The organism is Hansschlegelia beijingensis (assembly GCF_014196425.1).
Lineage (GTDB): Bacteria > Pseudomonadota > Alphaproteobacteria > Rhizobiales > Methylopilaceae > Methylopila > Methylopila beijingensis.
On record NZ_JACIDR010000003.1, the window covers coordinates 169,496 to 390,831 of the forward strand.

A 221,336-nucleotide genomic window follows, 5' to 3' on the forward strand; every position below is an offset into this window, starting at 1 on the left:
CGCTCCACGTCCTCGGGCGGCGGCTCGACGGCTTTCATGAGCTCGACAGCCTCGTCGCTTTCGCGGGCTGCGCGGCCGACGCGCTGACGCTGGAGCCGGATGGCCCGCTGTCGCTCGCGGTCGAGGGGCCGTTCTCCGACGCGGCGGGGCCGACCGACGACAATCTCGTCCTGAAGGCTGCGCGCGAGGCGGCCGCGCGGATCGAGGGGCTGCGGCTCGGCCGGTTCACGCTGGTCAAGCGGGTGCCGGTGGCGGCCGGGATCGGCGGCGGCTCGGCGGACGCCGGCGCGGCGCTCCGGCTGCTCTGCGAGGCGAACGGGCTTCCGCATGACGACGCCCGCATCGTCGCCGCCGCGGCGGCGACCGGTTCCGACGTGCCGGCCTGCCTGGAGTCGCGGGCCGCGATGATGCGCGGCCGCGGCGAGGGGCTCGCGCCGGTGGACCTGCCGCCGCTCTGCGCCGTGCTGGCGAACCCGCTGAAGCCGTTGTCCACCGTCGCGGTTTACCACGGCCTCGGTCTCGCAGCCGGCGAGCGCCTCGGCGGGCCGTCGCCCGAACCCGGCGCGACCTTCGAAGCCGCGGTCGCGGCGATCGCCGCCGGCCGCAATGATCTCGAGCCGCCCGCCCGCGCGCTGGAGCCCGCGGTCGTCAGGGGCGTGGCCGCGCTATCGGCGGTCGACGACTGCCTGCTGGCGCGCATGTCGGGCTCCGGCGCGACCGTGTTCGGCCTGTTCGACGACGTACGCGCCGCACGCCGCGCCGCGCGGACGCTGCGCGGCGCCCTTCCGGGGTGGTGGATCCGGCCCACCCTGCTGCAGTGAGGAAGGCGCGATGACGCCTGCGATCTACGTCGCGGCGGCGCTCGCCGAGATCGCCGGCTGCTTCGCCTTCTGGGCCGTGCTGAGGCAGGGCGCGTCGCCGGCCTGGCTTGCGGCGGGCGTGGCCTCGCTGCTGCTGTTCGCCTGGCTGCTCACCCGGGTCGAGGTCGAGGCGGCGGGGCGGGCCTACGCGGCCTATGGCGGCGTCTACGTCGCCGCCTCGCTCGCCTGGCTCTGGGCCGTCGAGGACGTCAGGCCCGACCGGTGGGACCTGACGGGCTCCGCGATCTGCCGGCGCGGCGGTGGTGCTGTTCGGCCCGCGGGCCTGACCTCAGTGCGCCCGGGCGGTGACGAAGCCGATGACGTCGAGCAGGGCGCGGGCCTCCGAGCGGTCCTCGAACAGCGCCAGCGCGTCACGCGCCATCGCGCCGTAGTGCCGGGCGCGGGCGAGCGTGTCCTCGATCGCGCCGTGCTTTCCGAGCAGGCGGATCGCCTCGGCGAGGTCGGCGTCCTGCGCGTCGCCATCCTCGAGCGTGCGCTTCCAGAACAGGCGCTCCTCGGCTGAGCCGCGCCGATAGGCGAGCACCACGGGCAGCGTGATCTTGCCCTCGCGGAAATCGTCGCCGACCTTCTTGCCGAGCTTCGCTTCGCGGCCGCCATAATCGAGCGCGTCGTCCACCAGCTGGAAGGCGATGCCGAGATTCATGCCGTAGGAGCGGGCGGCCGCCTGCTCGGCGCGCGGCCGGCCGGCGATCACCGGCCCGACCTCGCAGGCGGCGGCGAACAGCTCTGCCGTCTTGCCGCGCACGACCGCCAGATACTCGTCCTCGGTGGTCGCGGTGTTCTTGGCGGCGGCGAGCTGCATGACCTCGCCCTCGGCGATCACCGCGGCGGCCTCGGAAAGGATGCGCAGCGCCTCGAGCGAGCCGACCTCGACCATCATCTTGAAGGCCTGGCCGAGCAGGAAGTCGCCCACCAGCACGCTCGCCTCGTTGCCCCAGAGCATGCGCGCCGCGAGCTTCCCGCGCCGCATCTCGGAGCCGTCGACGACGTCGTCGTGCAGCAGCGTCGCGGTGTGCATGAACTCGACGGCCGCCGCGAGCTTGACGTCGCCGTCGCCCGAATAGCCGCAGAGCGCCGAGGTCGCGAGGGTCAGCATCGGCCGCAGCCGCTTGCCGCCCGACGAGATCAGGTGGTTCGCCACCTCCGGGATCATCACGACCTCGGATCCGGTGCGCGACAGGATGAAGGCGTTGACGCGCTCCATGGCGGGAGCGACGAGCTTGAGAAGGGGCGCGAGACCGGCGTCAGTCCCGCCGGGGCGCTCCTCTAACGGCACTACAACGCCCAATCGGAGCGCTCCCAACTGCCTCGGACCGGGGCGGACCGTAGCCACGCCCCTCCGGGGGAGCAAGTCGTAAAACGCCGGCGGTTCAGACCGGCAGCACGGCGCGGGCGGCGAGCAGCTTCTGGGAGGCGAACAGCAGCAGCACGACTGCGACGGCGAGAGCGACCACTTCAGCACGCATGACGAACTCCGAAGCCCGAACGACCCGGACTTCATGACCGAGGCCGCGGGCCGAAGTTGGGCCCCGGCGTGGCGATCCCCGCCAAAAGCGTTAAATCCGCTAAACGACCCTCCAACACAGGCGATGGCTCTTGCAGGAACTCATCAGAAGCAATGATCCGGTGCTGTTGTCCTTCGTCCGCGCCCGGCTGGGCGAGGAGGGGATCGAGCCCGTCGTGGTCGACGGGAACATGAGCGTGCTGGAGGGCTCTCTCGGCATTCTGGCCAGCCGGGTGCTGGTGGCGGACGAGGATGCGGCCCGGGCGCGCCGGGCGCTGGTGGAGGCCGGCCTCTCCCACGAGCTTCGACCCGAGACGCCGTGAACGGCGAACTCACTGACGATCTGTTCTTCGGAGGGCGTCTCCGGCTTCTGCAACCGCGGCGGGGGCACCGCGTCGGAACCGACGCGGCGCTGCTGGTCGCGGCCGCCCGCTCCCGACTGGCGCCGGGCGCGGTGGCGGCGGATCTGGGGGCCGGGGTCGGCGCGGTCGGCCTCGCGCTCGCGCACGCCGGCGCCGGGCGCGTCGCGCTCGTGGAGATCGACGAGGGCCTGGCGGCGATCGCGGCCGAAAACGCCAGGCGCAACGGTCTTGAAGGCCGCGCGGCCGCAGCCTGCGCCGACGTCGCGACCCTCGCGACGAGCCGGGGTCCCGCCGAGCCGGCGGCGGGCTCATGCGACCTGGTCGCCTTCAATCCGCCGTTCGACGACGCTGACAGGTTCCGGCTGTCGCCGGACGCGGTCAAGGCGCGCGCCCACGGGTCGCCGGAGGGCCTTCTGGGCGACTGGACGCTGGCGGCGAACCGGCTGCTGAAGCCTCAGGGCGACCTGGTCATGATCCACCGCCCGGAGGCGCTCGCCGGCATCCTCGGCGCGCTCGACGGCCGGTTCGGCGACGTCCGCCTGCTGCCGGTCCATGCCCGCGACGATGCGCCGGCGACGAGGATCATCGTCGCGGCCCGAAAGGGCCGGCGCGGCGCCCTCGCGCTGTTGCCGCCTCTCGTGATGCACGCGCCTGCTGGAGGCTTCACCTCGGAGGGCGACGCCGCGCAGCGCGGCGACGCGACGATCGCGCTGGACCGCTCAAGGCCATAGGGAGGCGCCCCGTCGGGGCGCCTCATCCGTCGGGCCCGCCGGCCTCAGTAGCGGCAGACGCGGCGGTTGGTGACGACGTAGCGGTAGCCGTTCCAGTAGCGCCGGCTCACCGTGCGGCAGCGGGGCCCATAGGAGCGGTAAGCGCGATACGGGCGGTAGTAGGGCCGATAGGGACGGTAGTAGGGCCGATAATGGTGGCGGTGGCCGTAATAGGGCCCACCCCCGACGTCGAGGTAAACGCCGGCCGAGGCGGGCGCGGGAGCGACCGCGAAGGCCCCGGCCGCGAGAGCTGCGGCGAGAACAAAGTTACGAACCATCATGTCCTCCTCGAAAACCACTGTGGGCGCGGCCCAGCCGCCGGCTGGCTTGTCCCTGAGACGGGCGGCGCCCGGCTTGGTTCCATGAATGGGGCGTCGGCGCTGAACCGATCCTGATCCCGATATTCAGTCGGCGTTCATCCATGCGCGCCGCAGCGTTGTGAACGCGCGGCCTAGGCCTATATCCAGCCGTATGAGCACATCCTTCGCAACACTGCGCCGCCTCGCCGGGCCCGTTCTTCCCGAACGCCTCAGAGACGGGAGACCGGTCGTGCCGGTCGTCCGCCTGCACGGCGCCATCGGCATGGGCGGTCCGCTTCGTCAGAGCGTGACCATGGCCGGCGTCGCCGCAGCGCTCGACAAGGCGTTCTCGATGCCTGGCGCGAAGGAAGTCGCGCTGATCGTGAACTCGCCCGGCGGCTCGCCGGTCCAGTCGCATCTGATCCACCAGCGGATCCGGGCGCTTAGCCGGGAGAAGGAGATCGGCGTCGCGGCTTTCGTCGAGGACGTCGCTGCTTCCGGCGGCTACATGATCGCCTGCGCGGCCGACGAGATCGTCGCCGACCCGTCGTCGATCGTCGGATCGATCGGCGTGGTCTCCGCCGGGTTCGGCTTCGACCGCGCGATCGAGCGGCTCGGGATCGAGCGGCGGCTCTACGCGTCCGGACGCAACAAGGCGATCCTCGACCCGTTCCAGCCGGAGAAGGCGGAGGACGTCGAGCGGCTCAAGGAGCTTCAGCGCGAGGTGCACGAGCACTTCATCGCGCTCGTGAAGGAGCGCCGCGGCGCGGCGCTGTCCGATCATCCGGACATGTTCACCGGCGCGTTCTGGTCCGGCGCGGCGGCGCTCGGCCTCGGCCTGGTCGACCGGCTCGGCGATCTGCGCACCACCATGCGCGAACGCTGGGGCGACAAGGTCGAACTCAAGTCCGTCACCCCGAAGACGTCGCTTCTGAAGCGGCTGTCCGGGCGCAGCGAAGGCGTCGGCGTCGGGCTCGCTGAAGAAGCGATCGCGGCGCTCGAGGCGCGTGCGCTCTGGGGCCGCTTCGGTCTTTGACGCGCCGCCCCATGGCGGCCAAGATCACGGATGATGGTCCATAGGCCGTCCTTGGCCCTGACCGGAGCCGCGCCCATGCCGCCCTTCCTTCTGATCGCCGCCGCAGCCGCCGGAGCGGTGTTCGGCGCCAAGGCGCTGAAGCGCGAATGGCGGCGGGTGAACCGCGAGCTCGACCGCAACGAAGCGGCGTCCTTGGTCGCCGAGCGGTCCGAGCGCCCAACCCTGAGGCGCGACCCCGCAACCGGCGAATGGCGGCCGCAGTAGCGGCGGGCGCAAGCCTCGCGATCCGGCGACGCCTCAAGGTCGCGGCGCCACGCCTTGACCCTCCGGGGCGCCCCAACTAGCGTCCGCGCGCCTTCGCACCGGACGCCCGACCGCCTCATGACCGACGACCCGATGAGCCCCAAGAAGTCCTTCCAGGGGCTCATTCTGACCCTGCAACGCTTCTGGGCGGAGCAGGGCTGCGTGATCCTGCAGCCCTACGACATGGAGGTCGGGGCCGGCACGTTCCATCCCGCCACCACGTTGCGCGCGCTCGGGCCGCGCCCCTGGAAGGCGGCCTACGTGCAGCCCTCGCGGCGGCCCAAGGACGGGCGCTACGGCGAGAACCCGAACCGGTTCCAGCACTATTACCAGTTCCAGGTCATCCTGAAGCCGAGCCCCGAGAACCTTCAGGAGCTCTATCTCTACAGCCTCAAGGCGCTCGGCCTCGACCCGACGGTGCATGACGTGCGCTTCGTCGAGGACGACTGGGAAAGCCCGACCCTCGGCGCCTGGGGACTCGGCTGGGAGTGCTGGTGCGACGGCATGGAGGTGTCGCAGTTCACCTATTTCCAGCAGGTCGCGGGCGTCGACTGCAATCCGGTGTCCGGCGAGCTGACCTACGGGCTCGAGCGTCTCGCGATGTACATCCAGGGCGTCGACCGGGGCTTCGACCTCAACTTCAACGGCCGCGACGGCGCCGAGAAGGTCACCTATGGCGACGTCTTCCGGCAGGCCGAGCAGGAATATTCGCGCTTCAATTTCGAGAACGCCGACGTCGAACTTCTGAAACGGCACTTCCAGGACGCCGAGCAGGAATGCAAGGCGCTGATCGAGGCCGGGGAGGCCGACGGCCGGCTGATGGCGATGCCGGCCTATGACCAGGCCATCAAGGCGAGCCACGCCTTCAACCTGCTCGACGCCCGGGGGGTGATCTCGGTGACCGAACGCCAGAGCTACATCCTGCGCGTGCGCGACCTCGCCAAGGCCTGCGGCGCCGCCTGGCTCAAGACCGAAGCCGGCGGAGCGGCTGTCCCCCTCCCCCTTGCGGGGAGGGGTTAGGGGTGGGGGTGCTGCAGGATGATCAGCGACTTTGATCGTTCCCGTCCCTGGGCCACGACCCTCGATGGAGCTCCGGTTCCGGCGACAGGCCGCTTCGCCCGCCATATGCGCCGGGAACCCACAGACGCCGAGCGGAAGCTTTGGTTGCGCCTTCGCCGCCTCGCGGTCCCGGGTTCGCACTTTCGCCGTCAGATGGTGATCGGCTCGTTCATCGCAGACTTCGCCTGCCTGAGGTCCCGACTGATCGTGGAGGTCGATGGCGGTCAGCACGCGGAGAACGCGGCCGACGCGGAGCGCACCGCCGCGCTGGAGGCGCAGGGCTGGAGCGTGCTTCGGTTCTGGAACACGGACGTGCTTTCGAATATCGACGGCGTGCTTGAAGCGATCGCGGCAGCGGTCGCGGCGCGCGACGGCGCCTCAAGGGGCGCCACCCCCACCCCCGACCCCTCCCCGCAAGGGGGAGGGGAGTAGAGCGCTCATGCCTGATTTCCTTCTCGAACTTCTCTCCGAAGAGATCCCGGCGCGCATGCAGGCGCGGGCGGCGGACGATCTCCGACGGCTCGTCACCGACGCGCTGGTCGAGCGTGGGCTGACCTATGAGGGCGCCAAGGCTTTCGCCACGCCGCGCCGGCTGGCGCTGGTCGTCGTGGGCCTGCCGGCGCGGCAGCCTGACCGCAGCGAGGAGCGCAAGGGGCCGCGCGTCGGCGCGCCCGAGAAAGCGCTCGAGGGTTTTCTGAAGGCCGCGGGCCTCGCCTCGATCGACGAGGCCGTCGTCCAGTCCGATCCGAAGGGCGACTTCTACGTCGCCCGCAGCGTGAAGCCCGGCCGCGCCACCGCGGAAGTCATTTCCGAGATCATGCCGGCGATCATCGCCGGCTTCCCGTGGCCCAAGTCGATGCGCTGGGGCTCGGGAACGCTGCGCTGGGTGCGGCCGCTGCATTCGATCGTCGCGACCTTCGGCTCGACCCAGGAGGAGCCGGAGATCGTCCGCTTCGAGGTCGGCGGCGTCGCGTCCGGCGACGTCACGCGCGGGCACCGCGTCCACGCTCCTGGGGAGATCCGGGTCAGGCGCTTCGATGATTACGTCGACGCGCTGCAGAAGGCCCATGTGGTGCTCGACGCCGAACGCCGCCGCGACATGATCCGCGCCGACGCCCGCACGCTCGCACAGGCGCAGAACCTCGAACTGGTCGAGGACGAGGCGCTGGTCGACGAGGTGGCGGGGCTCGTCGAGTGGCCGGTCGTGCTGATGGGCGCCTTCGAGGAGGAGTTCCTCGAGGTCCCCGAGGAGGTCATCCGCGCGACCATCCGGGCGAACCAGAAGTGCTTCGTGCTGCGGCGCGCCGACGGCCGGCTCGCGAACCGCTTCATCCTGGTCGCCAATCTCGAGGCGGCGGACGGCGGCGCGGCGATCATCCATGGCAACCAGCGCGTGGTGCGCGCGCGACTGTCGGACGCCCGGTTCTTCTGGGAGACCGACAAGAAGACGCCGCTGGCTGACCGGCTGGAGAAGCTGAAGTCGATCACGTTCCACGAAAAGCTCGGCACGCAGCATGAGCGCGTCGAGCGCATCGAGCGGCTCGCCCGCGAGCTCGCGCCGCTGGTCGGCGCCGATCCGGACAAGGCCGGACAGGCGGCGCGGCTCGCCAAGGCCGATCTCGTCACCGAGATGGTCGGCGAGTTCCCCGAGCTGCAGGGCCTGATGGGCCGCTATTACGCCGAGGCCGAGGGGCTCGACGCCGACGTGGCGGCGGCGCTCGAGGAGCATTACCGGCCGCAGGGCCCTTCGGACCGCGTCCCGACCGCGCCGGTTTCGATCGCGGTGGCGCTCGCCGACAAGATCGACACGCTGGTCGGCTTCTGGGCGATCGACGAGAAGCCCACGGGCAGCAAGGACCCCTATGCGCTCAGGCGCGCGGCGCTCGGCGTCGTGCGCATCATCCTCGATAATGGGCTGCGGCTGCGGCTGCTTTCCATCCTGGGAGCCGAGGTCGCGTTGGACCTGCTGGCCTTCTTCGCGGACCGCCTCAAGGTCCAGCTCCGCGAGCAGGGAGCGCGCCACGACCTCGTGGACGCAGCTCTCGCGGCGGGCGAACTCCCTCCCCCCTTGCGGGGGAGGGTCGGGGTGGCGGGTGGCGCAGGACCGGGCGCCGCGGCCGATGGCGAGCCGACAGCTCCTTCCTTGACCACCCCCACCCCCGGCCCCTCCCCGCAAGGGGGAGGGGGGCAGAACGACGACCTCGTGCTGATCGTCCGGCGGGTCGAGGCGCTCGGGAAGCTGCTCGAGACCGACGACGGCAAGAACCTGCTCGCCGGCTACAAGCGCGCCGCGAACATTCTGAGGGCCGAGGAGAAGAAGGACGGCGTCGGAGCCTTCGAGGGCGAGGTCGACTGCGCCCTGCTGACGGAGAAGGCCGAGATCGATCTTTCCAAGGCGCTCGATCTCGCTGCGCCGGCCGCAGCCGATGCTGTGGGCCAGGAGGATTTCGCGCTCGCGGCGGCGGCGCTCGCCCGGCTCCGGCCGGAGGTCGACGCGTTCTTCGATCAGGTGACGGTGAACGCGCCCGATCCGGCGCTTCGCGCGAACCGGCTCAAGCTGCTCGCGCGACTGAGGCGCGCGACGCGCGCGCTCGCGGACTTCGACCGCATCGCCGGCTGAGCTGCGCTACTGCGCGTGCAGGACGTGAACGCTCGCGGGCCGCGGACGGGCCGTGCGCTCGGCGAGCTGCGCCCGCGCGAAGCAGCGGTAGAGCGAGCGTTCCTCGGCGGACGCTCCTGCTTCAGGGTCCGGAGCGACGCTCAGCGACCACAGCCGGTCCGGATGGTCGCGGCGGAACAGGTTCATGGCGAGGGATTCGACTGGATCGATCATGGCGCGCGTCGGCATGAGGGCCTCCCAGCGCGCCAACGCGACACTTCAAGTCGCGTTCAACGATCGTCACATCATTCGTGGGCTATGCTTAGCAGAGTATTGCCGAGCAGCGGGTGAGCGCTGCTCAGCAAGCTCTGCCGGGCGGCGAGCCGGCCTGAGGTCCTATTCGGCCGCCGCCTGAGTGGGGCCGTCGTCCAGAAAGCCGCCCGACTGCCGCCGCCACAGGGCGGCGTAGAGGCCGTCCTTCGAGATCAGCTCGGCGTGCGAGCCCTGTTCTACGATGCGGCCCTGGTCCAGCACGACCAGCCGGTCCATCCGTGCGATCGTCGACAGCCGGTGCGCGACCGCGATCACGGTCTTGCCGGCCATGACCGCGTCGAGGCTCGTCTGGATCGCGGCCTCGACCTCGGAGTCGAGCGCCGAGGTCGCCTCGTCGAGCACGATGATCGGAGCGTCCTTCAGGATCACGCGCGCGATCGCGACCCTCTGGCGTTGCCCGCCGGAGAGTTTCACGCCGCGCTCGCCGACATGCGCGTCGTAACCGGTCCGGCCGTGCAGGTCGGTGAGGCCGAGGATGAAGTCGTGCGCCTCGGCGCGCTGGGCGGCGGCGACGATCTCGTCATCGGTCGCGGTCGGGCGACCATAGGCGATGTTGTCCCGGATCGACCGGTGCAGCAGCGAAGTGTCCTGCGTGACGACGGAGATCTGTTCGCGCAGCGATTCCTGCGTCGCCCGGGCGATGTCGACGCCGTCGATCAGGATGCGGCCGGAGGCCGGATCGAAGAACCTGAGCAGGAGGTTCGCGAGCGTCGATTTCCCCGCGCCGGAGCGGCCGACCAGCCCGATCCTCTCGCCCGGCCGGATGTGGAGCGAGAAGTCGTCGATCACCTTGCGAGGCGTCCCGTAGCCGAAGCTCACGCGTTCGAACCGGACGTCGCCGTGGCGCACGGCGATCGGCTCGGCCTTAGCGTCGTCGGCGAGTTGCAGGGGCCGGGCGATGGTCGCGAGCCCTTCCTGCACGACGCCGACATTCTCGAAGATCGCCGAGACCTGGAAGGCCACCCAGCCGGACATCGAGACCACCTGCCACGACAGCGGGATGGCCATGGCGACGGCGCCGATCTCGATCGAGCGCGACGACGCCAATGCGACCGCGGAGATCGTGATCGCGGAGACCAGCATCGCGTTGAGGATCTGGAGCGAGACCGCGAAGGTCGTGACCAGCCGGAACTGCCGCTGGAAACGCTCCATCAGCGTGTCCATCGCGTCGCCCACATAGGAGTCCTCGGCGCGGGCGCGGGCGAACAGCTTCACGGTCAGGATGTTGGTGTAGGTGTCGACGATCCGGCCGGTCAGCTGCGAGCGCGCCTCGGAAGCCGCGCGCGAGCGGTCGCGCATGCGCGGCACGAAGCGCCAGATCAGCGCCGCGTAGCCCACGAACCAGACGCCGAGCGGGATCGCCAGCCGGGGATCGGCAGTGGCGAGCAGCACCATGGCGCTCACGCCGTAGACCGCGATGTACCAGACCGCCTCGACCGTCTGGACGACGCTCTCGCGCAGCGCCGGCCCGGTCTGCATCACCTTGTTGGCGATGCGGCCGGCGAAGTCGTTCTGGAAGAAGCCCCAGGACTGCCGGACGACATGATAGTGCGACTGCCAGCGGATCAGGTTCGAGAAGCCGGGGCCGATCGCCTGGTTGGCGATCAGCCCGCGCCCGAACAGCACGGCGGGTCGGAAGATCAGGAGCGTGCCGACAAGCCCGCCGATCAGCGGCCAGCCTTCAGCGAGCAGCCGTTCCGGCGGCGTGCTGGTCACCAGCGCGACGATGCGGCCCACGAAGAACGGGACCGAGGCGTCCGCGAGGCCGAGCAGCAGGCCCGCCAGGAGGAGGCCGGCGAACAGTCCCTTGGCCTGCCGGAGGAAGTGCCAGTAGAAGCCGAGCAGCCGCGCCGGGGGCTCCGGCCGCTCCGGGGGCGCGGTCGGATCGATGATCGATTCGAATAAGCGGAACATGCGCCAGCATATGGCGCCTGCGCGGGGCGAACTTAAGGCTCCGCCCGGCGACCCTCGGTGGTTGAGCCGCTCGGCTCAGTCGTCGCGATAGACCTTCTCGCGGCGCTCGTGGCGCTCCTGCGCCTCGATCGACAGCGTCGCGATCGGGCGGGCGTCCAGACGGCGGAGCGAGATCGGCTCGCCGGTCTCCTCGCAATAGCCGTAGGAGCCATCCTCGATCCGCGCCAGCGCCGCGTCGATCTTCGCGATCAGCTTGCGCTGCCGGTCGCGGGCGCGAAGCTCGATCGCCCGGTCCGCCTCGGAGGACGCCCGGTCGACGAGGTCGGGATGGTTCTGGTTCTCGTCCTGCAGGTGCTCGAGCGTCTCGCGGCTCTCGCGCAGGATCTCCTCGCGCCAGTTGAGCAGCTTGTCGCGGAAGTACCGGCGTTGCCGCTCATTCATGAACGGCTCGGTCTCGGAAGGCCGATAATCGTCTGCCAACTCGACGCTCATGTGGATGCCTCTGGGTACCGCACGCAGGGGAGCTCGGACGGCGCGGAATATACTCATCCGCTGGCCGCCCGACAATCGCTTCCGTTAACGACCAACCCTTTGGAACAAATGAGTTATTCTTGAGTACGTAAAAACCCGTGCGTGCTTTTCAGGTCAAAGTCCTCGCTTTGCGAGCTCTACCTGGGCGCGCACCTCTATGGCTGAAAGGGTGTCGTCCAGAGCCGCGTCGCCCGTCTGGCCGCACCGCCCGGCGAGATTTTGAGCCATCCCGGCCAGGAGCTGCGCATCCGCGCGCCCTTCCACCAAAGCAAGTCTCAGGCCATCGAGGGCGTCGAGCAGGCCGCGTCCGCGCCGCACCGCCCGTCGACGCCTCTCGCGCGGCGTCTCCTCCTCGGCCTGCAGCGCCAGCAGCGCGCCCAGTCCCTGGGCCGAGAGGGTCGGCGGCGCCTGGCGCGCCGTCTCCGTGGCGACGGGATCTGACAGGCGGAAGGCGCCTGACGCCGCTTGCCGGGCGGCGCCGCCGCCCGAGAACGCGCGACCGAGACCGTCGATTCGCATCCTGCCGCCCCCGCAGCGGTTCCTTCCGCTCGATCGCCACTTGAAGCCATCATGCTTAACCACGCGTTAACGACCCGGCAGATTCTGCCGGTTCCGGCGGAATATTGCCGGGCGACCGGGCGGGCCGCCCCGGCCTCGCGCCCGGCCTGACGCCTCATCTTCTTGGAACGCCGCCGGCGGCACGGTCCTCGCATTGCACTGCGCAGACAGTCCCGTTCTGCGAAGCGCCGTCAGATGCCCCAGATCACCATCCGCCGTCTCGTTTCGGCCGCGCTCGTCGCGGCGGCGGCCTGCTGGACGGTCTTCTCCGCCCAGGCCGCCGACATGGCCGCGACGACGGATCTCGGCCAGCGTAGCCGCGCCGTCGTGCAGGCGTCGGCCCGCGGCCACGCCTTCGCGAATGGCGACGACGGCGGGCCGGGCAGGGGAGGGGTGACCTCGCGCATCAAGGACCTCGCGGACATCGAAGGCGTCCGCGAAAACCAGCTCGTCGGCTACGGCCTGGTAGTCGGCCTCAACGGCTCGGGCGACACCCTCAATGCCGCGCCCTTCACCAAGCAGAGCCTGCAGTCGATGCTCGAGCGGCTCGGCGTCAACACGCGCGGCGCCATCCTGCGCACCAAGAACGTCGCGGCCGTGATGGTGACCGCCAATCTGCCGCCGTTCGGGACCCAGGGAACCCGCATCGACGTCACCGTCTCGGCGCTCGGCGACTCCACCAGCCTGCAGGGCGGCACGCTGATCGTCACGCCCCTCATGGGCGCGGACGGCGAGGTCTACGCGGTCGCGCAGGGGTCGGTGGCGGTGATCGGCTTCAACGCCCAGGGCGAAGCCGCCCAGGTGGTGCGCGGCGTGCCGACCGCCGGGCGCATCTCCAATGGCGGTCTGATCGAGCGCGAGATCCCGTTCGCGCTGAACAATCTGTCGACGGTCCGCCTCGCGCTGCGCAATCCGGATCTCACCACCGCGCGCCGCATCGCGGCGGCGATCAACCAGTTCATCGGAAAGGGCGTGGCCGAGCCGCTCGACCCCTCCTCGGTCGCTCTCAAGATGCCGAAGGGCTACCAGGGCAACATCGTCCAGTTGCTGACCGAGGTCGAGCAACTGCGCGTGGAGCCCGACCAGCTCGCCAAGATCGTGATCGACGAGCGCTCCGGCATCATCGTCATGGGCCAGGACGTACGGGTGTCCACGGTGGCGGTCGCCCAGGGCAACCTGACCGTGACGATCACCGAGACGCCGGTGGCCAGCCAGCCGGAGCCGTTCACCGATGGCGAAACGGTGGTGACGCCGCGCACCGAAATCTCCGTCGACACCGACAAGAACCGCCGCCTCGCCATCGTGCGCGAAGGGGTCAACCTTCGGCAGCTCGTGGACGGCCTGAACGCGATCGGCGTCGGGCCGCGCGACCTGATCGCGATCCTCCAGGCCATCAAGGCGGCGGGCGCGCTGCAGGCCGAGATCGAGGTGATGTGATGGCCGAAGCCGCAACGCCCGCCGCATCCACCCTCGCGGCCCTCGGCGCCCAGAAGGCCTATGGGGCGAAGTCTCCGGCCAAGGCGGATGACCGGCTCGACGCCGCCGCGCAGGATTTCGAAGCCGTCTTCCTGACGCAGATGATGGAGCAGATGTTCTCGGGCCTCGGCGATAGCGGGCCGCTCGGCTCCGGCGAGGGCGGCAGCGCCTATCGGTCGATGCTCGCAGACCAGTACGGCAGGACCATCGCGGCCGCCGGCGGAATCGGTCTGGCGGACGACGTCCGCCGCGAACTCATAGCGATCCAGCAGGGGGGGCAGTCCTCATGATCAATCGACGCCGGGCGGTTCCGGCCGCCGCGACCATGTCTCCGCTGTCCGTGCAGGAGGCCGCCGAACGCCTGGAGCGAACCGCCGACACCGTCGCGCGACTGACGGCGGTGATCGTCGAGGAGACGCGACTGGTGCGCGCCGGCGCCTATGGCGCGGCCGACGGCCTGCGGCAGGCGAAGGGCGAGCTTTCCGGGCGCTACATGCTCGACGTGAAGAGCCTGCAGGCGAGCGTCGAAGCGGTGGCCGCGCAGCCGCGCGAGGCGGTGGGCGAGGTGGAGCGGCTGCACGTCGCCTTCCGGGCGGCGCTGGACGAGAACCTCGCCGTTCTGGGCACGGCGCGTTCGGTCGCCGAGAGCCTGCTGCGCGGGGTGGCCGAGGAGGTCGGCGCTCGCGCGGCGCCGAGCACCTATGACGCGCGCGGCGGATCGCGCGACCAGCGTCCGTCCGCCGCCCCGATTTCGCTGTCGCGCGGGGCCTGAGCGCGAATCGGTCGGTATCTCAGAAGCGGGCGTTAACCCCATCTCCTAACATGGAATTAACGCGGCCTCCGGCAGGATGGACAAGCGCGCAGGCTCGTCGGCGCGCGGATCCTCGGAGGACGAGATGGACTCTGCGATCGGATCGCTGGTCACGCCAGCTTCGGCCCTGAGGGGGCCGGGCGCCGGCGGCGCGCGCGTGGAGCCCGCGACCGGGCCGTCGAGCCTCAGCGATCAGCGGTCTTCCGGCCCCGCCGCCTCCCGCCCCGACGCTTCCCGCCGGGAGGTGCTGGAGGACGAACGGACCGGGACCTTCGTGTTCCGGCTGGTCGACGTCGCGACCGGGCAGGTGACCTCGCAGACGCCCAGCGAGGCGCGCCTGAAGCTCAGGGCCTATATCGACGCCCTGGTCGCGGACAATGCGCGGGGCCCCTCGCTCGAGCGGTTCGTCTGAACCCGCTCAGCCGCGCAGGCCCTCTGCGATATTGCGGTTGATGTTGATCAACGCGGTCAGCTGTTCGGCGCGAGGCTCGGCCTCGACCGAGGAGCAGCGGCCAAGCACGAACAGCGCGATCTTGCGGATGTTCGCCTTGGTGCCGGCGTCCAGCGGGTTCTCGGCCCGCATCACCGAGCTCAGGAACACCGTCCAGAGCTTGCGGTTGAAGATGGCGGCCTGACGGGCGCCGGACTGATCGAAGGGGCTGGAGGTCTGCGCAGCCGCGAAGCGGGCTGCGGCTCTCAGAAGAAGTTGAGCGTCCCGTTCACGCGGGTTCGCCGTCGTCTGAGCCATTCTCGCGTAGGCCTGCGCTCCGCTCTGCATGCTCGAATATACTCGCCTCGTACGCAACCAACTTGCGCGCTTCCCGGAAAGCTTTGTAAAGCGCCCCGGTTAAGACGCAGTTATTCATGCGCTCGACGATTTCGAGCATGCTCGGCGCAGCTTTCAGCGCGTCTCGGGTCAGCTCCGTGTAGATCGGCAGCAACCGGTCCGTGGATCCGGCGAGATACATCATCTGGACCGCGTAGCAGATGCGCTTGGCGGGCGTGTCGGCCCCGTCTTCCTGCAGGATGTCACGCTCGCGCAGGACGGGATCCTGGCCGTCGATCAGCAGGCTGGTCCGCGAGGCGCCGTTGGTCACCACGGACCGGCCGATGACGATGCGCTCGCCGGGCTTGAGTTCAACTTTCAGGGTCATGCGGCGACAGATAGCACAGCTTCAAAAACGAAGCGCGGCGGAGGCCTGAGCCTCCGCCGCGCTTCGCAGGAAAGATCGAAAGAATTCAGCGCAGGAGCTGGAGGATCGCCGCATCCTGCTGCGTCGAGATGGAGAGCGACGAGACGATCAGCTGCTGCTTGGTCTGCAGCGTCGCCAGGTTGGCGGCTTCCTCGTTGGTGTCGGCGGCGGTGAGCGAGTTCGCGCCGTCCTGCAGGGTGCCCACCATGTCCTTGGTGAAGGTCTCGCGGGTCTGCACGATCTGCAACTGCGACCCGAACTTGGCCGACTGCGCCTCGATGATCTTGAACGACTTCTCGATCTGGTCGAGCACGCCGTTGATCGAGGAGGAGTCGTAGAAATCCTCGGCCGCGATCGACGCCAGGCCGACGCCGTTGGCGTCGAACTGCACGCCCTTGACGTTGAGCTTGGAGGATCCGTCCTCGTTGAAGATGACGTCGAGATCGTCGCCCATCAGCAGGTTGACGCCGTTGTAGTTGGCGTCCTTCGCGATGGTGTTGATCTCCTTCAGAGCGGCGTTGTAGTCCTCGGCGAAGTCGGCCCGCTTCTGCGCGGCCAGCGCGTCGAGGACCGGCGCGCTGAACGTCAGCGTGGTGAAGGCGTTGGTGGCGCCGGTCGCGGTGCCGGAGATCGCCGGCGGCGTCGAGTTCGCGACCGAGTTGTCGGCCTCGAGCTTCAGCTTGTGGGTGGTGGCGTCGAAGGTCGCGTCGAGCAGGACGTTGTTCTTCTCGAAGAAGGCGTTCAGCTTGTCCAGCGTGTCCACCTGGTTGGCGCCCGTTCCGAACGTCACGGTGACGTCGGCGCCGTCCTTGTCCTTGACGATCAGCGTGTCCCCGCTCGCCAGCACGGTTCCGCCGAGGAGGTTCTTGGCGGTGACGCCGTCTCCCAGCGCATCCGACTCGACGCCCGCCTTGGTCTCGACCGCGAGCGGCGACTGAAGGGCCGACCTGGCGGTCGCCTTGAGCGTGTTGACGATGTCCGTGATCGCCTTGATGCCGTTGTCCGCCGCCTTGAGCGTCTGGACCGAGGATCCGACAGTGTCGAGCAGGGTGTTGAGGTCGCTCGCCCGCCGGTCCAGCGCGTTCGCCGTGAAGAAGCTCGACGGATTGTCGAAGGCCGAGTTGACCTTCTTGCCGGTCGACAGCCGCTGCTCCGTCTGCGCGAGGAGATCGGTCGTCGACTGGAGACTCCGGAGGTTGGAGCGGATAGCGGAATTGAGAACGACGTCGGCCATTGAAGGGCTCCTAACGGGAGACGCCTCAGCAGGGCGCGGACGTAATCTAGGCTTGTTAACCTTAATGAGCCGTTAAGGTTAATTCCTCCTTGCGAATGCTTTGCGCGCGCTTGGCCGGTGAAACGAGAGAAGGGCGGAAGCCGAAGCTTCCGCCCTTCACGGAAGGTCTGTGTGGCGGCTTGCGATCAGCGCAGAAGGCTGAGGATGCTCTGCTCCTGCGAGGTCGAGATCGCCAGCGAGGAGACGATCAGCGACTGCTTGGTCTGGAGCGTCGCAAGGTTCGCGGCCTCCTCATTGGTGTCGGCGTCGGTGAGGGCCCCGGCGCCGTCCTGCAGCGTGCCGATCATGTTCTTCGTGAAGGTCTGCCGCGTCTGCACGATCTGCAGCTGCGAACCGAACTTCGACGAAGTCTGCTCCAGGGTGGCGGCAGCCTTGTCGAGCTTGTCGATGATCTTGTTGATCGAGTTCGAGTCGTAGAAGTCGTCGGCGCTCAGCTCCGTGATGCCGAGGCTGGCGGCGTCGAAATCCACGCCCTTGACGTCGAGCTTCGACGAGCCGTCCTCGTTGAACACGATGCTCAGGTCGTCGCCATTGAGCAGGTTCACGCCGTTATAGCTGGCGTCCTTGGCCAGCGACGAGATCTGCTTCAGCGCGTCGTTGAAGTCCTTACGATAGTTGTCACGGGTTTCCTTGCCCGCGCCGCTGACGACCGGAGCCGAGAAGCTCTTGGAGGCGAACGCCGCGCCGGAGGCCGTGGCCGTGCCCTCGAGGTCCACCGGGGTCTTGTTCGCGGCGGCGTTCGAGGTCGTGAGGGTCAGGGTGCCCTTCTTGGTCGCGGCGTCGACGGAGACCGAGGCCTCGAGGTCGACATTGTTGTCCGAGAAGAACTTGTTGAGCTCGTCCAGCGTGTCGATGCCGCTGGAGCTGAAGGTCACCGTCTTGGTGTTGCCGTCGCGGTCCTGGACGTTGAGGGTCTGGCCGGCGAGGCCGCCGGTGGGCGTGCCGCGGGCGGTGGTGCCGGCGGTGAGGCCGAGCTTGGTGAGCGTGGCGCTCGAGCCGCCGATCGTCAGGTCGCTGGTCGTGCCGGTGCTGATGGTCAGCTTGCCGGCGGCCACCGTGGAGGCCGTGCTGGCGCCGGTGATGCCATCGATCTTCGCGAGCAGATCACCGATGTCGTCGGTGATGTTGACCTGATTGCCGGTCGCGCCCGACGCCACGAATTCGATCTCCGTGCCGTTGACGGTGATCTTCTCGCCGGCGGTCAGGCCGCTCGCCAGGTTGTCCGAAGCCGCGCCGGCCGTGCCGGAGAGCTTGGTGTTGGCGGTGACGGCGGCGGCGGTGCCGGTGTTGTCGTTGGTGAGCGCCGAGCCTTCGACCGTCGCGTTGGACGGAGCGCCGCCGAGCAGGTTCGTCTCGGACAGGTTGTCGATCGCGGTGGAGCTGATCGAAGCCTTGGTGGTCACCGCCTGCGGGGACTGCACCGCGCTGCGGGCGGTCGCCTTGAGGCTCTCGATGACGTCGTTGATCGCGGTGATGCCGTTGTCGGCCGCCTTCAGCGTCTGGACCGAGTTGGAGACGCTGTCGAGCATGTTGTTCAGGTCGCTCGCGCGGCGGTCGAGAGCCTGGGCCGTGAAGAAGCTCGAGGGATTGTCGAGCGCCGAATTGACCTTCTTGCCGGTGGAGAGCCGCTGCTCCGTCTGGCCCATCAGCTCGGAAGCCGACTGCAGGGAACGGAGGTTCGAGCGAACGGCCGCGCTCAGGGAAACGCCAGACATGCCAGTCTCCTGTCCTAGGAGTTTGATGTGACGCCCCGTCCTGAGGCGTGCGAGGACAGTCTGGCCTGGCTCACTAAGCCCGGGTTAAAGGCCCGGTTGGTTCCGGCGCGGCGCGGGACAAGTTTCCGCCATGGTTAAGAGAATGCGAATAGCGCGTCAGAGGAAGTTGACGAGGCTGAGGTTCTTCAGCGTCGCCGTCGCCTGATAGCTCGCCTGAAGCTGCGTCTGCAGCGCGAGGATCTTGAGCGTGGCCTCGTCCTTGTCGGCGCTCTCCACGCCGGAGAGCGCGTCCTGGGCCATCGATTTGGCCGCCGCGTGCCGGGCGCTCGCCGCCTTGATGGCGTTGTTGGCGGCGGCGAGGTCGGTCGCCATCGTCCTGACGGCGGCCGTCGCGTCGCTGGAGCCGAGCGCGGCGATGGTCCGGTTGGCGAGCGCCGAATAGCGGGCCTTGGCGTCGGCGTCGTCAGCCGAGAAGGTCATCGCCGAGAACACGGCGAGGTTCTGGACCACCTGACGCGTCCCGGCTTCATTGGCCCGCGCCCCGTAGGCGACGGCGACGCCATCGTCGATCCTGGCCGCCGCGGTCTTGCGGGGATCGTCGGTCCCGGTCTCGCCGACATACCAGGACACGGTCTTCTCGGCGGTGTCGGTCCTGTCGAGCGCGGTCGCGTTTTGAAGAGCGGCCACACGCTCGGCGTCGCTCGCATAGCTCCCGTCGAAGCCGGCGACGCGGGCGGGGCCGCTCCCGGCGGGGGCGTTGAAGAATTCCTCGCCGGCCTGGACCGCGGACGCCGCGACCAGCGCAGTGTCGGCGCGTGTCTTGAGCGCGGCGTCGAAGCTCGCCCGCATGTTCGCGGCCGTCTGCGCCGGCGTCGCGCCGACGCGGAACTCGCCGGGCGCCAGGGCCGACGTGTCGTCCGCAGCCTTTGCGGTCAGCACGATCTCCTCGGTCGAGCCATCCGGCAGCGTCAACCCGACCCGCATCTGGTCGCCCGTCTTGGGCTGCCCCGTGACGCCGAGCGTGATCGTCGCGGGAGAGCCGGTCGGGCCGCTCGCGACGCCGTTCGTCATGGAGGACGACAGCGACGAGATCTTGAAGCCGAACGGCCCGGAAGCCTCCTCGGCGACGCTGAATGACGAGCCGGACACCCCGGAGACGTCGATGCGGCCACGGCCGTCGGCGCCGAGATCCGCGAGCTTCCGCTCGGCGATCACGGTCCGCAGGCCGGCCTTGGCGCCGTCGTCCGCAAGGATCGCGTCGGCGGACAGCACAGGCTTCGTATCGGTCGTGCGTCCCGAGAACACGAACCGTCCGCCGACGTCGGTGTTGAGTTGCGCGATCGCGTCCTGCAGGTCGATCGCCGCCTGAGACTGCGTCACCGTCACGGACCCGGTCGTCAGCGTGAAGTCGTTCGGGTCGACGAGCCTGTATTCGGCGCCGATGTCGTCGAGGCGCTGCAGCGCCGTGCCCATGACGGCGATCCGCGTGCCCACGGTCGCGGCCGTGGCGTCGTAGGAGGACAACGCGGCGAGCTTCGCCCGCATCGCGAGCGAGGTCGCGCGGCCGTCGCCGAGGCCCGCATAGGTGGCCGACACCATCCCGGTCGATAGCTGCCGCGTCAGGTCGTTGAGCTGAGACCTGCTCTTGGCCAGCGCGTCGACGAGGCTGGGGCGGCCCACGCCGCTCGCCGCATATGGTCCGATCGAGGTCATGGTTCAGGCCTTGTCCGCGGGCGCGCGGCGCTGGAGGTCACGCGGCCGCGCATCAGACGTTCATCAGCATGTCGAGCATCTCCCTGACCGCCGTGATCACGCGCGCATTGGCGCTGTAGGCGGTCTGGAGCTGGATCAGCTTGCCCATCTCCTCGTCCGTGTCGACGCCCGAGGACTCAGAGAAGCGGTCGGTCAGCGCCGAGACGACCAGGGACTGGCCATCGGCGATCCGCGTCGCGGCGGCGCTGGCGCTCGCCTGCATGTTGATGACGCCGCCGGCGAATTCGACGACCGATCCCGTGAAAGGCGAGGCCGCGCCGCCGAGACCGGTGTCCGCGCGGAAGCTCGTGCGAGCCGCCAGGGCGTCGCGCAGGAAGGCCGGCCTGGCGTCGTCGCCGGAGGCTGCGCCGCCCGCATAGCGGGTGAGGGCTTCGGGGTCGTCCAGCAGGTCCGGATTGACCGCGATGCGCCCCGCGAAGCCGGTCCGTTGGGCGCCGCCGTCGAGACTGTTCGAGTACGGATCCCCGCCGGCGCCGTCGACGAACACCGGCAGCGCGAGCCCGCCGCCGGACAGCGAGGTCGCCGTGATCCGGGACGATCCGGCCGAGATGCTGAGGCCGGGCGCGTTAGACGTGAAACGGAAGCCGTCGGCGTTCGCCGCGGCGCCGAGGCCGATCCCCTTCGCCGCGAGGGCCGCGTTCAGGTCGGCCGCGGCGGTCGGCGACGAGAAGTCGATCCCGATGACGGTGTCGTTCGGGTCCGCCGTCAGGCCGTCAGCGAGCGGCAGCTTGCTCGCGTCGCCGACGTTGACGATCGTCACCGACCGCGTGGCGCCGCCGTCCGAATAGGTGACGGAGAGCCGGTCGCCGGGCAGCGCCCCCTGCGTCGTCAGGTCGACGCCGCCCGCCGTCGGGCTGACGGAGGTGACGTTGGAGCCGAGCGCCTGGGCGAGACTGGACGCGAGTTCGTCGAGCTGCGTCTGGGCCTGCGGGAGCGTCTTGTCGCGCAAATCCGCCAGCGCGCGGAGCTCCCCGGAGCGGAGCTGGCCGCTCGCGAGCAGATCGACCGAATAGCCCGAGGGACGCACCAGCGTGATCGTTCCAAGGCTGCTGGCGGCGGCGTCGGAGGCGTATTGCGCCTGCGGGACGATCGTGCTCGACGGCTGGAACTGCAGCGTCGAGGCCTGGCCGTCATAGAGCGACAGGCCGCTCTGCGTCTTCACGCGGATCTGGCCGGCGCCAAGATCCTCGACCTTGACGTCCATCAGCGAGGACAGCGTGTCGATCGCCTGGTCGCGCTGGTCTTCAAGAGCCGCGGTGGACTGGCCCTGCGCGATCGCCCTGGCGATCTGGGCCGTCAGGCTCTCGATCGACTTCAGGGCCTCGTTGGCCCGGTCGACGCCCGCGCTCATGGCGCGATCGGCCTGGCCGCGCAGCTCCTGCACGCTGCTCGACGCGGCGTTCAGGGTCTGCGCGAAGATCTGCGCCTGCGACAGCACGTTCGACCGCGCGCTCTGGTCGTCAGGCGATGCGACGAGCGCATCGAGGGCGCTGGCGAAGCCCTGCGCGACCGTGTCGAGCGAAAGGTCGCCGCCCGGCGTGCCGAACACGCTCTGCAGCCGATCGAGATAGTTCGCGCGCGTCGCCGCGTAGCTGGCGCCCGCCGTCTCGGTGCGGAGCTGGCGCTGGAGATAGACGTCGAGTTCGCGGCGCACGTCGTCCGCCCGGACGCCCACCGTGACGCCGCCCGCCACCGCCTGTTCGGTGACGAGCGTCTTCTTGGTGTAGCCGGGGGAGCCCGCATTGGCGACGTTCGCCGCCACGAGGTCTAGGCCGGACTGGCTCGCCTTCAGGCCCGAAAGCGCGGCGCCGAGCGCGGAGGAAAGGCCCATCTCGTCGGGTCCTCAGGTGAGCTGGCTTCGTCCGCCGTCAGCGGACCATGCTCAACGTGTCCTGCATCATCGAGTCCGACGCCGAGACCACGCGCGTATTGGCCGAGTAGGCCTGCTGGGTGACGATCATCTTCGAGAACTCGTCGGCGATGTCGACGTTCGACTGCTCGAGCGCGGAGCCCACGATCTCGCCTTCGCCGGCGATCGGCGCGCCGGACGCGACCGTCTGCTGATAGGCGCCGCCGTCGACATGGGAGAGCTGGTTCTCGGCGTAGAAGCTCACCACCGGGACCTTGTAGAGCGTGCGCGACTTGCCGTTCGAGTAGGTCGCGTTGACGAGGCCGCCGTCATTGATGGAGACGCTGACCACGTTGCCGGAGGACACGCCGTTCTGCGTCAGCTGCTTCGTCGTCACCCCGCCATTGGTGTCGGCGTACTGGGTCAGGCCGGTGCCGTGGTCGAGCGTGACCGCGCCGAGCGATTTGCCGTCGATCGTCAGGTTGGCGATCGAGGTGACGCCGTCGGTCGGCGTCACCAGCGCGCCGTCGGAGTTGAACACGTAGTTCTGCGTTCCCGCCGCCGACGGGTTGGCGTCCACCTTGGTCCAGGCGGCCTCCGAGCCCGTCGCGGTCGGATCGGACAGATAATAGAGCGCCCAGGTGTCCTGCGCGCCCGACGTCGCGTCCTCGTTGGTCACCTTGCCCCAGCGGAACTGGACGTCGTAGGCGGTGCCCTTGTCGTCATAGACCGTCACCGCGTCGCCGCTGACGCTGCTTGCGATGAACGCGTCCGACTGGTCGGCGGTGACGCTGGCGCCGAAGCTCGAGCCGAGCAGCCATGAGCTCTCGTCGCCGGAGACGTAATTGGCGGTCTGCGGCGCCGAGGGAAGGTTCGCGCGGTAGGTGACCGAGGTGGTCGCCTCGGCCGGATAGAAGTCGTTCGACAGCTTGATGATTTCGGAGGCCGACCCGGTCGGGTTGCCGGTCCGCGAGTCGACCGCCAGGCCCTTCAGGTAATAGCCCGCGCCGTTGACCACGTAGCCGTTCTTGTCGATCGTGAAGTCGCCGCGGCGCGTGTAGAGATCGCCGCCGCCGAAGGTCGGCTTGCCGTCGACCTGGCCGGTGTTGTCCTGCACGACGAAGAAGCCCTGGCCGTTGATCGCGATCGAGGTGCCGGAGCTCGAGGCCTGCAGGGTGCCCTGCACGTCGTTGCTTGAGCGCGAGAACGCCTGGACCGAACCGGCGACCTGGCGGTTGACGTTGAGGTCGCCGCTCAGCACGAGGTCCGCGAAGGAGGTGTCGGTGCGCTTGTACCCCGTCGTCTGCGAGTTCGCGATGTTGCCCGAGATGTTTTCAAGCGCATAGGACTGCGCCTGGAGCCCGCTCACCGCCGTCGTCAGCGCGCCGAAGATACCCATTGCCGTCTCCCGAAGCCGCAGAACCTCATCAGGCCGCGCGCGCAAGCCGCGGCCTCCCTTACGCCCACGCAAACCGCGCGCCAGTCGAATAGCCGAGTGTTTTCAATGGCTGAGTGGCCGTTGGCCGGAACGGCCGGCCACGCATCCGCTGCCGAGCGGCAGTTTCTGCCGGGCGCCGGAACGTTGACGCACGCCGCTCGGGGGGCGACCGTGGCGGGTGGCGGGAGATGATTCATGGCGGATGCGGCGAGCGAGCCGGAGACGGGCGGAGCGCGACGCAAGCTCTACCCGCCGATCGAACCTTACCAGCACGGTCATCTCGACGTCGGCGACGGCCACCGGGTCTACTGGGAGCTCTGCGGCAACCCGCAAGGCCAGCCTGTGGTGTTCCTGCATGGCGGGCCCGGCGGCGGCTGCGGCGCGGCGCACCGGCGGCTGTTCGACCCCGCGCGCTACCGGATCCTGCTGTTCGACCAGCGCGGCTGCGGCCGCTCGACGCCCCATGCGGAGCTCGAGGCGAACACCACCTGGCATCTCGTGGCGGACATGGAGCGGCTGCGCGAACTGACCGGCGCCGAGCGCTGGCTGGTGTTCGGCGGCTCCTGGGGCTCGACTCTCGCGCTCGCTTATGCGGAGACCCATCCGGAGCGCGTCACAGGGTTGATCCTGCGCGGGATCTTCACGCTGCGGCGCTTCGAGTTGGAATGGTACTACCAGTCGGGCGCCTCGCTGCTCTTCCCGGACAAATGGGAGAGCTTCCTCGCGCCGATACCCGTGGAGGAGCGGGGCGACCTGATCGCCGCCTACCGCAGACGCCTGACCAGCCCCGAACGCTCCGTTCGCCTGGAGGCCGCGAAGGCGTGGAGCGTCTGGGAAGGCGAGACCATAACGCTGTTGCCGGACCCCGCCTTGGCCGGCCAGCACGGCGGCGACGCCTATGCGCTCGCCTTCGCCCGCATAGAGAACCACTACTTCACCCATGCGGGCTGGTTCGATGAGGGACAGCTCATCCGCGATGCGCACCGGCTGAGCGGAATCCCGGGAGTCATCGTGCAGGGCCGCTACGACGTCGCGACCCCGGCCGTCACCGCATGGGACCTGAAGCGCGCCTGGCCGGAGGCGGAGTTCCACCTCGTGCCGGACGCCGGTCACGCGTTTTCGGAGCCGGGCATTCTCGATCGTCTCATCCGCGCGACCGACGCCTTCGCGGACAGGTGACCGCGCCGTGCTTTGAAGGGCGCGGCGGCGGCGCTACATGTCCCCCGCGACGGAGGGAGACACGATATGCGTCAGCGCAGCCTGACACGAACCGCGATGGGCGCCGTCGCCGTCTGCGCGCTCGCCGGAATGGTCGCGACGGCGTTCGCGGCGGCCCAGACCCGCGCGCGGAGCGACGCCGCCAAGCCTCAGCCGGCGGTCTCCGTGGAGACGGTGGCGGACGGGCTGGAGCGCCCGTGGGGGCTCGCCTTTCTTCCTGGCGGGCGCATGCTGGTGACCGAGAAGGCGGGCCGGCTGCGGCTGGTTTCGCCCGACGGCAAGGTCTCGGCGCCGGTGACCGGCATGCCGAAGGTCGACGCGCGCGGGCAGGGCGGCCTGTTCGACGTCGCGATCTCGCCTGACTTCGGCAAGAACCGGCTCGTCTACTTCACCTTCGCGGAAGCCGGCGAGGGCGGGGTGAACGGCACGGCGCTCGGCCGCGGCCGGCTCGCCGACAACGCCGCGCGGCTCGAAGACGTCCAGGTGATCTGGCGCCAGTCGCCGAAATACGCCTCCACCAAGCATTTCGGCTCGCGGATCGCGTTCGCGCCGGACGGCAGGCTCTTCGTCACCACCGGAGAGCGCTCGGACGACCAGTTCCGCGTCAAGTCGCAGGCCCTCGACGAGACGCTCGGCAAGGTGGTCCGGCTGGAGCCGGACGGGACGCCGGCCGCCGACAATCCCTTCGCCGGCCGCCCCGACGCCAAGCCCGAGATCTGGTCCTACGGCCACCGCAACATTCAGGGCGCGGCCATCGAGCCAGGAACCGGCCGGCTCTGGACGGTCGAGCATGGCCCGCGCGGCGGCGACGAGCTCAACCGGCCGGAGGCGGGCAAGAACTATGGCTGGCCGGTGATCTCCTATGGCCGGGAATATTCTGGCGCCAAGCTCGGCGAAGGGACCGAGAAGGAGGGCATGGAGCAACCGGTCTATTACTGGGATCCTTCGATCGGCCCGTCCGGCCTCGTCTTCTATACGGGCGACGCCTATCCGGGCTGGCAGGGCAGCGTGTTCGTGGGCGGACTGGCGATCCCGATGCTCGACCGGCTCGAACTCGCGGACGGAAAGGTCGTTCACGAGGAGCGCCTGCTCGAGGATCTCGGCGAGCGCATCCGTGATGTCCGTCAGGGGCCGGACGGCCTGCTTTACCTGCTGACCGACAGCGACGACGGCCGGGTGCTGAGGCTGAAGCCGGGCAAGGCAGGAAAGTCGTAGGCGGGACTAAAGTCTTCCGCCCGAGACGTCCGGGCGTCGGGTAGTCTCTTCCCGACCTTCCAGGGGGAGAGCGGATGAGCCAGTCGGACGCGTGGTTTTACCTTTCGGGGTCCGAAAGCAAGGGGCCGTTCTCAAGAGAACAGATCGCGGCGCTGGCGTCCGAGGGGGCGATCGACGCTCGCACGCAGGTCTGGTCCGAGGGCTCGGGATGGCGACCCTTGGCTGACACCGACCTTCTCCGTGCACCCGGATCGGGACCGGCCGGCCGTTCGTCCGTTCCGCTGGTGAGCGCCCGGCCCGACCGCGGCCCGAGATCGGTCGGCTTCATGGAGGCCACGCGGCTGTTCTTCTCGAACTACGCGACCTTCTCCGGGCGGGCGTCCCGCTCCGAGTATTGGTACGCCGTGCTGTTCGTCGTGCTGAGCTCGGTCGTGGCCGCGTCTCTGGATGTGGCGCTGTTCGGCAACAGCGGGCGCATCGACCCGATATCGTCGATATGGCAGCTCGCGCTGCTGATCCCGGGCATCTCCGTCGCCGTCCGCAGGCTGCACGACACGGATCGCACCGGCTGGAACTACCTCTGGCTGTTTCTGCCGGTGATCGGCGCGATCATCCTCATCGTGTTCTTCTGCCAGCGCGGTTCTCCGGGGCGGAACCGCTACGGCTGAGCCGTCAGCGGCCGCCGGGGGGAGCCGGCGGCCGCTCAGGTCCGAGGGGCGGGGTGGACGCCGCCCTTCGGGCGCCGCGGAGGAGGGCCGGCGCCGGCCCGCTCCCGCGATCTCTGGAACAAGGGCTCAGAAGGGCAGCAGCACGTCCATCACCTGCTGGCCGTAGCGCGGCTGCTGCACGTCGGTGATCTGGCCGCGACCGCCATAGGCGATGCGGGCCTGCGCGATCTTCTCGCTCGCGATGGTGTTGTCCGCGTCGATGTCCTCGGTCCGCACGATGCCCGCGACGATCAGCTCGCGCACCTCGAAGTTGACCCGGATCTCCTGCTTGCCCTCGATGACGAGCGAGCCATTGGGCAGCACCTGGGTGACGACCGCCGCGACGTTGGTGGTCAGCGTCTCCTTGCGGTCCACCGAGCCTGCGCCCTCGCTCGAGGCGGTGGAGCCCGCCTTGATCAGGTTCGAGGGGTCGACGGCGTTCGGCAGGAACTTGCCGAGCTTGGTCTCGAAGCCGAGGAAGTTGTCGACGCCGGACTGCTCGGAGCTGCTGCGCGCGCGCTTGGTCGTGTTCTCGATCTCCGCCTTGTCGGTGATCTGCACCCGGACGGTCAGCAGGTCGCCGACCCGTTTGGCGCGCGGATCCTTGAAAAAGCCCGTGGCGCCGGCCTGCCACAGCGAGTTCGGCTGGTACGAGACCGGCATCACTTCGGGCATCGGCATCTGCACCGGCTTGTAGCCCGGCTGCGTGGTCGGATTCTCGATCGCCGAGAGGGACGGCTGCTTGCCGACATTGGCGAGCCGGTCCGCCGCGCCGCAGCCTGCGAGCGAGAGGGCGGCGACGCCGAGCGAAAGAAGGCGGAGGGCGTGGCGCTGCGTCATGACTGGCGCTCCTTCGTCAGCGGCGGGCGACGGTGGTCGTTGGCGCGGTGACGGTGACCTCGGAAGGTCCCGTGACCACGCCGTTGACGACGCGCTTGGACTGCAGGTTCTGGACGGCGATCACGTCGCCGGCGGCGCCGGCGGCGAGGGCCTTGGCCTTCAGGGACAGGGAGAGGCCATCGGCGACGTACACCAGGGTGATGAATCCGCCGCGCTGGACATGCTGCGGCCGCATCAGGTCGGACTCCCGGAGCGCCTGGCCCTCCCGGAGCGGCCGGCGCGCGGCGAGCCCGACGATGTCGAGCGCCAGCGGCTCCGCTCCCGCCGGCCGCGGGCGGCGCTCGATCCTTACGTCGGCGGCCGTCACCAGGTCTCCACGGGAAAGGGGGCGGAGGAGGGTCGCGGTCTCGACAGTCTCGGCGGCCGTGCCGGTCACGACGGCGGCGGCTCTTCCGCCGTGACGCTCGCGCGCCTCGATCTCGGCCTCGAAACGACCCGTCGCGCGGTCGAGGGCGAAGCGGGCGAGCTGAAGCGGTCCCGCGTCGCGCGGATCGAGGCGCAGCGGGCCTTCCCGGTCGAGCGTGATCGCCACCGCTTCCGCCGGAAGATCAGCGTCGGCGGCGAAGCGGGCGGTCAGCAGCGCCTGTATCTCGGCGACCGAGACCTCGCGGCTCGGCCTCGTCACCGTGACGGCTGCGAGCCCGCCCAGGGCGACGTCGTCGATCCCGGCCTGCCGCGCCGCGGCGATCACCTGCTCGGCCGGCACCCGGCCGGTCATGCCGGGGTCGGGGGCGCGGAAAAGCGCGACGCCGGCGCGCTCTCCGGCCCCCTCGATCAGATCGCCCGCGACCACGAGGTCGCCGGTGACGACGGCCTCGGGCCTGAGCAGCGGCGCGGCCGAGGCCGCGCCCGCGAGCATGCCGAGCAGCGGCCCGGCGATAAGGAGACGTCTCATCGTCTGGCTCATCGCATCATCGCCGCGCTGGCCTGCAGCATCTGGTCCGCCGAGGAGACGACCTTCGAGTTCATCTCGTAGGCGCGCTGGGCGGCGATCAGGTCGGAGATTTCGGTGACGGCGTTGACGTTGGACTGCTCGAGATAGGACTGCAGCACCGATCCGAAGCCCTCGGCGCCCGGGATGTCGACGAGCGGCGTTCCGCTCGCCGGGGTCTCGAGGAACAGGTTGTCGCCCTTCGCCTCGAGGCCGGACTTGTTCATGAAGCGCGCCAGCTGGAGCTGGCCAAGGTTCTGCGTCGCGGTCTGGCCCTGGATGGTCGCCTCGACCTCGCCGGTCGCGCTGATCGCGACCGAGAGGGCGTTGGCCGGAACCGTGATGCCGGGCGCGACCACATAGCCGTCGGCGGTCACCAGCTGACCGTTCGGGTCGAGCTCGAACGAGCCGTCGCGGGTGTAGGCGGTGGTGCCGTCAGGCAGGTTCACCTGGAAGAAGCCTTCGCCCCGGATCGCGATGTCGTAGGGCTTTTCGGTCGCCGCGACCGAGCCCTGGCTCATGACGCGCGGCGTCGCGACCAGCTTCACGCCCGAGCCGATGTCGACGCCGGTCGGCAGCACCGTGCCGGTGTCGGAGCTCGATGAGCCGACGCGGCGCAGGGACTCGTAGAGCAGGTCCTGGAACTCGGCGCGCTGGCGCTTGAATCCCGAGGTCCGCATGTTGGCGATGTTGTTCGAGATGATCTCGACGTTCATCTCCTGGGCGGCCATGCCGGTGGAGGCGGTGTAGAGGGCGCGCATCGTGGTGCTCCTTCCCTGGCCTTAAGCCGGCACGTCGGCGAGGCGCTCGATCGACGTGCGCCGCAGTTCGTCCTGCCGCTCGAGCAGCGACGACAGGTTCTGGTAGGAGCGGGTGACCTCGACGAGGCGGCTCATCTCCGCGATGCCCTGGACGTTGGACTTCTCGACCGCGCCCTGGATCAGGCGCGTGGCGGACGTCACCTCGGTCGGCGTGGCGGTCGCGCTGAACGTCGTCGACGTCTCTTTCTTCATGCCCATGAGACTGGCGAAGCGCATGACGCGGAGCCTGCCGCGGACGCCTTCGCTGGTCGCCACCTGGCCCTCCTGGTCGACGGTGAAGCCCGTCTCGTTCGGAGCGAACTGGAGCGGCCCGTTGGTCGTCATGACCCGGAAGCCCTCGTTCGTGACCAGCATGCCGGTCGCGTCGACCTTGAAGGAGCCGTTGCGCGTGTAGCGGACGCCGGCGTCGCTCTCGACTTCGAAGAAGCCGTCGCCGTCGATCGCGAGGTCCGTCGGATCTCCGGTGGTCTGGATCTCGCCGCCGCCGAAGTTCGACACGGTGGCGCGGTCTTCGACGAAGGACAGCGGGCGGTCGCGACGCATGAAGTTCTCGTCGCGCGCCTTCGACGTCAGGAATTCGGCGAACACCATCGAGTCGGCCTTGAAGCCGGTCGTGTTCATGTTCGCGATGTTGTTCGAGATGACGTCGAGCTCCCGCCGCAGGGCGACCTGCCGCGACAACCCGACCAGAGAGGCGTTTTCCACCACACGCTCCCGCGGTCCGATCTGCGATGTCTCTGGCCGCGCTCGCCATCCTCCCCGACGGCGTCCGCGACCGGCATCACCGGTGCAGGCGGCGTGCCAAGCGGCCGCTTCCCTCGAAAATGAACGGATTCGCGAAATTCCGGCCGCTGCCGGGCAGGTCGCAACGCGGCAGGACGGCGCAAAATGCCCGGCAGGAATTGCCGGGCGCGGGGGCTTTCGCAAGGTTTCGTTAAGCTTTGCGACCTATTCGTTAACCATAGCCGGCGGCGGCGAATTGGGGCGCGGCCTGCGGGCGGCGCAGGTGCGATGGCGGACAGCGACCAGGACGGCCAGGCCTCCACGGCCAAGGCCAAATCCAAGAAGAAACTCTTCATCCTGGGCGGCGCCGCGCTCGCGGTCGTCATCGTCGGAGCCGGAGGCTATCTGCTCCTCGGCCGGAGCGGCGGCGCGCATGAGGATCAGGCCGCCGCGGCGGAGGAGAAGGTGGCGGCGCATGCGCCCGCGCCAGCCAAGGCGGCGTTCCTCGACCTGCCCGAGATGACCGTCAACCTCGCGACGGCCGACACCCAGAAGCAGCGTTACGTCCGCCTCGCCATCGCGCTCGAGGTCGACAAGCCCGAGATGGCCGAAGCCATCAAGCCGATGATGCCGCGCGTCCTCGACAGCTTTCAGACGCATCTGCGCGAACTGCGGCCGGAGGACATCAGGGGGTCCTCGGGCGCCTATCGCCTGAAGGAAGAGCTTCTGCGTCGCGTCAACGTCGCGGTCGCGCCCGCGCGCGTCGAGGCGGTGCTGTTCAAGGACATCGTGATCCAGTAGCGGCGTTCGGGGAGATCGCGGCGGATGGCCGGCGGACAGGACAAGACGGACGACGAACTCGCCGCCGAGTGGGAAGCGGCGATGAACGAGCAGGTCGGCGACGCCGGCGGGATGGCCGGCGGCTGGGCTGCGACGCTCGACGAGTCCGGCGGCGGCGGCCCCGACGGCGTCAAGGGCGGCGCGGACCGCGTGCTCAACCAGGACGAGGTCGACGGGCTGCTCGGGTTCAACCCCGACGAACTCGGTCTCTCGGATCAGTCCGGCATCCGGGCGATCATCAACTCGGCGCTCGTGTCCTACGAACGCCTGCCGATGCTGGAGATCGTGTTCGACCGACTCGTCCGGCTGCTCACGACCTCGCTGCGCAACTTCACGTCGGACAATGTCGAGGTCTCGCTCGACGGCATCCGCTCCGTCAGGTTCGGCGATTACCTCAACTCGATTCCGCTGCCGGCGATCCTGTCGGTGTTCAAGGCCGAGCAGTGGGACGGCTTCGGGCTGGTCACGGTCGATTCCGCGCTGATCTACTCGATCATCGACGTCCTGCTCGGCGGGCGGCGCGGCGTGACCAAGATGAAGGTCGAGGGCCGGCCCTACACCACGATCGAGACCAGCCTCGTCCAGCGCATGATCGAGGTGGTGCTGACCGACGCGGAGCACGCGTTCAGGCCGGTCAGCCCGGTGGACTTCTCGCTCGACCGGCTCGAGACCAATCCCCGCTTCGCCGCCATCACGCGGCCGGCCAACGCCGCGATCCTGGTGACGCTGCGGGTCGACATGGAGGATCGCGGCGGCGGCATCCAGATGCTGCTGCCCTATGCGACGATCGAGCCGATCCGCGACGTGCTGCTGCAGATGTTCATGGGCGAGAAGTTCGGCCGCGACACCACTTGGGAAGGTCATCTCGCGACCGAGATCTGGGCCGCGCAGGCGGAGGTCTCGGCGGTGCTCTACGAGAAGAAGCTGCCGCTCAAGACGATCCTCAACCTCGATGTCGGCGACACGCTGATGCTCGACATCAAGCCGGACGCGCTGGTCGAACTGCGGTGCGGCGACGAGGTCGTGACGGAAGCCCGGATGGGGCGCTCCGGCGAGCGCGTCGCCGTCCAGGTCGCGCGGCCGCTGCGCCGCTCGCGCACCACGCTCGCGGCCTTCGAGGCCGCCGGTCAGACCCGGAAGGAGGCCTCGTGATGGAGAATCTGATCGGGATCGCCATCGAGTCGCTCGTCGCGGTGCTGCTCGCCGCCACGATCGTCTACTGCGCCGTGCTCGACAGGCGGCTGCGGCGTCTGCGGGGCGACGAGACGATGATGCGCCAGACGATCGGAGAACTGGTCGGCGCGACGCACGCCGCCGAGCGCTCGATCGTGGCGCTGCGGGCGACCGTCGGCGCCTGCGAGGAGACGCTCGCCGAGCGTCTCGGCAAGGCGCAGGGGCTCTCGCAGGACATGGCGAGGCAGCTCGCAGCCGGCGAAGAGGTCATCGAGCGCATCACGAAGATCGCCAAGGCGGCTCGCGAGCATGCCTCCCGGGTCGCGTCGCGCGAGCAGATCGACCAGCTCGGGGCCGAACGCGAGGCCGCGCGGCTGGAAGCCCGCCGCCGCGCCGAGGAAGAGGCGCGGGTCGCCGCCGCGCGCCGCGAGGCGGCGGAGCGCGAGCGCGCCGCACCGCCGGTCCTGAGCGCTTCGGCCGCCACGGCGGCCGCCGCCGAACTGTTCGCGTCGCGCGTCCGCGCGCTCAGCCTCGGCGACGCCGCATGAGCGAGCCGTCGCGCATGCGGCTGATGCCGGTGGTGATGATCGCCGCCGGAGCGCTGCTCACGCTCAAGCTCGCGGGCCTCGCGACCCACAGCGGCTATCTGTTCTCCCCCGCGCAGGCCGCGACCGCCGAACCGGGCCTGCCTGCGGCCTCCGAGGTCGGCCAGCCGCCGGCCGCGACGGCCCAGCCGGCCAAGGCCGAGCCGCGGGGAGGGGAGAGCGAGCAGTCGGCCTCGCAGAAGGCGCTGCTGGAGGCGCTGCAGAAGCGCCGCGAGATGCTGGATTCGCGCGCCTCCGACCTCGAGCTGCGCGAGAATCTCCTCAAGGCCGCCGAGAAGCGCCTCGAGGAGCGCCTCGAAGAGCTCAAGCGGGTCGAGACCTCGGTCGCGGAGGTGGATCGCAAGCGCGCCGACGAGGAAAAGGCGCGGCTCAAGAACCTCGTCACGATGTACGAGACGATGAAGGTCAAGGAGGCGGCGCGGATCTTCGAGAAGCTGGACCCCGCGGTGCTGCTCGACGTCGCGTCGCTGATGAACCCGCGCAAGCTCTCCGAGATCATGGGCCAGATGTCGCCCGAAGGCGCCCAGAAGCTCACTGTCGCGCTTGCACGGCAGGAGGTCGGCGCCCGGCCCACCGACGTCGTCGCCCGCGAACTGCCGAAGATCGAAGGACTGCCTACGCCGCCCTAAGGCCTGCCGGGCCTCGCTTCGTCGGTAACGGCTTGCCAACGGCTTGCCTTTAAGACTCCGCGGGATCGACGCAGGACGCGTCGGGGTTCGGGAGCCAAGGCATGGCGAATGGCAGGGTGAGAGCGCTCGTCGCGTGGATCGCGCTTGGGCTCTCCGGCGTCGCCTGTTCTCCCGCTCTGGGGGCCAACGCCACCGTCTCCGCCGTGATGGCGCCGGAAGGTTATGCGCGCATCGCGTTCGCCTTCGACCGGCTGCCGGGCTACCAGACGCGTCTCGTCAGCAACGTCCTGGTGGTCAGCTTCGACGAGCCCGTCGACCTCGATCCCGCGCCCATATCGCGGGCGCTCGGCCGGATCGTGAGCGTGGTGCGCCGTGATCCGGACGGCGCGGCCGTCAGGATGGCGCTCAGCGGAACGGCCAGGATCGACGCCAAGGAAGCCGGCGACACGCTGTTCGTCGACCTGCTGCCGTCGAACTGGGCGGGCATGCCGCCGCCTCTGCCGAACGACGTCATCGCGGCTCTCGGCAAGGAGGCCCGCGAAGGGCGCGCGATCAAGGCCGAGGAGGAGCGCCGCCGGCTTCGGCCGCTCGCGCCGCTGACCGTGTCGGGCGCGACCCATCCGACGTTCCGCCGGCTGATCTTCTCGGCGCCCGAAAGCGTGCCGGTCGCGTTCAAGCGTGTCGGCGACCGCGTGGCGGTGACGATCTCGGCCGAGATGCCGTTCGACCTCGAGGCCGCGCGCGCGAAGCTTCCGCCGGAGCTTGCGATCGACGTGTCGCGCGCTCGCGGGTCGCTCACCATCTATGCGGCGGCGCCCGAAGGCCGCGACCTTCGCGGCTTCCGCGACGATGGCGGCTTCGTTCTCGACATCGACCGATCCGACGCGGCCGCGACGGACGCGGCCGCCGACCTCCCGCCGCTCGCTCCGGCCCTGAAGCACGCAGCCGAGACCGCTCGGACAAGCTCCGCCGCGCCCGTGGAGGAGCCGCGATCCGCGGACGCGCCCGGCGTCGTTCAGGGCGAGCCGCCGGCGCCTGAGCTCGCCAGGCCGGCCGCAGCGGCGGATCGCGCTTCGGCCGCCGCCGTCAGCGCGCCGGCCCCGGCGGCCTCTCCGCAGCAGCCTTTTGCGACGCGCGTGGGGGAGACGCTGCGGCTGACCTTCCCCTTCGCGCGCGCCACGCCGGCCGCCGTCTTCCGCCGGGGCGTCTCGTTGTGGGCGGTGTTCGACGATCCCAAGACGCTCGACCTGAGCGGGCTGCTTCGCGACGCCGGCGGCGTGATCGCCGCCGCCGAGCAGACGCCGGTCGAAGGCGGACGGGTCGTCCGCTTCAAGCTCGCTCGCGCCGGGCTGATCACGGCCGCCAGCACCGGCTGCGACTGGGTGATCTCGCTCGGCGAAGACCTTCTGAGCGCGAGCGGCTCCATCGAGCTGAAGCCCGCCTTCAGCCGCGACGGCCGGGCCGCGGTGGAGGCGGAGGCTCCGGGCCTCGGCGCGATCCATACGCTGCGTGATCCGGATGTCGGCGACATGCTCGCCATCGCGACGCTCGCCGGCCCGGCGCGGAACGTCGACCGGCCCCGCCAGTTCGTGGAGTTCTCCGCGCTGGCCACCGCGCAGGGCGTTGCGATCGGCCTGACCGCGGACGATCTGCGGGTGACGGGCGATCTCGACAGGCTGCGGATCTGGCGCGACGAGGGCCTCGCTCTGTCGAGTGACGTGCCCGCCATGGCCGGGACAGCCGCGCCTGCGGCGGGAGCGACCATCCTCAGCGCCGCCGCGTGGGCCGAGGAGAGCGCCCGCCCGTTCGGCCGGCGCGAGAACGAACTGATGCGCGCCGCCGCGATGGCGGCGCCCGACAGCCGCACCGAGGCGCGGCTCGCGCTCGCGACCTTCTACCAGCTGAATGGCCGCGCGGCGGATTCGAAGGCGGTGCTCGGCGCCGTTCTGGCGGACGACGCGGCCGCCGAACGCGACCCCCGCGTGCCGATCCTGCGCGCCGCCGCCGAGGTGGATCTCGGCCGTCCCGAGACCGCGCTCGCCATCCTGCGGCGGCCGCAGCTCGCGGCTAACCCAGAGGCCGCCCTCTGGCGTGCCGAAGCGGAAGCGGAGGCGGGGCGCAGCGGCCCCGCGCGCGAGGCGCTCCGGCGCGGCGCCCCTGCGCTGCCGGCGCTTCCGGCGGTCTTGAGGGGCCGCTTCCTGGAGAGCGCCGCGGCGCTGGCGCTCGACGCGGGCGACGCGCCTGCAGCGGCTGCCGAGTTCGAGCGTCTTGCAAGCCTGCCGTCGACGCGCGACCCGGGCGCTCGCGAGCTGCTCCGCGCGCGGCTCGCCGAAGCGATGGGGCAAACGGAGCGGGCGCTCTCCGTCTACAAGGGCGTGATCCGGGGCGGCAGCCCCGCGGCGGCCGCCGAGGCCGATCTGCGCGCGGTCGAGCTTCGGCTGCGCCGCAATGAGATCAGCGCGGGCGACGCCATCGTGCGGCTGGAGCGGCTGGTGGCGGGCTGGCGCGGCGACTGGATCGAGGCGGAGGCGCTCGCAAGGCTGATCGACCTCTACGGCAAGCAGGAGCGCTGGCGCGACGCCTTCTCGGCGCTGCGCGTCGCGGTCGAGGCGTTCCCGAACGCCGAGAGTTCGCGGACCCTGCAGGACCGGATGCAGGAGCGCTTCATCGAGCTCTTCCTCGGCGGCGGCGTGGACCGCATGTCGAAGCTCGACGCGCTCGCCCTGTTCTACGATTTCAAGGAGCTGAGCCCCGGCGGCAAGCGCGGCGACGAACTCGTCCGCCGGCTGGCCGACAAGCTGGTCGAGGTCGATCTGCTCGACCAGGCCGCGGAACTGCTCAACTATCAGGTCGAGCATCGTCTGACCGGCGCCGCCAGGGCCCAGGTCGCCGCGCGCGCCGCGCTGGTCCACCTCATGAACGGCAAGCCCGCCGAGGCCGTCGAGGTGCTGCGCAAGACGCGGCAGGCCGATCTGCCCGCAACGCTGGTCCAGGGTCGCCTGATCCTGGAGGCCCGCGCTCTGGCGGCGACCGGCAGGACGGACCTGGCGCTCGAAATGGCGGACGGGCTCAAGGGGCCGGAAGGCGCCCGCCTCAAGGCTGACGTCCTGTGGTCCGCGCGGCGCTGGGCGGAGGCGGGCGAGGCCGCCGAGACGATGCTGGGCGGGGCCTGGCGCGCCGCCGCTCCGCTCGCGTCGGAACAGCGGGCGCAGGTGCTGCGGGCCGCGGTCGCGCTTTCGCTGGCCGGCGACGGGCTCGGGGTGGACCGCATCCGGCAGAAGTTCGGGGCCAAGATGGCCGACAGCTCCGACGCGGCCGCGTTCGAGGTCGTCACCGCCCCGGTCGAGGCGCAGGGCGGAGCCTTCCGGGAGATCGCGCGCTCGATCGCCTCCAGCGCCGCCTTCGAGGCGTTCCTCAAGGAGTATCGAAGCAGGGCCGCCCAGGATCCCGCCAACGCCGCGCCGACCGGGGTCTCGGCCAGCGCGGCGACGCCGTCGCGGGCCTAGCCCGGGCGGGCTTCAGCCGCCGTAGCTTTGCACCAGACTGCCTGCGACGAGATTCCAGCCGTCGACCAGGACGAAGAAGATCAGCTTGAACGGCAGCGACACGATCGCCGGCGGCAGCATCATCATGCCCATCGACATCAGCACCGAGGCCACCACGAGGTCGATCACGAGAAACGGCACGAACAGCAGGAAGCCGATCTCGAAGGCGCGCCTGAGCTCGGAGATCATGAAGGCCGGAACCAACACCCGCAGCGAGACCTGATCGGGCGTCTCGGGCGCCGGCTCGCGCGACAGGTCCTGAAACAGCGCGAGATCCTTCTCGCGGACATGCGCCAGCATGAAGGTGCGGAACGGGGCGACGCCGCGCTGGAAGGCGGTGGCGTCATCGATCTGGCCGGCGAGCCGCGGCGCGATCGCCTGATCGTAGGCGGCCTGGAAGGTCGGGGCCATCACGAACGCGGTGAGGAACAGCGCGAGCGCCGTGATCACCGAGTTCGGGGGCGCGGTCTGGGTTCCGACCGCGGTGCGGAGCAGCGAGAGCACCACCACGATGCGGGTGAAGCAGGTCACCATCACCAGGATCGACGGCGCGAGACTCAGCACCGTGATCAGCGCGACGATCTGCAGCGCGCGCTCGCTCACTCCGCCCTGGCCAAGATCGAGCGTGAGGCTCTGCGCGGCAGCCGGCGTCGCCGCCGACAGAGCCGCCGCGATCAGTCCATAGCGAAGCGAGCGTCCGCGCCAGGCGGCGGGCATGTCGGGAGGGACCCGGACATCAACCCTTCGGCTTGCCGACATCCCGCCCGAGCAGATTGGCCATCTCGGCCTCGAGCGCCGCAAGCGGGTCGTCGTCGAGCGGGGATCCGGCGGGGGCTTCGGCGGGCGAGGGGCGCGGCTCCGGACGAACGTCGGGCGCAGCCGGAGCCGGCTTCTCGCTCTGGGGCGCCATCGGCGGCATCTCGCGCGGCGTCTCCTTGGCGGCCGCGGGGGCCGGCTTGACGGGCGCGGCCGCACCCGCAGCCTCCGGGGCGGCGGGCTGCTTCGGCGCAGCCTCCTTGGCGGGCTCCTTGGCAGGCGCAGAGGGGGCCGCGGGAGCAGTGGGCGCGGACGGCTTCGCCTGAGCCGCCGGCGCCGCCGGGGCGGCCTGCGCTGCGTCAGCCTCGGGCCGGGGGCGCGTTTCGACCGGGCGAACCGCCGGGGCGACCGGACGTTTCAGCGCCGCCGCAAGCCGCTCGGCGAGCTCGCTCGTGCGCGTCTCCGCGGTGGCCGGGCGCGCCGTCGGGCCGGCGATGATCGGCTTCGCCGCAGTGGCGGCCGCGGGCGCCGGCCGCTCGGAGGCGGGAGCGGCGACCGGAGCCGCCGGCGCCGCGACCGGCGGAGCAGGCGGAGTCGGGGCGGGGCCGCGGGCCGCCGCCGGAGCGGGCGGGGTCGGCGCAGCCGGCTGCGGAGCGGCGGGCTGCGGAGAAGCTGCGCCCTGCGGAGCGGGCTGCGGACGGGCCGGCTGCGGCGCATCCCGCGTCGGGACGACCGGCGGACTCTCGACCGTCCTCGGCGCCGGCCGCTGCGGTTCCGGCGCGCGCGGCTGCGGCGCGGCGACGGCCGGGGCCGGAGCCGGGCGAACCGCCGCCGGGGGCGCCGGGGGCGCCGGCATCGGCTGCGGCGGCGCCGCGCGCACCGCCGGCTCGGGCGACGCCGGCTGCTCGCGCTGCACGGGAAGTCCGGCCGGAACGCGCAGGATGCCGCTCTCGACGACCAGATCGTTCGGTCCGCCGATCATCACCAGATGCTCGACATTGTCGCGACGCACGATCACCAGCCGGCGGCGTCCGTCGATCGCCAGCACGTCCAGCACGCCGAGCCGTGGCTGGCGCGAGCGGCCGGACGAGCCCATGCCGCCGGACAGCCCCTGACCGCTGAACCGTCGCATCAGCCAGGCGGCGAGCACGACGAGCAGAATGACGACCGCGAAGGCCAGGATGAACTTGAGAGGGGTCGGGACGTCGCCGAGGAACTGGTCGAACACGCGGTCTCACCTCAATCTCGAAAACTTCGCGGATCCCGGCTGCCCGGACCTCCGCAACGGCGCGGCCGTCGAGCACGTTCGTTCACACGAGCGCGACCCGGCTGTTCGTCATAGCCAAAGTCACCCGCAAGGTGAACGGAAACTTAACGTTCTTAACCGCCCGTTAACCATGGGGGCGGCAGATTTTGCCGGGCGGACGCGCAATCCGCGAAAATCGAATCGGGCCGGCGCCGCCGCTCTGGCGCGGCGTTCCTTGCGCCTCGGGAGAAGCCGTATGGCTGGTCTTGTCGAGTTGCCGCTGCTGTCGGCCCTCAAGACCAAGATGCGATGGCAGGAAGCGCGCCAGAGGGTGCTGGCCGAAAACGTCGCCAACGCCGCGACGCCCGGCTTCCAGGCGCACGACCTGAAGCCCGCCGAGCCGTCTGCTTCTTCGGTCGGCCCGCTGCAGACCAACGCCCGTCATCTCTCGCTGGCCTCGGCGCCGGGAGGCGCGACGAAGATCGGCGACGGCTTCGAACGTACGCCGGACGGCAACACGGTGGTGCTGGAGGAGCAGATGACCAAGGCTGCGCAGAACCAGATGGATCACCAGATGGCCGCGATGCTTTACCAGAAGAGCCTCGGCGTGCTGCGCGCCGCGCTCGGCAGGGCCTGAGGCGCGCCATGGACCTGACGCGCGCCATCGGCGTCGCCGCTGCCGGTCTCAAGGCGCAGGCCGGCCGGATGCGAATCATCGCCGAGAACCTCGCCAACGCCGATTCGGCCGCGAAGGCCCCGGGCGAGGATCCCTATCGCCGCAAGGTGCCGACCCTCAAATCGGCCTTCGACGACGAACTGTCCGCGCAGGTCGTCCGGCTCGGCCGGGTGGAGCGCGACCGCAGCGACTTCCGCGTCAGGCGTGAGCCGGGCAATCCGCTGGCGGACGCCAATGGCGACGTGCGGTTGCCGAACGTGGACCCGCTGATCGAACAGATGGACATGCGCGAGGCGCAGCGGAGCTACCAGGCCAATCTGAACATGGTGGGCGCGGCGCGGAAGATGATCGTCCGCACGCTCGACATCCTGCGCGCCTGATCGGGAGACCCCAGATGACCAGCCCCGCCTCCGTCGCCGGCGCCTACGCCAACATTGCGAGCCTCGTCGGCCAGGCGGCCGGCGGCGCCGCGCCCGTGGCGCAGCCGAAGGGCGGCGGGTTCGGCGAGCTGCTGGAGCAATCCTTGTCCGGCATGGCCGAGCAGGGCCGTAACGCCGAGGCGAAGGCGATGCAGGCGGTCGCGGGGAAGGCCGATGTGGTCGACGTCGTGACCGCGGTGGCGGAGAGCGAACTGGCGCTCAACACGCTGGTGAGCGTGCGCGACAAGGTGATCGCCGCCTATGAAGAGATCATGCGGATGCCGATCTGACGCCGAGTCGGCGGGCGATCCCCGGAAAGCGCGGTCAGGATCATGAACGGAGCCGAAGTGCTCGACGTCGCCCGCGACGGGCTGTGGACGATCCTCAAGGTGGGCGGCCCGCTGATGGCGGTGACGCTGCTGGTCGGCGTCGTGGTGTCGCTGGTTCAGGCGCTGACGCAGATCCAGGAGATGACGCTGGTTTTCGTGCCGAAGATCCTGGCGCTGTTCGCGGCCCTGCTGATCGGGCTGCCCTTCATGGGCGACGCTCTCGCGGGACATATGGCGCGAATCGCGGGCAGGATCGTCTCCGGCGGGTGAGCCGCGCGGGCGACCGATGACGTTCGATTTCCTGCCCAATGAGGTGGCGGCCTTCGTGCTCATCCTGGCGCGGGTGGGGGCGCTGGTGATGCTTCTCCCGGCGCTCGGCGAGGAGAACGTCTCGCCGCGCTTCCGGCTCACCGTCGCGGTCATGCTCGCGCTCGTGTTCTGGCCTTTCGCGCGACCGCTCTACGCGGTCGACGCCGGCGACGCGGCGGCGCTTGTCGGATTGGCGCTTTCGGAGATCGCGATCGGGCTGGCGCTGGGCATGGTCGGCCGGCTCGTGATGTCGTCGCTCTCGGTCGCCGGCAACGTCATCGCGAACCAGCTCGGCCTCGGCTTCGTCATGACGGTCGACCCCACGCAGGGCCAGCAGAGCGCGATCGTCGGCACCTTTCTGACCCTCGTCGGCGTGACGCTGATCTTCGCGACCAACCTGCATCACCTCGCGATCGGGGCGATCGCGGCGAGCTACGACGCCTTCAGGCCGGGCGCCTTCCCGGGAACGGGCGACGCCGCGCGCCTCGCCGTGGGCGCGGTCGAGGCCGCCTTCCGGATCGGCGTGCAGCTCTCCGCGCCGTTCCTCGTGTTCGGCCTGATCTTCAATCTGGGTCTCGGCGTGCTGTCGCGCCTGATGCCGCAGCTTCAGGTGTTCTTCATCGCCGCGCCGCTGTCGCTGATCGCCGGCTTCGCGCTGCTGGCGCTCGTCATCGGCGTGCTGATGGACGTCTTCATCGGAGACGTCGCGGCGACGCTCCGCATGCTGACCGGAGGCTGACCCGCGATGGCGGAGAGCGACGAGGGCGGCGAAAAGACAGAAGAACCGACCCGCAAGAAGATCGAGGACGCGCTCAAGCGCGGCGACGTCGCCAAGAGCCAGGAGCTCAACGTCTGGTTCGGCCTCGCGGCCACGACGCTCGCCCTGTCGATCTTCGGCGACGGCGCGACGTCGTCGCTCGGCGAGATGCTGACCCGGTTCCTCGCGGAGCCGCAGCGGTTCGCGATGGACGGCGCGTCGCTCCGCGCCATGGCCGGCGGCCTCGGCTTCGCGATCGCGGCCGCTGTCGGGCTGCCGATGGTGCTGCTGGCGCTCGCCGCCATCGCGGGCAATCTCGTCCAGCACCCTTTCCAGGTCACCACCGAGCCGCTCGCCCCGAAATTCTCGAAGATCTCGCCGGCCTCCGGTTTCAAGCGTCTGTTCTCGGCCGAGAGCCTCGCGAACTTCCTGAAGGGCCTGCTCAAGATCGGGATCGTCGGGGCGGTGATCTCCTCCGTCATCTGGCCGGAGCGGGCGCGCGTCGCCTCGCTGGCGCAGGGCGACGTGGCCGGCCTGCTGCCGCTGCTGAAAGCGCTCTCGCTGAAGGTCCTGGTGGCGTCGGTCGCGGTCTTCGCCGTCATCGCGCTCGCCGATTATCTCTGGCAGCGGCGGCGCTGGCGCGAGCGCCTGAAGATGACGCTTCAGGAGGTGCGCGACGAGCACAAGCAGCAGGAGGGCGACCCGCACATCAAGGCGCGCATCCGCTCGATCCGCGCCCAGCGCTCCAAGAAGCGCATGATGGCGGCGGTGCCGAAGGCGACCGTGGTGATCGCCAACCCGACCCATTACGCCGTCGCGCTGAAATACGAGCCGGGCATGAACGCGCCGCTCTGCGTCGCCAAGGGCGTGGACGCCGTCGCGCTCAGGATCAGGAAGGTCGCGGAGGACGCCGGCGTGGCGGTGATCGAGAACCCGCCGCTCGCCCGCTCGCTGCACGCGGCGATCGAGGTCGACAAGGAGATCCCTGCCGAACACTACAAGGCGGTCGCCGAAGTCATCGGCTTCGTCATGCGCCGGAAGGGCGCGCGGTGAGCGCCGGGCGCCGCCCCGCGCGGTTCAGCGCCTGCTTGTTGAATCCTGCGCCGGGCCGCCTCATGGTCGCGCGGTTCGGCCGGCGCGGGACGAATCGCGGCGCGCCGATCCACGAGGCCCGATGAGCAGCATCGCCGAGGAAGACCGCATGGCCGCCGAGCCTCCGATCGATCGCAGCCGGTCGGGCTCCGTCGGACTCGTGCTGCTCGTGGCCGCGGCCCTGGTGGGCGCCGGGCTTGCGATCTCCTTCCTGAAGGGCGACGCCGCGCAGCCCTGGATCCTGGCGCTGCTCGCGGTGCTGTCCGTGATCGGCGTGTTCGCGCTGTTCGCGGGCGCGCTCGGCCTTGTCCGGTTCGGCGCGCGCAGCGCCGGCGACGATCTCGCGCGCGCGATCGTGGCGACCGCCGAAGAGGGCGTCCTCGTCACCGACGCGGGCGGGCGGATCGTGTTCGCGAACGACGCCTATCTTCAACTGACCCGCGCCGCCGCGCCCGCCGAGGCGCGGCCTGTCGAGCGCGTGTTCGCCGGCAACGCCGACGTGGCCGAGGCGATCTACCGACTTTCGCAGGCCGCCCGCGAAGGCAGGCGGGCGGCGGAGGAGGCCCGGGCCACGCTGCCCGACGGCCTCGGCGCCTGGCTACGGATCGGCGTGCGGCCGGTGACGCGGCGGGGCGGCGCCGTCGAGACCGTCTGGACGCTCGCGGACGTGACGCGCGAGCGCGAGCGCCACGAGAACGTCTTCCAGGAGCTGCAGCACGCGGTCGACTTCCTGGACCATGCCCCTGCCGGCTTCTTCGCCGCGGAGGGCGACGGCTCGATCGTCTACATGAACGCGACGCTCGCCGGCTGGCTCGACCAGGACCTGACCCGCGTCGCCTCCGGCGCGCTCAGGCTCGGCGACATTCTTTCCGGCGATGGCGCGGCGCTGATCGAGGCGGCCTCGCCGAAGCCCGGCTCGGTCGCGACCGAAATCATCGACGTCGATCTCCGGACCCGCAGCGGGCGCTCGCTGCCCGCGCGGCTGCTGCACGCCGTGGCCTGGAGCCAGGAGGGGACGCCGAGCGCCTCGCGCACCCTTGTGCTTGATCGGGGCCCCGGCGCCGACGTCTCCGAGCCGCTGCGCGCCGCCGAGGTGCGGTTCGCGCGCTTCTTCAACAACACGCCGCTCGCCATCGCGACCGTCGACGCCCGCGGCCGCGTGCTGAGGGCCAACGCCCCGTTCGCCAAGCTGTTCGGAGACCGCCTCCGGAGCGAGGAGCAGCGCTCGATCTACGCCGCGCTCGCAGGCGACCGCGACCGCGCGGGGCTGGAGGCCGCGATCGCGGCCGCCGCCGACGGCGCGGGCGACGTGCCGCCGGTCGACGCCGCGCTCGCGGGCGAGGGGGGCCGCTCCGCCCGGCTGTTCGTGACGCGCGCGGACGACGGCGAGGACGAGGATCACGAGGCCGCCGTGGTCTACGCCCTCGACACCACCGACCAGCGGGCGCTCGAGGCGAAGTTCGCGCAGAGCCAGAAGATGACGGCCGTCGGCCAGCTCGCCGGCGGGGTCGCGCACGACTTCAACAACGTGCTGACCGCGATCATCGGCTACTCGGACCTGCTGCTGGCGAACCACCGGCCGACCGATCCGTCCTTCCAGGACATCATGCAGATCAAGCAGAACGCCAACCGGGCCGCGAGCCTCGTGCGGCAGCTGCTGGCCTTCTCCCGCCGCCAGACCCTGCGGCCCCAGGTGATCGCGCTCGGCGACGTGCTGGCGGAGCTCAGGATGCTGCTCTCCCGCCTCGTCGGCGAGAAGGTCAAGCTCGAGCTCGTGCACGGGCGCGACCTGTGGCTCGTGAAGGCGGACCTCAACCAGTTCGAGCAGGTCATCATCAATCTCGTGGTCAACGCCCGCGACGCGATGGCCGACGGCGGAACCGTGACGATCCGCACCCGGAACGTGGCTGCGGCCGAGGCGCCGGGGCTCGGGCATTTCGAGCTTCCGGCGGCCGACTACGTGATGATCGACGTCGAGGACACCGGGCCCGGCATCCCGTCGGAGATCATCGACAAGATCTTCGAGCCCTTCTTCTCGACCAAGGAGGTCGGCAAGGGCACCGGCCTCGGCCTCTCGACCGTCTATGGCATCGTCAAGCAGACGGACGGCTTCGTGTTCGCGCTCTCGGAGCCTGGCCGCGGCGCGACCTTCCGGATCCTGCTGCCGCGCCACGTGCCGGACGAGGCCGAGCAGGCGAAGCCCGTCGCGGCGGTCGCGGCGGTCGCGCAGGACATGACCGGCCGCGGCACCGTGCTGCTGGTCGAGGACGAGGACGCCGTGCGCGCCTTTGCGTCCCGCGCGCTCGCCTCGCGCGGCTACACGGTGCTCGAGGCGCGGTCGGGCGTCGAGGCGCTGGAGCGCATGAAGACGGACGGCGCCGACATCGAGCTCGTGGTGTCCGACGTGGTGATGCCGGAGATGGACGGGCCGAGCCTGCTGCGCGAGCTGCGCAAGACGCAGCCCAACCTGAAGATCATCTTCGTCTCCGGCTACGCCGAGGACGCCTTCAAGAAGAATCTCCCTGAAGGCGAGGTGTTCGCGTTCCTGCCCAAGCCGTTCTCGCTCAAGCAGCTGGTGCAGGCCGTGAAGGAGGCCATGGGCTCCGACGCGGCGGCCTCGGACTGACAGGACCAAACGCGGAACGCAGGCGGGAAAAGGCTTGTAGAGTAGTGGGTTAGCGCGCGCTTGCGCGGTGAGAACAAAGGGAGTACGTTCCTTGCGTTGAAGCCCCGCCTCGGCTCATGCCATAAGGAGCGTCCCGCGATGTCCCAATCCGCACTCCGCCTCGTCGAAGGAAGCTCCATGGACAAGACCAAGGCGCTCGACGCCGCCCTGTCGCAAATCGAGCGCGCCTTCGGCAAAGGCTCGATCATGCGGCTCGGCGCCGGGCAGGCGATGGCCGAGATCGAGACGGTCTCGACCGGTTCGCTCGGCCTCGACATCGCGCTCGGCGTCGGAGGCCTGCCGCGCGGCCGCATCATCGAGATCTTCGGCCCTGAGAGCTCCGGCAAGACCACGCTCGCGCTGCATACGGTCGCTGAGTCCCAGAAGAAGGGCGGCGTCTGCGCCTTCGTGGACGCCGAGCACGCGCTGGACCCGGTCTACGCCCGCAAGCTCGGGGTCAACCTCCAGGATCTGCTGATCTCCCAGCCCGACACCGGCGAGCAGGCGCTTGAGATCGCCGACACGCTGGTCCGCTCCGGCGCGGTCGACGTGCTGGTGGTCGATTCGGTCGCCGCGCTCACGCCGCGCGCCGAGCTCGAGGGCGAGATGGGCGAGGTCCAGCCGGGCCTGCAGGCGCGCCTGATGAGCCAGGCGCTGCGCAAGCTCACCGGTTCGATCTCGAAGTCGAACACGATGGTGATCTTCATCAACCAGATCCGCATGAAGATCGGCGTGATGTATGGCAGCCCGGAAACCACCACCGGCGGCAACGCGCTGAAGTTCTACGCCTCCGTCAGGCTCGACATCCGCCGCATCGGCGCGATCAAGGAGCGCGACGAGGTCGTGGGCAACCAGACGCGCGTGAAGGTCGTCAAGAACAAGGTGGCGCCGCCGTTCAAGCAGGTCGAGTTCGACATCATGTATGGCGAAGGCGTCTCCAAGACCGGCGAACTCATCGATCTCGGCGTGAAAGCCGGCATCGTGGAGAAATCAGGCGCCTGGTACTCCTTCGACAGCCAGCGGCTCGGCCAGGGCCGGGAGAACGCCAAGTCCTTCCTCAAGGAGAACGTCGAGATCGCCCGCCGGATCGAATCCGAGGTGCGGCAGGCGTCAGGCATCATCGCCGACAAGATCTTCGACCAGGTCGACCCGAACGATCCGGAGCTCGACGCCGACTGAGCCGGCCGGCGGCGTTCGCGCTGCGGCGCTGGGTTTTCTGGACATGCGAGGAAGCTGGCGCTTAATGTGCCGCCCGCGCCCCGTGGCGCGGCCCTTCGGGGCCCGCGTGACGGGGCGTCGGCCGTTCTGGCGGGCCGCCTTCCAAGACATCCAGCGAGCATTTTCGGCATCATGAGCGGCGTCAACGAGATCCGGAAGACCTTCGTCGACTACTTCGTAGGCGAGGGCCACGAGCACGTCGCCTCCGGGCCGCTGGTGCCGCGCAACGACCCGACGCTGATGTTCACCAGCGCCGGCATGGTTCAGTTCAAGAACCTGTTCACCGGAGTCGAGCGCCGGCCCTACAGCACCGCGACGACGGCGCAGAAATGCCTGCGCGCGGGCGGCAAGCACAACGATCTCGACAATGTCGGCTACACGGCCCGGCATCACACCTTCTTCGAGATGCTCGGCAATTTCTCGTTCGGCGACTACTTCAAGGATCGCGCGATCGAGCTCGCCTGGAACCTCGTCACCAAGCATTTCGAGCTTCCCAAGGACCGGCTGCTCGTCACCGTCTACATCGACGACGACGAGGCCTATGGGCTCTGGAAGAAGATCGCGGGCCTCTCGGACGACCGCATCATCCGCATCGCCTCGTCCGACAATTTCTGGGCCGCCGGCGACACCGGCCCCTGCGGGCCGTGCTCCGAAATCTTCTTCGACCAGGGCGAGGGCGTGGCCGGCGGGCCTCCCGGCAGCGCGGACGAGGACGGCGACCGGTTCCTGGAGTTCTGGAACCTGGTCTTCATGCAGTACGATCAGGTGGCGCCGAACGACCGCCGGCCGCTGCCGCGCCCCTCGATCGACACCGGCATGGGCCTCGAGCGCATCTCCGCGATCCTGCAGGGCGTGACGTCCAACTACTACACCGATCTGTTCCGCGCGCTGATCCGCGCGAGCGTCGAGGCGACCGGCGTGCCCGCGGAAGGCCCGACGCAGGCGAGCCATCGGGTGATCGCCGATCATCTTCGGGCTTCGAGCTTCCTGGTCGCCGAGGGCGTGCTGCCCTCCAACGAAGGACGCGGCTACGTGCTGCGCCGGATCATGCGGCGCGCGATGCGCCACGCGCAGCTGCTCGGCGCGCGCGATCCGCTGATGTGGCGGCTCGTTCCGACCCTGATCCGCGAGATGGGCGCCGCCTATCCGGAGCTCGTGCGCGCCGAGGCGCTGATCACCGAGACGCTGGAGCTCGAGGAGACCCGCTTCCGCGTGACGCTCACGCGTGGCCTCGGCCTGCTCGAGGAGGCGTCCGAGGGCCTCGCGGGCGGCGACCGGCTGCCCGGCGAGACCGCCTTCAAGCTCTACGACACCTATGGCTTCCCGCTTGACCTCACGCAGGACGCGCTCCGGCCGCGTGGCGTCACGGTGGACGTCGACGGCTTCAACGCCGCGATGCAGCGCCAGAAGGCCGAGGCGCGCGCCGCCTGGTCCGGCTCGGGCGAGGCCGCGACGGAGACGGTGTGGTTCGGCCTGCGCGAGCGCGTCGGACCGACGGAGTTCCTCGGCTATGGCGTGGAGCGCGCCGAAGGCGCGGTCGTCGCGCTGGTCAAGGACGGCCAGGAGGTCGAGCGCCTCGAGACCGGCGAGCGCGGGCTGCTGGTGACGAACCAGACGCCGTTCTACGGCGAGTCCGGCGGCCAGGTCGGCGATGTCGGGGAGCTTTCCGCCAAGGGCGTCCGGCTCGTGGTGACCGACACGCAGAAGAAGCTCGGCGACCTGTTCGTCCATGTGGTCGAGGTTCGGGAGGGCGCGGTCGCGGTGGGCGACGGGCTGACCTTCGAGGTCGACCATGAGCGCCGCCGCAAGATCCGGGGCAACCATTCCGCCACCCATCTGCTGCACGAGGCGCTGCGGCTGACGCTGGGCGATCACATCGCGCAGAAGGGATCGCTGGTGGCGCCCGACCGGCTCCGGTTCGACTTCAGCCATCCCAAGCCGATCGGCGACGAGGAGCTCGGCCGGATCGAGACGCTCGCCAATGCGATCGTTCTCCAGAACGACCCGGTGACGACCCGCGTGATGGGCGTCGAGGAGGCGATGAAGTCCGGCGCCCGGGCGCTGTTCGGCGAAAAATATGGCGACGAGGTGCGGGTCGTCTCGATGGGCAAGGCCGAGGACGGCGAGCGGGCCTTTTCGGTCGAGCTCTGCGGCGGCACCCATGTGGGCGCGACCGGCGAGATCGGGCCGATCACGATCATCGGCGAGAGCGGCGTCGCGGCGGGCGTCCGTCGCGTCGAGGCCCTGACCGGGGAGGCGGCGCGCCAGCACTTCGAGACGCAGAACGCCCGCGTTGCGGATCTCGCCGCGTTGCTGCGCGCGCCCGAGGCCGAGGTGGTGTCGCGCGTCGAAGCCCTGCTGGAGGAGCGCAAGCGGCTCGAGCGCGAGCTGGTCGAGGCGCGCAAGAAGCTCGCCATGGGCGGCGCCGGCGGCGGCGCGGCGGACGCGTTGCGCGAGGTCGCGGGCGTGAAGCTGTTCGCCCGCACGGTCGAGGGCATCGAGATGAAGGACCTCAAGGGTCTCGTCGACGAAGCCAAGAAGTCGCTCGGCTCGGGCGTCGCCGCGATCGTCGGCGTGACCTCCGAGGGCAAGGCCGGCGTGGTCGTGGGCGTCACCCCGGACCTGACGTCGAAGTTCAACGCCGTTGAGCTGGTTCGCGCGGCTTCCGCGGCGCTTGGCGGCTCGGGCGGCGGCGGCCGGCCCGACATGGCCCAGGCGGGCGGGCCGGACGGCGCCAAGGCCAATGACGCGCTCGACGCGGTGGCGGCGCGGCTCGCGGCGGCCTGAACGCTCGGGACGCGAAAGGCTCAGGAGCGGGCGGGATCCTGCGCGTCGCGCGCCGCGGGCTTGACGCCGGCGGAGCGCTTCAGGCGCGTCACGGCCTCGCGCGTGGCGGCGCTCGACGCGCCGGGCCCGAGCTGGTCGCCGGCCGCGAGGCTCCGGTGAACGCCCGCCGGATCCGCGCTCTCCGCGGGCGCGGCCTGACCCGCGGACACCTGCGACATCGCGGCGGCCAGAAAGCCGAAGAAGAGGGCGGTCTGCTTGGTGGTCTGATCCATCGCATGCACTCCTTACTCTGGCGCTCTCGTTGAGGCGCACGAGCAATGGAAGCGTATCCGCGATGAACCCGGCCTAAATGCTCTGAGGTCATTTCGTGGCGGCGCGCGCCACAGGAATGAATGCTGGTTCAGCGCCGCCGAATTCTCGGAGGCGAGGGCGCAGGGCCGGAGCCCCGCGCCGGCTGGCTCAGCCCATCGCCTTCTGCAGGTTCTCGTCGACCTTGTCGAGGAACCCCTGCGTCGTCAGCCAGCCCTGCTCGTGGCCGACCAGCAGCGCGAGGTCCTTGGTCATGAAGCCGCTTTCGACGGTGTCGACGCAGACCTTCTCCAGAGTCTCGGCGAACCGCTTCAGTTCGGCGTTGTCGTCGAGCTTGGCCCGGTGGCCGAGGCCGCGCGTCCAGGCGAAAATCGAGGCGATCGAGTTGGTCGAGGTCGCCTTGCTCTTCTGGTGCTCGCGGTAGTGCCGCGTGACGGTGCCATGGGCGGCCTCGGCCTCCATGATCTTGCCGTCCGGCGTGGTCAGCACGGAGGTCATGAGGCCGAGCGAGCCGAAACCCTGCGCCACCGTGTCGGACTGCACGTCGCCGTCATAGTTCTTGCAGGCCCAGACATAGCCGCCGGACCACTTCAGCGCGGACGCCACCATGTCGTCGATGAGCCGGTGCTCGTACCAGATCTTCTTGGCCGCGAACTGGTCCTTGAACTCGGCCTCGTAGATCTCCTGGAAGATGTCCTTGAAGCGGCCGTCATAGGCCTTCAGGATCGTGTTCTTGGTCGACAGATAGACCGGGAAGCCGCGGTTCAGGCCGTAGTTCAGCGAGGCGCGGGCGAAGTCTCGGATCGAGTCGTCGAGGTTGTACATCGCCATCGCGACGCCCGAGCCCGGCGCGTCGAACACCTCGTGCTCGATCGTCTGGCCGTCCTCGCCGACGAACTTGATGGTCAGCTTGCCCTTGCCGGGGAAGCGGAAGTCGGTCGCCCGGTACTGGTCGCCGAAGGCGTGGCGGCCGACCACGATCGGCTGCGTCCAGCCCGGCACCAGCCGCGGCACGTTCTTGCAGATGATCGGCTCCCGGAAGATCACGCCGCCGAGGATGTTGCGGATCGTGCCGTTCGGCGACCGCCACATCTTCTTGAGGCCGAACTCCTGCACCCGGGCTTCGTCCGGCGTGATGGTGGCGCACTTCACGCCGACGCCGACCCGCTTGATGGCCTCCGCCGCCTCGACGGTGACGCGGTCGTCGGTGGCGTCCCGGTTCTCGACCCCGAGGTCGTAATATTCCAGATCGAGATCCAGGTAGGGATGGATCAGCTTGTCCTTGATCGCCTGCCAGATGATCCGGGTCATCTCGTCGCCGTCGATCTCGACGACGGGATTGGCGACTTTGATCTTCGGCATGGGCGGGACGGCCTTCCTCGGTGGCGGGCGGGGCCGGCGCGAGCGCCGGCGCGACGATCGCGACAGTCCTTAGCATCGCGGCCGGAACCGGCAAAGGCGGACGCGGCTCGTTTTGCAGCCGAACTCTTGCATCGCAGCATATAGGCGCGGGGCCGGCGGCGGATTACTTCGGGCGCTGCCCGCCCCGCTTCTCTCACCGACGGATTTCACCAGATGGCCGAGACCAGGATAGCGCTCGACGCTCCGCGCTCCGCGGCGGGCGCCGGCCGGGGCGTGGTGCTTGCGGCGGCGGCCGCCTGCGGAGCCATCGTCGCGAACCTCTATTACGCACAGCCGCTCGTCGACCTGATCGCGCGGGACCTCGGCGTGGCGGCGACGCTTGCGAGCGCCGTTGTGGCGCTGACCCAGGTCGGCTACGCGATCGGCCTGCTGCTCCTCGCGCCTCTGGTCGACCTCGTCGAGAGCCGCAGGCTGCTGACCGCGACCTTGTCAGCGGCGGCCGCCGCCCTCCTGGCGGCCGCCGCGGCCCCGAACGGCGCCGTGTTCCTGGCGGCCTCGCTGCTGATCGGGATCGCGTCCGTCGCGGCCCAGATGCTGCTGCCGCTCATCGCCGGGATGGAGCCCGAGGCGAGCCGCGGCCGCGTTGTCGGCACGATCATGAGCGGTCTGCTGTTCGGCATCCTGCTGGCGCGGCCGGTCGCCGGCGTGGTGGCGGACGCGTTCGGGTGGCGGGCGATGTTCGGCCTGTCCGCCGTGCTGATGGCCGTCACCGCTCTCGCGCTGCGCGCGCTGATTCCGTCGCGCCGGCCGGAAAGCCGGATGAGCTATGGCGAGCTGATCGGCTCCATGGCGGAGCTGCTCGCCCGATACCCGACGCTGCGCCGGCGGGCGCTCTATCAGGCGGCGATGTTCGCCGCCTTCAGCCTCTTCTGGACAGCTTCGCCGATGCGGCTCGCCGGCGAATATGGCTGGTCCCACAGCATGATCGGCCTGTTCGCGCTGGCCGGCGCGAGCGGCGCCCTGATCGCTCCCTTCGCGGGCCGCATGGCCGACGCCGGCCACACCCGGATCGGCACGCTGATCGCCATCGCGTGCGGCGTCGCCGGCATGATCCTGGCGGGCCTCGACTGGACGCTGGGCCTCGCCGGCCTGCTGCTGGCCGCGATCGTGCTCGACATGGGCGTGCAGGCCAACATGATCCTCGGGCAACGCGAGATCTACGGGCTCGACGCCGCGGCCCGCGGCCGGATCAACGGCCTCTATGTCGCGATCCTGTTCCTCGGCGGCGCGCTCGGCTCCGCGCTGACGAGCCCGGTGTTCGCCTATTTCGGCTGGGCCGGCCTGGCCGTCGTGGGCGCCGCGCTGCCGCTGGCGGCCCTGGCGGCGGCCGCCGTGGAGCGGCCGGCCCACTGAGGGGCTTGCGTCGGCTGCCGGGCTTGGGCCATCTCGCGCCCCACACTTTTCCGGACCGAGGACATGGCGGGCACCGATCGCACCAAGGCAGACGCCGCAGCCCTGCTGCCCGCAGGACCCGCCGTGGTTCTGGTCGAGCCGCAGCTCGCTGAAAACGTCGGCGCCGTCGCCCGCGCGATGGCCAACTTCGCGCTCAGCGACCTGCGCGTGGTCCGCGCGCCGGGCAAGACCGAGGCCGAGGGCGCGCGGGTCCGCTCGGCCGGGGCCCACCATATCCTGGAGGCGGCGCGCCACTTCGACAGCATAGAGGAGGCGATCGCGGACCTGACGCTTCTGTTCGCCACCACGGCGCGGGGGCGGGGACAGGCGAAGCCCGTCGACGCGCCGGAAGCCGCGGCGCGCCTGATGGCGCAGCACGCGGCGGGCGGCGGACGCGTCGGGCTGCTGTTCGGCCGCGAACGGACCGGGCTCGAGAATGACGAGATCGCCCTCGCGAGCCGGGTGGTGACGTTTCCGGTGAACCCGGCCTACGCCAGCCTCAACCTCGCCCAGGCGGTGCTGCTCGTCGGCTATGAATGGTTCAAGGCCGCGACCGGGGGCGCGCCGGCGTTCGAGATGCCGACCCGCTCGCCGCCCGGCACGCAGGCCGAGATCGTCGCGCTGTTCGCGCATCTCGAAGGCGAGCTCGACGAGACCGGCTTCTTCCGTTCGCCCGAGAAGCGGGCTTCGATGATCCGCAACATCCGCAACATGATCCACCGCATGGATCCGTCCCGCCAGGACCTCCAGACGCTGCACGGCATCGTGGCGGCGCTCGCGGAGGGCCGCCCGGGCCCGCAGGGGCGGGGACGCACTCTGCTCAAGCCGTTGAAGGACCCGGAGGAGGGCTGAGAGGACCCGCGTTGCGCTCTGGCTCCTTGCGCCAGGCTCGCTGCGTCGGTAGGACGCCCGCGCCCCTCCAAGCCGAGCGACGCCCATGATCCCCCGCTACTCCCGTCCCGAGATGACCGAGATCTGGTCGCCGGAGACGCGCTTCCGCATCTGGTTCGAGATCGAGGCGCACGCCGCCGACGCGCTGGCCGAGCTCGGCGTGATCCCGAAAGAGGCCGCGAAGACGATCTGGGAGAAGGGCGGCGCCGCGACGTTCGACGTCGACCGCATCGACGAGATCGAGCGCGTGACCAAGCATGACGTGATCGCCTTCCTGACCCATCTCGCCGAGTTCGTCGGTCCGGACGCGCGCTTCGTCCATCAGGGCATGACGTCCTCCGACGTGCTCGACACCTGCCTCGCGGTGCAGCTGAAGCGGGCGGCCGATCTGCTGATCGCGGACGTCGACCGCCTGCTTGCGGCGCTCAAGGCCCGGGCGCTCGAGCACAAGCGCACGCCAACCATCGGCCGCAGCCACGGCATCCATGCGGAGCCCACGACGTTCGGGCTCAAGCTCGCCGGCTACTATGTCGAGTTCCAGCGCGCCCGCGAGCGGCTGATCGCGGCGCGCAAGGAGATCGCCACCTGCGCGATCTCCGGCGCTGTCGGCACCTTCGCCAATGTCGACATGGCGGTGGAGGCGCATGTCGCCGAGAAGCTCGGGCTCGCCGTCGAGCCGGTCTCGACCCAGGTGATCCCGCGCGACCGTCACGCGATGTTCTTCGCGACCCTCGGCGTGGTGGCGTCGTCCTGCGAGCGGCTCGCGACCGAGATCCGCCATCTGCAGCGCACCGAGGTGCTGGAGGCGGAGGAGTTCTTCTCCGAGGGGCAGAAGGGCTCGTCGGCGATGCCGCACAAGCGCAATCCGGTGCTGACCGAAAACGTCACGGGCCTCGCGCGGATGGTGCGCTCCTATGCGCTGCCCGCGATGGAGAACGTCGCGCTCTGGCACGAGCGCGACATCTCGCATTCCTCGGTCGAGCGGATGATCGGCCCGGACGCGACGGTGACGCTCGACTTCGCGCTCAACCGTCTGGCCGGGGTGGTGGAAAAGCTGCTGGTCTATCCAGAGCGCATGCAGGCCAATCTCGACCGGCTCGGCGGGTTGGTGCACTCGCAGCGCGTGCTGCTGGCGCTCACCCAGAAGGGCGCCTCGCGCGAGGACGCCTACCGGCTCGTGCAGCGGAACGCGATGCCGGTCTGGCGGGGCGAAGGCGATTTCCTGACGCTGCTCAAGGCCGACCAGGAAGTGCGCGGCTTCCTGTCCGAGGCCGAGCTCGAGGAGGCGTTCGACCTCGGCTATCACTTCAAGGCGGTGGACGCCGTGTTCGCCCGGGTGTTCGGCGCCGACTGAGCCCGAAAGCAGGACGGGCGGCTCGCGCCGCCCGTCTGGTTCTTCTAGCGCTCGCGGCCGCCACGGCCGCCATGATCGCCGCCGCCCCGGCCGCCGCCGCCAGCGCCGATCATGCCGCGCCCGCCGCCGCCGGCGCGGTCGAGGCCCATCCGGTCGCCGCGATCGCCGCCGCCGCCGATCCGGTCCCCGCCGCCGCGTCCGCCGCGGTCGCCGCTGAAGATATCTCCGCCGCCGCGCCCGCCGCGATCGCCACGATCACCGCCCCGGTTTCCACGATCTCCGCCGCGGTCGCCCCGGTCGCCGCTCCAGCCTCCGCGGTCGCCGCGGTCGCCGCCGCGATCAGGGCCGCGTCCCGGCCGTCCGGGACCGTCGCCGCGACCCGGCCGATCCCAGCCGCCGCGACCGTGATGTCTGCCGCGGTGGTGGTCCCGCCGCCAGGAGCGCTCCCAGCCGGAGCGTCCCGGACGCTCCGAGTACCAGCGCCCGCCCCAGTAGTAGAAGCCGTCATCGTAATAATAGGGGCGGCTGTCCCAATACCCGCCGATCGACAGGCCGGTGATCACCTCCGGCTCATACTCGTCGATGACCACCGTCGACCGGGAGGACGGGCCGCCGGCGCGATCCAGATAGCTGGCGCTCGCAAAGCCGGTGCCCTGCGCGCCCATGCTGATCTCGCACCACGAGCCGGTGCAGCCGAGCACGTTCACGGCCTCGCCTTCCGGGAGCGTGTCGATCACCGGATAGCTCGTGCCGGGGCCGGCGCGGACGTTCAGCGCCGTGGTCGCGATCGCGGTGTCGGCGTGCGCCGCCCCGGCCGTGACGAGCAAGGCGCCGCCAGCGAGCAAAGTCCTTAGAAGTGGGGTCATTGGCGTCGAACTCCTCATTTCCGAATGCGCCGTTCGCAGAGCTCCGTCCGCCCCGGCCGAAACGTCTTGCGCGCGCTGGCGCCGAAGCGCGCGATCCGGTCTGCAAACGCATGATCCCGGCGTTATGTTCAAGTCCGACGCCGGCGGGTGCCGCTCCGCGACATCGCGATCCGAGGCCGCAAAAGCTCATCCGCCAGCCGAGACGCCGATCGCCGGCGCGTCGAACACGTCCGAAAGCGCCCGCTCGGCGCCGGCGGAGAGGAAGGCGAGGTCGGGGCCGAGCGCGATCATGGGGAAGCCCCGACGCACATAGTCGGACGCCATCGCAGGCGAGTTCGCGAACACCGCGACCGGCTTTCCCGCGCTGCGTCCGGCGGCGAGCACCTGGCCGAGCGCTTCGACGACCTTCGGATGGCCGACGTCGATCGTCGCGCCGCGCGTCAGCGAGACGCTGAGGTCGTTCGGCCCGATCAACAACCCGTCGACGCCCTCGGTCCGGGCGATCTCGTCCACATTCGCCAGCCCGCGCTCGGTCTCGATCATCGCGAGCGCCAGCGTCAGCTCGTTGGCGCTCGCCAGATAGTCGTCGCGGTCGAGGCCCAGCAGGGTCATGGCGCGGCTCGGCCCCCAGCTGCGGCGGCCGACCGGCGGGAACTTGACCGCGTCCACGAAGGCGCGGGCGTCGGCCGCGGCCTCGATCATCGGCGCGATCAGGCCGGCGGCCCCGACATCGAGCGACCGAGCGCCCAGCGCGTAGTCGCCGGCCGGCAGCCTCACCAGCGCCGGGGCGTCCGCGAGCGCTGCGGCCGCCACGCCCTCGACGATGCTGTCGAACGTCGCGAAGCCGTGCTGGGCGTCGAGCGTCACGGATGCGAAGCCTGCGCGCGCCACCGCCTCCACCACCAGCGGAGACGTGAGAGAAAGCCAGCCGTTGAAGTGCGTGCCGCCGAACTCGAGCGCCGCCGCCGGGAAGGCGGCAGGGCGCGGCTCCGATGTCCTCAAATGCGGCCCCGTGCGCCGCCGCTCCGGCGTCTCACCGCTCCGCCTTGATCTGATCGACGGCGGTCGCCAGCAACTCGTCCATCGTGCGACGGATCTGGTGGTCGGAAAGCTGGACCTGGGCGTCGTCGAAATCCCGCCGGACCTTGCGGAACACGTCGTTGTCGCCCTCTTCCTCGAAGTCCGCCATCACCACCGACTTTGCGTAAGCCTCGGCTTCGACGCCCTGCTTGCCGAGCTTCTCGGCGGCCCACAGCCCGAGCAGCCTGTTGCGCCGGGCATAGGCGAAGAACTTCATTTCCTCGTCATGGACGAACATGGCCTCCATGGCCCGTTCACGACTGTCGAAGGTGGTCATCCGGGATATCCTCGAGCGCCGCGCGTCAGTCCGCCCCCGCCAGCCCGCGCATCTGTGATGATTACACCCCCCAAATGTGGCGCAACAGCGTGGGCCGACGGATTGCTCGTCGTTCCTTCGTCTTGGCAGCGGCCTGCGGCGAGCCTACATTCGCGGACGGTGCGGCGCGTCCTCAATCCACGCCGCCGCCGCGAAAGGCCCGCAATGAACCCCAATTTCCGGAACTTCGCCCTGTGGGTGATCATCGTCCTGCTGTTGCTGGCGCTTTTCACCCTGTTCCAGAACCCGGGGCAGCGCGCTCAGACGAACGACATCTCCTTCAGCCAGCTTCTGAACGAGGTCGATAACGGCCGCGTCCGCGGCGTCGTCATCGAAGGCCAGAACATCACCGGCCAGTACACTGACGGCGCCCAGTTCCAGACCTACGCGCCGAACGACCCGTCGCTGGTGCAGCGTCTCTACGGCAAGGGCGTCGCCATCACGGCCCGCCCGCCTGGCGAGAACATGCCCTGGTTCGTCGCGCTGCTGCTGCAGTGGCTGCCCTTCATCGCGCTGATCGGCGTCTGGGTGTTCCTGTCTCGCCAGATGCAGGGCGGCGCCGGCAAGGCGATGGGCTTCGGCAAGTCCAAGGCGAAGCTCCTCACCGAGGCGCACGGCCGGGTGACGTTCGAGGACGTCGCGGGCGTCGACGAGGCCAAGAGCGACCTCGAGGAGATCGTCGAGTTCCTGCGCGACCCGCAGAAGTTCCAGCGCCTCGGCGGCCGCATCCCGCGCGGCGTCCTGCTCGTCGGCCCCCCCGGCACCGGCAAGACGCTGATCGCGCGCGCGGTGGCGGGCGAGGCGAACGTGCCGTTCTTCACGATCTCGGGCTCCGACTTCGTCGAGATGTTCGTCGGCGTCGGCGCGAGCCGCGTGCGCGACATGTTCGAGCAGGCCAAGAAGAACGCGCCCTGCATCATCTTCATCGACGAGATCGACGCGGTCGGTCGTCACCGCGGCGCCGGCCTCGGCGGCGGCAATGACGAGCGCGAGCAGACGCTCAACCAGCTGCTGGTCGAGATGGACGGGTTCGAGGCGAACGAGGGCATCATCCTGATCGCCGCCACCAACCGTCCCGACGTGCTGGACCCTGCGCTGCTGCGTCCGGGCCGCTTCGACCGCCAGGTCGTGGTCGCGAACCCCGACATCATCGGCCGCGAGAAGATCCTGAAGGTCCATGTCCGCAAGGTGCCGCTGGCGCCGGACGTCGACCTCAAGACCATCGCGCGCGGCACGCCGGGCTTCTCGGGCGCGGATCTGATGAACCTCGTCAACGAGGCCGCGCTGCTCGCGGCTCGGCGCTCCAAGCGGATGGTGACCGCGGCGGAGTTCGACGCAGCCAAGGACAAGATCATGATGGGCGCCGAGCGCCGCATGGTGATGACGGACGAGGAGAAGCGGGTGACCGCCTATCACGAAGCCGGCCACGCCATCGTCGCGCTCTACACGCCGGCGAACGATCCCATCCACAAGGCGACGATCATCCCGCGCGGCCGCGCGCTCGGCATGGTGCAGTACCTGCCGGAGCGCGACCAGATCTCCATCTCCTACGAGCAGCTGACCTCGCGGCTCGCGATGGCGATGGGCGGCCGCGTCGCCGAGGAGGTGTTCTTCGGCGACGAGAAGGTGACGGCCGGCGCGCAGTCCGACATCCAGATGGCGACCAACATCGCCCGCGGGATGGTGACGCGCTGGGGCTTCTCGAAGGAGCTCGGCACCGTCGCCTATGGCGAGAACCAGGACGAGGTGTTCCTCGGCATGTCGGTCGCGCGCCAGCAGAACGTCTCGGGCACGACGATGCTGAAGATCGACAACGAGATCAAACGCTTCATCGACGAGGGCTACGAGACCGCGAAGCGCATCATCACCGAGCATCGCGACCAGATGGAGACGCTCGCCAAGGCGCTGCTCGAATACGAGACGCTGACCGGCGAGGAGATCAAGAACCTGCTCGCGGGTCACCCGCCGGTGCGCGACGCGACCGACGAGCCCCCGGCGCCGCGCGGCTCCGCCGTTCCGACCGCCGGCAAGCCGCGGCCGCGGCCCGATCCGGGGCTGGAGCCGCAGCCTCAGGCGTGAATCGAAAGGCCGGGCGAAAGCCCGGCCTTTCTGCTTCCGGGGCGCCTCGCCCGCCGCGGCTCGCGGGAGAGGGATCGGCGTGGCGAGGGCCGCCAGCCGCGCCTGGAGTCCTGTCGGCTACTTGGCGTCCTTGCACCAGGACGCGGAGGCCTCGCGGCAGCGCTCGGTGTAGCCCTTCGTCAGCTTCTCGGCCGCAGCCCACTCTTCCTCATCGACGCCGTTGTTGTTGTCGGTGTCCATCGCCGTGAAGGTCGGGGCGGGGTCGAGCTTCAGAGTGCCGACGCTCTTCTCCCACTCCACGCGGCTGATCCTGCCGCTGCCGTCCGCATCGAGCGTGTCGAAGGCCGGCCAACCGGCGGCCGAGGCCGCGGCTCCGGACAGCAGCAGAGCCGCACCTGCGATGGCCATAATCCTGGTCATGGCGTCTTCTCCCCTTGCGTTGTTTACGCGCCGCGACTCTTTTAGCGAGCCGCGGTCCTGCCGCCGTTGTTGGCGGCGCTGCAAGCGGGCGACAAGTTCAAGGTTTTATCAATGGAAGTGCTTCCAATTCTTTCGGGATATACTGCCAGTTAAACTTGGAGGCCCGCGCTCCGACGCGAATCCGCACAGATGCGTCGGGAAGCCGGCCGCAGCCGCTTTCGCCCCGGCGCGGCGTCCCCTTTGACCTCGCTCATCCTTTTTGAACCGCAATGCGGTATCGTGACCATGACAGGAAACGAGCAGCGCGCGGCTGGCCGCGCGCGATGCAGGAGCGCTTGATGACGCGCAAATATTTCGGCACCGACGGCATCCGCGGACGCGCCAACAAGTTCCCGATCACGCCCGACTTCGCGCTGAAGGTCGGCATGGCGGCCGGCATCGCCTTCCGCCGGGGCGACTACCGCCACCGCGTCGTCATCGGCAAGGACACGCGGCTTTCAGGCTACATGATCGAGAGCGCCCTGCAGGCCGGCTTCACCTCGGTCGGCGTCAACGTCCTGCTGGTGGGGCCGCTGCCGACCCCTGCGGTCGCGCTGATCACCCGCTCGATGCGCGCCGATCTCGGCGTGATGATCTCGGCCTCGCACAATCCGTATGACGACAACGGCATCAAGCTGTTCGCGCCGGACGGCTACAAGCTGTCCGACGAGGTCGAGGCGGAGATCGAGGCGCTGCTGGATTCGGATCTCGGGCCGAAGCTCGCGGCCTCGGCGGGCCTTGGCCGCGCGAAGCGGATCGACGACGCGCAGGCCCGCTACATCGAGTTCGCGAAGCGGACGGTCAGCCGCAATCTCTCGCTCGAAGGGCTAAGGATCGTCGTCGATTGCGCCAACGGCGCCGCCTACAAGGTCGCGCCGGAAGCGCTTTGGGAGCTCGGCGCGGAGGTGGTGGCGATCGGCGTCGAGCCGAACGGCGTCAACATCAATCGCGACGTGGGCTCGACCTCGCCCTCGGCCCTGATCGCCAAGGTCCACGAGACCCGCGCCGACCTCGGCATCGCGCTCGACGGCGACGCCGACCGGGTGATGATCGTCGACGAGAAGGGGCAGATCGTCGACGGCGACCAGCTGATGGCGGTCGTGGGCTCCTCCTGGGCCGAAGAGGGCAGGCTGAGCGCCCCCGGCCTGGTCTCGACCGTGATGGCGAACCTGGGCTTCGAGAGGTATCTGGCCTCGATCGGCCTGACGCTGGAGCGCACGCCGGTCGGCGACCGCTACGTCGTCGAGCGCATGCGGGCGCAGGGCTACAACGTCGGGGGAGAGCCCTCCGGCCACATCGTGCTGTCGGACTACGCCACCACGGGCGACGGGCTGGTCGCGGCCCTGCAGCTTCTGGCCGTGGTGCAGAAGGCCGGCAAGCCGGTGTCGGAGGTCTGCCACCGCTTCGAGCCGCTGCCGCAGATCCTGAAGAACGTGCGCTACAAGTCCGGCCGCCCGCTGGATGACGAGAAGGTCCGCGCCGCGATCACCGACGCCACCGAACGCCTGGGCGCGCATGGCCGGCTGGTGATCCGACCATCCGGCACCGAGCCGGTGATCCGGGTGATGGCCGAGGGGGACGACCACGACCTCGTCTCGCACGTCGTCGACGACGTCGTCGACGTCATCACGCGCGTGGCCGCCTGAGGTCCCGCCGATACTGTCCGCGCGTGGCCGGCGCTATGTGTTGCGCCGGCGAGACAACAGTCACCGCGTAGTCCAGCCAGCACGGTTAAAGGTTAAGGTTAAACGCTCATTAACGACTTACCTGCCAGTGTGCCGTCCGTGAGATGAACATGCGCTGCCTCGCTGTTGCGGGCGCCGCAGATCAAGGACATGGCAGGATGGCCAAGCTCTCGACCTACGCGCTTGCCGGCGCGGCACTACTCGCGCTCGCGCCGGTCGCGAGCCGCGCAGCCGATCTTCCCGAACCGCCGCTGCTCGAGCCGGCGCCCGAGCCCGTCGAGTTCGGCTCCAACTGGTATCTGCGCGGCGACATCGGCTACAAGGTCTACCGCGATCCCAAGGCTCGCTACGACACCAACGCGCCGGCTTTCGCGGGCAACCGCAGCTTCAGCGGCGAGAAGATGGGCGACGCGGTCGTCTTCGGCGGCGGCGTCGGCTACAGGTTCAACGAGTGGTTCCGCACCGACGTCACCGCGGACTACGAGACCCGCTCGCGCTTCCGCGGCCGGCTGTTCTGCCCCGGCCCCTGCGGCGGCTCCGGCACGTCTCGCGAGACCATGAAGATCGACGCGTTCACGATCTTCGCGAACGCCTATTTCGACGCCGGCACTTACTACGGCTTCACGCCTTACGTCGGCGGCGGCATCGGCGCGGCCTATCTCGACGTCCACAACTACCGCTCGAACTCGGCCGGCAATCCGTCCTATTCCGGCGACGGCAAGTGGAACTTCGCGTGGAACCTGACGGCCGGCGTCGGCTACGAGGTCAGCGACAACCTGATCATCGACACCAACTACCGCTTCGTCGATCTGGGCGAGGCCCGCTCCAAGCCGATCGCGGCCGCCGGCGGCCGCGGCCGGGTGAAGGTCGACGATATCCAGGCCCACGAGTTCCGCGTCGGCTTCCGCTACCTGCTCGACTGACGCCTTCCGACGCTCACGGCGATCAAGGCGGCGCGCCAGCGCCGCCTTTTTTGCGTTTTGCGCCGCCCGGCGATCGTCCGAAGGGCTGCCCTGCAGTCTCCCGGGCTCCTGGCGGCTTGACGCGCGGGAGGGCCCGGCTGATAGGGAGCGTTCCGAACCCCGTTCTTTCGAGGTTCGGTCCGTGAGGATGCAGCAATGACCAATGTCGCCCCGCGCGTGCGGCCCCAGAACCCGAATTTCTCGTCAGGCCCCTGTTCCAAGCGTCCCGGCTGGTCGCTCGACGCCCTGAAGGACGCGGCGCTCGGCCGTTCGCATCGTTCCCCGCTTGGCAGGGCCAAGCTGAAGGAGGCGATCGACCTCACGCGCGAGGTGCTCGAAGTGCCTGCGAGCCACCGCATCGCGATCGTGCCGGGCTCCGACACCGGCGCCGTCGAGATGGCGATGTGGTCCTTGCTCGGCGCCCGCGGCGTCGAGGTTCTGGCATGGGAGAGCTTCGGCGCGATCTGGGTGACCGACGCGGTGGCCCAACTGCGCCTGCCGAACGTGAAGGCCACGGTCGCCGAGTTCGGCAAGCTGCCCGACCTGTCCGCCGTCGATTTCGACAATGACGTGGTGTTCACCTGGAACGGCACGACCGCCGGCGTCTGCGTGCCGAACGCCGACTGGATCCCCGCGGACCGCGCGGGCCTCACGATCTGCGACGCGACCTCCGCCGCGTTCGCGATGGAGCTCGACTACGCCAAGCTCGATGTCGTGACCTTCTCCTGGCAGAAGATCATGGGCGGAGAGGCCGCGCATGGCGTGCTGATCCTCGGGCCGCGCGCGGTCGAGCGCCTGGAGAGCTACGTGCCGGCTTGGCCGTTGCCGAAGCTGTTCCGCATGACGCATGACGGCAAGCTGGACGAGGGGCTGTTCCAGGGCGACGTGATCAACACGCCGTCCATGCTCTGCGTGGAGGACTATCTCGACGCGCTGAAGTGGGGCCGCTCGGTCGGCGGCCTCAAGGGTCTGGTCGGGCGGGCGAACCGCAACGCCGCGGTCATCCACGATTACGTGGCGCGGACGCCGTGGCTCCAGAACCTGGCCGAGGATCCGGCGACGCGCGCCAACACCGGCGTCTGCCTGCGCATCGTCGACCCCGCCGTGCTGGCGCTGCCGGCGGCCGAGCAGAGAGCGTTCGCCAACCAGCTCGTCGGCCTGATCGAGGCGCAGCGCGTCGGCTACGACTTCGGCGCCTATCGGGACGCGCCTCCCGGCCTACGCATCTGGTGCGGCGCGACCGTCGAAGCCTCCGATCTCGCTGCGCTCACCGAATGGCTCGACTGGGCCTACGCCGAACTGCGCCCGGGCCTCGCCAAGGCCGCGTGACGTCCCTGCGGCCGCATCTGCGGCCGCGCAAGCAACCGGAGAGCGCCGATGTTCACCCCCGAGAACGACCTCGAGCGCTCGCTGGTCCGGGCCGCCGAACAGCCGGAGCACCGCGCCGCGTTCCTCAAGGAACTGCTGGACGCGGAGCTCGCCTTCGCCCTCATCGACAGCGGCGACGCGCGTGAAGGCTATGTGGTCCCGGAGGTCAGCAACGACGATCTGTCCTTCGTGCCGGTCTTCACCTCGGAGAGCCGGATCAAGGCGATGTTCGGCGACGAGAAGCTGCAGGTCGTCCGGCAGACCTTCCGGCAGATCCTCGAGCAGATCGACGACGCCAATTTCGTGCTGAATCCCGGCTCGGACTACGGTCGCGAGCTGATGGCCGAGGACGTCGCCTGCATGCTCGACGGCGATTTCGAGCGCGCGGCCGAAGGTTTCGAGGACGACGACCAGGATGGCGACGGCGCTGAGGAAGAGCCCCCGATGATGATCGGCGAACCGTCGCCGGCCCCGGTCCATCTGACCGCGCCGCTGGCCGCGCTGTTCGCCACGATCCCCGAGGTGAAGAAGGCCCATATCGGTCAGGCGGTGTTCGCCGATTCCGAAGGGGTGCGCCGCCTGGTCATCGGCCTCACGGTGGAAGGCGACATCGACGCCGTTCTCGACCGGGTCGGCGAGGTGCTGGAGACTGCCGCGCGGCCGTCCGACGTCATCGACTTCGTCGAGGCGCCGGGCTCGCCGCTCGACGAGTACTTCTCGCGGGACCTGAAGCCGTTCTACAGCCGGAACGATCCGCAGCCGGCCTGACGTGCGGCGACGCGAGACGCGGGGCCCGCGTCTCCTCGTAATCCGGACTAGCTGACCGGCGAGACCAGCCTGACGCGGTCGCGGTCGGGCGTCTCGCGCGGGCGGGGCTCGTCAGGCTCATCCGCCCCCGCCGCGCGAACGATCGCATCGGCGACTTCATCGAGACGCGTCCGCAAGGCGCGCAGCGCCTCGGCGTCGGCCGCCGAGAGCGCCGCCCGCTGGGGAAGCTGCGGCTCCGGGCCCGCGGCAGGCGCCGCCTGGGCGCGCAGCGAGAGGACCTCGGCGCTCCGGCGCGTCAGCTCGGTCTCAGACCGATCCCCCTCGGCCGTCGCGCCTTCCGCGGCGCGGCCGGCGTCGAGCTCAGCCTGCACGGCCGCCGCACGACGTTCGCTGCGCTCGAGATCCGCTTTCAACGCGACCGCTTCGGCCTCGAGCGTCGCGATCCTCGCCTTGAGGTCCGCGATCTCGGCGCGCTGGCGAAGCTCCGTCGCATGCGCGCGCGCCGCGCCGATCTGGGCCTGCGCCGCGAGCGTCGCCTCCCGCTCCGCCCGCCGCTCCACGGCCCTCACGGCCATGGCATGCTCAGCCCGCAGGCGGTCCTGCGCGGCGATGATCTCGGACGCGGAGACGGGCAGGCGGTTCACCAGACGCTTGGTCGTCAGCCGGACCGCCCGGCGCCAGAACGCAGGCAGGAACAGCAGCCACAGCAGGGTGGCGAGCAGGAAGCCGAAGCTGGCGTAGAGGATGGGCTCGACCATTCAGGCTCGCTCGGCGCGCATTCGGCTGCTCACTGGCCTGGCGACCATATGCAGGCCGCAGGTCGTCCGCCCGCAGCCACAATGGCACACCGCCCAGGCCCCGCCAAGCGACCGGGCAGGAGACCTCAGAACGGGTTCCAGGTCGAGTTCGGCGTGAACTTCAGATAGCCGACATTGACGCCGAGCCGCGCGCCCACGCCGGTCCGGATCGGCACCAGCACGGTCTCGTAGTCCTTCAGCGCCGTCATGCCGAAGCCGCCGACCAGATAGGCCGAGCCGTTGACGCCGGCGAACCGGCTGAACAGCGCGTCCGGCGAGCGCAGATTGTAGACCAGGATCATCGTGCGGGCCCCGTCTCCGCCGAAGTCCAGGCCGAGCGAGGGGCCCTGCCAGTAGACCCGGTTGTCCGGCGCGCCGTCGCGGGTGAACAGCTTGCCCTCGCCGTAGCGCAAGCCGCCGATGAAGGCGCCGGAGCCTTCCTCGCCGAGGATGTAGGCGTTCGGCTCGCCCCACATGCTGGTGGCCTTCTCGACGATGCCGGCGAGCCCGCGGGTCGTGGACCCGAAGAACGAGTTGCCGCGATCGACGATCTCCTGGACCGAATAGGTTCGCCGGGGGCCTTCGTCGTCGCGGGAATAGGCGGCGCGCTCGGCGCGCGGCGCGCCGTCATACTGGGCGGACGCCGTGGTCGCGGCCGAGACGCCGACGCCGAACGCGAGACTCGTGATGAGCGCTCTCAGGATCATCGCTGCGTTCCTTCTCTCGGATGGCGCGTCGCGAGCGGCGAACCGCAGGGTCGCGCCGATTCGTTCCAATTTGAGCGATCCGCTTTACTGGAAGGTGAACGGCCCCGGATTACAGGAGAGAACGCTCACAAGGCCGCCGTGTGGCGCGCCGTCCGGGGACAGACGGGACGATGAGAACACCGCGCCTGTTCGGGCCGCTTCTGGGCATCGCATGCGCCGGTCTCCTGGCCGGAGCGGCGCAGGCCACGCCCGGACTGACCGAACGCGTCGTCTCCGATCCGGCGAGCGGCATCGCTCTCTACGGCTACGATCCGGTGGCCTATTTCACCGACGGCCGGCCCGTGCAGGGGCGCCGCGACATCGAGGTCGAATGGGGCGGAGCCGCCTGGCGCTTCGAGAGCGAGGCGAACCGCGCCGCCTTCCTGTCGAAGCCCGAGGCCTATGCGCCGCGCTATGGCGGCTACGATCCGCGCGCCGTGGCGCGAGGCGTGGCGGCCGCCGGCCACCCGCTGCTGTTCCGGATCAGCGGAGACCGCCTCTACCTGTTCCGCAGCCCCGAGGACCGCGACGCGGCGGCGAACCTGCGCGAAGCCGACGCCGCCTGGCCGAAGCTGCGCCGCCAGCTGATCGAGAACTGAGACCGGGTCAGGCGCTGCGCCGGCCCCAGGCCACGAAGCCGCCGTTCCGGAACCCGGCGTCCGCCTTGCCGTAGCGGAACCGGCCGCCGTCCGGGCTGGTCACGGACCCGCCCGCCGCCGCGAGCACCGCATGGCCGGCCGCCGTGTCCCACTCCATCGTGGGGCCGAAGCGCGGGTAGACGTCGGCCTCCCCTTCCGCCACCAGGCAGAACTTGAGGGACGAGCCCGCCGAGCGGCGGTGCGCCACCGGCAGCGTCGAAAGATAGGCCTCCGTCTGCGGATCGGCGTGGCTGCGGCTCGCCACCGCGCACAGGCCTTCGGCGGGCGCCGTCCGGGCGGCGATCGGCTGAAAGGCGGACGAAGCCGGAATCTCGCGCGAGGCCGCGCGCGCGACGCTGGCGCCGAGGCCGGCGGCGCCGATCCAGGTGGCTCCGAGCGCGGGAGCGTGCACGCAGCCGGCGACCGGCGCGCCGCCCGAAACCAGGCCGACGTTCACCGTGAACTCGCCGTTGCGCGCGATGAACTCGCGGGTGCCGTCGAGCGGGTCGACGAGCAGGAAGGTCTCCGGTGCGCTCGCGGGCGCGCCGTCGCGCGAGCTCGCCTCCTCGGCGATCACCGGCACATGCGGAAACAGCGCCGCGAGCCCCGAGATCAGGATGGCCTCGGCCCGCTCGTCGGCCTCCGTGACCGGGCTGCGGTCATCCTTCGCCCGTACGGCGATGCTCTCGGCCTCATAGACGTCGAGGATGGTCCGTCCCGCCTCGACGCACAGTCGGGCGAGCTCGTTCAGCAGGCGCGCATCGACAGCGTCGACGGTCATCGGCGGCTCCCAGGATGTGAGGCGCGGGTCTCGCCTTGAGGCGGGATACGCCAGCGTGTATCAGGCATGCTCGCTGCAGAAAGAACCGACTCGCGAGGCATGCGGGGGCCGAGCGCTCGGAACGCCGCACTCAAGCCTCGGCAGGAGCCCTGATGTCAACCTCCGACGAGATTCCCGGCACCGGCCTCATCACGCTCGACAGCCTCGATCTCGCGGCGCTCGTCGCGAGCCGGGTGTGCCATGACGTGATCAGCCCGGTGGGCGCCATCGTCAACGGCCTCGAGATTCTCGAGGACGAGAAGGACGAGGGCATGCGCGGCTTCGCGTTCGACCTCATCAAGAAGAGCGCGGCGCAGGCCTCGGCGCGGCTGCAGTTCTGCCGCATCGCGTTCGGCGCCGCCGGCTCGGCGGCCGCCATGCTGGATCTCGGCGACGCCGAGCAGGTCGCGCGCGGCTTCGTCGAGGACCAGAAGACCAAGCTCATCTGGGAGGCGCCGCGCCAGCTGCTGCCGAAGAACAAGGTGAAGCTGCTGCTGAACCTGGTGCTGGTGGCCGCGACCACGATCCCCCGCGGCGGCGCCATCACGGTCTCCGCGGTCGGCGAAGGCGAGGCCACCGAGTTCAAGCTCGCCACCGAGGGCCCCCACGCCCGGGTGCCGGCCAATGTGCTCGACCTGCTTGCGGGCCGCGCGCCCGACGACCGCATCGACGCCCATGTCATCCAGCCCTTCTACGCCGGGCTGGTCGCGCGCGCGGCCGAGATGACAGTCACGATCGAGGCCGAGGTCGAGGGCGAGCGCATCGTCACCTGGGCCCGCGTCGCCGCCTGAGGCGGTCGCGGGGGCGCGCTCCCGCAACCATCCGTTATGGTTTGTCAGCCATGATCCCCTTGCGCCGCGTGGCGCGCCATGTGGGGGCTTGGCGTTGGACGACCTGCTGCGCGACTTTCTGACCGAAACGGCGGAAAACCTCGATCTCGTTGACGTGGAGCTGGTTCGCTTCGAGCAGGAACCGGCGAACGCCAAGATCCTCGGCAACATCTTCCGTCTGGTTCACACGGTGAAGGGGACGTGCGGCTTCCTCGGCCTGCCGCGGCTCGAGGCTCTGGCGCACGCCGCCGAAACCCTGATGGGCGAGTTCCGCTCCGGCGCCATGGCGACGCCGGACGCCGTGACGCTGATCCTTGCGGCGATCGACCGGATCAAGGACATCCTGGCCGCGCTGGAGCGCACGGGCGCCGAGCCCGACGGCGACGACAGCGATCTGGTGCTCGAGCTCGAGCGCGTGTCCGCGGCGGTCAAGGCCGCGCCGCTCCAGGCCATTGAGCCTCCGCCGCCCGCCAATGACGTCCCGGCCCGCGAGCTCCGGCCCGGCGAGGTTTCGCTCGACGAACTGGAGCGCGCCTTTCGCGAGGCGCCGGGTCCGGACCTGCCGCCCGCGGCCAAGCCGGTGGCTGCGATCGCGCCCGTTCCGGCGGCGGCTCCCGCAGAGGACGCCGGGCGCGCCGAAAGCACGCTCGCCGGCCAGACCATCCGGGTCGGCGTCGACACGCTCGACCGGCTGATGACCATGGTCTCCGAGCTGGTCCTGACCCGCAACCAGCTGCTCGACACCGTCCGGCGGCAGGGCGAGAGCGACTTCGGACTTCCGCTGCAGCGGCTGAGCCACGTGACGGCCGAGCTGCAGGAAGGCGTGATGAAGACGCGCATGCAGCCGATCGGGGCCGCCTGGCGCGCGCTGCCGCGGCTGGTCCGCGACCTTGCGGCCGATCTCGGCAAGAAGATCGAGCTCGTCACCGAGGGCGCAGAGACCGAACTCGACCGCCAGGTGCTCGACCTCATCAAGGACCCGCTCACCCACATGGTCCGCAACTGCGCGGATCACGGGCTCGAGGGGCCGGCCGAGCGCGCCGCGGCGGGCAAGCCGGAGACCGGCGTGATCCGGCTGTCGGCCTATCATCAGGGCGGCTGCATCATCGTCGAGATCGCCGACGACGGCCGTGGCCTCGACGTCGAGCGGATCAAGAAGAAGGCGATCGCCAACGGTCTTGCGACCGAGTCCGAGATCGAGAAGATGTCGGACGCCCAGATTCACCGCTTCATCTTCGCGCCCGGCTTCTCGACCGCCGCGGCGGTGACGAGCGTGTCCGGCCGCGGCGTCGGCATGGACGTGGTGCGGGCCAACATCGAGCTGATCGGCGGGTCGGTCGACCTGCGCTCGACGCCCGGCAAGGGCTCCGCCGTCGTGATCCGCATCCCGCTGACGCTCGCCATCGTGTCGGCGCTGATGGTGACGCTCGGCTCCGAGATCTTCGCCATCCCGCAGCTCGCCGTGCTCGAGCTCGTCCGCGCCCGGCCGGGCGGCGAGCAGCGCATCGAGCGCATCGGCGACGCCCCGCTTCTCCGGCTCCGCGACCGCCTGCTGCCGCTGGTCCGGCTGCGCGGCCTGCTCGGCCTGCCGCAGCCCGAGGACGAGCAGGAGGACGACGCCTTCGTGGTCGTGCTCCAGTCCGGCGAGGACGCCTTCGGCCTCGTGGTCGACGACGTGCTCCACACCGAGGAGATCGTGGTCAAGCCGATGGCCTCGCGGCTCAAGGAGATCACGCTGTTCGCCGGCACCACCATCCTCGGCGACGGCTCGGTGGTGCTGATCCTCGACCCGAATGGCGTCGCGCAGGCCGCGGGCCCCGCGAGCGCGCATGACGCCGGCCTCGGCAAGGACGAGGGCGCGGAGGCCGCGGAGACCGGTTCGGTCGTGCCGCTGCTGCTGTTCCGCGCCGGCGGCGCCGCGCCCAAGGCCGCGCCGCTCGCGCTCGTGACCCGTCTGGAGATGATCGACGTCAGCGCCGTCGAGATCGCCGACGGCCGGGCGATGGTGCAGTATCGCGGCGCGCTGATGCCGCTGGTGCCCGCAGGCGCCGGCGTCCGGCTCAAGGAGAGCGGCGACCAGCCGCTGCTGGTGTTCTGCGACGACGGCCGCTCCTGCGGCTTCATCGTCGACGAGATCATCGACATCGTCGAGCAGCGCATCGAGATCGGCGTCTCCTCGGTGGCGGAGGGGGTGCTGGGCACGGCGGTGATCGCCGGCCGCGCCACCGAGATCCTCGACGTCGGCCACCACCTGACGCTCGCCTTCGACGACTGGCTGAAGCGCAAGGACCGGCCGACCGAGTCCGCCCTGCAGCCCTGTGTGCTGCTGGTCGACGACAGCGCCTTCTTCCGCAACATGCTGACGCCGGTGCTGACGGCCGCGGGCTACCGCGTCACCTGCGCGAATGGCGGCGCCGAGGCGCTCGACCTGCTCGGCCGCGGTCGGCGCTTCGACGTGATCGTCTCCGACATCGAGATGCCGGGCATGGACGGCTTCGCGCTCGCCCAGGCGCTGCTCGCCGAGCCGCTCGCGGCCGGGATCCCGATCCTCGCGCTGTCCTCCCTCACAGGGTCGAGCGTCGTGCAGCGCGCCCGCCAGGCCGGCTTCAGCGAATATGTCGCGAAGTTCGACCGGCCGGGCCTCATCGCCGCCCTCCAGCATTTCGCGCCAGGCTACAGGAACGCCGCATGAGCGACAGCGCCGGAACCCGCAGCTACGTCACGGTCGAGGTCGGCGGCCAGATCTTCGGCATAGCGATCGAGCGGGTGCGGGAGGTGTTCCTCCCGGACCGCCTGACGCATGTGCCGCTGGCGCCTCCGGACGTGGCCGGCGTGCTCAATCTGCGCGGCCGGATCGTGACGGCGATCGACATGCGGCTGCGCCTCAGCCTGCCGCCGCGCGCCTCTGACCAGCGCCCGATGGCGATCGGCATCGACCACAAGCAGGAGGCCTTCGCGCTGCTCGTCGACTCGGTGGGCGACGTCCTCGACCTGTGCGAGAGCCAGCGGGAGACCACGCCGGCGACGCTCGCGCCGCGCTGGGCTTCCGTCGCCGAGTGCGTCCATCGGCTCGACGGCCGCCTGCTGCTGGTGCTCGACGTCGACCGGGCGCTGGAGCCGCCGGCCGCGGCCGCGATCGCCGCCTGAGACAGATTGAGAAGGCCGCGTCCGCCGCTGGCGCGCCATCCGGAGCCGAACGCGATGAAACACTGCCTGGTCGTCGACGATTCGAGCGTCATCCGAAAGGTCGCTCGTCGCATCCTGGAAGGCCATGACCTCCGCATCTCGGAGGCCGAGAACGGCCAGAGCGCGCTGGCGCTGTGCAAGCAGGCGATGCCGGACGGCATTCTGCTCGACTGGAACATGCCGGTGATGGACGGCTTCGACTTTCTGGCCGAGCTCCGCTCGCTGCCGGGCGGCGACGCGCCGAAGGTGGTCTTCTGCACCACCGAAAACGACGTCGCCCACATCGCGCGCGCGATGCGCGCCGGGGCCGACGAGTATGTGATGAAGCCCTTCGACAAGGAGATCATCACGTCCAAGTTCGCCGAGGTTGGACTTCTCTGAAGCGCTGGACCGCGGGGGCAAGCCGGTGACAGCCGCGCTGGAGATCGGGCTCGCGGAGCGGGTCCGCGTGATGATCGTCGACGACTCGGTTGTGGCCCGGAACCTCACCTCCCGCTGGCTGCAGGATGAGCCGGGGCTCGACGTCGTCACGACCTGCCGGTCGGGCAGGGAGGCGGTGGAGAGCATCGCCTGGGCGCGGCCCGATGTCGTGGTGCTCGACGTCGAGATGCCGGAGATGGACGGGGTCGAGGCGCTTCCGCTGCTGCTGCGCGCCAAGCCCGGCCTCGCGGTGGTGATGGCCTCGAGCTACACGACCCGCGGCGCCGACCTCTCGCTGCGCTGTCTCGCGCTCGGCGCGATGGACGTGCTGGCGAAGCCCAGCAGGGATCAGGCGCAGTCCGAGGAGTATCGGCGGGAGCTGCTGAGCAAGGTGCGGGCTCTCGGGGAGGTCGCGTGGCGCCGCTCTGCGGCGGCCTCCCGGGTCGCCAACGAGGCCGCGGCGCTGGCGCGCTACGCGGCGCGCTCGGTGCGCGCCGGCGCGGCCGCCTGGAACCCCGTGCGGGCGCTAGCGATCGGCTCCTCGACGGGCGGCCCCCAGGCGCTGTCGGCGGTTCTCAAGGCGGTCGGGCCCGTCGCGGGCCGCGTTCCGGTGCTCGTCACCCAGCACATGCCCGTCGGCTTCACGGCCGCCCTCGCCAATCACCTCGCGGCCGCAAGCGGCGTTCCGGCGCGCGAGGCGGAGGACGGCGAGCCGCTCAAGGGCGGCGCCATCTATGTCGCGCCCGGCGGCAAGCACTTCTCGGTGGCCCGTTCGGGCGCGCAGGCGGTCGCCCGCGTCGAGGACGGCCCCCCGGTGAATTTCTGCAAGCCCTCGGTCGATCCGTTGTTCCGGTCGGCCGCCGAGGTCTACGGCCCCGGGCTGCTGGCGGTGGTGCTCACCGGCATGGGCTCCGACGGCGCGAGCGCCGCGCCCGTGGTGGCGGCTGCCGGCGGCCGGGTGTTCGCGCAGGACGAGGCGAGCAGCGTGGTCTGGGGGATGCCCGGGGCGGCGGTCGCCACGGGCGCCTGTTCCGCCGTGCTGCCGCTTTCCGAGATGGGGCCGCGGATCGCCCGCGCGATCGTGGGGGAACGCTCGTGACGCCGACCCAGTACGCCTATCTCGCGCAATTCCTGAAGGAACGCTCCGGCATCGCGATCGGCGAGGACAAGCGTTACCTGGTCGAGGCCCGGCTCGGGCCGCTGGCCCGCCGTCTGGGCCTCGCCGCAGTCGCCGATCTGGTCGGGCGCGTCTCGGCCGGCGATCTCGAAAGCCAGCGCCTCGTGATCGAGGCGATGACGACGAACGAGACCTTCTTCTTCCGCGACGGCGGACCCTTCGCGGCCTTCACCGACGTCATGTTGCCCGAACTGCTCGTGCGTCGGGCGACGGAGCGCCGGATCCGGATCTGGTCCGCCGCCTGCTCGTCCGGCCAGGAGGCCTATTCGCTTGCGATGCTCCTGGAGGACTGCGCGCCGCGGCTCGCGGGCTGGACCGTCGAGATCGTGGCGACCGATCTCTCGAGCGAGGTCGTCGAGCGCGCCCGTGCGGGGCTGTTCAGCCAGTTCGAGGTGCAGCGGGGCCTGCCGATCCGGCAGCTGCTGAAGCACTTCACCCAGGAGGGCGACCGCTGGCGGATCTCGGCGGCGCTGCGCGCCAGGGTCCAGTTCCGTACGCTCAACCTGCTGCGCGACTTCTCCGCGCTCGGCCGGTTCGACATCGTGTTCTGCCGCAACGTGCTGATCTATTTCGAGGAGGCGACCAAGTCGGACATCCTCGCGCGGATCGCGCGCCAGATGGCCCCGGACGGCTACCTCGTGCTGGGGGCGGCCGAGTCCCTCGTCGGGACCGGGGCGCCGTTCGGCCCCCACGCGCAGCACCGGCTGCTCAACGTGCCTGCGCCGAGATCCACGGCCGCGATCGCCGCCGCGATCTGATCAAGGCCCTCTCCAACGACAAAGCCCCGCGTCGCCGACGCGGGGCTTTGTCGTTGATCTCGCGCTTCGAGGTCAGGCGATCGCCCGGGCCTCGTCCTCCATCGGCTCGCGCAGCACGTAGCCGCGGCCCCATACGGTCTCGATGTAGTTCTTGCCGTTGGTGGCGTTGGCGAGCTTCTTGCGCAGCTTGCAGATGAAGACGTCGATGATCTTGAGCTCCGGCTCGTCCATGCCGCCATAGAGATGGTTGAGGAACATCTCCTTGGTGAGCGTCGAGCCCTTCCGCAGGCTCAGCAACTCGAGCATCTGGTATTCCTTGCCCGTCAGGTGCACCCGGGCGCCGCCGACCTCGACGGTCTTGGTGTCGAGATTGACGATCAGGTCGCCGGTCGTGATCACCGACTGCGCGTGCCCCTTCGAGCGCCGCACGATGGCGTGGATGCGGGCGACGAGTTCGTCCTTGTGGAACGGCTTCGTCATGTAGTCGTCGGCGCCGACGCCCAGGCCGCGAACCTTGTCCTCGATGCCGGCGAGCCCCGAAAGGATCAGGATCGGCGTCTTGATCTTGGCCAGCCGAAGCGCGCGCAGCACCTCGTAGCCGGACATGTCCGGCAGGTTCAGGTCGAGGAGGATGATGTCGTAATCGTAGAGCTTGCCGAGGTCGATGCCCTCTTCGCCCAGCTCCGTCGTATAGACGTTGAAGCTCTCGGACTTGAGCATCAGCTCGATGCTCTGAGCTGTAGACTTGTCGTCTTCTATAAGAAGAACGCGCATGCGAGTCCTCCACCGATGCCCGCGTGACCTGCCTGCAATAGGCCGGGCGCCACGGTGAACCGATCGTTTCCAGTCCGATTCAAGCTTAACGACGAAAGGTTAACAGAATCTGATTCTGCGTCGCAAGCTCGATCTCGATGTTTCGTAAAATCTTAGTAACCTGTTGAAGAGAAACGATTTTCACGAAAGTCGCAAGCTTCGGATCATGATTAACAAAATGAGCTAAGCGACTCTCAGGACTCACCGTTTCGCGACGAACTACGGTTTCCGATCCCTTTACCGGCGCGTTCATAATTGGCCCGCGGGGTAAACGAAGCGTTACGTTGGCGGCCCGCCGGTCACGATTCGCTAGGGATTCGCGATGAGCGCGATGCGCGGCCTGTTGCAGAGCGTCGAAGCCACCCCGGACCACGAGGTTTTCGGCCGCGTGGTGGGCGTCCGCGGCCTGCTGGTGGAAGTCGCGGGGCCGCTCGGCGCGATGGCGATCGGCGGCCGCGTCGTGATCGAGGGCGCCGGGGGACGGCCGACGCCCTGCGAGGTGGTCGGCTTCCAGGGCGAACGCGCGCTGCTCATGCCGTTCGGGCCGCTCGAAGGCGTGCGCAGGGGCTGCCGCGCGACCGTCGGCGCCATGGAGCCCGGCGTGCGGCCGAGCCGCGCCTGGCTCGGTCGCGTGGTCGACGCCATGGGCGCGCCCATCGACGGCAAGGGCCCGATCGAGGAAGGCCCGCTGGTCTATCCCTACCGCGCCTCGCCGCCGCCCGCCCATGCGCGCCGCCGCGTCGGGCCGCCGCTCGATCTCGGCGTCCGGGCGCTCAACACCTTCCTGACCTGCTGCCGTGGCCAGCGCATGGGCATCTTCGCGGGCTCCGGCGTCGGCAAGTCGGTGCTGCTCGCGATGCTGGCCCGCAACGCCGCGAGCGACGTCGCCGTGATAGGGCTCGTCGGCGAGCGCGGCCGCGAGGTGCAGGAGTTCCTGCAGGACGACCTCGGGGAGGCGGGCCTGTCGCGTTCGGTGGTGGTGGTGGCGACCTCCGACGAGCCGGCGCTGAAGCGCCGCCAGGCGGCCTATCTGACCTTCGCGCTCGCCGAGTATTTCCGGGACCAGGGCGACGACGTGCTGTGCATGATGGACAGCGTGACCCGCTTCGCCATGGCTCAGCGCGAGATCGGCCTGTCGACGGGCGAGCCGCCCACCGCCCGCGGCTATACGCCGACGGTGTTCGCGGAGCTGCCGCGCCTGCTCGAGCGCGCGGGGCCGGGAGAGGGGCAGGGGACCGTCACCGGTCTGTTCACCGTTCTGGTCGACGGCGACGACCACAACGAGCCGGTCGCGGACGCCGTGCGCGGCATCCTGGACGGGCACATCGTGATGGAGCGGGCGATCGCCGAACGCGGCCGCTACCCGGCCATCAACATCCTGAAGTCGGTCTCCCGGACGCTCCCCGGCGCCGCGCCGGAGGAGGAGCGCCCGGTGCTGCAGCGCGCCCGCCGGATCATGGCGACCTATGCGGACATGGAGGAGCTCATCCGCCTCGGGGCCTACAGGCCCGGCTCCAGCGCCGAGGTCGACGAGGCGATCGCGCTCAACGGCGCGTTCGAACAGTTTCTGTCGCAGGGTAAGGAAGAAGCAACGCGACTCGACGAAAGCTACGCGCGACTGCGTTCGATCTTAGACGTTCCGGAAACCGGACGCTAACCCGCGTGTGCGTAGATGGCCGACATGAAGTCCAGAGACACCCTTCTTCGGCTCAAGCGGTTCCAGGTCGACGAGAAGCGTCGTCAGGTCGTGCAGATCGAGACGATGGTCGCCGAATTCGAACGCATGGCGGCCGAGCTCGACCGCGAAATCCTGCATGAGCAGGAGAAGGCGGGGATCCACGACGTCGCGCATTACGCCTATCCGACCTACGCGAAGGCCGCGATGACGCGCCGCGACAATCTCAAGCGTTCGGCCGCCGAACTCGCCGGACAGCTCGCCGAGGCGCAGGACGCGCTCGCCGAGGCGTTCGAGGAGCTCAAGAAGGTGGAGCTGCTCGAGGAGCGCGACGGCCAGCGCGAGCGGATCGCCGAGGCCGCCCGCGACCAGGCCGAGATGGACCGCATCGGGGCCGAGCGGACCACGCTCCGCGCGAGCTGAGCCCGCGCACGGGGCGGCCCGTCGCGGCTCGCCTTCGAGCCCATAGACCCGAGCAGCCGCTGCGGCGCTCTCCTGCAGAAATCCGTTCGAAGCTCGCCGGCTAGCGCGCGTTGCGCCGCCCGGCTGCGCTGATGCTGCCGGTCACCTCGTCGCGCGCCAGCGGCAGCGGCACGCCTTCGGCCGCGGAAGCGGGCGCGCCCGCGAAAGCGAGCGCGGAGGCTTCCGGAGCCGCCGGCCGACGCGGCTGCGCGGGCGCGACCGGACCGGCCGAGGCCAGAACCGGAGCGGCGTCGGCGGCGATCACGCGCGGCTTTGCGGGCGTCGCCGCCGCGACCGCGACAGGCGCCGCGGGCTTGGCCGCGGCGTTTCGGACGGGCGGCAGCGGCACGACCGGCGCAGCGGCCGCCAGAGCGACGGGCGCGCCCTGCTGCGTCGTCACAGCCGGAGAGGGCGCCTGGCGGACCGGCGGCAGCGGAACGGCTGCGGCGACCCGGGTCGTATCCTGCGCCTGCGGGCCGGCCGGCTCGCGGACCGGCGGCAGCGGGATGGTTGGGGCAGCGCTCGCCGCCGCGACCTGGACGGGGGCGGACGGGGCCGCCGCGGGACGCGCGGCCGGCTCAGGGCGACCGAACAGGAAAAGGCCCTTGCGCTGCGCCGGGGCGGCTTCGGCCACGACCTGACGGACGTCGCGCACGGGGGGCAGCGGCACGGCGGCGGAAGCCGTCTGCTGCGCGCTCGGCGTCGGCGCGGCGCTCGCGACTGCGACGGGGCCCGAAGCGGGCGCGGCCGGAGCGGGGGAGAACTTGCCGTCGCGGCCGAGCCCGACCTGCGCCAGCATGCCCTTGCGCTTGGCGTCGTAATAATAGCCGCTCGCGTAGAGCCGCACGGCGCGATCGCTGTCGCCGCCCGCGACCTTGTAGGCCCCGGCGAGGTAACGAACCGCGTAGGTCAGGTTGGTGTCGGCGTCGAGCAGGCCCGCCGCGGAGCCGCGGTAGCCCATGGCCTGGGCCGTCGCGGGCTTGATCTGCATCATGCCGTAATGGCCGCGATGCATGGCCTTCGGATTGTATCTGCTCTCGCGTACGATGACGCGGCGGATGAGCGATTCCGGGACCCCGTGGGCCCGGGCGTGCTTGGCGATGATGGCGTCATACTGCGCCGGAGCAGCGGTCTCGGCGGACTGCGCGGCTGGCGCGCAGGCGATCGCGAGCGCTACTCCCGTCAGAGTTGCCTTCAAAATCCCCGTCCCCACGTCGCTGCGCGAACTGTCTTGGTCGCCCCCAAATGCGGCCAGAGCGTGGCCCCGCCAGAATCAGACCGCATTCTCCGGCCGACGTCCAGCCAAGGCCGCCGGTCCTCTGACGGCCTGCCGGCCGGTCACCGTCTGACGCCGCGCAGGCTGCGCGACGCGGCGGCTCCGAAAGTCCGGCGGAAATCATGCGCGAAATGCGCCTGGTCGGCGAAGCCCGCCGCATGGGCCGCTTGCGTGAAGCTCGCCCCACCGACGATCTCGGCGATCGCGCCGCGCATCCGGCTCCAGGCGCGGTAGCGACGGATCGGCACGCCGATCTCCGACGCGAACAGATGCTGGAGGCGCGAGGGCGACAGTCCGCAGAGCCGCGCGAGCTCCGGCACGCTGACGCCTTCTTCGGACGCCGCCGCGAGCGCCGCGACGGCGCGGCTGGCCCGGGGGTCGATCCCGCGGCGGGCTCTGGGCCTGGCGTAGGCGACGAGGTCGTCGAGGGCGTCCTCGGCCCAGGCGAGGCTCGCGCGGTCCTCGTAGAGCTGGCGCATGAGCGGGATGACCGAGGAGCGGCCGACCAGCGCGCCCTCGGCCTCCTCCGCGTCCCTGAGCAGCGGCGCGAGCTCCCCCGCGCCGGCGACGTCCGGCTCGACATAGAACACCGCGAGCGGATCGCCGCCGAGATGAAGCTCGTGCAGGCGGCCGGCCGGGATCATCGCCGCCTCGCAGGCCCGCCAGGGGCCGCCCTCGAGGCGCAGCCCGAACGGGCCCCCGAGGCTGGACAGGAAGACAGGCGCGCCATGCTGGTGGAAGGCGTTGTGATCGAGCGTGCCGATGAACAGCGTCCGGCCGGCGTCGAGCCGCCAGAGCGGGGCGAGCGGCGCGTCCCCCGTCGCAGCAGGTCCGTACAAGCGCCGTCCCTCCGGCGTTCCTAACCTCGGGCTCTGGCCGGCATGAGCCGGCAGCCTAGGGGGAGCCTAACGATGTTCAGCCAGAAGACCATCCTGACCCGGAGAGGCGCGATCGCCTGCGCGACAGCCGCCCTGGCCGCGCCGGCGCTGCTGCGCGGCCTCGCGGCTCCGGCGCAGGCGAAGGCGCCGCTGGCCGGGCCCTGGTCGCCGGTCTTCCACAGGTTCCGGCTGGGCGACTTCGAGGTGACCACGGTGTCGGACGCCGGCGTGATGATCGACGGGCCGTGGCCGATCGTGGGCGAGGATCGTCCTGCCGCGGAGGTCGAGGCGCTGATGCGCGACAACCTGCTGCCCGAGAAGCGCTTCCAGCCCGGCTTCACGCCCACCTTTGTCAACACCGGCCGGGAGCTGATCCTGTTCGACGCCGGCAACGGCCCGGACGGCTTCGTGCCGCGCCCTGCGGGCGGACGGCTGGTCGAGTCGATGAAGCAGGCTGGCCTCACGCCCGAGCAGGTCGACGTGGTGGCGCTGACGCACTGCCATCCGGACCACATGGGCGGGCTGATGGAAGGCGGGAAGCCGGTTTTTCCCAACGCCCGCTATGCGGTCGGCGCCGACGAGCACGCCTTCTGGTCCAGGGACGAGCGGATGTCGGCGGCGGAGGGCGGCAACGAGCTCGCCTCGGCCAGGATGTTCCGCCGCAATGTGGCGCCGTTCGCCGAGCGCACGACGTTCCTCAAGCCGGGCCAGGAGGTCGCGCCGGGCGTCACGGCGCTCGCGGCCTTCGGGCATACGCCGGGCCATCTCGCCTACCATCTGGAAAGCGGCGGCCGGCGGCTGCTGCTCTGGGGCGACTGCGCGCACCACGAGGTGGCGTCGCTCGCGCGGCCCGAATGGAGCGCGTTCTTCGACATGGACAAGCAGCAGGGCGCGGCCACGCGCAAGCGGATCTATGACATGGCCGCGACCGAGCGCCTGCCCGTGGTCGGCTACCACACGTCGTTCCCGTCGGCCGGCTATGTGGAGCGCGCGGGCGAGGCGTACCGCTGGCTGCCCTTGACCTACCAGCTCAACCCCTGAAGCTTTGCGGCGGGCGCGTCGCGGCGGGGCGGCGCATCCGCCTCGTCGCGGCGCCGCGCGCCGGAGGGGCTTGGCGCGCCCGCCGGAGCGCGTGCGCATGCGACCTGCCCTGCCGGCCCTGCTCAGCCTGATCGCCGGTTACGTCGACACGGTGGGCTTTCTCGCCTTGCACGGGCTGTTCACCACCCACGTCACGGGCAACTTCGTGACGCTCGGCGCGTCCCTCGTGCTCGGCACCTCCGGTGCCCTCGCCAAGCTGCTGGCCCTGCCGCTGTTCTGCGTGGTGGTCACGCTGGTCACGCTGCTCGGGAAACTGTTCGCGCGGCTCAGGGTCCACGGGCTGAGCGCCATGCTGGCGCTCGAGCTCGTCCTGCTGATCGTCTCCGCCGTGCTGTCGATGCAGCTCGCCCCGTTTCCGGACGGCGACGCCCCGCGGGCGCTGATGATGGGCGGCGCCCTGGTCGCCGCCATGGCGATCCAGAACGCGGCCCAGCGCATCCACATGTCCGCTCTGCCGCCGACCACCATCATGACCGGCACCACGACCCAGATCATGATCGACGTCGGCGATCTTCTGCATGGCGGAATGACCCCCGAGGCGCGGGCGCTCGCCAGGGGCCGGCTGAAGCGGATGAGCTTCGCTGTGGTGACCTTCGCGGTCGGCTGCGCGTTCGGCGCCGCGCTCTACGCCTGGCGCCCGGCGATGTCCTTCATCGCGCCCGCGGCCCTCGCCGCCGCTGCGCTCGCGCTCGCCAACCCGGAGGCGCGGCGCGCGGCCTGAGACGTCGCGCTCACACGCTGCCGACGGTCTTGAGCCGCGCGCGCGGGTGCACCTCGTTCTGCGACATCACCGGGGTCTGGGCGCGGAAGCGCTCGACGATCGAGCGCACGAAGGGGCGCGCCGCCGCCGAGGTCAGCAGCACCGGCGCCTCGCCCATCCGCGCCGCGTCCTCGAAACGATCGCGCACGGCGGCGATGAACTCGTGCAGCTTGGAGGGGGCCATCGCGAGGCTCTTCTCCTCGCCGGTCCCGACGATCGACTCCGCGAAGGCCTGCTCCCAGGCGGGCGACAGCGCGATCAGCGGCAGGTAGCCGCCGAACGACTGATGCTGCGCGCACAGCTGGCGCGACAGGCGGGCGCGCACATGCTCGACGATCTGCGCCGGCGAGCGGGTGTAGCCGACCGCCTCCGCGACGCCTTCGAGGATCGTGCCGAGGTCGCGGATCGAGACCCGCTCGGCCAGCAGCAGCTGCAGCACGCGCTGCACCACGGTGGTCGAGATCTGGCTCGGGATCAGGTCGTCGACCAGCTTGCGCTGCTCCTGCGGCAGCTCCTTCAGAAGCTTCGCCACCTCGCCATAGGACAGCAGGTCCGGCATGTTGGCCTTGATGATCTCACTGAGATGCGTCGACAGCACCGTGGTGGCGTCCACCACCGTGTGGCCGCGGATGTTGGCCTCCTCGCGCAGCGAGGCGTCGACCCAGGTGGCCGGCAGCCCGAAGGTCGGCTCGACGGTGTGGACGCCCGGCAGGTCGACCTGCCCGCCGGACGGGTCCATGACCATGAACTGGCTCGGATAGACCGACCCGGAACCGGCTTCGACCTCCTTGACCTTCACCGCGTAGGCGTTCGGCGCGAGCTGCAGATTGTCGAGCAGCCGCACCTGAGGCATCAGGAAGCCCATGTCGCCCGCAATCGTGCGCCTCAGCGCCTTGATCTGCTCCGTGAGCTTGTCGGGCCCCTCCGACGCGTCGACCAGCGGCAGCAGCGCGTAACCGAGCTCGATCTTCACGTCGTCCATGCGGAGCGCGGCCGCCACCGGCTCCTCCGCCGCCGCGCCGCCGGTCGCCTCTCGGGCGATCTTGGCCGCGCGCTCGAGCTCCGCCGCGCGGTTCGCCTTGTCGGCGCGCCAGGCCAGCCAGCCGGCGCCGGCCGCGAGCCCCGCGAACGGTATCAGCGGAATGCCCGGCAGCAACGCCATCACGCCCATGACCGCGGCCGACAGGCCGAGCGCCTTGGGATAGCCCGAGAGCTGACGCACCAGCGCCCGGTCGGCCGAGCCGCTCACGCCGGCCTTCGAGACCAGCAAGCCCGCGGCGGTCGAGACCACCAGCGCCGGGATCTGGCTGACCAGACCGTCGCCGACCGAGAGCAGCGTGTAGGAATGCGCGGCTTCCGAGAAGCCGATCCCGTTCTGGGCGATGCCGATGATCATGCCGCCGAGCACGTTGACGAACACGATCAGCAGGCCGGCGATGGCGTCGCCGCGCACGAACTTCGAGGCGCCGTCCATCGCGCCGAAGAAGGTGCTCTCGTCCTCGAGCTCCTTGCGGCGCGTCTTGGCCGTGGCCTCGTCGATCAGCCCCGCCGACAGGTCGGCGTCGATCGCCATCTGCTTGCCCGGCATGGCGTCGAGGGTGAAGCGCGCCGCGACCTCGGCGATGCGGCCCGAACCCTTGGTGATGACCACGAAGTTCACGATCACCAGGATCGCGAACACGATGATGCCGATGACGAAATTGCCGCCCATCACGAAGGCGCCGAAGGCCTCGATGACGTGGCCGGCCGCGTCGGTCCCTTCATGGCCATGGGCCAGGATCAGGCGCGTGGAGGCGAGGTTGAGCGCCAGCCGCAGCATGGTGGCGACCAGCAGCACCGTCGGGAACGCCGAGAACTCGAGCGGCTTCTCGATGAACAGCGCGGTCATCAGGATCAGCACGGAGAGGATGATCGAGATCGCCAGCAGCAGGTCGAGCAGCAGCGCCGGCAGCGGCACGATCAGGACGCACAGGATCACCAGGACGCCGACCGCGAGCCCGATGTCGCCGCGGCGCACGACGTCCCAGGCTTTGACGAGGCCGGCAGGCAACGGGACGCCCGTACTCCGCGCGGCGGGGGCCTTCGCCCCGCCGACGACCGTCACGTCAGACATCCACGCCCCCGCATTCTGCGATCCTGCTAGGCAGAAAATGCCCACCGCATGGTTAGCGCGAGGTTAACAGCCGGCTTCGGATCTCCTGGAATCTGGAGGCCGGCACGGAAGGCGCGGGGCCTGCGGCAGCTTAAGAGTTGCATAAGTTTGGGCCGTCACCGACGATCGTGAGGAGATCCCTTCTCCCGGGCCTTCGCCCTCAGCCGGAGCAGGTCTGACATGGCGCCAAGCTCTGCCTCCTGCCTGATCGCCGTCGGGGCGTTTGCGGCTGCGGCCTGGGGTTCCTTGGCCGCCGCTGGCGGGGAGCCTTCGCGCTACGCCACCCTTGAAGCCGAGCGCGCGGTGACGGCCGCCTGCGCGTCGCCCGCGCCCTTCGTCATCCTCGACACGTTCGCCTTTCTGAAGCCGGTCAACATCGACGACGAGTTCGACGAGCGGAATGAAGACGGAGCGGCGCGCATCGGCCATGGCGACGTCGTCGCGGCCATCGTCTCCGTCGCGCACCCGGCGATCGCGCCCTATCAGATTGATCCCGTGTTCAACGTGCGCACGCTGGTGCGGGATTTCAGGCGGCTCGCGGACGACATCGAGGCCGGCCGGATACCGAAGCCTGCCGCGGTGGTGAGCTCGATCGTGCTGCCCGTCTCGCTTCGCGAGGTGAACGCGCGGGCGACGATGCGCTCCGTCCCGGCTTCCGAGATCTTTTTTCGCCGCGACGAGCTGCGCGCGCTGGTGACAGGCGACGGCGCGCCCGGCAACCCTTACGCGGAGATCGACCGCCAGATCGGCCGGCTGCGGGCCGGCGGGGTGCCTGTCTTCGTCGCGGCCGGGAACACGGGGCCGGACGACCTGTTCAACGTGCTCGCCCTGTCGGACGGCGTCTACGCGGTCGGGGCGCTCGACCGGGAGGGGCGCAAGGCCGGCTACACCAGCGCGCCTGACCTCGTCTCCGTCTGGAGCGACGGCTATGTCGTGCTGACCGAGACGGCGGAGGGCGTCAGCGTCAGCGCCGGACGCCGCGTCGAGCTTCCAGGCGCCACCCTTCCGGAAGAGCGTGAGGCGGTCGAGGACTTCGCGGGCAGGAAGGCGCGCGAACTGGTGCTCGACGTGCCGTCCGAGATCGCTTCGCTGCCGCGCGGGGCGCCGGTCTATCTGCGGAGCCGCTACATGCACGCGGTGATGCAGCCGGGGCTCTACCGCACCGAGGATCTGCTGGCCGCCTACGGCTACCCACGGGAGTCGGGGAACTTCATCCGGGCGCTCGAGCAGGGCCCCTATATGCACTTTCCCTCCGACACGATCTTCGCCGTCGACGTGGACGGCGCGCTGCGATTCGATCCTCTGGGGGACGGCACGCCCGGGCAGGTCAAGCTCCAGGACGCGACCTCGTTCGCGGCGCCGAATGTGTGCGCGGCGGAAGCGGGGCAGGGGGGCGCGCGGCTTGCTGCGGCGGCCCGAGAATGAGGCGGCGGCCTAGTCGCTCAGAAAGCTGGAGCCGATGCTGACGCTGAAGGCGATGATCACCGTGTTGAACACGAAGGAGATCACGCCGTGAACGAGCGTCAGGCGCCGCATCTCGCTCGACTGCGTGGCGGTGTCGGACACCTGGAACGTCATGCCCACCGTGAACGCGTAATAGGCGAAGTCGATGAAGCGAGGCGGCTCGTCGCCGGGGAAATCGATGTCCGGCTTGTCGGCTCCGCGGGCGAAGGCGCTGTGGGCGTAATGCGCGGCGAACGCCGTGTGCAGCAGCGTCCATGAACAAGCGATGGTGAAGGCGGCGAGCGAGAGGATGGTCGCGCTCGACTTGTCCGAGACCATCGCGAAGATCGCGATGAAGCTCGCCCCCACGGCGGCGGTGAGGATCAGCGTCAGCGCCCAGCGGCCTTCGTCCTCACGGTCCGCCCAGCTCTGGATCTCGCCGGCGGAGGCCGGCTGCAGCAGCCACCAGACGCGCGCCGTGTAGGCCAGCGCCGCGGCGTCCCATCCGGTGACGGCGGCGGCCGAGGGCGGCGCGATCACCCCCGCGACTGTTCCGACCAGGACACCGATGAGCGCGCAGGACGCGAGCCGCAGTCCATGCTGCTTCCAGGCTCTCACGCTCGGTCCTTCGCCATTCGAGTCCGCGCTCCATTTAGGGCGCGGTGTATAGTGCGCCCCGGGAATAGCTGGAGTACGCCCCCTATGTCGCTGCGCGTCTACGTCGTTCTGCTCTGCCTGGTGGCGCTGCCCTGCGTGCTGTTCCTCGACTACGTGCTGCCACGGCACGACGTGGTCCGCATCGTCAACACCGAGGTCAAACGCGTCGATCCGAAGAACCGCTCCGCCGGCGACCAGCGCGAGCCGGGCGCGGACGTCTATTACATCTACGCCGAGGACATCGAGACCAAGAAGCCGCACGTCTACCGCAACGAGGACACCGGCTGGGGCTTCCCGTTCTACTTCAAGTTCAACAGCGCCGACGTGCAGGCGATCGCCTCCTCGATCGCCTCCGAGAAGGGCGTCGCGCGGATCACGAAGTACGGCTGGCGGCTCAACGTCTTCTCGATGTTCCCGAACGCCACGAGCGTTCGCCGCTGGGATCCGGCCGACGCCGTGATTCCGTGGTTCAATATCGTCTTCTTCACTCTCCTCGGCGCGGTCGCGCTCTATATCGCCATCAGGATCCGGCGCCGCCGTTCAGCCTGAGCCGCGGGCGCATAGGGCAGGAGGCATTAATGGCCGACAAACTGACCGAGAACCGGGCGATGAGCGATTTGCTCGCCAAGAACTGGTGGGCGATCGCGCTGCGCGGCGTCCTGGCGATCGTCGTCGGGCTCATCGCGCTGGCGGCTCCGGGGCTGGCGCTGCTCTCGTTCGCGCTGGTGTTCGCGGCTTACCTGATCGCGGACGGCCTGGTGGGCGTCACCAGCGCGATCTGGGCGGCGCGCAGCCATGAGCGCTGGGGGATGCTGCTCGCGGAGGGCGTGCTCAACCTCGTGGTCGGCGTGGTCGCCGCCTTCTTCCCTCTGGCGGCGGTGCTGGCCTTCGCGCTGCTGGCTGCCTTCTGGGCTCTGGTCACGGGCGGCCTGATGCTGGCCTCCGCCTATTCGCTGACGGCCAAGCACGGCCGATGGTGGATGGTCCTCTCAGGCGTCGTCTCGATCGTTTTCGGGATCGCCCTGCTGATCGCGCCGCTCCTGGGCGCGGTGGTTCTGACGTGGTGGTTCGCCGGTTACGCTCTCGCGTTCGGCGCCTTCATGCTCGTCCTCGCCTTCCGCCTGCGGAAGGAGAGGCGCCAGAATCCCACTGTCTCGTCTGACGCGCCTCCCCGGGTGTAAGCCGAGGCGAATCGGTCCATCTGACGTCTGCCGCCTGCAAGGGGCGCGTCGCTCGCGGCAACGCCGCCCCTTCTTGAGGTAAGTCCGCATGGGCGGCGTCGCTCTTCTGGCGCTTCAGGCGATCGTTTATTTCGGCGTGATGGCGGCCCTGCTCAGGGCCCGCCGGGTCTATGGCGTGGGCCTGTTCGTCTGCGCCCTCGGCGTGATGCACTTCCTCGAGACCTATCTGGCGGCGGTGTTCTTCATCGAGCTGCCGTTCGGGCTGCTGTCGCCCGGCTCGACCGTGCTGTTCTCGGGCAAGCTGATGATGTTCCTGCTGCTCTACATCCGCGAGGACGCGGAGACGGTGCGGCAGCCGATCTACGGCCTTTTCATCGGCAACCTTCTGCTGGTCGTGCTGGCGCTCATCCTGCGCCTGCACACCACCGTGGTTCGTCTCCCCGGAGACGCGCCGAACCTGCAGTTCGTCGACCAGATGGGCGTGCTGATGGTGTGGGGCACGCTGCTGCTCTTCATCGACTGCATCGCGCTCATCCTGCTCTACGAGAACCTCGCGCGCCGCCTGAGGCGCAACGTCGTGCTCGCGGCCTTCCTCAGCGCAGCCGCCGTTCTGAGCTTCGACCAGATCGCGTTCTATCCGGCGCTCAGGCTCACCAGCGGCGTGCCGTTCTCCGCCCTCACCGGAGGCTGGGTGGCGAAGATCGGCGCGGCGGCGCTCTACAGCGTCCTGATCGGCGTCTACCTTCGCTGGATCGAGAGGGACGGCCAGCGCCGCGGCTCGCGCGGGCTGCGCGACGTGTTCGAGACGCTCACCTACCGCAGCCGCTACGAGGATCTTCTCAGACGCTCGCTGATCGACGAGCTGACCGGGGTCCGCAACCGCAGCGCCTTCGAGCAGATGTGCCGCGACTGGCTGGAGCGGCCCGCGCCCGACGGACAGGCGGTGACGCTGGCGATGATCGACATCGACCGCTTCAAGGCGATCAATGACGGTCTCGGCCACGCGGCCGGCGACGAGGTGCTGCGCCATGTCGGCAGAACGCTCGAGGCCAACATGCGGCCGGGGGATCTCGTCTTCCGCTATGGCGGGGAGGAGTTCGCGCTGCTGCTGAAGGGCCTCTCGCACAACGAGGCCCTGGCGTTCGCCGACCGGGTGAGGCGGGCGGTCGCCTCGGAGGTCCGCGCGGTGGACGGCGGATCCGTGACGGTCAGCATCGGCGTCGCGAGTTCGGCCTTCGGAAGCGGGAACCTGCGCAGCCTGCTCGACCGGGCGGACCAGCGACTCTACGAGGCGAAGCGGCGCGGGCGCGACCGGGTCGTCGGCGACCCCGCGCCGCGGCTCACCATCGCCGACTGAACGCTTGTCTCAGGCGGCCGCCACCCCGGCCTGCGGCGGGGGAACCGGGAAGCCTTCGTCGTCATACTGGTTGAGCTTGTTCCTGAGCGTCCGGATCGAGATGCCCAGGATGTTGGCCGCATGGGTGCGGTTGCCGCGGGTGTGGCCGAGCGTGTCGATGATGAGGTCGCGTTCGACGTCCGCGAGCGTGCGGCCGACGAAGCCGCGCGCGACGGTCTCGGCGGTCTCGGCCGCGCGCGCCGCCGGGCCGCGCGGCGTGGAGTCGAGCGGCGACCCGTCCGGAGTGCGGATCGTCTCGGCGCCGATCTCGGGGCCGGTCGCAAGCAGCACCGCGCGATGGATCGTGTTCTCGAGTTCGCGGACGTTGCCGGGGAAGCGGCCGCGCGCGAGCTCGACCCGCGCCTCCGCCGAGAGCGGACGTGGGGGCAGCCCGTTCGCCGCCGCGTACTTCTTCGCGAAATGGGTCGCGAGCTCGAGGATGTCCGCCGGGCGCTCGCGCAGCGGCGGGATCTTCAGGTTCACGACATTGAGGCGGTAGAGCAGGTCCTCGCGGAACGTCCCCTTGCGGACCTCGTCCGCCAGCGTGCGGTTCGAGGTCGCGATCACGCGGATGTCGACCGGCACCGGCTTGCCGCCGCCGACCCGGTCGATCACGCGCTCCTGCAGCGCCCGCAGCAGCTTCGCCTGCAGGCGCACGTCCATCTCGGAAATCTCGTCGAGCAGCAGCGTCCCCCCGGAGGCCTCCTCGAACTTTCCGATGCGCCGGGCCGTCGCGCCCGTGAACGCGCCCTTCTCATGACCGAACAGCTCGCTCTCGAGCAGGTGCTCGGGGATCGCGGCGCAGTTCACGGACACGAAGGGCGCCTTGGCGCGCGGCGAGGCGGCGTGGACGTGGCGGGCGAGCATCTCCTTGCCACAGCCGCTCTCGCCGGTGATCAGCACGCTCGCGGAAGAGGCGGCGATCTGGGTCGCGAGCTTGATCAGCGACACCATCGCGGGGTCGCGGAACACGAAGTCGCGGGCGTCGTCGGCGACGGCCGACAGGACGGCCGCGATCAGGTCCGGATCGGGCGGGAGCGGGATGTACTCCTTCGCGCCGGCGCGGATCGCCGCCACCGCGGCGCGGGCGTCGTGCTCCACGCCGCAGGCCACCACGGGCACATGGAAGCGCTCCGCCTCCAGCGCCTCGATCAGCTCCCGCACGTCGAGCGCGACGTCGACCATGATCAGGTCGGCGCCGCGGCCGGCCCGCAGGCTCCGCATCGCCTGATCGACGCTTTCGGCATGGGTCACGGCGGCCCCGCGGTCCATCGCGATGCGGGTGGCCTGCGTGAGCTGACCCTTGAGATGGCCGACGATGGTGAGGCGCATGGGGGGCTCTCCTCTCGCTCCGTCCTCAGGCCCTGTCGGGCTTGATGATTTCGGTCATGGTGACGCCGAGCTTGTCCTCGACGAGCACCACCTCGCCGCGGGCGACGAGCCGGTCGTTGACGTAGATGTCGATCGCCTCGCCGACCTTGCGGTCGAGCTCGATCACGGCGCCGGGCTTCAGCCGCATCAGCTGATGAACCTCCACCTTGGCGCGGCCGAGAATGGCCGAGACCGCCACGGGCACATCGAACACGGCCTCGAGGTCGGCCGCGCTGCGAGCCTCGATCGCAGCCGGCGAGCCGATGTCCTCGATCGTCGCGATGTCGCCGTCGTCCGGCCCGAACTCCGGCAGGGGCATCGATTTGTCGCCGCTCATCGCTGCGCTCCTTCATCGTCGGCCATGGGGGAGGGCGGTCCGAAACGCAGCGCGATCGCCTGTTCGACTGCGCGCGCCACGGCGGCGCCGTCACGGACCACGCCGCCGTCGGCCCATTCGAGCCGCGCGTCGCCCTCGGCGACGTCCGGATCGCCCAGCACCACCAGCCGCCCGGCGAAGCCGCGCTCCTGGGCGGTCGCGGTCAGCTCCGCCCGCACCGCCTCGACGAAGTCCGGCGCGACCCGAACCGCGAGATGCGGCGCGCTGCGCAATTCTGCGAAACAGGTTTCGGCGGCGGCCTGGATCTCTGCGAGCGGGAAGCGCTTGGCGGCCGCGGCGGCGAATTTCTGCGCGAAGGCGAGCGCCAGCGCGACCGCGTCGCGCTCTGTGGACTCCGCCCGCGTGTCGGCCTCCATGAAGGCCTCCGAGAGCCGCGCGCCGAGCGCCTCGACGGCGGAGATCAGACGCGCGGCTTCGGCTTCGCGCGCGGCTCGCCGGCCGTCGGCCTCGCCTCGGCGGTAGCCGGAGGCCTCCGCATCGGCGAGCGCCGCCTCATGCTCGTCGAGCGCGATCGAGCCGGGCGCGGCCGGAAGCGGCGCGGCGGCGGCCGCAGGCTGAGCCGGCCGGCCGAAGTCGACGTCGAACAGGAACGGGACGGGCCGGCTCATCGCCGCGCTTCCGGTCTGCGGGGGAGGATCGCGTCAGTAGACAAGCTCATCCTCGCCCTTGCTCTTGGAGATGGTGATCTGGCCGCGGGCCGCGAGATCCTTAGCGAGATTGACCAGAGCGGCCTGCGCCTCGTCGACGTCCCGGAGGCGTACCGGTCCCATCGCCTCCATGTCGTCGGCCAGCATTCGCGCCGCGCGGCCGGAGAGATTGCCGAGGATGAACTCGCGCATCAGCTGGCTCGCGCCCTTGAGGGCGACCGTCAGCCGGTCGCGGGGCGCGTCCCGCAGCAGGGTCTGGATGCCGGCGGAATCGAGCTTCGCCAAGTCGTCGAAGGTGAACATCAGCTGCTTGATGCGCTCCGCGCTCTCCTTGGCGGCCTCTTCGAGCTTGGTCAGGAAGCGGGTCTCGGTCTGCCGGTCGAAGGCGTTGAAGATCTCCGCCATCACCTCGTGCGCGTCGCGCCGCGAGGTCTGCGACAGGCTCGACATGAGCTCCGAGCGCAGCGTCTGTTCGACGCGCTCCAGAATGTCCTTCTGCACGGATTCCATCGCGAGCATCCGACGCACGACGTCGAGCGCGAAATCCTCGGGCAGGATCGCCAGCACGCGCGCGGCCTGCTCGGCCCGGATCTTCGACAGCACCACCGCGACGGTCTGCGGATACTCGTTCTTGAGGTAGTTCGCGAGCGCCGCCTCCGGGACGTTGGAGAGCTTCTCCCACATGTTCCGGCCGGCCGGTCCGCGGATCTCCTCCATGATGGAGCCGACGCGCTCCTTCGGCAGGAACTGCGTGAGCAGCCGCTCGGTGGATTCGACGTCGCCCACGATGCCGCCATTGCTGGTGAGCCGGGACGCGAACTCCACCATCAGGTTCTCGACGGTCTCGACCTCGACGGCGCCGAGCGAGGACATCGCCGCCGAGAGGTCGCGGATCTCGTCGTCGTCGAGCAGCTTCCAGACTTCTTCGCCGTGGGTCTCGCCGAGCGCCAGCATCAGGACGGCGGCGCGCTCGACGCCGCTCAGCCTGCGGCCGGAGGAGGGGGTAAGGGCGCGAGAGGCCATCTCAGGCGGGCTCCTGCAGCCATTGGCGGATGATGGCGACGCTCTCCGCGGGGTTTCCTCGGACGAGTTCTCCCAGCCGGTCGACGCTCTCCGACTTCCGGCCGGATATCTCCGCCGCGGTCAGCCGGCGGCCTCCGGCGGGGATGTCGCCGGCCGTCAGCGCGCCGTCGGAGCCGAGAGGCGTGGCGACGAGCGTCGCGGGCGAAGCGCCCGCAAGCTGCGGCGTCGCGTTGCCGCCCGCGGCGTCGCCGGCCGGCAGCGCAGGCATGAAGATCTCGGACGACAGCGCCTTGCGCATCAGCGGCCGCACCACGAACAGCAGCACCAGCAGGGTGAGCAGCGCGAGCACCGCGAGTTCCGCGAAGCGCATCACGTCCGCCCGGCTGAGCTCGAACATGCCGGCCGCAGGCGGGTCCCCGGCGCCTGCGCCCGGAAGCTGGGCGAAGCGGAGGTTGACGACCTCGACCGTGTCGCCGCGCGCCTGGTCGAAGCCGACGCCCGCGCGCACCAGCGCGCCGATCCGGTCGAGTTCCTCCTGCGGCCGCGGGGCGTAGCTCACATCGCCGTTCGGCGCGTGGGAGTAGACGCCGTCGACCAGCACCGCGACCGAGATCCGCTTGAGGCGCCCGCCGTCCTGGACCTCCGTGCGGGTGGTGCGGGAGATCTCGTAATTGACGACCTCCTCGGTCTTGTTGGAGGCGTCCCTGGCCTGCTGCGCGGTCTGGTTCTGCTGCGCGTTGGGAAGCTGGTTGGCGACGGTCACGCCCTGCTCGGCCGGCTCCGTCGACTGCGAGGTCTCCTCGCGGGTCTGCGTCGAGCGAACGACCTTGCTCTCCGGGTCATAGACGTCGGAGGTGAGCGTCGACTTGGTGCGGTCCATCTCCGCCCGCACCTCGACGCGCGCGCGGTCGGCGCCGACCACCCGGCCGACGATGGCCTCGACGCGGTCGCGCAGGCGCTTCTCGAGCGCCGTCGCCTGATCCTCCGCGGCGCCCACGGCGTCCTCCGATCCGGCGCCGTCCGCGAGCAGCTTGCCGGCGTCGTCGATCAGCGAGACCTTCTCGGGCTTCAGGCCCTGCACGGCGGACGCGACGAGGTGACGGATCGCCCGGATCTCTCCGACGCCGAGTTCGCCGCGGGCGCGGATCACGATCGAGGCCGACGGGCTCGGCGCGTCGCGCGTGAAAAGCGGGCGCTCAGGCACCACGAGATGCACCCGCGCGGAGGCCACCCGGTCGAGCGAGGCGATCGAGCGCGCCAGTTCGCCTTCGAGCGCGCGCAGGTGATTGACGTTCTGGACGAAGCTCGTGGCCGAGAAGCCGTCGCCCTTGTCGAAGATCTCCCAGCCGACGCCGCCGCCGGAGGGCAGCCGCTGCTCGGCGAGCTGCATGCGCAGTTTCGCGGCGCGTTCCCTCGGCACGACGATGCTGGCGCCCTCCTGGCGCAGCTCGTAGGGCACGGCCTGCTGGTCCAGCTGCTTCACGATCGCCGCGGAGTCGGAGAGCGTGAGGTCCGTGAACAGGGGGACCATCTCGGGCGTGGTGAAGCGGACGATGACGAAGGCGAAGAAGCCGACGAGCGCAAGCGTGACGGCGCCCATGGCGGCGATGCGGCCCGGGCCGAACGTGCGCAAGAACTGGAGCAGACCCGTCACTGCTATCCCCCGTCGCCGCAACTCCGAGGATGGCGGCGCCCGGCAAGAATTGCCCGGCGCATGGTAAACGGGTCGTTAACCGCGGCCGCCGCAGGTCCGGAAACGAGTGCGCCGGCCACGAGGGCCGGCGCGCTTGAAGCGTCGAAGTCTTGAGTTGTTCAGGCGCGATACTGTTGGATTCGCGTCGTCCTCAGCCCCGCGAGGCCGTGGCGGTCGATCGAGGCCTGCCACGACAGAAATTCCTCCACGGTCAGCGTGTAGCGCTGACAGGCTTCCTCGAGGCTCAACAGGCCGCCGCGAACCGCCGCGACCACCTCTGCTTTGCGACGGATCACCCAGCGCTTGGTGTCAGACGGCGGCAAGTCCGCGATCGTGAGCGGACTGCCGTCCGGCCCGATCACGTATTTGGTTCGTCCGCGATGCACTTCGGTCATCGATACTCTCACGCGCGTCTGACCCTTACACGCTGACGTTACGGGCCTGGATTTAACATTTGGCTAAGCGGAAAAGCGGTTTTCGAGAGAGTTCCAAAGGTTAAGAGAGAGTAATTCGAATACTAACGATTTATGATCTTGGGCCTTTCCCAAGTACCTTTCGCAAGGCGGCAGTTTTTGCCTGAGCGGGCAGAAACCGCCGGGCGGACGCACGCAAGGATCGCCTCGAAATTGAGGCGTTTCGCGTGGCATGGCGATTGCTGCGGTGACGCTGTCCGTCGACCGAGACCAGAATGACCGTTATTTCCGCGATCGCTCCTGCGAGCCTCGCCTCCGCGCCCGCGGAGGCCACGTCGCCCGCCGCCGACTCGGCGCTGGGCGCGCTTTTTGGCGCGCTTCTGGACGCGGCGACGGCGGGATCCGGGGCGAACGACTCGCCTGTCGCGCCGGTCCCCGGCCCACGCAAGACAAAGGAAGAGGCGGCGGACGCGAGCCCCCCGGTTCCGGGGAGCGTCGCTCCCGTCGCGATTCCGGCTCCGCTCGCTGTGCTCCAGATCGACGGCGCCCCGGCCCAGGAGGCGCAGCTTCCGGCCGCAGCCTCCAGCCCGGCTGGCTCCGAAGGCGCCACTGCCTCCGCCGCTGTCCCGGCCGCCGCCCTCCCGGGGCCCCAGACTGCCCGCGCCGCGGACGCCGCGCCCGCGTTCACGCGACAGACGTCGCAGACCGCCGCGCGCTCCTTCCCGCAACAACAGACGCCGCAGGTCGCCGTGTCAGACACCGCGGCGGCTGCGGCTTCTGCGTCAGCGCCGGCGGCGTCCGCGCAGCCAGCCGGCGCGTCTGCGCCCGCCAATGTCGCCGCGCCTCAACCTCCCGCAGCGCCCGCCGCCATTGCGGAAGCATCCGCGCCGCCGTCGCCCGCGGTCGCCGCCGCCCCGGAGGAGGGGCGCAAGACGGCCGCGGCGGCGCTCGCCGCCTCGGCGAAGGCCATCACGGCCAAGTCCGGACCCGACGCGGAGGCCTCGGGCGACGCCTCCGAACCCGCGGAGCCCTCGACGGCGGACGAGAGCGCCTCGGTCGACGGAGCCATCAAGCCATCTTCGGCGCCGGACGCCGGCCATAAGAGTGTGCAGACCGTCACGCTCGCGCGCCCTGATCAGCCGCGAGCGCCTGATGCGGCCGCCGCGCTCCCGGGCTCGCCGCAGCAGGGCGTCGTCGCCCAGCCCGCGACGGACGCCTCCGCCGCGACGGCTTCGGACCCCGCGCGTGCCGAGGCGCAGCCCAGGTCGTCCTCGGACGAGCCGAGCGCGCGGGACGTTTCCGAGGCCGACGGTTCGGCCCCGCAGAGCGCAACCCAGTCGGCCACGGCGCGGCACGGCGAGCCGAACGCGCCCGCCGCCCCGGCCGATCGGGCGGCGGCCGGCTCGCCCGCAGCCGGCCAGCCGCCGTCGAGTTCCGGCGCATCCCCCCAGGTCGCCTCCGCCGCGGTGACGGGGGTCGCGAACGCCATCGCGACGAACGCCGGCGCACGGCGCACCCGCTTCGAGGTGCGGCTTGATCCGGACGAGCTCGGGCGCGTCGACGTCCGGCTCGACATCGCGCATGACGGACGGGTCGCGACCCGGCTGATCGTCGACCGGCCGGAGACGCTGAACCTCCTGCGCCACGACGCGCGGGAGCTCGTTCGCACGCTGGAGCAGGCGGGATTCCAGCTGCCGGACGCGGGCCTGTCGTTCCAGCTCCGCGACGGACGGCAGGACGCGTGGCGCGAGCAGGCCTCGCAGGCTCCCGCTTCGCGGCTGTCCGTCGAAGCGTCCGACGCGCCGGCGGAGGTCGCGCCGGCTCCCTATCACCGGCCGACGCGCACGGGCGCGGGCGGCGTCGACATGACGGTCTGAGGGCAGGTCTGATGGCGGTCGATCCAGTCTCCGGCGCAGCGGCGAGCAGCGCGACCGCCACGTCGCGCACCACGCTCGCGAGCAATTTCGACACCTTCCTCTCGCTGCTCACGACGCAGCTCAGGAACCAGAATCCGCTCGACCCGCTCGACACCAACCAGTTCACCCAGCAGCTCGTGCAGTTCGCCGGCGTCGAACAGCAGCTCAAGACGAACGACACGCTGACCGCGCTGCTGTCGGCCACCCAGACCAGCCAGGCCGGCACCGCTCTCGGCCTGGTGGGGAAGTCGATCACCGCCGAGGGCGACACCTCCCTGCTCACCGGCAATTCCGCCAAATGGCAGCTCAAGGCGCCGAAGGACGGCGTCACCGGCACGATCACCATCCGGGACGCCAATGGGTCGGTGGTCGCGACCAAGGAGGTCGACTTCGTCTATGGCGACCAGGACTTCACCTGGGACGGCCGCAAGGCGGATGGTTCGCGGGCGAAGGAAGGTCTCTACAGCATCGCGGTCGACGCCCATGACGTCGCCGGCAACGCCGTCACGATCACCTCGGAGGTCAGCGGGACGGTGGACGGCGTCGACCTGTCCACCGGGCAGGCGGTGCTGCTGATGGGCGATCTGAGAATCCCGCTCGGCTCGCTGAAGTCGGTGCGCGCGCCGTCCTGACAGGACGAATTGCCCGCGCGCCGGGCGTGAAGTAGCGTCCGCGCTCCCCGAAGCGCGCGGTCGCCAGACGCGCCCGCGAGGCCGGATGCCGCGGTCCATCAAGCAACTCGTCCTCGCCGTCTATCACGCCGCCGTCGAGCCCCTGACGGCGCTGAGGCGGCGCTCCGCCCGGCTCGCGATGTTCGAGCCGCGAGGGGAGGCGTGGCCTCCGGAGATCAGCGTGCGGGCGTTGCGCGCCCGCGACTGCCCCCCGCGCTGCAAGGCGCACCCGCACAGGATCGAGGGCGTCGTGTCGCGCTATCTGGGCGGCCCGCGCAAGCCGTCCCGGCTGACCCCGCTGGTGATCGACCTCGAGAAGTACCCGACCAACGCCGCGTTCGAGGCCTATGTCAGGAAGCGCTCCTCACGCAGCCTGCCCAAGGTGCGCCAGGCCCAGCGGCTCGGCTACCGGGCCGGCCGCTTCCCGCTCTCGCGCCACGTGCACGACGTGCACGCGGTCAAGACCTCGATGAAGCGACGCGCCTTCGGACTGGTGCTGGACTACTGGCTGCTGCGGCTCGAGGACGTCGGCAAGCCCGCGGTGAAGCCGGTCGCGTGGCGGCCGCCGCCCTGCCGGCGACACTGGACCATGTGGTGGGGCGTCTTCCTGCCCGAGCCCGGCCACGCCCAGGGGCCGGTCACGGTCGACGAGCGGCTCGTCGCCTATGTGAAGCTCGTGCGCCGCGGCGACTTCATCCACTACGCGGATCTGATGGGGCACGCCGACAGCCTGGACGCCAACGTCATGGCGCTGCTGCATTTCGAGATCATGAAATGGCTGCTCGACCGCGAGGACCCGCTGGTCCTCGGGGTGCGCGCGGTGCTCTACGGCGCGGCGGAGCAGGGCGGGGAAGGGCTCGTGACCTGGAAGAAGCGGGCCGGTTTCGAGCCGGCCCGTCTGACGCTGGTCGAGGAGAGCTGAACCGGCCGGGCTTTCGCCGCGCGGCCGCGCGCGCTAAGACCCGCTCGATTTTCTGGTAGCAGCCGCCATCTCAAGTCCCATGAAACTCGACCTCGATCTCCCGGGCGACCCGGCCGCGACGCGCGTCGTCGTGGCGATGTCGGGCGGCGTCGACTCCTCCGTGGTCGCCGGGCTGCTCAAGCGCTCAGGCTATGATGTCGTGGGCGTGACGATGCAGCTCTACGATCATGGCGCCGCGACCGCCCGCAAGGGCGCCTGCTGCGCCGGCCGCGACATCCACGACGCGCGCGACGTCGCCGACCGGCTCGGCATCCCGCATTATGTGCTGGATTACGAGGCGCGGTTCCGCCAGGCGGTGATCGAGCCCTTCGCGGCGAGCTATCTCGCGGGCGAGACGCCGATCCCGTGCGTGGCCTGCAACCAGACGGTCAAGTTCCTCGACCTGCTCGGCATGGCCCGCGACCTCGGAGCCGCGGCGCTCGCGACCGGCCACTATGTCGCGAGCCGGGCGGTTCCGGGGGGCGGCCGGGGTCTGTTCCGCGCGGCCGACCAGGACCGCGACCAGAGCTACTTCCTCTACGGCACGACCTCGGAGCAGCTTTCGATGCTGCGCTTCCCGCTCGGCGAGATGACCAAGCCGCAGGTGCGCGAGCACGCGCGCGAGCTCGGCCTCTCGGTCGCGGACAAGCCCGACAGCCAGGACATCTGCTTCGTGCCGCAGGGTCGCTATTCGGACGTCATCGAGAAGCTGAAGCCCGGCGCGGCCGAGCCGGGTCCGATCCGCCATGTCGACGGACGCGAGCTCGGGCGGCACGAGGGCGTACTTCGCTACACGGTCGGCCAGCGGCGCGGCCTCGGGCTCAACGATGGCGGCGAGCCGCTGTTCGTGGTGCGGATCGAGGCGGCGACCAGGACGCTGGTGGTCGGCCCCCGCGAGGCGCTCGCGGCCCGCACCATTCGCCTGCGGAGCCTGAACTGGCTCGGCGACGGCCCCTTCGACGCGCTCCCTGCCGACGGGATCGCGGTGCGCGCCAAGGTGCGCTCGACGCGCGCCCCCGCGCCGGCGCGGCTGCGCCCGGTCGGGGACGGGGAGGCGGAGGTCGAGCTGCTCGACGGCGAGAGCGGCGTCGCCCCCGGGCAGGCCTGCGCGCTCTATGACGACGGGACCGGCGAGCGCGTGCTCGGCGGCGGGATCATCCGGGGCGCCGCAAGCGGCGCGCGCCCGGCCAACCAGCTGAGCGAGGCGGCGGCGTGAGCGTCCAGTACGATCTGGCGGGCCAGAAGAAGGCCTATGAGAGCTGGGCGCCGTTCTACGACAAGGTCTACGTCAAGTTTCTCGCCGACGGGCAGCGCAAGGCGGCGGCCGCGGCGGCGGCCTGCGGCCCCGACATCCTCGAGGTGGGCGTCGGCACCGGCCTGGTGCTGCGCTACTACCCGCCGCACGCCCGCGTGGTGGGCGTCGATCTCTCAACCCACATGCTCGCCAAGGCGCGCGAGAAGGTCGTGAGCGAAGGCCTCCGGCAGGTCCGCGGCCTCGTCTGCATGGACGCCTGCAATCTCGGGCTGCCGGACGCCTCGTTCGACGCCGTGACGGTGCCGTTCGTCATCACGCTGGTGCCGGACCCGGAGGGCGCGCTCGACGAGATGCGCCGCGTGCTGCGGCCGGGCGGCGAGATCATCGTCGCGTCCAAGATGGGAGCGGAGGGCGGCCTGCGCATGAAGCTCGAAACCGCGCTCGCGCCGCTCGTGAAGAAGGTCGGCTGGTCGACCGACTTCAAGGTCTCGCGCCTGCGCGCCTGGGCCGCGACCACGCCCGACATGGCGGTGGTCGACGTCCAGCCGATCTTTCCCGCGCCGTTCTTCCAGCTGATCCGGATAAAGCGCGCGGGCTGAGGCGTTCAACCGCTCTTGCATCCGCTGCGGCGCGCACGACGTAAGTCCTCGCATGCCTTCCGATCGCGATCTCGAACGTAACCGTCTGTCCGCCCGCGTCGGGCGCTACGCCCGCGTCGGCGTCAATGTCGGCGGCGTCGCGGCGCGGATCGCGCAGGCGCAGCTGTTCGGGCGCGCCGCCGGCCGGGCCGACCGGGCGGCCGATCTGAGAGCCGCGCTCGGCGGCCTCAAGGGCCCGATCATGAAGGTGGCCCAGCTGCTCGCCACCATCCCGGACGCGCTGCCCCCGGAATACGCGGCCGAACTCGCCCAGCTCCAGTCCGACGCGCCGCCGATGGGCTACGGCTTCGTGCGCCGCCGGATGGCGGCCGAGCTGGGACCGGACTGGCTCGACAAGTTCGGCTCGTTCGAGAAGGAGCCGGCCGCCGCGGCCTCGCTCGGCCAGGTGCACCGCGCGACCGACCATCAGGGCGCGCCGCTCGCCGTGAAGCTGCAATATCCCGACATGGCCTCGACCGTGGAGGCTGATCTCGGCCAGCTCAGGCTGCTGTTCGACATTCGCCGCCGGTTCGACGCCTCGATCGACACCAGCCAGATCGTCGAGGAGATCGGAGCCCGCATCCGCGAGGAGCTGGACTACCGCCACGAGGCCAGGAACGCGGCGCTCTACGGGCTGATGCTCGACGGCGTCCCCGAAGTGCGCGTGCCGGGCGTGCGGCCGGAGCTCTCGACCGGGCGCCTGCTCACGCTCGACTGGCTCGAGGGAACGCGGCTGCTCGATCACAAGGACGCGCCGCTCGAGATCCGCAACCGGCTGGCGGTCGCGATGTTCAAGGCGTGGTGGGGTCCGTTCTCGACCCATGGGGTGATCCATGGCGACCCGCACCTCGGCAACTACACGGCGTTCTCGGAAGGCGGCGAGCCGCAAGGCATCAACCTGCTCGATTATGGCTGCATCCGCATCTTCCCGCCGTCCTTCGTGGGCGGCGTGGTCGATCTCTATGAGGGCCTGCGCGACGGCGACGAGGCGCGGGTCGTCCGTGCCTACGAGGTCTGGGGCTTCAAGAACCTCAAGCGCGAGCTGATCGACGTCCTGAACATCTGGGCGCGCTTCATCTACGGCCCGCTGCTGGACGACCGGGTGCGCACCATCGCGGACGGCGTATCGCCCGGCGAATACGGCCGCAAGCAGGCCTTCGAGGTCCAGCAGGAGCTGAAGCGCAAGGGCCCCGTGACGGTGCCTCGCGAGTTCGTGTTCATGGACCGGGCGGCGATCGGGCTCGGCGCCGTCTTCCTGCACCTGCAGGCCGAACTGAACTTTTCGGCCCTGTTCCGGGAGGCGATGGGGGACTTCTCGGAGGCGCAGGTCGCCGCGCGGCAGAGCGCGGCGCTGAAGGCCGCGGGGCTATGAGCCGGCTCCCCTAGCACGCTCACTGGTATGTGGCATGCCAGACTTTCGGCGCGATTGCCGCGTCTGGGCCTTTCCGGTACATGGCGACACAACGACGCTTTCTAGACGCCGCAATGGGGAGCCAGCATGGCCGATCACGCTGTCGAATACGCCGCCGCGCCGGGCAATGACTACGCCGAGCATGAGCGCACCTACGCCAATTTCCTGAAGCTTTCCAAGGTCTGCACCGCCGCCGTGGTGCTGGTCATGATCGCGCTCGCGATCGGCGGGGTGAAGGGCCACTGGGGCCTCTGCGGCATCGGCGTGCTGCTCGCGATCGGCTCCGGCGTGATCGGCGCCATGACCCCCAAGGGATCCGTCGTGCCGTCGATCGTCGCCGGCGTGGTGCTCCTGGGCCTCTACGTGTTGTTCGGCTGAGGCGATGAGGATCGCCGTCGCCAAGGAGACCGACCCCGCCGAAACCCGAGTCGCGTTGACGCCAGACGTCGTCAAGCGGCTCGTGGGAACCGGCGCCCAGGTGACGGTCGAGAGCGGCGCGGGCCTTGCGGCCGGCGCCACGGATGAAGCCTACAGGGAAGCCGGCGCGACGATCGCCGGCTCGCGCGGCGAGGCCCTCTCGGGCGCCGACGTGCTGTTGACGGTCCGGCGCCCCGCGGCCGGCGGGCTCGAGGGTCTGAAGCCCGGCGCGCTGGTGATCGGCGTGATGGACCCCTACGGCAAGGGCGCCGAGATCGCCGAACTCGCCCGGAACGGCGCCTCGATCTTCGCGATGGAGCTGATGCCCCGCATCACCCGCGCGCAGGTCATGGACGTGCTCTCCAGCCAGGCGAACCTCGCCGGCTATCGCGCGGTGATCGACGCGGCCGCCGAGTTCGGCCGCGCCTTTCCGCAGATGATGACGGCCGCCGGCACCGTGCCGCCGGCCAGGGCCTTCGTGATGGGCGCCGGCGTCGCCGGCCTCCAGGCGATCGCCACCGCCCGCCGTCTCGGCGCGGTGGTCTCGGCGACCGACGTGCGGCCCGCCGCCAAGGAGCAGGTGGCGAGCCTCGGCGCCAAGTTCGTCGCGGTCGAGGACGACGAGTTCAAGCAGGCCGAGACCTCCGCCGGCTACGCCAAGGAGATGTCGGACGCCTACAAGGCGAAGCAGGCCGAACTGGTCGCCAGCCACATCGCCAAGCAGGACATCGTGATCACCACGGCGCTGATCCCGGGGCGCCCCGCGCCGCGGCTCATCACCACCGCGATGGTGAAGTCGATGAAGCCGGGCTCCGTGATCGTCGACCTCGCGGTCGAGCGCGGCGGCAACGTCGAGGGCTCGAAGGCCGATCAGGTGGTCGAGGTCGACGGCGTCAAGATCGTCGGCTACGCCAACGTCGCCGGCCGGCTCGCGGCGTCCTCCTCGGCGCTCTACGCGAAGAACCTCACGGCGTTCCTCGAGACGCTGGTCTCCAAGGAGACCAAGGAGCTCGCGATCAACTGGGACGACGAGCTCGTGAAGGCGACCGCGCTCACCCGCGACGGCGCGCTCATCCACCCGATCGTCAAGCCAGCCGACGCGCCGACGCCCGCTCCTGCGGCTGAAGCGCCCTCAGACGTTTCGCCCGTTCAGGAAGCCCGCTAAATGGCCGAACTCTCTCCCGACCAGGCGCTGGAACGCGCCCGCGCGGCGGCCGAGGCCGCCCGTGAATCCGCCAACGCCGCGCAGGCCTATGCGGACCAGATCGCCGACGCCGCAGGGGTCGCGCTCCATGGCGCCACCGGCGGCGTGATCGATCCCTTCGTGTTCCGGCTCGCGATCTTCGTGCTCGCCGTGTTCGTCGGCTACTACGTCGTCTGGAGCGTGACGCCTGCGCTGCACACCCCGCTGATGGCCGTCACCAACGCGATCTCCTCGGTGATCGTCGTCGGCGCCCTGCTCGCGGTCGGCGTCGAGCTCGCCGGCGGGTCCGGGCCCTGGTGGGCGCGCGCCTTCGGCTTCGTCGCCCTCGTGCTCGCCAGCGTGAACATCTTCGGCGGCTTCCTGGTCACCGAGCGCATGCTCGGCATGTACAAGAAGAAGGGCTGAGGCCGGTGACAGACCTCGTCCAGATCCTCTACCTCGTCTCCGGCGTCCTGTTCATCCTGGCGCTGCAGGGGCTCTCGAGCCCGGCCTCGTCGCGGCGCGGCAACTACATGGGCATGGCGGGCATGACGCTCGCCATCGCCACCACCCTGTTCGTTTCGCCGCCGCAGGGCGCGGGCGGCTGGATCCTGGTGCTGCTCGGCCTCGGCGTCGGCGGCGCGGTGGGCGCGCTCACGGCCAAGCGGATCGCCATGACGGCGATGCCGCAGCTCGTCGCGGCGTTCCATTCGCTGGTCGGCCTCGCGGCCGTCCTGGTCGCGGCGGCGGCGCTCTATGCGCCGGAAGCCTTCGGCATCGGCGCGGTCGGGACGATCCACGGCCAGAGCCTGGTCGAGATGGCGCTCGGCGTCGCGATCGGCGCGATCACCTTCACGGGCTCGATCATCGCCTTCGCCAAGCTCGACGGACGCATGTCTGGCGCGCCGATCATGCTGCCCATGCGGCACGCGATCAACATCGGCCTCGCGGCGCTGATCGTCGTGCTCGTGGTCATCTTCTGCATGACCGAGAGCCACGCGGTCTTCTGGCTGATCGTGCTGGCGTCGCTGGTGTTCGGCTTCCTGATCATCATCCCGATCGGCGGCGCCGACATGCCGGTCGTGGTGTCGATGCTGAACTCCTACTCGGGTTGGGCGGCGGCCGGCATCGGCTTCACGCTCGGCAACCTCGCGCTGATCATCACCGGCGCGCTGGTCGGCTCCTCGGGCGCGATCCTGTCCTACATCATGTGCAAGGGCATGAACCGCTCCTTCATCTCGGTCATCCTCGGCGGCTTCGGCGGCGAGACGTCCGGGGGCGGCGGCGGCCAGGTGGAGCAGCGGCCGGTCAAGCAGGGCTCCGCCGAGGACGCGGCCTTCATCATGAAGAACGCCTCCAAGGTCATCATCGTGCCCGGCTACGGCATGGCGGTCGCTCAGGCGCAGCACGCGCTGCGTGAAATGGCCGACAAGCTCAAGGAAGAGGGCGTCGAGGTGAAGTACGCCATCCATCCGGTGGCGGGCCGCATGCCGGGCCACATGAACGTGCTGCTCGCCGAGGCGCAGGTGCCTTATGACGAGGTGTTCGAACTCGAGGACATCAACTCCGAGTTCTCGGGCGCGGACGTGGCCTTCGTGATCGGGGCCAACGACGTCACCAACCCGGCGGCCAAGACCGACAAGACCTCGGCGATCTACGGCATGCCGATCCTGGACGTCGAGAAGGCCGGCACGGTGCTGTTCATCAAGCGCGGCATGGGCTCGGGCTACGCCGGCGTGGAGAACGAGCTGTTCTTCCGCGACAACACCATGATGCTGTTCGGCGACGCCAAGAAGATGACTGAGGCGATCGTCAGGGGCCTCTGACCCCGGTCGGCGCATCGCAGAACCGAAAAGGCCGGACCGTAGCGTCCGGCCTTTTTCTTGATATGTGCCCCAGAGCACGGCGCAGCCCCGTGAGAAGAAGACGACGGACGCCCGCATGACGACCGATCTCTCCCGCATCCTCGTCCTCGTCCGGCACGGCCAGAGCGAAGACAACGCGCAGGACCTGTTCTCCGGCCTGCGCGACCCGGCGCTCACCGCCCGCGGCGTCGACGAGGCGCGCGCGGCGGGGCGGGAGCTGAAGCGCCTGGGCCTGAGCTTCACGCACGCCTTCACCAGCGCGCTCACGCGGGCCCGCCGGACGATGGCCCTCGTCCTGTCCGAACTCGGCCAGTCCGACCTGCCGGTCGAGGCCGACCCTGCGCTGAACGAACGCGACTACGGGGAGCTGGCGGGCCTCAACAAGACCCAGGCCCGCGAGCGGTTCGGGGTGGAGCAGGTTCGCGTATGGCGCAAATCCTTCCACGCCGTGCCGCCGGGCGGGGAGAGTCTCGCCATGACGGCGGACAGGGTCTGGCCGTTCTATGAGCGGCGGATCGCGCCGGCCGTGCGGAATGGCGGGCGGGCGCTGCTGGTCGGGCACGGCAACGCCCTGCGCTCGATGCTGATGCGCCTCGACGGCATCGACCCGGAGACCATCGAGGACGTGAACATCGGGACGGCGCAGATCCTCGTCTACGGGCTCAGCGCCGACGGCGAGCGGCTGGTGAAGGCGCGCCGGCCCGATGCCGCCGGCGAGGATCTTCGCCCGGCCTGAGCGGTCGCATGGCTCCGGCGGGAGACGCCGGGCCGCCGATCACGACCTGGAAGCGCCTGGCCTCCAGAACCTTGCCGAATACTCTCGACATCCTTCCCGCCCGCTCCTAACCTTCGCTCGTTCCGAGGGGCGTCCCGCTGCGATGCGGGGCTGAGATGGCCAGAGGCCGATCCCTTTGAACCTGATCCGGGTCATGCCGGCGAAGGGACGGGAACCGACGGCCGAGAGGGCGGGACTCCGCGCAAGGCCTCCCAGACGTTTCGTCAACGCCCGGATCTCCTGACGAGAACATCGAGGAGGAGATCCCATGAACGCGCACGTCCCGCCGAAGGACGCCAAGGCCGCTCCGACGAGCGTCACCACCGGCCCGATCGCCGGCTCCCGCAAGGTCTATGCGGCGCCGAGGTCGCACCCTGATCTGCTTGTGCCGTTCCGCGAGATCCGGCTGACCGATCCGAACGAGGCGCCGGTGCGGGTCTACGATCCGTCGGGCCCGTATACGGAGGACGCCGCCGCCATCGACCTCGCGGCCGGCCTGCCGCTGGTGCGCGAATCCTGGATCGGCGCGCGCGGCCTCGACGTCGCGCCGGGTCGCGCGGTGAAGCCCGAGGACAACGGCAACGTCGCCGCCGACAAGCTGGTCGCTCCGTGCCCCGCGCAGCGCGTCATCCGCGAAGCGGCGCGCGGCCAGATGGTGACGCAATACGAGTTCGCGAAGGCCGGGATCGTCACCGAGGAGATGATCTATGTCGCCCACCGCGAAAACCTTGCGCGGGAAGCTGCGCTCGAGGGCGCGCGCGAGCGCCACGCCGACGGCGACAGCTTCGGCGCCTCGATCCCCGAATTCGTGACGCCGGAATTCGTGCGGGAGGAGATCGCCCGCGGCCGCGCCATCATCCCGGCCAACGTCAACCATCCCGAACTCGAGCCGATGGCGATCGGGCGCAACTTCCTGGTCAAGGTCAACGCCAATATCGGCAACTCCGCCGTGACGTCCGGCGCGGCCGAGGAGGTCGAGAAGCTGGTCTGGGCGATCCGCTGGGGCGCGGACACCGTCATGGACCTGTCGACCGGGCGGAACATCCACAACATCCGCTCCTGGATCATCCGCAATTCGCCGGTGCCGATCGGCACCGTGCCGATCTACCAGGCGCTCGAGAAGGTCGACGGCGACCCGCTCAAGCTCGACTGGGAGGTGTTCAAGGACACGCTGATCGAGCAGGCCGAGCAGGGCGTCGACTACTTCACCATCCACGCCGGCGTCCGGCTCGCCCATGTGCCGCTGACCGCGAGCCGCGTCACCGGCATCGTGTCGCGCGGCGGCTCCATCATGGCGCGCTGGTGCCTCGCCGGTCACCGGGAGAGCTTCCTCTACGAGCGCTTCGACGAGATCTGCGACATCATGCGGAAATACGACGTGTCGTTCTCGCTCGGCGACGGGCTCAGGCCCGGCTCGATCGCGGACGCCAACGACGCGGCGCAGTTCGCGGAGCTCGAGACGCTGGGCGAACTGACCAAGATCGCCTGGGACAAGGGCTGCCAGGTGATGATCGAGGGCCCCGGCCATGTGCCGATGCACAAGATCAAGCAGAACATGGACAAGCAGCTCGCCGTCTGCGGCGCGGCGCCGTTCTACACGCTCGGCCCGCTCACGACCGACGTGGCGCCCGGCTACGACCACATCACCTCGGGCATCGGCGCCGCGATGATCGGCTGGTTCGGGACCGCGATGCTCTGTTACGTCACGCCGAAGGAGCATCTCGGCCTGCCGAACCGGGACGACGTGAAGACCGGCGTCATCACCTACCGGATCGCCGCGCATGCGGCCGATCTCGCCAAGGGCCATCCGGCCGCCAAGGTGCGGGACGACGCCCTGTCGCGCGCGCGCTTCGACTTCCGCTGGGAAGATCAGTTCAACCTGTCGCTCGACCCGGACACCGCGCGCGCGTTCCACGACGAGACGATGCCCAAGGAAGCGCACAAGGTGGCGCATTTCTGCTCGATGTGCGGGCCGAAATTCTGCTCGATGCAGATCACCCAGGAACTTCGGGCCGAGGCCAGAGCTTTGGAGGCGCAGGCGGGCATGCGCGAGAAGTCGCGCGAGTTCCTGGAACAGGGGGGCGCTCTCTATGTCGCTGCGGAATAGACGTTCAAACGGGGCGCTGCGGCGCCCCGCCTCCGCTTGATCTCCGGCCTCCACAGGGAAGGGGACCGCCGCGCCCGGCGCGCGCAAGAGCCGCGATTCAGAGCGAGCAGCTTTGCCGTGACAGAGATGCTCACGGCATGGAAACTGCACATAATAGCGCCGTGATGGAGGCTCATCATGGATTGGCTGCTGAAGCTCGCCTTTCGTCAGATCATCGAACGCGGTTCGCTGATCATCCGCTCGCCTTCCGGACAGACGCTCAGCTTCGGGGACGGGCAGGGGCCCCCCGTCGGGATCCGCTTCACGGATCGCATGGCCGTCGTCGCGCTCGTCCTCGACCCTGATCTCAAGCTCGGCGAACTCTATACCGACGGCCGGCTCATCATGGAGCAGGGCGGGATTTATGATTTCCTGCGACTGGTCCACGATCAGCCGGCAGCGCTCAGAAAGCCGCTGCTCGGACGTCTGGTGGACCGCGCCCGGCTGGCGCTCCGCTGGCTTTCACACAGCAACGGCGCCGCTCGGTCCCGCAGGAACGTGGCGCATCATTACGACCTCGACGGCCGGCTGTACGACCTCTTCCTGGACGAAGACCGACAGTATTCCTGCGCCTATTACGAGACGCCGGAGGCCACGCTGGAGGAGGCGCAACGCGCCAAGCGGCGACACATAGCGGCGAAGCTCGCCCTTCGGCCGGGCGATCGCGTGCTCGACATCGGCTGCGGCTGGGGCGGGCTCGGGCTCTATCTCGCCGGAGTCGCCGGAGCCGGCGAAGTTCTTGGCGTGACGCTGTCCGATGAGCAGCTCGCGACCGCGCAACGGCGCGCCCGAGAGTCCGGGCTCGAGGGCGCGGTGCGGTTCGAGATGCAGGACTACAGAGCGGTGGAAGGCCGCTTCGACCGGATCGTCTCGGTCGGCATGTTCGAACATGTCGGCCTGCACAACCAGCGCACCTTCTTCGAGAAGTGCAAGAGCCTGCTCGCCGACGACGGCGTGATGCTGCTGCACACGATCGGCCTGTCCGACGGGCCCTGGTTCACCAATCCGTGGATCGACAAGTACATCTTCCCCGGGGGGCATCTGCCGGCGCTCTCGGAGCTGATGCCCTGGATCGAGAAGTCGGGGCTCGTGCTCACCGACGTCGAGATACTGCGGCTGCACTACGCCTCCACGCTGCGCGACTGGCGCGAGCGCTTCATGGCGCGGCGGGATGAGGCGGCGAAGCTTTATGACGACCGCTTCTGCCGGATGTGGGAGTTCTATCTCGCCGGCTGCGAGGCGGCGTTCCGCTGGCGCAACGTCGTGGTGTTCCAGCTCCAGCTCGCGCGGAAGCAGGACGCCGCCCCGCTCACGCGCAACTACATCGAGGAGGGCGAGGCCGCGCTGCGCCGCGCCGAGGCGGGGTCCGGCCGGTCCGCTGTTCCGGAAGGTCGCCGGCTGGCGTCCGTCTGAGGGTCATGGCCGCTCGTCCCGGGGCCGGGGAAGCGAACGGCCGGCCGCGTCACGTCTTTCGGCTCCGGGGCGCTTGCGCCGGATTGCGTGAACAGCCATAAGCCTTGCCTCCCGTTGGTCTCGGGGCGTAGCTCAGCCTGGTAGAGCGCCTGCTTTGGGAGCAGGGGGTCGCATGTTCGAATCATGTCGCCCCGACCAGCGCCGCACTGTTTGAATGAGGCCGCGTTCATGTCCGCGCGCATCTACAAGCCCGCCCGCAACGCCATGCAGTCGGGGACCGCGAAAACCAGGCGATGGGTGCTGGAGCACGAGCTCGCCGAGGCGCGCCGTATCGAGCCGCTGATGGGCTGGACCTCGTCGGGCGACACCCGCCAGCAGGTGCGGCTGTTCTTCGACACCAAGGAGGAGGCGATCGCCTACGCCACGCGCGAGGGCATCGCCTACCGGGTGGAGGAGCCGAAGCCGGAGGCGCCGCCCCGGGCGATGGCCTATGCGGACAATTTCCGCGCAGGCCTGCCGGAGCCCTGGACGCACTGAACCTTCCGGCCCCGTAGCTCAGCTGGACAGAGCAGCAGCCTTCTAAGCTGTTGGTCGCAGGTTCGAATCCTGCCGGGGTCGCCATCAAAGCCCTTCAGTTCTCAACGATTTTCGGCTCCGGGCAGGTTCAGCCAGCGGCCTCGGTAAGAGAACAGAACGAGCCCCAGGGGCCCGCAAAAAGGCCCCACCGCCGCGTAAAGGCCCGCAAAAGGCCCACACTACGTTCGCGAGGCGTTCTCCGGTCAGCCCGCCTGCCGCTCGATCCTGGCTATCGTCCATTCCGCCACGTCGATTTCGCCTATCAGCTAGTGAGGTGGGGAGGTAAGGTAAGATGGGCAGGCTGACTTGCGCCTTAAATGTTGTCGATGAGAGTATAGATAGAGAGAGGAAGCTGCCGGATCAGGTTTTCACTGGACGCTGGCGTGCTTTCCTGATCTTCGCGTCAGACAACATGTTCTCCAAGGACTTTGTGGCGCTGATAAAAGAGGTGATCCGCCTTGAAAACGCAGAATGCGTAGCTCTCGTGAACCTATCCAGAGATGCGCCGTTTCAGCGGTCTGTAATAGCAATCGATGGTCGTACATCCCCCGACAAGTATATGGCGAGCCTCCGCGAGGGTGGGCCCTCGAATGGTTGGATATATGACGTTGAACGATACGGCTGCGCTTCGGACTCAGGTGCATGGGCAATTTACGCCGAGCGTCTGAACGACGTCGCAGTTCTGGGGTTCAGATCCGTCGATAGTAGAAGTCCCTTAGCCACGATCTTTGCGTCACTGTGCGCAGCAACGGTCGATAAATACGATGATTCGGACAGCACCAGTATCATTGGAGCGCCCGGAAGTGACTGGAGAAGCGCGATGCTTTCAAATTACAGGTGCGATTAATGCATTGACTGCGCAATGCGATAGCGGAGTAATGGCCCGGTCCGTCGCAAGGGCATACTTCCGACCTAAGGTCACCAGAAGTGGCATCTCAGATGCGTGACGAGCAAGGGAAGGTGTTGGGCGTTGGATTGACGTGCGATATCATTGCCGATGCACGAGCCCCCGGCGCCCTCGAGACCCGCCGTCGGGCGCGTCCCTTCGCGATTGTGTCCGGCCCCCCGCCTCACCCCTCCCGGACGGACGGACGGAACGGCGCGGCGGAGGGAAGCGCGCGCGAAATGAACTGCGCAAGATGCTCGGCGGCGTCCGAGACGCCCGCGGGGCGGCGCAGCAGCACAAGGCCGATGCCGGGAAGCGACGGCATGCCTTCTTCCTCGCCGAGCCGCCGCATGCCGGGCGAGACGGCGCATTGCGGGAACACCGAGACCGCGAGGCGGGCCAGCACCGCCGCCTGAAGCCCGGCGATCGTGTCGCTCACGGTGCGGATCGCCCATTTGCGCCCGACCGACGACAGCGCCTCGAGCGCGCGCTGGCGATAGACGCTGCCGGCGGGCAGCACCGCGAGCGGCGTCGGGTCCGCAAGCTCCGGCCGCGCGCCGCGCGCCGCGACCCAGACCAGCGGTTCGCGGCGCACGATCTCCCCGCCCTGAAGGTCCGGCTGCTCAGTCAGGATCGCGATGTCCAGGCGATCGCGCATCAACTCGGAGTGCAGATGCACGCTGCGCCGGCAGTGCAGCTGGATCTCGACATCCGGATAGGCGTGGGAGAAGCGGCTGAGCACGTCGGGCAAGAGATAGGCGGCGTAGAGGTCGGGCGTTCCGAGCATGACCTTTCCGGCGACGCTGGGCGCCGCGAAGCGGGCCCTGGCCTCCTCGGAAAGCTTCAGCATGACGCGGGCGTATTCGAGCAGGATCTCGCCGTCGGCCGTCAGCGTGATGCGCCGGCGGTCATTGGCGAAGACCGTGCGGCCGAGCTGGCACTCCAGCCGGTTCATCTGGTGGGTGACGGCGGACTGCGTCCGCCCGACCGCGCGCCCGCCGGAGGTGATGCTTCCGGTGTCGACGATCGCCACGAAGGTGCGCAGCAGAGCGAGGTCGAGGTCAGGCATCCCGATGAAGCTCCTTCATCGTCAGGATGCACATAATGAACTTTGTTGTCTCGGGGCGCGCATGTAGCCTTTCGTGAAACGCGAGAAGGCTTGCCTTTTGGAGCAGGCTTTGCCGGCGCCTCGAAGGCGGACTTCAACCAAGAGACCCCCGGACAACGGGGCGATGCGACGTGGGCTGCGACCGGGACAACCGGCGGAAAGACCTGCGCGCAAGGGAGGGAAGCCATGAACGTCAGCAGACGAGAGGTTCTCGTCGGCGGCTCGGCGCTCGCCGCCATGTCCGTCGTGAAGCCCGCTTTCGCGGAAGAGTATCCCAGCCGGCCGATCGAACTCGTGGTCCCGTGGGGTCCGGGCGGCGGCGCGGACCAGCTCGCCAGAAAGATCGCCCAGCTCGGGGAACCGGAGATCGGCAAGCCGATGCCGGTCGTGAACATCCCCGGGGGCACGGGCGCGACCGGGATGGCCAAGATCCTCGCCAACCCCGCCGACGGCCAGACGGCGGCGATCTACATCGCGGACGCGCATGCGCTTCTCGCCGGCAAGAGCCCGCGCTGGACCATGGAGGACATCACGCCGGTCGCCGTGCTGATCCAGGCGCCTTCCTTCATCTTCGTGGCGCAGGACAGCCCCCACAAGACCTGGGACGACTTCGCCAAGGCCGCCAAGGAGCGGCCGGGCGCGCTCAAGGTCGCGACGCTCGGCTTCGGCAGCGTCGACGACTTCACGCTGAGCTTCCTCGGCTCCAAGGGCGTGAAGGTGAACCAGGTGCCGTTCTCCAAGCCGAGCGAGCGCTACGTCTCGATCCTCGGAGGCCACGCCGACGCTCTCTACGAGCAGGCCGGCGACGTCGGCAGCTTCCTCAACGGCAAGCAGATGCGCCCGTTGCTGGTCTTCGGATCGGAGCGCTTCGCGGCGTTCCCGGACGTGCCCTGCTCGAAGGAAGCCGGCTTCAACATCGCGCTTCCGCAGTTCCGTTCGATCATCGTGCGTGGCGGCACGCCGCCGGAGCGGGTCAAGAAGCTTTCGGACGCGCTCCAGAAGGTCGCGGCCACGGACGACTACAAGGCCTTCCTCAAGGAGCAGTTCGCGAAGGACGACAGCTTCATCGCCTCGGACGGCGCAGGCGCCTTCGTGGCGAAGCAGCTCGACGACATGAAAGCCGCCATCAAGCAGGCGAGCTGAGCCATGAATGGGGCTCCCGTCGGAGGAAGCTTCGGCATGGGCGCGCGGCTTACGCAGGCGCTTCCCTACGTCATCCTGCTCACCGTCGCCGCATGGCTGTGGTCCATCGCGAACGGCGTCGAATATGACGCGCGCCCCGACGCGCTCGGCCCCGCCTTCTGGCCCAAGGCCGCGCTCGTGCTCATCGGCGCGATGTCGGTGTTCCAGATCGCCCGGACGCTGATGTCCTCCTCCGACGACGAAGCGGTCGGCATCGCCGCCGGGCTGGAGGAGGAAGAGGACGATGCGCCCCGGCGTCCGCTTCTTCTCGCCCTCGGCGTCGGACTGACGATCATCTACGCCCTGACGCTCGACACCCTCGGCTTTCCGGTCGCGACCGCCGCCTTCCTGATCGCCTTCATGTATGTGGGCGGCGCCCGCAACCATGTCGCGATCTGGGCCTCGAGCCTGATCGGCGTCGCCGTGACGGCGCTGCTTCTCATGCGCGTCGTCTACGTCTCCCTGCCGCGCGGCGTCGCGCCGTTCTCGGGCGTCTCCGACTTCATCACCAGCTTCTGAGGAGGGCCGATCGTGATCGAGATCTTCGCCCAACTCGGCGACGGCTTCATCGCCTGTCTCCACCCGACGACCATGCTGATGCTCCTGCTCGGCATCGTCGTGGGCCTGCTGGTCGGCGTCCTGCCGGGCCTCACCCTCGTCATGGGCGTCGTTCTGTTCCTGCCCTTCACCTACAAGATGCAGGTGACCGACGCGATCGTGCTGCTGAGCGCGATGTACGTGTCCGGCACCTATGGCGGGGCGTTCACCTCCATTCTGTTCCGAATACCGGGCGAGCCGATCCACGTGCCGCTGCTCTGGGACGGCTACGCCATGGCGCGCAACGGCCAGCCCGCCCGCGCGCTCGGCTGGACGCTGGTCGCGGCGCTGGTCGGCGGCCTGCTGTCAGCCGTCGCGATGGTGATGCTGACGAAGTCGGTCGCAAGCTTCGCGCTGCGCTTCTCCTCGCCGGAATATTTCGCGATCCTCGTGTTCGGCCTGACGAGCGTCATCGCCCTCGGGTCTGGCTCGCTCGCGAACGCCGTCATCGGCCTCGCGCTCGGGCTGCTGATCGCCTCGGTTGGAACAGACCCGATCTACGGCGCCGCCCGGTTCACCTTCGACATGCCGATCTTCGCGGACGGCATCGAGTTTCTCGTCGTGATGGTGGGCGCCTACGGCGTGGGCGAGGTGCTGTCGCGCCTCGAGCGCGGCTTCTCCAGCAAGCCGCTCGCCACGATCTCCTCGACCAAGACCGAGCTCCCCAGCCTCGCCGAGGTGGGCCAGGTCAAGGCCATGCTGCTGCGCTCGACGGTGGTCGGCCACATCATCGGCATAATCCCCGGCGCAGGCGCGACGGTCGCGGCCTTCGTGGCCTACGGTCTGGAGAGCCAGTTCGGCCGCCGCCGCGCGCAGATGGGTTCGGGCGTCGTCGAAGGCATCGTCGCGCCCCAGAGCGCGGCGACCGCCTCGGTCGGGGGCGCGCTGATCCCGCTGCTCGCGCTCGGCATCCCCGGCAGCGGCGCGACCGCGGTGATCCTCGGCGCCTTCATGCTGCACGGCATCCAGCCCGGGCCGCAGATCATGATGACCTCGTCCGCGATGGTCTACACGATCTTCGCGTCGATCTTCATCGGCATCGCCATGATGTGCGTGCTGGGCTACTTCGCGATCCGGCCGCTCGTGAAGATCCTCGACTTTCCGGAGGCGATCGTCTCGGCCTTCGTGATGCTGTTCTGCTTCGTCGGCGCGCTGGCGATCCGCAGCAACGTCACCGACCTCTGGCTGATGATCGGCTTCGGCGCGCTCGGTTACCTGTTCGAGCGCTACAAGTTCCCGATCGCGCCGCTGGTGCTCGGCGTGATCCTCGGCCCGCTCGCCGAGGAAAGCTTCATGAACTCGATGATCAGCTTCTCGAACGACTGGACCGTGTTCTTCACGCGGCCAATCGCCGGGACCGTGATGGCGCTCGCCATCCTGACCCTGTCGCTGCCGATCATCGGGCTGATCCGCAACCGGCGAAAGCCGAGCGGTCCGCCGTCCGCCCCGCAGCTGTCGTCCGTCGGCGGCGCAGAGCGGGTCCTGACGCCCGAAGCCTAGTCGACACGTCAGCAACCGCGTTCCGGGAGGAAGACGAGCCGTGCCCATCGTTCGGAAACAGACAAGCCGCCTCGCGCCCGGCATGGGCGAAGGGCCGGCCTTCCCGACCGCGACGCGCGCGCTCGCGAACCGGCTGCGGGCCATCCGACGCTTCATCGCGCCGGGCCAAGGCGCCGCCGCGCCCGTCGCCCCGTGCGCCGCCTGATACGACACCGACAGGAGACCCCCATGAGCTTGGCCGCAGTCGAAGCCGGCGCCGCGCCGGACCCGCAGGAGGTGGTCGGCGCCCTCATGCGCCGGGCCCGCGCCGCGCAGGAAGCCTTCGCGGACGCCGACCAGGCCCGCGTCGACGAGGCGGTGCGCGCGCTCGCCTGGTCGCTCTACAAGCCCGAGCACGCGCAGGAGCTCGCGACGCTCGCCGTCGAGGACACCGGCCTCGGCAATGTGCCCGACAAGGTGATCAAGAAGCAGCGCAAGACCTTCGGGACCCTGCGCGACCTGCTGCGCGCCAAAACCGTCGGCGAGATCGAGCGCGACGAGGCGAGGGGGATCGTGAAGTTCGCCAAGCCGCTCGGAGTGGTGGGCGCTGTGACGCCCTCCACCAATCCGGGCGCGACGCCGGTCAACAAGGCCATGATGGCGATCAAGGGCCGCAACGCGATCATCATCGCGCCGTCGCCGCTCGGCCACCGCACCACCGAGAAGGCCGTGAACTTCATGCGCGAGGCGCTCGAGGCGATCGGCCTGCCTGCCGACCTCGTGCAGATCCTGCCGGCGCCGATCACCAAGGAGGTGACGCAGGCGCTGATGAGCGCGGTCGAACTCGTGGTCGTCACCGGTTCGCAGGACAATGTCCGCCGCGCCTATTCGAGCGGGACGCCCGCGATCGGCGTCGGCGCCGGCAACGTGCCTGTCATGATCGACGAAACCGCCGATCTCGACGCCGCCGCGCGCAAGATCTGCGCGTCGAAGATCTTCGATAACGCCACCTCGTGCTCGTCCGAGAACGCCGTCGTCATCGTGGACGCGGTCTATGACGCCGCGATCGCCGCGCTCGAACGGGCGGGAGGCTTCCTTGTCGACCCGGGCCTGAAGGACAAGGTCGTCGGCGAACTCTGGAAGAACGGCAAGCTCAACCGTCACCTCATCGCGCGCGACGCCGAGACGCTCGCGACCGCCTTCGGCCTGCCGGAAGAAGCCCGGCGGTCGCGCTTCTTCATGGTTGAGGAGACCGGCGTCGGCCGCGGCTACCCGCTCTCGGGCGAGAAGCTCGCGCTGGTGCTCACCGTCTATCGCGCCGCCGACTTCGAGGCCGCCAAGGCCAAGACCCGCGAGATCCTGGAGCTCCAGGGCAAGGGGCATTCGATCGGCCTGCACACCACGCGGCCTGAGCGCGCGCGGGAGCTCGCGGAGGAGATGCCCGTGGTGCGTGTTCTGATGAATTTCGCGCACACCTTCGGGAACGGAGGAGGCTTCGACAGCGGGCTCGAGTTCACGCTCTCGATGGGCTGCGGCTCCTGGCAGAAGAATTCGCTTTCTGAGAACCTGAACTACCGCCACTTCATCAACATCACCCACCTGGTGACGCCGATCCCGGAGGACAAGCCGTCCGAAGAAGCTTTGTTCGGCCCCCACTGGACCAAGTACGGGAAGTAACGCCGATGAAACTCGAAGAACATGCGGCGAAGTCGGTCGTGCTGCGCCCGGCTGGCGCGCCGATCGGGAACGCGCGTCTCTGCGCGAGCCCGGAAGAGGTGGCGGAGGCCGTCCGCGCGATCGGTCCGGCGGTTGTGAAGGCCCAGGTGCCGAGCGGAAAGCGCGGCAAGGCTGGCGGCATCAAGGTCGCGGAAACGCCGGAGGAGGGCGCGGAGGTCGCCAGCAAGATCCTCGGCATGACGATCGGCGGCGACGTTGTCGAGCGCGTGCTCGTCGAGGAGAAGGCGGCGATCGCCCGCGAGTTCTACGCCGCGGTGCTGATCGACGTCGCGAACCGCAGCCCGCTGGTGCTGTTCTCCACCGAGGGGGGCATGGACATCGAGGAGGTCGCGCTCGACCGGCCGGACGCCATTCGCCGCCATGTGGTGGATGTGCTGGAAGGCTTCGGCGAGCCCGAGGCCCGGGCGATGCTGCGCGGCCTCGAGCTCGGTTCGGCGGAGGCGGGCGTCGTCGATATCCTGGCGAAACTCTACCGGATCTTCCGCGAGCGGGACACCGAGCTCGTCGAGATCAATCCGCTGGCGGAGCTCAAGGACGGGCGCGTGGTGGCGCTCGACTGCAAATTCGTCGGCGACGACGCCTCCCGGGACCTGCAGCCCGAGATCGCGGCCGCGGCGACGCCGGACAAGCAGACCGAACTCGAAAGGCGGGGCGCGGAGGTGGGCCTCAAGTTCATCCAGCTCGACGGCGATGTGGGCGTGCTGGCGAACGGCGCCGGCCTGACGATGACCACCATGGACGTCATCAACCACGCCGGCGGCCGGCCGGCGAACTTCCTCGAGATCGGCGGCGAGGCCTACACCAAGGCCGAGACCGCGCTCGATCTCGTGCTGTCGAACCCCGGCGTGAAGAGCCTTGTGGTGAACTTCTGCGGAGCCTTCGCGCGCACCGACGTCATGGCAGAGGGCGTGGTGAAGGCGTGGGAGACGCTGAAGCCCAGCGTGCCGGTGTTCTTCTCGATCCACGGCACCGGCGAGGACGAGGCGGTGGCGCTGGTCCGCGACCGGCTCGGGCTGGAACCCTACGATCTCATGGAGGACGCGGTGAAGGCCGCGGTCGAGGCGGCGCAATGATCTATCGCAGCGGACAGAAGGTCCTCGTCCAGGGGATCACGGGCAAGCAGGGGACGTTCTGGTCCCAGAAGATGATGGAGATGGGCACGTCCGTGGTCGCAGGCGTGAACCCCAAGCGCGCCGGCGAGACCCATCTCGGCGTGCCGGTGTTCGCGAGCGCGGTCGAAGCCACCAGACAGATCGCGTGCGACATCTCGGTGATCTTCGTGCCGCCGATGCTGGCGCGCGACGCGATCGTGGACGCGATCGACGCCGGGATCGGGTGCGTCGTCGTGCTCACCGAGCACATCCCGGCGCAGCACGTGCTGGAGATCCACGCGCGGGCGAAACGCGCCGGCTGCCGGATCGTCGGGCCGAACACAGCCGGCATCGTGACGCCGGGCGAGGGCTTCGTCGGGATCATGCCGGGTCACAACCCCAACATCTTCAAGCCGGGCCATGTCGGCGTCATCTCGCGCTCGGGCAGCCTCGGCACGCTGATCTGCCTGAACCTCACGCGCGCGGGCCTTGGGCAGTCGGCCTTCATCGGCATCGGGGGCGACCCGATGATCGGCACGACGACCCGCGACGCGCTCGAGGCGCTCGACCGCGACGAGCGCACCCACGCGATCGCGATGATCGGCGAGATCGGCGGGACGATGGAGGAGGAGGCGGCCGAATACGCCAGGACGATGCGCAAGCCGATCGCCTCCTTCATCGCCGGGCGCTCGTCTCCTCCGGACAAGAAGATGGGCCATGCGGGCGCGATCGTGACGGGCGGCCGCGGCGGCTACGCCTCGAAGCGCGAGGCGCTCGAGCAGGCGGGCGTCCGCGTCGTCGACACGCCGCACGAAATCGCCATCGCGCTTGCGGGCGTCTACGCTTAAAAATGCTCGAATAAGAAGGCGCGCGGCGGAGTCGTCGCCGTGCGCAGCCCCCTTCTGGCGCAGTCTCCTCAGAACAAGAGGCATCATGGCGGATCCGGTCATCCTGGTCCTCAATGCGGGCTCCTCGAGCGTCAAGTTCGCGGCTTATGAGGCCGGTCCCGAGGGGCTGGGATCTGCGCGCTGGCGAGGGCAGGTCGAGAACATCCCGGACGATCCGTCGCTTACGCTTTCCGAAGACGACCGCCGCGTGGTCGACGGCGAGAAGCTCAGAGCCTCCGGGGTCACGGGCCACGCCGACGCGGTGCGGGTTTCGCTGAAGCGGCTGTTCGCCCTGTTCGGCCGCGAACGGCTGATCGCGGCGGGCCATCGCGTCGTCCACGGCGGGGCGGAATTCGGCGCGCCGGCGCTGGTCGACGACGCGACCTTCGCGCGTCTCGAAGCCCTGATCCCGCTCGCGCCGCTTCATCAGCCGCACAATCTCGCGGGGATGCGCGCGGTGGCCGAGGTGGCGCCGGGCCTGCCGCAGGTCGCGTCCTTCGACACGAGCTTCCACCGCACCATCCCGGCCGTCGCCTACACCATCGCTCTGCCGAGGGAGCTCCGCGAGAAGGGTCTCAGACGCTACGGCTTCCACGGCATCTCCTACTCCTACATCGCGAGCCAGCTGCCGAAGCGGCTGTCGGAGGCCGAGCGCCGCCGGGTGGTCGTGGCGCATCTCGGCAATGGCGCCAGTCTCTGCGCGATGCGCGACGGCAGGTCGGTCGAGACCACCATGGGCTTCTCCGCGCTCGACGGCCTGCTGATGGGCACGCGCTGCGGCCTGCTCGATCCCGGCGTGCTGCTCTACCTGATGCGCGAGCGCGGCGATGACGTCGAAAGCCTCGAGGACCTGCTCTATCGCCGCGGCGGCCTTCTGGGCCTGTCCGGCGTCAGCGCAGACATGCGCAAGGTGCTGGCGAGCGAGGAGCCGGATGCGCGGCTGGCGGCCGAGCAGTTCGTCTACCGCATCGTCCGCGAGGTCGGAGCGATGGCGTCCGTTCTCGGCGGCCTGGACGCGCTGGTGTTCACCGCCGGGATTGGCGAGCACTCGGCGGAGATCCGCGAGCGCGTCTGCGCCGGGCTCGCCTGGCTCGGCCTGTCTTTCGACCGTGAAGCCAGCGCGCGGTCGGCCGAGCGCATCAGCGCCCCGGGCAGCCGGGTCGCGGCCTTCGTGATCCCGACCGACGAGGAGGGCGTCATCGCCCGCGACGCCGCAGCGCTCGCAACGCAGCAGCTGGAGCCGGTGGGTTAGGGGCGGCTGCGCCTGCCGCCGGACCCGCAGGCCCGGATGACGATCTGGGGCGTCGGCGCACCTCGAAAACGAAAACGGCCCGCCTCGTAAGGCGGGCCGTCTGTTTCTGATAAGGCCGCTCCCGTCAGGTCGTGGCCGTCTTCAATTCCGCGCGGAGCTCGTCCGGCTGCTTCGCCGCGGTGCGCATCGCCATGGCGCAGCCCATGCTGACGAGCGCCGCGAACACGACATAGGCGCAGATCAGCCAGGGCTGGCCGCCGCCCTTCGCCAGGAGCCAGGTCGCGATGATCGGCGTCAGGCCCGACGCGAAGATCCCGGAGAACTGGTAGACGAACGAGATGCCGGTGTAGCGCACGTTCGCGTCGAACAGGTCCGCGAACAAGGCGGCCTCGGGCCCGTAGCAGACGGCGTAGACGATGCCGAACGGGATCACGATGCCGAGCGCGACCATGAAGGGGTCGCCGGTGCTCATCAGGTAGAAGGACGGATAGGCGCAGATCGCGAGCAGCAACGATCCGAGCGCGTAGGTCTTCGGCCGCCCGAGCCTGTCGGACAGTTTTCCGGCGAGCGGGATGGCGAAGATCATCACGAAGGCCGCGAGCGTCACGAGCCAGAGCGCGGTCGTGCGCGGGATGTTCACGTTCTTCGACAGATAGACGACCGAGAACACCGCGAAGATGTTGAAGAACACCCCGTCGATGTAGCGCGCTCCCATGCCGAGCATGATGTTGCGCGGATATTTCTTGATCATGTGGATGAAGGGCACGTCGGCTTCCTTGCCGGTTTCCTTCACCTTCGCGAATTCGGGCGTCTCGAGCACCTTGAGGCGGATGTAGAGGCCGACCGCCACAAGCAGGATGCTGAGCAGGAAGCCGACCCGCCAGCCCCAGGACATGAACTGCTCGTCCGGCAGGCTCGACATGATGGCGACGACGCCCGAGGCGAGGCAGAGGCCGAGCGCCAGGCCGATCTGGGGAAGGCTGGCGTAGAAGCCGCGCTTTTCCTTGGGCGCGTATTCATAAGCCATGAGCACCGCGCCGCCCCACTCGCCGCCGATGCCGATGCCCTGCAGGATGCGCATCAGGAGCAGCAGCAGCGGCGCCGCGATGCCGATCTGCTCGTAGGTCGGGATGAGGCCGATGATGACCGTCGCGACGCCCATGATCATCAGCGTCATCACCAGCATCGACTTGCGGCCGAGCTTGTCGCCGAAATGGCCGAACACCACGCCGCCGAGCGGACGCGCCACGAAGCCGACCGCGAAGGTCGTATAGGCAAGCATCGTCGACACGACGGCGTCGTCGGTCGGGAAATAGAGCTTGTTGAGCACGATCCCCGCCACGATGCCGTAGAGGAAGAAATCGTACCATTCGATTGTTGCGCCGATGACGCTGGCGGCGACGACGCGCCTCAGGTCACTGTTGGATACGCTCTGCGCGCCCTCCGCCATGTCTTCCCCTTTGGGTTTCCTCTTGCGTCCGCTCGCATTGCGTCGCCGGCGTTTGCGCCGATCTGGACTGCGGGGACTTGGTTGTGGCCGGACATGCGTGTCCGGATCGTCCGGGAGGCGGAGGCGCGCGACGACAGCGGCCGGGCCACGCGTGGCGCGGCGGCGTCCCCGTCACGATCGTGTTGGAGCTCGATCATCCACCCCGTCCCCAGAACCTCGCGATGCTGCGATGGGGTCGTGATCGAGTCAACGTGAAACGAGACGATATGTCTCACTGAATGAGACAATGGCGAGAAAGACGGGTCGCCTGCGTCGGCGCGCGGACGTGCGGCGCGTGGCGCCGGGTTCCGGGCCGAGACGGGAGCCGGCCCGTGACGCCGACTGCGCGCTGCAGAACATCAGGCGACCGATCCACAAAACTGGAGTTGTTGCTTCGTCCGAGATCCGAAAAACCGGCCGGGATCACGGCTGTCTTCGCGTCGGCGGCAAAGTGGCGCCCACTGGTGCTTGGATCGCAGCTTCGCTAGACAACCACATACGCTTGGCGTCACGCCCAAAAAAGGACAGCCCAATGAAAGTCGGCTTCGTCGGTCTTGGCCTCATGGGCCGCCCCATGGCGGAGAACCTGCGCAAGGCGGGTCACGACCTTTTCCTGACGAGCCGGTCGGGGGTGCCGCAGGACATGCAGGGCGAGGGCACGACGGCCTGCGCCAATGCGGCGGAGGTCGCAAGCAACGCCGATGTCGTCATCACGATGGTGCCGGACACCCCGGACGTCGAGAAAGTGCTGTTCGGCGAGAACGGCGTCGCGAGCGGCCTGTCGAAGGGCAAGCTCGTCATCGACATGAGCTCGATCTCGCCGGTCGCCACGAAGGGCTTCGCCAAGCGCATCGGTGAGCTGGGCTGCGGCTATGTCGACGCGCCGGTCTCGGGCGGCGACATCGGCGCGAAGGCCGGGACGCTGACCATCATGGTCGGGGCGGACGACGCAGACTTCGGACGCGCTAAGCCGCTGTTCGAGGCGATGGGAAAGACCATCACGCTGGTGGGACCGGTGGGCTCCGGCCAGACCTGCAAGGTCGCGAACCAGATCATCGTCGCGCTCAACATCCAGGCGGTCTCCGAGGCGCTGGTGTTCGCCTCCAAGGCCGGCGCCGATCCGGTGCGCGTGCGGCAGGCGCTGATGGGCGGCTTCGCCAACTCCCGCGTGCTCGAGGTCCACGCCGAGCGCATGATCAACCGCACCTTCAAGCCGGGCTTCCGCACGGGGCTGCACATGAAGGACCTCGAGGTCGCGCTGTCGAACGCCCGCGCCCTCGGCGTCGCGATGCCGGGCACGGCGCTCGCCCAGCAGCTGTTCAACTCCTGCGTCGCCGCCGGCGAGATCGACGAGGACGACTCGATCATGTGCAAGGCGATCGAGCGCCTGTCGGGCCACGAGATCACCAAGAAGAGCTGAGGCGCCCCGGCCTCCGCCGTCGTCGCCGGGCCTGACCGGCGATCCGTCGCCCGGATCAGCTCCGGGCGTCTCGGCGGAGGCTCACTCCAGCGTCCCGGCCAGCATCCGCGCCGCGTCCTGCAGCGCAGGCAGCTTCTCGAGCATCTGATCGCAGGACATGCGCGAGACCGGCGCCTGCATGGCGAGCGCCGCGACGCAGGCCGGCGAGCGGCCGATCCTCTGCATGACCGGCACGGCGAGGCAGACCAGTCCCGCCAGGTATTCCTCGCGGTCGAGCGCGTATTTCTGCTTCCGGATCGTCGCGACTTCGGCCAGCAGCGCGTCGCGGTCGGTCAGCGTGCTGTCGGTGAATCTCTCGAAGGTCAGATCACGCACCACCGCCTCGCGCCTGGCTGGCGGCATCAGCGCGAGAAACAGCTTCCCGCTCGCCGAGCAGTGCGCCGGCACCCGTGAGCCCCGCTGGAACGTGATCCTGAGCGGCCACATCGCCTCGACGCGGTCGATATAGGTCACCTCGGCGCCGTGCATCACGGTGAGATTGCAGGACTCGCCCACCGTCTCGACCACCTTCCGCAGAAGCTGGTGCCGAAGCGCCCCGCCGGGCTGGTTCGACAGGATCGCGAAGGCGAGCTGCGAGGCGCGCGGCGCGATCTCGTAGCGCCGCCCGTCGGGCGAGCGCTGCAGCAGCCCCGCGCCGACGAGCGCGTTCAGCCATCGATGCAGCGTCGGGCGCGGCGTCTCCGAGCCGGCCGCAAGGTCCGCGAGCGTGGGCGGCTGCTCCATCGCGGCCACGCGTTCGAGCAGGGATATCGGTTTGAGGCCGCCGGCGAGATCATCCATGGCGTCCGTCTACATAATTATTCCGAAAATTGGAATGCTTCGGCTCAAAATCTGACAATTGGTTGCGAAGCGTCCGCCGCCATGCGATGGGTGACCATCAAGATCGCGAGCCGGGATCGGCCACGCGACGCGCCATTGAGAGGATCGCCCGATGAAGATGACGACCGAGGAAGCCTTCGTGAAAGTGCTCCAGATGCACGGCATCGAGCACGCCTTCGGCATCATCGGGTCGGCCTTCATGCCGATCTCCGACCTGTTCCCGGAGGCGGGCATCACCTTCTGGGACGTCGCGCATGAGACCAATGGCGGCCTGATCTGCGACGGCTACACCCGCACCACCGGCAAGATCGGCATGGCGATCGCGCAGAACGGCCCGGGCATCACGGGCTTCGTCACGGCGATCAAGACCGCCTACTGGAACCACACGCCGATGCTGCTGGTGACCCCGCAGGCGGCCAACAAGACGATCGGCCAGGGCGGCTTCCAGGAAGTCGAGCAGATGGCGCTGTTCCGCGACATGGTCTGCTACCAGGAGGAGGTCCGCGATCCCTCCCGCGTCGCGGAGGTGCTGAACCGCGTGATCCTGAAGGCCAAGCGCCTGTCGGCCCCGGCGCAGCTCAACATCCCGCGCGATTTCTGGACGCAGGTCATCGACATCGACCTGCCGGCGATCGTCGAGTTCGAGCGCCCGGCGGGCGGCGAGAAGGCGGTCGCGGAAGCGGCGCGGCTGCTCTCAGAGGCGAAGTTCCCGGTCATCCTGTCGGGCGCCGGCGTCGTCATCGGCAATGCGATCAAGGACTGCGTCGCGCTCGCCGAGCGCCTCGACGCTCCGGTCTGCAACAACTACCAGCACAACGACTCGTTTCCCGGCTCCCACCGCCTGGCGGTCGGCCCGCTCGGCTACAACGGCTCGAAGGCCGCGATGGAGCTCGTCGCCAAGGCCGACGTCGTCCTTGCGCTCGGCACGCGGCTGAACCCGTTCTCGACGCTGCCCGGCTACGGGATCGACTACTGGCCGAAGGACGCCAAGATCATCCAGGTCGACATCAACGCCGACCGCATCGGCCTGACGAAACGCGTCACGGTCGGCATCTGCGGCGACGCCGCGCAGGTCGCGCGCGGCATTCTGGCGAAGCTCGCCGACACGGCCGGCGACGCAGGGCGCGAGGATCGCAAGAACCTGATCCACCAGACCAAGTCCCGCTGGCTCCAGACTCTCTCCAGCATGGACCACGAGGATGACGACGAGGGCACCAGCTGGAACGCGGACGCCCGCGCGCGCGACGCCGACCGCATGTCGCCCCGCCAGGCCTGGCGCGCCATCCAGGCGGGCCTGCCAAAGGACGCGATCATCTCTTCCGACATCGGCAACAACTGCGCGATCGGCAACGCCTATCCGACGTTCGACCAGCCCCGGAAATATCTGGCGCCGGGCCTGTTCGGCCCGTGCGGCTACGGCTTCCCTGCGATCATCGGGGCCAAGATCGGCAATCCGGACACGCCTTGCGTCGGTTTTGCGGGCGACGGCGCCTTCGGCATTTCGATGAGCGAGATGAGCTCGATCGGCCGCGAGGAGTGGCCGGGCATCACCATGGTGATCTTCCGCAACTACCAGTGGGGAGCCGAAAAGCGGAACTCGATCCTCTGGTACGACAACAACTTCGTCGGCACCGAGCTCGACCCGCATCTGAGCTATGCGCGGGTCGCGGAAGGATGCGGCTTCAAGGGCGTGGTCGCGCGCACGCAGGCGGAGGTGACGGAAGCCATCCGCCAGTCCTGCGAGGACCAGAAGAAGCGGATCACGACCTTCATCGAGATCGTGCTCAACCAGGAGCTCGGCGAGCCATTCCGCCGCGACGCGATGAAGAAGCCGGTCAGGGTCGCGGGCATCAACCGCGCCGACATGCGCCCGCAGGCGGGGTTCGCGGCCTGAGACAGGCGCCGACCTGAATGAAGGGCCCCGGCCGCGACGACGCGTCCGGGGCCCTGACGTTCCAGCCGGGCGCACGAGGCCGGGCACGAAACGGCGTTCGGCGTCACGCCGCCTTCGCGTAGCCTGTGGCGTCCTCAAGGATCATGTCGGACGCCTTCTCGGCCATCATCACCACCGGCGCGTGCGTGTTGCCGGAGACCAGCGTCGGCATCACCGAGCAGTCGCAGACGCGCAGCCCCGTGACGCCGCGCACCCGCAGGCGCGCGTCGACCACCGCCATCGGGTCCGGGCCCATCTTGCAGGTGCCGGAGGGGTGGAAGATCGTCGCGCCATATTCGCGGGCGAAGTCGAGGATCTCGTCGTCGCTCCGCACGCCGGGCCCCGGCTTGTATTCTCCGGCGATGTAGGGTTTCAGGGCTTCGGTCGCTGCGAGCCGCCGTGCGTATTTGATGCTCTCGATCGCGCAGATCCGGTCGACCTCGGCCGACAGATAGTTGGGCCGCATCGAGGGCGCCTCCATCGGGTCTGTCGACTTGATCGCCACCCTCCCGCGCGACTCCGGACGCAACTGGCACACTGAAAAAGTGCAGCCCGGCCAGGGATGCGGCTTCGCGCCGGCCATGTCCGCCGACAGGGTCGCGAAGTGGAACTGGATGTCAGGCGTCGCGGATCCCGGAAGGATGCGCGTGAACAGGCCGCCCTGGTTGATGCCGATGCCGAGCGGCCCCCGGCCCGTCGTCAGCCATTTGAGGCCGATGCGCGCCCGGCTCCAGATCGACTTCAGCTCGTCATTCGTCGTGATCGGCTTCGAGACCCGGTACATCAGCCGGAACTGCAGATGGTCCTGCAGGTTCTCGCCGACGCCGGGCAGGTCATGGACGACGTCCACTCCATGGCCGCGAAGCAGCGAAGCCGGACCAATCCCCGACAACTGAAGCAGTTGTGGGCTTTGCAGCGCGCCGGCCGCGAGGACGACTTCGCCGCTTGCGCGCGCTTCGACGATCTCCCCGCCCTGCCTGTAACGCACGCCCACGGCGCGGCGGCCCTGCATGATCAAGCCCGTCGCGTGGGCGTTGGTCTCGATCCTCAGATTGGCCCGGCCGCGGGCGGGCTTCAGATAGGCGACCGCCGCGCTGTTGCGCCAGCCGTTCCTGGTGAAGAGCTGATAGTAGCCGACGCCCTCCTGGTCGCCGGCGTTGAAATCGTCCGTCCGCCTGACGCCAAGCTCCCCGGCGCCGCGGATGATCGCCTCCATCAACTCGCTCTTTTCCTCGATGTCCGAGGACCAGAGCGGGCCGTCGCCGCCATGGGCGTCGCTCTCGCCGCGGCTGTTGTGCTCGCAGCGCTTGAAGTAGGGCAGCACGCTCGCCCAGTCCCAGCCGGGGTTTCCGGCCTGCGCCCAGCGGTCATAGTCCTGCGGCTGGCCGCGCACGAAGATCAGGCCGTTGATCGAGCTCGACCCGCCGAGCCCCCGCCCGCGCGGCCAGTAGATCCGGCGGTTCTTCATCGTCGGCTCTTCGTCGGTGTAGAACCCCCAATTGTATTCGGGGTGGAACATCGTCTTCCCGTAGCCGATCGGGATGTGGATCCACAGGTAGTTGTCGCGCGGCCCCGCCTCGAGCAGCAGGACCTTATGCTTTCCGCTTTCGCTCAGGCGGTTGGCCAGAACGCAGCCGGCTGAGCCGGCCCCTACGACGATGTAGTCGAATCTGGAACTCTCCATGTGTCTCCACCCCGGCGCATTTGAAGCGCTGCTTATTCGTTCCATTCAATGGAACATTTTGTACCATTTCAGGCCCATCCCGCGTCGCGGTCAAGTGTCTGGCGGGTGCTTGTCCGGCTTTACGTCCGCCGCCTGATGGCGACGAACGGCGAGCGTGCTATCCCACTGAATGGAACGCGCTTCCCGCATAAGGGGCGCTCTGGCGTGGGGTCGTGCGGATGAGACGCGGGGACGTGGGACCGAGCTCGGTGGCGGAACGGGTTCTCCTGCTGCTCGAGGTCGTCGCAGGCCGCGAGGAGCCCGCGACGCTCGCCGAGTTGACCGCCGCGATGGGGCTCGCGAAAGCGACGGTGCACCGTCTCGCCAATCTGCTGGTCGAGCTCCGCTATCTCGAGCGGACGGTGGACGGGAAGCGGTATGGCGTCGGGGCGCGCTTCGCGGAAGCTGCGGCCGGCGCGCTTCGCTCCACCCTCGCCTGGGGGCCGCGCCGCGTCGTGCTGCGCGAGCTTGTCGGCCAGCTCAACGAGACATGCAACATCACCGCGCTCGACGGCGGCCAGCTCGTCTATCTCGACCGGGTCGAATCCGATTGGCCGCTCCAGATCAGGCTTAGCGTCGGCTCCCACGTGCCGCTGCATTGCACTGCGAGCGGCAAGCTTTTTCTTGCGATGTCATCCAGGAAGATCGTCCGCGACCTGTTGAGCGCCGGAGAGCTGCCGCGTCACACGCCCAAAACGCTCGTGACGTGGAAGGATCTGGAGCCGGCTCTCGCTCAGGTCCGCAAGGACGGTTTCGGCACCGACGACGAGGAATTCATCGAGGGAATGACCGCGGTCGCCGTCCCGGTGCTCGGCCGCTCGCGCGCGATGATCGCGACCGTCGCCGTCCACGGTCCGAAAAGCAGACTGCCGCTTTCGCGGGCCGTCACGCACATCCCGGCGCTGCGCAGGGCGGCCGAAAAGCTCGGCGCCATGCTCGACCTTCCCTGACGACCGTCAGTCGGCGTCAGCGCTTCCGACGGGCCGCTGCGTCCGGGTCGGATTGGTCGTGGACGCCGAGCACGCGGCGCCCGCCGGGCGCGTCATCACCGGAGGAGCCGCGGTTCGCAGCTCGACCGCCCGCGGCGCCCTCCGGGCCGCAGCGATGCACACAAAACGGGCGGCGCCGCGCTTAAGTTGATGGCATTCCGCTCACAAGCCGATCCTCGTGGGCGGCGACTGCGCGCTTCATGAGGCCGATGAGCGTGGCTTGCTCTTCGGGGTTCAGGGGCTCGACCGTCGCCTCATGGGCGGAGCGCGCGGCGGCCTCCATCGCGGCGAGCAGCGCCGCTCCGGCGGGCGTCATCCGGCACGCCTGAGACCGGCGGTCACGATCGGACGTCACGCGGCGCAGAAGGCCGCGCACCTCCAGGCGTTTCAGGGCTCCGGTCGTGGTCGTGCGGTCGATCGCGACGGCCCGCGCAAGCCGCGTCTGGTCCGCCTCGCCGAGCTCGGAAAGCGCGGAAAGGAGGCTGTACTGGAGCGGAGTTATCCGGAATTCCGCGCAGCGTTCCGCAAACAGGCTCACATGGATCTGGTGCAGGCGCCTGGCCAGGAAGCCCGGGCGCTCGAGCAGCGGCCAATCCTCCTTCGCAGCTTCTGATTCCGCAGCCTTTTCGATCATCCATCACGTCCTTGTGGGGCGGACTGGCGCCCGCGGGCGACGGCGCCTGGGCCATCTGGCATGCGGCCTGCATAGCGTTGCGAAGCATACTTCGCTTTTTACCGGATCGCGTGACAGCGTTCCGCGGTCTGGAGTTGGAGAAGTCGAAATGGCGGAAGCGAGTGGTTACGATCTGCTCCTGAAGGGCGGTCGCGTGATGTGCCCGGCCTCCGGCATCGACGGCGTACGCGACGTCGCAGTCAAGGGCGGCAAGGTCGCGGCTGTCGAGGAGGCGATCCTGCCGAGCGCGGCTCGGGAGGTGATCGACGTCACGGGCAAGCTCGTGCTCCCGGGCCTCATCGATACGCACGGTCATGTCTATCAGTACGTCACCGGCCGCTTCGGGCTGGACCCGGACATGGTCGGCGTCCGCTCCGGCGTGACCACGGTGGTCGATCAGGGCGGCCCCTCCTGCATGACCCTGCCGGGCTTCCGCAAGTTCATCGCCGAGCCCGCGAAGACGAACGTGCTCTGCTTCCTGTCCGCCTATCTGGTCGGCGGCCTCGAGGGGCACTTCTATCCCAATCTCTACAGCCCCGACGGCGTCGACATCGAAGCCACCACGCGGTCTGCGCTCGCCAACAAGGACATCGTGCGCGGCATCAAGGGCCATGCCGAGATCGGCGGCTTCGCGCGCTGGGGCATCAAGGTCATGGAGATGGCGGCGGAGATCAGCCGCCGCGCCGACCTGCCGCTCTACGTCCATTTCGGCCAGCTCTGGGGCCTACCGGAAAGCGGCAAGAACGGCGAGGACGCCGACACCATCCTCGAGCGGGTCATTCCGCTTCTGAAGGAGGGCGACGTGCTCGCCCATCCGTTCACCCGTCATCCCGGCGGCTTCGTGAACGCAAAGGGCGAACTTCACCACGTCCTGCAGGCCGCCATCGATCGCGGCCTCAAGGTCGACGTCGGGCACGGCAGCCACTTCTCGTATCGCCTGGCCAAGATGGCGCTCGCCGCGGGCGTCGTCCCGCACACGCTGGGCGCCGACATGCACGGCTACAACACGCAGGTGCCCGAAAATCCTGCGCCGGCCGGCACGCCCGAAGAGCACCACGACGACGAGAACCATCCGTTCAAGGGCCAGGCCCGCTTCAGCCTCACCCAGGCGATGAGCTCGATGATGACGCTCGGCCTGCCGCTCGACTACGTCGTGAAGATGGTGACCACCCACCCGGCCAAGATGCTGGGCATGGAGGACAGCCTCGGCTCGCTCGCGGTGGGTCGCGCCGCGGACGTCTCCGTCCTGAACGACGTCCGCGGCCGTTTCGTGCTGCGCGACAACGAGGATCACCGCGTGCTCGCCGAGCGTCTGCTGCAGCCGGCGTTCTGCCTGCGCAACGGCGAACGCTTCGACGCCGACAGCCCGATCCTGCCGCAGGCGATCGCGGCGTGATCGAAGCCCCGGACATGGCGCGGGCGCCGCAGGAGGTCTGGGACACGCTGTCCCAGGCGGACCGCGACCGCGCCTACAACAACAATCTCGCGGTGCAGAACAGCGCCGAGCTGATCCGCGAGCGCGATGCGCTGTCGGCGGAATGGCGCGCCGGGCATCCGGCCGCGCTTGATGTTCCATACGGTCCGAAGCCGCGTCAGGCGTTCGACCTCTATCCGGCTTCGGATCCGGCGGCGCCCTGCCTCGTCTTCATCCACGGCGGCTACTGGCAGAAGAATTCGCGTGAAGTCTTCGCCGCCTATGCGGAAGGCGCGGCCGCGATCGGCTGGTCGGTCGCGATGCCGAGCCACACCCTCGCGCCCGACGCGACCCTGACCGAGATCGTGGCCGAGATCGGCGACGCGCTGGACTGGCTCACCCGCGAAGGGCCGCAGCACGGGATCGCCGGGCCGATCGTGCTGTCCGGCTGGTCCGCCGGCGGGCACCTCGTCGCGATGACGCTGAACCACTCCGCCGTGACGGCCGGTCTGGCGGTCTCCGGCGTCTATGAGCTGGCGCCGATCCGGGACACCTTCCTCAATGGCGCGCTGAACCTGACCGACGAGGAAGTCGCGACGCTCTCGCCGCTGCGCCTGCCGGTGGTGCAGAAGCCCCTCGCGATCGCCTATGGCGAGGCCGAGGTTCCGGCGCTGGCCCACGATTCCCGCGCCCTGCACGCGCTTCGCGCCGAGGCCGGCGCGCCGGGCGCGCTCATCCCGATCCCGGGCGCCGACCACTTCACCATCCTGGACGAGTTGCGTTCGGCCGAAGGAGCGCTGGTCCAGGCCGCGCAGGACGTGCTGGCGCTGGCGCTGGACCTGAAGAAGGGCGAGTCGTGAGCGCAGGCGGGGCAGGACAAGGGGTCGGCGCGCGGCTTCCCCGCAAGGAGGACGACCGCTTCATGCGCGGCCGCGGGCAGTATGTGGCGGATGTCAGGCTGCCCGGCATGCAGGACGTCGCCTTCGTCCGCAGCCCGCTCGCCCATGCGCGCATCAGGGGGATCTCCGTGCCTCCCGAACTGCGCGACCGCGTCTTCATCGCTTCCGACCTCGACGGCGTGAAGCCTATCCGCGCCGTGTCGGGGCTCGCCGGCTTCAAGCCCTCCGAGCAGCCGCCGCTGGCGCGCGACAAGGTCCGGCAGGTCGGCGAACTCGTCGCCATGTGCGTCGCGCCGACGCGCGCCGAAGCCGAGGACATCGCGGCGCTGGTCGAACTCGACCTCGAGGAGCTGCCTGCGGTCTACGACATGCGCCGCGCCCGCGACGAGAAGGCGTCGCTGGTGCACGAGGAGTGGGGCGACAACGTCTTCCTCGAGACGCTGGTCGACGTCGATATCGCCTCCGCCTTCGACGCCCCCATCAAGGTCTCGCGCACGATCTCGACGGCCCGCCAGTGCATGGCGCCGATCGAGGGCCGCGGCGTGGTCGTCCATCTCGATCGCAGGCTCGATCAGTTGACGGTGACGACCTCCTGCCAGATGCCGCACATCGTCCGGTCGGGCCTGTCGGAATGCCTCGGGATCGCCGAGGAGCGCATCCGGGTCGTCTCGCCCGATGTCGGCGGCGGCTTCGGCTATAAGGGCATTCTGCTCGCCGAGGAGGTCTGCCTCGGCTGGCTGGCGCTGCGCTGCGGCCATCCGGTGCGCTGGATCGAGGACAGGCGCGAGCACCTCACGGCCAACGCCGACTGCCGGGAGCATCATTACGAGATCACCGTCTACGCCGAGCGCGACGGAACGATCCGTGGCGTCGATTGCGAGGCGATCGTCGATAGCGGCGCCTATTCGGCCTATCCGTTCTCGGCCTGTCTCGAAGCGGCCCAGGTCGCGAGCATCCTGCCCGGCCCGTATGACTTCCCGGCCTATCGCTGCCGCACCTGGTCGGTCGCGACCAACAAGCCGCCGATCCTGCCTTATCGCGGCGTCGCCCGAACCGGCGTCTGCTTCGCGATGGAGCTCGCCCTGGATGCCGTGGCGGCGGAAGCCGGCGTGACGCCGGAGCAGGTCCGGCTGAAGAACCTCGTGCGGCCCGACCAGATGCCGTTCGACAACATCACGAACAAGCACTTCGACAGCGGCGACTATCCGGAGGCGCTGACGCGCGCGCTTCGCATGATCGACGTCGACGGAGTGCGGGCGCGCCAGGCGGCGGGCGAGCCGGACGGGCGGCGGATCGGCTTCGGCCTCTCGATCTATTGCGAGCAGTCGGCCCACGGCACCTCCGTCTATTCCGGCTGGGGGATCCCCATGGTGCCGGGCCACGAGCAGGCCGGCGCGCGGCTGACGCCGGACGGCGGCCTGGAGCTTCGCATCGGGGCGCACTCCCACGGCCAGAGCCTCGAGACCACGCTGCCGCAGGTCGCCAACGAGATCCTCGGCATTCCGACCGATCGCATCCGCCTCGTCCATGGCGACACCGCGATGACGCCGTACTCCACCGGCGCGTGGGGCTCGCGCATGATGGTGATGACCGGCGGCGCCGTCGCGACGGCCTGCGAGGAGCTCGTCGAGAGGGCGATGGCGATCGGCGCCCATCTGCTGCAGGCCGACGTCTCCGACGTGCGCTTCGAGATGGGTCGCGTGGTCGGGCCGAACGGAGACGTCGCGCTCTCGGAGATCGCGCGGGTCTGGTATCGCCGCCCGCAGGATCTGCCGCTCGGCGCGCATGGCGGCGGCCTGGAGGTCACCGCCGGCTACAAGCCAAAGCGCGACAGCGGCACCTTCTCCTACGCCGCCCACGCGGTGGTCGTGGCCGTCGATTCCGAGATCGGGTCGATCGAGATCCTCGACTACGTCATCGTGGAGGACGGCGGCGTTCTGGTGAACCCGATGGTCGTGGACGGCCAGATCCTCGGCGGCCTCGCGCAGGGGATCGGCACCGCGCTGCTCGAGGAGATGCCGTACGACCAGGCGGGGCAGCCGCTCGCCTCAACGCTCGGCGACTACCTGCTCCCCGGCGCGGCCGAGGTTCCCGCGCCGCGCATCGGGCACATGGAGACCCCGTCGCCCTACACCCGCTTCGGCGTGAAGGGCATCGGCGAGGGCGGGGCCATCGCTCCCCCGGCGGCGCTTGCGAACGCCGTCAACGACGCGTTGCGCCCTCTCGGCGTCGAGATGCTGGTCTCGCCGGTGACGCCGGACCGCATCGTGGCGGCCGTGCTCGCCGCGCGCTCCAGCACTCTTCAGCGGAGGGACGCGGCGTGAAGGCTGCTCGCTTCGACCTCGTCCGTCCCCGCGACCTCGCCGAGGCGCTCGATCTGCTCGCCGCGCCTGCGGGCGTCGTGAAGGTGATGGCTGGCGGCCAGTCGCTCGGCCCGATGCTCAATCTGCGCCTCGTCGAGCCCGACCTCATCGTCGACATCAGCGCCGTCCCGGACCTCCGCCGCTTCGAGCGCGAAGGCGGGACGATCGTCATCGGCGCAGGCTGCACGCACGCCGACCTCGAGGATGGCCGCGCGCCCGACGTCGGCCGCGACATGCTCGCCCGCGTGGCGTCCGGCATCGCCTACCGCGCGGTGCGCAATCGCGGCACGGTCGGCGGCAGCCTCGCGCACGCCGATCCGGCGGCCGACTGGCCGACGGCGCTGCTCGCGCTTGGCGCGGAGATCGAACTGGCCTCGAAGGTGGGCCGGCGGCGCCTCCCGCTTGGAGAATTCCTCACCGGCGCGCTGTCGACGGCTCTCGCGCCCGGCGAACTCATTGTCGCCGTGCGCGTCGCGGCGGCGTCCGCCTCCGCGGGCTTCGGCTACGTCAAGCACGCACGCAAGGTCGGCGAGTTCGCTCACGCGCTCGGCGCGGCGGTGATCGATCCGGAGGCCGGCGCGGGCCACGCCGTGGTGGGCGCGCTCGACCGGGCGCCCATCGTGTTCGAGGACGCCGGCGTCCTGTTCGGCGGACGGGTGGGGCCGGACGCCCGGTCTTTCGACAGAACCGTCGCCGACGCGGCGCTGAAAGCCGCGGGCGTGGAGAACGAGGCGTCCCGCCACGTCCATGTCGAGATCCTTCGCCGGGCCCTCGTCCAGGCCTTCGAGAGAGCTCCGGCGCCAGCGAGGGCAGCGGCATGAACGCCCCCGTCCGAACGCCATCCGGCGCCGCGCTCGATCTCACCGTCAACGGGCGGGCCGTCTCGCGCGCCGTCGAGCCGCGCACCCACCTCGCGGACTTCCTGCGCGAGGAGCTGAACCTCACCGGCACGCATCTCGGCTGCGAGCATGGCGTCTGCGGCGCCTGCACCGTGCTGGTGGACGGCGAGCCGGCGCGCAGCTGCCTCACCTTCGCGGCGGTCTGCTCCGGCGCCTCCGTCACGACCATCGAGGGGCTCGACGACGACCAGCTGACCAGTGAACTCCGCGCCGCCTTCACCCGCGAGCACGCGCTGCAGTGCGGCTTCTGCACGCCGGGCATGCTGGTGGCCGCGCGTGACCTCGTCCTGCGCCTTCCGGAGCCGGACGAGCGCCGCATCCGCGTCGGCCTCGCGGGCAATCTCTGCCGCTGCACCGGCTATCTCGGCATCGTCCGGGCGATCCAGTCGGTGATCGAGGAGCGCCGCGCCCGCGGCGTCGCGCCGCTCCTCGTCGAGAGGTCGCTTGGGCCGGTCGGCGCGCATGTCGCGAGCGCGCCCGCGGCGGCCCCCACGCTGCGCGATGCCGCGCCCGCGGAGCGAACCTCGGCCGCTGTGGGCGTCTCGGAGTTCGTCCCGGCCCACACCTTCGAGCAGCGCTTCACCGTCGCCTTCCCGCCCGAGCAGGTCTTCGGCCTGTTCGGAGACGTCCGCGCCGTCGCGGACTGCCTGCCCGGCGCCTTCATCGAGGCGACGCCGTCGCCGGAGCGCGTCGAGGGCGGCATCCGGGTCAAGCTCGGCCCGATCACCGCCGCGTTCCGGGGCGCCGCCTCGGTCTCGCGAGACGAGGCCGAACGCGCGGGGCGGATTCTTGGCGCCGGCGCCGACGGCCGCTCCGGCGCGCAGGGCGAAATCCGCTACCGGGTGGCCGAAGGCGCGACGCCCGACGCCTCCGAGGTGATCCTGACCGTCGGCTACACGCTCAAGGGGCCGCTCGCCCAGTTCGGCCGGCCCGGGCTGGTGCGCGACGTCGCCGGGCGGCTGACCGCCGCGTTCGTCCGAAACCTCGAGGACCGCCTGGCGGGCCGCGCCCTCCCGCAGGACCGCGGCGCCCCGTCCGCCGGCCTCAATCCCATTCGCCTCGTGACCGGCCTTCTGCTCGGCCGGATCTCGTCCTGGTTCAAGCGCATCCGCCCCGGCGGAGCGTCCCGATGATTTCCCGCCCCTGATCCTAGGAGATCGCCATGCCGACCTATCGCATCGCATCGATCGCAGCCCTGGCCATGGCCCTTCTCGCGGGCCCCGCCGCCGCCGAAGACGCCATCAAGATCGGCGTCAACCAGCCCCTGACGGGGGCCTTCGCGGCCTCCGGCTCCTATGTGGTCAACGGCGCGAAGATCGCGGCCGACGAGATCAACGCCAAGGGCGGCGTGCTGGGCAAGAAGATCCAGCTCGTCGTCGAAGACAACAAGTCGAACCCGACCGAGGCGGCCGCGGTCGCCGAGAAGCTGATCACCAGCGACAAGACGCCGGTCATGATGGGGGCCTGGGGCTCCAGCCTGACGCTCGCGGTCCTGCCGAAGCTCGAGGAATACGAGATCCCGATGCTGGTCGAGACTTCGTCGTCCGGGAAGATCACGACGTCCGGCAATCCGTTCGTGTTCCGCATCTCGCCGCCGTCCGCGCTCGAGGCGGAAGCCTTCGCGCCGATGGTCGAGAAGCTCGGGGTGAAGAAGGTCGACTTTCTCGTCATCAACAATGACTGGGGCCGCGGCGCGGCGGTCGACTTCGGCAAGATGCTGAAGGGCAAAGGCGTCCAGGTCGGCCTGACCGAGACGATGGACGCGGGCGCGCAGGACATGAGCGCCCAGCTCGCCAAGATCAAAGGCACCGACTCCGACACGCTCATGATCACGGCCGCCGTCGACCAGCTGACGCTGGTCTTCAAGCAGATGGCCGCGATGGGCGTGAAGAAGCGGGTCGTGACCACCGGCGGTTCGCAGAACCCCGACCAGATCCTCGCCCAGGCGGGCTCGGCGGCCGACAAGACCATGCATCTCACGACCTTCCTGCCCTGGTCGCCGGAGAAGACGCCGGACCCGAAGGCCACCGCCTACTTCCTCGGCGAGTGGAAGAACCGCGGCTACCCCTTCGCCGGCTCGACGGAGAGCTTCCGCGGCTATGACGGCATCCGCACCATCGCGGCGGCGATCGAGAAGGCCGGCTCCACCGACCCCAAGGCGATCCAGAAGGCGTTCTGGGACGTCAGCTTCATCGGCCTCAATGGTCCGATCGCCTTCGTCAAGGCCGGGCCCGAGGGCAAGGAGAGCGGGCAGAGCAAGCCCGGCGTGTACCTGATCGAGATCGCCGACGGCGCGATCGGCGAGGTCAAGCTCTAAGGGGCGCCGCGAAGGGAGTCCGCCCGTGGACCAGTTTCTCCAGCATCTCGTCAACGCCATGGTTCTGGGCGGCGCCTACGCGCTGCTCGGGATCGGCCTGACGCTGATCTTCGGCATCATGAACGTCGTGAACTTCACCCACGGCGCGCTCTACACCTTCGGCGCCTACGCGATGTTCATCGCCTCCACGGCTCTGGGGCTCAACTTCTTCGTGGCGCTGCCCTTCTCGATCGTGGCCGGCCTCGCGCTCGGCGCCGCGATCGAGCTGACGCTGCTGCGGCCGCTCAGGGGCGCCGACATCGACACCACGATGCTGGTGATGATCGGCGCCGGAATCATTCTCCAGTCCGGCACGCTCTGGATCTTCGGCGGCGTCGCCAAGGCCATCCCGTCGCCCTTCCCGGACGCGCCGCTGACGCTCGGCTCGGTCTCGATCTCGTGGCTCAGGCTGTTCGTGCTGGTCGCGGCGGCGGCGCTGATCGCGCTCGCCTACGCGATGATCAACGGCACGCGGCTCGGCCGCGCGATGCGCGCGACGTTCCAGGACTCCGACGCCGCCGCGCTCATGGGGGTCAATGTGCGCTTCATCTACACCGCGACCTTCGCCCTCGGGTCGAGCCTCGCGGCCGCGGCCGGCGCCTTGCTCGGCCCGGTCTATGTGGTGTTTCCCCAGATGGGCGACCTCGCCGCCGTGAAGGCCTTCGCCATCGTCATTCTGGGCGGGCTCGGCTCCATCACCGGCGCGGCGCTGGGCGGCTTCATCCTCGCCCTCGCCGAGGAGTTCGGCGCCGGCTACGTGTCGTCCGGCTACCGCGACGCGATGGGCTTCCTGATCATCATCGCCGTGCTCTTGGCGAAACCCACGGGCCTGTTCGCCCGGGCGGAGCGCGTCGGATGACCCGCTATCTTCCGCCCGCCATCCTCGTCGTCCTGGCGCTGCTGCCGCTCGTGCTCAAGGACCCCTATCTCCTCAACGCCCTGATCACCGGCGGCATCTTCACGATCGGGGCCATCAGCCTGAATCTTCTGCTCGGCTACACCGGCCAGCTCAGCCTCGGCCACATCGCGTTCTTCGGCATCGGGGCCTACGCAAGCGCGCTCACGACGCTCGGCTTCGACATCGGAATCTTCGGCGACTTCCGCATCGTCCATGAGGGCTGGCACCCGTTCGCGGGCTTCATCGTCGCCATCCTGCTTTCGGGCGCCTGCGGCTATGTCGTCGGACGGCTCTCGTTCCGGGTCCGCGGCGCGTATTTCGTGATCGTCACGATCTGCTTCGCCGAAGTCGTGCGCCTGGTCGCGCTGAACTGGGTGGAACTCACGCAGGGGCCGCTCGCGCTCACCGCGATCCCGCAGATGAAGATCGGCTTTCCGGGCCTCGGCGAGATCACGCTGAGGACCAAGGCGCAGAACTACTATCTGATGCTCGCCGTGGCGGCGCTCGCCTATGTGGTCGTGGCGCGGCTGGTGAGTTCGCGCTTCGGCCGCGCGATGCGCGGGCTGAAGGAGAATGAGCAGCTCGCCATATCGGTCGGCGTCAACGCCACCCGCACGCTCACCGTCGCGGCCGCCATCTCGGCCGCGATCGCGGGCGCGGCGGGCAGCATCTACGCCCATTACTTCCGCATCATCGATCCCGACGTCTTCCTCTTCACCTACACGGTCACGATGGTGATCATGGTGGTGAGCGGCGGCAAGGGCGCCCTCGCGGGCCCCGTGATCGGCGGCCTGATCTTCGGGACGCTGCCGGTGGCGCTGCGGCCTTACATGGCCCCGGAAGCGCAGTGGATCGTCTACGGCGCGGTGCTGATCGCCATCCTGTTCCTCATGCCGCGCGGGATCGCGCCCTACCTCGACGACTGGTTCGCGTCGCGCCGGCGCGCGCCCGCGCGAGCGCCCGTCGCCCAGCCGCAACTGGAGGGCCAGCCATGAGCGCGAACGCCGCTCCGATCCTCTCCGTCGATCACGTCGGCGTGCGCTTCGGCGGGCTGGTCGCGATCGCGGACCTGCACTTCGACGTTCGCGAAGGCGAGATCCTGAGCCTCATCGGACCGAACGGCGCGGGCAAGACCACCGCGTTCAACGTGGTCACGGGCTTCCTCAAGCCGACCCAGGGCGAGGTCCGTCTGCGCGGGACGAGCCTGTCCGGCCTGTCGCCGAACCGCATCAACCGGCTCGGCCTCGCCCGCACCTTCCAGCGCACCAGCGTGTTTCCGAACGACACGGTGACCGACAACGTGCTGATCGGCCTGCACCGCGAGGACCGCGGCGCGAGCCTGCTCGAGGCGATCTTCAACCTGCCGCGCGAGCGCGCAGGCGAGGCCGCGCGCCGTGAGAAGGCGAGGGCGCTGATCGACTGGGTCGGCCTGTCCGCGCGCGCGAACGAACGCGCCGGCGCTCTCTCCTACGGCGAACAGCGCCTGGTCGGCGTCGCGCTCGCGCTCGCGACGGAGCCTTCCATGCTGCTGCTCGACGAGCCGGTGTCGGGCATGAACGCCTCCGAGACCCAGAACTTCGTGCGCCTGATCCGCTCGGTGCGCGACCGGGGCGTCACGATCCTGCTGGTCGAGCACGACATGCCGATGGTGATGGAGGTCTCCGACCGGATCGTGGCGCTGAACCACGGCAAGCTGATCGCCGACGGGACGCCGGACGAAATCCGAGCCGACCCGGCCGTGATCGAAGCCTATCTTGGCAAGAGCGCCGCCGCTCGCGAGGCCGAACGGGAGGCCGCCCATGCTTGAAATCCGCAACCTTGAATGCGGCTATGGGCCGGTGTCGGCGCTCAAGGGCGTCAGCCTCGACGTCGGGAAAGGCGAACTCGTCGCGCTCATCGGCGCCAACGGGGCCGGAAAGTCCACCACGCTTCGGGCGATCTCGGGGCTGGTGAAGGCGCGCGCCGGGACGATCCGCTTCGAGGGCCAGGACATCACGGGAGTGGATCCCGCGGAGGTGCTCGCCGCCGGCATCGCGCACTGTCCGGAAGGCCGCCGCGTGTTTCCCTATATGAGCGTCGCCGACAACCTCGCGATGGGCGCCTATCTCCGGAGGGATCCGATCCGCGTCCGTGAGGATTTCGACCGGGTCTACTCCGACTTCCCCCGGCTCGCCGAGCGGAGACGCCAGGCCGCCGGCACGCTCTCGGGCGGCGAGCAGCAGATGCTCGCGATCGGCCGGGCGCTGATGTCGCGTCCGAAGCTCGTGATGTTCGACGAGCCGTCGCTCGGTCTCGCCCCGAGAATCGTCGAGCAGACCCTCGGCATCATCAGCGGCATCCGCGACGCGGGGGCGACGGTGCTGCTCGTCGAGCAGAACGCCTTCGCGGCGCTCGAGATCTGCGACCACGCCTATCTGATCGAGACGGGTCGGGTGGTGAAGCGCGGCACGGGGGCCGATCTGCTGGCCGATCCGAATGTCCGCGAGGCCTATCTGGGCGGGTAGATCGAGGCGGTCGGCCAAGGGCTGACGCGCCGCCGCCGCTCCAGCCGATGGCCGAGCGGCTTGCGTCCGGGACCGCTCGTCTATGAGCCGGCCCGGCCGCTCCGCCGTTTCCTCATCGCGAATTATCGAGCCGGCTTTCATAACGGCCGGTATAATACGTTTGACAACACGCGCCAGAAAACGTACCGACCGGTATTATAACGGTTGGTACAAAATTCTGCGTGAGGCCGCACCTCGGCCCGCGCGTCTACAGGAGCGCACCATGTCGAATTCCCTCGAAGGCAAGATCGCGGTCGTGACCGGAGGCAGCACCGGGATCGGTCTCGGAATCGCCAAGCGCTTCGTCTCGGAGGGCGCCACGGTGGTGATCACCGGCCGCCGGCAGGCCGAACTCGACGCGGCGGTCGCCGAGATCGGGCCGAAGGCCTCCGCGTTCCGGGCCGACGTCGCTGTCCTCGCGGACCTCGACGCGCTTTACGCCGAGGTGGAAAGAACCCATGGCCGCATCGACGTGGTGGTGGCGAACGCCGGCGGGGGCAGCCTCGCGAAGCTCGGCGAGATCACCGAGGAGCATTTCGACAGCACGTTCGCGATCAACGTGAAGGGCGTTCTGTTCACCGTGCAGAAGGCCCTGCCGCTCATGCGGAACGGCGGCTCGGTCATCGTCACCGGTTCGACGACCTCGATCATGGGAACCGAGGCGTTCAGCGTCTACAGCGGGACCAAGGCCGCCATCCGGAACTTCGTGCGAAGCTGGATCCTCGACCTCAAGGGCCGGAACATCCGCGTGAACGTTCTGAGCCCCGGGCCGATCGACACGCCGGCTCTGCGCGGCGTCGCGGAGCAGGCGGAAGGGCTGATCGACTACCTCACCTCACAGGTCCCGCTCGGCCGCATCGGCGACGCCGACGAGACCGGCAAGGTTGCGGTCTTCCTCGCCTCGGACGCCTCCAGCTTCGTGAACGGCGCCGAGCTGTTCGTCGACGGGGGAATGGCCCAGGTCTGAGACGTCGCCTCGACGTCCGGCGATCGCTCCGGACCGCGAGAGCTTCAGCAGGGCCCGACGATGACCGACCTCGCGCAGAACAAGGCGAACGTGATCGCCTTCTACGAACTGATGTTCAACGAATGTCAGCCGCGCGAGGCGATCGAGCGCTACGCGGGCGATGCGTACATCCAGCACAACCCGCACGTGGCGACCGGCAAGGACGGCTTCATCGCCTACTTCGAGCGGATGGCGGCGGAGTGGCCGGGCAAGCGCGTCGAGGTGAAGCGCGCGGTCGCGGAGGGCGATCTGGCCGTGCTGCATTGCCTGCAGCGCTGGCCGGGCGATCACGACTATGCGGCCGTCGACATCTTTCGGCTCGACGGCCAGGGCAAGATCATCGAGCACTGGGACGTGCTCCAGATCCTGCCCGAAGCCTCCGCAAACCCGAACGGGATGTTTTGACCGGCCGGCGCCGCGCGTCCGCTCCTTCGACGTGTCGCGCGCCCGCGCCGCGCCGGTCGGAACGCCCCCTCAGAAAACTTCGACAGGAAAGCACGATGGAAAAGCCGGAATTCTTCGTCACGCCGGGTTACGGCGAGCGCCTGCGCGACCTGCTGCACTATTCGCAGGCGCTGAAGATCGGGAACCGCGTGGAGATATCGGGGCAGGGCGGCTGGGACGACGACCTGCAGATCCCCGAGGCGCTTGAGGACGAGATCGCCCAGGCGTTCCGCAATGTCGAGCGGACGCTCGCGACGGCGGGCGCGGATTGGCGGCACGTCGTCCACGTCAACTCCTACCATGTCGGCGGTCTTCCGCCGGAGGTGAACGAGACGATGAGCAGGCTCTATCGGCGCTATATGCCCGACCACGCGCCGATCTGGACGCAGACGGGCGTCGAGGCGCTCGGACTGCCGACGATGCGGATCGAGATCCGCGTGACGGCTATTCTCAGCTGACCGGCCCGAGGGCCGCCTTCGGCCCCCTGGACCGACGAAAGGGACGCAACGCATGAAGACGATCGGCTTCCTGTCCTTCGGCCACTGGTCGCCTTCCGCGCACTCGCAGACACGTTCGGCCGCCGACACGCTGCTTCAGTCGATTGACCTCGCAGTCGCGGCGGAGGAGCTCGGCGCCGACGGCGCCTATTTCCGCGTCCATCACTTCGCCAGGCAGCTCGCCTCGCCGTTTCCGCTGCTCGCGGCGGTCGGCGCCAGGACGAGCCGCATCGAGATCGGCACCGGCGTGATCGACATGCGCTACGAGAACCCGATGTACATGGCGGAGGATGCGGGCGCGGCGGACCTGATCGCGGGCGGCCGGCTGCAGCTCGGCATCAGCCGTGGGTCGCCCGAGCAGGTGATCGAGGGCTGGCGGCACTTCGGCTTCGCGCCCGCCGAAGGCGAGAGCGACGCCGACATGGGCCGCCGTCACGCCGAAGTCTTCCTCGACCTGCTGAGGGGAGAGGGCTTCGCCGAGCCGAACCCGCGCCCGATGTTCCCGAACCCGCCCGGATTGCTCCGCATCGAGCCGCATTCGCCCGGCCTTCGCGACCGCATCTGGTGGGGATCGGCCTCCAACGGCACCGCCGTCTGGGCCGCGAGGCAGGGCATGAATCTGCAGAGCTCCACCCTGAAGAAGGACGAGAGCGGCGAGCCGTTCCACGTGCAGCAGGCCAAGCAGATCCGGGCGTATCGCGACGCCTGGAAAGAGGCCGGCCATGCGCGCGCCCCGCGCGTCTCGGTCTCGCGCTCGATCTTCGCCCTCGTGGACGATCGCGACCGCGCCTATTTCGGCCGCGGCGACGGCGACGACCAGATCGGCGTCATCGACGACATGCGCGCGATCTTCGGCCGGTCCTATGCGGCCGAGCCCGACCGGCTCGTCGAGCAGCTGAAGGCGGATGAGGCCATCGCCGAGGCCGACACGCTGCTCCTGACGGTCCCGAACCAGCTGGGCGTCGCCTACAACGCCCATGTGATCGAGGCCATTCTGAAGCACGTGGCGCCGGCGCTCGGCTGGCGCTGACGTCTCCGTCGAGGCCGCGGCTCAGACGCCGTTGCGTTCGAGGAAGCTCCGCACCCTTCGGGCGATCTCCGCCGAATGCGTCTCGAGCGCGAAGTGGCCGGCGTCGATCAGGTGGATCTCGGCCTTCGGCAGGTCGCGCGCATAGGCCTTCGCCCCCGCGGGGATGAAGAACGCGTCGTTGCGGCCCCAGACCGCGAGCAGCGGCGGCTGATGCTTCCGGAAGTAAGCCTGGAAGTCCGGATAGAGCGCGACGTTGGTGCGATAGCTCAGGATCAGGTCGAGCTGGATCTCCTGCGCCTCGGGGCGGCGCATGTAATGCATGTCGAGCGTCATGCCGTCCGGCGAGACCCGGCCTTCGGGCGCGCCGTGCAGGTACTGGAAGCGGATCGCCTCGTCGGTCAGCGAGGCCCGGCAGGCTTCGCGGTTCTCAGGCGAAGGATCGCGCCAGTAGGCCTCCCAGGGTCCCCATTCGGCGCTGAAGCCTTCCGTATAGGCGTTGCCGTTCTGGCTGATGATCGCCGTGACGCGCTCGGGATGCGCCATGGCGAGGCGATACCCGGTCGGGGCGCCGTAATCGAACACGTAGAGGGCGTATCGGGTGAGCCCCATGGCCTCGACGAAGCCCTCGGTCACCTGCGCGAGAGCGTCGAAGCTGTAGTCGAACGAGGCCCTCGGCGGCGCGACCGTATTGCCGAAGCCGGCGAGGTCAGGAGCGATCACGCGGTAGCGGTCGGCGAGCTTCGGGATGAGGTCGCGGAACATGTGGCCCGCGGTCGGAAATCCATGCAGCAGCAGAAGCACGGGCGCGTCCGCGCGGCCGGCCTCGCGGTAGAACACCGTCACGTCGCCGACCTTGCGGGTCCCGAAGCGCAGCGCCGCTTCGTCCGTGGGTCCGGCGGGCGTCGGCGTCTTCTCGTCGGCCAGCGCCGCGGCGCCCGCAAGGCCGCCAAGGCCGATCCCGGCGATCACCGACCGCCGCTCAATAGCTGTTCGCATCGTCGTCATGGCGTCTCCTCCGGGTCCATGTCTCTCGGAGCCGGAAGCTATGAGTTGCAGGATCGCGGGATAAGCCGTCCAATCAGCAGTCTCTCATTTCAGGATCTGCAACGATGGACCGGCTTGAGGCCATGGCGATGTTCGTCGCGACCGTCGATCAGGGATCGCTCGCGGCGGCCGCGCGGACGTTCGCCTGCTCGCCCGCCAAGGTGACGCGGGCGCTGCAGATGCTGGAGGATCGGACCGGCGAGCGGCTGATCCACCGCAACGCGCGGCGGCTGCGCCTGACCGAGGCCGGCGAGCGGCGTCTGGCGGTCTACCGGACCGTGCTTGCGGAGCTCGAGGAGGTCGAAGGCGGGCGGTCAGGCGACCGGGTCGAGGGCGTGGTCGCCGTGACCGCGCCGGAGCTCTTCGGCCGGCTGCACGTCATGCCGGTCGTCGAGACCTTCCTGGCCAGACATCCGGCGGCGCGCGCCCGGGCGCTGCTGCTCAACCGGATGGTCGACCTGGTCGAGGAGGGCATGGACGTCGCGATCCGGCTCGCGCCGCTTCCGGATTCCGGGATCGTCGCCACGAAGCTCGGAGAGGTGCGGAAGCTTGTCTGCGCCGCGCCCGCCCACATCGCACAGGCAGGCGCGCCCGCGACGCCGGCCGAACTGCAGCGCCATGTCTGCATCGGCGAGGAAGAGGGCGACGCAGGGACGTTGTGGCGCTTCGCCGACCCCGGCGCGCGGCGCAGCGCGACGTTCTCGGTCAACATCCGGCCGCGCCTGGCGCTGAACTCGGCAGGCGCCTCGATCGACGCCGCGGTGCGCGGACACGGGATCTGCCGCGCGCTGTCCTATCAGGTCGCCGAGCATGTCTCTGCCGGCCGGCTTGTGACGCTGCTCGACGCGTTCGAGCCCGAGCCGCTGCCCGTCAGCCTCGTGTTCCACCCCGTGCCGCGGCGCAACGTGACGCTCCGCGCCTTCATCGACCACGCGGCGCCGCGCCTCCGGGAAGATCTCGCCGCCATCGCGCGTCGGATCTGACCGGCGCGACGGTCTGCTTGATCGGGGCGATTGGTTTGGCCCGTGCGGAGTCGTGATAGAGGGGCGGGGCGCTCAGCAGCCTAGCGCTCGTGCAGAATGCTGCTGAAGCGGGCGCCTGCGGCGCAGGGGAGGACGGCAGCTCCGCAAAAACGAAGTCTAGTCAGGCGCTTATCGGGAGCTCGGAGGAAATTTAGCCTTTGGTCGATGCGTAATGTTTCGGCTTGGGCCTCCCACTCTCTGTCCGTAAGCTGCTCACCGTAATGTTGTGGGGACCTTATGACACTGTTCAGGGCCAACGTCGGCTCCGACGCTTCGTCAGCGAAGATCGCGATGCACGAGACCACCTTACGCGGCAACCATGCCTACGACCTTCTGCGTCGCGAGATCGTGTCGTGCCGCATCATGCCGGGCGCGCGCTTCACCGAGCACGAGATGATGGAGCGCCTGCAGGTCGGAAAGGCGAGCCTTCGGATCGCCCTTCAGCGGCTCACCGAGGGCGGACTGGTGACGTCGATGCCGCGCCACGGCTACCGGGTGGCGCAGGTCACCGTGAAGGACGTGGACGAAGTGTTCGCGCTCCGCATGGTGCTGGAGCCGCTGGCGGCCCGGCTCGCCTCCGGACGGGTGAACCGAGCCCAGCTTGAGCGTCTGGAGAATGCGTGCCGCGGCAAGCTTCCGGGCGACGTCGGCAACCAGATCGACTTCTTCCTCGAGGCCAACCGGTCCTTCCACATGGCGATCGCCATGTCGTCGGGCAACGACCGCCTCTGCCGCGCGCTCTCCGGCCTGCTGGACGAGATGACCCGCCTCGTGGCCCTCGGCTTCGGCGTGCAGCGCGTACGGCCCAACATCGAGAACGATCACACGCTGATGATCAGACATCTTGTGGCGGGAGACGCCGACGCGGCCGAGGAGGTCGCGCGGCGGCACGTCGAAACGTTCCGCGATATGGTCATGGAGAAGGTCGTCGCGAGCCTCAAGGAGGCCGCCGCGATCGTTCCGGTCGGCGCTCCCGCCGTTGGTTGGAAAGGCTGATCCGGATGGCCTCCGTCAAGGTTCAGTGCGTCAGCAAGTGGTTCGAGCGCAGGGACGGCGAGAGCCTTCACGTCCTGCAGAACATCGATCTTGAGGCCCCCGAAAAGACGATCACGGCGATCGTGGGCGCTTCGGGCTGCGGCAAGTCCACGCTTCTCAACATCGTGGCGGGCCTCATCGAGCCCGATCGCGGCTGCCTGTTCCTGAACGGGGTCAAGGCGAGCGAGTTCAAGGACTGGCGCTCGATGACCTACATGTTCCAGGAGGATCGCCTGCTCCCCTGGCGCACCGCCGCCCAGAACGTCGCCTTCGGTCTCGAGGCCGCCGGCGTCGGACGGGCCGAGCGGAAGGAGCGCGTCGCCGAGACGCTCGAGCTCGTGGGGCTCTCGCAGTTCGCCGACGTTTTCCCGCACGAGCTTTCGGGCGGCATGCGCAGCCGCGTGGCGCTCGCCCGCAGCCTGGTGACCCGTCCCACTCTTCTGCTGATGGACGAGCCGTTCTCGAAGCTCGATCCCACCATCCGCGAACAGATGCACGCCGAGGTGCTGCGGATCGCCGAGCTGATGTCGATGACGATCCTGTTCGTCACCCACGACGTCGAGGAGGCTGTCGTGCTCGCGAGCAGGGTGGTGGTGCTGAACCCGCGTCCGGGCCGCGTCCGCGAGACCCGCACGATCGATCTTCCTTATCCCCGCGACCGCACCTCCGCGGAGGTCCAACAGGAGGCGCGCTCCCTGCGCGAGAGCCTTTGAGCATGCCGGTGCCCGCCGCGACGCCCCTTGTTGAAAAACGGCCGACTGACGGCCCCAAGACCAGCCACACCCAGGGCTCGCGTGAGAAGCGGCTCCGCCTCCTCTCCATGCGCGTCCTCCTGCTCCTGCTGCTGCTGGTCATCTGGCAGGTCGCCTCGCTCGGGACGGCGCCGTTCGTGCTGCCGAGCCCCGGGCGGGTGTTCGACGCCTGGTGGAGCCTCGTGGTCACCGCCGGTTTCTGGCGGGACTTCGGCATCACGTTCTGGCGCGTGCTGATGGGCTTCGCGCTCGCCGCCGCGATCGGCGTTCCGCTGGGCGTCCTGCTCGGCGCGAACGAGAAGCTCGGCGAGTTCTTCGACCCTGTGCTCACCGTCGTGAACACCGTGTCGTCGAGCATCTGGGCGATCTTCGCGCTGATCTGGTTCGGGCTGTCCGACTGGACCACGATCTTCGTGGTCTTCATGACGGCGATGCCGCTGATCCTGACCAATGTCTGGCAGGGCACCCGCACCGTGAACGCCGACTTCGTCGAACTGGCGCAGACCTTCCGCATGTCGCGCCTGCAGGTGATGCTCAAGATCTACCTGCCGACGATCCTGCCGCCGTTCTTCGCGGGCGCGCGTCTCGCGTTCGGGTTCGGCGCTCGCGTCAGCCTGGTGGCGGAGACCCTCGGCGCCTCGAGCGGCATCGGCTATCGGCTGCGCCAGGCGGCCGACCTCGTCCAGACCGATCAGGTGTTCGCATGGACCCTGACGCTGGTCGCGCTGATGATCGCGATCGAGTCCCTCGTCCTCAAGCCGCTCGAAAGCCGCCTCTTCGCCTGGAAGAAGAAGGCTGGCGGCCAGTGAACTCCTCACCCGTGTTCGGCAACGAAACTTTGGAGCAGCAGTCGTGAAGCGCATTGCAGTGTTCGCCGCCGCCTTCGCGGCCATTCTCGGGGCGGCCGCCCCGGCCCACGCCGAGAAAGTCCGCATCGGCTACTGGAGCTCGGGCGTCAGCCTCGGCTTCGGCGCGGTGCTCGAAAGCGGCAAGTTCATGGAGGCCGAGGGCCTCGAGGTCGAATACGTCAAGTTCCCGGACGTGAACGCGCCGACCAAGGCGATGGCGGCCGGCGCGATCGACTTCGCGATCGGCGCTCCGGCGGCGGCCTCCATGAGCGTGGCGGCCGACGGCCTGCCGATGTCGATCATGCTGGCGACGCAGATCGCCGAGCTCGACTTCGTGGTGCCGGAGGACAGCCCCATCAAGACGATGGAGGACCTGAAGGGCAAGAAGATCGGCGGTTCGCCGGCCGGCAGCGCGACGGCCGCGATCATGTCCGCGATCCTCGAGAAGAACTATGGCTTCAAGCCGGGCGACTTCACGCAGGTGCCCGGCAACGACCCGCGCCTCGCGCAGTTCCTCGTCCAGAAGGACATCGACGCCGCCTCGCTGCGCTCGGTCACGATCGCGCTCATCAAGGACGTGAAGCTGCGGAAGATCGGCTCGTTCCGCGACGAGTGGAAGAAGCTCTCGAAGGCCGAAGCCGCGCCCGTGCTCGGCGTGGGCCTGGTGCGCAACGAGTGGCTGAAGGCCAATCCGGAGGCGGCCGCCAAGATCGTCGCCGGCATGCGCAAGGCCTACGAGTTCGGCAAGGCCGACAAGGCGGCCGTCGCCAAGGCGCTCGTCCAGGCCGCCAACATGAAGGAAGACGACGCCAAGGCCTACGCGGCCCTCTGGGACGGCATCTACTCCGTCTCGATGGAGCCCGCCGATCTGGCGTCTCTGAAAACCGAGTTCGAGGTGTTCAAGTCCGTCGGCGCCGTGAAAGGCGAACTGCCGGACGCGGCCCTCGTGACTGCGCCCTACGAGGCGTCCAAGGCCATCAAGTGACGGCCGCCCGCACCTAGCCCCAACGACAAGCGCGCAAGCGCCGCAAAAGAGAAAGCATCGAAATGACTGCGACCATGAAGGCTTTGCTGCTGAAGCAGCACGGCGACGTCACGGATTTGACCGTCGTGGACGACTATCCGGTCCCGACGGCGGACGCCGGCCATGTTGTGATCCGCGTCGGAGCCTCCTCGTTCAACTATCACGACGTGTTCACCGTGAAGGGCATGCCGGGCATCAAGGTGCCGCTGCCGGTGATCATCGGCCTCGACATGGCCGGCGAGATCACCGAGCTCGGCGAGGGCGTCACGGGCTGGAAGGTCGGCGACCGCGTGCTCGTCAACCCGCTCTATCCCGGCAAGGGCCTGATGGGCGAAATGCTCGACGGCGGCATGGCGCAGTACTGCAAGGTCTCGGTCGGCCAGCTGATCCGCATGCCCGACAAGGTCAGCTTCGTGGACGCGGCCTCGCTCCCCGTCGCCTACGGCACCGCGCACCGCATGCTGGTCACGCACAAGACGGTGAAGGCCGGCGACAAGGTGCTGATCCTCGGCGCCTCGGGCGGCGTCGGAACGGGCTGCGTGATGCTCGCCAAGCAGCTCGGCTGCGAGGTCATCGCCTGCGCCGGCAGCCAGGACAAGATGGACCGGCTGAAGGAACTCGGCGCCGATCACGTGGTGAACTACCGCGAGACCGACTTCTCCAAATGGGCGATCGAGAAGTACGGCAAGCCGCAGCGTCGCACTTATGAGGGCGGCGTCGACGTCGTCATCAACTTCACCGGCGGCGACACCTGGGCGCCCTCGCTGAAATGCGTGAAGCGCGGCGGCTCGATCCTGGTCTGCGGCGCCACCGCCGGCCACGATCCCAAGGAAGACCTGCGCTACATCTGGAGCTTCGAGCTCAAGGTCATCGGCTCCAACTCCTTCTACGATGACGACCTCGCCGCGCTCATGGACATGATCCAGGAGGGCACGCTGAAGCCGGTGGTCGACAAGGAGCTCAGCCTCGAAGAGGCGGCCGAAGGCCTCCGGATGATCCGTGACCGCGAGGTCATGGGCAAGATCGTGGTGACGCCGTGAGCGAGGCCCCCGTGCTGACCGCCGCCGAGGTCGAGGAGAAGCTGCTGCGTGGGCCGTTCCACCAGTGGCTCGGGCTCAAGGTCGTCTCCGTCGGAGACGGCGAGATCGAGCTCAAGGCGACGTGGCGGCCCGAATGGGTCGTCAACGCCGAGCGCGGCTACGTCCATGGCGGCATCCTGGCGACGCTCGTTGATCTGACCGCCGACTGGGCGCTCGTCTCGAAGACCGGCCGCGGCGTGCCTACGGTCGACCTGCGGGTCGATTATCATCGCGCCGCCATGCAGGGCGACCTGACGGCGAAGGGCAAGTTGGTGAAGTTCGGCGGCACGCTTTCCGTCGCCGAGGCACAGATCCTCGACCAGGACGGACGCCTGCTCGCCAGCGGTCGCGGCGTCTACATGACGGCGCCCGCCAAGTGACCACGACGCTCGATCATGTCGTGGTCAATGCGCTGCGCGGCATGGACGCGGCGGCAGAAACCTTCGCGGCGCTCGGCTTCACGCTGACGCCGCTCGGCCGCCACTCGCTTGGCTCCATCAATCACCTGATGATGGCGCCGGGCGACTATCTCGAGCTTGTCGCGGTGCCGGAGACCGGCAAGCAGCGCCAGGAGGTGCTGGACAGCCCGTTCGGGCTCAGCGGCCTCGTGTTCAAGACCGACGACGCCGACGCCGCCTACCAGCGGCTGTCGGCGGCGGGCTTGTCTCCGACGGAGCCGGTCGCGTTCTCGCGGCCGGTCGAAATCGACGGGGAGGCGCGCGACGCGCGCTTCCGCACCGTGCGGGTGGCGGCGGAGCTGTTCCCCGCCGGCCGCGTCTATTTCTGCCAGCACCTCACGCCGGAGCTTGTCTGGCGTGAGGAGTGGCTCGAGCACCCCAACGGCTTCGCGGGCTTCGACCGCATCGAGGTCGCGTCGCCCGAGCCGGAGACCGCCGCCTCGCTCTACGCCGCGGCGGCCGACAGCGCGGTCGAGGCCGGGGATGGCCTCTGGCGCGTGTCGGTGGACGACTTCCACATCGACGTCGTTTCCGCCGAACGACCCCGCTTCACGAAGCTCGGCCTGACGTTCCGAGGGCTCGGCCGCCTGGAGCAGGCCGCGACGGGGCTGACGGGGGTGACATGGCGACGGACCGCGGCGGACGCCGCGCGCCTCGACATCGCGTCGCTCGAGCTCAGCCTCGAATGCCGGAGCATCGCATGATCACCGCTTCCAATCTCGGCGACATCCTCAGCCCGAGCGTCGATCCCGAGAAGATCGCGATCATCGGGGTCGACGCCGGGCAGTCCGAGACGATCCTGACCTATGGCGGGCTCGCGGCGCGCGCCCACGCCTTCGCGCGCGGCCTCGTCCGGCGCGGCCTGAAGCGCGGCGACCGGGTCGCGATCGTGGCGGCGAACCGGCCCGACTACATCGCTCTGATGCTCGGCGCGATGCAGGCGGGGATCGTGCCGGCGCCGGTCAACTTCAAGTTCCCCAAGGCGACCATCGAGCATGTGATCTCCGACAGCGGCGCGCGCGCCGTGTTCTGCGACCCGGCGCGGCGCGACCAGGTCGCGGACGGGGTCGAGGCGATCGACTTCGACGGCCCTGGGATCGCCGAATGGCTGGACGCCGGGGCGTTCACGCCGGTGGTCCCGGAGGAGCGCGAGCCTGCGCTCACCCTCTACACCTCCGGCTCGACCGGCCGGCCCAAGGGCGTGCTGCTCAGCCACGCCGCGCATCTGTGGGTCGTCAGGACGCGCATGGCCGACAACGACCTGTCTGACGACCGGGTGCTGATCGCGGCGCCGCTCTACCACATGAACGCGCTCGCCAACGCGCTGCTGGCGCTTGCGAGCGGCGCCACGGTGGTGCTGCTGCCGCAGTTTCAGGCGCGCTCCTTCATCGGCGCGATCGCGCGCCACCGCTGCACCTGGGCGACCGCGGTGCCGCCGATGATCGCGATGATGCTGCGCGAGAAGGAGGCGCTGGCGGACGCCGACCTCTCCAGCGTCCGCGTCGTCCGGATGGGCTCCGCGCCGGTCAACGACACGCTGAGCGGCCAGATCCGCGAGCTGCTGCCGAACGCCCGCATCATCAACGCCTACGGCACCACGGAAGGCGGCCCGGTGGTGTTCTTCAGCACGGGCGACGAGCCGACCGGCTCGGTCGGCAAGCCTCATCCGGGCGTCGAGCTGCGGCTGGTCGGCGAGGAGGCGCCCGACAAGGGCGTGCTCCAGATGAAGAGCCCGGCCATCATGCTCGGCTATCACAACCGGCCGGACGTCCGTTCGCCGATCACCGACGACGGCTTCTACGACACCGGGGACGTGTTCCGCCGCGACGAGGACGGCTTCTACTACTTCGTCGGCCGCACAGACGACATGTTCGTCTCCGGCGGCGAGAACATCTTCCCCGGCGAGGTCGAGGCGGTGCTGGAGACGCACCCGGAGGTGCTGCAGGCGAGCGTCGTGCCGGTCGACGACGACATCAAGGGGCAGAAGCCGGTCGCCTTCATCGTCCGGAAGCCCGGATCGACCGTCGACGAGCAGGCCATCAAGGCCTTCGCGCTCGAGAACGCTCCGGCGTACCAGCACCCGCGCCGGGTCTGGTTCCTGGACCAGATGCTGCTCGCCTCGACCAACAAGATCGACCGGGCGGCGCTGCGGGCGCGCGCCGAGGCGGAACTGAAAGCTTCCTGAATGCTTGCGCTGAAAGAGAGAGAAGGACGGTCGGCGACCGCCGATGCCGATCGGCGCGCCTGGGTGTCCCGGGCGATCTTCAAGATCGAGGCCGACGTCAACCGCTCGGCCGACACGCATCTCATCCGCGTCGAGCTCCCCCGCACGCCGGGCATCGCGCTCTACGTGAAGGACGAGTCGAGCCACCCGACCGGGAGCCTCAAGCACCGGCTCGCGCGCTCGCTGTTCCTCTACGCGCTGTGCAACGGCTGGATCGGGCCGGACACCACCATCGTGGAGTCCTCGAGCGGCTCCACCGCGATCTCCGAGGCCTATTTCGCGAAGCTGCTCGGGCTGCGGTTCATGGCCGTGATGCCGCGCCGGACGGCGCGCGAGAAGATCGCCGCGATCGAGTTCCACGGCGGTCAGGCGCATCTCGTCGACCATCCCGACGTCTCCGGCGAGGCCGAGCGGCTGGCCGCGGAGATCGGCGGCCACTTCATGGATCAGTTCACCTACGCCGAGCGGGCGACCGACTGGCGCGGCAACAACAACATCGCCGAGTCGATGTTCGCCCAGCTTGAGCTCGAAGCCCGCCCGACCCCGGACTGGGTGGTGTGCGGCGCGGGCACCGGCGGCACGTCGGCCACGATCGGCCGCTACATCCGCTACCGGAAGTTCGAAACCTCGCTGTGCGTCGCCGATCCGGAGTGTTCGGTGTTCCACCGGCACTACGCCGAGCGCTCGGTTCGCCGGGTGGACCGGTGCGAGAGCGTGATCGAGGGGATCGGCCGCGCCAGGGTCGAGCCGTCCTTCGTGCCCGAACTGGTCGACCGCATGATCGCCGTGCCGGACGCCGCCTCGATCGCCGCCGCGCGGGTGGCGAGCTCGCTGCTCGGGCGTTCCTGCGGCGGTTCGACCGGAACCAACATCTGGGCCTGCATGCAGCTCATCGAGGAGATGAAGGCGGCGGGCCGGGAGGGCGCGATCGTGACGCTGCTCTGTGACAGCGGCGAGCGCTACCGCTCGACGATTTTCAACGACGCCTGGCTTGTCGAGCGCGGGTTCGATCTGGCAGGTCCGCTGGCGCGGCTCGACGCCGTGTTCGGCGGGGCGTGAGGAGGGATTCGATGACGCAGAGCTTCGACTGGACGGCCGGTTACCCCTCGCGCCGCATGCCCGTGTTCGGGCGCAACGTCGTCTCGACCTCGCACCCGCTGGGCGCGCAGGCGGGCCTGCAGACGATCTGGCGCGGCGGCAACGCGGTCGACGCGGCGATCGCCTCCGCCGCCGTCATGGCGCTGGTCGAGCCGTGCTCGAACGGCCTCGGCTCCGACGCCTATTGCATCCTGTGGGACGGCGAGAAGCTGCACGGTCTCAACGGCTCGGGCGGCTCGCCCGCCACGTGGACGCCGGACTATTTCGCGCGCAAGTACGGCGAGGGCCAGGCGCGCCCGCCGATGCGCGGTTGGGACAGCGTGACGGTTCCGGGCGCGGTCGGCGCCTGGGTGGCGCTGCATGACCGCTTCGGCAAGCTGCCCTTCGCGGACGTGCTCGCGCCTGCGATCGAGCTCGCCGAGCGCGGCTATCTCTGCCCGACCGTCGTCCAGGGCAAATGGGCGGCGGCCGCCGCCGTGCCGGAGATCACCCGCCAGCCGGGCTTCGCCGAGATGTTCCTGCCGCGCGGCCGCGCGCCGGAGGTCGGCGAGCTGGTGACGCTGCCGGGCGCGGCCCGCATGCTGCGCGCCATCGCCGAGACGAACGGCGCGGCGCTCTATGGCGGCGAGATCGCCGAGGCCATGGAGGCGCATTCCCGCGCCAATGGCGGCTCCATGACGGCGAAGGACCTCGCGGGCTTCAAGGCGCAGTGGGTCGAGCCGATCGAGAAGAACTACCGCGGCTACACGGTCCACGAGATCCCGCCGAACGGGCAGGGGATCGCGGCGCTGATCGCGCTCGGCATCCTCGAGAACTTCGACCTGAAGGGGCTGAGCGCCGACGGCGTCGACGCCACGCATCTCCAGATCGAGGCCATGAAGCTCGCCTTCGCCGACACCTATGCGCATGTGGCGGATCTCGAGCATATGCGGGTGACGCCCGCCCAGTTGCTCGACGATTCCTACCTGGCCGAGGCCGCCAGGCTGATCGACCCGAGCCGCGCCCAGGCGTTCGCGGCGCGGAACCCGGTCCGGGGCGGCACCATCTATCTCACCGCCGCCGATGAGAACGGCATGATGGTGAGCTTCATCCAGTCGAACTTCATGGGCTTCGGCTCGGGCGTCTGCCTGCCGGAATGGGGGCTCTCGCTGCAGAACCGCGGCCACGGCTTCCACCTCGACGCGGCGAGCCCGAACGTCGTCGCGCCCGGCAAACGGCCGTTCCAGACGATCATTCCGGGCTTCCTGACCAGGGATGGCCAGCCGGTGATGAGCTTCGGCGTCATGGGCGGCAACATGCAGCCGCAGGGTCACCTGCAGACGCTGGTGCGGATGATCGACTTCGACCAGAACCCGCAGGCGGCCTGCGACGCGCCGCGCTGGCGCTTCAACGCCGGCCTCGACATCAACGTCGAGGCGAACATGGCGGGCGAGACCGTCGACGGGCTGGTCGGCCGCGGCCACGAGATCAGCGTGATCAACGACAGCTACCAGGATTTCGGCGCCGGCCAGTTCATCTGGCGGATGGGCGATCCGTCGGTCGAGGGCTACGTCGCCGCGAGCGACCCGCGCCGCGACGGCTACGCGGCCGTCGGCTGAACCCTTTCACAAGCACAAACACGAGGAGAACGGCTGATGGCCGGAGAAGTCGAAGCGCGGCTCAGCGAGCTTGGAATCACGCTGCCGGAGCCGGTCGCGGCGGCGGCGAACTACGTTCCGGCGGTCCGCTCCGGGAACATGCTCTATATCTCGGGCCAGCTCCCGATCGGCCCGGGCGGCGTCACGCTGACCGGCACGCTCGGCGCCGGCGTCTCGGTCGAGGACGCCCAGAAGGCGGCCCAGCTCTGCGCCATCAACGTGATGGCGCAGGCCCGCGCGGCGCTCGGCGACCTCGACAAGGTGGCGCGCGTCGTGAAGCTGGTCGGCTTCGTCGCCTCGACGCCCGATTTCGGCGACCAGCCGAAGGTCGTCAACGGCGCCTCGGACCTGATGGTCGCGGCGTTCGGCGAGAAGGGCCGCCACGCCCGTTCGGCGGTCGGCGTCGCGGCGCTGCCCTTCGGCGCGGCGGTCGAGGTCGAAGCGATCATCGAGATCGCGTCGTAACACGCAAGTTCCTCCCGCTGAGGCGGCGCGCGCCTCAGCGGGAGGTCTCAGTGCGAGGCGCGCGCTAGAGCGCCTTCAGGCCGTGGAAGCCGGCTTCGAAATAGGCGAGCGGCGCTGCGTCGCCTGCGCTCGCGGCCACCACGCGGCCGATGAAGATCGCGTGGCTTCCCACTTCGTGTCGGTCCTCGACCAGACATTCGAGATGCGCCGCGCAGCCTTCCAGCAGCGGGCAGTCCCGCACGCCGGGCCGGTGCGGCGCGGCGTCGAAGCTTTTGGGCTCCGATCCGGCGAAATAGCTCGCGACCTCCTGCTGCGATTCCGAGAGGAAGTTGAGCGCGAAGGCGCCGCCGCGGCGGATCAGGCCATAGGACTGGCTGCTCCGGTTGACGACGATCAGCACCGTCGGCGGATCGGCGGTGACGCTCGCGACCGCGGTCGCCGTCATGCCGTTCGCCACGCCCCCGCTGCTGCTGGTGACCACGACCACGCCGGCGGCGTGCCGGCGCATCGTGGCCCGGAACGCGGCGGCGGAGACGCCCGCGGGGGCGGCTCCGTTGAGCGCGGCGGCGCCGCTCACGGCCGCCCCGCGCCGTTCAGACGGTCGCGCAGCGAGCCGGCGCCGTAGCTGCTCCTCAGCCGGCCGCGCTTCTGCAGGATCGGCGTGACCCTGTCGACGAAGTCGTCGAAGGTGTCGGGCAGGAAGGCCGGCGAGATCACAAAGCCGTCGGCCGCGCCGCTGTCGACGATCGAGATCAGCTCCTCGGCGACGTCCTCGGCCGTGCCGGTGACGCGCGGGCACATCACGCCGCGGCCGTAGATGCGGCCCGCCTCCGCGATCGTGGTCGAGCCGTCGCCCGCGATGGAGCGCAGCGCCGCGAGGTTGCCCTGGCTGCCGGTGTCGGCGATCTCGTTGACGGTCGCCTCGAGCGGCAGCGACGAGAAGTCGGCGTTGGCGTGCGCGGCGAGCGTCGAGAGCCCGACGCGGGGATCAACAAGGCTGTCATGCAGGTCGCGCTTGTCCTCGGCCTCGGCGCGGCTGTCGCCAATGAACGGCATCACGGCCATCATCACCTTGGCGGCGTCCGGCGCGCGGCCTTCCTTCTCGAGCGCGGCCGCGACGTCGGCCTTGAAGACGCCCATCCGGGTGAGGTTCGGCTGCAGGGCGAAGATCACCTCCGACCAGCGCGCCGCGAAGGCCTTGCCGCGGCCCGAGGAGCCGGCCTGGATGATCAGCGGCCGCCCCTGCGGGCTGCGCGGGATGTTGAGCGGCCCGCGCGACTGGAACCAGCGGCCCTTGTGGTTGGCGTAACGCACCTTGGCGGGGTCGGCGTAGATCCCGGCGGCGCGGTCGAGCACCAGCGCGTCGGGCTCCCAGCTGTCCCAGAGCTTGAAGGCGAGCTCCATGAACTCGTCGGCCCGGTCGTAGCGCTCGTCATGGCTGAGGTGCTGCGCGACGCCGAAATTGAGCGCCTCGCCGTCGTTCATCGAGGTCACGACGTTCCAGGCCGCCCGGCCGCCCGAGATGTGGTCGAGCGTCGCGAACTCGCGAGCGAGATTGTAGGGCGCGTCATAGGTCGTGGACCGCGTCGCCCCGAGGCCGAGATGTGAGGTCACGGCCGCCATCGCGCCGAGGATCGGCACCGGGTCCATCCGGGTGGCGTCCTGGTCGCCATGGCGGATGCCGATCTCGTGGCTGTCGCCGTAGCGGTCCGCGATGGCGAGCCGGTCGGCGAAGAACACGAAGTCGAACATGCCGCGCTCGAGCGTCCGGGCGATGCCGGCATAGTGCCCGAGCGTCAGGAACGGCGTCTCATGCGCCGGGTTGCGCCAGATCGCGTGGCTGTGCACCACGGGACCGGCGACGAGGAAACCACACAGGTGGATCTGCTTGTCCTGGCTCATCTTTTCCTCCGTGGCCGTCAGGCGCACGGCTCCCTTGCGCGCGGTCTCCACGGCCGCGCGTCGTTGTTGTTCGGCAGTTCTACTCGGACGCTGGTGCGTCAGCTCACCACGGCGAACGGGGTGTTCTTCCCGTCCTTGATGAGCTGGACGTAGAAGGACCTGTTCAGCGAGTCGCCCTTCTCGTCGAAGTCGCAGGTGCAGCCGGCGCCGTTGAAGTTGATCTTCTTTCCGTCGCGGATCATCTTCAGGGCTTCGACCACGTCGTCGACGAATTCTCCCGGAGGGTTGCAGACTTCGCGGACCGACTTGGTCCACACCGCCGCTTCCTGGGTCTTGGCGTGCTCCATCGCGAGCGCCGTGATGCAGATCTGGTCCCAGGCGTTGCCGGCGAACAGGAACACGGTGCCCTCGGGAGCGCCCATCTCCTTCACGAACCTGGCGTAGGAGGCGCTCTCGATCGGCGGGGCCGGCTGCAGGTGATAGATGCCCTCGGCGACCTCCGGTCCGACCGCCTGAAGGAACTTGCCCTCGGCGTCCGCGCCGGTGCCGAGCGAGACCACCTTGGAGGTGAAGCCGCCGCGATAGATCTCCTTCGAGATCGAGACCATGTCGGTGAGCAGCGGCAGCACGAACACGGCGTCCGGCTCCGGCCCGAAGGCCTTCTCGACTTCGGCGCGGTAGGAGGCCTGGTCGGGGTTGTACATCACGACGTCGATCACCTCGCCGCCGATCCTGGCCATCTCGGCCTTGAACGGCTCCACCATGGCGACGATGAAGGGGTTCTGCTGCGCCAGCACGGTGACCTTCCTGGCGCCGATCTTCTCCATCACCTTGGCGCCGGCCGGGCCCCACTGGCTGCTCTTGGCCTGCAGCCGGTAGATCAGCCCCTTGGTGTCGCCCTCCGTCACGGCGTTCGCCGCGCAGGACAGCATCTGCACCTTGTTGGCCGCGAGGATGATGGGCTTGGCGGCGAGCGCCTCGGGGCTGCCCCAGAAGCCGCCGACCAGCTCGACCTTGTTGACCTCGAGCAGCTTCTTGCTGGCGGTGACGCTGGTGGTCGCGCTGGTCTCGGAATCCTCGATGAACAGCTTGAGCTTGCGGCCGCCCAGGATGCCGCCGGAGTCGTTCACCTTGGAGACGACGAGGTCGGCCGCCTGCTTCATCGCCGGGCCATAGGCGCCGGTCGCGCCGGAGAACGGCAGCACCATGCCGATCGGCACGTCGGCGGCCTGCGCGATGGCGGGCGTCCGCAGCGCCGCGGCGAGCGGCAGCGCGCCGAGGCCGGCGACGACGGAGCGGCGGGTCATGGACAGGGCGTCGGTCATGCTGGCGTCCTTCTCTGGGCTCGGGTGGTCACGTCTCGAGGAGCGGGGCCGAGCGCCCGTCGTCGATCTGCAGGGCGTCGTTGAAGCGGTTGAAGAAGCCCGCGAGCGCGATGCGCACCGTGAGCTCGACGATCTGGCGTTCGGAGAAGACCTCGCGCAGGCGCTCGAACACGCCGTCGCGGATGCGGCCGGGGGTCTCGGTGACGAGGCGGGCGTATTCGACGACCAGCCGGTCGGTCGCGTCGAAGGCCGGATGGTCGAAATCCGGAAGCCCGGCGATCGCGTCCTCCGGCACGCCCTCGACGCCGAGCAGCGGCTGATGATGCGCGACGCAGTAGGCGCAGAGATTGATCTTCGAGACGGTGACGACCGCGAGCTCGATATAGCGAAGCGGAACCGCCGCCTCGGCCCTCAGCCGCAGCAGCATGCCGTAGAGCCCGTCGAGCGCCGCCGGGACGTGGGCGAGGGCCGCCGCCTGCTCGCGGAAGTCCGCATAGCCGCTCGCGAAGGTCTCGTAGAGCGCGGCCTGCTCGGGCGGCAGCGCGGAGGAGGGCAGGGGGGTGACGCGGGGCATCAGTCGCGGCCTCCGGGCAGCACGTCGGCGACCCGGCGCCGCGGCTCCGGCACGAGACCCTGCGGCCGCAGGATGAGCAGCAGCACGATGCCGACGCCGATCAGGCCGAGGCGCAGCGCCGAGAGCTGCACGCCGTCGATCGCCGAGATGAAGTCCTTGAGGAAGCGCGTGCCCTCAAGCAGCGCCATGATCGAGCCCGCGCCGAGCAGCAGGCCGACGTTGGAGCCGCGCCCGCCCGCGATCACCGCCATGAAGGCGTAGGCGGTGACGATGGGCGTGAACTGGCTCGGATCGATGTAGCGCAGGTAGAAGGCGTGCAGCGCGCCGGCGATCCCCATCACCGCGCCGCCGACCGCGAAGGCCCGCACCCTGAGGGCGAACACCGGCTTGCCGAGCGCGGCCGTCACGGTCGCGTCGTCGCGGATGGCGCGCAGCGCCCGGCCGAAGGGGGAGCGCGCCAGCCCCTCGAGCCCGAGGAACACGATCGCCAGAAGCGCGCCGGTGAAGGCGATGAAGACGAGGTCGCCGCCGAACGCCTCGCCCAGGGCCGCGAAAGGCCGCGGAATGTCCGCGATGCCGAGCGCGCCCTGCGTCAGCCACTCCTCATTGAGAATGACGAGCCGAACGATCTCGCCGAAGCCGATCGTCACGATGGCCAGGTAGTTCTCCTCGAGCCGGATCGACAGCAGCGCGAGCCCGGTGCTGAGCGCGGCCGAGATCGCGCCGGCCGCTGCCATGGCGGGCAGCCAGCCGAGCTCGGGCGCCAGCAGCGCGGTCACATAGGCCCCGATCGCCACGAAGCCGACGACGCCGAAGTTCACCAGCCCGGCGAGGCCCCACTGGAAGTTCAGGGCGAGCCCGATCAGCGCGGCTTCGCAGACCAGGATGGCGACAGTGACGAGATAAGCGGTCATTTGCGCGCAGCCTTTGCTCCGAACAGCCCATTCGCGCGGAACAGCAGCAGCGCGAGGATCACGGTGAAGCTCACGACCTGGCGGTAGTTGGTCGGGATCACGAGCGCCGACATCTCTTCCGCGACGCCGATCACGATGGCGCCGGCGACCGCGCCGAGCGGCGAGCCGAGGCCGCCCAGGATCGCGGCGGCGAAGATCGGGATCTGGTAGTTCCAGCCGATCAGCGGATCGATCGCGCGGTCGAGCCCGGCGAGGACGCCCGCGAGCCCGAGCAGCGCGCCGGACAGGGCCCAGGTCAGCCGCGCGATCACCCGGCGGTCGACGCCGCGCACCGCGGCCAGCGAGGCGTTGTCGGCGACCGCCCGCATGGCGCGGCCGAGCGGCGAGAAGCGCAGCAGCAGGTCGACCGCGATCAGGCACAGGACCACCGTGACGGCGGTCGTGATCTGTTCGTGGTTGATGCGCAGCCCCTCCCAGCGGATCGGACGCGACGGCGGGATGTCGAAGCCGCGGCTGGCGTTGCCGAAGAAGAAGCGGCAGACGTTCTCGATCACCAGCGACACGCCCATCGAGGCGACCATCAGGGTGATGGAGCCGCGCTCGCGCAGGCGCTCGAAGGCGAAGTGGTCAGCCACGACCCCCGCGAGGGCGGTCGCCGCGGCCGCCACCAGCGCCGAGGCGAACAGCGGAAGCCCGAGCTGGACGTTGGCGACCCAGGCCGCGTAGGCGCCGAAGGTCAGCATCGCGCCGACCGCGAAATTGGCGAACTTCAGCACGCCGAAGATCAGCGTCAGGGCGAGCGCCGGCAGCGCGAGCAGGAGCCCGGTGACCAGGCCGTTGAGGAAAAGCTGGGCGGCCATCAGGCGACCTTTGCGAAGAACAGGTCGCCGAGATCGGCGGGGCTGACGTCCTTGGCCGGCGCGCGCAGGCTGACCTGGCCTGCGACCAGCACCACCGCCTCGTCGGCGATCCTGAGGGCGGCGGCGACGTTCTGCTCGACCAGCAGGACGGTCACGCCGGTCTGCCGGACGCGCACGATCGCCTCCATGGTCTCGCCCACGAATTTTGGCGAGAGCCCGGCGGACGGCTCGTCGAGCAGCAGCACCTCCGGGGCGGCGAGCAGCGCGCTCGCGAAAGCCAGCATCTGCCGCTGGCCGCCCGACAGGTCGCCGGCGCGGGTTCTGAGCCGCGCGCCGAGCTCGGGGAAGAGCTCGAGAACGCGCGTGCGCTGCTCGGCCCCGACGCCCGCCCGGCCGCGCAGGAATTCGGTCGCGAGCTTGAGGTTCTCGCCGATGGTCAGGCTCGGGAAGACGTTGGCTTCCTGCGGCACATAGGCGAGGCCCGCGGCGACCCGCCGGGCCGGGGGCTCGGCGGTCACGTCCCGGCCGGTGACGCTGACGCTGCCGGCGCGCGCCGGGAGCAGCCCGGCCAGCGTCTTGACGAAGCTCGACTTGCCCGAGCCGTTCGGGCCGATCACCGTGACGATGCTCTCCGGCGCCTGGTCGAGGTCGACGCCGCGCACGATGTCGGCGCCGCGGCCGTAGCCTGCGCGCAAGCCCCTGGCCGCGAGCGCCGGCATGGAGGCTTCCGCCGGCCTCACGCCGCCACCCCCAGATAGGCTTCGACCACGCGCCGGTCCGCGATGACCTCCCGGAACGTTCCGGAGACCAGGTTGCGGCCCTCGGCCATGACGTGGACCTCGTCGCAGAGTTCGCCGATCAGATGCATGTCGTGCTCGATCAGCCCGAACGAGACGCCCTCCGCCTTCAGCTCGCGGATGAGGCGGATCAGCTCCTGCTTGACGGGCGGAGACACGCCGGCGCCGGGCTCGTCCAGCAGGATGAGCTTCGGTTCGAGCAGCAGCGCGCGGGCGAGATCGAGCAGCTTCTTCTGGCCGCCCGACAAGCCGGCGGAGGGCTGGTCGGCGAGCTTCCAGAGGCCGATCCGCTCCAGCAGCTCGCGCGCCTTCGCGGCGTTCGCGCGCTCCTCCCGCCACCATTTCGGGCGCGCGAACAGCCCCGTCGCGACGCCTTCGCCGCTTTGCCGGCGCGGCGCGAGCAGCAGGTTCTCCAGCACCGTGAGGCTGCCGAGCTCGCGCACGATCTGGAACGTGCGGGCGACGCCGAGCGCCGCGTAGCGGTGGGTGGCGAGGCCGGTGACGTCCTGCCCCGACAGCAGGACCTGGCCGGCGTCCGGCCGCACCAGGCCGGTCATGACGTTGAGCAGCGTCGTCTTGCCCGCGCCGTTCGGGCCGATCAGCCCGGTGACGCGTCCCGCCTGCAGCGCGAGGCTGGCGCCGTCGAGCGCCGCCAGCCCGCCAAAACGCTTGGCGATGTCGCGCACCTCGAGCACCGGCGCGCTCACCCGACGAAATCCGCATTGCGGCGAGGCTGGCTCTTCGTGCACGATATGCACAAGAAGCGCGCAACATCAGCCTTATTGTTGATCATTAGCCTAGTTTCTCGCCAGTAACGCTGCATGAAAACAATGCTAAAAGCGCTGAATAGCCGAGGCAAATTTATATTGCTTTGCAAAAACCAAAGAATAATTTAGCCAGATGGCGCGCACGCTCGAGATCGTCCTGCTTCGCACTTTCGTGATGCTTGTCGAGGAGCGCAGCGTCACCCGCGTCGCGCGCAGGCTGCACCGGACGCAGCCTGCGGTGAGCCTGCAGCTGCGGCGTCTCGAGGAGGCCGCCGGGCAGCCGCTGTTCGAGGCCGATCTGCGCCGCCTGCGGCTGACCCCGCAGGGAGAGGCGTTGCTGCCCTATGCGCGCGCCCTGCTGCGGATGCACGACGAGGCGCGGCTGAAGCTGGCCTCCGACGAGATCGAGGGCCGCGTCACGCTCGGCTGCCCGGATCTCTACGCCGCCTTCCTGCTGCCGGAGACGCTGGCGAGCTTCCGCCGGGCCTATCCGCGCGTCGAGGTCAGCGTGCGTTGCGCGCTGTCGCGCCAGCTCGCCGCCGAGATGGACGAGGGCCTGCTCGACGTCGCGATCGCGACCAGAATGCCGGGCGTCGACCCGCGCATCGCCGAGACCACGCGCCTGCGCAGCGAGCCTCTGGTCTGGCTCGGCGCCGAGGGCGGCGGCGCCTACCGGCGCGACCCGATCCCGCTTGCGATGCTGCCCGAGGGCAATCTCTACCGCGACCTCGCGCTCGCGGCGCTCAACGAGCACAGCCTCCGATGGCGCGTCGCCTGCGTGTCGGAGAGCATCGCCGGCTTGCAGGCGATGGCGCTCGCGGACGCGGCGGTGATCGTGCTCGCAGCCTCCGTCAACGCGCGCGGCCTCGTCGGCCTGGAGCCCGATTCCGGCCTGCCGGCGCTGCCGACGGTCGATCTCATGCTCTGGCGCCGCCGCACGAGCAGTTCGGAGGCCGCCGAACACTTCGCCCGTCATATCGAGCGCCACGTCGGCAACTGAGCCGGCGCCTCATGCCGCGGCCGGCGCCCAAATCCGCGGCGGGTCCAAGCGCTTATTTGAACTTGCTCCGGCGGGCGGGCCGCCCGCAAATCAGCCGGCTCGCTCGCCTGGCTGCCGGGCGCCACGCGGCGCAATGGCCAGCGTGAGCGCATTCACCCGCTGCGCCCTGGCGCCTTCATCTCACGGAGCCTCTCATGGACCTGAAGCTCGACGGCCTGAACGCGCTGGTCACGGGCGGCACCAAGGGCATCGGCCGCGCCATAGCGGAGACGCTTGCGGCCGAAGGCGCCAATGTGGCGATCTGCGCCCGTAACGAGGCCGAGGTGGACGCGACCGCGGCCGCGCTTTCGGCCTCGGGCGTGAAGGCGATCGGGCGCGCGCTCGACGTGGCCGACGGTCCCGCGGTCGCGGCATGGGTCGAGGAGGCCGCGGCGTCCTTCGGCGGGCTCGACATCGTGGTGGCGAATGTCAGCGCGCTCGCGATCGCCGGCGACGAGGCGAGCTGGCAGGCCGGCTTCGCCGTGGACATGATGGGCACGGTGCGTCTGGTCGATGCGGCGCTGCCCTATCTCGAGCGCAGCCGGGCCGCGTCGATCGTCACCGTCTCAAGCGTATCGGGCCGGGAGATCGACTTCGCGGCCGGCCCTTACGGCGCCTTCAAGGCCGCGCTGATCCACTACACGCAGGGCCTGGCGTTCAACCTCGCGCCGAAGAACATCCGCGCGAATTCGGTCTCGCCCGGCAACATCTATTTCAAGGGCGGCGTCTGGGATCAGATCGAGACCGGAAATCCGGAGCTGTTCGCCAGGGCGCTCGCGCTCAATCCCACCGGTCGCCTGGGCACGCCGCAGGAAGTCGCGAACGCGACGGCGTTCATCGCCAGCCCGGCGGCGAGCTTCATCACCGGGAGCAACCTCGTGGTCGACGGCGCGCTGACCCGCGGGGTGCAGTTCTAGGCGCGGCGTTCTTCGGCGCCCTGCAGACGGTCGAGGTGCGAACGGATGTGGGCGGCCTCGGCGGCGGTGCGGGCGAGCGCGATGGCGCGGCCGAAGGCCTCGCGGGCCGGGGCCTCCTCGCCAAGCTCCATGTGCAGCGCGCCCTTCACGCCGAAGAAGTAGAAATAGCCGGCGAGGCGCTCCTCGAGCGGCGCGATCATCTCGAGCGCCGCGCGCGGGCCCTTCAGCTTCGACACCGCCACCGCCCGGTTGAGCGTGACCACCGGCGAGGGCTGCAGCCGTTCGAGCAGCCCGTACAGCAGGTCGATCTCGGCCCAATCGGTGTCTTCCGCCCGAACCGCGCGGGCGTGCGTCGCGGCGATCGCGGCCTGCGCCTGGTAGGGGCCGGGCCGGCGGTGACGGACGGCCTTGCCGATCAGGTTTATGCCCTCCGAGATCAGCGGGCCGTTCCAGCGCGTGCGGTCCTGTTGGTCGAGCAGGACGATCTCGCCCGCTTCGTCGAAGCGCGCCGCGGCGCGGGCGTGCTGCAGCAGCATGAGCGCGACCAGCCCCATCGCCTCGGGCTCAGCCGGAAACAGGCGCAGCAACAGCCGTCCGAGCCGGATCGCCTCCTCGCAGAGGGGCGCGCGCAGCGGCGCCTCGCCTGAGCTCGCCGAATAGCCCTCGTTGAACAGCAGGTAGATCATCAGCAGCACCGCGCCGAGCCGCTCCGCGCGCTCGACCGGCCCGGGCGCCTCGAACGGCACGTCGGCCGCGGCGACCTTCGCCTTGGCCCGGGTGATCCGCTGCTCCATCGCGCTCTCGCCGACCAGGAAGGCGCGCGCGATCTCCGCGACCGTCAGTCCTGACACGATGCGCAGCGCGAGCGCGATCTGCTGCGGCGCCGGCAGGTCCGGATGGCAGCAGATGAACAGCAGCCGCAGCACGCCGTCGCGGTAATCGGCGTCGTCGAGCCGCTCGACCATCGCGGCCTCGGCGTCCTCGCGGTCGGAGATCAGCTCCTCGTCCGGCATCGGCGCCTGGCGGCTGACGCGGCGCCTGGCGTCGAAGGCGGCGTTGCGCCCGACGAAGATCAGCCAAGCGACGGGATCGCGCGGCGGACCGTTCTCGGGCCAGGTCCGCAGCGCGCGCAGGCAGGCGTCCTGAAACGCCTCCTCGGCCGCGTCGAGGTCGCGGAAATAGCGCAGCAGCGCGCTCACCGCCTGTGGCCTGGCGGCGGTCAGCGCCGCGTCGATCCAGGCCCGGTCGGTCATAGGGTCGGCGCCACCGGGTTGAACAGCATCACCGGCCGCACCTCGAACGACCCGCCGGAGCCGCAGGCGTCGCCGAGCTCCTTGGCGGTCTCGATGGCTTCGTCGAGCGAGGCGCAGTCGACGATGAAGAAGCCGAGCAGCTGCTCCTTGGTCTCCGCGAAGGGGCCGTCGATCACCATGGCTTCCCGGCCCTTGCGGATGGTCGTCGCCGCGGTCGTCGGCATCAGTCGCGCGACCGGGCCGAGCCGCCCCTGTGCGGCCAGCCTCTGCTGAACCGCGCCGAGATCAGCCATCACGGCGTCGTTCTTCTCCTGCGACCAGGCGCAGACCACGTCTTCTGAATCGTAGCAAAGCATCGCGTAAAGCATCGCCGGCGGTTCTCCTCGTTCCAAGGACGCGCAAAACTACTCCGGCGCGACAGTCCGCGCGAAAAATCCGCGCGAGGATGTCGGCGGCCGCGCTGCCCGGTCGTCCTTGGCGCGGGGGCCCGGGGAAACGGGCGCCGGAGCAGGGAGAGACCGATGCTTGTGCGACCCTATCTGTCGTTCGAAGGCCGCTGCGAGGAAGCGCTGGAGTTCTACAAGAGCGCTGTCGGCGCCGAGGTGATTGCGCTGCTGCGCTTCCGGGACGCGCCGGAGCCGCCGCCGCCCGGCATGGTTCCGCCGGGCTCCGAGGACAAGATCCTGCACTCCTGCTTCCGGATCGGCGCCACCGAGGTGATGGCGACCGACGGCGGCTGCGCGGGCGCGGCGACCTTCTCGGGCGTGAGCCTCGCGCTGTCGGCCCCGAGCGAAGCGGAGGCGAACCGGGTGTTCGCGGCGCTCGGCGAGGGCGGCGAGATCCGCATGCCGCTTGCGCCCACCTTCTTCTCGCCGGCCTTCGGCATGCTGGCGGACCGGTTCGGCGTCGCCTGGATGGTCGTCACCGAGCCCGAGCCGCAGGCCGGCGCATAAGAACAAGGCGGAGCATAAGACCGAAGGGGGAAGGCATGTCGAAGAAGGTGATGGTGCTGCTCGGCACCAAGAAGGGCGCGTTCATCCTGGAGAGCGACGCAGCGCGCGCGGACTGGCGACTGCGCGGGCCTTACTGCGAGACCTGGCCGATGAACCATGTGGCGGCCGATCCGGCCACCGGGGCGATCTATGGCGCGGGCGGCAATGAGTGGTTCGGGCCGGCGGTGTGGAAATCGACCGACCATGGCGAGAGCTGGAGCCATTCGAGCCAGGGGCTCGCCTATGAGCCGGGGCAGGAGCCGATCTCCACGGTGTGGAGCCTTGCGGCCGCGCATGGCCGGCTCTATGCGGGGGTGCAGCCGGCGGGCCTGTTCGTCAGCGACGACGGCGGCGAAAGCTGGAGCCATATCGACGGGCTGCAGAAGCATCCGAGCCGTCCCGAATGGAACCCGGGCGGCGCCGGGCTGATCCTCCATTCTCTCGTGGTCGATCCCCAGGACGCGAAACGCATCTGGGTCGGCATCTCGTCGGCCGGCGTTTTTCACACCCAGGACGGCGGCGAGACCTGGGAGCCGCGCAACACCGGCGTCCGCTGCGACTACTTCCCCGAGGACCAGCGCTATCCCGAGTTCGGCCAGTGCGTGCATTGCCTGGTCATGGCCCCGGGCGGTTCGGGCCGGCTCTACCAGCAGAACCATTGCGGCATGTATCGCAGCGACGACGGCGGGCGGAGCTGGGACAGCATCGAGGCCGGCCTGCCGTCGAGCTTCGGCTTTCCGGCCGCGACCCACCCGCGCGACCCCGAGACGCTGTTCCTCGTCCCGCTCAACGGCGACATCGCCGGCCGCTACATGCCGGACGCCAAGGCGGCGGTCTGGCGCACGCGCGACGGCGGCGCGAGCTGGAGCGACCAGCGGCAGGGCCTGCCGCAGCAAAACGCCTTCTTCAACGTGCTGCGCCAGGCGATGGCGGTCGACGCGCTCGAGCCGGCCGGCGTCTATTTCGGCACCGGCTCCGGAGAGGTCTACGCCAGCGCCGACGAGGGCGGCAGCTTCACCCGCATCGCCGAGCACCTGCCGACGATCTCGTCGGTCGAGACGCTCGTCGTGGATGCCTGACGTGAGGACCGAGGCGCAGACGAGCGGCGGCCGCAGCCCGGCCGTGGTGCGGCTGACGCCGCTGCTCGTGGCGCTGTTTCCAAGCGCCGAGCGGCGGCTCGAGGTGGAGGCGGGCAGCGTCGCCGAGCTGGTCGACGCGCTCGACGCCCGCTGGCCGGGCATGCGCGACCGGATCTGCGATTCCTCGCCGGCCATCCGCCGGCACATGAACGTGTTCGTCGACGGCAGGCGCGCCAGCCTCGCCACGCCGCTGCGTCCGGGCGCGGACGTCTTCATCCTGACGGCGATCAGCGGAGGGTGACCGGTCTTCAGGATGCGAACGCCTGCTTATGAAGTTCTTATACTTGCTTCTTCAGGAAGCCGCGGCAGTCCCGGCGGGCCGAAACCCTGACGACCGCCAAACATGACAAGAAATTAACTGGCGGCCGGCGGCGCGGATCCCTATCTTGTCCGTTACAGGACGCAGACGGCGATCCGACGCCCCGCGGGGCGAACCAACCGCGAGATTGATGGAGGATCAAATGGCTCTGTGGACCGCTCCCATCGTCGAAGAGACCCCGGTCGGCCTCGAGGTCACCTCGTACAGCCCGGCTGAGCTCTGAGCGCCTAGGCTCACTCTCTTCTAGCAGTTCGAAGGCCCCGCCAGCGCTTGCTGAGCGGGGCTTTTCTTTGCCTCGGCTCAGCCGACCGCGCCGTAGCGGGCCAGCCCGGCGTCGAGATCGGCGACCAGGTCCTCGACGTCCTCGAGGCCGATGTGGAGCCGGACCGTCGGACCCTGCGGCGCCCATTTGCTGGCCGTGCGCATCGGGCGCGCGTCGAACGGGATGGCGAGGCTCTCGAAGCCGCCCCACGAATAGCCGAGCCCGAACAGCTCGAGCTCGTCCAGGAAGGCCGCCAGCGCGGCCTCCGAACCGGGCTCGAGCTCGATCGCGAACAGGCCCGAGGCGCCGGTGAAGTCGCGCTTCCACAGCGCGTGGCCCGGATCGCTCTCCAGCCCCGGGTGCATGACCCGCGCCACCTCCGGCCGCGACTGCAGCCAGCGCGCGACGCGCAAGCCCGCCGCCTGGTGGTGCGCCAGCCGCACGCCGAGCGTCCTCAGGCCGCGCAAGGCCAGGAACATGTCGTCGGGGCCGCAGCACAGGCCGAGCGCGCCATGCGTGGTGCGAAGCGCCGCGGCGTGGGCGGCGTTGGCCGAAACCCAGCCCATCATCAGGTCGGCGTGGCCGCCGAGATATTTGGTGCCGGCCGAGACCGCGAGATCGACGCCGTGATCGTGCGCCTTGAAGAACAGCGGCGTCGCCCAGGTGTTGTCCATGATCACCGCCGCGCCGCGCGCGTGCGCCGCGCCGGCGATCGCCGGAACGTCCTGCACCTCGAAGGTCAGCGAGCCGGGGCTCTCGACGAACACCGCCTTGGTGTTGGGGCGCATCAGGTCCGAGACGTGAGCCCCGACCGAGGCGTCGTAATAGCTGGTCTCGACGCCCATGCGGCGCAGCATGCCGTCGCAGAACCGGCGGGTCGGCTCGTACACGGTGTCGACCATCAGCAGATGGTCGCCGCTCTTCAGCGCCGTCATCAGCGCGAGCGACACGGCGCTGACGCCGGACGGCGCGAGCGCGACGTGCTGGCCGCCCTCGAGCTGCTTGAGCGCGTCGCTCAGCGCCTCCGAGGTCGGCGTGCCGCGCCGGCCGTAGGTGTAGCGGCCGCGCGCAGCCTTGAAGTCCGCGACCGTGGACCAGAGCACCGTGGAGCCGTGCACCACCGGCGGGTTCACGAAGCCGAACTGCTCGTCGGAGCTTCGGCCGCCGAGCACCAGCTCGGTCATGGGCCCGTACCTGCGATCACCGAAACGGGCCATGCGTGAACTTTCCAGGTGCTGCCGATGATGCGGCGCCGCGAAGCTCCTCCATTTGCGATCACGCGCGAGAAACTGCAAGCCGGTCAGACGGCCGCGACGGGGCTCCGGGTGGCGGCGATCCATTCCCGCGCGCGTTCCTCGGGATCCGGGGCCCCGAGCACGTCGTTGACGACCGCCGTGACGTCGGCGCCTGCCTGAAGGCAGAGGCGCGCGCGCTCGGGGGTCAGTCCGCCGATCGCGACCAGCGGCCGATCTCCGATCAGCCGCTTCCACTCGCCGATCCGATCGAGCCCCTGCGGCGCGAACGGCATCTGCTTGAGGATGGTCGGCCAGATCGGGCCGAGCGCCACATGATGAGGGTCGAGCGACAAGGCGCGGTCAAGCTCCGCGCGGTCGTGGGTCGAGACGCCGAGCCTGATTTCAGCCGCCCGGATCGCCTTGAGGTCAGCGCCGTCGAGATCCTCCTGGCCCAGGTGCAGAAACTCCGCGCCCTCGTCGATGGCGATCTCCCAGTAGTCGTTGACCACGAGCGTCGCGCCGGCGGCGCGGCACAGGGCGAGCGCCTCGCGGATCTCCGCGCGCAGGGCCTCCTGGGGCTTCTGCTTGATGCGGAGCTGGATCAGCCGCGCGCCGGCGCCGACCAGCCGGCGCACCCAGGCGGCGCTGTCGACGACCGGGTAGAACGGATCGAGACGCGCGCTCATGCGAGGCTCGCGCGGCCGAGCACCGGCGTCGAGGGCGCGGCCATGTCGCGCGGCTCGATCGGGCCGGCGAGGTAGCCGGCGCGGCCGGCCTCGATGGCCCGCGCGAAGGCGCCCGCCATCGCGACCGGATCGCCGGCCTTGGCGACGGCGGTGTTGAGCAGCACGGCGTCATAGCCGAGCTCCATGGCGGCCGCGGCGTGCGAGGGCTTGCCGATGCCGGCGTCGACCACCAGCGGCACGTCGGGGAAGCGCGCGCGCAACGAGCGCAGCGCATAGACGTCGTTGAGCCCGAGCCCGGTGCCGATCGGCGCGCCCCACGGCATCAGCACGCGGCAGCCCGCCTCCAGCAGGCGGTCGGCCACGCCGAGATCGGCGGTCGTGTACGGAAACACCTCGAATCCTTCCGCCGAGAGGATCTTCGCCGCCTCCACAAGGCCGAAGACGTCGGGCTGCAGCGTGTCGGCGTCGCCGATCACCTCGAGCTTGATCCAGGGCGTGCCGAACACCTCGCGCGCCATCTGCGCGGTGGTGACGGCCTCCTTCACCGAGTGGCAGCCGGCGGTGTTGGGCAGCACCCGCACGCCGAGGTCGCGGATCAGCCCCCAGAAATCCTGTCCCTCGCGCAGCCGGCCGGACTCGCGGCGCAGCGAGACGGTGACGATGTCGCAATCCGCCGCCCGCACCGCGTCGGCGAGGATCGCCGGGGAGGGGTAGAGCGCGGTGCCGAGCAGCAGCCGCGAGCGCAGCGCAACGCCATAGAAATCCATGTCAGCCTCCTTGCCGCGGCGCGACGATCTCGATGCGGTCGCCTTCGGACAGCGACCGGGCGGCCCGGCTCGCCGCAGGCACGAAGGCGCCGTTCACGGCCGTCGCCACGACGGCGTCGCCGTAGTCGAGCGCGGCGAGCGCGCCCGCAAGGGTCTCGGCCTCCACCTCAAGCGGTGAGCCGTTCACGATCAGCTTCATCGTGGGTCTCCGATTGCGTCATCACGGCCTCGGCGGCCTGCCGGGCCATCGCGGGCGACAGCAGGAAGCCGTGGCGGTAGAGGCCGTTGATGGAGAATACGCGGCCTCGCCGCGTGACGCGGGGCAGATTGTCCGGGAAGGCGGGGCGCACGTCGGCGCGGGCCTCGACGATCTCGGCCTCGCCGAACGCCGGATGCAGCGCATAGGCGCCGTTGATCAGCTCGACCGCCGAGCGCGCCGTGACGCGGCCGCGCGCGGCGCTCTCGATCATCGTCGCGCCCACCATGAACAGCCCGTCGGCGCGCGGCACGATATAAAGCGGGATGCGGGGGTGCAGCAGCCGCACCGGGCGGCTGAGCGTGATCTCCTGGGTGCGCAACAGCAGCATCTCGCCGCGCACGCCGCGCAGGTCCGGGGTCTCGCCGCGGGCCGCGAAGCCCCGGCAGTCGAGCACCGCGTCGCCGGGCGCGGCTTCCGGATCGGCCTCGACCCCGAAGCGGATCGTCACGCCGACCTCCATCGCGCGGGCTGCGAGCGCCGCGAGCGCACGCCGCGGATCGAGATGCGCCTCCTCGCGGAAGAACAGCCCGCGGTCGAACCGGCCGGCGAGGTCGGGCTCCAGCCCGGCCATCGCGTCGCCGTCGATCCAGTCGAAGCGCTCGGTGCGCGCGGCGAAGCGGGTGAGCTCGGCGGCGTCGCGCCGCGGCGCGACCACCAGCGTGCCGTTGGGCGTCACGCCGTCTATATGGCGCGGCCACCAGTCGAGGGCCTGCTGCCCGAGTTCGGCCACGACCGGCTCGGCGCTTTCGCGCTCGCACCACGGCGCCAGCATGCCGCCGGCGGCCCAGGAGCAGGCGCGCTCGCCGATCTCCGCGCCGCGCTCCAGGATCTCGACCTTCGCGCCGCGCCCGGCGAGCTCGATCGCGGCCGTGAGGCCGGCGACACCGGCGCCGATGATGGTGACGCGCATGACAACACTCTCCCTCGGCTCGAGCCTCGGACGCGGGGCAGGATGGCGAAGGGAAGCGGCGGCGCGGACGCCGTTACGAGCCCCGTTCCTTCGCCGGCATGACCCGGATCAGGTTCAAAGGGTTCGGCTCGCGCCGTCTCAGCCCGTTGCCGGGCGCCCCTCGGACTGACGGGACAGTGGGGAGCGCGCCCGCGCGTGTCAACCGAAGCGGGCGTTCAGGGCGCCCAGCGGCAGGCCTCGGCGATCCTTCGGCGGATCTCGGCGAAGCCGGTCATGTCGAAGACCGTCTCGTGGCTCTCGCCCCTGCCGTCCCGCACCGCGAAGCGGAGCCTGCCCGGATCGGGCAGCGAGCGGAGCAGGGCGTCGGCGGGCTCGGGCGCGAACACCGCCTTGCCGTTGGAGGAGACGTCCCAGCGCATGGGGGTCTGGGCTCCCGGCGCGCCTTCGACCCGCGCGAGGACCTCGAGCGTTCGGCCGGACAGGCCCCAGCCGCCGGACGTGCCGACGAAGAACTCCGTGCGTCCGCCGAGGCAGCGGGCGACCGCATAGGACGGGTCGTTGAAAGAGGCGCCGGGCGCGGAGGCGAGCGCCGTGACCATCCCGCCGCCATTGCTGTCGGGCTCCGAATTGTAGGTCCAGGCGCCGGAGCGACCGCTCTCCGCCTGCGCGGCGGCGGAGGCAAGCGCAATTGAGAAGGCGGTTGCGAGCATCCTCATCGTCGACCCTCCCGGACGATCCCGATGCTAAACGCTGGCGAGGCCGATCGGAGGCCTCGTCCGCGCCCGAATTTCTTCTGCCGGTCGCGCCTTGACTGGCGGGAGCCTCGCGCGTAGGTTCCGCGCGCAATTCAAGCCAGAGGAAGCGACGGCGTGCCGCGCAAGCTCATTCTCGTAAGACAGGCGTCATCGACGGTGCGGGCCGCATAAGGTTCGCGCTCAACGTCCGATGACGCCAAGCAAGGGCTCCCCAGCGGGCCCTTTTTTGTTGCCCGGCGTCACGTCGCGTCGGGTCGGAGCAGGGTCTGACAAGGCGAAAGGAACCGCCACAATGACCGAGACGATGACCGGCGCGGAAATGGTGGTCCGCGCGCTCGCCGATCAGGGCGTCCAGCACATCTTCGGCTATCCGGGCGGGGCGGTGCTTCCGATCTATGACGCCCTGTTCCAGCAGAACTCGATCGAGCACGTCCTGGTCCGCCATGAGCAGGGCGCGACCCACATGGCCGAGGGCTACGCCCGCTCGACCGGCAAATGCGGCGTGGTGCTGGTCACCTCGGGCCCCGGCGCGACCAACGCGGTCACCGGCCTCACCGACGCGCTGATGGACTCCATCCCGATGGTCTGCATCACCGGCCAGGTGCCGACGCATCTGATCGGCTCGGACGCGTTCCAGGAATGCGACACGGTCGGCATCACGCGGCCCTGCACCAAGCACAACTACCTGGTGAAGGACGTCAACGAGCTCGCCCAGGTCCTGCACGAGGCGTTCTACGTCGCGACCAGCGGGCGTCCCGGGCCGGTCGTGGTCGACATCCCGAAGGACATCCAGTTCGCGAGCGGAACCTATGTGGGCCGCGAGAACGTCTCCCACAAAACCTACCATCCCAAGGTCAAGGGCGACGCCGACCGGATCCGCGCGGCGGTCGAACTGCTGGCGACGGCGAAGAAGCCGATCTTCTACACCGGCGGCGGCGTCATCAACTCCGGCCCCGAGGCGACGCGCCTGCTGCGCGAGTTCGCGCGGCTGACGGGCGCGCCCGTGACCTCGACCCTGATGGGCCTCGGCGCCTTCCCGGCGTCCGACAAGCAGTGGCTCGGCATGCTCGGCATGCACGGCACCTACGAGGCCAACCACGCGATGCATGACTGCGACGTCATGCTGTGCGTCGGCGCGCGCTTCGACGACCGCATCACCGGCCGGCTCGACGCCTTCTCGCCGAACTCGAAGAAGATCCACATCGACATCGACCCGGCGCAGATCAACAAGAACGTCAAGGTGCAGGTCGGGATCGTCGGCGACGTCGCCCATGTGCTCGACGACATGCTGCGCGTGTGGAAGGCCTCGAAGGTCCAGATCGACCCCGAGGGGCTGCAGTCGTGGTGGGCCGAGATCGACCGCTGGCGGGCGAAGAACTGCCTCGCCTACCGGCCGTCGCCCGACACCATCAAGCCGCAGCAGGCGGTCGAGCGTCTCTATGAGCTGACCAAGGGCCCCGACACCTACATCACGACCGAAGTCGGCCAGCACCAGATGTGGGCGGCCCAGTACTACAAGTTCGAGGAGCCGAACCGCTGGATGACCTCCGGCGGCCTCGGAACCATGGGCTACGGCATGCCGGCCGCGGTCGGCGTGCAGATCGCCCATCCGGAGGCGCTCGTCATCGACATCGCGGGCGAAGCCTCGATCCAGATGTGCATCCAGGAGCTCTCGACGGCGATCCAGTACAAGCTGCCGATCAAGATCTTCATCCTGAACAACGAATACATGGGGATGGTGCGGCAGTGGCAGCAGCTGCTGCACGGCAGCCGCTACTCGAACTCCTACTCGGAGGCGCTGCCGGACTTCGTGAAGCTCGCCGAGGCCTATGGGGCGACCGGCCTGCGTTGCGAGAGGCCGGACGACCTCGACGCCACCATCCGGGCGATGGTGGAGACGCCGGGACCCGTCGTGGTCGACTGCGTCGTCGACAAGATGGAGAACGTCACGCCGATGATCCCGTCGGGCCGCGCGCATAACGACATGCTGCTCGGCGACGCCAGCGAAGACCGGATCGAGAACGCGATCTCCGACGAAGGCAAGATGCTGGTCTAGGAGACGTCATCCCGGCCGAAGCGCGAGCGGAGCGCCGGGATCGTACTCCGATAGAGCGCCTCTTTACTGCACGCGATCCCGGCTCGGCGGCTCGCCGCCGTCCGGGATGACGCCCCACACCCGTTCCGGAACCCTTCACCATGCGTCAGCCGACCGGCTCAGCCTATTTCATGGACGACCCGCACAAGCAGATCGCGCGGCATACGCTGGCGATCCTGGTCGACAACGAGCCGGGCGTGCTGGCGCGCGTCATCGGGCTGTTCTCGGGGCGCGGCTACAACATCGACAGCCTGACCGTCTCCGAGGTCAGCCATGAGAGCCACCTGTCGCGCATCACGGTGGTGACCACCGGTCCCGCCGACGTGGTGGAGCAGATCAAGTCGCAGCTCGACCGGCTGGTGCCGGTGCATTCGGTGGTGGACCTCACGCTCACCGGCAAGGCGCTGGAGCGCGAGCTCATGCTGATCAAGGTGCGCGGCAAGGGCGACCAGCGCGCCGAGGCGCTGCGGCTCGCCGAAGCCTTCCGGGCGCGGGTGATCGACGCCACCACCGAGAGCTTCATCTTCGAGATCACCGGCAAGCCGGACAAGCTCGACCAGTTCATCGTGCTGATGACGCCGCTCGGCCTCGTCGAGGTCTCCCGCACCGGCGTCGCCGCGATCGCCCGCGGCCCCGAGGGGATGGTCGGCTGAGGGCGGCCGCCGGAGCGGGCCGCCCGCCGCGGGCGCGGCCCTAAAGCGTCGTCAGGAAGCTTTTCGACGGCGCGAAGAAGTACTCGCCGCCCTTGAGATGAACACAGAGCGCGAAATCCATCTGGCCGGCGTTCGGCGCGCCATAGCCGTCGGGCCAGTCCGTCTGGCCCGGCCCGTTGACGCCCTGGCCGATGACCGGATCGAGCCCCGCGCTGGGGTCGACGAAGCCGCCATTGTTCACCCAGGCCGCCTGCGTGAACTCGAACTGGCTCGCGATGTCCGCCATGTGGGCCATGAACAGCAGGCCGACGCCGCCCGACGGACGGTCCCGGAACGCCTTGGTCGCCGGGTCCTGGTCGCGCAGCCCGTAGGTGATGCCGCGCCGCGCCATGATGTGCGAGCGCTCCTCGTCGAGCGTCGCGCCGAGCCGGAGGCTGTCGCCGCGCGGGTTGCTTTTCCGGATGTGCGCGCGGAACGGGCAGAGAGCGCCCTGGGGGTCGCCGCTGAAGTCGAAATTGTTGATCGCCTTGGCGGCGGGCGGGCTGCCCTTGGCGGGCACGTGAGGCGCCGCGAACGGCGTGCCGTCCTCATAGCGGCCGACCACCATCGCCCCGGCGCGCTCGCGCTCGTCCTCCAGCGGATCGCCCGGGACGGGCAATCCGAGCACGTCCGCGAGGCTGCCGGGGCTCGTCTCGGATTCCTGGTCCTTGAAGCGCCTGACGTCCTGCTCGAGCTTCCGAAAGACGAAATAGCTGCCGCAGCTCACTCCCTCATGGGCGCCGCCGGGGTCGGGCGTCAGCGCCTGGTCGAGCTTGAACTGCGGGTCCCAGATCCAGTCGAAACCGCCGCCCGGCTTCGGCGGGACGCCGTCCTTGTGCGCGTCGGCGACGACGTCCTGGGTCAGCATCAGCGGCTGGCTGCGCCCGTCCATGTAGCCGAAATGTTCGATGCCCTCTCCGTCGGCGTTGAGATAGGCGAAGCCGATCTCGCGTCCGACGACCTTGATGCCGCCGAAGGACAGCAGGGTCTCCCAGCGCTCGGCCTCCTCCTTGACCACATCGTCGTCGTCGGCCGCGATCAGCAGCATGCCGTGGATCCGGCTCGGCTCCTGGAAGCAGTCGTCGAAGGTCGCCGGGTCGGGGTCGTCCAGCCGCGCGCGCCGGGCGGTCATGCCGGCGAGGAACGCCGCGTCGTCCGGCTTCTTGGCCGCGGCCGCGGGGCCGAGCGCGTCGTATCCGGCGGCGGTCAGGTAGAAGGACAGGAAGCGCCCGCCGGAGCGGCGGGACTTGGAGAAGGCCTTGGCGTCGCGGAGCTGGTCGAGCGCCGACTGGGCCTGGCGTCCGATGCTGCGCAGGATCGGCCGGACCTCGGCGTCGCCCTTGCTTCCGAAGTTCAGGAACAGATGCGCCGTGTGGTGGCGGCCGTGCCCCTTGAGGATGTTGCCCTGGGAGGTCCTCCAGCATGGCGCGGTCGTCGCCCCGCGCCTGCTCCCAGTCCAGCGTCTTTCCCAGATTCACCGCCATCCGTCGCCCCTGTTGCTGGACGCCTCTCCGCGACGACCCTACGGCCCGCCGCCGCGGCGTGAACGACAGGCTCCGGCACAATCAGAGGTTGGTCAAGATAAGCAGAACAACCTATGCGGCGTGTCCCGGCGGCGCGTCGCAGATCCCTTCCGCGAAGGCCGCGCTTCATTTCGCGCGTCCGGTGCGCTAGACGCCCCGCACGCATCGCTTCAACGCACGTCAAGAACCCAAGGAACCCGCCATGCGCGTCTACTACGATCGCGACGCCGATCTGAACCTCATCAAGGGCAAGTCCGTCGCCGTGATCGGCTATGGCAGCCAGGGCCACGCCCACGCGCTCAACATGCGCGACAGCGGCGTGAAGGACGTGATCATCGGCCTGCGCGAAGGCTCGGCGACCGCCAAGAAGGCCGAGGCCGAGGGCTTCCGGGTGATGTCGCCGGCCGAGGCGGCCAAGTCCGCCGACGTGGTGATGCTGCTCACGCCGGACGAGCTGCAGGCCGACATCTACAAGGAGAGCCTGGAGCCGAACCTCAAGGAAGGCGCGGCGCTGATGTTCGCGCACGGCCTCGCGGTGCACTTCAACCTGATCGAGCCGCGCAAGGATCTCGACGTGCTGCTGGTCGCCCCCAAGGGTCCGGGCCACACCGTGCGCGGCGAGTACCAGAAGGGCGGCGGCGTGCCGTGCCTGATCGCGATCGCGCAGGACGCCTCCGGCAACGCGCATGACATCGGCCTGTCCTACGCCTCGGCGATCGGCGGCGGCCGCGCCGGCGTGATCGAGACCACCTTCCGCGAGGAGTGCGAGACGGACCTGTTCGGCGAGCAGGCGGTGCTCTGCGGCGGTCTGGTCGAGCTGATCCGCGCGGGCTTCGAGACGCTGGTGGAAGCCGGCTACGCCCCCGAGATGGCCTATTTCGAGTGCCTGCACGAGGTGAAGCTGATCGTCGACCTCATCTATGAGGGCGGCATCGCCAACATGAACTACTCGATCTCGAACACGGCCGAGTACGGCGAGTACGTCACCGGCCCGCGCATCATCACGCCCGAGACCAAGGCCGAGATGAAGCGCGTTCTGGCCGACATCCAGGGCGGCGTCTTCACGCGCAACTGGATGCTCGAGAACAAGGTCAACCAGACCTCCTTCAAGGCCACCCGCGCCAAGGCCAACGCGCATCAGATCGAGGAGGTCGGCGCCCGGCTCCGCGAGATGATGCCGTGGATCAAGGCCAAGGCGCTGGTCGACAAGTCGAAGAACTGAGCTGATCTGTCGAGGCTGAGCCTCGTCTGACCGCCCCGGCCGGCCTTCATCCGAAGGCCGGCCGTTTTATTTTGCGGGCCGGGCGTCAGTCGGCAAAACGTTCTTTTAAGGCGCGCGTGTTCAGCTTCGCGCCCTCAAGCGCCCCCGGAACGTCCCAATGCCTGCGCGCGGAACAGTCCCTGATAAGCGGGTCAGCAGCCCGGCGCTGCTGCGGGCGCAGGTCGCCGCCTTCTCGAAGCAGGTTCCGGTTCTCTACCTGCTGCTCAGCGTCAACGCGCTCGCGCTCGCCTACACGTTCTGGGACGCCGCGCCTCTGTGGCTCGTCGCGGCGCCGTCGCCGCTGCTCGCGCTGAGCGCGGCCCGGATCGTCGTATGGGTCAGGCGCCGCAACGCCGCGCCCGGCTCCGCCGAGGCGGAGCGGCTGCTGCGGACGACCGTGCTGCTCGGCCCGGCGATCGGGATGGCCATGCTGGTGTGGGCGCTCGAGCTGCACCAGTACGGCTCCACCGCCCAGCAGACCCATGTGACGGTGTTCGTCGGGCTCACCGTGGTGAGCTGCATCTTCTGCCTGATGCATGTGCGGACCGCCGCGCTCGGGATCACGAGCTCGGTCGCGATCCCCTACAGCGTGACGCTGATCTTCTCCCGGGACCCGGTCCTGATGGCGATCGGCGCCAACATGGCGTTGGTCTCGCTGGTGATGATCTACATCCTGTTCGTCTACTCGAGCGAATTCGAGCAGATGATCCAGGCCCAGGCCGAGACCCAGCGCCTGAGCGACGACAATCACAGGCTGGCGAATATTGACGGCCTCACCGGGCTGCCGAACCGCCGGCAGTTCTTCACGCGGCTGTCCGAGCTGCTTTCGTCCGCCGAAGGCGAGCAGCGGCGTTTCTGGGTCGGCCTGCTCGACCTCGACGGCTTCAAGCCGGTCAACGATCTCTACGGCCATCTGGTGGGCGACCAGGTCCTGGTCGAGACCGGCGCGCGGCTGCAGGAGATCGCCCAGCACGGCGCCTTCATCTGCCGGCTGGGCGGCGACGAGTTCGGCGTGATCCTCGACGGCGGCCACAGCCATGAGGAGGTCGAGCGGTTCGGACAGCGCGTCTGCGAGGCGCTGCTGGCGCCGTTCTCGACGCTCGACGTGCTGGCCAAGATCTCCGGCACGATCGGCTTCGCGGCGAGCGACCAGGGGGAAGGCCAGGCCAAGCTGCTCTATGAACGCGCCGACTACGCGCTGTACCACGCCAAGCAGAACGAGCGCGGCCGCGCGATCATGTTCTCGCGGGAGCACGAAACCGCGATCCGCCGTCTGAGCGTCCTCGAGCAAAGCCTGCGCAACGCCGACATCGAGACCGAGATGTCGCTCGTGTTCCAGCCGATGGTCGACGTCGCCACCGGTCGGATCACGACCTTCGAGGCGCTTGCCCGCTGGGACTCGCCGGAGCTCGGGCCCGTCTCGCCGGCCGATTTCGTGCCGATCGCCGAGCGCACCGACCTGATCACGCGGCTGACCCAGACCCTCCTGCAGAAGGCGCTCGCGGAAGCGCGGCGCTGGCCGGCGGACATCCGCATCTCCTTCAACCTCTCGGCGCGCGACCTGTCGCCCGAGGCGATCCTGAAGACCATCGAGAAGGTCCGCGCGAGCGGGCTCGACGCCAGCCGCATCGTGTTCGAGATCACCGAGACGGCCGCGATGCGGGACATCGCGCTCGCAGAGATCTCGCTGGGCGCGCTTCGCGCGCTCGGGGCCCGGGTGGCGCTCGACGATTTCGGCGCCGGCTATTCGAGTCTGAGCTATGTCCGCCGCCTGCCGCTGGACAGGATCAAGGTCGACCGCGGTTTCATCGTCGACATCGAGCACGACGGCGTGGCGCGCGACATCCTCAAGACGATCATCGACCTGTCGCGCAACCTCAAGATCGACTGCGTCGTCGAAGGCGTCGAGACGGAGGCGCAGAAGCGCACCATCGGGCTGCTCGGCTGCACCACGATGCAGGGCTATCTGTTCAGCAAGCCGATGACGGCGGGCGAGATCCCGGACTTCCTCGCCGGCGTCGAGGCGGACAGGCGGACGAGGCTCACGGTCGCCCTGGCGTGACGCTGGGTCCGTCTCGACGGGACGCCGGGCCGGATCGTACAAGGGCGCCGATCCGCGTTTGAGGGGCGGCGATGAACATCCTGTCGATCCAGAGCCATGTCGCCTACGGCCATGTCGGCAACGCCTCCGCGGTGTTCCCGATGCAGCGGCTCGGGCACGAGGTCTGGCCGATCAACACGGTGCAGTTCTCCAACCACACCGGCTATGGGGCGTGGCGCGGGCCGGTGTTTCCGGCGGATGCGATCCGCGACGTGCTGACCGGGGTCGAGGAGCGGGGCGTGCTGCCGGGCTGCGACGGCGCGCTCTCCGGCTATATGGGCGACGCCGCCATCGGCGACGCGATCCTCGATGCGGTCGCGCGGGTCAAGGCGGCCAACGCGCGGGCGCTTTATTGCTGCGATCCGGTGATCGGCGACGTCGGCCGCGGCGTGTTCGTGCGGCCCGGCATCCCGGAGTTCATGCGCGACCGCGCCATCCCGGCGGCGGACGTCGCGACGCCGAACCAGTTCGAGCTCGAGTTCCTCACCGGCCGGACGATCCGCGACCTCGAAGGCGCCAAGGCGGCGGCGCAGGCGCTGCGCAGCGCCGGACCCGCCGCCGTCCTGGTCACGAGCCTTCAGACGTCCGAGACCCCAGAGGGCGCGATCGAGCTGCTGGCGGTGGACGGGGAGGGCGCCTTCCGCCTGCGGACGCCGCTGCTGCCGATCTCGGTCAACGGCGCAGGGGACGCGATCGCGGCCCTGTTCTTCGTCCATCTGCTCACGACCCGCTCGGCCGCCGAGGCGCTCGCGCGAGCGGGCTCCTCGATCTACGGCGTGCTCAAGGCGACCGCCGACGCCGGGTCGCGCGAATTGCTGACGGTGGCGGCGCAGGAGGAGTTCGTGCGCCCGAGCACGATGTTCGCCCCCGTGGCGGTCTGAGGGCCGCGCGAAGCCGAAGCTTAACGATGCCGGGTCCAGCATAGGGCCGAGCTCCCGCCTTCGGATCCCGCCATGTCGACCGACAGTCCTGCGCCGGCGCAGTTTTGGCGGCGGCCCATCTTCCGGGCCCTGGCGCTCAGCGCCGTGATCTGCGCCGTAGGCTTCCTGCTGATGGGGCGCGGGTCGCTCGCGCCGGAGAGCCTTCCGCTCGACGCCGCCGGCTATGCTGTCGGGCGGGACTTCGTGAACGTCTGGAACGGCGCGCGCCTTGCGCTCGCGGGCGAAGCCGCGATCCTGTTCGATCGCGACGCCTATCAGGCGAGCCTCGCCGCAGCCTTCGGGCCCAGCTTCCCGGATCACAACTGGTCCTATCCGCCGCACGCGCTGCTGCTGTTCGCGGCGTTCGGCGCGCTGCCTTACCTCGCCGCTCTGGCGCTCTGGCTCGTCCTGACCGGAGCGGCGTTCCTGGCGGCGGTCGCGGCGCTGGCGCCCTCCGGACGCCGCCGGCTGTGCTGCCTGCTCGCCGCGATCTCGCCCGCCAGCGTCGTGGACGTCGCCTTCGGGCAGAACGGGCATCTGACCGGCGCGCTCACGCTGGGCGCGCTGGCGGCGCTGGAACGTCGGCCATGGCTCGCAGGCGTGCTGATCGGGCTGCTGACGATCAAGCCGCATCTGGGACTTCTGCTGCCCTTCGCGCTTGTGGCGATCGGGGCCTGGCGGACGATCCTCTGGGCGGCCGGAACCACGGTCGCTCTGGTCGGGCTCAGCGTCGCCGCGTTCGGGCTCGAGCCCTGGCGGCTCTATCTCGGCGTCACCACCGGCGTGCAGGGCGAGATCCTCACGCAGGGCGTCGGCGGCTTCGTGACCATGATGCCGACCGTGTACCAGGCCGCCAAGGCGCTCGTGGGCCCCGCGGCCGCCTGGCCGCTGCAGGCGGCCGCGACGATCGTGGCGGCCCCGCTCACGGTCCTGGCGTTCCGGCGCACGAGCGATCCCGTCGCCCGCGCGCTGTTGCTGACCTCCGGGACGCTGCTCGCGCTGCCATATGCGTTCAACTACGACATGACGGCGCTCGCGGGCGCGATCGTCGTGTGGGCGGCGACGCGGGCGCCGGCTTCCGGCTGGCTGCTGCTTGCGTGGATCGCGCCGATCGTGATCATGCCGCTCGCGCTGGCCGGCGCGCCGCTCGGGCCTGGGGCGCTCGTCGCGGCGCTTGTCGTGGCGGCGCGGGGGGCGGTCCGCGACCCCGCCGGACGACCAGCCGGGGAGGCGTCCTTCGCATGAGCGTTGAAGTCGTCGACGTAGCCGCCTTCGACGGAAGGGTTCTTCCGGGCGAGCTCGCCATCGGGGAGGGCGAGCGCGCCGAGGCGCAGCGCTACTGGGCGGCGCGCGTCGCCGAGAACCCGCGGCTGTTCGACGGGCGCGTGCTGCTCGCCGAGTCCGTCGACCTTTCCTCAGGCCGGCTCGAAGCCCGCTTCCGCGAGGCGCCGTACTCCACCTTCCTGTGGCTGCGCGCGGGCGGCGCGCCCGGCCGTCAACTCGGCAACGTGTTCTCCGCTGCGGCGGTCGTGACCTCGGACGGCGCGGTGCTGCTCGGCCGCATGGCGCCGCACACCGCGACCGCCGGCCAGATGTACTTTCCGGCCGGCACGCCCGACCTCGAGGACATCGCGGGCGACGTGGTCGACCTCGAAGGTTCGCTTGCGCGGGAGCTCATGGAGGAGACGGGCCTCGGGGCGCCGCTGGTGCGGCCGACCGACGAGCGCTTCGTCGTGGTCGACGGCTTCCTCTACGCCTGCATCCGCCGCTTCGACACGGATCTCGACGCGGCGGCGCTCGCGCGGGTGGTCGAGCGGAACCTCGCCGCCGAGGAGGAGCCGGAGCTCGATCGGGCGGTCCTGGTCCGCTCGGCGCAAGACCTCACCGCCATGTCGCCGGTCTATGTCCACGCCGCCATCGCGCATCTGCTGAAGGACGCGCGCTAAAGCGCGTTGATCGCGGGGCTCCGGAGGCGTAGATGTGGGCGCGCGCCGCATTCTTCGGCGCGCTTTCTTGCGGGACCTTCATGCGCGCGAGCGGCGACGTCTTCGCGGACCGGACGGCGGCCTTCAGGGCCGGCGCGGGCGCGCGCGCGCGTGGTCTTCGTCTCCTCCTGCTTAGCCGCCCCTGAGGGCCGGCCGGGCTTTCGCCTGGGCGCTCAGGGGACGGGACGCCACGCAGAGACGAGACCGCACGCCCCGCACGCGATGCCGGGGCTGTCCGACGGAAGGACTTACGACATGACCGCTTCCACCGACCGCGTCGTGATTTTCGACACGACGCTGCGTGACGGCGAGCAATGCCCCGGCGCGACCATGACCTTCGAGGAGAAGCTCCAGGTCGCGAGCCTGCTCGACAAGATGGGCGTCGACGTCATCGAAGCCGGCTTCCCGATCGCCTCCAACGGCGACTTCGAGGCCGTCTCCGAGATCGCCCGCCGCGCCGACAACGCCATCATCGCCGGCCTCGCCCGCGCGATCCCGGGCGACATCGCCCGCTGCGGCGAGGCGGTGCGCCACGCCCGGCGGCCGCGCATCCACACCTTCGTATCGACCTCGCCGATCCACCTCGCGCACCAGATGCGCAAGACGGAGGAGCAGGTGCTGGAGATCATCGCCGCCACCGTCGCGCAGGCGCGCAATCTGGTCGACGACGTGGAGTGGTCGGCCATGGACGCCACCCGCACCAGCCATGAGTATCTGGCGCGGGCGGTCGAGGCGGCGATCAAGGCGGGCGCCACCACCATCAACCTGCCGGACACGGTGGGCTACGCCACGCCGGACGAGTACCGCGCCATGTTCGTCGCCATGCGCGAGCGCGTGCCGGGCGCGGACAAGGTGACGTTCTCCACGCACTGCCATGACGACCTCGGGCTGGCGGTTGCGAACTCGCTGGCCGGCCTCGCCGGCGGCGCGCGCCAGATCGAGTGCACCATCAACGGCATCGGCGAACGCGCCGGCAACGCCGCGCTCGAGGAGATCGTGATGGCGATCCGGACGCGCGGCGACGTGCTGCCCTACGAGACCGGCGTCGAGTCCACGATGCTGACCCGGATCTCGCGTCTGGTGTCGGCCGCGACCTCGTTCCCGGTGCAGTACAACAAGGCGATCATCGGCAAGAACGCCTTCGCGCATGAGAGCGGCATCCACCAGGACGGGATGCTGAAGCACAACGAGACCTACGAGATCATGACGCCGGCCTCGGTCGGCGTGACCAAGACCTCGCTGGTGATGGGCAAGCATTCCGGCCGGGCGGCCTTCAAGGACAAGCTGAAGGCGCTGGGCTACGAGCTCGGCGACAACCAGCTGCAGGACGCGTTCACGCGCTTCAAGGAGCTCGCCGACCGCAAGAAGCATGTCTACGACGAGGACATCGAGGCGCTGGTCGACAACCAGATCGCCTCGAGCCACGACCGCATCAAGGTGCTGTCGCTGACCGTGATCGCCGGCACGATGGGGCCGCAGTCCGCCACGCTGACGCTCGACATCGACGGCGTGCACACCACCGTGCAGGCGGTCGGCAACGGCCCGGTCGACGCGATCTTCAACGCGATCCGCCGCGTCGTGCCGCACGAGGCCACCCTGTCGCTCTACCAGGTGCACGCGGTGACCGAGGGCACCGACGCGCAGGCGGAGGTGTCGGTGCGGCTGGAGGAAGGCGACAAGTCGGTGACGGCGCGCGGCGCCGACCCGGACACGCTGGTGGCCTCCGCGCGCGCCTATGTGGCGGCGCTCAACAAACTCTCGGTGAAGCGCGGCCAGATCAACGCGCAGGCCGCGATCAGCGCCTGAGACCGGCGGCCGGCCTCGCGCCGGCCGTCCGCCCTTGCGGAACCGCCGGGCGGGCTTGCGCCGGCGGCGCTGGTCAGCGCTCGGCCGATCCGTCATCAAACCTGCGTTATGTCGAGATCAGCCGCGCCCGAGTCGCCGTCCCCGGAATCCGCCCTGCGCGGACCGCTGCTCGCCGTCCTGGCGATCGCCATGGCCCCCGCGGTGGGGCTCGGCATAGCGCGCTTCGCCTATGCGCTCGTGCTCCCCGACATGCAGGCCGACTTCGGCTGGAGTTACGCCGAAGCCGGCCTTCCTAACGGACTGAACGCGTTCGGCTATTTCGTCGGAGCGGCGGCGGCTGGCTGGGCCGCGGGCCGGATCGGCAGCTTTCGGCTGGTCGTGCTCGGCGCCGTCGTGGCGGCCCTGACCACGGCGCTCAGCGCCGCGGTCGGGGGCAGCGTTTCGCTGTCCGTCCTGCGCTTCGTGGCGGGCCTCGCCGGCGCCTTCGCGCTGGTCGGCGGCGGGACGGTCGCGATCGCGATCTCCGAACGCGCCGGCGCGCGCGCCTCGCTCGTGGTCTCGCTGCTCTACGCGGGGCCGCCGGTCGGCATCATCGTGTCCTCCGCGGTCGCGCCGCTCGCGCTCGCGGGCGGCGAGCCATGGTCCTGGCGGGTGGCGTGGCTGGCGCTCGGGCTCGCCTCGGCGCTGCTGCTGATCCCGCTCGCGGCGCCTTCGGTGCGCAGGGCCGAGGGCGACGATTCCCGCGCCGCCGGCCGGCCGGCGCCGCTGCGGCCGATGGCTTGGATCCTCGCCGCCTACGGCGTCTTCGGGGCGGGCTACATCACCTACATGACCTTCATGATCGCCTTCCTGCGCGAAGGCGGCGCGGCCACCGTCGAGGAGGCGGAGTTCTGGTGCGTGGTCGGCCTTGCGGGGCTGGCGTCGCCCTGGCTCTGGGCGCGGCCGTTCGCGCGCCTGAAGGGCGGCTGGGGCATGGGCCTCGCCACGGTGGTGACGGGGCTCGGGGCAGTCGCGCCGCTGTTCCTGGAGGGCTTCGCGGCCGACCTCCTGTCAGGCGTGATCTTCGGCCTCGGCATGTTCGCCGTCACGGCCGCCACCACGATGTTCGTCAGACGCAATCTGCCTCAGGCGACCTGGGCCTCGGGCGTCGCCGCCATGACGGTCTCGTTCAGCCTTGGCCAGACGGTCGGGCCGATCGTCACCGGCCTGTTCACGGACTGGTTCGGCGGCCTGACCGGCGGGCTCGGTTTCGGCGCCGGACTGCTCGCGCTGGCGGCGGCGTTGGCCTTCACGCAGCGCGAACTCTCCGTGATCGAGGTTGCGCCGGAGCCGTCATTGGCTAATGATCCCGCCGCGGGACGGAGGTTTGGCCGGTCCGCGTAACGGGTTGGGCGCCCCCAAGAAGCGTCGCCCGCGAAGAGGCGACGGGGAAAGCTCCGCCGCCCCAATTGGCATTGGGGAGCTTCACGTGAAGAACGCGCGTATCGTTGCGGTGGTCGCCGCGCTCATGGCCGCGGCCGGTTTTTCCGGCGGCGCCGCGGCGGAGGATTACCCGACCCGCCCGATCAGCATGGTCGTCCCGTTCGCGGCCGGCGGCCCGACCGACACCGTCGCCCGCTTGGTCGCCGAGTCGATGAGCCGGGACCTCGGCCAGCAGATCCTGGTCGAGAACGTCGGCGGCGCCGGCGGCACGCTCGGCGCGTCCCGCGTGGCGAAGTCCGATCCCGACGGCTACACCCTGCTGCTGCACCACATCGGCATGGCGACCAGCGCCGTGCTCTACCGCAAGCTTCCTTACGACACCCTTAACGCCTTCGAATATGTCGGCCTCGTCACCGAGGTGCCGATGACCATCGTCGCGCGCTCCGACTTCGAGCCGGCCGACCTCAAGGGCCTGATCGACTACGTCAAGACGAACAAGGACAAGGTCACGCTGGCCAACGCCGGCGTCGGCGCGGCCTCGCATCTCTGCGGCATGCTGTTCATGAGCAAGATCGGCGAGCAGTTGACGACCGTTCCCTACAAGGGAACCGGCCCGGCGATGACCGATCTCGTGGGCAAGCAGGTCGACTTCATGTGCGACCAGACCACCAACACCACGAACCAGATCAAGGGCGGCAAGATCAAGGTCTACGCCACCACGACCAAGGACCGCGTCGCCTCGCTGCCGGACGTGCCCACCGCCGCGGAGGCGGGGCTGCAGGACTTCGAAGTCGGCATCTGGCACGGCGTCTACGCCCCGAAGGGCACCCCGCCGGAGATCACCGCCAAGCTCTCGGCCGCGCTGCAGAAGGCGCTGAAGGACCCGCTCGTCGTCAAGCGCTTCGCCGATCTCGGCACCGCTCCGTCGACCGAGGCCGAAGCGACCCCGGAGGGCCTCAAGACCAAGCTGACCTCCGAGATCGAGCGTTGGCGTCCGGTGATCACCGCGGCGGGCGTTTACGCCGACTGACCCCGGCCTAGAACTCGAGCTGGCGAGGGGCCATGCAAATCGACACCCGCGAGCTCGCCTGCGGGGGGCTGTTCGTCGCCTTCGCGGCGGCTTTCGCCTACGGAACCGTCGACCTGCCCCTCGGCAGCGCGCTGCGGATGGGTCCGGGCTATTTCCCGCTGATGTTGGCGATCATCCTGGGCGTGCTCGGGCTGGTCATCATCTTCAAGGGACTCGGCCGGGCGCCGTCGCCGATCGGCGGCGTGCCGTGGCGCGGCCTGCTGTTCATCCTGGCGGGGCCGATCGTTTTCGGCCTGACGGTGCGCGGGCTCGGCCTCGCGGCCGCCATCGCCCTGGTGGCGGCGATCGCGACGCTCGCGAGCGCCCGCGCCGGCATCCGGCTGATGCTGCTGCTGACGCTGAGCCTGACCGTCTTCTGCGTCATCGTGTTCAGCTACGGGCTCGGTCTTCCTTATGCGCTGGTCGGTCCGTGGCTCGCGCCCTTCCTTCCCGGCCGGTGAGCGAGAGCGCGGATGGACCTCCTTCAGAATCTCGCCATCGGCTTCAGCGCCTCGCTCGATCCGGTCAACCTGCTCTACTGCTTCCTCGGCGTGCTGCTCGGCACGCTGATCGGCGTGCTGCCCGGCATCGGTCCGACCGCGACCATCGCGATGCTGCTGCCGATCACCTTCGGCCTGAAGCCGGAAACCTCGCTGATCATGCTCGCCGGCATCTATTACGGCGCGCAGTATGGCGGCTCCACGACGGCGATCCTGATCAACCTGCCAGGCGAAAGCTCCTCGGCGGTCACGGCGATCGACGGTTACCAGATGGCGCGGCAGGGCCGGGCGGGACCCGCGCTCGCCATCGCCGCGCTCGGCTCGTTCTTCGCCGGCACGGTCGCGACCATGCTGGTGGCGGTGTTCGCGCTGCCGCTGACGGAGATGGCGCTTCAGTTCGGACCGGCCGAGTATTTCTCGCTCATCTTCCTCGGCCTGATCGCCTCGGTCGCGCTCGCGCACGGCTCGGTGCTCAAGGCGCTCGCGATGATCACGCTCGGCCTGCTGTTCGGTCTGGTCGGCACTGACGTCACGTCGGGCGCGCAGCGTTTCACGCTCGGCATCCCGGACATCTCCGACAAGCTCGAATTCGTCTCGGTCGCGATCGGCGTGTTCGGCCTCGCCGAGATTCTCAGGAACCTCGAGAACGAGAGCGATCGGCAGGTGGCGATCAAGAAGATCACCCATGTCTGGCCGACGCGCGACGACTTCCGGCAGATGGTCGGCCCCGTGCTGCGCGGCACCGGCCTCGGCTCCGCGCTCGGCATCCTGCCGGGCGGCGGCGCGATCCTGTCGTCCTTCGCGGCCTACACGGTCGAGAAGCGGATCTCGAAGACGCCGGAGGCCTTCGGCAAGGGCGCGATCGCAGGCGTCGCCGCGCCCGAAGCGGCCAACAACGCCGGCGCGCAGACCTCCTTCATCCCGATGCTGACGCTCGGCATCCCGGCCAACGCCGTGATGGCGCTGATGGTCGGCGCCATGATCATCCAGGGCATCCAGCCGGGGCCGAATGTCGCGATCGAGCAGCCGCAGCTGTTCTGGGGCGTCATCACCTCGATGTGGATCGGCAATCTGATGCTGGTGATGCTCAACCTGCCGCTCGTCGGGCTGTGGGTGCGGCTGCTGACGATTCCCTACACGGTCCTGTTCCCGGCGATTCTGGTGTTCTGCTCGATCGGCGTGTTCAGCGTGAACTCCAACGTGTTCGACCTCTACACGGTCGCCTTCTTCGGGCTCGTCGGCTACGTGCTGATCAAGCTCGGCTGCGAGCCGGCGCCGCTTCTGCTCGGCTTCGTGCTGGGGCCGATGCTGGAGGAGAATCTCCGCCGGGCGATGACGATCTCGCGAGGCGACTGGACGGTGTTCTTCACCCGGCCGCTCAGCGCGACCCTGCTGGTCATCGCTCTCCTGGTGCTGGTTCTGGTGTTCCTGCCCTCGATCCGGGCCAAACGCGAAGAGGTTTTCCAGGAAGAGGGCTGATCGCCCTAGACAGCCGGGGCGGCCTTTGTTACATCCCCGGCCGCGGCGCAACCGCAGGCCTTCGGGTCTCGGGCGCATAGCTCAGTTGGTAGAGCAGCTGACTCTTAATCAGCGGGTCCTAGGTTCGAGCCCTAGTGCGCCCACCACCTCCTTCTCTTGAGGTGGACCAGCGCCGCGTAACGGAACGTAGAAGCAGTTTCTAGACTGCTTTTACAGTTCCGGTTCTCTCTTCCCTCGCCGCCAGCTTCCGAATCGTACTCTCCGCGAGCCGGACGCTGCAGCGTCCGCTTCCGGACGACGCGTTCACCGCCGGAGAGCGGCAGGACGGCTTGCAGGCTCAAGCTCCCGACCGAGATTGGCGGCTGTGGCGGCGTCCGGCCGTGAGGCAAGGCTGCGCCGCGCTCCCGGATCAGAGGCTCACATCGGCATGACAGGCGAAACCGTGACCCTCGCGGAGGCTCATCCGGACGACATCCCGGCCTTCAAGAAGGAACTGCAGGACGCCTTTGCGCAGGCCGTGATCGACGAGTTCGGTTCTCTGCCGGACGGACCGATCCCCTCCGACCAGGTCCTCGACGCGGCGATCGCCGCGCCCGGCGCGGTGGTTCTGCGAATCCTGTCCGGCGGCCGCAAGGTCGGCGGCGCCGTGGTGACCCTCGACCGGGACACGAATCACAACGCGCTCGATCTGTTCTTCATCCGGACCGGAGAGCACAGCCGCGGCCTGGGCCTGAAAGCCTGGCTGGCGATCGAGCGCCGCTATCCGGAGACGGCCGTGTGGCGGACGCTCACGCCGTATTTCGAGAAGCGGAACATCCACTTCTACGTGAACAAGTGCGGGTTCAAGATCGTGGAGTTCTTCAACCCGCGCCATCGCGACCCGCACCAGCCGGAAGGCCCGGACGACCTGCCGGGAGACGGGGAAGCCTTCCAGTTCGAGAAGATCATGAGGCCGGCCTGACGCTGGGCCGTCCGCAGGTCAGGTCCGCCCGTCCGCTTCTCCTTTCCCGCCCGGGCCGCGACCTCGCGTTCGAGGGCGTCGGCTTCGGCCGACAACGGGCGGCCTCCCGCTTGAGAAGCCAGTCGATCGCGCTCTCGGAGCTCAAGCCGCCCCGGCCGGGGTGCGGCGAATCGGCCGGCTCGGGGAACAGGGCGGGAGGCGGGTTGTTTACGCGCCAACCCCCAAACGAGGAGCACGACATGAGAAAACTGATGATGGCGTCCGCCGCCGCGATTCTGCTGGCCGGACCGGCGCTCGCGCAATCCAGCGACACGAAGCGGCCCGAAGCGCCGTCAACCGTCGACAGCGGCTCCGCCGCGCCCAGCCAGAAGGACGGCAAGCGCACGCCGCCCAAGACCACCGGAGCGATGAACAAGACGGTCGGCGGGGTGGCCACGAGCCCGCAGGACGTCGCGGCTCAGCAGCAGGGCAAGAAGACCGCCGCGGAGGGCGGCGGCGACGTCCCGGGCGCCCAGCACCCGGACCGGAACCGCGGCCCCAAGACGACCGGCGCGGCGCCGGGCGCAGACTTCCGATGACGTCATGAAAGCGCTTGGCGCCGCCCGTTTCTCGCGGCGGCGCGGCGTTGACGCCGCGAACCGCCCAGGCGGCCTGGCCGCGCGGGCGGCCCCGGCCGTTAAAGAAGGCGCGTGGCGGCCAGCAGCAGGAGAACGGCGGCTCCGCCCGCGAACAGCAGGGTGACCGCCGTGTGGAAGCTGGCGTTCAGGGCGTCGCGCGCGTCGTTCGCGATTGCTTGGGCGCCCAGCTCCGTCAGCTTGTCCATGACGTCCTCCGTCCCGGAATGGCGCAGCATGAGGCGACCCTGTTCTGGCCGCAATAAGTGAAATCCCGGATGCGGCCACGGCCTGGCGGTAAGCTTATTCGAAGAGATCTTGCGCGCTGCGGTGCATAGCGGGCTAAGCTCAGCCGGTTGAGCCCGCAGGTGACCTGATGCCGCCGCGCCCGATCTCGCAGTCCCGCTACGCCTTCGGCGTCTGCGCAGTGGTGTCGGCGATCTGCGTGGTCGGCCTCAGCATGCTGGGGATCGTGCCGGACGCCCCTCCGGCGGCGCAGGGCGTCGACGCCCGCGAGCCTCTCGGGCTCGGCATGGGCGTCGCGGTCCTCGGCGCCGGGTGGAGCTGGCTGCTGATCCACGCGCGGGATCGCCGCCTGCGGATGGCCGGATACGCGCTGCTCGCGCTCATCGCGGCGTTCGCGGTCGCGGCGCTCGTGGCGCGCGGCCTGATGCAGGCGGACAAGTCGCCGACCGCTTCGCCGGGCGGGCTTGGCGCCGTGGAGGCGGCGCTGCGGGCCGCGAGCCCCGCCAGCTGCGTCACGCTTCTGTTCGCGGCGCTCGCGGTCGCGCTCACGCATGTCCGATCGACGCGCGCCCAGGAGCTGCGGCAGCTCGTCCGGCTGCTCGGCGTTTCGCTGCCGCTCTTCACGCTCGCGCTGTTCGTCTACGACCCCGCGGCCGTGGCGGCGATCCGCGGCTTCGGCGATGTTTCGCTCACGGAGACGATGGCGCTCGTCCTCCTGATGCTGGCCATCGCGTTCGACGGCCCGGCCTCGAGCCTGCGCTGGCAGATCGCCTATATCGGCGTCGTCGTGGTGGCCCCGCTGGCGGCCCTCACGGTGCATTTCGCGAGCGCGGAGCGGGAGCTCGCCCTGGCGCACGCCGCAAGCCGCTTGAGGGCCGCTGCGACCCTGGTCGGGGAGCGCCAGGACGCGGTGGTCGCCCAGACGCAGCAGCTGCTGGCCGTTCTCGGCCGCTCGGAGGCGGTCCGGACCAGCGCGCCATCCTGCGCGAGCCAGCTCGCCGAACATCTTCCGCTCAATCCCTGGGTGCGCGGACTCTTCACGGTGGATCGCGACGGCGCGATCACCTGCGGCAACCGGCCGGGGATCACCTCCGTGAGCCTCGCCGACCGGGACTATGTGCGCGCCGCCTTCGCGGACAAGCGGCTGACCGTGAGCGGGGTGTTCATCTCGCGCGGCGACGGCGAGCCCCGCATCGCGGTGGTCCTGCCGCTGGAGAGCGGGGGGCGGTTCGACCGGATTCTCGCCGCGACCGTCGATCTCGCGGCGATGAACGACACAGTCGAGAGGCCCGTCATGGAAGGCGCGAGCGGCGGCCGCCTGACCCTCGTCGACAGCCAGGGGGTGCTGATCGCCCGGTCCGGCGCGGCCGCGCGCGTCGCCGAACCCCTGGTCCAGGCGCCTTTCGTGCAGCGGGCGCTCGCCGGAGAGCGCGGACCGTTCGAGGCCGAGGATCTCGACGGCGAACGCTCGATGTTCGTCTCGCAGCCGACGCTCGCGGGGCAGGGGACGCTGATCGCCGCTATGCCGCGCGCAGAAGTCGTCGGACCCGTCGACCAGCGGCTGAACCGGAGGCTGCTGCTGATCGCGGTGATCCTCGCCGCGTCGCTCGCGCTCGGCGTCGCGGGCAGCGAGGCGCTCGTGCTGCGGCCGCTCAGGCGCCTGATCGCCTATGCGGGCCGGCTGGAGGCGGGCGACCTCGCGGCGCGGCCCGACACCGGCGCGCGCGGTGAGGTCGGCGCCCTTGGACGCGCGCTCGCGGTCTCCGCCGCCGCGATCCAGGATCGCGAGCGCCGGCTCGCCGCGACCGAGGCGCTGTTCCGGGGCTTCTTCGACCACTCTCCCGACGCGCAGGCCGTCGTGGCCGTCGAACCGGACGGCGCGTTCCGGATCGAGACCTGGAACGCCGCCGCCGCCGACCTGTCCGGAATTCCGGCGAGCCACGCCGTCGGCCGTTCTCCCCGGGAGACCTTCGGGGAGGCGCGCGGGGAGGCGATCGAGCGCGACCTTCGCCGCGCCATCGCGCTCGGCCGGGTCTCGATCGTGGAGCGCGAGGTCACCTCCTCGGGCGCGCCGGGCGTGTTCGAGATGGTGCAGGCCCCGCAGTTCGCGGCTGACGGGACCGTGCAGCGGATTTTCGTCAGCGCCCGCGACATCAGCGAGCGCAAGCGCGTGGAGCGGCTCAAGAACGAGTTCGTCTCGACCGTCAGCCATGAGCTTCGCACGCCGCTGACCTCGATCGCCGGCTCGCTCGGCCTGCTGGCGGGCGGCGCCGCCGGGACGCTCGGAGACAAGGCGCGACATCTGGTGGCGATCGCGCACTCCAACAGCCTCCGGCTGGTGCGGCTCATCAACGACATTCTCGACATCGAGAAGATCGAGGCCGGCCGCATGACCTTCGAGGTCCGCACGGTGCTCGTGCGCGAACTGATCGAGCAGGCCGTGGGGGGACTGAGCGGCTATGCGGAGGACCTCGGCGTGCGGGTCGAGGTGGCCGAGGGCGCCCGGGGCCTGATGGTGCGCGGCGACCCGGATCGGCTCACCCAGGTCGTCACGAACCTCGTCGGCAATGCGATCAAGTTCTCGCCGCGCGGGGAGACCGTGACGGTCGCTTCGGCGGCCGAGGGCGACATCGTGATGATCGCGGTGCGCGACCGGGGGCCCGGCATCCCGGAGTCGTTCCAGCCCCGCCTGTTCAGCAAGTTCGCCCAGGCGGACGGCTCGGACACCCGTCGGCTCGGCGGCACCGGCCTCGGTCTCGCGATCGCGCGCGAGATCGTCGAGCGGCATGCGGGGGCGATCTCGTTCCGGAGCACGCCCGGCGAAGGCTCAGAATTCGAGGTGCGGCTTCCGCGGCACGCCGAGCCGGAGACCTCCGTGGGCGGCAGGCCGGCGGAAAGCTTTCTCCGGCCGACGGTGCTGGTCTGCGAGGATGACCCGCTGGTCGCCACAATCCTGGTCGAGCAGATGCGCGACGCCGGCTTCGACGGCCTGGCGGTCGGGACCGTCCGCGCGGCGCTGGAGACGGTGAAAACCCAGAAGGTCGACGCGGCGCTGGTGGACCTCTGTCTGCCGGACGGGGACGGTCTGGGGCTGATCCAGGAGCTGCGCGCGACGCCCGCCGGGGCCCGCATCCCGGTCGTCGTCGTGTCCGCCGACGTGTCCTTCGGTCAGCGCGACATGCGGGCGGTCGGGCTCGACATCGCCGCATGGCTCCAGAAGCCGATCGACATGCGCCGGCTTTCAGGCCTGCTCCGTCGCCGTCTGAGGCCCTATGGGCTGCGGCCGCGCATTCTGCACGTGGAGGACGACGGCGATCTGGCGAAGGTCGTGTCGGCCGCCCTGAGCTCGCTGGCGGACGTAATCTCCGTCGCCGGGCTATCGGACGCGCGCCGAGAACTTGCGGGCGGACGATTCGATCTCGTGATCCTCGACGTCGCGCTCGAAGACGGCTCCGGCCTCGACCTGCTGCCCGAGCTTTCCGCCGCGCATCCGCACCGCATCCCGGCGCTGGTGTTCTCGGCGCAGGACATCGAGCCGGCTTCCGCGGTCGACGCCGAGGTCGCGATCACCAAGTCCCGGAGCTCGCTGCTGGCGCTGGTCGAGGAGGTGCGTCGGCTGACGGGTCCGCCCGGCAGCGACGCCGCTCCGCCCCGCGTCAGGATGGGGGCGGAGCCCTGAGAACGGTGTGAGGCGCGGCGTTACTTGACCGCGGATTTCACCGCAGTGGTCGCCTTGCCGACCGCCTTCTGAACCTTGCCGGCGGCCGCCTCACCCTTGCCTTTGGCCTCGAGCTCGCGGTCGCCCGTGGCTTTGCCGGCGGCTTCCTTGGTCTTGCCGACCGCTTCCTTGGCCGTGCCCTTAACGGTGTTCTTGTTCACCATCGTCGTCACTCCTGCGGGGCGCCCGGCGCCCCTCTAAGCGAGCTTGACCGGCTCGCGGGCGGTTCAGAGCACGAAGCGTCCGAGAACGAAGCCCACCAGCAGCGCGCCAGCGGCGGCTCCGAGCGGGTTCTGCCGGATCGTCTCCTCAAGCGAGGCCCTGCGCGCGCTGAGATCATCCATCGCCTCGTCATAGGCGTGGCCCCCGCGGCGGGCGGCGTCCTTCAGGCGACGCGCGCCCTCGTCCGCGGCGCTGGAGACCGAATCACCGGCCTGCGCGCCGGCGCTGCGAGTCTTCGCGCCGGCCTCGTGACCCTTCTGGGAAATGTTGTCGGCCAGCTCGTCGGCCTTCTCGGGAAAATTGGAGTTCGCCATCTTGCAAAGCCCTTCGCTGGTCGCCGGAGGCGGCGTTCCTGCAACAAACGCCGTGGATTAACGCCGGTTCCAGCATGTTTCGGCGCCGCTGCGACGGTCGCGCCGCGGCGGCCGCTTGCGGAGCGCCGCGCCGCCCCCTATAAGGCCGCCGTCGGTCGGCGGAGTGTGGCGCAGCCTGGTAGCGCACCTCGTTCGGGACGAGGGGGTCGCAGGTTCGAATCCTGCCACTCCGACCACCGACTTAAGCCCTGTGTTCAGGGCGAGCGCGTCGAGAGGCCACGTCCTCCCTCCGCCTCGCGGAGTTCAGGTCCGGGACGGCCCGGCTCCCGGAAAGGGGGCGAAATGGCCTGGATCTATCTTCTGGCGGCGGGTCTTCTGGAAATCGTCTGGGCCTACGCGATGAAGCAGTCGGACGGCTTCACGCGCGTGACGCCGACGATCGTCACCTTCGCGGCCCTGTTCGGCAGCCTTGGGCTGCTCGCGCTCGCCATGCGGTCGCTGCCGCTCGGCGTCGCCTACATGCTCTGGACGGGAATCGGCGCCATCGGCGCGTTCGCGGTCGGCGTGATCGTGCTGGGGGAAAGCGCCAGCGCGGGTCGACTCGTCGCCGCGGCGCTGATCGCCGGCGGACTGATCATGATGAAGATGACGAGCCCGACCTGAGGCGCCCGTCTCTCTCGCGGGAGGGCGGGGTGGAGCGGGGCTCCACCCCTTGATCGTTCAGCGGCAGACCTCGATGCGCCGCACGCGGGTGTAGCCGCGCGAATCGACGTAGCGCTGGTTGGTCAGGTAGCAGTCATCGTCGCCGCCGCGGCGCGAGCCGGCGATCGCTGCGCCGGCGATCAGGCCGAGCGCGCCCGCGCCGACGATCGCGGCGGTGCGGCCGCCATGGTTGTGGTGGCGATGACCGCGATAATAGCCGTGGTGATGGTGGCCGCCGTGGCGGCCCCAATGGCGCGAGTCCGCCGAAGCGACGGTCGGAACCGCGAACGCGCCCAGGAGCGCCGCCGAGACGGCGACCGCGATCGTCTTCTTAGTATTGCCGAACATGGACAGTGTCTCCTTTGATGCTTGAAGGATGAGCGGGCCTAGCTGAACCTTGGATTAACGGAATTCTCCGTCTCAGCTCTTCCTCGCGTCTCGCTTAATATTTCGTCTGTTGCAGAGAACACGGACGGCGCGCCGGGACTGCCCGCTGCCGCTTATCGATCGATCAGCCGGCCGGGGGCTACGGGCCGCGCCGGTCCGCGCCTGGCGTCAGGGGGAACAGACGGGGAGGGCGCAGAGTTTCCGGGCTCCAGGAAGAATCGGAGACGCAAAGATGGCGAAGAAGATGCAGGACCTGCTGATCGAAGAACTCAGCGACGTGTACAGCGCCGAACGGCAGATCACGCAGGCGCTGCCGAAGCTCGCCAGAGCCGCCGCGTCGGCCGATCTGAGGACCGCCTTTGAAAGCCATCTGGAAGAGACCAAGGGGCAGATCGCGCGGCTCGACCGGATCTTCTCGCTGCTCAAGCAGCAGCCGGAGGAGAAGGAGTGCAAGGCCATGAAGGGCCTTGCGGAGGAGGCCGACGAGTTGCTGAAGGAGGATCTCGCTCCCGAGGTGCTCGACGCCGCGCTGATCGCGGCGGCGCAGAAGGTCGAGCACTACGAGATCGCGAGTTATGGCTCGCTGCGCGCCTATGCGGACGCCTGCGGCCTCGACGAGGTGGCGGATCTGCTCGGCCAGACGCTCGCCGAGGAGAAGGCGACGGACGAGAAGCTGAACGGTCTCGCGGTCGCGGAGATCAACCCGCGCGCCGTGGAGAGATCGGCGGCCTGAGGGCGCGGAAGGCGGAGGAAGCCGCGATCCGCGCCCGGGCGTGGTCTCAGATGCGCGCGGCTTCCTGCACGGCGGCCTTTTCGAGCGCCGCCAGCGCGGCCTCGGCCCGCTGGAAGGCCTCGGAGGCCGTCGCCCAGTCCTGCGCCTTGGCGGTCGCCATCATGCGGGCGGCTTCCTGCCGGACCGCGTCCCGGCGCTGGATCAGCTCCGGCCAACGGTCGCCGGAGCGGTCGAGGCGGGCGGCGAACTCTTCCGCCACGAAGGTGGGCGGCGTCAGCCCGACCAGGATCGACCCGAGCCGGCGATGCGCGATCGCGCTGTCGGCCGCAAGCCGCGCCAGTTCGTAATTCTTGATGTTCTTGCCGGCCGCGGCGTCGACGCCCGCGACGGCCGCGCTTTCGGCGGCGACCAGCTTGGCCAGCGCCTCGTCGATCTCGCCGCGCGTCTTGCTGGCGGTCTCAGCGATGCGCGAGACGTTCTCGGAGATCTCGTTGGTGGCCGCGCGCTGCTGGCTGAGCACCTCGGCCAGCGCATGCATCTGCGTCGTGATCACCGAGACATGCTGCCCGACCGCCTCGACCTTGCCGCCGGTGGCGCGGATCGTGGCCTCGCCCTCCGCGACCGCGTCCGCGCTCTCGGCGGTGGCGCGCTTGATAGCGTCGGTCTCTTCCATCAGCGTCGCGATGCGGGCGCGGATCTGCTCGGTCGCCTTCGCGGTCTGGCCGGAGAGCGACTTCACCTCGTTGGCCACCACGGCGAAGCCGCGGCCGGCGTCGCCGGCGCGCGCCGCCTCGATCGTGGCGTTCAGCGCGAGCAGGTTGGTCTGGCTGGAGATCGCCTCGATGGTGCCGGCCATGTCGGCGATCTGGCGCACCGCGTCCTCGAGCACGGAGATGCGGTTCGCGATGCCGGTGACGCGATCGCGGATCGCGTCCATCGAGCCCGCCGCCTGGCGCATCTCGGCGACGCAGGCGGTGGTCTCGTTGCGGGCGGCCACGGCGTCGTCCGCGCCGGCGCGTCCCATCGAGGACATCTCGGAGATCGAGTTCGCGAGCTCCTCGACGGCGCCCGCGATGGTGGAGGTGCTTTCGGCGACCTGGCGCACGTCATGCGTGACCCAGCCGACGCTGAGACCGGTGGCGGCGGCCTGCGCCGCGAAGCCCACGATGGTCTCGAGATCCTGCCGGCCGCGCCGGTCGAGCTCAGCCGCGAAGGCCTTGAGGGCCTCTCCGGCGTCGCCTTCCGGCCATTGGGAAATCGCTGCGCCACGCTTGAGCGCGTCGAGCGCCGCCACCAGCGTGGCGTGATCCAGAACCTGAGCGGCGTCCTGCCGCGGCGCAGCCTGGACAGGCTGCGATTGCGCCGTCTGGCGCCCAAATCCGAATGTCATGGTCCCCCAACCACCGTTCCGGAAGCCGCTTCATGCGGTTCTCGCGGCGGAGCATGACGCGGCGGCGTTAACGGCGGGTGACCGGGCGGTCACCTCTGCTCATTGGGCGAAAGCGCCCAGCGCGCGTTCACCCGAACCCGAAGCTCCTGCTCGCCGCGCGCGATCGGCGTCGCCTGGGCGGCGGCGTCCATCGTCTTGCGCGCCGCGAAGACGCGGATCTGCTCGGGCTCGCCCACCTCCTGCTCGGACACCGCGAGCGGCGCGCCGAGACTGGCGCCGACGCCGGCGGCGTAGATCTCGGCCTTGCGGCGCGCGTCCGCCATCGCCTCGCGGCGCGCGCCGTCGAGCTTCTCGCTGCGGTCCGAGACCTCGAAGGAGAGGTTCTCGATCTGATTGGAGCCCGCCGTCACCAGGCTGTCGATCAGCTCGCCGATCTCGTCGAGCGCGCGCGAACGCACCGTGACGACGTTGCGGACCTCGTAGCCCACCAGCTTCGGCGTGCGCGGCCCCGAGCCGGAGCCGTCGCCATAGTCATATTGCGGCTGCACCGAGAGCCCCGAGGTCGCGATGTCGCGATCCTCGACGCCCGCGTCCTTGAGCGCCGCCATCACCTTCGTCATCGCCGCCGCGTTCGCCTTGAGCGCCGCCGCCGCCGTCGGGGCGCGCGACACGACCCCGCTCGTCACCATCGCGAGGTCGGGAGCCGCCGAGACGGAGCCTTCGCCGACGACCGAGACGGACGGCTCGCGCCGCTCGCTCTCGGCATGGGCCGCGAGCGGAAGGGCTGCGAGGGCGATCGCGAGGGCGAGGGCGCGGCGCATCGGCGTCTCCTGGGGCTGCCCACGGGGGTCCGTGGCGGAATGAACGACAAGCCATCGCGCGGGATTGCGACCGCGGTTGGGCGGCGAGCGCGGCGGTCGCGTCTCCCGGAAATCCGGAACGATCCGGCGCGCCATGTGTTGAATCGACAATGCGCGCGACACGCGACAGTCGCGCGCGTCTTTACAACAGAGACCTCAAAGGAGGCCGATCATGGGTCTGTTTTCCAAGGACATCAAAACGCTCGACGATCTCTTCGTGCATCAGCTGCAGGACGTATACTACGCCGAGAAGCAGATCCTCTCGGCTCTGCCGAAGATGATCGAGAAGGCGACCTCGCCGCAGCTGAAGCAGGGGCTGCAGAGCCACTATGGCGAGACCGAGGAGCATGTCCGGCGCCTCGAGCAGGTCTTCCAGATGCACGGCGCCGAGATCAAGGCCGTCAAATGCCCGGCGATCAACGGCATCATCGAGGAAGCCAATGACGTCGCTGGCGACGTGGACGACAAGAAGGTGCTGGACGCCGCCATCATCGCTTCGGCGCAGGCCGTCGAGCACTACGAGATGACCCGCTACGGCACGCTGGTGGCCTGGGCGCGGCAGCTCGGCCGCAACGACTGCGCCACGGTTCTCGAGAAGACCCTGGCGGAAGAGAAGGCGGCCGACCGCAAGCTGAACACGCTCGCCGAAGGCGGCGTGAACCAGCAGGCCGCCTGACGCCGCGGCCGCACGGCCCAAACAAAAAGCCCCGCGAAAGCGGGGCTTTTTTCATGCGCTGAAATCCGGAGATCAGGCGCTCTTGCGGCGCATCGAGGCGGTGTCGGCCACAAAGCGCGCGGCGAGCGCGTAGGCGGCGGCGTTGATCGCCTTCGGACGGGCTGCGAGCTTGGCGGCCTCGGCGGCGGCGCGCTCGGCTTCCTTCTCGGCGGCGATGCGCGCCTCTTCGGCGGCCTTCTCAGCCGCACGGCGGCGCTCTTCCTCGGCCTTGGCGCGCATGCGCGCCTCGCGCGCTTCTACGATCTTCGCGCGCTCAGCCTTGCGACGCTCGGCTTCAGGATCCGCCGCGGCGACCTTGAAACGCTGGAGAAGCTTCTGCTTGGCTTCGAGAGCCGCATCGCGGCGCGACTGGAAGGTGTCTTCCTTCATCATAGACAGAGATAGGCCTCGGAATTGTTGTTGGTGAGGACGCCGACATAAGCGCCGGAGCCTGAAATAGCAATGGTTTGCCCGCGATATTGTGACATTTGGCGCGGCTTGTGATCGAGGCGCCGCAGCCTTTGCGGGCGACTCGCCGGCTAGTCTCCGGAAACCGGCCGACGCATCGACTTCACGGCCCCGCGGTGGGACTTCGCCTCGCGCCGCCGCGCCTCCGACGCGCGCGTCGGACGGGTGGCGAGCCGGCGTTTCGGGCGCTCGGCCGCCTCCGCCACGAGCGCGACGAGCCGCGCCAGCGCCTCGGCCCGGTTGTCGGCCTGGCTTCTGCGCGACTGCGCGGTCAGCACCAGCACGCCCTCCTTTGTCAGGCGGGAGCCCGCGAGCCGCATCAGACGGATCGCGACGTCGTTCGGCAGCGACGGCGAACGGCGCACGTCGAACCGCAGCTGCACCGCGCTCGAGACCTTGTTGACGTTCTGGCCGCCCGGTCCCGAGGCGCGCACGAAGCTCTCCTCGATTTCGCTGTCGTCGATGGAGATCTGGGGCGTCACGCGGATCATGAGGCAGGGGCGAACCGGATGCTCGGGCCTCCGTCATGCCCCAGCTTTCCGCGGCGATCCACGGCTTTCGCGGCGCCGGTCGCAAACGCGGCCGCAACGCATGTCGGCGAGGACGCAGGGCCGTCGCCGGAGACGAGGGGCCGGTCCGCGGGGGCGGCGGAGCGAGGCCGCTCCGCCGCGAAGGTCGTGGACTACTTCGGCGGAAGCGTCTCCTTCACCTTCTCCACGATCGCCATGCAGCCGGCCTCGTCGCCCTTCGCCTGCTTGGCGCGCGCGTCCGCGAGCAGCATGCCGGCGTCGGCGGGGCCGGCGTCGCCCATCACGACGCCGGGGCCGGTCGTGACGCCCGTCTGGCTTTCTTCGGCGCCGCCCGAGGCTGAGGCGCGGGGATCAGCCCCGCTCTTGCCCGAGGCCGCGCCCTGATCCTGGTTGCCGCGGGCCTTCTCGGCGGTGTCGCCCTTGGCGTGCGCCGGAGGTTCGGGATCGTTCGCGGTGCGGGTCGCGGGCGGTCCCTTCGGCGGCGTCTGATGGCTCTGCACCTGCGCGGAGAGCTTCTCGACCTCGTCGAGACAGGCGGCCGAGGCGCCGGTGGCGAGCGCGAGCGGCGCGACGCAGCAGGCGGGGATCAGGATCTGGCGGTAGAGGCGCACGGATTGCTCCTTTGTTGCGTGTCTCCAGAGCAAACTCGGCCACACCGCGCTCGTTCCGCCTGAAATGGCAGCAGAAGTGGAGTAACGGGCCGGGCAGATTTGGCATGGCTTCGCCGCCGTCTGGTATCTCAAACAAGAATTCCAGACGATGAGGCAGTATCGAGGCTGCGGACGCTTGCTGTTCCGTTCGCCTTATTATGATTTTCTGTGAAGAGCGTCGCCGTCGGGCGCCGAAGGCGTGAATCTTCCGGGAGGCGACCCGCAAGAAAGAGTGACCTCCGCCGCAGGCGCATCGGCCCGCGGCGGACGCGCCTACCGTCGCTTCGGTCCCTGCCGCCGGCCGCCGGGCCGGAAGTTCGTCGTCATCATGTCCGGCTTCTCCCTGCGCGGCAGGTCGCCGTGGAGCAGGGGCGTCGCGCGGTCCGTGCCGGGGCCCATGTCGTCGAGGCTGGGCTTGGAGACGCGCGACTTCGGCGGCGTGTTGGCGCTGCGGCCGTATTTGCGCTCGCCCGCATAGCCGCCGGCCACGGCGTCGACCGCGACCTGGCGGGCCATCGGGTCGTCCGAGATCGCGAGCTCGGTCGCCTGCAGGCGCTTGATCTCGTCGCGCAGCCGGGCGGCGGTCTCGAATTCGAGGTCGCCGGCCGCCTTGCGCATCTTGGCCTCGAGGTCGGCGATCGTGGCCTTGAGGTTGTGGCCGATCTTCGGCGCGTCCTCCGCAAAACCCTTGTCGACCGTGACGTGGTCGCGCTCGTAGACCGAGTTGAGGATGTCGCCGATCTCGCGGCGCACGCTTTCGGGCGTGATGCCGTTCGCCGCGTTGTAGGCGAGCTGCTTCTCGCGCCGCCGGGCGGTCTCGGCCATGGCGCGCTGCATCGAGCCGGTCTCGTGGTCGGCGTAGAGGATCACCTTGCCGTCGACGTTTCTGGCCGCGCGGCCGATGGTCTGCACCAGCGAGGTCTCGGAGCGCAGGAAACCTTCCTTGTCGGCGTCCAGGATCGCGACCAGCGCGCATTCCGGGATGTCGAGGCCCTCGCGCAAGAGGTTGATGCCGACCAGGGCGTCGAAGGCGCCGAGGCGCAGGTCGCGGATGATCTCGATGCGCTCGAGCGTGTCGATGTCGGAGTGCATGTAGCGCACCCGCACGCCGTGCTCGTGGAGATACTCGGTGAGATCCTCCGCCATGCGCTTGGTCAGCACGGTGATCAGCGAGCGGTAGCCCTTGGCGGCGACCTCCTTGACCTCGCCCAAGAGGTCGTCGACCTGGGAGCGGGCGGGGCGGATCTCGATCTCGGGGTCGACGAGGCCGGTCGGGCGGATGACCTGCTCGGCGAACACGCCGCCGGTCTGCTCCATCTCCCATGATCCGGGCGTGGCCGAGACATGGATGGTCTGCGGCCGCATCGCGTCCCACTCCTCGAAGCGCATCGGCCGGTTGTCCATGCAGCTCGGCAGCCGGAAACCGTATTCGGCGAGCGTCGCCTTGCGGCGGAAGTCGCCGCGATACATGCCGCCGATCTGCGGAATGGTGACGTGGCTCTCGTCGGTGAACACCAGCGCGTTGTCGGGCAGATATTCGAACAGCGTGGGCGGCGGCTCGCCGGGCTTTCTGCCGGTCAGCCAGCGCGAATAGTTCTCGATGCCGGCGCAGCTGCCGGTCGCCTCCATCATCTCGAGGTCGAAGGTGGTGCGCTGCTCGAGCCGCTGGGCCTCCAGCAGCCGGCCCATCCTGGTGAGCTCCGCGAGGCGGGCGTTGAGCTCGGCCTTGATGCCCTTCATGGCCTGGTTCAGCGTCGGCCGCGGCGTCACGTAATGCGAGTTGGCGTAGACCTTCACGGCCGCCATCTCGCCGATCTTCTGGCCGGTCAGCGGGTCGAACTCGTGGATCGACTCGATCTCGTCCCCGAACAGGCCGATCCGCCAGGCGCGGTCCTCATAGTGCGCCGGAAAGATCTCGATCGTGTCGCCGCGCACCCGGAAGGTGCCGCGCACGAAGTTCACGTCGGCGCGCTTGTACTGCAGCGCCACCAGGTCGGCCATCAGCTGGCGCTGCGAGACCGTCTCGCCGACCTTCAGCACGAAGGTCATCGAGGTGTAGGTCTCGACCGAGCCGATGCCGTAGATGCAGCTCACCGAGGCGACGATGATGACGTCGTCGCGCTCCAGCAGCGACCGCGTCGCGGAGTGCCGCATCCGGTCGATCTGCTCGTTGATCGAGGATTCCTTCTCGATATAGGTGTCCGACCGCGGCACATAGGCCTCGGGCTGGTAGTAGTCGTAGTAGGAGACGAAGTACTCCACCGCGTTCTCGGGGAAGAACGACTTGAACTCGCCATAGAGCTGCGCCGCCAGCGTCTTGTTCGGCGCGAGGATCAGCGCCGGCCGCTGGGTCTGCTCGATGATCTTGGCCATCGTGAAGGTCTTGCCCGAGCCGGTGACGCCGAGCAGCACCTGGTCGCGCTCCTGGCGGCGGACGCCGTCCACCAGCTCGGCGATCGCGGTCGGCTGGTCGCCCTTCGGCTCGAACGGCGAGACCAGCCGGAAGGTCTGGCCGCTCTCCAGCTTCTCGGGCCGCGGCGGGCGGTGCGGCACCCAGGGCTTGCCCTTGAGCTCGGGCCGGCCGTTCTGGATCAGGTCCTCGAGCGCCCGCACGGTCGCGGACACGGACGCCTTGGCGTCGAAATCCGCCGGCAGGGCGGCGAGGTCGGTCTCGTCCGCGGCCCCGAAGCCGCGCGGCGCCTTCTGCGGGTCGGGGATCGCGCCCGCCGGATCGGCGGCCTTGCGCTTGGCCTTGAGGGATGTAGCCGCCGCTCTCCCTCCCCCCTTGCGGGCCGGGGAGAGCCCTGAAGAAAGCGCGTCATGGTCCGGCTTGACCGGACCATCCACCGCGCCGCCGCGCCTGACGGCCGGCATGGGTCCTCCGGTCAAGCCGGAGGACGACGGCTGACGCCGTTCCGCCTCCGGCCCCTCGCTCGCGGCCGCCTGCGCGGCGCGGTCGGCGATCGCCCGGCGCGCCTCGTCGGCGGCCGCGCCGCCGCGGCCGAGCGCGCGCAGCAGCTCGGGGTCCCCGGTCAGGTCGGAGGGCGCGGCGGCCTCGAACGCGGCCTGCGGCGCTTCGGCGAAACCGGTCTTGCGGGAGGGCTTTGATGGCATGGCCCGAATATAGGCAGGAACCGGCCGAACGCGAGCCTCCCGGCGCAGCCTTCCGCGCAGGCCGGCGCCCCCCGCCCTTGGTCCGGCTTCCGCCCGTCCGCGGCCGGCGCCTAAACTCACGGTTGAGTTCCAGCGGCGCGGCCGCCCGGCTTCCGCCCCTGGAGGATGAAGGGGAACGCGATGCCCTACGATCTCACCCGGCGCATGGTCGCCGAGTTCTTCGGCACGGCCTGGCTGGTGTTCGGCGGCTGCGGCGCGGCGGTGCTGTCCGCCGCGTTCCCGGATCTCGGCATCGGCTTCCTCGGCGTGGCCTTCGCCTTCGGCCTCACCGTGCTGTCGATGGCCTACGCGGTCGGCCACATCTCCGGCGGCCATTTCAACCCGGCCGTGACGCTCGGCCTGTGGGCCGCCGGCCGCTGCGCCAACCGCCATGTCGGCCCCTATGTGGCGGCCCAGATCGTCGGCGCCGTCGCGGGCGCCGCCGCGCTCTACCTGATCGCCTCCGGCAAGGCCGGCTTCGTCCCCGCCGGCTTCGCCTCCAACGGCTATGGCGACCTCAGCCCCGGCAAGTACGGCCTCGGCGCCTGCTTCGTCACGGAGGTGCTGGCGACCTTCTTCTTCCTGTTCATCATCCTCGGCGCGACCTCGAAGGGCGCCGCCACCGGCTTCGCCGGCATCCCGATCGGCCTCGCCCTGACGCTGATCCACCTGATCACCATCCCGGTCACCAACACCTCGGTGAACCCCGCCCGCTCCACCGGCCCGGCGCTGTTCGCCGAGGGCGCCTATTTCGGACAGCTCTGGCTGTTCTGGCTCGCCCCGCTCGCCGGCGCCGTCGCCGCCGGCTTCCTGGCGCGCTGGCTCTACGAAGCGGGCGGCATCGACGAGACCACGGTGGTGGAGGAGCGAAGGGTGGGGTGAGGGGGAGGGCTTGGTTGCTGCTGGACGCCGGCTAGTTGTTATCAGTGTCATGCATTGGCTCATCCCACGCGCCATTCCTCCGCACCACTCGGAGGCCGCTTGATCCTCTAAGCAAGCTGCAGGACTAGTTTCTCTCCGTGAATTCGCTAGGGCTTGTTCAGAGTTAAAAAGCCATTCTCGGGGTATTCTATAGTGTCGCCCCCACGAGATGATCGTCTATCATGATGCGGTTCAGAACGAGCCTCATCGTAGCCGGATGGAGACCTTATGACGAACCTAGCGATCATTCTGGCGATATCCCATTATTCAGGCGGGCTAACTGCGCTTCCAGCATGCCAAAACGACGAAGCTGTTTTTAAGAGACTTGTCGAATCAACAGGTAAATTCGACGATATTATCGTGCTAGATGGCTCCGCTCGAAGTCTGGACGTGAAAAATAAACTTGCGAAGGCTATAGCCGGCCACCAAAAGTCCGACGTAGATACGGTTCTATTCTATTACACCGGTCACGGAAGTTTTGACGGAGAAGAATTTAACTATCTGTTTACTGATTACGACCCCAAGAGAACCAAGCAGACCTCTCTGCGGAATAGCGAGCTAGATGAGATGGTCCGTAGCATTGAGCCAAATCTCTATGTAAAAGTCGTTGACGCTTGCCAGTCCGGGATTCCTTATATCAAGGATTCGACTGATATATCAGAGTACCTCAAATCTAAAGAAAAGAGATTTAAAAGTCTTTATTTTCTTTTTTCGTCGCAAATAGATCAATCCTCTTGGCAGGACACAAGAATCAGCGACTTCACGCGGGAGCTTATATTGGCCCTCGACCGGCCTGTCGGCACCGGGATACGGTACAGCGATATTATGGATGCGCTAAGCGACGCATTCTCAGCAAACCAGAGGCAGCGTCCATTTTTTGTAAGCCAAGCGGGATTCACGGAGATATTTTGTGAAATTAACGAAGATGTGTACCGCATAGTCGACGAGATTAAGAGTGGGGCTGATCTTGAGGCAAGCGTAAGTGGAGGCGGGGATAAGAAAAGCGCTCTGATGCAGGCCATCAAGAAGCTGTCAGAAGGCTTTGTTGAGAAGGAGGAGGCGCTAGGGATTGTTGAGTCGATGCCGCGCGACTTCGCAGAGGTCAAGATCGAAAAGGATCTAGATGAGTTCTTTGATGTCTCAGTTTCAGAGGTTTTCGAAAAATCTCCGCCGAACGCCAACCTGATAGCGTCTTGGTTGGAAAAGCAGGGTATGAACAGAGAGTATTTTACGGACATAATATCCAGAACGGAAGAAATTAAGACGAGAGTTCCTCGTGATCCGATGGCTCATCTCTACAAGAGCGCTACTGGGTCTATGGGGTATGTCAGGGGGGACGATGAGTTCGTGACAGTAACAAAGGAGCGTAGAGTCATTACGGATTATAAGAGACGTGTTGAGCTCCCGTTTAATTATCTAGAGATCACTCTGATTCCGTTGTACCCTGGAATGGTTCAGTATGAATGTACTGTTGTTCCGTTTGTTTCTAGGAGAGCGCTCCGATTATTCTGGGGATTCCGGTCGTTCCAGTTTGTTGATTGGGATGCTCAGCGGCCGAACGGAGGCGTCGAGTATTTCACAGATGAAGTCGCTCTCCGCGTGGAACCTGACCGCGCAGCTTTGCAACAGAGGATCATCGCCGAATTTTCGAACTTCGTATCAGCAAAGCTCTCGGAGCTGACGGAGGCCGTGCTTCCGCCCGAAAGCCAGGCGGGGCCGCAAGCGGGTAAGGACACAAGGGCGCGCAAGGACTAGGAAAAAATACCTTGACATCCCGCCCCCTCTATGCTCTCCTCTCATCACCTTCTCCCGCGCGGGAGGCGTGTCCGGACCGGCCGGCCATGTGGGGGAGGGGCGGCGCCTGCGGCGGGGATGACCGGATGTCCTCCGTCCCGGGACGGTCGGCACTGCGGCGGGTTGGGAGATGCGAGCGCCGAAAGGCGCGTCCGGTTCCCTTCTGCGACGACGCCGCCCCGCATTACGACGGGGACGCGCTTGAGGCGCGGATGGCGCGGAACGCGCGAGGTTCTGGGCGGCCCCAAAGGCTTCCGCAGAACCCCTGCGCTTCGGGTTCCCGGCCGGCTTCGGCCAGGACCGTTCCAAGCCGGCAGGCGGTCCGCAGCGATCGTTAAGACGTCGCGCGCGGAGCGCCGGGCGGCCGGTTATCCGAACTACGGAACGAGCGGCGGCCCGACGCTCCGCGCCTTCCCGCTGTTTGACCAGGATTGGACGAGACCAAGCCGCGCCAGCGGCCGATGACGCGCGCCCGCGCTCTTCTCCCTCCCTCGCAGAGGGGAGGGTGGACGGGCGAAGCCCGGCCGGGTGGGGTGGGCTCAGAAGGAATCGCGCGAAACCTCGCCCGTCATGCCCGGCGCAGCCGGGTATCCACGACTTGGCGGCGGTCCGCAGGCGAGGGAAGTCGTGGATGCCCGCAAGCGGGCATGACGGGCGCTGGGCGCTGCGCCCGAAGACCCCACCCGACCCCTCGCTGGCGCGAGGGGCCACCCTCCCCACCGCTTCGCGGCGAGGAGGGAGAGGGGCGGCGGCGTTAAGGGGGGCGGGCGCCAATTCGTGAGACGGGGCGGATCGGGCGGAACCTCGCCTGCGCCGGCCCGTTACTGTGCCGGGCGAGGGAACACGCGGCGTGCAGCAATTGGTGGCGGAGCGGATTCGCAGGCCCGGCGAGGGTCCGCTGGTGGTGGCGGCGTGGTCGATCGTCGGCGCCGCGGTGGTGGGCGCGCTTTACATCGGGCGCGATCTGCTGATCCCGATCGCGCTCGCGCTGCTGCTGAGCTTCGTGCTGTCGCCGCTGGTCAGCCTCGCCAAGCGCGTGCGGATCCCGCGCAGCATCGCCGTGGTGGCGCTGGTCCTCATGGCGTTCGGGGTGATCGTCGGCCTCGGCGCGGTGCTGGCCGGGCAGGTGGCGCAGCTCGCGGGCGATCTCCCGAAATACCAGTCGACGATGCGCGCCAAGGTGCAGTCGGTCGGCGAGATGATGGGCGGCGGCGCGACCCTCGACCGCGCCGCGGACCTGCTGCAGGACCTCGGCGAGGAGCTCGACCGGCCGAAGTCGTCCGGGCAGACCTTTCCGACGGACGGCCGCCCGGGCTCCGGCAAGCCGCAGGACCCCGTGCCGGTGCAGGTCCGGCAGCCGCCGCCGACGGCGGTCGAAAACATGCGGGCGGTGATCGAGCCGCTGATCCATCCGCTGGCCACCACCGGCGTGATGATCATCTTCGTGATCTTCATTCTGCTGCAGCGCGAGGACATCCGGAACCGCTTCATGCGGCTCGCCGGCTCGCAGGACATCCAGCGCACCACGGCGGCGCTCGACGACGCGGCGCGGAGGCTGTCGCGGCTGCTGCTCACCCAGCTCGCGCTGAACTCCGCCTTCGGGCTGGTGATCGGCTTCGGGCTGGCGGCGATCGGGGTGCCGAGCGCGGCGCTGTGGGGCATCATGGCCGCGGTGCTGCGTTTCGTGCCCTATATCGGCGCGATCATCGGGGCGCTGCTCCCGATGGCGCTCGCGGCCGCGGTCGATCCGGGCTGGAGCAGCTTCCTGCTCACTGCGGCGTTCTTCGCGGTCACCGAGTTCACGCTCGCCCATCTGATCGAGCCGATGGCGTTCGGCCGCAGCACCGGGCTTTCGCCGGTCGCCGTGGTGGTGTCGGCGACCTTCTGGACGGCGCTGTGGGGGCCGATCGGGTTGGTGCTCTCCACGCCGCTGACGATCTGCCTGGTGGTGCTGGGGCGGCACGTGCCGAGCCTGTCCTTCCTCGACACGCTGCTCGGCGACCGGCCGGCGCTCAGCCCGCCGGAGATCTTCTACCAGCGCATGCTCGCGCGCGACCCGATCGAGGCTTCCGAGAAGGCGCGCGAGGTGCTGCAGGAGCGCTCGCTCTCGGCCTATTACGAGGAGGTGGCGCTGCCCGGCCTGCTGCTCGCCCAGCGCGACGCCGAGCGCGGCGCGCTGCAGGCCGAGCGGCTCGAGGCGCTGCGCTCATCGGTGTCGGAGCTGATCGAGGATCTCGATTCCTTCGACGACACGGATCCCAAGGACGGCGAGGAGACCCTCGACCCGGAGGCGATCGACGCCATCGAGCATGTCGAGACCGACGCAAGCGCGGCGGATCTCACGCCAGGCCCGCAGAGCGCGCCGCGGCCCGACCCGGCGTTCCGGGTGCGCTGCGTCGGCGCGCGCACGCCCGTCGAGGGCGCGGCGGCCGAGATCATGGCGCAGCTGCTCAACAAGCACGGTCTCGCGCCGCAGCTCGAGGACGACGACTTCCTGCTGACCAGCGGCGTGGTGGAGATGGAGGCCGCGGGCCCCTCGATCGTGTGCGTGGCGTTCCTGGACGCCGAGGAGGCCCATGTCCGGCTCGTCGTGCGGCGCGTGCGCCGGCGGCTGCCGAGCGCCTATGTGGTCGCGGCCTGCTGGACCTCCGACGAGCGCGAGCTGCCGGCGGACGACATTCGCCAGGCCGCCCGCGCGGACGCGGTGGCGCTCAGCCTGCGCGGCGTGGTCGAGCGCTGCCTCGACGAGGCGCGCCGCCGCTCCGAGACCAGGGCCGCCGCGACCCAGGAGGAGCGCACCGCCGTCTCGGCCTGACGCCGCGCCCCGGGGCGCCTATATGGGAGCCGGACACGGAGGCCGCGATGCTGGACGAGAGCTACGAAGTCACCCGCACCGACGAGGAGTGGCGGGCGCTGCTCACCCCCGAGCAGTACCAGGTGATGCGCCGCCACGGCACCGAGCGGCCCGGCAGCTGCGCGCTGCTCCACGAGAAGCGCCGCGGCGTGTTCTCCTGCGCCGGCTGCGGCCAGAAGCTGTTCGCCTCGGGCGAGAAGTTCGAGAGCGGCACCGGCTGGCCGAGCTATGGCGCGCCGCTCGAGGGTTCGGTGGGCGTCACCGAGGACCGCAGCTACGGAATGGTGCGCACCGAGGTGCACTGCGCGCGCTGCGGCAGCCATCTCGGCCATGTGTTTCCCGACGGGCCGCCGCCGACCGGCCTGCGCTACTGCATCAACGGCGTGGCGCTCGAGTTCGAGCCGGAGGAGTGAGGACGGGGCGGCTCAGTCGGTCGCGCCGCCCACATAGCTGACGCGGTAGATCGCGCCGTTGTGGTCGTCGGAGACCAGCAGCGAGCCGTCCCGCATCACCTCGACGTCGACGGGGCGGCCGACATACTCGTTGTCCTCGACGAAGCCGGTGAGGAACGGCTCGACCCAGACGACCTCCCGCCGGTCGTTGAGGAAGGCGACCGCCACGTCGGCGTATTTCTGCGACCGGTTCCACGGCCCGTGGCGCGCGATGAAGATCGCGTCCCGGTATTTTTCGGGGAACATGCCGCCCGTGTAGAACCGCATTCCGAGCGGCGCGGCGTGCGGCCCGAGCAGCGCGGCGGGGCTGACGAACTCGCCGCAGCTGCGGCCCTGGCCGAACTCGGGGTCGGTCATCAGGCCCGAATGGCAATAGGGGAAGCCGAAATCCTGCCCCGCCCGGGTGACGTGGTTGAGCTCGTCGAGCGGCATGTCGTCGGAAATCCAGTCGCGCTGATTGTCGGTGAACCAGAGGTCGCCGGAGCGCGGATCGAAATCGAAGCCGACCGAGTTCCGGACGCCCCTGGCGACCGTCTCGACATTGGAGCCGTCGAGATCCATGCGGAAGATGCGGGCGTGGCGCGGGTCCGGCTCGCACACATTGCAGGGCGCCCCCACCGGCACGTAGAGCTTGCCGTCCGGCCCGATCTTCAGAAACTTCCAGCCATGCGGGCTTTCGCCGGGGAACTTGTCATAGACGACGACCGGCTTCGGAGGCGCGTCAAGCCGGTCCTCGACGCCGTCATAGCGCAGGATCTCCTTGGCGTTCGCGACATAGAGCGCGCCGTTTCTGAACTCGATGCCGTTCGGCAGCGTCATGCCGGAGACGACGGTCTTCACCTCGCGTCGGCCGCCCTTGTCGACCACGGCGTAGACCTTGTTGGCGACGAACAGCGAGGACACGAACAGCGTGTCCCGCTCGCCCAGGCGCATCATGCGCGCGTCGAGGATGTCGCTCGCATAGGTCTCGACCTTGAACCCGGGCGGAACCCGAAGCTTGGCGGTCGGCAGCGCCTCGGCCGGCGTCGGCACCGGAAAGGCCGAGACCGGCGCGAGCTTGAAGCCCTGGCGTCCCTTGGGCCCGCCGAGGGACCAGAACTCCTCCGTCTTCTCGGCGGCTGCCGCCGCCCCGCAGGTCAGCGCGACCAGCGCCAGCGTCAGGCGCAGCGCGTTCCGTCGCTGATATCGCATGCAGTCTCCATGGCCGCTTCCCGGAGCGGCTCGGGCCAAAGCTAGGCGCGCCGGAGCCGCCCGCCAAGACGCCGTCTGGCGCGCCCTTGTTTCGCCGGAAAGCACGCGCTTTTCGTGCCGCGGAAGCAACGGCCGGAGCGACGATGGCGGGACGTCTGGCGACACTTGCGGGCGCGGCGCTGCTCCTGGGCGCAGCACCGGCGCGGGCGGTCGAGTTCGAGCCGCGGCTCACGATCGCGTCCCCGGACCCCGCCGTCCGGGAGGTGGCTCTCACCTTCGACGCCTGCTCCGGCGCCGTCGACCGCCGCATCCTGGACGCGCTGCTCGAGACGCGGGCCAAGGCGACGATCTTCGTCACGCAACGGTGGATCCGTCGGAACCCGGAGGCGCTTGCGACCCTCAAGGCGCACCCGGATCAGTTCGAGATCGAGAACCACGGCGCCCGCCATGTGCCGATCGTGACGGACGCGCGCAGCGTCTTCGGTCTAGCGGCCGCGGGCACGATCCAGGCTGTGCGGGCGGAGATCGGCGAGGGCGCGGCGGCGGTGGAGACCGCGACCGGCGCCCGCCCGAGGTGGTTCCGCGGCGCCACCGCGCGCTACAGCCGTGACGCGCTGGATGAGATTTCCGCGGAGGGATTCCGCGTCGCCGGGTTCTCGCTGAACGGCGACATGGGCGCTTCGCTGCCCGCCGCCGTCGCCGAGCGCCGCATTGCGGCCGCCCGATCGGGCGATGTCGTGATCGCGCACATCAATCAGCCGGCCCGCAGCTCGGGCGAGGGGGTCGCCGGCGCCATCCGCGCGCTCGCGGCGGCGGGCGTCAGGTTCGTGCGTCTTGAGGATGCGGCGATGAAGAGCGAGGACGGCCGCCCGATCCTACCGCCCAAGCGCGAAATCGATCACGAGCTTCGCGTTGAGCGCCACGATGACCAGGGCGACAAGCCCGGCGGTGGCGGACATCCAGCGGGGAGCCACGAACTCTCCCATCTTGGCGCGGCTGGCGGTGAACCAGACCAGCGGAATGACCGCGAAGGGCAGCTGCAGACTCAGCACGACCTGGCTCAGCACAAGTAGCTGCGCCGTCCCGCTCTCGCCGTAGAACATCGTGACGCCGATCGCCGGGACGATGGCGATGGCGCGCGTGATCAGGCGGCGCAGCCAGGGCGAGAGCCGGATGCGCAGGAAACCTTCCATCACCACCTGGCCGGAAAGCGTGGCGGTCACGGTGGAGTTCAGTCCGCAGCAGAGCAGGGCGACGCCGAAAGCGGTGGCGGCCAAACTGCCGCCGAGAAGCGGCCCGAGCAGAGTGTGGGCCTCACCGAGTTCGGCGACCTCGCCATGGCCGCTGTCATGAAAGGCGGCGGCCGCAAGCACGAGGATCGAGGCGTTCACCACGAAGGCGAACACGAGCGCGATCGTCGAATCCGTGACCGCATAGCGGATCGCCTCACGCTTGCCGGCCGCGTCGCGGCCATAGGCGCGGGTCTGCACCACCGAGGAGTGCAGGTAGAGATTGTGAGGCATGACGGTCGCGCCGACGATGCCGAGCGCGATGTAGAGCATCTCCGGGTTGGTCACGAGCTCCGTGGTCGGCGCGAGGCCGCGGATCACCGCGCCAAGATCGGGATGCGCCATCGCAAGCTGGATCGCGAAACAGCCGGCGATGACCATCAACAGGCCGATCACGAAAGCCTCGACCCAGCGAAAGCCCACCCGCTGAAGCCCGAGCACGAGAACGACGTCGAGCGCGGTCAGGATCACGCCGATCTCCAGCGGGATGCCGAACACGAGGGTGAGCCCGATGGCGGTGCCGATCACCTCGGCGAGGTCGGTGGCGCAGATCGCGGCCTCGGCCAGCATCCAGAGCGGGAAGGACACCGCCTTGGGAAATGCGTCCCGGCACGCCTGCGCCAGATCCCGTCCGGTCGCCACGCCGAGGCGGGCGCACAGCGCCTGCAGGAGCATCGCCATCAGGCTCGAGAGCGCCACGACGGCCATCAGCGCGTAGCCGAACTTGGAGCCGCCGGCGAGGGAGGTCGCCCAGTTGCCCGGATCCATGTAGCCGACGGCGACCAGATACCCGGGACCCACGAAGGCCAGCATCCGCCGAAGCGGGCTGCGGCCGCGCACCGACACGGAGGCGTTCACTTCCGCGAGCGAGGCGCTCCCCGGCGCTCCTCGCCAACCTGAGAAGGGTGTCGAACGCGCGGGCTCCCCCACGTCAGTCAAAGTCTCGGCTTCGCCTGTCTGCATCGGGTTCCTGGCGCCAGCGCCTGATGGTCTGCCAGCTGCAAGTAGGTCGCAACTGCGTCGCCCGCCATGCGGCCGTGACGAGTCCGCACCCTGCGCGTCGCCCTTGTCACATGTGCCCCCGCGTGCAACGTCCTCCCGTCGCGGAACGTTCGCGGTCGCGAAATGGTCCGCTCAACGCTGCGGGAGATGCGGCTGCGATGGCGAAATGGGTGCTCACCTTCGGCGACGGTCGCGCGGAAGGCCGCGCCGACATGCGCGACCTCCTCGGCGGCAAGGGGGCCAATCTGGCCGAGATGGCCAATATCGGCCTGCCGGTTCCGCCCGGCTTCACGATCACCAGCGACGTCTGCACATACTTCTACGCCAACGGGAAATCCTATCCTGACGCGCTCGACGCGCAGGTGAAAGCCGGCCTTGAGCACGTCGAAAAGATCACTGGCCGCCGCTTCGGGGACGCCCAGAACCCGCTTCTGGTTTCGGTGCGCTCGGGGTCCCGGGCGTCCATGCCGGGGATGATGGACACCATCCTCAACCTCGGCCTCAACGACGAGACCGTCGAGGGCCTAGCGGCGAACGCCGACGACCGGCGCTTCGCCTATGACAGTTACCGCCGCTTCATCCAGATGTACTCGAACGTGGTGCTCGGCCTCGATCACCATGTGTTCGAGGATCTTCTTGAGCAGGCCAAGGACCGCAGGGGCGTCGTCGAGGACACCCAGCTCGACGTGGAAGACCTCGGGAAGCTGGTGGCGATCTACAAGGCGAAGGTCGAGAAGGAGACCGGCTCGCCCTTCCCGCAGGCCCCCCTCGAGCAGCTCTGGGGGGCGATCGGAGCGGTGTTCTCGTCCTGGATGAACCCCCGCGCGATCACCTATCGCAGGCTCAACGCGATCCCGGAAAGCTGGGGCACCGCCGTCAATGTTCAGGCGATGGTCTTCGGCAACATGGGCGAGACCTCGGCGACCGGCGTCGCCTTCACCCGCGACCCGTCCACGGGCGAGAAGACCCTCTACGGCGAGTTTCTGGTGAACGCGCAGGGCGAAGACGTCGTCGCCGGCATCCGAACCCCGCAGCCGATCACCGAAGCCGCCCGTATCGCGGGAGGCGTGGCCGCGCCGTCGCTGGAGATGCGCATGCCGGAGGTGTTCCGCGAGTTCGTCGCCGTCGCCGAACGCCTCGAGCGGCACTATGGCGACATGCAGGACCTCGAGTTCACGGTCGAGCGCGGCAAGCTCTGGATGCTCCAGGCGCGTAACGGCAAGCGCACGACGAAGGCGGCCCTGAAGGTCGCGGTCGATCTGGCGGCTGAGGGCGTGCTGACGCGCGAGCAGGCGGTTCTTCGGATCGACCCTGCGTCGCTGGACCAGTTGCTCCACCCGACGATCGATCCCAAGGCCGAGCGCAAGGTGATCGCGACCGGACTGCCGGCGTCCCCGGGCGCGGCTCAGGGTGAGATCGTGTTTTCCTCGGAGGCCGCCGAGGCCGCCGTCTCGGGATCAAGCGGCCGCAGCGTCATTCTGGTGCGCGTGGAGACCTCGCCTGAGGACATCCACGGCATGCATGTGGCGGCCGGCATTCTGACGACGCGCGGCGGCATGACGAGCCATGCCGCAGTCGTGGCGCGGGGGATGGGCAAGCCGTGCGTCTCCGGCGCCGGCGCGCTTCGGATCGACGAGAAGGGCGGGACGCTGACTGTCGCCGGCCGCACCTACAGGGCGGGCGACGTCATCACGATCGACGGCTCGACCGGCCAGGTGCTCGACGGGCCGGTCGCGATGGTTCAGCCGGAACTGTCGGGCGACTTCAACACCCTTATGGGCTGGGCGGACGAGATCAGCCGGATGGAGGTGCGCGCCAACGCGGAGACCGCCGAGGACGCGCGCGCCGCCCGAGAGTTCGGCGCCAAGGGCATCGGCCTCTGCCGCACCGAGCACATGTTCTTCGACGAGGACCGCATCGTGGCGGTTCGCGAGATGATCCTCGCAGACGACGAGTCTGGCCGGCGCAAGGCCCTCGCCAAGCTGCTGCCCTACCAGCGCTCGGACTTCCGCGAACTGTTCAAGATCATGCAGGGGTTGCCGGTGACCATCCGGCTGCTCGATCCTCCCCTGCATGAGTTCCTGCCGCACGGCGATCGCGCCATCGCGGAGGTCGCCGAGGCGATGGGGGTGGACGCCGAGAAGCTGAAGCGGCGCGCCGAGGAGCTCCACGAGTTCAATCCCATGCTCGGGTTTCGCGGCTGCCGGTTGGCCATCGCGTTCCCGGAGATCGCCGAAATGCAGGCGCGGGCCATCTTCGAGGCCGCGATCGAGGCTGGCCGGGAGACAGGGGCGCCGGTGCATTGCGAGGTGATGGTCCCGCTGATCGTCGCCCGCGCCGACTTCGACTTCGTGAAAGAGCGCATCGACGCCGTCGCCCGGGAGCTCGAGGCGGATGGCGCCAGCCTCTCCTATCAGGTGGGCACGATGATCGAGCTGCCGCGCGCGGCGTTGCGCGCAGGCGAGATCGCGGAGAGCGCCGAGTTCTTCTCCTTCGGGACGAACGATCTCACCCAGACGGCGCTCGGCATCAGCCGCGACGACGCCGCGCCGTTCCTCAGTCATTACGTCGCCAAGGGCCTGCTGCCGGCTGACCCATTCACCACGATCGACCGCGACGGCGTGGGAGAGCTGGTGGCGATTGGCGTCGAGCGCGGCCGCGCCACCCAGCCGAAACTGAAGCTGGGCATTTGTGGCGAGCATGGCGGTGACCCGGCCTCGATCGCGTTCTGCGAGGAATTGGGCCTGGATTACGTCTCGTGCTCGCCGTTCCGCGTCCCGATCGCACGTCTCGCGGCCGCGCAGGCGGCGATCAGGAACGCGGCCAAACAGGGGGAACCGGCTGTCTGAGGCCGGGTTCGCTGCCTCGAGTAGAGCGCTTGATGGAACCGCGGCCGGTCGACGTTAGTTTCTGTCCGGATCGGCGGAGGCTCGCATCCGTCGGCGCTCGGGTGCGTAACGTGGCTCTTGCCTGCTGCGTAGCCTGATCCTCACTTCAGGAGCGCCAATGAGGCCGACAGTCGCCCGCAAGCAGGATCTCCGCTCGAACCTCGCCGAACGATTCCGCGAGGTTCGGGCGCACAGCCGCCGTCTGGCGCAGCCACTGTCCGACGCCGACGCGACGGCGCAGTCGATGCCGGACGCCAGCCCCGCCAAGTGGCATCTCGCGCACACCACCTGGTTCTTCGAGACCATGGTGCTGAAGCCGAACGCCGCCGGCTATCAGCTCTTCGACCCGACCTTCAATTTCCTGTTCAACTCCTACTACGAGACCATCGGAGAGCGTCATCCGCGGCCGATGCGGGGGCTGCTGACCCGGCCGTCGCTCGAGCGGATCATGGACTTCCGGGCCCATGTCGATCAGGCGATGGAGACGCTGCTCGGCGCCGATCTGGGGCCTGAGGTCGCAGCGTTGATCGAGCTCGGCTGTCACCACGAGCAACAGCATCAGGAGCTTCTGCTCACCGACATTCTTCACCTGTTCGCCCAGAACCCGACACGGCCCGCCTACCGCGATCCCGAGCCGGTCGCGGTGGCGCCGACGCCGGGAGAAACCGGCTGGGCGACGTTCGATGGAGGGATCTTCGAGATCGGCCATGACGGCTCGGGGTTCGCGTTCGACTGCGAAGGTCCGCGGCACCAGGTACTGCTGCAGCCGTTCAGGATCGCGGATCGGCTCGTCACCAATGGCGAGTGGATCTCGTTCATGGCGGATGGCGGCTACCGAAAGCCGCTGCTGTGGCTCGCCGACGGTTGGGCGCAGATCCTCGCGCATCGCTGGGAGGCGCCGCTCTACTGGGAGCAGCGGGACGGCGAGTGGTGGACGATGACGTTGCGCGGCATGCAGCCTGTAGATCCAACGGCGCCGGTCGCTCATGTCAGCTATTTCGAGGCCGACGCCTTCGCCAGCTGGGCCGGCAAGCGGCTGCCGACGGAAGCGGAGTGGGAGCGCGCCTCCGCCGGCCTGCCGACCGCGGGCAACTTCGCCGGAAGCGGTCGGCTGCGGCCAAAGCCCGCTGGGACCGAGGGCGGCCTGAAGCAGATGTTCGGCGACGTGTGGGAATGGACGCGGAGCCCCTTCACGCCTTACCCGGGCTTCCGGCCGGCGGAAGGCGCGGTCGGCGAGTATAACGGCAAGTTCATGTGCGGTCAGTTCGTGCTGCGCGGCGGCTCCTGCGCGACGCCCGAGGGCCATACCCGCGCCACCTACCGGAACTTCTTCCAGCCCGATAAGCGATGGCAGTTCTCAGGGCTTCGCCTCGCCGAGGACGCCTGATGCTTGAAAAAGTGAACCTGCATTCGCGTCAGCACGAGCAGTTTCGCGCCGACGTCATCGAGGGCCTGAGCGCATCCCGGAAGACGCTGCCTTGCCGCTGGCTGTATGACGACCGGGGCTCGGAGCTGTTCGAGCAGATCACGAAGCTGCCGGAGTATTATCCCACCCGGACCGAGACCGGCATCCTCAAGGCGCGCGCCGAGGAGATTGCCGCCTTCTGCGGCGAGCGCGCCGTGGTGATCGAGTACGGCGCCGGAGCCGGCGTGAAGACGGAGATCCTCCTCGGGGCCCTCACCAATCCGGCGCTTTACGTGCCGTTGGACATCGCCGGGGATTTCCTCGCCGCCTCGGCGGCCCGCATCGAGCGACGCTTTCCGTATCTCGAGATCCGCCCCCTGGTGGCGGATTTCACGGACGATTTCGAGCTTCCCGCAGACCTGCCGAAGCTCCCTCCGCGGGTCGGCTTCTTCCCGGGATCGACGATCGGCAACCTTGCGCCGCCCGACGCCGCAGATTTTCTGCGCCGCGTCCGTGGCCATGTCGGCGAGGACGGGCGAGCGGTGGTCGGCGTCGATCTCAAGAAGGAACTCAGCGTTCTGCTCCGCGCCTACGACGACGATGCGGGGGTCACGGCCGAGTTCAACAAGAACCTGTTGCGCAGGATCAACCGGGAGCTCGACGGAACCTTCGATCTCGAGGGCTTCGCCCACGAGGCGCGGTGGAACGCCCGGAACTCCGCCGTCGAGATGCATCTCGTCAGCCTGAAGCGGCAATCTGCGACCGCCTGCGGGCGTCGCTTCTCGTTCGCCCTCGGCGAGACGATCCACACCGAGAACTCGCGCAAATACTCGCTCGAGGCGTTCCGCCGTCTGGCCGAGCGGGCGGGCTGGCGCGTGGAGCAGGTCTGGACCGATCCTGATCGGCTGTTCGCCGTGCTCGGCCTCTGTTGACCGTAGTCCGAAGGAAGAGGTGACGGCGGCGGAGCGGCGTGGCAAACCCGCCGCCGCAGAAGAAGAAGCGTTTTCAAGCGCGTCTCGGAGGATGTTGGATGCGTAAGGAAATTCTCGCGATCGCCGCGGCGGCGCTGTTCGGGACGACGGCGGCGTTCGCGCAGGGGACCTCGCCTGCGACGCCGGGCCAGCCGCCGGTGGACGACACCTACCTCGCCCAGTGCACCCCGCAGGCCACCAAGGAGTTCTGCGGTTGCATCGTCTCCGTGGCGGATCTTCAGATCAAGGATCCGACCGAGCGGATGATCTTCTACGCTTACACGGTGGGCGAGTTCGACAAGGCGCGCGAGCAGCGCGCCGTCCTTCCCGCCGAGCAGAACATGAAGTTCAACGCCGTGCTGCAGCGGGCGGAGGCTATGGTGCATGACCGGTGCGACAAGCTCCGTCCGCAGAAGGACGCTGCGCCGAAATAGCGCGATGAATGTCGACGCGCCGTCTCGCGCGACATGCGAGACCGCGCCGTAGCGTATCCATCTCGGGACGACATTGACCGGCGGCGACTTCCCCGATCTCCCCAGCTTGCGCGCAGGCGGCAAGCCGGCGCTCGCCCGCGCGCTTGCGCGGCTGGAGCGCGCCGCCGGCACGGCTGAGGCCGCGCGCCTGCTGGACGCGGCGGACGCGGAGCCAAAAGGCGAGGTGCTGGGTCTCACCGGCCCGCCTGGCGTGGGCAAGTCGACCCTCACCGGCGCGCTTGTCCGCATGTTTCGCGACAGGGGGTTGACGGTCGGCGTGATCGCCGTGGATCCCTCTTCGATGCGCTCAGGCGGCGCGTTGCTGGGAGACCGGGCGCGAATACCGTCCGACCCCGAAGACGGCGGATTGTTCATCCGCTCCTTCGCGGCGCGCGACCGGCTGGGAGGGCTGTCGGACCTCGCATTCGGCGCTGTCGTGCTCATGAGGGCGCTGTTCGACCGGGTGGTCGTCGAGACGGTCGGGGTCGGGCAGTCAGAGGCGGACGTCGCTCTCGTGGGCGACACGATCCTGCTGGCGGTGCAGCCGGCCTCGGGCGACGCGCTGCAGTTCATCAAGGCCGGCGTGATGGAGTTGCCGGACGTGGTCGCCGTGACGAAGGCCGATATCGGCCCGGCGGCGCGCCGGGCGCGGGACGAGCTTGAAAGCGCACTCACGCTTGCGAGCCCGAACGATGCCCGTTGGACGCCGCCCGTTGCGCTGATCTCCTCGCAGACGGGCGAGGGGCTCGACGCTCTCGCAGGCCATCTGTCAGCCCATTCGGCCTTCCTGCAGACAGATGGACGCCTGGAGCAGCGGCGTCGCGCCCAGGCCGAAGCCCGTATTGTGGCCGCCCTCAGGAGCCGCTTCGGAACGGAAGGCGTGCGGGCCGCCCTGGGGGGCCTTCTCGGCTCGGAGGGAGGGCAATTCGGGCGCGAGGCCGCCGCCGCGAGGCTCCTCCTGGAGCGCCTCCATGCCGTCCGCTAAGTCGCTCAATCGTCGCCGTTAACCGCTCCTCAAGGTTAAGGACTGATAACTTCCTCGAAGCGGTGAAGCGGTCGCGCGGCTCTGAAGTGAGGCGGCGCCGGTCGTTCGGGGAGTGGCGTCATGCGGGGACGTGGACCGGGACTTGTGGCCCCGCCTCGCTCAGCTCGTCCCAAGAGGCGCGGCCTGCGCATCGTCCTTGCGGCGCTCCTCATCCCCGTCGCCACGACCTCGATCGCGCGCCAGGACGCGCTCAGCCTTCTGCCGGGCTCCGGAGAACAGGGCGAACTGGGCGGCGGTCATTACCTCGCAGCCGTGACGCGCCCGATGGAGCTTGTGTCGCTCGAGGCGGCCGATCTGTTCGGGTCGGGCCGGGGCCCCCTGGTCGCCCCTGATCCGTTTGTCGGCGGCGAGAGCCT

General features: G+C 69.6%; 211 protein-coding genes, 4 tRNA genes, 3 pseudogenes and 2 riboswitches (2 of these 220 running past the window's edge). Of the genes and pseudogenes, 144 read left to right on the top strand and 74 right to left on the bottom strand.

Annotated features, from left to right (window positions below; genetic code table 11):
• A protein-coding gene (locus GGR24_RS10800; protein WP_183395369.1) for a 4-(cytidine 5'-diphospho)-2-C-methyl-D-erythritol kinase crosses the window boundary here: on the top strand, window positions 1-821 show its 3' portion. Its footprint begins 40 nt before the window's first position; only the last 821 of its 861 coding nucleotides appear in the window; the start codon falls outside the window, past its left edge; its stop codon occupies window positions 819-821.
• Window positions 822-831: 10 nt separating this feature from the next.
• Window positions 832-1,056 (top strand): annotated as a pseudogene (locus tag GGR24_RS10805) (YnfA family protein); the annotation flags it as partial.
• A 93-nt stretch (window positions 1,057-1,149) separates the two neighbouring features.
• On the opposite strand, the gene GGR24_RS10810 reads toward GGR24_RS10805, so the two are convergent.
• A complete protein-coding gene (locus GGR24_RS10810; protein WP_183395370.1) occupies window positions 1,150-2,169 on the bottom strand; it encodes a polyprenyl synthetase family protein in 1,020 nt (339 codons plus the stop codon).
• A 308-nt stretch (window positions 2,170-2,477) separates the two neighbouring features.
• Here GGR24_RS10810 and GGR24_RS10815 point away from each other — a divergent pair, with 308 nt between their 5' ends.
• Entirely contained in the window at window positions 2,478-2,708 is a 231-nt protein-coding gene (locus GGR24_RS10815) for a putative signal transducing protein (protein ID WP_183395371.1), read from the top strand.
• The gene (locus GGR24_RS10820) at window positions 2,705-3,478 is read left to right on the top strand and encodes a methyltransferase (RefSeq protein WP_183395372.1); all 774 of its coding nucleotides are present in this window, start codon (window positions 2,705-2,707) and stop codon (window positions 3,476-3,478) included. The genes GGR24_RS10815 and GGR24_RS10820 overlap by 4 nt, the downstream gene beginning before the upstream one ends.
• 44 nt (window positions 3,479-3,522) lie before the next feature.
• Here GGR24_RS10820 and GGR24_RS10825 read toward each other — a convergent pair whose 3' ends face one another.
• The gene (locus GGR24_RS10825; RefSeq protein WP_183395373.1) at window positions 3,523-3,798 is read right to left on the bottom strand and encodes a hypothetical protein; all 276 of its coding nucleotides are present in this window, start codon (window positions 3,796-3,798) and stop codon (window positions 3,523-3,525) included.
• Between the two features lie 190 nt (window positions 3,799-3,988).
• Here GGR24_RS10825 and GGR24_RS10830 point away from each other — a divergent pair, with 190 nt between their 5' ends.
• The 5 genes from GGR24_RS10830 to glyS all read left to right on the top strand — a co-directional run bounded on the left by GGR24_RS10830 (window position 3,989) and on the right by glyS (window position 8,834).
• Complete coding sequence (locus tag GGR24_RS10830; protein WP_183395374.1) at window positions 3,989-4,852, top strand: S49 family peptidase; 864 nt, start codon at window positions 3,989-3,991, stop codon at window positions 4,850-4,852.
• Between the two features lie 75 nt (window positions 4,853-4,927).
• Complete coding sequence (locus tag GGR24_RS10835) at window positions 4,928-5,116, top strand: hypothetical protein (protein WP_183395375.1); 189 nt, start codon at window positions 4,928-4,930, stop codon at window positions 5,114-5,116.
• Window positions 5,117-5,233: 117 nt separating this feature from the next.
• Window positions 5,234-6,175, top strand: coding sequence for a glycine--tRNA ligase subunit alpha (locus GGR24_RS10840; RefSeq protein WP_183395376.1), 942 nt, complete (start codon window positions 5,234-5,236; stop codon window positions 6,173-6,175).
• Between the two features lie 18 nt (window positions 6,176-6,193).
• Window positions 6,194-6,646 (top strand): endonuclease domain-containing protein, encoded by a 453-nt coding sequence (locus tag GGR24_RS10845; RefSeq protein ID WP_183395377.1) that lies wholly within the window; start codon window positions 6,194-6,196, stop codon window positions 6,644-6,646.
• Between the two features lie 7 nt (window positions 6,647-6,653).
• Complete coding sequence (gene glyS / locus GGR24_RS10850) at window positions 6,654-8,834, top strand: glycine--tRNA ligase subunit beta (protein ID WP_183395378.1); 2,181 nt, start codon at window positions 6,654-6,656, stop codon at window positions 8,832-8,834.
• A 6-nt stretch (window positions 8,835-8,840) separates the two neighbouring features.
• Here glyS and GGR24_RS10855 read toward each other — a convergent pair whose 3' ends face one another.
• From GGR24_RS10855 to GGR24_RS10870, 4 genes are all read right to left on the bottom strand, one after another.
• Entirely contained in the window at window positions 8,841-9,062 is a 222-nt protein-coding gene (locus GGR24_RS10855) for a hypothetical protein (RefSeq protein WP_183395379.1), read from the bottom strand.
• 147 nt (window positions 9,063-9,209) lie between these two features.
• Complete coding sequence (locus GGR24_RS10860) at window positions 9,210-11,060, bottom strand: ABC transporter ATP-binding protein (protein ID WP_183395380.1); 1,851 nt, start codon at window positions 11,058-11,060, stop codon at window positions 9,210-9,212.
• Between the two features lie 75 nt (window positions 11,061-11,135).
• Window positions 11,136-11,552: an RNA polymerase-binding protein DksA gene (gene dksA, locus GGR24_RS10865; RefSeq protein WP_183395381.1), complete on the bottom strand. Its 417-nt coding sequence runs from the start codon at window positions 11,550-11,552 to the stop codon at window positions 11,136-11,138.
• 153 nt (window positions 11,553-11,705) lie between these two features.
• Complete coding sequence (locus GGR24_RS10870; RefSeq protein WP_183395382.1) at window positions 11,706-12,110, bottom strand: flagellar assembly protein FliX; 405 nt, start codon at window positions 12,108-12,110, stop codon at window positions 11,706-11,708.
• Between the two features lie 234 nt (window positions 12,111-12,344).
• Here GGR24_RS10870 and GGR24_RS10875 point away from each other — a divergent pair, with 234 nt between their 5' ends.
• The 4 genes from GGR24_RS10875 (at window position 12,345) to GGR24_RS10890 (ending at window position 14,848) form a co-directional block, all read left to right on the top strand.
• Window positions 12,345-13,586 carry a flagellar basal body P-ring protein FlgI gene (locus GGR24_RS10875; RefSeq protein ID WP_246398320.1) on the top strand — a complete coding sequence of 414 codons (1,242 nt, stop codon included), beginning with the start codon at window positions 12,345-12,347 and terminating at the stop codon, window positions 13,584-13,586.
• Window positions 13,586-13,915: a rod-binding protein gene (locus GGR24_RS10880; RefSeq protein WP_183395383.1), complete on the top strand. Its 330-nt coding sequence runs from the start codon at window positions 13,586-13,588 to the stop codon at window positions 13,913-13,915. Before GGR24_RS10875 ends, GGR24_RS10880 begins: the two co-directional genes overlap by 1 nt.
• Window positions 13,912-14,397: a hypothetical protein gene (locus tag GGR24_RS10885; RefSeq protein WP_183395384.1), complete on the top strand. Its 486-nt coding sequence runs from the start codon at window positions 13,912-13,914 to the stop codon at window positions 14,395-14,397. The genes GGR24_RS10880 and GGR24_RS10885 overlap by 4 nt, the downstream gene beginning before the upstream one ends.
• A 124-nt stretch (window positions 14,398-14,521) precedes the next feature.
• The gene (locus tag GGR24_RS10890) at window positions 14,522-14,848 is read left to right on the top strand and encodes a hypothetical protein (protein ID WP_183395385.1); all 327 of its coding nucleotides are present in this window, start codon (window positions 14,522-14,524) and stop codon (window positions 14,846-14,848) included.
• Window positions 14,849-14,854: 6 nt separating this feature from the next.
• Here the strand turns inward: GGR24_RS10890 and GGR24_RS10895 are convergent, their stop codons facing one another.
• The 7 genes from GGR24_RS10895 to GGR24_RS10925 all read right to left on the bottom strand — a co-directional run bounded on the left by GGR24_RS10895 (window position 14,855) and on the right by GGR24_RS10925 (window position 23,659).
• Window positions 14,855-15,184, bottom strand: coding sequence for a flagellar biosynthesis regulator FlaF (locus tag GGR24_RS10895; protein ID WP_246398322.1), 330 nt, complete (start codon window positions 15,182-15,184; stop codon window positions 14,855-14,857).
• Entirely contained in the window at window positions 15,156-15,590 is a 435-nt protein-coding gene (locus tag GGR24_RS10900; RefSeq protein ID WP_183395387.1) for a flagellar biosynthesis repressor FlbT, read from the bottom strand. Before GGR24_RS10900 ends, GGR24_RS10895 begins: the two co-directional genes overlap by 29 nt.
• 85 nt (window positions 15,591-15,675) lie before the next feature.
• Window positions 15,676-16,863 carry a flagellin N-terminal helical domain-containing protein gene (locus GGR24_RS10905; protein WP_183395388.1) on the bottom strand — a complete coding sequence of 396 codons (1,188 nt, stop codon included), beginning with the start codon at window positions 16,861-16,863 and terminating at the stop codon, window positions 15,676-15,678.
• A gap of 185 nt (window positions 16,864-17,048) precedes the next feature.
• Window positions 17,049-18,638 (bottom strand): flagellin N-terminal helical domain-containing protein, encoded by a 1,590-nt coding sequence (locus GGR24_RS10910; protein ID WP_183395389.1) that lies wholly within the window; start codon window positions 18,636-18,638, stop codon window positions 17,049-17,051.
• 156 nt (window positions 18,639-18,794) lie between these two features.
• Window positions 18,795-20,351: a flagellin gene (locus GGR24_RS10915; protein WP_183395390.1), complete on the bottom strand. Its 1,557-nt coding sequence runs from the start codon at window positions 20,349-20,351 to the stop codon at window positions 18,795-18,797.
• 52 nt (window positions 20,352-20,403) lie between these two features.
• Window positions 20,404-22,242: a flagellar hook-associated protein FlgK gene (flgK, locus tag GGR24_RS10920; protein ID WP_183395391.1), complete on the bottom strand. Its 1,839-nt coding sequence runs from the start codon at window positions 22,240-22,242 to the stop codon at window positions 20,404-20,406.
• A gap of 37 nt (window positions 22,243-22,279) precedes the next feature.
• Entirely contained in the window at window positions 22,280-23,659 is a 1,380-nt protein-coding gene (locus GGR24_RS10925; RefSeq protein ID WP_183395392.1) for a flagellar hook protein FlgE, read from the bottom strand.
• 234 nt (window positions 23,660-23,893) lie between these two features.
• On the opposite strand from GGR24_RS10925, the gene pip reads away from it, so the two are divergent.
• The 4 genes and pseudogenes from pip (at window position 23,894) to GGR24_RS10940 (ending at window position 26,799) form a co-directional block, all read left to right on the top strand.
• A complete protein-coding gene (pip, locus tag GGR24_RS10930; RefSeq protein WP_183395393.1) occupies window positions 23,894-24,877 on the top strand; it encodes a prolyl aminopeptidase in 984 nt (327 codons plus the stop codon).
• A 66-nt stretch (window positions 24,878-24,943) separates the two neighbouring features.
• Window positions 24,944-26,131 (top strand): PQQ-dependent sugar dehydrogenase, encoded by a 1,188-nt coding sequence (locus tag GGR24_RS10935; protein WP_183395394.1) that lies wholly within the window; start codon window positions 24,944-24,946, stop codon window positions 26,129-26,131.
• 74 nt (window positions 26,132-26,205) lie between these two features.
• Window positions 26,206-26,349 (top strand): annotated as a pseudogene (locus GGR24_RS17935) (DUF4339 domain-containing protein); the annotation flags it as partial.
• Window positions 26,350-26,799 (top strand): DUF805 domain-containing protein, encoded by a 450-nt coding sequence (locus GGR24_RS10940; protein WP_246398324.1) that lies wholly within the window; start codon window positions 26,350-26,352, stop codon window positions 26,797-26,799. It begins immediately after the preceding pseudogene.
• A 126-nt stretch (window positions 26,800-26,925) separates the two neighbouring features.
• On the opposite strand, the gene flgH is transcribed toward GGR24_RS10940, so the two are convergent.
• The 4 genes from flgH to flgF are packed head-to-tail and all read right to left on the bottom strand — an operon-like array spanning window position 26,926 to window position 30,195.
• The gene (flgH, locus tag GGR24_RS10945; protein ID WP_183395396.1) at window positions 26,926-27,678 is read right to left on the bottom strand and encodes a flagellar basal body L-ring protein FlgH; all 753 of its coding nucleotides are present in this window, start codon (window positions 27,676-27,678) and stop codon (window positions 26,926-26,928) included.
• A 16-nt stretch (window positions 27,679-27,694) separates the two neighbouring features.
• Window positions 27,695-28,633, bottom strand: a complete 939-nt coding sequence (gene flgA / locus GGR24_RS10950; RefSeq protein WP_183395397.1) for a flagellar basal body P-ring formation chaperone FlgA — start codon at window positions 28,631-28,633, stop codon at window positions 27,695-27,697.
• An 8-nt stretch (window positions 28,634-28,641) separates the two neighbouring features.
• Window positions 28,642-29,430, bottom strand: a complete 789-nt coding sequence (gene flgG / locus GGR24_RS10955) for a flagellar basal-body rod protein FlgG (RefSeq protein ID WP_183395398.1) — start codon at window positions 29,428-29,430, stop codon at window positions 28,642-28,644.
• 21 nt (window positions 29,431-29,451) lie between these two features.
• Entirely contained in the window at window positions 29,452-30,195 is a 744-nt protein-coding gene (gene flgF, locus GGR24_RS10960; RefSeq protein WP_343066244.1) for a flagellar basal-body rod protein FlgF, read from the bottom strand.
• A gap of 306 nt (window positions 30,196-30,501) precedes the next feature.
• Here flgF and GGR24_RS10965 point away from each other — a divergent pair, with 306 nt between their 5' ends.
• From GGR24_RS10965 to GGR24_RS10985, 5 genes are all read left to right on the top strand, one after another.
• Window positions 30,502-31,014 carry a flagellar basal body-associated FliL family protein gene (locus GGR24_RS10965; RefSeq protein ID WP_183395399.1) on the top strand — a complete coding sequence of 171 codons (513 nt, stop codon included), beginning with the start codon at window positions 30,502-30,504 and terminating at the stop codon, window positions 31,012-31,014.
• A gap of 24 nt (window positions 31,015-31,038) precedes the next feature.
• Window positions 31,039-32,205, top strand: coding sequence for a flagellar motor switch protein FliM (gene fliM, locus GGR24_RS10970; protein ID WP_183395400.1), 1,167 nt, complete (start codon window positions 31,039-31,041; stop codon window positions 32,203-32,205).
• Window positions 32,205-32,774, top strand: coding sequence for a DUF6468 domain-containing protein (locus GGR24_RS10975; protein ID WP_183395401.1), 570 nt, complete (start codon window positions 32,205-32,207; stop codon window positions 32,772-32,774). Before fliM ends, GGR24_RS10975 begins: the two co-directional genes overlap by 1 nt.
• Window positions 32,771-33,460: a MotE family protein gene (locus GGR24_RS10980; RefSeq protein WP_183395402.1), complete on the top strand. Its 690-nt coding sequence runs from the start codon at window positions 32,771-32,773 to the stop codon at window positions 33,458-33,460. Before GGR24_RS10975 ends, GGR24_RS10980 begins: the two co-directional genes overlap by 4 nt.
• A 101-nt stretch (window positions 33,461-33,561) precedes the next feature.
• Window positions 33,562-36,966, top strand: coding sequence for a tetratricopeptide repeat protein (locus GGR24_RS10985; RefSeq protein WP_183395403.1), 3,405 nt, complete (start codon window positions 33,562-33,564; stop codon window positions 36,964-36,966).
• 12 nt (window positions 36,967-36,978) lie between these two features.
• Here GGR24_RS10985 and fliP read toward each other — a convergent pair whose 3' ends face one another.
• Window positions 36,979-37,722 (bottom strand): flagellar type III secretion system pore protein FliP, encoded by a 744-nt coding sequence (gene fliP / locus GGR24_RS10990; RefSeq protein WP_183395404.1) that lies wholly within the window; start codon window positions 37,720-37,722, stop codon window positions 36,979-36,981.
• Window positions 37,723-37,741: 19 nt separating this feature from the next.
• Window positions 37,742-38,989 (bottom strand): flagellar biosynthetic protein FliO, encoded by a 1,248-nt coding sequence (locus tag GGR24_RS10995; RefSeq protein WP_183395405.1) that lies wholly within the window; start codon window positions 38,987-38,989, stop codon window positions 37,742-37,744.
• A gap of 274 nt (window positions 38,990-39,263) precedes the next feature.
• Here GGR24_RS10995 and GGR24_RS11000 point away from each other — a divergent pair, with 274 nt between their 5' ends.
• From GGR24_RS11000 to alaS, 9 genes are all read left to right on the top strand, one after another.
• A complete protein-coding gene (locus GGR24_RS11000) occupies window positions 39,264-39,644 on the top strand; it encodes a flagellar basal body protein (protein WP_183395406.1) in 381 nt (126 codons plus the stop codon).
• Between the two features lie 8 nt (window positions 39,645-39,652).
• The gene (gene flgC, locus GGR24_RS11005; RefSeq protein WP_183395407.1) at window positions 39,653-40,063 is read left to right on the top strand and encodes a flagellar basal body rod protein FlgC; all 411 of its coding nucleotides are present in this window, start codon (window positions 39,653-39,655) and stop codon (window positions 40,061-40,063) included.
• A gap of 14 nt (window positions 40,064-40,077) precedes the next feature.
• Window positions 40,078-40,392: a flagellar hook-basal body complex protein FliE gene (gene fliE, locus GGR24_RS11010; protein ID WP_183395408.1), complete on the top strand. Its 315-nt coding sequence runs from the start codon at window positions 40,078-40,080 to the stop codon at window positions 40,390-40,392.
• A 42-nt stretch (window positions 40,393-40,434) separates the two neighbouring features.
• The gene (fliQ, locus tag GGR24_RS11015; protein WP_183395409.1) at window positions 40,435-40,701 is read left to right on the top strand and encodes a flagellar biosynthesis protein FliQ; all 267 of its coding nucleotides are present in this window, start codon (window positions 40,435-40,437) and stop codon (window positions 40,699-40,701) included.
• 16 nt (window positions 40,702-40,717) lie between these two features.
• A complete protein-coding gene (gene fliR / locus GGR24_RS11020) occupies window positions 40,718-41,479 on the top strand; it encodes a flagellar biosynthetic protein FliR (RefSeq protein ID WP_183395410.1) in 762 nt (253 codons plus the stop codon).
• A gap of 6 nt (window positions 41,480-41,485) precedes the next feature.
• Window positions 41,486-42,550, top strand: coding sequence for a flagellar biosynthesis protein FlhB (gene flhB, locus GGR24_RS11025; protein WP_183395411.1), 1,065 nt, complete (start codon window positions 41,486-41,488; stop codon window positions 42,548-42,550).
• A gap of 121 nt (window positions 42,551-42,671) precedes the next feature.
• On the top strand, window positions 42,672-45,215 hold the full coding sequence (gene cckA, locus GGR24_RS11030; protein ID WP_183395412.1) for a cell cycle histidine kinase CckA: 2,544 nt from the start codon (window positions 42,672-42,674) through the stop codon (window positions 45,213-45,215).
• A 138-nt stretch (window positions 45,216-45,353) separates the two neighbouring features.
• Entirely contained in the window at window positions 45,354-46,433 is a 1,080-nt protein-coding gene (gene recA, locus GGR24_RS11035; protein WP_183395413.1) for a recombinase RecA, read from the top strand.
• Between the two features lie 171 nt (window positions 46,434-46,604).
• Window positions 46,605-49,259 carry an alanine--tRNA ligase gene (gene alaS, locus GGR24_RS11040; RefSeq protein ID WP_183395414.1) on the top strand — a complete coding sequence of 885 codons (2,655 nt, stop codon included), beginning with the start codon at window positions 46,605-46,607 and terminating at the stop codon, window positions 49,257-49,259.
• 20 nt (window positions 49,260-49,279) lie between these two features.
• On the opposite strand, the gene GGR24_RS11045 is transcribed toward alaS, so the two are convergent.
• Entirely contained in the window at window positions 49,280-49,531 is a 252-nt protein-coding gene (locus tag GGR24_RS11045) for a hypothetical protein (protein ID WP_183395415.1), read from the bottom strand.
• 187 nt (window positions 49,532-49,718) lie between these two features.
• Complete coding sequence (locus tag GGR24_RS11050) at window positions 49,719-50,930, bottom strand: NADP-dependent isocitrate dehydrogenase (RefSeq protein ID WP_183395416.1); 1,212 nt, start codon at window positions 50,928-50,930, stop codon at window positions 49,719-49,721.
• Between the two features lie 213 nt (window positions 50,931-51,143).
• On the opposite strand from GGR24_RS11050, the gene GGR24_RS11055 reads away from it, so the two are divergent.
• The 3 genes from GGR24_RS11055 to purB all read left to right on the top strand — a co-directional run bounded on the left by GGR24_RS11055 (window position 51,144) and on the right by purB (window position 54,627).
• Complete coding sequence (locus GGR24_RS11055; protein ID WP_183395417.1) at window positions 51,144-52,343, top strand: MFS transporter; 1,200 nt, start codon at window positions 51,144-51,146, stop codon at window positions 52,341-52,343.
• A 63-nt stretch (window positions 52,344-52,406) separates the two neighbouring features.
• Window positions 52,407-53,234 (top strand): RNA methyltransferase, encoded by an 828-nt coding sequence (locus GGR24_RS11060; protein WP_183395418.1) that lies wholly within the window; start codon window positions 52,407-52,409, stop codon window positions 53,232-53,234.
• A gap of 85 nt (window positions 53,235-53,319) precedes the next feature.
• Complete coding sequence (gene purB / locus GGR24_RS11065) at window positions 53,320-54,627, top strand: adenylosuccinate lyase (RefSeq protein ID WP_183395419.1); 1,308 nt, start codon at window positions 53,320-53,322, stop codon at window positions 54,625-54,627.
• 44 nt (window positions 54,628-54,671) lie between these two features.
• On the opposite strand, the gene GGR24_RS11070 is transcribed toward purB, so the two are convergent.
• The 3 genes from GGR24_RS11070 to GGR24_RS11080 form a co-directional block, all read right to left on the bottom strand.
• On the bottom strand, window positions 54,672-55,493 hold the full coding sequence (locus GGR24_RS11070; protein WP_183395420.1) for an SH3 domain-containing protein: 822 nt from the start codon (window positions 55,491-55,493) through the stop codon (window positions 54,672-54,674).
• A gap of 186 nt (window positions 55,494-55,679) precedes the next feature.
• Window positions 55,680-56,495, bottom strand: coding sequence for an HpcH/HpaI aldolase family protein (locus tag GGR24_RS11075; RefSeq protein WP_183395421.1), 816 nt, complete (start codon window positions 56,493-56,495; stop codon window positions 55,680-55,682).
• Between the two features lie 31 nt (window positions 56,496-56,526).
• Window positions 56,527-56,850 carry a DUF1476 domain-containing protein gene (locus GGR24_RS11080; RefSeq protein WP_183395422.1) on the bottom strand — a complete coding sequence of 108 codons (324 nt, stop codon included), beginning with the start codon at window positions 56,848-56,850 and terminating at the stop codon, window positions 56,527-56,529.
• 204 nt (window positions 56,851-57,054) lie between these two features.
• Between GGR24_RS11080 and ftsH the strand changes: the two genes are divergently transcribed.
• Complete coding sequence (ftsH, locus tag GGR24_RS11085) at window positions 57,055-58,968, top strand: ATP-dependent zinc metalloprotease FtsH (RefSeq protein WP_183395423.1); 1,914 nt, start codon at window positions 57,055-57,057, stop codon at window positions 58,966-58,968.
• A gap of 117 nt (window positions 58,969-59,085) precedes the next feature.
• Here ftsH and GGR24_RS11090 read toward each other — a convergent pair whose 3' ends face one another.
• On the bottom strand, window positions 59,086-59,388 hold the full coding sequence (locus GGR24_RS11090; RefSeq protein WP_183395424.1) for an EF-hand domain-containing protein: 303 nt from the start codon (window positions 59,386-59,388) through the stop codon (window positions 59,086-59,088).
• Between the two features lie 338 nt (window positions 59,389-59,726).
• Between GGR24_RS11090 and glmM the strand changes: the two genes are divergently transcribed.
• The 4 genes from glmM to GGR24_RS11110 all read left to right on the top strand — a co-directional run bounded on the left by glmM (window position 59,727) and on the right by GGR24_RS11110 (window position 64,210).
• On the top strand, window positions 59,727-61,073 hold the full coding sequence (gene glmM, locus GGR24_RS11095; RefSeq protein WP_183395425.1) for a phosphoglucosamine mutase: 1,347 nt from the start codon (window positions 59,727-59,729) through the stop codon (window positions 61,071-61,073).
• Between the two features lie 197 nt (window positions 61,074-61,270).
• Complete coding sequence (locus GGR24_RS11100; protein WP_183395426.1) at window positions 61,271-62,035, top strand: outer membrane protein; 765 nt, start codon at window positions 61,271-61,273, stop codon at window positions 62,033-62,035.
• A 195-nt stretch (window positions 62,036-62,230) separates the two neighbouring features.
• On the top strand, window positions 62,231-63,403 hold the full coding sequence (locus tag GGR24_RS11105) for a phosphoserine transaminase (protein ID WP_183395427.1): 1,173 nt from the start codon (window positions 62,231-62,233) through the stop codon (window positions 63,401-63,403).
• Window positions 63,404-63,451: 48 nt separating this feature from the next.
• The gene (locus tag GGR24_RS11110) at window positions 63,452-64,210 is read left to right on the top strand and encodes an enhanced serine sensitivity protein SseB C-terminal domain-containing protein (protein ID WP_183395428.1); all 759 of its coding nucleotides are present in this window, start codon (window positions 63,452-63,454) and stop codon (window positions 64,208-64,210) included.
• Window positions 64,211-64,257: 47 nt separating this feature from the next.
• On the opposite strand, the gene GGR24_RS11115 is transcribed toward GGR24_RS11110, so the two are convergent.
• Complete coding sequence (locus GGR24_RS11115; RefSeq protein WP_183395429.1) at window positions 64,258-64,968, bottom strand: hypothetical protein; 711 nt, start codon at window positions 64,966-64,968, stop codon at window positions 64,258-64,260.
• 125 nt (window positions 64,969-65,093) lie between these two features.
• A complete protein-coding gene (locus GGR24_RS11120) occupies window positions 65,094-65,714 on the bottom strand; it encodes a DUF1134 domain-containing protein (protein WP_183395430.1) in 621 nt (206 codons plus the stop codon).
• 170 nt (window positions 65,715-65,884) lie between these two features.
• On the opposite strand from GGR24_RS11120, the gene GGR24_RS11125 reads away from it, so the two are divergent.
• Window positions 65,885-66,352, top strand: coding sequence for a YHS domain-containing (seleno)protein (locus GGR24_RS11125; RefSeq protein ID WP_183395431.1), 468 nt, complete (start codon window positions 65,885-65,887; stop codon window positions 66,350-66,352).
• A gap of 7 nt (window positions 66,353-66,359) precedes the next feature.
• Here GGR24_RS11125 and cysQ read toward each other — a convergent pair whose 3' ends face one another.
• Entirely contained in the window at window positions 66,360-67,172 is an 813-nt protein-coding gene (cysQ, locus tag GGR24_RS11130) for a 3'(2'),5'-bisphosphate nucleotidase CysQ (RefSeq protein WP_183395432.1), read from the bottom strand.
• A 152-nt stretch (window positions 67,173-67,324) separates the two neighbouring features.
• On the opposite strand from cysQ, the gene chpT reads away from it, so the two are divergent.
• The 6 genes from chpT (at window position 67,325) to GGR24_RS11160 (ending at window position 73,582) form a co-directional block, all read left to right on the top strand.
• Complete coding sequence (gene chpT, locus GGR24_RS11135) at window positions 67,325-68,002, top strand: histidine phosphotransferase ChpT (RefSeq protein WP_183395433.1); 678 nt, start codon at window positions 67,325-67,327, stop codon at window positions 68,000-68,002.
• A 94-nt stretch (window positions 68,003-68,096) separates the two neighbouring features.
• A complete protein-coding gene (locus tag GGR24_RS11140) occupies window positions 68,097-70,733 on the top strand; it encodes a hybrid sensor histidine kinase/response regulator (RefSeq protein ID WP_183395681.1) in 2,637 nt (878 codons plus the stop codon).
• A complete protein-coding gene (locus GGR24_RS11145; RefSeq protein ID WP_183395434.1) occupies window positions 70,730-71,188 on the top strand; it encodes a chemotaxis protein CheW in 459 nt (152 codons plus the stop codon). Before GGR24_RS11140 ends, GGR24_RS11145 begins: the two co-directional genes overlap by 4 nt.
• A gap of 54 nt (window positions 71,189-71,242) precedes the next feature.
• On the top strand, window positions 71,243-71,608 hold the full coding sequence (locus GGR24_RS11150; RefSeq protein ID WP_183395435.1) for a response regulator: 366 nt from the start codon (window positions 71,243-71,245) through the stop codon (window positions 71,606-71,608).
• Between the two features lie 25 nt (window positions 71,609-71,633).
• Complete coding sequence (locus GGR24_RS11155; RefSeq protein WP_343066245.1) at window positions 71,634-72,746, top strand: protein-glutamate methylesterase/protein-glutamine glutaminase; 1,113 nt, start codon at window positions 71,634-71,636, stop codon at window positions 72,744-72,746.
• On the top strand, window positions 72,743-73,582 hold the full coding sequence (locus tag GGR24_RS11160; RefSeq protein ID WP_183395436.1) for a CheR family methyltransferase: 840 nt from the start codon (window positions 72,743-72,745) through the stop codon (window positions 73,580-73,582). Before GGR24_RS11155 ends, GGR24_RS11160 begins: the two co-directional genes overlap by 4 nt.
• 72 nt (window positions 73,583-73,654) lie before the next feature.
• Here the strand turns inward: GGR24_RS11160 and ctrA are convergent, their stop codons facing one another.
• A complete protein-coding gene (gene ctrA / locus GGR24_RS11165; protein WP_183395437.1) occupies window positions 73,655-74,356 on the bottom strand; it encodes a response regulator transcription factor CtrA in 702 nt (233 codons plus the stop codon).
• Window positions 74,357-74,726: 370 nt separating this feature from the next.
• On the opposite strand from ctrA, the gene fliI reads away from it, so the two are divergent.
• Together fliI and fliJ are read left to right on the top strand one after the other, a co-directional pair.
• Entirely contained in the window at window positions 74,727-76,052 is a 1,326-nt protein-coding gene (gene fliI / locus GGR24_RS11170; RefSeq protein ID WP_183395683.1) for a flagellar protein export ATPase FliI, read from the top strand.
• Window positions 76,053-76,076: 24 nt separating this feature from the next.
• Window positions 76,077-76,493: a flagellar export protein FliJ gene (fliJ, locus tag GGR24_RS11175; RefSeq protein ID WP_183395438.1), complete on the top strand. Its 417-nt coding sequence runs from the start codon at window positions 76,077-76,079 to the stop codon at window positions 76,491-76,493.
• A gap of 100 nt (window positions 76,494-76,593) precedes the next feature.
• On the opposite strand, the gene GGR24_RS17480 is transcribed toward fliJ, so the two are convergent.
• Both GGR24_RS17480 and GGR24_RS11185 read right to left on the bottom strand, forming a co-directional pair.
• Window positions 76,594-77,730 (bottom strand): lytic transglycosylase domain-containing protein, encoded by a 1,137-nt coding sequence (locus tag GGR24_RS17480; RefSeq protein WP_246398326.1) that lies wholly within the window; start codon window positions 77,728-77,730, stop codon window positions 76,594-76,596.
• Between the two features lie 140 nt (window positions 77,731-77,870).
• A complete protein-coding gene (locus GGR24_RS11185) occupies window positions 77,871-78,647 on the bottom strand; it encodes a helix-turn-helix transcriptional regulator (RefSeq protein WP_183395439.1) in 777 nt (258 codons plus the stop codon).
• A gap of 72 nt (window positions 78,648-78,719) precedes the next feature.
• Here GGR24_RS11185 and GGR24_RS11190 point away from each other — a divergent pair, with 72 nt between their 5' ends.
• A complete protein-coding gene (locus GGR24_RS11190; protein WP_183395440.1) occupies window positions 78,720-79,727 on the top strand; it encodes an MBL fold metallo-hydrolase in 1,008 nt (335 codons plus the stop codon).
• Window positions 79,728-79,824: 97 nt separating this feature from the next.
• On the top strand, window positions 79,825-80,508 hold the full coding sequence (locus GGR24_RS11195) for a YoaK family protein (protein WP_183395441.1): 684 nt from the start codon (window positions 79,825-79,827) through the stop codon (window positions 80,506-80,508).
• Between the two features lie 10 nt (window positions 80,509-80,518).
• Here GGR24_RS11195 and flhA read toward each other — a convergent pair whose 3' ends face one another.
• Window positions 80,519-82,660: a flagellar biosynthesis protein FlhA gene (flhA, locus tag GGR24_RS11200; protein WP_183395442.1), complete on the bottom strand. Its 2,142-nt coding sequence runs from the start codon at window positions 82,658-82,660 to the stop codon at window positions 80,519-80,521.
• 219 nt (window positions 82,661-82,879) lie between these two features.
• On the opposite strand from flhA, the gene GGR24_RS11205 reads away from it, so the two are divergent.
• Window positions 82,880-84,124 (top strand): S8/S53 family peptidase, encoded by a 1,245-nt coding sequence (locus tag GGR24_RS11205; RefSeq protein ID WP_183395443.1) that lies wholly within the window; start codon window positions 82,880-82,882, stop codon window positions 84,122-84,124.
• A 9-nt stretch (window positions 84,125-84,133) separates the two neighbouring features.
• On the opposite strand, the gene GGR24_RS11210 is transcribed toward GGR24_RS11205, so the two are convergent.
• Window positions 84,134-84,760: a DUF1345 domain-containing protein gene (locus GGR24_RS11210; RefSeq protein ID WP_183395444.1), complete on the bottom strand. Its 627-nt coding sequence runs from the start codon at window positions 84,758-84,760 to the stop codon at window positions 84,134-84,136.
• An 84-nt stretch (window positions 84,761-84,844) separates the two neighbouring features.
• Here GGR24_RS11210 and GGR24_RS11215 point away from each other — a divergent pair, with 84 nt between their 5' ends.
• From GGR24_RS11215 to GGR24_RS11225, 3 genes are all read left to right on the top strand, one after another.
• Window positions 84,845-85,348 carry a DUF1523 family protein gene (locus tag GGR24_RS11215; protein WP_183395445.1) on the top strand — a complete coding sequence of 168 codons (504 nt, stop codon included), beginning with the start codon at window positions 84,845-84,847 and terminating at the stop codon, window positions 85,346-85,348.
• A gap of 29 nt (window positions 85,349-85,377) precedes the next feature.
• Window positions 85,378-85,980, top strand: coding sequence for an HdeD family acid-resistance protein (locus GGR24_RS11220; protein WP_183395446.1), 603 nt, complete (start codon window positions 85,378-85,380; stop codon window positions 85,978-85,980).
• Between the two features lie 88 nt (window positions 85,981-86,068).
• A complete protein-coding gene (locus GGR24_RS11225) occupies window positions 86,069-87,337 on the top strand; it encodes a GGDEF domain-containing protein (protein ID WP_183395447.1) in 1,269 nt (422 codons plus the stop codon).
• A gap of 9 nt (window positions 87,338-87,346) precedes the next feature.
• On the opposite strand, the gene flbD is transcribed toward GGR24_RS11225, so the two are convergent.
• The 6 genes from flbD to sciP form a co-directional block, all read right to left on the bottom strand.
• Window positions 87,347-88,708 (bottom strand): sigma-54-dependent transcriptional regulator FlbD, encoded by a 1,362-nt coding sequence (gene flbD / locus GGR24_RS11230; protein ID WP_183395448.1) that lies wholly within the window; start codon window positions 88,706-88,708, stop codon window positions 87,347-87,349.
• 25 nt (window positions 88,709-88,733) lie between these two features.
• Window positions 88,734-89,084 (bottom strand): flagellar motor switch protein FliN, encoded by a 351-nt coding sequence (fliN, locus tag GGR24_RS11235; protein ID WP_183395449.1) that lies wholly within the window; start codon window positions 89,082-89,084, stop codon window positions 88,734-88,736.
• Window positions 89,081-89,752 (bottom strand): FliH/SctL family protein, encoded by a 672-nt coding sequence (locus GGR24_RS11240; protein WP_183395450.1) that lies wholly within the window; start codon window positions 89,750-89,752, stop codon window positions 89,081-89,083. The genes fliN and GGR24_RS11240 overlap by 4 nt, the downstream gene beginning before the upstream one ends.
• 33 nt (window positions 89,753-89,785) lie before the next feature.
• On the bottom strand, window positions 89,786-90,814 hold the full coding sequence (gene fliG / locus GGR24_RS11245) for a flagellar motor switch protein FliG (protein WP_183395451.1): 1,029 nt from the start codon (window positions 90,812-90,814) through the stop codon (window positions 89,786-89,788).
• A gap of 1 nt (window position 90,815) precedes the next feature.
• Window positions 90,816-92,468, bottom strand: coding sequence for a flagellar basal-body MS-ring/collar protein FliF (gene fliF, locus GGR24_RS11250; RefSeq protein ID WP_183395452.1), 1,653 nt, complete (start codon window positions 92,466-92,468; stop codon window positions 90,816-90,818).
• 158 nt (window positions 92,469-92,626) lie between these two features.
• Window positions 92,627-92,902 carry a CtrA inhibitor SciP gene (gene sciP, locus GGR24_RS11255; RefSeq protein ID WP_183395453.1) on the bottom strand — a complete coding sequence of 92 codons (276 nt, stop codon included), beginning with the start codon at window positions 92,900-92,902 and terminating at the stop codon, window positions 92,627-92,629.
• Between the two features lie 293 nt (window positions 92,903-93,195).
• Between sciP and GGR24_RS11260 the strand changes: the two genes are divergently transcribed.
• The 17 genes from GGR24_RS11260 (at window position 93,196) to GGR24_RS11340 (ending at window position 108,994) form a co-directional block, all read left to right on the top strand.
• Complete coding sequence (locus GGR24_RS11260; RefSeq protein WP_183395454.1) at window positions 93,196-94,797, top strand: flagellar hook-length control protein FliK; 1,602 nt, start codon at window positions 93,196-93,198, stop codon at window positions 94,795-94,797.
• 11 nt (window positions 94,798-94,808) lie between these two features.
• Entirely contained in the window at window positions 94,809-95,468 is a 660-nt protein-coding gene (locus GGR24_RS11265) for a flagellar hook assembly protein FlgD (protein WP_183395455.1), read from the top strand.
• Window positions 95,469-95,553: 85 nt separating this feature from the next.
• Window positions 95,554-96,429 (top strand): hypothetical protein, encoded by an 876-nt coding sequence (locus GGR24_RS11270; RefSeq protein ID WP_183395456.1) that lies wholly within the window; start codon window positions 95,554-95,556, stop codon window positions 96,427-96,429.
• A gap of 79 nt (window positions 96,430-96,508) precedes the next feature.
• Complete coding sequence (gene mnmA, locus GGR24_RS11275; RefSeq protein ID WP_183395457.1) at window positions 96,509-97,684, top strand: tRNA 2-thiouridine(34) synthase MnmA; 1,176 nt, start codon at window positions 96,509-96,511, stop codon at window positions 97,682-97,684.
• Window positions 97,681-98,322, top strand: coding sequence for a methyltransferase domain-containing protein (locus GGR24_RS11280; protein WP_183395458.1), 642 nt, complete (start codon window positions 97,681-97,683; stop codon window positions 98,320-98,322). Before mnmA ends, GGR24_RS11280 begins: the two co-directional genes overlap by 4 nt.
• Window positions 98,323-98,374: 52 nt before the next feature.
• On the top strand, window positions 98,375-99,733 hold the full coding sequence (locus GGR24_RS11285; RefSeq protein WP_183395459.1) for an ABC1 kinase family protein: 1,359 nt from the start codon (window positions 98,375-98,377) through the stop codon (window positions 99,731-99,733).
• A gap of 126 nt (window positions 99,734-99,859) precedes the next feature.
• Window positions 99,860-100,150 (top strand): aa3-type cytochrome c oxidase subunit IV, encoded by a 291-nt coding sequence (locus GGR24_RS11290; protein ID WP_183395460.1) that lies wholly within the window; start codon window positions 99,860-99,862, stop codon window positions 100,148-100,150.
• 4 nt (window positions 100,151-100,154) lie between these two features.
• The gene (locus tag GGR24_RS11295; RefSeq protein ID WP_183395461.1) at window positions 100,155-101,354 is read left to right on the top strand and encodes a Re/Si-specific NAD(P)(+) transhydrogenase subunit alpha; all 1,200 of its coding nucleotides are present in this window, start codon (window positions 100,155-100,157) and stop codon (window positions 101,352-101,354) included.
• On the top strand, window positions 101,355-101,798 hold the full coding sequence (locus tag GGR24_RS11300; protein WP_183395462.1) for an NAD(P) transhydrogenase subunit alpha part 2: 444 nt from the start codon (window positions 101,355-101,357) through the stop codon (window positions 101,796-101,798).
• A gap of 5 nt (window positions 101,799-101,803) precedes the next feature.
• Window positions 101,804-103,198 carry an NAD(P)(+) transhydrogenase (Re/Si-specific) subunit beta gene (locus tag GGR24_RS11305; RefSeq protein ID WP_183395463.1) on the top strand — a complete coding sequence of 465 codons (1,395 nt, stop codon included), beginning with the start codon at window positions 101,804-101,806 and terminating at the stop codon, window positions 103,196-103,198.
• A gap of 115 nt (window positions 103,199-103,313) precedes the next feature.
• Entirely contained in the window at window positions 103,314-103,973 is a 660-nt protein-coding gene (locus GGR24_RS11310; protein WP_183395464.1) for a 2,3-bisphosphoglycerate-dependent phosphoglycerate mutase, read from the top strand.
• Between the two features lie 115 nt (window positions 103,974-104,088).
• Window positions 104,089-104,198: riboswitch (TPP riboswitch) on the top strand.
• Between the two features lie 82 nt (window positions 104,199-104,280).
• Window positions 104,281-106,119 carry a phosphomethylpyrimidine synthase ThiC gene (thiC, locus tag GGR24_RS11315; protein WP_183395465.1) on the top strand — a complete coding sequence of 613 codons (1,839 nt, stop codon included), beginning with the start codon at window positions 104,281-104,283 and terminating at the stop codon, window positions 106,117-106,119.
• A 177-nt stretch (window positions 106,120-106,296) separates the two neighbouring features.
• The gene (locus GGR24_RS11320) at window positions 106,297-107,571 is read left to right on the top strand and encodes a cyclopropane fatty acid synthase (protein ID WP_183395466.1); all 1,275 of its coding nucleotides are present in this window, start codon (window positions 106,297-106,299) and stop codon (window positions 107,569-107,571) included.
• Window positions 107,572-107,692: 121 nt separating this feature from the next.
• Window positions 107,693-107,769, top strand: a tRNA-Pro gene (locus tag GGR24_RS11325).
• A 30-nt stretch (window positions 107,770-107,799) separates the two neighbouring features.
• Window positions 107,800-108,108 carry an ETC complex I subunit gene (locus GGR24_RS11330; protein WP_183395467.1) on the top strand — a complete coding sequence of 103 codons (309 nt, stop codon included), beginning with the start codon at window positions 107,800-107,802 and terminating at the stop codon, window positions 108,106-108,108.
• Window positions 108,109-108,115: 7 nt separating this feature from the next.
• Window positions 108,116-108,192: transfer RNA gene (locus GGR24_RS11335), tRNA-Arg, on the top strand.
• 247 nt (window positions 108,193-108,439) lie between these two features.
• A complete protein-coding gene (locus GGR24_RS11340; protein ID WP_183395468.1) occupies window positions 108,440-108,994 on the top strand; it encodes a hypothetical protein in 555 nt (184 codons plus the stop codon).
• 223 nt (window positions 108,995-109,217) lie between these two features.
• Here the strand turns inward: GGR24_RS11340 and GGR24_RS11345 are convergent, their stop codons facing one another.
• Entirely contained in the window at window positions 109,218-110,102 is an 885-nt protein-coding gene (locus GGR24_RS11345) for a LysR substrate-binding domain-containing protein (protein ID WP_183395469.1), read from the bottom strand.
• 225 nt (window positions 110,103-110,327) lie between these two features.
• On the opposite strand from GGR24_RS11345, the gene GGR24_RS11350 reads away from it, so the two are divergent.
• From GGR24_RS11350 to GGR24_RS11380, 7 genes are all read left to right on the top strand, one after another.
• On the top strand, window positions 110,328-111,284 hold the full coding sequence (locus tag GGR24_RS11350; RefSeq protein WP_183395470.1) for a Bug family tripartite tricarboxylate transporter substrate binding protein: 957 nt from the start codon (window positions 110,328-110,330) through the stop codon (window positions 111,282-111,284).
• Window positions 111,285-111,320: 36 nt separating this feature from the next.
• The gene (locus GGR24_RS11355; protein WP_183395471.1) at window positions 111,321-111,842 is read left to right on the top strand and encodes a tripartite tricarboxylate transporter TctB family protein; all 522 of its coding nucleotides are present in this window, start codon (window positions 111,321-111,323) and stop codon (window positions 111,840-111,842) included.
• A 12-nt stretch (window positions 111,843-111,854) separates the two neighbouring features.
• On the top strand, window positions 111,855-113,420 hold the full coding sequence (locus tag GGR24_RS11360; RefSeq protein WP_183395472.1) for a tripartite tricarboxylate transporter permease: 1,566 nt from the start codon (window positions 111,855-111,857) through the stop codon (window positions 113,418-113,420).
• A 228-nt stretch (window positions 113,421-113,648) separates the two neighbouring features.
• Window positions 113,649-115,076 carry an acylating sulfoacetaldehyde dehydrogenase gene (gene sauS / locus GGR24_RS11365; protein ID WP_183395473.1) on the top strand — a complete coding sequence of 476 codons (1,428 nt, stop codon included), beginning with the start codon at window positions 113,649-113,651 and terminating at the stop codon, window positions 115,074-115,076.
• Window positions 115,077-115,081: 5 nt separating this feature from the next.
• Window positions 115,082-116,209: a succinate--CoA ligase subunit beta gene (locus tag GGR24_RS11370; RefSeq protein ID WP_183395474.1), complete on the top strand. Its 1,128-nt coding sequence runs from the start codon at window positions 115,082-115,084 to the stop codon at window positions 116,207-116,209.
• Window positions 116,206-117,075: a succinate--CoA ligase subunit alpha gene (gene sucD, locus GGR24_RS11375; RefSeq protein WP_183395475.1), complete on the top strand. Its 870-nt coding sequence runs from the start codon at window positions 116,206-116,208 to the stop codon at window positions 117,073-117,075. The genes GGR24_RS11370 and sucD overlap by 4 nt, the downstream gene beginning before the upstream one ends.
• An 85-nt stretch (window positions 117,076-117,160) precedes the next feature.
• Entirely contained in the window at window positions 117,161-118,366 is a 1,206-nt protein-coding gene (locus GGR24_RS11380) for an acetate/propionate family kinase (RefSeq protein WP_183395476.1), read from the top strand.
• Window positions 118,367-118,490: 124 nt separating this feature from the next.
• Here the strand turns inward: GGR24_RS11380 and GGR24_RS11385 are convergent, their stop codons facing one another.
• Complete coding sequence (locus GGR24_RS11385) at window positions 118,491-119,816, bottom strand: MFS transporter (RefSeq protein ID WP_183395477.1); 1,326 nt, start codon at window positions 119,814-119,816, stop codon at window positions 118,491-118,493.
• A 571-nt stretch (window positions 119,817-120,387) separates the two neighbouring features.
• Here GGR24_RS11385 and GGR24_RS11390 point away from each other — a divergent pair.
• On the top strand, window positions 120,388-121,275 hold the full coding sequence (locus GGR24_RS11390; RefSeq protein ID WP_183395478.1) for a 2-hydroxy-3-oxopropionate reductase: 888 nt from the start codon (window positions 120,388-120,390) through the stop codon (window positions 121,273-121,275).
• An 81-nt stretch (window positions 121,276-121,356) separates the two neighbouring features.
• Here the strand turns inward: GGR24_RS11390 and GGR24_RS11395 are convergent, their stop codons facing one another.
• The gene (locus tag GGR24_RS11395) at window positions 121,357-122,115 is read right to left on the bottom strand and encodes an IclR family transcriptional regulator (RefSeq protein ID WP_183395479.1); all 759 of its coding nucleotides are present in this window, start codon (window positions 122,113-122,115) and stop codon (window positions 121,357-121,359) included.
• Between the two features lie 151 nt (window positions 122,116-122,266).
• Between GGR24_RS11395 and xsc the strand changes: the two genes are divergently transcribed.
• Complete coding sequence (xsc, locus tag GGR24_RS11400; RefSeq protein WP_183395480.1) at window positions 122,267-124,048, top strand: sulfoacetaldehyde acetyltransferase; 1,782 nt, start codon at window positions 122,267-122,269, stop codon at window positions 124,046-124,048.
• Between the two features lie 103 nt (window positions 124,049-124,151).
• On the opposite strand, the gene GGR24_RS11405 is transcribed toward xsc, so the two are convergent.
• On the bottom strand, window positions 124,152-125,771 hold the full coding sequence (locus tag GGR24_RS11405; protein ID WP_183395481.1) for a GMC family oxidoreductase: 1,620 nt from the start codon (window positions 125,769-125,771) through the stop codon (window positions 124,152-124,154).
• A gap of 248 nt (window positions 125,772-126,019) precedes the next feature.
• Between GGR24_RS11405 and GGR24_RS11410 the strand changes: the two genes are divergently transcribed.
• Window positions 126,020-126,760, top strand: a complete 741-nt coding sequence (locus GGR24_RS11410; RefSeq protein WP_183395482.1) for an IclR family transcriptional regulator domain-containing protein — start codon at window positions 126,020-126,022, stop codon at window positions 126,758-126,760.
• A 181-nt stretch (window positions 126,761-126,941) separates the two neighbouring features.
• Here the strand turns inward: GGR24_RS11410 and GGR24_RS11415 are convergent, their stop codons facing one another.
• The gene (locus GGR24_RS11415) at window positions 126,942-127,433 is read right to left on the bottom strand and encodes a MarR family winged helix-turn-helix transcriptional regulator (RefSeq protein ID WP_183395483.1); all 492 of its coding nucleotides are present in this window, start codon (window positions 127,431-127,433) and stop codon (window positions 126,942-126,944) included.
• A 148-nt stretch (window positions 127,434-127,581) separates the two neighbouring features.
• On the opposite strand from GGR24_RS11415, the gene GGR24_RS11420 reads away from it, so the two are divergent.
• The 14 genes from GGR24_RS11420 (at window position 127,582) to GGR24_RS11485 (ending at window position 141,821) form a co-directional block, all read left to right on the top strand.
• The gene (locus GGR24_RS11420; RefSeq protein WP_183395484.1) at window positions 127,582-128,868 is read left to right on the top strand and encodes an amidohydrolase/deacetylase family metallohydrolase; all 1,287 of its coding nucleotides are present in this window, start codon (window positions 127,582-127,584) and stop codon (window positions 128,866-128,868) included.
• 14 nt (window positions 128,869-128,882) lie between these two features.
• Window positions 128,883-129,746, top strand: a complete 864-nt coding sequence (locus tag GGR24_RS11425) for an alpha/beta hydrolase (RefSeq protein ID WP_183395684.1) — start codon at window positions 128,883-128,885, stop codon at window positions 129,744-129,746.
• 62 nt (window positions 129,747-129,808) lie between these two features.
• Window positions 129,809-132,109 carry a xanthine dehydrogenase family protein molybdopterin-binding subunit gene (locus GGR24_RS11430; protein ID WP_183395685.1) on the top strand — a complete coding sequence of 767 codons (2,301 nt, stop codon included), beginning with the start codon at window positions 129,809-129,811 and terminating at the stop codon, window positions 132,107-132,109.
• Window positions 132,106-132,969: an FAD binding domain-containing protein gene (locus tag GGR24_RS11435; RefSeq protein WP_183395485.1), complete on the top strand. Its 864-nt coding sequence runs from the start codon at window positions 132,106-132,108 to the stop codon at window positions 132,967-132,969. Before GGR24_RS11430 ends, GGR24_RS11435 begins: the two co-directional genes overlap by 4 nt.
• On the top strand, window positions 132,966-134,180 hold the full coding sequence (locus tag GGR24_RS11440) for a xanthine dehydrogenase family Fe-S subunit (protein ID WP_183395486.1): 1,215 nt from the start codon (window positions 132,966-132,968) through the stop codon (window positions 134,178-134,180). Before GGR24_RS11435 ends, GGR24_RS11440 begins: the two co-directional genes overlap by 4 nt.
• A 29-nt stretch (window positions 134,181-134,209) precedes the next feature.
• Window positions 134,210-135,364: an ABC transporter substrate-binding protein gene (locus tag GGR24_RS11445; RefSeq protein ID WP_183395487.1), complete on the top strand. Its 1,155-nt coding sequence runs from the start codon at window positions 134,210-134,212 to the stop codon at window positions 135,362-135,364.
• Window positions 135,365-135,389: 25 nt separating this feature from the next.
• On the top strand, window positions 135,390-136,262 hold the full coding sequence (locus GGR24_RS11450; RefSeq protein WP_183395488.1) for an ABC transporter permease subunit: 873 nt from the start codon (window positions 135,390-135,392) through the stop codon (window positions 136,260-136,262).
• On the top strand, window positions 136,259-137,296 hold the full coding sequence (locus tag GGR24_RS11455; protein WP_183395489.1) for a branched-chain amino acid ABC transporter permease: 1,038 nt from the start codon (window positions 136,259-136,261) through the stop codon (window positions 137,294-137,296). Before GGR24_RS11450 ends, GGR24_RS11455 begins: the two co-directional genes overlap by 4 nt.
• Window positions 137,293-138,108, top strand: coding sequence for an ABC transporter ATP-binding protein (locus GGR24_RS11460; protein ID WP_183395490.1), 816 nt, complete (start codon window positions 137,293-137,295; stop codon window positions 138,106-138,108). The genes GGR24_RS11455 and GGR24_RS11460 overlap by 4 nt, the downstream gene beginning before the upstream one ends.
• The gene (locus GGR24_RS11465) at window positions 138,101-138,805 is read left to right on the top strand and encodes an ABC transporter ATP-binding protein (protein ID WP_183395491.1); all 705 of its coding nucleotides are present in this window, start codon (window positions 138,101-138,103) and stop codon (window positions 138,803-138,805) included. Before GGR24_RS11460 ends, GGR24_RS11465 begins: the two co-directional genes overlap by 8 nt.
• 262 nt (window positions 138,806-139,067) lie before the next feature.
• Window positions 139,068-139,811: an SDR family NAD(P)-dependent oxidoreductase gene (locus GGR24_RS11470; protein WP_183395492.1), complete on the top strand. Its 744-nt coding sequence runs from the start codon at window positions 139,068-139,070 to the stop codon at window positions 139,809-139,811.
• Between the two features lie 60 nt (window positions 139,812-139,871).
• On the top strand, window positions 139,872-140,255 hold the full coding sequence (locus GGR24_RS11475) for a nuclear transport factor 2 family protein (protein ID WP_183395493.1): 384 nt from the start codon (window positions 139,872-139,874) through the stop codon (window positions 140,253-140,255).
• A 95-nt stretch (window positions 140,256-140,350) separates the two neighbouring features.
• The gene (locus GGR24_RS11480; RefSeq protein ID WP_183395494.1) at window positions 140,351-140,752 is read left to right on the top strand and encodes a RidA family protein; all 402 of its coding nucleotides are present in this window, start codon (window positions 140,351-140,353) and stop codon (window positions 140,750-140,752) included.
• Window positions 140,753-140,804: 52 nt separating this feature from the next.
• The gene (locus GGR24_RS11485; protein WP_183395495.1) at window positions 140,805-141,821 is read left to right on the top strand and encodes an LLM class flavin-dependent oxidoreductase; all 1,017 of its coding nucleotides are present in this window, start codon (window positions 140,805-140,807) and stop codon (window positions 141,819-141,821) included.
• Between the two features lie 21 nt (window positions 141,822-141,842).
• Here GGR24_RS11485 and GGR24_RS11490 read toward each other — a convergent pair whose 3' ends face one another.
• Window positions 141,843-142,826 (bottom strand): alpha/beta fold hydrolase, encoded by a 984-nt coding sequence (locus tag GGR24_RS11490; protein WP_183395496.1) that lies wholly within the window; start codon window positions 142,824-142,826, stop codon window positions 141,843-141,845.
• 104 nt (window positions 142,827-142,930) lie between these two features.
• Between GGR24_RS11490 and GGR24_RS11495 the strand changes: the two genes are divergently transcribed.
• From GGR24_RS11495 to GGR24_RS11550, 12 genes are all read left to right on the top strand, one after another.
• On the top strand, window positions 142,931-143,848 hold the full coding sequence (locus GGR24_RS11495; RefSeq protein WP_183395497.1) for a LysR family transcriptional regulator: 918 nt from the start codon (window positions 142,931-142,933) through the stop codon (window positions 143,846-143,848).
• Window positions 143,849-144,124: 276 nt separating this feature from the next.
• Window positions 144,125-144,883 carry a GntR family transcriptional regulator gene (locus tag GGR24_RS11500; RefSeq protein ID WP_246398330.1) on the top strand — a complete coding sequence of 253 codons (759 nt, stop codon included), beginning with the start codon at window positions 144,125-144,127 and terminating at the stop codon, window positions 144,881-144,883.
• Between the two features lie 5 nt (window positions 144,884-144,888).
• A complete protein-coding gene (locus tag GGR24_RS11505; RefSeq protein ID WP_183395498.1) occupies window positions 144,889-145,635 on the top strand; it encodes an ABC transporter ATP-binding protein in 747 nt (248 codons plus the stop codon).
• A gap of 2 nt (window positions 145,636-145,637) precedes the next feature.
• Entirely contained in the window at window positions 145,638-146,483 is an 846-nt protein-coding gene (locus GGR24_RS11510) for an ABC transporter permease (protein ID WP_183395499.1), read from the top strand.
• 43 nt (window positions 146,484-146,526) lie between these two features.
• Entirely contained in the window at window positions 146,527-147,507 is a 981-nt protein-coding gene (locus GGR24_RS11515; protein ID WP_183395500.1) for an MqnA/MqnD/SBP family protein, read from the top strand.
• A 62-nt stretch (window positions 147,508-147,569) separates the two neighbouring features.
• Window positions 147,570-148,586, top strand: a complete 1,017-nt coding sequence (locus GGR24_RS11520; protein WP_183395501.1) for a zinc-binding dehydrogenase — start codon at window positions 147,570-147,572, stop codon at window positions 148,584-148,586.
• Entirely contained in the window at window positions 148,583-149,005 is a 423-nt protein-coding gene (locus tag GGR24_RS11525) for a hotdog fold thioesterase (protein WP_183395502.1), read from the top strand. The genes GGR24_RS11520 and GGR24_RS11525 overlap by 4 nt, the downstream gene beginning before the upstream one ends.
• Window positions 149,002-149,787: a VOC family protein gene (locus GGR24_RS11530; protein WP_343066246.1), complete on the top strand. Its 786-nt coding sequence runs from the start codon at window positions 149,002-149,004 to the stop codon at window positions 149,785-149,787. The genes GGR24_RS11525 and GGR24_RS11530 overlap by 4 nt, the downstream gene beginning before the upstream one ends.
• Window positions 149,784-151,268, top strand: coding sequence for a class I adenylate-forming enzyme family protein (locus tag GGR24_RS11535; RefSeq protein WP_183395503.1), 1,485 nt, complete (start codon window positions 149,784-149,786; stop codon window positions 151,266-151,268). The genes GGR24_RS11530 and GGR24_RS11535 overlap by 4 nt, the downstream gene beginning before the upstream one ends.
• Entirely contained in the window at window positions 151,269-152,366 is a 1,098-nt protein-coding gene (locus GGR24_RS11540; protein WP_183395504.1) for a PLP-dependent cysteine synthase family protein, read from the top strand.
• Window positions 152,367-152,377: 11 nt separating this feature from the next.
• Window positions 152,378-154,003, top strand: coding sequence for a gamma-glutamyltransferase family protein (locus tag GGR24_RS11545; protein ID WP_210286153.1), 1,626 nt, complete (start codon window positions 152,378-152,380; stop codon window positions 154,001-154,003).
• 36 nt (window positions 154,004-154,039) lie between these two features.
• Window positions 154,040-154,507 (top strand): RidA family protein, encoded by a 468-nt coding sequence (locus tag GGR24_RS11550; protein ID WP_183395505.1) that lies wholly within the window; start codon window positions 154,040-154,042, stop codon window positions 154,505-154,507.
• Window positions 154,508-154,571: 64 nt separating this feature from the next.
• Here the strand turns inward: GGR24_RS11550 and GGR24_RS11555 are convergent, their stop codons facing one another.
• From GGR24_RS11555 to GGR24_RS11590, 8 genes are all read right to left on the bottom strand, one after another.
• Window positions 154,572-155,084, bottom strand: a complete 513-nt coding sequence (locus tag GGR24_RS11555) for a flavin reductase (RefSeq protein ID WP_183395506.1) — start codon at window positions 155,082-155,084, stop codon at window positions 154,572-154,574.
• Entirely contained in the window at window positions 155,081-156,409 is a 1,329-nt protein-coding gene (locus tag GGR24_RS11560) for an LLM class flavin-dependent oxidoreductase (protein WP_183395507.1), read from the bottom strand. Before GGR24_RS11560 ends, GGR24_RS11555 begins: the two co-directional genes overlap by 4 nt.
• Before the next feature lie 98 nt (window positions 156,410-156,507).
• Window positions 156,508-157,734 carry an ABC transporter substrate-binding protein gene (locus tag GGR24_RS11565; RefSeq protein WP_183395508.1) on the bottom strand — a complete coding sequence of 409 codons (1,227 nt, stop codon included), beginning with the start codon at window positions 157,732-157,734 and terminating at the stop codon, window positions 156,508-156,510.
• 28 nt (window positions 157,735-157,762) lie between these two features.
• Window positions 157,763-158,308 carry a carboxymuconolactone decarboxylase family protein gene (locus tag GGR24_RS11570; RefSeq protein WP_183395509.1) on the bottom strand — a complete coding sequence of 182 codons (546 nt, stop codon included), beginning with the start codon at window positions 158,306-158,308 and terminating at the stop codon, window positions 157,763-157,765.
• Complete coding sequence (locus tag GGR24_RS11575) at window positions 158,308-159,222, bottom strand: branched-chain amino acid ABC transporter permease (protein WP_183395510.1); 915 nt, start codon at window positions 159,220-159,222, stop codon at window positions 158,308-158,310. Before GGR24_RS11575 ends, GGR24_RS11570 begins: the two co-directional genes overlap by 1 nt.
• Entirely contained in the window at window positions 159,219-160,082 is an 864-nt protein-coding gene (locus tag GGR24_RS11580; RefSeq protein ID WP_183395511.1) for a branched-chain amino acid ABC transporter permease, read from the bottom strand. Before GGR24_RS11580 ends, GGR24_RS11575 begins: the two co-directional genes overlap by 4 nt.
• Entirely contained in the window at window positions 160,082-160,801 is a 720-nt protein-coding gene (locus tag GGR24_RS11585; protein WP_183395512.1) for an ABC transporter ATP-binding protein, read from the bottom strand. The genes GGR24_RS11580 and GGR24_RS11585 overlap by 1 nt, the downstream gene beginning before the upstream one ends.
• Window positions 160,802-160,818: 17 nt before the next feature.
• A complete protein-coding gene (locus tag GGR24_RS11590; protein ID WP_183395513.1) occupies window positions 160,819-161,586 on the bottom strand; it encodes an ATP-binding cassette domain-containing protein in 768 nt (255 codons plus the stop codon).
• Between the two features lie 193 nt (window positions 161,587-161,779).
• Between GGR24_RS11590 and GGR24_RS11595 the strand changes: the two genes are divergently transcribed.
• Complete coding sequence (locus tag GGR24_RS11595) at window positions 161,780-162,646, top strand: LysR substrate-binding domain-containing protein (protein ID WP_183395514.1); 867 nt, start codon at window positions 161,780-161,782, stop codon at window positions 162,644-162,646.
• A gap of 194 nt (window positions 162,647-162,840) precedes the next feature.
• Complete coding sequence (locus GGR24_RS11600) at window positions 162,841-163,602, top strand: SDR family NAD(P)-dependent oxidoreductase (protein WP_183395515.1); 762 nt, start codon at window positions 162,841-162,843, stop codon at window positions 163,600-163,602.
• Here GGR24_RS11600 and GGR24_RS11605 read toward each other — a convergent pair.
• Both GGR24_RS11605 and GGR24_RS11610 read right to left on the bottom strand, forming a co-directional pair.
• On the bottom strand, window positions 163,599-164,855 hold the full coding sequence (locus tag GGR24_RS11605; RefSeq protein WP_183395516.1) for an RNA polymerase sigma factor: 1,257 nt from the start codon (window positions 164,853-164,855) through the stop codon (window positions 163,599-163,601). The genes GGR24_RS11600 and GGR24_RS11605 overlap by 4 nt on opposite strands.
• On the bottom strand, window positions 164,852-165,223 hold the full coding sequence (locus GGR24_RS11610; RefSeq protein ID WP_183395517.1) for a YciI family protein: 372 nt from the start codon (window positions 165,221-165,223) through the stop codon (window positions 164,852-164,854). The genes GGR24_RS11605 and GGR24_RS11610 overlap by 4 nt, the downstream gene beginning before the upstream one ends.
• Before the next feature lie 153 nt (window positions 165,224-165,376).
• On the opposite strand from GGR24_RS11610, the gene GGR24_RS11615 reads away from it, so the two are divergent.
• The 4 genes from GGR24_RS11615 to pqqA all read left to right on the top strand — a co-directional run bounded on the left by GGR24_RS11615 (window position 165,377) and on the right by pqqA (window position 167,528).
• Window positions 165,377-165,808, top strand: a complete 432-nt coding sequence (locus GGR24_RS11615; protein ID WP_183395518.1) for a VOC family protein — start codon at window positions 165,377-165,379, stop codon at window positions 165,806-165,808.
• A gap of 35 nt (window positions 165,809-165,843) precedes the next feature.
• The gene (locus tag GGR24_RS11620; RefSeq protein WP_183395519.1) at window positions 165,844-166,926 is read left to right on the top strand and encodes a WD40/YVTN/BNR-like repeat-containing protein; all 1,083 of its coding nucleotides are present in this window, start codon (window positions 165,844-165,846) and stop codon (window positions 166,924-166,926) included.
• On the top strand, window positions 166,919-167,227 hold the full coding sequence (locus GGR24_RS11625; protein WP_183395520.1) for a MoaD/ThiS family protein: 309 nt from the start codon (window positions 166,919-166,921) through the stop codon (window positions 167,225-167,227). The genes GGR24_RS11620 and GGR24_RS11625 overlap by 8 nt, the downstream gene beginning before the upstream one ends.
• A gap of 220 nt (window positions 167,228-167,447) precedes the next feature.
• Window positions 167,448-167,528, top strand: coding sequence for a pyrroloquinoline quinone precursor peptide PqqA (gene pqqA, locus GGR24_RS17940; protein ID WP_128779492.1), 81 nt, complete (start codon window positions 167,448-167,450; stop codon window positions 167,526-167,528).
• Window positions 167,529-167,605: 77 nt separating this feature from the next.
• Here pqqA and metC read toward each other — a convergent pair whose 3' ends face one another.
• The 6 genes from metC to GGR24_RS11660 form a co-directional block, all read right to left on the bottom strand.
• Window positions 167,606-168,784, bottom strand: a complete 1,179-nt coding sequence (gene metC / locus GGR24_RS11635) for a cystathionine beta-lyase (RefSeq protein ID WP_183395521.1) — start codon at window positions 168,782-168,784, stop codon at window positions 167,606-167,608.
• Window positions 168,785-168,867: 83 nt separating this feature from the next.
• Window positions 168,868-169,488 (bottom strand): thiamine phosphate synthase, encoded by a 621-nt coding sequence (locus tag GGR24_RS11640; protein ID WP_183395522.1) that lies wholly within the window; start codon window positions 169,486-169,488, stop codon window positions 168,868-168,870.
• Entirely contained in the window at window positions 169,485-170,255 is a 771-nt protein-coding gene (locus GGR24_RS11645) for a thiazole synthase (protein WP_183395523.1), read from the bottom strand. Before GGR24_RS11645 ends, GGR24_RS11640 begins: the two co-directional genes overlap by 4 nt.
• 1 nt (window position 170,256) lies before the next feature.
• The gene (gene thiS / locus GGR24_RS11650) at window positions 170,257-170,454 is read right to left on the bottom strand and encodes a sulfur carrier protein ThiS (protein WP_183395524.1); all 198 of its coding nucleotides are present in this window, start codon (window positions 170,452-170,454) and stop codon (window positions 170,257-170,259) included.
• On the bottom strand, window positions 170,423-171,424 hold the full coding sequence (thiO, locus tag GGR24_RS11655) for a glycine oxidase ThiO (protein WP_183395525.1): 1,002 nt from the start codon (window positions 171,422-171,424) through the stop codon (window positions 170,423-170,425). The genes thiS and thiO overlap by 32 nt, the downstream gene beginning before the upstream one ends.
• Before the next feature lie 68 nt (window positions 171,425-171,492).
• Window positions 171,493-171,595, bottom strand: a riboswitch (TPP riboswitch).
• 44 nt (window positions 171,596-171,639) lie between these two features.
• Window positions 171,640-172,140, bottom strand: coding sequence for a hypothetical protein (locus GGR24_RS11660; protein ID WP_183395526.1), 501 nt, complete (start codon window positions 172,138-172,140; stop codon window positions 171,640-171,642).
• Window positions 172,141-172,471: 331 nt separating this feature from the next.
• On the opposite strand from GGR24_RS11660, the gene GGR24_RS11665 reads away from it, so the two are divergent.
• Both GGR24_RS11665 and ilvN read left to right on the top strand, forming a co-directional pair.
• On the top strand, window positions 172,472-174,235 hold the full coding sequence (locus GGR24_RS11665) for an acetolactate synthase 3 large subunit (RefSeq protein ID WP_183395527.1): 1,764 nt from the start codon (window positions 172,472-172,474) through the stop codon (window positions 174,233-174,235).
• A gap of 140 nt (window positions 174,236-174,375) precedes the next feature.
• The gene (gene ilvN / locus GGR24_RS11670; protein ID WP_183395528.1) at window positions 174,376-174,927 is read left to right on the top strand and encodes an acetolactate synthase small subunit; all 552 of its coding nucleotides are present in this window, start codon (window positions 174,376-174,378) and stop codon (window positions 174,925-174,927) included.
• A 40-nt stretch (window positions 174,928-174,967) separates the two neighbouring features.
• Here ilvN and GGR24_RS11675 read toward each other — a convergent pair whose 3' ends face one another.
• Complete coding sequence (locus GGR24_RS11675; RefSeq protein ID WP_343066249.1) at window positions 174,968-176,440, bottom strand: Dyp-type peroxidase; 1,473 nt, start codon at window positions 176,438-176,440, stop codon at window positions 174,968-174,970.
• 251 nt (window positions 176,441-176,691) lie between these two features.
• Between GGR24_RS11675 and ilvC the strand changes: the two genes are divergently transcribed.
• The 13 genes from ilvC to GGR24_RS11740 all read left to right on the top strand — a co-directional run bounded on the left by ilvC (window position 176,692) and on the right by GGR24_RS11740 (window position 190,571).
• Complete coding sequence (ilvC, locus tag GGR24_RS11680; RefSeq protein WP_183395529.1) at window positions 176,692-177,711, top strand: ketol-acid reductoisomerase; 1,020 nt, start codon at window positions 176,692-176,694, stop codon at window positions 177,709-177,711.
• Between the two features lie 157 nt (window positions 177,712-177,868).
• Window positions 177,869-179,812, top strand: a complete 1,944-nt coding sequence (locus GGR24_RS11685; protein WP_183395530.1) for a putative bifunctional diguanylate cyclase/phosphodiesterase — start codon at window positions 177,869-177,871, stop codon at window positions 179,810-179,812.
• A 71-nt stretch (window positions 179,813-179,883) separates the two neighbouring features.
• Complete coding sequence (pdxY, locus tag GGR24_RS11690) at window positions 179,884-180,732, top strand: pyridoxal kinase PdxY (protein ID WP_183395531.1); 849 nt, start codon at window positions 179,884-179,886, stop codon at window positions 180,730-180,732.
• 72 nt (window positions 180,733-180,804) lie between these two features.
• Window positions 180,805-182,016 carry a glycosyltransferase family 87 protein gene (locus GGR24_RS11695; RefSeq protein ID WP_183395532.1) on the top strand — a complete coding sequence of 404 codons (1,212 nt, stop codon included), beginning with the start codon at window positions 180,805-180,807 and terminating at the stop codon, window positions 182,014-182,016.
• Window positions 182,013-182,717 carry an NUDIX hydrolase gene (locus GGR24_RS11700; protein WP_183395533.1) on the top strand — a complete coding sequence of 235 codons (705 nt, stop codon included), beginning with the start codon at window positions 182,013-182,015 and terminating at the stop codon, window positions 182,715-182,717. The genes GGR24_RS11695 and GGR24_RS11700 overlap by 4 nt, the downstream gene beginning before the upstream one ends.
• 294 nt (window positions 182,718-183,011) lie before the next feature.
• Window positions 183,012-184,562 (top strand): 2-isopropylmalate synthase, encoded by a 1,551-nt coding sequence (locus tag GGR24_RS11705; RefSeq protein ID WP_183395534.1) that lies wholly within the window; start codon window positions 183,012-183,014, stop codon window positions 184,560-184,562.
• Window positions 184,563-184,670: 108 nt separating this feature from the next.
• Window positions 184,671-185,945 carry a YbfB/YjiJ family MFS transporter gene (locus tag GGR24_RS11710; RefSeq protein ID WP_183395535.1) on the top strand — a complete coding sequence of 425 codons (1,275 nt, stop codon included), beginning with the start codon at window positions 184,671-184,673 and terminating at the stop codon, window positions 185,943-185,945.
• A 124-nt stretch (window positions 185,946-186,069) separates the two neighbouring features.
• Complete coding sequence (locus GGR24_RS11715) at window positions 186,070-187,014, top strand: tripartite tricarboxylate transporter substrate binding protein BugD (protein ID WP_183395689.1); 945 nt, start codon at window positions 186,070-186,072, stop codon at window positions 187,012-187,014.
• 32 nt (window positions 187,015-187,046) lie between these two features.
• Window positions 187,047-187,514 carry a tripartite tricarboxylate transporter TctB family protein gene (locus GGR24_RS11720; protein ID WP_183395536.1) on the top strand — a complete coding sequence of 156 codons (468 nt, stop codon included), beginning with the start codon at window positions 187,047-187,049 and terminating at the stop codon, window positions 187,512-187,514.
• Window positions 187,515-187,526: 12 nt separating this feature from the next.
• Window positions 187,527-189,032: a tripartite tricarboxylate transporter permease gene (locus GGR24_RS11725; protein ID WP_183395537.1), complete on the top strand. Its 1,506-nt coding sequence runs from the start codon at window positions 187,527-187,529 to the stop codon at window positions 189,030-189,032.
• 70 nt (window positions 189,033-189,102) lie between these two features.
• Window positions 189,103-189,178: transfer RNA gene (locus GGR24_RS11730), tRNA-Lys, on the top strand.
• Between the two features lie 281 nt (window positions 189,179-189,459).
• Complete coding sequence (locus tag GGR24_RS11735; RefSeq protein ID WP_183395538.1) at window positions 189,460-189,993, top strand: GNAT family N-acetyltransferase; 534 nt, start codon at window positions 189,460-189,462, stop codon at window positions 189,991-189,993.
• 239 nt (window positions 189,994-190,232) lie between these two features.
• Entirely contained in the window at window positions 190,233-190,571 is a 339-nt protein-coding gene (locus tag GGR24_RS11740; protein ID WP_183395539.1) for a hypothetical protein, read from the top strand.
• Window positions 190,572-190,669: 98 nt separating this feature from the next.
• Here GGR24_RS11740 and GGR24_RS11745 read toward each other — a convergent pair whose 3' ends face one another.
• Window positions 190,670-190,816, bottom strand: a complete 147-nt coding sequence (locus tag GGR24_RS11745) for a hypothetical protein (protein ID WP_183395540.1) — start codon at window positions 190,814-190,816, stop codon at window positions 190,670-190,672.
• A 167-nt stretch (window positions 190,817-190,983) separates the two neighbouring features.
• Between GGR24_RS11745 and GGR24_RS11750 the strand changes: the two genes are divergently transcribed.
• Window positions 190,984-194,532 carry an ATP-binding protein gene (locus tag GGR24_RS11750; protein ID WP_183395541.1) on the top strand — a complete coding sequence of 1,183 codons (3,549 nt, stop codon included), beginning with the start codon at window positions 190,984-190,986 and terminating at the stop codon, window positions 194,530-194,532.
• A 20-nt stretch (window positions 194,533-194,552) separates the two neighbouring features.
• On the opposite strand, the gene GGR24_RS11755 is transcribed toward GGR24_RS11750, so the two are convergent.
• Both GGR24_RS11755 and GGR24_RS11760 read right to left on the bottom strand, forming a co-directional pair.
• On the bottom strand, window positions 194,553-194,744 hold the full coding sequence (locus tag GGR24_RS11755) for a CsbD family protein (protein ID WP_428978226.1): 192 nt from the start codon (window positions 194,742-194,744) through the stop codon (window positions 194,553-194,555).
• Window positions 194,745-194,798: 54 nt separating this feature from the next.
• A complete protein-coding gene (locus GGR24_RS11760) occupies window positions 194,799-195,107 on the bottom strand; it encodes a hypothetical protein (RefSeq protein ID WP_183395543.1) in 309 nt (102 codons plus the stop codon).
• A gap of 159 nt (window positions 195,108-195,266) precedes the next feature.
• Here GGR24_RS11760 and GGR24_RS11765 point away from each other — a divergent pair.
• Both GGR24_RS11765 and GGR24_RS11770 read left to right on the top strand, forming a co-directional pair.
• Window positions 195,267-195,343 (top strand) — tRNA-Pro (locus GGR24_RS11765).
• A 106-nt stretch (window positions 195,344-195,449) separates the two neighbouring features.
• Complete coding sequence (locus GGR24_RS11770) at window positions 195,450-195,770, top strand: DMT family transporter (protein ID WP_183395544.1); 321 nt, start codon at window positions 195,450-195,452, stop codon at window positions 195,768-195,770.
• Window positions 195,771-195,827: 57 nt separating this feature from the next.
• On the opposite strand, the gene GGR24_RS11775 is transcribed toward GGR24_RS11770, so the two are convergent.
• On the bottom strand, window positions 195,828-196,157 hold the full coding sequence (locus tag GGR24_RS11775) for a hypothetical protein (RefSeq protein WP_183395545.1): 330 nt from the start codon (window positions 196,155-196,157) through the stop codon (window positions 195,828-195,830).
• A 271-nt stretch (window positions 196,158-196,428) separates the two neighbouring features.
• Here GGR24_RS11775 and GGR24_RS11780 point away from each other — a divergent pair, with 271 nt between their 5' ends.
• Window positions 196,429-196,929 carry a YciE/YciF ferroxidase family protein gene (locus GGR24_RS11780; protein WP_183395546.1) on the top strand — a complete coding sequence of 167 codons (501 nt, stop codon included), beginning with the start codon at window positions 196,429-196,431 and terminating at the stop codon, window positions 196,927-196,929.
• A gap of 46 nt (window positions 196,930-196,975) precedes the next feature.
• Here the strand turns inward: GGR24_RS11780 and GGR24_RS11785 are convergent, their stop codons facing one another.
• Complete coding sequence (locus GGR24_RS11785; protein WP_183395547.1) at window positions 196,976-198,319, bottom strand: methyl-accepting chemotaxis protein; 1,344 nt, start codon at window positions 198,317-198,319, stop codon at window positions 196,976-196,978.
• An 89-nt stretch (window positions 198,320-198,408) separates the two neighbouring features.
• On the bottom strand, window positions 198,409-199,140 hold the full coding sequence (locus GGR24_RS11790) for an SIMPL domain-containing protein (protein ID WP_183395548.1): 732 nt from the start codon (window positions 199,138-199,140) through the stop codon (window positions 198,409-198,411).
• Between the two features lie 211 nt (window positions 199,141-199,351).
• Here GGR24_RS11790 and GGR24_RS11795 point away from each other — a divergent pair, with 211 nt between their 5' ends.
• The gene (locus tag GGR24_RS11795) at window positions 199,352-199,855 is read left to right on the top strand and encodes a YciE/YciF ferroxidase family protein (RefSeq protein WP_183395549.1); all 504 of its coding nucleotides are present in this window, start codon (window positions 199,352-199,354) and stop codon (window positions 199,853-199,855) included.
• A 72-nt stretch (window positions 199,856-199,927) separates the two neighbouring features.
• Here the strand turns inward: GGR24_RS11795 and GGR24_RS11800 are convergent, their stop codons facing one another.
• The 4 genes from GGR24_RS11800 to uvrB all read right to left on the bottom strand — a co-directional run bounded on the left by GGR24_RS11800 (window position 199,928) and on the right by uvrB (window position 204,656).
• The gene (locus GGR24_RS11800; protein WP_183395550.1) at window positions 199,928-200,287 is read right to left on the bottom strand and encodes a DUF6481 family protein; all 360 of its coding nucleotides are present in this window, start codon (window positions 200,285-200,287) and stop codon (window positions 199,928-199,930) included.
• 146 nt (window positions 200,288-200,433) lie between these two features.
• Complete coding sequence (arfB, locus tag GGR24_RS11805; RefSeq protein WP_183395551.1) at window positions 200,434-200,853, bottom strand: alternative ribosome rescue aminoacyl-tRNA hydrolase ArfB; 420 nt, start codon at window positions 200,851-200,853, stop codon at window positions 200,434-200,436.
• 191 nt (window positions 200,854-201,044) lie between these two features.
• Window positions 201,045-201,503 (bottom strand): hypothetical protein, encoded by a 459-nt coding sequence (locus GGR24_RS11810; RefSeq protein ID WP_183395552.1) that lies wholly within the window; start codon window positions 201,501-201,503, stop codon window positions 201,045-201,047.
• A 312-nt stretch (window positions 201,504-201,815) separates the two neighbouring features.
• Entirely contained in the window at window positions 201,816-204,656 is a 2,841-nt protein-coding gene (gene uvrB, locus GGR24_RS11815; protein WP_246398333.1) for an excinuclease ABC subunit UvrB, read from the bottom strand.
• A 180-nt stretch (window positions 204,657-204,836) separates the two neighbouring features.
• Here uvrB and aqpZ point away from each other — a divergent pair, with 180 nt between their 5' ends.
• The 4 genes from aqpZ to msrB all read left to right on the top strand — a co-directional run bounded on the left by aqpZ (window position 204,837) and on the right by msrB (window position 210,677).
• Window positions 204,837-205,577 (top strand): aquaporin Z, encoded by a 741-nt coding sequence (gene aqpZ / locus GGR24_RS11820; RefSeq protein WP_183395553.1) that lies wholly within the window; start codon window positions 204,837-204,839, stop codon window positions 205,575-205,577.
• Between the two features lie 267 nt (window positions 205,578-205,844).
• Window positions 205,845-207,371: a caspase family protein gene (locus GGR24_RS11825; protein WP_183395554.1), complete on the top strand. Its 1,527-nt coding sequence runs from the start codon at window positions 205,845-205,847 to the stop codon at window positions 207,369-207,371.
• A gap of 889 nt (window positions 207,372-208,260) precedes the next feature.
• On the top strand, window positions 208,261-210,225 hold the full coding sequence (locus GGR24_RS11830) for an AI-2E family transporter (protein WP_183395555.1): 1,965 nt from the start codon (window positions 208,261-208,263) through the stop codon (window positions 210,223-210,225).
• Window positions 210,226-210,272: 47 nt separating this feature from the next.
• On the top strand, window positions 210,273-210,677 hold the full coding sequence (msrB, locus tag GGR24_RS11835) for a peptide-methionine (R)-S-oxide reductase MsrB (RefSeq protein ID WP_183395556.1): 405 nt from the start codon (window positions 210,273-210,275) through the stop codon (window positions 210,675-210,677).
• Window positions 210,678-210,689: 12 nt separating this feature from the next.
• Here the strand turns inward: msrB and GGR24_RS11840 are convergent, their stop codons facing one another.
• Window positions 210,690-211,907 (bottom strand): PQQ-dependent sugar dehydrogenase, encoded by a 1,218-nt coding sequence (locus GGR24_RS11840; protein WP_183395557.1) that lies wholly within the window; start codon window positions 211,905-211,907, stop codon window positions 210,690-210,692.
• A gap of 143 nt (window positions 211,908-212,050) precedes the next feature.
• Between GGR24_RS11840 and GGR24_RS17670 the strand changes: the two are divergent.
• Window positions 212,051-212,542 (top strand): annotated as a pseudogene (locus GGR24_RS17670) (polysaccharide deacetylase family protein); the annotation flags it as partial.
• A gap of 240 nt (window positions 212,543-212,782) precedes the next feature.
• On the opposite strand, the gene GGR24_RS11850 reads toward GGR24_RS17670, so the two are convergent.
• The gene (locus GGR24_RS11850) at window positions 212,783-214,159 is read right to left on the bottom strand and encodes an Nramp family divalent metal transporter (RefSeq protein ID WP_183395558.1); all 1,377 of its coding nucleotides are present in this window, start codon (window positions 214,157-214,159) and stop codon (window positions 212,783-212,785) included.
• A 197-nt stretch (window positions 214,160-214,356) separates the two neighbouring features.
• Between GGR24_RS11850 and ppdK the strand changes: the two genes are divergently transcribed.
• The 6 genes from ppdK to GGR24_RS17865 all read left to right on the top strand — a co-directional run.
• The gene (gene ppdK, locus GGR24_RS11855; RefSeq protein ID WP_183395559.1) at window positions 214,357-217,047 is read left to right on the top strand and encodes a pyruvate, phosphate dikinase; all 2,691 of its coding nucleotides are present in this window, start codon (window positions 214,357-214,359) and stop codon (window positions 217,045-217,047) included.
• Between the two features lie 157 nt (window positions 217,048-217,204).
• Window positions 217,205-218,473 carry an ergothioneine biosynthesis protein EgtB gene (gene egtB, locus GGR24_RS11860; RefSeq protein WP_183395560.1) on the top strand — a complete coding sequence of 423 codons (1,269 nt, stop codon included), beginning with the start codon at window positions 217,205-217,207 and terminating at the stop codon, window positions 218,471-218,473.
• Window positions 218,473-219,423 (top strand): L-histidine N(alpha)-methyltransferase, encoded by a 951-nt coding sequence (gene egtD, locus GGR24_RS11865; RefSeq protein WP_183395561.1) that lies wholly within the window; start codon window positions 218,473-218,475, stop codon window positions 219,421-219,423. Before egtB ends, egtD begins: the two co-directional genes overlap by 1 nt.
• A 98-nt stretch (window positions 219,424-219,521) precedes the next feature.
• Window positions 219,522-219,896 (top strand): hypothetical protein, encoded by a 375-nt coding sequence (locus tag GGR24_RS11870; RefSeq protein ID WP_183395562.1) that lies wholly within the window; start codon window positions 219,522-219,524, stop codon window positions 219,894-219,896.
• 73 nt (window positions 219,897-219,969) lie between these two features.
• Window positions 219,970-220,920, top strand: a complete 951-nt coding sequence (locus GGR24_RS11875) for an ArgK/MeaB family GTPase (protein WP_183395563.1) — start codon at window positions 219,970-219,972, stop codon at window positions 220,918-220,920.
• A gap of 144 nt (window positions 220,921-221,064) precedes the next feature.
• Window positions 221,065-221,336, top strand: the beginning of a protein-coding gene (locus GGR24_RS17865) for a cell wall hydrolase (protein WP_183395564.1). Its footprint extends 1,102 nt past the window's final position; 272 of the gene's 1,374 nt are visible here — the first part of the coding sequence; it begins with the start codon at window positions 221,065-221,067; its stop codon lies beyond the right edge, outside the window.

Excerpts from the sequence above, each read along its gene's own strand:
- GGR24_RS11695 (WP_183395532.1), top strand. The coding sequence starts at position 180,805 with ATGTCGACCGACAGTCCTGCGCCGGCGCAGTTTTGGCGGCGGCCCATC.
- GGR24_RS11205 (WP_183395443.1), top strand. The coding sequence starts at position 82,880 with ATGGCGCCAAGCTCTGCCTCCTGCCTGATCGCCGTCGGGGCGTTTGCG.
- GGR24_RS11310 (WP_183395464.1), top strand. The coding sequence starts at position 103,314 with ATGACGACCGATCTCTCCCGCATCCTCGTCCTCGTCCGGCACGGCCAG.
- GGR24_RS11355 (WP_183395471.1), top strand. The coding sequence starts at position 111,321 with ATGGGCGCGCGGCTTACGCAGGCGCTTCCCTACGTCATCCTGCTCACC.
- GGR24_RS11215 (WP_183395445.1), top strand. The coding sequence starts at position 84,845 with ATGTCGCTGCGCGTCTACGTCGTTCTGCTCTGCCTGGTGGCGCTGCCC.
- GGR24_RS11265 (WP_183395455.1), top strand. The coding sequence starts at position 94,809 with ATGGCGGTCGATCCAGTCTCCGGCGCAGCGGCGAGCAGCGCGACCGCC.
- GGR24_RS11640 (WP_183395522.1), bottom strand. The coding sequence starts at position 169,488 with ATGAGCGCGCGTCTCGATCCGTTCTACCCGGTCGTCGACAGCGCCGCC.
- GGR24_RS10840 (WP_183395376.1), top strand. The coding sequence starts at position 5,234 with ATGACCGACGACCCGATGAGCCCCAAGAAGTCCTTCCAGGGGCTCATT.
- GGR24_RS11780 (WP_183395546.1), top strand. The coding sequence starts at position 196,429 with ATGGCGAAGAAGATGCAGGACCTGCTGATCGAAGAACTCAGCGACGTG.
- thiO (WP_183395525.1), bottom strand. The coding sequence starts at position 171,424 with ATGCGCGTCACCATCATCGGCGCCGGTGTCGCCGGCCTCACGGCCGCG.
- GGR24_RS11585 (WP_183395512.1), bottom strand. The coding sequence starts at position 160,801 with ATGCCGGCGCTCGCGGCCAGGGGCTTGCGCGCAGGCTACGGCCGCGGC.
- GGR24_RS11625 (WP_183395520.1), top strand. The coding sequence starts at position 166,919 with ATGCCTGACGTGAGGACCGAGGCGCAGACGAGCGGCGGCCGCAGCCCG.
- fliJ (WP_183395438.1), top strand. The coding sequence starts at position 76,077 with ATGAAGTCCAGAGACACCCTTCTTCGGCTCAAGCGGTTCCAGGTCGAC.
- GGR24_RS11700 (WP_183395533.1), top strand. The coding sequence starts at position 182,013 with ATGAGCGTTGAAGTCGTCGACGTAGCCGCCTTCGACGGAAGGGTTCTT.
- flgG (WP_183395398.1), bottom strand. The coding sequence starts at position 29,430 with ATGCGCGCCCTCTACACCGCCTCCACCGGCATGGCCGCCCAGGAGATG.
- GGR24_RS11840 (WP_183395557.1), bottom strand. The coding sequence starts at position 211,907 with ATGCGATATCAGCGACGGAACGCGCTGCGCCTGACGCTGGCGCTGGTC.
- pip (WP_183395393.1), top strand. The coding sequence starts at position 23,894 with ATGGCGGATGCGGCGAGCGAGCCGGAGACGGGCGGAGCGCGACGCAAG.
- GGR24_RS11620 (WP_183395519.1), top strand. The coding sequence starts at position 165,844 with ATGTCGAAGAAGGTGATGGTGCTGCTCGGCACCAAGAAGGGCGCGTTC.
- GGR24_RS11405 (WP_183395481.1), bottom strand. The coding sequence starts at position 125,771 with ATGGAGAGTTCCAGATTCGACTACATCGTCGTAGGGGCCGGCTCAGCC.
- GGR24_RS11050 (WP_183395416.1), bottom strand. The coding sequence starts at position 50,930 with ATGCCGAAGATCAAAGTCGCCAATCCCGTCGTCGAGATCGACGGCGAC.
- pdxY (WP_183395531.1), top strand. The coding sequence starts at position 179,884 with ATGAACATCCTGTCGATCCAGAGCCATGTCGCCTACGGCCATGTCGGC.
- purB (WP_183395419.1), top strand. The coding sequence starts at position 53,320 with ATGATCCCCCGCTACTCCCGTCCCGAGATGACCGAGATCTGGTCGCCG.
- GGR24_RS11270 (WP_183395456.1), top strand. The coding sequence starts at position 95,554 with ATGCCGCGGTCCATCAAGCAACTCGTCCTCGCCGTCTATCACGCCGCC.
- GGR24_RS10845 (WP_183395377.1), top strand. The coding sequence starts at position 6,194 with ATGATCAGCGACTTTGATCGTTCCCGTCCCTGGGCCACGACCCTCGAT.
- GGR24_RS11430 (WP_183395685.1), top strand. The coding sequence starts at position 129,809 with ATGCGCGGCCGCGGGCAGTATGTGGCGGATGTCAGGCTGCCCGGCATG.
- aqpZ (WP_183395553.1), top strand. The coding sequence starts at position 204,837 with ATGCCCTACGATCTCACCCGGCGCATGGTCGCCGAGTTCTTCGGCACG.
- GGR24_RS11520 (WP_183395501.1), top strand. The coding sequence starts at position 147,570 with ATGACTGCGACCATGAAGGCTTTGCTGCTGAAGCAGCACGGCGACGTC.
- GGR24_RS10875 (WP_246398320.1), top strand. The coding sequence starts at position 12,345 with ATGCCCCAGATCACCATCCGCCGTCTCGTTTCGGCCGCGCTCGTCGCG.
- GGR24_RS11465 (WP_183395491.1), top strand. The coding sequence starts at position 138,101 with ATGCTTGAAATCCGCAACCTTGAATGCGGCTATGGGCCGGTGTCGGCG.
- dksA (WP_183395381.1), bottom strand. The coding sequence starts at position 11,552 with ATGAGCGTCGAGTTGGCAGACGATTATCGGCCTTCCGAGACCGAGCCG.
- GGR24_RS11665 (WP_183395527.1), top strand. The coding sequence starts at position 172,472 with ATGACCGAGACGATGACCGGCGCGGAAATGGTGGTCCGCGCGCTCGCC.
- GGR24_RS11715 (WP_183395689.1), top strand. The coding sequence starts at position 186,070 with ATGGCCGCGGCCGGTTTTTCCGGCGGCGCCGCGGCGGAGGATTACCCG.
- GGR24_RS10885 (WP_183395384.1), top strand. The coding sequence starts at position 13,912 with ATGATCAATCGACGCCGGGCGGTTCCGGCCGCCGCGACCATGTCTCCG.
- GGR24_RS11415 (WP_183395483.1), bottom strand. The coding sequence starts at position 127,433 with ATGATCGAAAAGGCTGCGGAATCAGAAGCTGCGAAGGAGGATTGGCCG.
- GGR24_RS11775 (WP_183395545.1), bottom strand. The coding sequence starts at position 196,157 with ATGTTCGGCAATACTAAGAAGACGATCGCGGTCGCCGTCTCGGCGGCG.
- GGR24_RS11055 (WP_183395417.1), top strand. The coding sequence starts at position 51,144 with ATGGCCGAGACCAGGATAGCGCTCGACGCTCCGCGCTCCGCGGCGGGC.
- egtB (WP_183395560.1), top strand. The coding sequence starts at position 217,205 with ATGAGGCCGACAGTCGCCCGCAAGCAGGATCTCCGCTCGAACCTCGCC.
- GGR24_RS11800 (WP_183395550.1), bottom strand. The coding sequence starts at position 200,287 with ATGATGAAGGAAGACACCTTCCAGTCGCGCCGCGATGCGGCTCTCGAA.
- GGR24_RS11395 (WP_183395479.1), bottom strand. The coding sequence starts at position 122,115 with ATGGATGATCTCGCCGGCGGCCTCAAACCGATATCCCTGCTCGAACGC.
- GGR24_RS11475 (WP_183395493.1), top strand. The coding sequence starts at position 139,872 with ATGACCGACCTCGCGCAGAACAAGGCGAACGTGATCGCCTTCTACGAA.
- GGR24_RS11570 (WP_183395509.1), bottom strand. The coding sequence starts at position 158,308 with ATGCCCCGCGTCACCCCCCTGCCCTCCTCCGCGCTGCCGCCCGAGCAG.
- GGR24_RS11685 (WP_183395530.1), top strand. The coding sequence starts at position 177,869 with ATGCCTGCGCGCGGAACAGTCCCTGATAAGCGGGTCAGCAGCCCGGCG.
- fliI (WP_183395683.1), top strand. The coding sequence starts at position 74,727 with ATGCGCGGCCTGTTGCAGAGCGTCGAAGCCACCCCGGACCACGAGGTT.
- GGR24_RS11735 (WP_183395538.1), top strand. The coding sequence starts at position 189,460 with ATGACAGGCGAAACCGTGACCCTCGCGGAGGCTCATCCGGACGACATC.
- GGR24_RS11720 (WP_183395536.1), top strand. The coding sequence starts at position 187,047 with ATGCAAATCGACACCCGCGAGCTCGCCTGCGGGGGGCTGTTCGTCGCC.
- fliG (WP_183395451.1), bottom strand. The coding sequence starts at position 90,814 with ATGGCCTCTCGCGCCCTTACCCCCTCCTCCGGCCGCAGGCTGAGCGGC.
- GGR24_RS11550 (WP_183395505.1), top strand. The coding sequence starts at position 154,040 with ATGGCCGGAGAAGTCGAAGCGCGGCTCAGCGAGCTTGGAATCACGCTG.
- flgA (WP_183395397.1), bottom strand. The coding sequence starts at position 28,633 with ATGAGACGTCTCCTTATCGCCGGGCCGCTGCTCGGCATGCTCGCGGGC.
- GGR24_RS11490 (WP_183395496.1), bottom strand. The coding sequence starts at position 142,826 with ATGACGACGATGCGAACAGCTATTGAGCGGCGGTCGGTGATCGCCGGG.
- GGR24_RS11725 (WP_183395537.1), top strand. The coding sequence starts at position 187,527 with ATGGACCTCCTTCAGAATCTCGCCATCGGCTTCAGCGCCTCGCTCGAT.
- mnmA (WP_183395457.1), top strand. The coding sequence starts at position 96,509 with ATGAAACTCGACCTCGATCTCCCGGGCGACCCGGCCGCGACGCGCGTC.
- GGR24_RS11340 (WP_183395468.1), top strand. The coding sequence starts at position 108,440 with ATGGGCAGGCTGACTTGCGCCTTAAATGTTGTCGATGAGAGTATAGAT.
- glmM (WP_183395425.1), top strand. The coding sequence starts at position 59,727 with ATGACGCGCAAATATTTCGGCACCGACGGCATCCGCGGACGCGCCAAC.
- sucD (WP_183395475.1), top strand. The coding sequence starts at position 116,206 with ATGATCTATCGCAGCGGACAGAAGGTCCTCGTCCAGGGGATCACGGGC.
- GGR24_RS11300 (WP_183395462.1), top strand. The coding sequence starts at position 101,355 with ATGGCCGAACTCTCTCCCGACCAGGCGCTGGAACGCGCCCGCGCGGCG.
- GGR24_RS11285 (WP_183395459.1), top strand. The coding sequence starts at position 98,375 with ATGCCTTCCGATCGCGATCTCGAACGTAACCGTCTGTCCGCCCGCGTC.
- arfB (WP_183395551.1), bottom strand. The coding sequence starts at position 200,853 with ATGATCCGCGTGACGCCCCAGATCTCCATCGACGACAGCGAAATCGAG.
- GGR24_RS10910 (WP_183395389.1), bottom strand. The coding sequence starts at position 18,638 with ATGTCTGGCGTTTCCCTGAGCGCGGCCGTTCGCTCGAACCTCCGTTCC.
- GGR24_RS11770 (WP_183395544.1), top strand. The coding sequence starts at position 195,450 with ATGGCCTGGATCTATCTTCTGGCGGCGGGTCTTCTGGAAATCGTCTGG.
- GGR24_RS10965 (WP_183395399.1), top strand. The coding sequence starts at position 30,502 with ATGGCGGACAGCGACCAGGACGGCCAGGCCTCCACGGCCAAGGCCAAA.
- GGR24_RS11545 (WP_210286153.1), top strand. The coding sequence starts at position 152,378 with ATGACGCAGAGCTTCGACTGGACGGCCGGTTACCCCTCGCGCCGCATG.
- GGR24_RS10895 (WP_246398322.1), bottom strand. The coding sequence starts at position 15,184 with ATGGCTCAGACGACGGCGAACCCGCGTGAACGGGACGCTCAACTTCTT.
- GGR24_RS11190 (WP_183395440.1), top strand. The coding sequence starts at position 78,720 with ATGTTCAGCCAGAAGACCATCCTGACCCGGAGAGGCGCGATCGCCTGC.
- thiS (WP_183395524.1), bottom strand. The coding sequence starts at position 170,454 with ATGAAGCTGATCGTGAACGGCTCACCGCTTGAGGTGGAGGCCGAGACC.
- GGR24_RS11105 (WP_183395427.1), top strand. The coding sequence starts at position 62,231 with ATGACCAATGTCGCCCCGCGCGTGCGGCCCCAGAACCCGAATTTCTCG.
- thiC (WP_183395465.1), top strand. The coding sequence starts at position 104,281 with ATGAACGCGCACGTCCCGCCGAAGGACGCCAAGGCCGCTCCGACGAGC.
- GGR24_RS11195 (WP_183395441.1), top strand. The coding sequence starts at position 79,825 with ATGCGACCTGCCCTGCCGGCCCTGCTCAGCCTGATCGCCGGTTACGTC.
- ilvC (WP_183395529.1), top strand. The coding sequence starts at position 176,692 with ATGCGCGTCTACTACGATCGCGACGCCGATCTGAACCTCATCAAGGGC.
- sciP (WP_183395453.1), bottom strand. The coding sequence starts at position 92,902 with ATGACCGAAGTGCATCGCGGACGAACCAAATACGTGATCGGGCCGGAC.
- GGR24_RS10870 (WP_183395382.1), bottom strand. The coding sequence starts at position 12,110 with ATGCGAATCGACGGTCTCGGTCGCGCGTTCTCGGGCGGCGGCGCCGCC.
- GGR24_RS11460 (WP_183395490.1), top strand. The coding sequence starts at position 137,293 with ATGAGCGCGAACGCCGCTCCGATCCTCTCCGTCGATCACGTCGGCGTG.
- GGR24_RS11150 (WP_183395435.1), top strand. The coding sequence starts at position 71,243 with ATGAAACACTGCCTGGTCGTCGACGATTCGAGCGTCATCCGAAAGGTC.
- metC (WP_183395521.1), bottom strand. The coding sequence starts at position 168,784 with ATGGCCCGTTTCGGTGATCGCAGGTACGGGCCCATGACCGAGCTGGTG.
- GGR24_RS11385 (WP_183395477.1), bottom strand. The coding sequence starts at position 119,816 with ATGGCGGAGGGCGCGCAGAGCGTATCCAACAGTGACCTGAGGCGCGTC.
- GGR24_RS11145 (WP_183395434.1), top strand. The coding sequence starts at position 70,730 with ATGAGCGACAGCGCCGGAACCCGCAGCTACGTCACGGTCGAGGTCGGC.
- GGR24_RS10835 (WP_183395375.1), top strand. The coding sequence starts at position 4,928 with ATGCCGCCCTTCCTTCTGATCGCCGCCGCAGCCGCCGGAGCGGTGTTC.
- GGR24_RS11535 (WP_183395503.1), top strand. The coding sequence starts at position 149,784 with ATGATCACCGCTTCCAATCTCGGCGACATCCTCAGCCCGAGCGTCGAT.
- GGR24_RS11370 (WP_183395474.1), top strand. The coding sequence starts at position 115,082 with ATGAAACTCGAAGAACATGCGGCGAAGTCGGTCGTGCTGCGCCCGGCT.
- GGR24_RS11445 (WP_183395487.1), top strand. The coding sequence starts at position 134,210 with ATGCCGACCTATCGCATCGCATCGATCGCAGCCCTGGCCATGGCCCTT.
- GGR24_RS11565 (WP_183395508.1), bottom strand. The coding sequence starts at position 157,734 with ATGACCGACGCCCTGTCCATGACCCGCCGCTCCGTCGTCGCCGGCCTC.
- GGR24_RS11600 (WP_183395515.1), top strand. The coding sequence starts at position 162,841 with ATGGACCTGAAGCTCGACGGCCTGAACGCGCTGGTCACGGGCGGCACC.
- GGR24_RS10880 (WP_183395383.1), top strand. The coding sequence starts at position 13,586 with ATGGCCGAAGCCGCAACGCCCGCCGCATCCACCCTCGCGGCCCTCGGC.
- cckA (WP_183395412.1), top strand. The coding sequence starts at position 42,672 with ATGAGCAGCATCGCCGAGGAAGACCGCATGGCCGCCGAGCCTCCGATC.
- flgH (WP_183395396.1), bottom strand. The coding sequence starts at position 27,678 with ATGACGCAGCGCCACGCCCTCCGCCTTCTTTCGCTCGGCGTCGCCGCC.
- GGR24_RS11795 (WP_183395549.1), top strand. The coding sequence starts at position 199,352 with ATGGGTCTGTTTTCCAAGGACATCAAAACGCTCGACGATCTCTTCGTG.
- GGR24_RS11825 (WP_183395554.1), top strand. The coding sequence starts at position 205,845 with ATGACGAACCTAGCGATCATTCTGGCGATATCCCATTATTCAGGCGGG.
- fliE (WP_183395408.1), top strand. The coding sequence starts at position 40,078 with ATGACCAGCCCCGCCTCCGTCGCCGGCGCCTACGCCAACATTGCGAGC.
- GGR24_RS11705 (WP_183395534.1), top strand. The coding sequence starts at position 183,012 with ATGACCGCTTCCACCGACCGCGTCGTGATTTTCGACACGACGCTGCGT.
- xsc (WP_183395480.1), top strand. The coding sequence starts at position 122,267 with ATGAAGATGACGACCGAGGAAGCCTTCGTGAAAGTGCTCCAGATGCAC.
- GGR24_RS11070 (WP_183395420.1), bottom strand. The coding sequence starts at position 55,493 with ATGACCCCACTTCTAAGGACTTTGCTCGCTGGCGGCGCCTTGCTCGTC.
- GGR24_RS11240 (WP_183395450.1), bottom strand. The coding sequence starts at position 89,752 with ATGAGCCGGCCCGTCCCGTTCCTGTTCGACGTCGACTTCGGCCGGCCG.
- GGR24_RS11060 (WP_183395418.1), top strand. The coding sequence starts at position 52,407 with ATGGCGGGCACCGATCGCACCAAGGCAGACGCCGCAGCCCTGCTGCCC.
- ilvN (WP_183395528.1), top strand. The coding sequence starts at position 174,376 with ATGCGTCAGCCGACCGGCTCAGCCTATTTCATGGACGACCCGCACAAG.
- alaS (WP_183395414.1), top strand. The coding sequence starts at position 46,605 with ATGAGCGGCGTCAACGAGATCCGGAAGACCTTCGTCGACTACTTCGTA.
- GGR24_RS11220 (WP_183395446.1), top strand. The coding sequence starts at position 85,378 with ATGGCCGACAAACTGACCGAGAACCGGGCGATGAGCGATTTGCTCGCC.
- GGR24_RS10890 (WP_183395385.1), top strand. The coding sequence starts at position 14,522 with ATGGACTCTGCGATCGGATCGCTGGTCACGCCAGCTTCGGCCCTGAGG.
- fliM (WP_183395400.1), top strand. The coding sequence starts at position 31,039 with ATGGCCGGCGGACAGGACAAGACGGACGACGAACTCGCCGCCGAGTGG.
- chpT (WP_183395433.1), top strand. The coding sequence starts at position 67,325 with ATGTCAACCTCCGACGAGATTCCCGGCACCGGCCTCATCACGCTCGAC.
- GGR24_RS11470 (WP_183395492.1), top strand. The coding sequence starts at position 139,068 with ATGTCGAATTCCCTCGAAGGCAAGATCGCGGTCGTGACCGGAGGCAGC.
- GGR24_RS11120 (WP_183395430.1), bottom strand. The coding sequence starts at position 65,714 with ATGATCCTGAGAGCGCTCATCACGAGTCTCGCGTTCGGCGTCGGCGTC.
- GGR24_RS11000 (WP_183395406.1), top strand. The coding sequence starts at position 39,264 with ATGGCTGGTCTTGTCGAGTTGCCGCTGCTGTCGGCCCTCAAGACCAAG.
- msrB (WP_183395556.1), top strand. The coding sequence starts at position 210,273 with ATGCTGGACGAGAGCTACGAAGTCACCCGCACCGACGAGGAGTGGCGG.
- GGR24_RS10975 (WP_183395401.1), top strand. The coding sequence starts at position 32,205 with ATGGAGAATCTGATCGGGATCGCCATCGAGTCGCTCGTCGCGGTGCTG.
- GGR24_RS11295 (WP_183395461.1), top strand. The coding sequence starts at position 100,155 with ATGAGGATCGCCGTCGCCAAGGAGACCGACCCCGCCGAAACCCGAGTC.
- GGR24_RS11740 (WP_183395539.1), top strand. The coding sequence starts at position 190,233 with ATGAGAAAACTGATGATGGCGTCCGCCGCCGCGATTCTGCTGGCCGGA.
- GGR24_RS10830 (WP_183395374.1), top strand. The coding sequence starts at position 3,989 with ATGAGCACATCCTTCGCAACACTGCGCCGCCTCGCCGGGCCCGTTCTT.
- GGR24_RS11785 (WP_183395547.1), bottom strand. The coding sequence starts at position 198,319 with ATGACATTCGGATTTGGGCGCCAGACGGCGCAATCGCAGCCTGTCCAG.
- GGR24_RS11125 (WP_183395431.1), top strand. The coding sequence starts at position 65,885 with ATGAGAACACCGCGCCTGTTCGGGCCGCTTCTGGGCATCGCATGCGCC.
- GGR24_RS11225 (WP_183395447.1), top strand. The coding sequence starts at position 86,069 with ATGGGCGGCGTCGCTCTTCTGGCGCTTCAGGCGATCGTTTATTTCGGC.
- GGR24_RS11425 (WP_183395684.1), top strand. The coding sequence starts at position 128,883 with ATGGCGCGGGCGCCGCAGGAGGTCTGGGACACGCTGTCCCAGGCGGAC.
- GGR24_RS10915 (WP_183395390.1), bottom strand. The coding sequence starts at position 20,351 with ATGACCTCGATCGGACCATATGCGGCGAGCGGCGTGGGCCGCCCCAGC.
- GGR24_RS11850 (WP_183395558.1), bottom strand. The coding sequence starts at position 214,159 with ATGCAGACAGGCGAAGCCGAGACTTTGACTGACGTGGGGGAGCCCGCG.
- GGR24_RS11440 (WP_183395486.1), top strand. The coding sequence starts at position 132,966 with ATGAACGCCCCCGTCCGAACGCCATCCGGCGCCGCGCTCGATCTCACC.
- flhA (WP_183395442.1), bottom strand. The coding sequence starts at position 82,660 with ATGTCTGACGTGACGGTCGTCGGCGGGGCGAAGGCCCCCGCCGCGCGG.
- GGR24_RS11505 (WP_183395498.1), top strand. The coding sequence starts at position 144,889 with ATGGCCTCCGTCAAGGTTCAGTGCGTCAGCAAGTGGTTCGAGCGCAGG.
- GGR24_RS10900 (WP_183395387.1), bottom strand. The coding sequence starts at position 15,590 with ATGACCCTGAAAGTTGAACTCAAGCCCGGCGAGCGCATCGTCATCGGC.
- GGR24_RS11080 (WP_183395422.1), bottom strand. The coding sequence starts at position 56,850 with ATGACCACCTTCGACAGTCGTGAACGGGCCATGGAGGCCATGTTCGTC.
- GGR24_RS11615 (WP_183395518.1), top strand. The coding sequence starts at position 165,377 with ATGCTTGTGCGACCCTATCTGTCGTTCGAAGGCCGCTGCGAGGAAGCG.
- GGR24_RS11380 (WP_183395476.1), top strand. The coding sequence starts at position 117,161 with ATGGCGGATCCGGTCATCCTGGTCCTCAATGCGGGCTCCTCGAGCGTC.
- GGR24_RS11260 (WP_183395454.1), top strand. The coding sequence starts at position 93,196 with ATGACCGTTATTTCCGCGATCGCTCCTGCGAGCCTCGCCTCCGCGCCC.
- GGR24_RS11090 (WP_183395424.1), bottom strand. The coding sequence starts at position 59,388 with ATGACCAGGATTATGGCCATCGCAGGTGCGGCTCTGCTGCTGTCCGGA.
- ppdK (WP_183395559.1), top strand. The coding sequence starts at position 214,357 with ATGGCGAAATGGGTGCTCACCTTCGGCGACGGTCGCGCGGAAGGCCGC.
- GGR24_RS11580 (WP_183395511.1), bottom strand. The coding sequence starts at position 160,082 with ATGGCCGCCCAGCTTTTCCTCAACGGCCTGGTCACCGGGCTCCTGCTC.
- GGR24_RS11745 (WP_183395540.1), bottom strand. The coding sequence starts at position 190,816 with ATGGACAAGCTGACGGAGCTGGGCGCCCAAGCAATCGCGAACGACGCG.
- fliP (WP_183395404.1), bottom strand. The coding sequence starts at position 37,722 with ATGCCCGCCGCCTGGCGCGGACGCTCGCTTCGCTATGGACTGATCGCG.
- GGR24_RS11790 (WP_183395548.1), bottom strand. The coding sequence starts at position 199,140 with ATGCGCCGCGCCCTCGCCCTCGCGATCGCCCTCGCAGCCCTTCCGCTC.
- GGR24_RS10905 (WP_183395388.1), bottom strand. The coding sequence starts at position 16,863 with ATGGCCGACGTCGTTCTCAATTCCGCTATCCGCTCCAACCTCCGGAGT.
- cysQ (WP_183395432.1), bottom strand. The coding sequence starts at position 67,172 with ATGACCGTCGACGCTGTCGATGCGCGCCTGCTGAACGAGCTCGCCCGA.
- GGR24_RS11100 (WP_183395426.1), top strand. The coding sequence starts at position 61,271 with ATGGCCAAGCTCTCGACCTACGCGCTTGCCGGCGCGGCACTACTCGCG.
- GGR24_RS11495 (WP_183395497.1), top strand. The coding sequence starts at position 142,931 with ATGGACCGGCTTGAGGCCATGGCGATGTTCGTCGCGACCGTCGATCAG.
- ctrA (WP_183395437.1), bottom strand. The coding sequence starts at position 74,356 with ATGCGCGTTCTTCTTATAGAAGACGACAAGTCTACAGCTCAGAGCATC.
- GGR24_RS11115 (WP_183395429.1), bottom strand. The coding sequence starts at position 64,968 with ATGGTCGAGCCCATCCTCTACGCCAGCTTCGGCTTCCTGCTCGCCACC.
- flbD (WP_183395448.1), bottom strand. The coding sequence starts at position 88,708 with ATGCGCCTCACCATCGTCGGCCATCTCAAGGGTCAGCTCACGCAGGCC.
- GGR24_RS11560 (WP_183395507.1), bottom strand. The coding sequence starts at position 156,409 with ATGAGCCAGGACAAGCAGATCCACCTGTGTGGTTTCCTCGTCGCCGGT.
- GGR24_RS11320 (WP_183395466.1), top strand. The coding sequence starts at position 106,297 with ATGGATTGGCTGCTGAAGCTCGCCTTTCGTCAGATCATCGAACGCGGT.
- GGR24_RS11110 (WP_183395428.1), top strand. The coding sequence starts at position 63,452 with ATGTTCACCCCCGAGAACGACCTCGAGCGCTCGCTGGTCCGGGCCGCC.
- GGR24_RS11500 (WP_246398330.1), top strand. The coding sequence starts at position 144,125 with ATGACACTGTTCAGGGCCAACGTCGGCTCCGACGCTTCGTCAGCGAAG.
- GGR24_RS11345 (WP_183395469.1), bottom strand. The coding sequence starts at position 110,102 with ATGCCTGACCTCGACCTCGCTCTGCTGCGCACCTTCGTGGCGATCGTC.
- GGR24_RS11485 (WP_183395495.1), top strand. The coding sequence starts at position 140,805 with ATGAAGACGATCGGCTTCCTGTCCTTCGGCCACTGGTCGCCTTCCGCG.
- GGR24_RS11330 (WP_183395467.1), top strand. The coding sequence starts at position 107,800 with ATGTCCGCGCGCATCTACAAGCCCGCCCGCAACGCCATGCAGTCGGGG.
- recA (WP_183395413.1), top strand. The coding sequence starts at position 45,354 with ATGTCCCAATCCGCACTCCGCCTCGTCGAAGGAAGCTCCATGGACAAG.
- glyS (WP_183395378.1), top strand. The coding sequence starts at position 6,654 with ATGCCTGATTTCCTTCTCGAACTTCTCTCCGAAGAGATCCCGGCGCGC.
- egtD (WP_183395561.1), top strand. The coding sequence starts at position 218,473 with ATGCTTGAAAAAGTGAACCTGCATTCGCGTCAGCACGAGCAGTTTCGC.
- GGR24_RS10860 (WP_183395380.1), bottom strand. The coding sequence starts at position 11,060 with ATGTTCCGCTTATTCGAATCGATCATCGATCCGACCGCGCCCCCGGAG.
- GGR24_RS11595 (WP_183395514.1), top strand. The coding sequence starts at position 161,780 with ATGGCGCGCACGCTCGAGATCGTCCTGCTTCGCACTTTCGTGATGCTT.
- GGR24_RS11045 (WP_183395415.1), bottom strand. The coding sequence starts at position 49,531 with ATGGATCAGACCACCAAGCAGACCGCCCTCTTCTTCGGCTTTCTGGCC.
- uvrB (WP_246398333.1), bottom strand. The coding sequence starts at position 204,656 with ATGCCATCAAAGCCCTCCCGCAAGACCGGTTTCGCCGAAGCGCCGCAG.
- flgK (WP_183395391.1), bottom strand. The coding sequence starts at position 22,242 with ATGGGCCTTTCCTCCGCGCTCGGCGCCGCGCTTTCGGGCCTGAAGGCG.
- GGR24_RS11575 (WP_183395510.1), bottom strand. The coding sequence starts at position 159,222 with ATGACCGCTTATCTCGTCACTGTCGCCATCCTGGTCTGCGAAGCCGCG.
- GGR24_RS11660 (WP_183395526.1), bottom strand. The coding sequence starts at position 172,140 with ATGAGGATGCTCGCAACCGCCTTCTCAATTGCGCTTGCCTCCGCCGCC.
- GGR24_RS11540 (WP_183395504.1), top strand. The coding sequence starts at position 151,269 with ATGCTTGCGCTGAAAGAGAGAGAAGGACGGTCGGCGACCGCCGATGCC.
- GGR24_RS11710 (WP_183395535.1), top strand. The coding sequence starts at position 184,671 with ATGTCGAGATCAGCCGCGCCCGAGTCGCCGTCCCCGGAATCCGCCCTG.
- fliN (WP_183395449.1), bottom strand. The coding sequence starts at position 89,084 with ATGAGCGGCGACAAATCGATGCCCCTGCCGGAGTTCGGGCCGGACGAC.
- flgC (WP_183395407.1), top strand. The coding sequence starts at position 39,653 with ATGGACCTGACGCGCGCCATCGGCGTCGCCGCTGCCGGTCTCAAGGCG.
- GGR24_RS10980 (WP_183395402.1), top strand. The coding sequence starts at position 32,771 with ATGAGCGAGCCGTCGCGCATGCGGCTGATGCCGGTGGTGATGATCGCC.
- GGR24_RS10935 (WP_183395394.1), top strand. The coding sequence starts at position 24,944 with ATGCGTCAGCGCAGCCTGACACGAACCGCGATGGGCGCCGTCGCCGTC.
- GGR24_RS11750 (WP_183395541.1), top strand. The coding sequence starts at position 190,984 with ATGCCGCCGCGCCCGATCTCGCAGTCCCGCTACGCCTTCGGCGTCTGC.
- sauS (WP_183395473.1), top strand. The coding sequence starts at position 113,649 with ATGAGCTTGGCCGCAGTCGAAGCCGGCGCCGCGCCGGACCCGCAGGAG.
- GGR24_RS11480 (WP_183395494.1), top strand. The coding sequence starts at position 140,351 with ATGGAAAAGCCGGAATTCTTCGTCACGCCGGGTTACGGCGAGCGCCTG.
- GGR24_RS11760 (WP_183395543.1), bottom strand. The coding sequence starts at position 195,107 with ATGGCGAACTCCAATTTTCCCGAGAAGGCCGACGAGCTGGCCGACAAC.
- GGR24_RS10925 (WP_183395392.1), bottom strand. The coding sequence starts at position 23,659 with ATGGGTATCTTCGGCGCGCTGACGACGGCGGTGAGCGGGCTCCAGGCG.
- GGR24_RS11420 (WP_183395484.1), top strand. The coding sequence starts at position 127,582 with ATGGCGGAAGCGAGTGGTTACGATCTGCTCCTGAAGGGCGGTCGCGTG.
- GGR24_RS11605 (WP_183395516.1), bottom strand. The coding sequence starts at position 164,855 with ATGACCGACCGGGCCTGGATCGACGCGGCGCTGACCGCCGCCAGGCCA.
- GGR24_RS11290 (WP_183395460.1), top strand. The coding sequence starts at position 99,860 with ATGGCCGATCACGCTGTCGAATACGCCGCCGCGCCGGGCAATGACTAC.
- GGR24_RS11870 (WP_183395562.1), top strand. The coding sequence starts at position 219,522 with ATGCGTAAGGAAATTCTCGCGATCGCCGCGGCGGCGCTGTTCGGGACG.
- GGR24_RS11610 (WP_183395517.1), bottom strand. The coding sequence starts at position 165,223 with ATGCTTTACGCGATGCTTTGCTACGATTCAGAAGACGTGGTCTGCGCC.
- GGR24_RS10825 (WP_183395373.1), bottom strand. The coding sequence starts at position 3,798 with ATGATGGTTCGTAACTTTGTTCTCGCCGCAGCTCTCGCGGCCGGGGCC.
- GGR24_RS11455 (WP_183395489.1), top strand. The coding sequence starts at position 136,259 with ATGACCCGCTATCTTCCGCCCGCCATCCTCGTCGTCCTGGCGCTGCTG.
- GGR24_RS11510 (WP_183395499.1), top strand. The coding sequence starts at position 145,638 with ATGCCGGTGCCCGCCGCGACGCCCCTTGTTGAAAAACGGCCGACTGAC.
- ftsH (WP_183395423.1), top strand. The coding sequence starts at position 57,055 with ATGAACCCCAATTTCCGGAACTTCGCCCTGTGGGTGATCATCGTCCTG.
- pqqA (WP_128779492.1), top strand. The coding sequence starts at position 167,448 with ATGGCTCTGTGGACCGCTCCCATCGTCGAAGAGACCCCGGTCGGCCTC.
- flhB (WP_183395411.1), top strand. The coding sequence starts at position 41,486 with ATGGCGGAGAGCGACGAGGGCGGCGAAAAGACAGAAGAACCGACCCGC.
- GGR24_RS11645 (WP_183395523.1), bottom strand. The coding sequence starts at position 170,255 with ATGGATTTCTATGGCGTTGCGCTGCGCTCGCGGCTGCTGCTCGGCACC.
- GGR24_RS10855 (WP_183395379.1), bottom strand. The coding sequence starts at position 9,062 with ATGCCGACGCGCGCCATGATCGATCCAGTCGAATCCCTCGCCATGAAC.
- GGR24_RS10985 (WP_183395403.1), top strand. The coding sequence starts at position 33,562 with ATGGCGAATGGCAGGGTGAGAGCGCTCGTCGCGTGGATCGCGCTTGGG.
- fliR (WP_183395410.1), top strand. The coding sequence starts at position 40,718 with ATGACGTTCGATTTCCTGCCCAATGAGGTGGCGGCCTTCGTGCTCATC.
- GGR24_RS11390 (WP_183395478.1), top strand. The coding sequence starts at position 120,388 with ATGAAAGTCGGCTTCGTCGGTCTTGGCCTCATGGGCCGCCCCATGGCG.
- fliQ (WP_183395409.1), top strand. The coding sequence starts at position 40,435 with ATGAACGGAGCCGAAGTGCTCGACGTCGCCCGCGACGGGCTGTGGACG.
- GGR24_RS11350 (WP_183395470.1), top strand. The coding sequence starts at position 110,328 with ATGAACGTCAGCAGACGAGAGGTTCTCGTCGGCGGCTCGGCGCTCGCC.